At 64.7% G+C, this 227,906-nt stretch carries 205 protein-coding genes, 7 tRNA genes, 3 pseudogenes and 1 riboswitch (2 of these 216 running past the window's edge); of the genes and pseudogenes, 131 read left to right on the plus strand and 84 right to left on the minus strand.

Annotation, left to right across the window (positions count from 1 at the left end; genetic code table 11):
- A protein-coding gene (gltA, locus tag QE444_RS10045) for a citrate synthase (protein ID WP_017638893.1) crosses the window boundary here: on the minus strand, positions 1–386 show its 5' portion. It extends 895 nt beyond the left edge of the window; the window shows 386 of its 1,281 coding nt (coding positions 1–386); it begins with the start codon at positions 384–386; the stop codon falls past the left edge of the window.
- Positions 387–733: 347 nt separating this feature from the next.
- Between gltA and sdhC the strand changes: the two genes are divergently transcribed.
- The 10 genes from sdhC (at position 734) to brnQ (ending at position 13,581) form a co-directional block, all read left to right on the plus strand.
- On the plus strand, positions 734–1,120 hold the full coding sequence (gene sdhC / locus QE444_RS10050) for a succinate dehydrogenase, cytochrome b556 subunit (RefSeq protein WP_026083585.1): 387 nt from the start codon (positions 734–736) through the stop codon (positions 1,118–1,120).
- Complete coding sequence (gene sdhD, locus QE444_RS10055; RefSeq protein WP_133859676.1) at positions 1,114–1,482, plus strand: succinate dehydrogenase, hydrophobic membrane anchor protein; 369 nt, start codon at positions 1,114–1,116, stop codon at positions 1,480–1,482. Before sdhC ends, sdhD begins: the two co-directional genes overlap by 7 nt.
- A gap of 3 nt (positions 1,483–1,485) precedes the next feature.
- Complete coding sequence (gene sdhA, locus QE444_RS10060; protein ID WP_133859675.1) at positions 1,486–3,258, plus strand: succinate dehydrogenase flavoprotein subunit; 1,773 nt, start codon at positions 1,486–1,488, stop codon at positions 3,256–3,258.
- 11 nt (positions 3,259–3,269) lie between these two features.
- Positions 3,270–3,974 carry a succinate dehydrogenase iron-sulfur subunit gene (locus QE444_RS10065; protein ID WP_007159253.1) on the plus strand — a complete coding sequence of 235 codons (705 nt, stop codon included), beginning with the start codon at positions 3,270–3,272 and terminating at the stop codon, positions 3,972–3,974.
- A gap of 185 nt (positions 3,975–4,159) precedes the next feature.
- Positions 4,160–6,991 (plus strand): 2-oxoglutarate dehydrogenase E1 component, encoded by a 2,832-nt coding sequence (locus tag QE444_RS10070; protein WP_309738246.1) that lies wholly within the window; start codon positions 4,160–4,162, stop codon positions 6,989–6,991.
- A gap of 42 nt (positions 6,992–7,033) precedes the next feature.
- Complete coding sequence (odhB, locus tag QE444_RS10075) at positions 7,034–8,254, plus strand: 2-oxoglutarate dehydrogenase complex dihydrolipoyllysine-residue succinyltransferase (protein ID WP_133859673.1); 1,221 nt, start codon at positions 7,034–7,036, stop codon at positions 8,252–8,254.
- An 80-nt stretch (positions 8,255–8,334) separates the two neighbouring features.
- Positions 8,335–9,771, plus strand: coding sequence for a dihydrolipoyl dehydrogenase (gene lpdA / locus QE444_RS10080; RefSeq protein WP_133859672.1), 1,437 nt, complete (start codon positions 8,335–8,337; stop codon positions 9,769–9,771).
- Positions 9,772–9,978: 207 nt separating this feature from the next.
- On the plus strand, positions 9,979–11,145 hold the full coding sequence (gene sucC, locus QE444_RS10085) for an ADP-forming succinate--CoA ligase subunit beta (protein WP_064306646.1): 1,167 nt from the start codon (positions 9,979–9,981) through the stop codon (positions 11,143–11,145).
- The gene (sucD, locus tag QE444_RS10090; RefSeq protein WP_133859671.1) at positions 11,145–12,032 is read left to right on the plus strand and encodes a succinate--CoA ligase subunit alpha; all 888 of its coding nucleotides are present in this window, start codon (positions 11,145–11,147) and stop codon (positions 12,030–12,032) included. The genes sucC and sucD overlap by 1 nt, the downstream gene beginning before the upstream one ends.
- Positions 12,033–12,237: 205 nt before the next feature.
- Complete coding sequence (gene brnQ, locus QE444_RS10095) at positions 12,238–13,581, plus strand: branched-chain amino acid transport system II carrier protein (protein WP_309738250.1); 1,344 nt, start codon at positions 12,238–12,240, stop codon at positions 13,579–13,581.
- A gap of 55 nt (positions 13,582–13,636) precedes the next feature.
- On the opposite strand, the gene QE444_RS10100 is transcribed toward brnQ, so the two are convergent.
- Positions 13,637–13,918, minus strand: coding sequence for a hypothetical protein (locus QE444_RS10100; RefSeq protein ID WP_007159246.1), 282 nt, complete (start codon positions 13,916–13,918; stop codon positions 13,637–13,639).
- Positions 13,919–14,118: 200 nt separating this feature from the next.
- On the opposite strand from QE444_RS10100, the gene htpG reads away from it, so the two are divergent.
- Positions 14,119–16,023 (plus strand): molecular chaperone HtpG, encoded by a 1,905-nt coding sequence (htpG, locus tag QE444_RS10105; RefSeq protein ID WP_309738253.1) that lies wholly within the window; start codon positions 14,119–14,121, stop codon positions 16,021–16,023.
- 55 nt (positions 16,024–16,078) lie between these two features.
- Positions 16,079–16,816 (plus strand): dienelactone hydrolase family protein, encoded by a 738-nt coding sequence (locus tag QE444_RS10110; RefSeq protein WP_309738255.1) that lies wholly within the window; start codon positions 16,079–16,081, stop codon positions 16,814–16,816.
- A 43-nt stretch (positions 16,817–16,859) separates the two neighbouring features.
- Here the strand turns inward: QE444_RS10110 and QE444_RS10115 are convergent, their stop codons facing one another.
- Together QE444_RS10115 and QE444_RS10120 are read right to left on the minus strand one after the other, a co-directional pair.
- Positions 16,860–17,432 (minus strand): SprT family zinc-dependent metalloprotease, encoded by a 573-nt coding sequence (locus QE444_RS10115; protein ID WP_256664586.1) that lies wholly within the window; start codon positions 17,430–17,432, stop codon positions 16,860–16,862.
- Entirely contained in the window at positions 17,380–18,000 is a 621-nt protein-coding gene (locus QE444_RS10120) for a DNA-J related domain-containing protein (RefSeq protein ID WP_187978804.1), read from the minus strand. Before QE444_RS10120 ends, QE444_RS10115 begins: the two co-directional genes overlap by 53 nt.
- Positions 18,001–18,097: 97 nt before the next feature.
- On the opposite strand from QE444_RS10120, the gene ttcA reads away from it, so the two are divergent.
- The 9 genes from ttcA (at position 18,098) to QE444_RS10165 (ending at position 26,339) form a co-directional block, all read left to right on the plus strand.
- The gene (gene ttcA, locus QE444_RS10125) at positions 18,098–18,922 is read left to right on the plus strand and encodes a tRNA 2-thiocytidine(32) synthetase TtcA (RefSeq protein WP_187978805.1); all 825 of its coding nucleotides are present in this window, start codon (positions 18,098–18,100) and stop codon (positions 18,920–18,922) included.
- On the plus strand, positions 18,922–19,593 hold the full coding sequence (locus tag QE444_RS10130) for a DNA-3-methyladenine glycosylase I (protein WP_309738258.1): 672 nt from the start codon (positions 18,922–18,924) through the stop codon (positions 19,591–19,593). The genes ttcA and QE444_RS10130 overlap by 1 nt, the downstream gene beginning before the upstream one ends.
- Positions 19,590–20,354, plus strand: a complete 765-nt coding sequence (locus QE444_RS10135; protein WP_309738260.1) for an NAD-dependent protein deacylase — start codon at positions 19,590–19,592, stop codon at positions 20,352–20,354. The genes QE444_RS10130 and QE444_RS10135 overlap by 4 nt, the downstream gene beginning before the upstream one ends.
- 96 nt (positions 20,355–20,450) lie before the next feature.
- Positions 20,451–21,089 carry a C40 family peptidase gene (locus tag QE444_RS10140; RefSeq protein WP_405046416.1) on the plus strand — a complete coding sequence of 213 codons (639 nt, stop codon included), beginning with the start codon at positions 20,451–20,453 and terminating at the stop codon, positions 21,087–21,089.
- 96 nt (positions 21,090–21,185) lie between these two features.
- A complete protein-coding gene (locus tag QE444_RS10145) occupies positions 21,186–21,722 on the plus strand; it encodes a C40 family peptidase (protein WP_017638877.1) in 537 nt (178 codons plus the stop codon).
- Positions 21,723–21,776: 54 nt separating this feature from the next.
- Complete coding sequence (locus QE444_RS10150; protein WP_309738266.1) at positions 21,777–22,097, plus strand: hypothetical protein; 321 nt, start codon at positions 21,777–21,779, stop codon at positions 22,095–22,097.
- Between the two features lie 278 nt (positions 22,098–22,375).
- Entirely contained in the window at positions 22,376–23,602 is a 1,227-nt protein-coding gene (locus QE444_RS10155; RefSeq protein ID WP_285387400.1) for a cytochrome c, read from the plus strand.
- A gap of 2 nt (positions 23,603–23,604) precedes the next feature.
- Positions 23,605–24,087, plus strand: coding sequence for a (2Fe-2S)-binding protein (locus QE444_RS10160; protein ID WP_133859659.1), 483 nt, complete (start codon positions 23,605–23,607; stop codon positions 24,085–24,087).
- Complete coding sequence (locus tag QE444_RS10165) at positions 24,084–26,339, plus strand: molybdopterin cofactor-binding domain-containing protein (protein ID WP_309738271.1); 2,256 nt, start codon at positions 24,084–24,086, stop codon at positions 26,337–26,339. The genes QE444_RS10160 and QE444_RS10165 overlap by 4 nt, the downstream gene beginning before the upstream one ends.
- On the opposite strand, the gene QE444_RS10170 is transcribed toward QE444_RS10165, so the two are convergent.
- The 4 genes from QE444_RS10170 to QE444_RS10185 form a co-directional block, all read right to left on the minus strand.
- Positions 26,336–26,953 (minus strand): DedA family protein, encoded by a 618-nt coding sequence (locus tag QE444_RS10170; protein ID WP_309738273.1) that lies wholly within the window; start codon positions 26,951–26,953, stop codon positions 26,336–26,338. The genes QE444_RS10165 and QE444_RS10170 overlap by 4 nt on opposite strands.
- Positions 26,954–27,084: 131 nt before the next feature.
- A complete protein-coding gene (locus QE444_RS10175) occupies positions 27,085–27,918 on the minus strand; it encodes a metallophosphoesterase (RefSeq protein ID WP_309738275.1) in 834 nt (277 codons plus the stop codon).
- Positions 27,919–27,987: 69 nt separating this feature from the next.
- Positions 27,988–28,356, minus strand: coding sequence for a YggL family protein (locus QE444_RS10180; RefSeq protein ID WP_309738277.1), 369 nt, complete (start codon positions 28,354–28,356; stop codon positions 27,988–27,990).
- A 137-nt stretch (positions 28,357–28,493) separates the two neighbouring features.
- On the minus strand, positions 28,494–28,823 hold the full coding sequence (locus QE444_RS10185; RefSeq protein WP_309738278.1) for a four-helix bundle copper-binding protein: 330 nt from the start codon (positions 28,821–28,823) through the stop codon (positions 28,494–28,496).
- Between the two features lie 99 nt (positions 28,824–28,922).
- Positions 28,923–29,116, plus strand: a riboswitch (cobalamin riboswitch).
- A gap of 95 nt (positions 29,117–29,211) precedes the next feature.
- Here QE444_RS10185 and cobO point away from each other — a divergent pair.
- From cobO to QE444_RS10240, 11 genes are all read left to right on the plus strand, one after another.
- A complete protein-coding gene (gene cobO / locus QE444_RS10190) occupies positions 29,212–29,838 on the plus strand; it encodes a cob(I)yrinic acid a,c-diamide adenosyltransferase (RefSeq protein WP_158895445.1) in 627 nt (208 codons plus the stop codon).
- Positions 29,832–31,130: a cobyrinate a,c-diamide synthase gene (locus QE444_RS10195; protein ID WP_309738280.1), complete on the plus strand. Its 1,299-nt coding sequence runs from the start codon at positions 29,832–29,834 to the stop codon at positions 31,128–31,130. The genes cobO and QE444_RS10195 overlap by 7 nt, the downstream gene beginning before the upstream one ends.
- Positions 31,127–31,777 (plus strand): 5,6-dimethylbenzimidazole synthase, encoded by a 651-nt coding sequence (gene bluB / locus QE444_RS10200; RefSeq protein ID WP_158895441.1) that lies wholly within the window; start codon positions 31,127–31,129, stop codon positions 31,775–31,777. Before QE444_RS10195 ends, bluB begins: the two co-directional genes overlap by 4 nt.
- Positions 31,774–32,682, plus strand: coding sequence for an adenosylcobinamide-phosphate synthase CbiB (gene cbiB, locus QE444_RS10205; RefSeq protein ID WP_309738284.1), 909 nt, complete (start codon positions 31,774–31,776; stop codon positions 32,680–32,682). The genes bluB and cbiB overlap by 4 nt, the downstream gene beginning before the upstream one ends.
- Positions 32,675–33,664 carry a threonine-phosphate decarboxylase CobD gene (gene cobD, locus QE444_RS10210; RefSeq protein ID WP_309738286.1) on the plus strand — a complete coding sequence of 330 codons (990 nt, stop codon included), beginning with the start codon at positions 32,675–32,677 and terminating at the stop codon, positions 33,662–33,664. The genes cbiB and cobD overlap by 8 nt, the downstream gene beginning before the upstream one ends.
- The gene (locus QE444_RS10215; RefSeq protein ID WP_309738287.1) at positions 33,661–35,112 is read left to right on the plus strand and encodes a cobyric acid synthase; all 1,452 of its coding nucleotides are present in this window, start codon (positions 33,661–33,663) and stop codon (positions 35,110–35,112) included. Before cobD ends, QE444_RS10215 begins: the two co-directional genes overlap by 4 nt.
- The gene (gene cobU / locus QE444_RS10220) at positions 35,113–35,634 is read left to right on the plus strand and encodes a bifunctional adenosylcobinamide kinase/adenosylcobinamide-phosphate guanylyltransferase (protein WP_309738289.1); all 522 of its coding nucleotides are present in this window, start codon (positions 35,113–35,115) and stop codon (positions 35,632–35,634) included.
- A complete protein-coding gene (gene cobT / locus QE444_RS10225; RefSeq protein WP_133859646.1) occupies positions 35,631–36,689 on the plus strand; it encodes a nicotinate-nucleotide--dimethylbenzimidazole phosphoribosyltransferase in 1,059 nt (352 codons plus the stop codon). The genes cobU and cobT overlap by 4 nt, the downstream gene beginning before the upstream one ends.
- A complete protein-coding gene (locus QE444_RS10230; RefSeq protein ID WP_133859645.1) occupies positions 36,682–37,233 on the plus strand; it encodes a histidine phosphatase family protein in 552 nt (183 codons plus the stop codon). Before cobT ends, QE444_RS10230 begins: the two co-directional genes overlap by 8 nt.
- Positions 37,233–37,964, plus strand: coding sequence for an adenosylcobinamide-GDP ribazoletransferase (locus QE444_RS10235; protein ID WP_133859644.1), 732 nt, complete (start codon positions 37,233–37,235; stop codon positions 37,962–37,964). The genes QE444_RS10230 and QE444_RS10235 overlap by 1 nt, the downstream gene beginning before the upstream one ends.
- Positions 37,965–38,123: 159 nt before the next feature.
- A complete protein-coding gene (locus QE444_RS10240; RefSeq protein WP_133859643.1) occupies positions 38,124–40,277 on the plus strand; it encodes a bifunctional diguanylate cyclase/phosphodiesterase in 2,154 nt (717 codons plus the stop codon).
- 103 nt (positions 40,278–40,380) lie between these two features.
- On the opposite strand, the gene QE444_RS10245 is transcribed toward QE444_RS10240, so the two are convergent.
- Positions 40,381–41,688 (minus strand): OmpP1/FadL family transporter, encoded by a 1,308-nt coding sequence (locus QE444_RS10245; protein ID WP_273809153.1) that lies wholly within the window; start codon positions 41,686–41,688, stop codon positions 40,381–40,383.
- Between the two features lie 284 nt (positions 41,689–41,972).
- Here QE444_RS10245 and rnd point away from each other — a divergent pair, with 284 nt between their 5' ends.
- From rnd to QE444_RS10260, 3 genes are read left to right on the plus strand one after another with little or no spacing between them, the layout of a single operon-like run.
- Positions 41,973–43,127: a ribonuclease D gene (gene rnd / locus QE444_RS10250; RefSeq protein WP_309738297.1), complete on the plus strand. Its 1,155-nt coding sequence runs from the start codon at positions 41,973–41,975 to the stop codon at positions 43,125–43,127.
- Complete coding sequence (locus QE444_RS10255) at positions 43,124–43,426, plus strand: YcgL domain-containing protein (protein ID WP_187978821.1); 303 nt, start codon at positions 43,124–43,126, stop codon at positions 43,424–43,426. The genes rnd and QE444_RS10255 overlap by 4 nt, the downstream gene beginning before the upstream one ends.
- Complete coding sequence (locus QE444_RS10260; protein WP_309738300.1) at positions 43,423–44,364, plus strand: D-2-hydroxyacid dehydrogenase; 942 nt, start codon at positions 43,423–43,425, stop codon at positions 44,362–44,364. Before QE444_RS10255 ends, QE444_RS10260 begins: the two co-directional genes overlap by 4 nt.
- Here QE444_RS10260 and QE444_RS10265 read toward each other — a convergent pair.
- On the minus strand, positions 44,349–44,945 hold the full coding sequence (locus QE444_RS10265) for a nitroreductase family protein (RefSeq protein ID WP_309738303.1): 597 nt from the start codon (positions 44,943–44,945) through the stop codon (positions 44,349–44,351). The two genes, QE444_RS10260 and QE444_RS10265, sit on opposite strands and share 16 nt — an antisense overlap.
- Positions 44,946–45,082: 137 nt before the next feature.
- Between QE444_RS10265 and QE444_RS10270 the strand changes: the two genes are divergently transcribed.
- A complete protein-coding gene (locus QE444_RS10270; RefSeq protein WP_058762427.1) occupies positions 45,083–45,532 on the plus strand; it encodes a YcgN family cysteine cluster protein in 450 nt (149 codons plus the stop codon).
- A gap of 8 nt (positions 45,533–45,540) precedes the next feature.
- Here the strand turns inward: QE444_RS10270 and QE444_RS10275 are convergent, their stop codons facing one another.
- The 9 genes from QE444_RS10275 to QE444_RS10315 form a co-directional block, all read right to left on the minus strand.
- Positions 45,541–46,524, minus strand: coding sequence for an oligopeptide/dipeptide ABC transporter ATP-binding protein (locus tag QE444_RS10275; RefSeq protein ID WP_309738317.1), 984 nt, complete (start codon positions 46,522–46,524; stop codon positions 45,541–45,543).
- Positions 46,521–47,504, minus strand: coding sequence for an ABC transporter ATP-binding protein (locus QE444_RS10280; protein WP_309738319.1), 984 nt, complete (start codon positions 47,502–47,504; stop codon positions 46,521–46,523). The genes QE444_RS10275 and QE444_RS10280 overlap by 4 nt, the downstream gene beginning before the upstream one ends.
- 1 nt (position 47,505) lies before the next feature.
- Positions 47,506–48,381: a D,D-dipeptide ABC transporter permease gene (gene ddpC, locus QE444_RS10285; protein WP_273861205.1), complete on the minus strand. Its 876-nt coding sequence runs from the start codon at positions 48,379–48,381 to the stop codon at positions 47,506–47,508.
- A gap of 1 nt (position 48,382) precedes the next feature.
- Positions 48,383–49,399, minus strand: a complete 1,017-nt coding sequence (locus QE444_RS10290; protein ID WP_133859634.1) for an ABC transporter permease — start codon at positions 49,397–49,399, stop codon at positions 48,383–48,385.
- 48 nt (positions 49,400–49,447) lie between these two features.
- Positions 49,448–51,013 (minus strand): ABC transporter substrate-binding protein, encoded by a 1,566-nt coding sequence (locus tag QE444_RS10295; RefSeq protein WP_309738322.1) that lies wholly within the window; start codon positions 51,011–51,013, stop codon positions 49,448–49,450.
- Positions 51,014–51,119: 106 nt separating this feature from the next.
- The gene (gene ddpX, locus QE444_RS10300) at positions 51,120–51,695 is read right to left on the minus strand and encodes a D-alanyl-D-alanine dipeptidase (RefSeq protein ID WP_187978827.1); all 576 of its coding nucleotides are present in this window, start codon (positions 51,693–51,695) and stop codon (positions 51,120–51,122) included.
- 41 nt (positions 51,696–51,736) lie between these two features.
- The gene (locus QE444_RS10305; protein WP_133859631.1) at positions 51,737–52,588 is read right to left on the minus strand and encodes a MurR/RpiR family transcriptional regulator; all 852 of its coding nucleotides are present in this window, start codon (positions 52,586–52,588) and stop codon (positions 51,737–51,739) included.
- 215 nt (positions 52,589–52,803) lie between these two features.
- Entirely contained in the window at positions 52,804–53,559 is a 756-nt protein-coding gene (locus tag QE444_RS10310) for an SRPBCC family protein (RefSeq protein WP_309738325.1), read from the minus strand.
- A gap of 53 nt (positions 53,560–53,612) precedes the next feature.
- Positions 53,613–55,634 carry a S9 family peptidase gene (locus QE444_RS10315; RefSeq protein WP_309738327.1) on the minus strand — a complete coding sequence of 674 codons (2,022 nt, stop codon included), beginning with the start codon at positions 55,632–55,634 and terminating at the stop codon, positions 53,613–53,615.
- A gap of 89 nt (positions 55,635–55,723) precedes the next feature.
- Here QE444_RS10315 and QE444_RS10320 point away from each other — a divergent pair, with 89 nt between their 5' ends.
- The 4 genes from QE444_RS10320 to QE444_RS10335 all read left to right on the plus strand — a co-directional run bounded on the left by QE444_RS10320 (position 55,724) and on the right by QE444_RS10335 (position 57,765).
- The gene (locus QE444_RS10320; RefSeq protein WP_309738329.1) at positions 55,724–56,197 is read left to right on the plus strand and encodes an MFS transporter; all 474 of its coding nucleotides are present in this window, start codon (positions 55,724–55,726) and stop codon (positions 56,195–56,197) included.
- 98 nt (positions 56,198–56,295) lie between these two features.
- Complete coding sequence (locus QE444_RS10325) at positions 56,296–57,069, plus strand: class II glutamine amidotransferase (protein WP_027596905.1); 774 nt, start codon at positions 56,296–56,298, stop codon at positions 57,067–57,069.
- Positions 57,070–57,087: 18 nt separating this feature from the next.
- Positions 57,088–57,600 carry a DUF2937 family protein gene (locus tag QE444_RS10330; protein WP_263258971.1) on the plus strand — a complete coding sequence of 171 codons (513 nt, stop codon included), beginning with the start codon at positions 57,088–57,090 and terminating at the stop codon, positions 57,598–57,600.
- Between the two features lie 88 nt (positions 57,601–57,688).
- Positions 57,689–57,765, plus strand: a tRNA-Val gene (locus QE444_RS10335).
- A 295-nt stretch (positions 57,766–58,060) separates the two neighbouring features.
- Here the strand turns inward: QE444_RS10335 and QE444_RS10340 are convergent.
- Both QE444_RS10340 and QE444_RS10345 read right to left on the minus strand, forming a co-directional pair.
- The gene (locus QE444_RS10340) at positions 58,061–59,230 is read right to left on the minus strand and encodes an MFS transporter (protein WP_309738336.1); all 1,170 of its coding nucleotides are present in this window, start codon (positions 59,228–59,230) and stop codon (positions 58,061–58,063) included.
- A gap of 576 nt (positions 59,231–59,806) precedes the next feature.
- The gene (locus QE444_RS10345) at positions 59,807–60,514 is read right to left on the minus strand and encodes a YfdX family protein (RefSeq protein WP_309738338.1); all 708 of its coding nucleotides are present in this window, start codon (positions 60,512–60,514) and stop codon (positions 59,807–59,809) included.
- Between the two features lie 406 nt (positions 60,515–60,920).
- On the opposite strand from QE444_RS10345, the gene QE444_RS10350 reads away from it, so the two are divergent.
- The 10 genes from QE444_RS10350 to QE444_RS10395 all read left to right on the plus strand — a co-directional run bounded on the left by QE444_RS10350 (position 60,921) and on the right by QE444_RS10395 (position 68,812).
- On the plus strand, positions 60,921–61,202 hold the full coding sequence (locus tag QE444_RS10350) for a hypothetical protein (RefSeq protein WP_133859623.1): 282 nt from the start codon (positions 60,921–60,923) through the stop codon (positions 61,200–61,202).
- Between the two features lie 208 nt (positions 61,203–61,410).
- Positions 61,411–63,333 carry a threonine--tRNA ligase gene (gene thrS / locus QE444_RS10355; protein ID WP_309738341.1) on the plus strand — a complete coding sequence of 641 codons (1,923 nt, stop codon included), beginning with the start codon at positions 61,411–61,413 and terminating at the stop codon, positions 63,331–63,333.
- A gap of 20 nt (positions 63,334–63,353) precedes the next feature.
- Positions 63,354–63,887 carry a translation initiation factor IF-3 gene (gene infC, locus QE444_RS10360; protein ID WP_158891979.1) on the plus strand — a complete coding sequence of 178 codons (534 nt, stop codon included), beginning with the start codon at positions 63,354–63,356 and terminating at the stop codon, positions 63,885–63,887.
- 61 nt (positions 63,888–63,948) lie between these two features.
- Positions 63,949–64,143: a 50S ribosomal protein L35 gene (gene rpmI / locus QE444_RS10365; RefSeq protein ID WP_007159200.1), complete on the plus strand. Its 195-nt coding sequence runs from the start codon at positions 63,949–63,951 to the stop codon at positions 64,141–64,143.
- 30 nt (positions 64,144–64,173) lie between these two features.
- The gene (gene rplT / locus QE444_RS10370) at positions 64,174–64,530 is read left to right on the plus strand and encodes a 50S ribosomal protein L20 (RefSeq protein WP_007159199.1); all 357 of its coding nucleotides are present in this window, start codon (positions 64,174–64,176) and stop codon (positions 64,528–64,530) included.
- A 96-nt stretch (positions 64,531–64,626) separates the two neighbouring features.
- The gene (pheS, locus tag QE444_RS10375) at positions 64,627–65,628 is read left to right on the plus strand and encodes a phenylalanine--tRNA ligase subunit alpha (RefSeq protein ID WP_309738353.1); all 1,002 of its coding nucleotides are present in this window, start codon (positions 64,627–64,629) and stop codon (positions 65,626–65,628) included.
- A gap of 18 nt (positions 65,629–65,646) precedes the next feature.
- A complete protein-coding gene (gene pheT, locus QE444_RS10380; RefSeq protein ID WP_309738355.1) occupies positions 65,647–68,025 on the plus strand; it encodes a phenylalanine--tRNA ligase subunit beta in 2,379 nt (792 codons plus the stop codon).
- A 3-nt stretch (positions 68,026–68,028) separates the two neighbouring features.
- The gene (ihfA, locus tag QE444_RS10385; RefSeq protein ID WP_007159196.1) at positions 68,029–68,331 is read left to right on the plus strand and encodes an integration host factor subunit alpha; all 303 of its coding nucleotides are present in this window, start codon (positions 68,029–68,031) and stop codon (positions 68,329–68,331) included.
- Positions 68,312–68,671, plus strand: coding sequence for a MerR family transcriptional regulator (locus tag QE444_RS10390; RefSeq protein WP_007159195.1), 360 nt, complete (start codon positions 68,312–68,314; stop codon positions 68,669–68,671). Before ihfA ends, QE444_RS10390 begins: the two co-directional genes overlap by 20 nt.
- 64 nt (positions 68,672–68,735) lie before the next feature.
- A tRNA-Pro gene (locus QE444_RS10395) sits at positions 68,736–68,812 on the plus strand.
- Positions 68,813–69,425: 613 nt separating this feature from the next.
- Here QE444_RS10395 and QE444_RS10400 read toward each other — a convergent pair.
- Entirely contained in the window at positions 69,426–69,815 is a 390-nt protein-coding gene (locus tag QE444_RS10400; RefSeq protein ID WP_263259013.1) for a very short patch repair endonuclease, read from the minus strand.
- A 103-nt stretch (positions 69,816–69,918) separates the two neighbouring features.
- On the opposite strand from QE444_RS10400, the gene QE444_RS10405 reads away from it, so the two are divergent.
- From QE444_RS10405 to QE444_RS10425, 5 genes are all read left to right on the plus strand, one after another.
- On the plus strand, positions 69,919–71,124 hold the full coding sequence (locus tag QE444_RS10405) for a DNA cytosine methyltransferase (RefSeq protein ID WP_263259014.1): 1,206 nt from the start codon (positions 69,919–69,921) through the stop codon (positions 71,122–71,124).
- A gap of 293 nt (positions 71,125–71,417) precedes the next feature.
- The gene (locus QE444_RS10410; RefSeq protein ID WP_263259015.1) at positions 71,418–73,955 is read left to right on the plus strand and encodes a hypothetical protein; all 2,538 of its coding nucleotides are present in this window, start codon (positions 71,418–71,420) and stop codon (positions 73,953–73,955) included.
- Between the two features lie 85 nt (positions 73,956–74,040).
- Positions 74,041–76,077 (plus strand): hypothetical protein, encoded by a 2,037-nt coding sequence (locus QE444_RS10415; RefSeq protein WP_263259016.1) that lies wholly within the window; start codon positions 74,041–74,043, stop codon positions 76,075–76,077.
- 12 nt (positions 76,078–76,089) lie between these two features.
- Entirely contained in the window at positions 76,090–77,157 is a 1,068-nt protein-coding gene (locus QE444_RS10420; RefSeq protein WP_309738363.1) for a DEAD/DEAH box helicase, read from the plus strand.
- A 7-nt stretch (positions 77,158–77,164) separates the two neighbouring features.
- Positions 77,165–81,973, plus strand: coding sequence for a helicase-related protein (locus QE444_RS10425; RefSeq protein WP_309738364.1), 4,809 nt, complete (start codon positions 77,165–77,167; stop codon positions 81,971–81,973).
- Between the two features lie 155 nt (positions 81,974–82,128).
- On the opposite strand, the gene QE444_RS10430 is transcribed toward QE444_RS10425, so the two are convergent.
- Both QE444_RS10430 and QE444_RS10435 read right to left on the minus strand, forming a co-directional pair.
- Positions 82,129–82,323 carry a hypothetical protein gene (locus QE444_RS10430; protein ID WP_263259018.1) on the minus strand — a complete coding sequence of 65 codons (195 nt, stop codon included), beginning with the start codon at positions 82,321–82,323 and terminating at the stop codon, positions 82,129–82,131.
- 27 nt (positions 82,324–82,350) lie between these two features.
- Positions 82,351–82,602, minus strand: a pseudogene (locus QE444_RS10435) (JAB domain-containing protein); the annotation flags it as partial.
- Between the two features lie 95 nt (positions 82,603–82,697).
- Between QE444_RS10435 and QE444_RS10440 the strand changes: the two are divergent.
- Positions 82,698–83,438 (plus strand): ATP-binding domain-containing protein, encoded by a 741-nt coding sequence (locus QE444_RS10440; RefSeq protein WP_263259019.1) that lies wholly within the window; start codon positions 82,698–82,700, stop codon positions 83,436–83,438.
- Positions 83,439–83,864: 426 nt separating this feature from the next.
- On the opposite strand, the gene QE444_RS10445 is transcribed toward QE444_RS10440, so the two are convergent.
- A complete protein-coding gene (locus QE444_RS10445) occupies positions 83,865–85,739 on the minus strand; it encodes a DUF2075 domain-containing protein (RefSeq protein ID WP_309738367.1) in 1,875 nt (624 codons plus the stop codon).
- 75 nt (positions 85,740–85,814) lie between these two features.
- Complete coding sequence (locus QE444_RS10450) at positions 85,815–86,144, minus strand: nucleotide pyrophosphohydrolase (protein ID WP_263259021.1); 330 nt, start codon at positions 86,142–86,144, stop codon at positions 85,815–85,817.
- 167 nt (positions 86,145–86,311) lie between these two features.
- On the opposite strand from QE444_RS10450, the gene QE444_RS10455 reads away from it, so the two are divergent.
- The 5 genes from QE444_RS10455 to QE444_RS10475 all read left to right on the plus strand — a co-directional run bounded on the left by QE444_RS10455 (position 86,312) and on the right by QE444_RS10475 (position 92,025).
- Positions 86,312–87,448, plus strand: a complete 1,137-nt coding sequence (locus QE444_RS10455) for a DUF3883 domain-containing protein (RefSeq protein ID WP_263259022.1) — start codon at positions 86,312–86,314, stop codon at positions 87,446–87,448.
- A 316-nt stretch (positions 87,449–87,764) separates the two neighbouring features.
- Positions 87,765–88,673, plus strand: coding sequence for a hypothetical protein (locus QE444_RS10460; RefSeq protein ID WP_263259023.1), 909 nt, complete (start codon positions 87,765–87,767; stop codon positions 88,671–88,673).
- Positions 88,670–89,146: a hypothetical protein gene (locus QE444_RS10465; RefSeq protein ID WP_263259024.1), complete on the plus strand. Its 477-nt coding sequence runs from the start codon at positions 88,670–88,672 to the stop codon at positions 89,144–89,146. Before QE444_RS10460 ends, QE444_RS10465 begins: the two co-directional genes overlap by 4 nt.
- Positions 89,139–91,187 (plus strand): hypothetical protein, encoded by a 2,049-nt coding sequence (locus tag QE444_RS10470; RefSeq protein WP_263259025.1) that lies wholly within the window; start codon positions 89,139–89,141, stop codon positions 91,185–91,187. Before QE444_RS10465 ends, QE444_RS10470 begins: the two co-directional genes overlap by 8 nt.
- A 268-nt stretch (positions 91,188–91,455) precedes the next feature.
- Positions 91,456–92,025 (plus strand): hypothetical protein, encoded by a 570-nt coding sequence (locus QE444_RS10475; RefSeq protein ID WP_263259026.1) that lies wholly within the window; start codon positions 91,456–91,458, stop codon positions 92,023–92,025.
- A 344-nt stretch (positions 92,026–92,369) separates the two neighbouring features.
- Here the strand turns inward: QE444_RS10475 and QE444_RS10480 are convergent, their stop codons facing one another.
- Positions 92,370–93,266: a LysR substrate-binding domain-containing protein gene (locus tag QE444_RS10480; RefSeq protein ID WP_263259027.1), complete on the minus strand. Its 897-nt coding sequence runs from the start codon at positions 93,264–93,266 to the stop codon at positions 92,370–92,372.
- A gap of 223 nt (positions 93,267–93,489) precedes the next feature.
- Here QE444_RS10480 and QE444_RS10485 point away from each other — a divergent pair, with 223 nt between their 5' ends.
- The 9 genes from QE444_RS10485 (at position 93,490) to QE444_RS10525 (ending at position 101,880) form a co-directional block, all read left to right on the plus strand.
- Positions 93,490–94,563, plus strand: coding sequence for an ABC transporter substrate-binding protein (locus QE444_RS10485; RefSeq protein WP_263259028.1), 1,074 nt, complete (start codon positions 93,490–93,492; stop codon positions 94,561–94,563).
- Between the two features lie 232 nt (positions 94,564–94,795).
- A complete protein-coding gene (locus QE444_RS10490) occupies positions 94,796–95,869 on the plus strand; it encodes an ABC transporter ATP-binding protein (protein WP_263259029.1) in 1,074 nt (357 codons plus the stop codon).
- On the plus strand, positions 95,856–96,728 hold the full coding sequence (locus QE444_RS10495) for an ABC transporter permease (RefSeq protein WP_263259030.1): 873 nt from the start codon (positions 95,856–95,858) through the stop codon (positions 96,726–96,728). Before QE444_RS10490 ends, QE444_RS10495 begins: the two co-directional genes overlap by 14 nt.
- 5 nt (positions 96,729–96,733) lie before the next feature.
- Entirely contained in the window at positions 96,734–97,531 is a 798-nt protein-coding gene (locus QE444_RS10500; protein WP_133859608.1) for an ABC transporter permease, read from the plus strand.
- Positions 97,528–98,667 carry an FAD-binding oxidoreductase gene (locus QE444_RS10505; protein WP_263259031.1) on the plus strand — a complete coding sequence of 380 codons (1,140 nt, stop codon included), beginning with the start codon at positions 97,528–97,530 and terminating at the stop codon, positions 98,665–98,667. Before QE444_RS10500 ends, QE444_RS10505 begins: the two co-directional genes overlap by 4 nt.
- A complete protein-coding gene (locus tag QE444_RS10510; protein ID WP_263259032.1) occupies positions 98,657–99,004 on the plus strand; it encodes a (2Fe-2S)-binding protein in 348 nt (115 codons plus the stop codon). Before QE444_RS10505 ends, QE444_RS10510 begins: the two co-directional genes overlap by 11 nt.
- A complete protein-coding gene (locus QE444_RS10515) occupies positions 99,001–100,380 on the plus strand; it encodes an NAD(P)/FAD-dependent oxidoreductase (RefSeq protein WP_263259033.1) in 1,380 nt (459 codons plus the stop codon). The genes QE444_RS10510 and QE444_RS10515 overlap by 4 nt, the downstream gene beginning before the upstream one ends.
- Before the next feature lie 13 nt (positions 100,381–100,393).
- Positions 100,394–101,560, plus strand: coding sequence for an FAD-binding oxidoreductase (locus tag QE444_RS10520; protein WP_263259034.1), 1,167 nt, complete (start codon positions 100,394–100,396; stop codon positions 101,558–101,560).
- On the plus strand, positions 101,521–101,880 hold the full coding sequence (locus QE444_RS10525) for a RidA family protein (RefSeq protein ID WP_133859603.1): 360 nt from the start codon (positions 101,521–101,523) through the stop codon (positions 101,878–101,880). The genes QE444_RS10520 and QE444_RS10525 overlap by 40 nt, the downstream gene beginning before the upstream one ends.
- Before the next feature lie 203 nt (positions 101,881–102,083).
- On the opposite strand, the gene QE444_RS10530 is transcribed toward QE444_RS10525, so the two are convergent.
- Positions 102,084–102,371, minus strand: a complete 288-nt coding sequence (locus QE444_RS10530; RefSeq protein WP_263259035.1) for a hypothetical protein — start codon at positions 102,369–102,371, stop codon at positions 102,084–102,086.
- 671 nt (positions 102,372–103,042) lie between these two features.
- Between QE444_RS10530 and QE444_RS10535 the strand changes: the two genes are divergently transcribed.
- Positions 103,043–104,155 carry an STY4528 family pathogenicity island replication protein gene (locus QE444_RS10535; protein WP_309738381.1) on the plus strand — a complete coding sequence of 371 codons (1,113 nt, stop codon included), beginning with the start codon at positions 103,043–103,045 and terminating at the stop codon, positions 104,153–104,155.
- A 47-nt stretch (positions 104,156–104,202) separates the two neighbouring features.
- Here the strand turns inward: QE444_RS10535 and QE444_RS10540 are convergent, their stop codons facing one another.
- Positions 104,203–104,478: a hypothetical protein gene (locus tag QE444_RS10540; protein ID WP_208692066.1), complete on the minus strand. Its 276-nt coding sequence runs from the start codon at positions 104,476–104,478 to the stop codon at positions 104,203–104,205.
- A gap of 320 nt (positions 104,479–104,798) precedes the next feature.
- Between QE444_RS10540 and QE444_RS10545 the strand changes: the two genes are divergently transcribed.
- Positions 104,799–105,146, plus strand: coding sequence for a helix-turn-helix domain-containing protein (locus tag QE444_RS10545; protein WP_007159148.1), 348 nt, complete (start codon positions 104,799–104,801; stop codon positions 105,144–105,146).
- A 331-nt stretch (positions 105,147–105,477) separates the two neighbouring features.
- Here the strand turns inward: QE444_RS10545 and QE444_RS10550 are convergent, their stop codons facing one another.
- Positions 105,478–105,813, minus strand: coding sequence for a hypothetical protein (locus QE444_RS10550; protein WP_309738387.1), 336 nt, complete (start codon positions 105,811–105,813; stop codon positions 105,478–105,480).
- Between the two features lie 285 nt (positions 105,814–106,098).
- Here QE444_RS10550 and QE444_RS10555 point away from each other — a divergent pair.
- Positions 106,099–106,445, plus strand: a pseudogene (locus QE444_RS10555) (SDR family oxidoreductase); the annotation flags it as partial.
- Positions 106,446–106,534: 89 nt separating this feature from the next.
- Here QE444_RS10555 and QE444_RS10560 read toward each other — a convergent pair.
- Positions 106,535–107,317 (minus strand): LuxR C-terminal-related transcriptional regulator, encoded by a 783-nt coding sequence (locus QE444_RS10560; protein WP_263259038.1) that lies wholly within the window; start codon positions 107,315–107,317, stop codon positions 106,535–106,537.
- Positions 107,318–107,456: 139 nt separating this feature from the next.
- Between QE444_RS10560 and QE444_RS10565 the strand changes: the two genes are divergently transcribed.
- Complete coding sequence (locus QE444_RS10565) at positions 107,457–108,272, plus strand: carbon-nitrogen hydrolase family protein (protein ID WP_309738388.1); 816 nt, start codon at positions 107,457–107,459, stop codon at positions 108,270–108,272.
- 107 nt (positions 108,273–108,379) lie between these two features.
- Positions 108,380–109,708: an APC family permease gene (locus QE444_RS10570; RefSeq protein WP_263259040.1), complete on the plus strand. Its 1,329-nt coding sequence runs from the start codon at positions 108,380–108,382 to the stop codon at positions 109,706–109,708.
- A 290-nt stretch (positions 109,709–109,998) separates the two neighbouring features.
- On the opposite strand, the gene QE444_RS10575 is transcribed toward QE444_RS10570, so the two are convergent.
- The 10 genes from QE444_RS10575 to dapA form a co-directional block, all read right to left on the minus strand.
- Positions 109,999–110,760, minus strand: a complete 762-nt coding sequence (locus tag QE444_RS10575; protein WP_208694625.1) for a DeoR/GlpR family DNA-binding transcription regulator — start codon at positions 110,758–110,760, stop codon at positions 109,999–110,001.
- A gap of 55 nt (positions 110,761–110,815) precedes the next feature.
- The gene (locus QE444_RS10580) at positions 110,816–111,499 is read right to left on the minus strand and encodes an SDR family NAD(P)-dependent oxidoreductase (RefSeq protein WP_263259041.1); all 684 of its coding nucleotides are present in this window, start codon (positions 111,497–111,499) and stop codon (positions 110,816–110,818) included.
- Positions 111,500–111,510: 11 nt separating this feature from the next.
- Positions 111,511–112,641: an exo-alpha-sialidase gene (locus QE444_RS10585; RefSeq protein ID WP_208694627.1), complete on the minus strand. Its 1,131-nt coding sequence runs from the start codon at positions 112,639–112,641 to the stop codon at positions 111,511–111,513.
- Positions 112,628–114,040: a sodium:solute symporter family protein gene (locus tag QE444_RS10590; protein WP_184291223.1), complete on the minus strand. Its 1,413-nt coding sequence runs from the start codon at positions 114,038–114,040 to the stop codon at positions 112,628–112,630. Before QE444_RS10590 ends, QE444_RS10585 begins: the two co-directional genes overlap by 14 nt.
- A gap of 78 nt (positions 114,041–114,118) precedes the next feature.
- Positions 114,119–115,444, minus strand: a complete 1,326-nt coding sequence (locus QE444_RS10595; RefSeq protein ID WP_187978850.1) for an MFS transporter — start codon at positions 115,442–115,444, stop codon at positions 114,119–114,121.
- 26 nt (positions 115,445–115,470) lie between these two features.
- Positions 115,471–116,421 (minus strand): phosphoglycerate dehydrogenase, encoded by a 951-nt coding sequence (locus tag QE444_RS10600; RefSeq protein WP_263259044.1) that lies wholly within the window; start codon positions 116,419–116,421, stop codon positions 115,471–115,473.
- Positions 116,422–116,432: 11 nt separating this feature from the next.
- The gene (pdxA, locus tag QE444_RS10605; RefSeq protein ID WP_074584374.1) at positions 116,433–117,446 is read right to left on the minus strand and encodes a 4-hydroxythreonine-4-phosphate dehydrogenase PdxA; all 1,014 of its coding nucleotides are present in this window, start codon (positions 117,444–117,446) and stop codon (positions 116,433–116,435) included.
- Positions 117,439–118,692: a four-carbon acid sugar kinase family protein gene (locus tag QE444_RS10610; protein WP_187978853.1), complete on the minus strand. Its 1,254-nt coding sequence runs from the start codon at positions 118,690–118,692 to the stop codon at positions 117,439–117,441. Before QE444_RS10610 ends, pdxA begins: the two co-directional genes overlap by 8 nt.
- Positions 118,689–119,855, minus strand: a complete 1,167-nt coding sequence (locus tag QE444_RS10615; protein ID WP_187978854.1) for an iron-containing alcohol dehydrogenase — start codon at positions 119,853–119,855, stop codon at positions 118,689–118,691. The genes QE444_RS10610 and QE444_RS10615 overlap by 4 nt, the downstream gene beginning before the upstream one ends.
- Positions 119,856–119,867: 12 nt before the next feature.
- Positions 119,868–120,743 (minus strand): 4-hydroxy-tetrahydrodipicolinate synthase, encoded by an 876-nt coding sequence (gene dapA, locus QE444_RS10620; protein ID WP_150340685.1) that lies wholly within the window; start codon positions 120,741–120,743, stop codon positions 119,868–119,870.
- Between the two features lie 362 nt (positions 120,744–121,105).
- Here dapA and QE444_RS10625 point away from each other — a divergent pair, with 362 nt between their 5' ends.
- The 3 genes from QE444_RS10625 (at position 121,106) to QE444_RS10635 (ending at position 123,082) form a co-directional block, all read left to right on the plus strand.
- Positions 121,106–121,582 carry a heme-binding protein gene (locus QE444_RS10625; RefSeq protein WP_273861179.1) on the plus strand — a complete coding sequence of 159 codons (477 nt, stop codon included), beginning with the start codon at positions 121,106–121,108 and terminating at the stop codon, positions 121,580–121,582.
- Positions 121,583–121,593: 11 nt separating this feature from the next.
- On the plus strand, positions 121,594–121,992 hold the full coding sequence (gene uraH / locus QE444_RS10630; protein WP_309738404.1) for a hydroxyisourate hydrolase: 399 nt from the start codon (positions 121,594–121,596) through the stop codon (positions 121,990–121,992).
- 307 nt (positions 121,993–122,299) lie between these two features.
- Positions 122,300–123,082, plus strand: coding sequence for a lipopolysaccharide biosynthesis protein (locus QE444_RS10635; protein WP_309738406.1), 783 nt, complete (start codon positions 122,300–122,302; stop codon positions 123,080–123,082).
- A gap of 20 nt (positions 123,083–123,102) precedes the next feature.
- Here the strand turns inward: QE444_RS10635 and QE444_RS10640 are convergent, their stop codons facing one another.
- The 3 genes from QE444_RS10640 to QE444_RS10650 form a co-directional block, all read right to left on the minus strand.
- Positions 123,103–123,540, minus strand: coding sequence for a YqaA family protein (locus QE444_RS10640; RefSeq protein ID WP_263259080.1), 438 nt, complete (start codon positions 123,538–123,540; stop codon positions 123,103–123,105).
- A gap of 112 nt (positions 123,541–123,652) precedes the next feature.
- Positions 123,653–124,192, minus strand: coding sequence for a thioredoxin domain-containing protein (locus tag QE444_RS10645; protein WP_187978857.1), 540 nt, complete (start codon positions 124,190–124,192; stop codon positions 123,653–123,655).
- 85 nt (positions 124,193–124,277) lie between these two features.
- Positions 124,278–125,321 carry an SDR family oxidoreductase gene (locus QE444_RS10650; protein ID WP_263259051.1) on the minus strand — a complete coding sequence of 348 codons (1,044 nt, stop codon included), beginning with the start codon at positions 125,319–125,321 and terminating at the stop codon, positions 124,278–124,280.
- Between the two features lie 162 nt (positions 125,322–125,483).
- On the opposite strand from QE444_RS10650, the gene QE444_RS10655 reads away from it, so the two are divergent.
- Entirely contained in the window at positions 125,484–126,881 is a 1,398-nt protein-coding gene (locus tag QE444_RS10655; protein WP_263259052.1) for a CoA transferase, read from the plus strand.
- Positions 126,882–126,886: 5 nt separating this feature from the next.
- Here QE444_RS10655 and QE444_RS10660 read toward each other — a convergent pair whose 3' ends face one another.
- The 9 genes from QE444_RS10660 to QE444_RS10700 all read right to left on the minus strand — a co-directional run bounded on the left by QE444_RS10660 (position 126,887) and on the right by QE444_RS10700 (position 141,725).
- Positions 126,887–127,558, minus strand: coding sequence for a response regulator (locus QE444_RS10660; RefSeq protein ID WP_208694635.1), 672 nt, complete (start codon positions 127,556–127,558; stop codon positions 126,887–126,889).
- Positions 127,555–128,955: an ATP-binding protein gene (locus QE444_RS10665; RefSeq protein ID WP_208694937.1), complete on the minus strand. Its 1,401-nt coding sequence runs from the start codon at positions 128,953–128,955 to the stop codon at positions 127,555–127,557. Before QE444_RS10665 ends, QE444_RS10660 begins: the two co-directional genes overlap by 4 nt.
- Before the next feature lie 221 nt (positions 128,956–129,176).
- A complete protein-coding gene (locus tag QE444_RS10670) occupies positions 129,177–130,613 on the minus strand; it encodes an efflux transporter outer membrane subunit (protein ID WP_263259054.1) in 1,437 nt (478 codons plus the stop codon).
- An 11-nt stretch (positions 130,614–130,624) separates the two neighbouring features.
- Positions 130,625–133,726, minus strand: coding sequence for an efflux RND transporter permease subunit (locus QE444_RS10675; RefSeq protein ID WP_309738411.1), 3,102 nt, complete (start codon positions 133,724–133,726; stop codon positions 130,625–130,627).
- The gene (locus QE444_RS10680; RefSeq protein WP_309738413.1) at positions 133,723–136,896 is read right to left on the minus strand and encodes an efflux RND transporter permease subunit; all 3,174 of its coding nucleotides are present in this window, start codon (positions 136,894–136,896) and stop codon (positions 133,723–133,725) included. The genes QE444_RS10675 and QE444_RS10680 overlap by 4 nt, the downstream gene beginning before the upstream one ends.
- Positions 136,893–138,077 carry an efflux RND transporter periplasmic adaptor subunit gene (locus QE444_RS10685; protein ID WP_309738415.1) on the minus strand — a complete coding sequence of 395 codons (1,185 nt, stop codon included), beginning with the start codon at positions 138,075–138,077 and terminating at the stop codon, positions 136,893–136,895. The genes QE444_RS10680 and QE444_RS10685 overlap by 4 nt, the downstream gene beginning before the upstream one ends.
- Positions 138,078–138,571: 494 nt before the next feature.
- Positions 138,572–139,405 carry a glutathione-dependent disulfide-bond oxidoreductase gene (gene yghU / locus QE444_RS10690; RefSeq protein ID WP_263259058.1) on the minus strand — a complete coding sequence of 278 codons (834 nt, stop codon included), beginning with the start codon at positions 139,403–139,405 and terminating at the stop codon, positions 138,572–138,574.
- Positions 139,406–139,517: 112 nt separating this feature from the next.
- Positions 139,518–140,420 carry an AraC family transcriptional regulator gene (locus QE444_RS10695; protein WP_263259059.1) on the minus strand — a complete coding sequence of 301 codons (903 nt, stop codon included), beginning with the start codon at positions 140,418–140,420 and terminating at the stop codon, positions 139,518–139,520.
- Between the two features lie 210 nt (positions 140,421–140,630).
- Positions 140,631–141,725, minus strand: coding sequence for a GNAT family N-acetyltransferase/peptidase C39 family protein (locus QE444_RS10700; protein WP_263259060.1), 1,095 nt, complete (start codon positions 141,723–141,725; stop codon positions 140,631–140,633).
- Between the two features lie 139 nt (positions 141,726–141,864).
- On the opposite strand from QE444_RS10700, the gene QE444_RS10705 reads away from it, so the two are divergent.
- Complete coding sequence (locus QE444_RS10705) at positions 141,865–143,358, plus strand: RimK family protein (RefSeq protein WP_263259061.1); 1,494 nt, start codon at positions 141,865–141,867, stop codon at positions 143,356–143,358.
- Positions 143,359–143,415: 57 nt separating this feature from the next.
- On the opposite strand, the gene QE444_RS10710 is transcribed toward QE444_RS10705, so the two are convergent.
- Both QE444_RS10710 and QE444_RS10715 read right to left on the minus strand, forming a co-directional pair.
- The gene (locus tag QE444_RS10710) at positions 143,416–143,613 is read right to left on the minus strand and encodes an SEC-C metal-binding domain-containing protein (protein ID WP_007159125.1); all 198 of its coding nucleotides are present in this window, start codon (positions 143,611–143,613) and stop codon (positions 143,416–143,418) included.
- A gap of 1 nt (position 143,614) precedes the next feature.
- A complete protein-coding gene (locus QE444_RS10715; protein ID WP_263259062.1) occupies positions 143,615–144,097 on the minus strand; it encodes an LEA type 2 family protein in 483 nt (160 codons plus the stop codon).
- Between the two features lie 169 nt (positions 144,098–144,266).
- On the opposite strand from QE444_RS10715, the gene QE444_RS10720 reads away from it, so the two are divergent.
- Positions 144,267–144,827: a hypothetical protein gene (locus QE444_RS10720; protein WP_187978866.1), complete on the plus strand. Its 561-nt coding sequence runs from the start codon at positions 144,267–144,269 to the stop codon at positions 144,825–144,827.
- Positions 144,828–144,839: 12 nt separating this feature from the next.
- Here QE444_RS10720 and QE444_RS10725 read toward each other — a convergent pair whose 3' ends face one another.
- Both QE444_RS10725 and QE444_RS10730 read right to left on the minus strand, forming a co-directional pair.
- The gene (locus QE444_RS10725; RefSeq protein ID WP_187978867.1) at positions 144,840–145,313 is read right to left on the minus strand and encodes a YchJ family protein; all 474 of its coding nucleotides are present in this window, start codon (positions 145,311–145,313) and stop codon (positions 144,840–144,842) included.
- Position 145,314: 1 nt separating this feature from the next.
- Entirely contained in the window at positions 145,315–145,812 is a 498-nt protein-coding gene (locus QE444_RS10730) for a DUF6231 family protein (protein ID WP_187978868.1), read from the minus strand.
- 135 nt (positions 145,813–145,947) lie between these two features.
- Between QE444_RS10730 and QE444_RS10735 the strand changes: the two genes are divergently transcribed.
- The 4 genes from QE444_RS10735 to QE444_RS10750 all read left to right on the plus strand — a co-directional run bounded on the left by QE444_RS10735 (position 145,948) and on the right by QE444_RS10750 (position 150,509).
- Positions 145,948–146,607 (plus strand): OmpA family protein, encoded by a 660-nt coding sequence (locus QE444_RS10735; protein WP_187978869.1) that lies wholly within the window; start codon positions 145,948–145,950, stop codon positions 146,605–146,607.
- A 90-nt stretch (positions 146,608–146,697) separates the two neighbouring features.
- Entirely contained in the window at positions 146,698–146,958 is a 261-nt protein-coding gene (locus QE444_RS10740) for a DUF1145 domain-containing protein (RefSeq protein WP_133859564.1), read from the plus strand.
- A gap of 135 nt (positions 146,959–147,093) precedes the next feature.
- Positions 147,094–149,238, plus strand: coding sequence for an ATP-dependent DNA helicase DinG (gene dinG, locus QE444_RS10745; RefSeq protein ID WP_187978870.1), 2,145 nt, complete (start codon positions 147,094–147,096; stop codon positions 149,236–149,238).
- 125 nt (positions 149,239–149,363) lie between these two features.
- Positions 149,364–150,509: a serine hydrolase domain-containing protein gene (locus QE444_RS10750; protein ID WP_263259063.1), complete on the plus strand. Its 1,146-nt coding sequence runs from the start codon at positions 149,364–149,366 to the stop codon at positions 150,507–150,509.
- Between the two features lie 9 nt (positions 150,510–150,518).
- Here the strand turns inward: QE444_RS10750 and QE444_RS10755 are convergent, their stop codons facing one another.
- Together QE444_RS10755 and QE444_RS10760 are read right to left on the minus strand one after the other, a co-directional pair.
- Positions 150,519–151,112, minus strand: a complete 594-nt coding sequence (locus QE444_RS10755) for an NYN domain-containing protein (protein WP_263259064.1) — start codon at positions 151,110–151,112, stop codon at positions 150,519–150,521.
- A 225-nt stretch (positions 151,113–151,337) separates the two neighbouring features.
- The gene (locus QE444_RS10760) at positions 151,338–151,757 is read right to left on the minus strand and encodes a hypothetical protein (RefSeq protein WP_263259065.1); all 420 of its coding nucleotides are present in this window, start codon (positions 151,755–151,757) and stop codon (positions 151,338–151,340) included.
- Between the two features lie 279 nt (positions 151,758–152,036).
- On the opposite strand from QE444_RS10760, the gene QE444_RS10765 reads away from it, so the two are divergent.
- The 25 genes from QE444_RS10765 to QE444_RS10885 all read left to right on the plus strand — a co-directional run bounded on the left by QE444_RS10765 (position 152,037) and on the right by QE444_RS10885 (position 175,461).
- Entirely contained in the window at positions 152,037–152,882 is an 846-nt protein-coding gene (locus tag QE444_RS10765) for an OmpA family protein (protein WP_263259066.1), read from the plus strand.
- Between the two features lie 80 nt (positions 152,883–152,962).
- Positions 152,963–153,610 carry a pyridoxamine 5'-phosphate oxidase gene (gene pdxH / locus QE444_RS10770; RefSeq protein ID WP_133859559.1) on the plus strand — a complete coding sequence of 216 codons (648 nt, stop codon included), beginning with the start codon at positions 152,963–152,965 and terminating at the stop codon, positions 153,608–153,610.
- A 133-nt stretch (positions 153,611–153,743) separates the two neighbouring features.
- Complete coding sequence (locus QE444_RS10775) at positions 153,744–154,208, plus strand: hypothetical protein (RefSeq protein ID WP_133859558.1); 465 nt, start codon at positions 153,744–153,746, stop codon at positions 154,206–154,208.
- Positions 154,209–154,394: 186 nt separating this feature from the next.
- Positions 154,395–155,615, plus strand: coding sequence for an aspartate aminotransferase family protein (locus tag QE444_RS10780; RefSeq protein ID WP_309738430.1), 1,221 nt, complete (start codon positions 154,395–154,397; stop codon positions 155,613–155,615).
- A gap of 62 nt (positions 155,616–155,677) precedes the next feature.
- Positions 155,678–156,697, plus strand: coding sequence for an arginine/ornithine succinyltransferase subunit alpha (aruF, locus tag QE444_RS10785; protein WP_309738432.1), 1,020 nt, complete (start codon positions 155,678–155,680; stop codon positions 156,695–156,697).
- Between the two features lie 26 nt (positions 156,698–156,723).
- Positions 156,724–157,731 carry an arginine N-succinyltransferase gene (astA, locus tag QE444_RS10790; RefSeq protein ID WP_273861159.1) on the plus strand — a complete coding sequence of 336 codons (1,008 nt, stop codon included), beginning with the start codon at positions 156,724–156,726 and terminating at the stop codon, positions 157,729–157,731.
- Positions 157,732–157,740: 9 nt separating this feature from the next.
- On the plus strand, positions 157,741–159,204 hold the full coding sequence (gene astD / locus QE444_RS10795) for a succinylglutamate-semialdehyde dehydrogenase (RefSeq protein ID WP_309738434.1): 1,464 nt from the start codon (positions 157,741–157,743) through the stop codon (positions 159,202–159,204).
- Positions 159,201–160,562, plus strand: a complete 1,362-nt coding sequence (gene astB / locus QE444_RS10800; RefSeq protein WP_309738435.1) for an N-succinylarginine dihydrolase — start codon at positions 159,201–159,203, stop codon at positions 160,560–160,562. Before astD ends, astB begins: the two co-directional genes overlap by 4 nt.
- Before the next feature lie 14 nt (positions 160,563–160,576).
- Positions 160,577–160,873, plus strand: coding sequence for a GTPase (locus QE444_RS10805; RefSeq protein ID WP_133859552.1), 297 nt, complete (start codon positions 160,577–160,579; stop codon positions 160,871–160,873).
- A 200-nt stretch (positions 160,874–161,073) separates the two neighbouring features.
- On the plus strand, positions 161,074–162,081 hold the full coding sequence (gene astE / locus QE444_RS10810; protein ID WP_309738438.1) for a succinylglutamate desuccinylase: 1,008 nt from the start codon (positions 161,074–161,076) through the stop codon (positions 162,079–162,081).
- An 11-nt stretch (positions 162,082–162,092) separates the two neighbouring features.
- Entirely contained in the window at positions 162,093–163,091 is a 999-nt protein-coding gene (gene ltaE, locus QE444_RS10815) for a low-specificity L-threonine aldolase (RefSeq protein ID WP_309738440.1), read from the plus strand.
- 185 nt (positions 163,092–163,276) lie between these two features.
- Positions 163,277–165,901, plus strand: a complete 2,625-nt coding sequence (alaS, locus tag QE444_RS10820) for an alanine--tRNA ligase (protein WP_309738442.1) — start codon at positions 163,277–163,279, stop codon at positions 165,899–165,901.
- 226 nt (positions 165,902–166,127) lie between these two features.
- Positions 166,128–167,363: an aspartate kinase gene (locus QE444_RS10825; protein ID WP_133859548.1), complete on the plus strand. Its 1,236-nt coding sequence runs from the start codon at positions 166,128–166,130 to the stop codon at positions 167,361–167,363.
- 156 nt (positions 167,364–167,519) lie between these two features.
- Positions 167,520–167,705: a carbon storage regulator CsrA gene (gene csrA, locus QE444_RS10830; protein ID WP_007159101.1), complete on the plus strand. Its 186-nt coding sequence runs from the start codon at positions 167,520–167,522 to the stop codon at positions 167,703–167,705.
- 61 nt (positions 167,706–167,766) lie between these two features.
- Positions 167,767–167,857 (plus strand) — tRNA-Ser (locus QE444_RS10835).
- A 106-nt stretch (positions 167,858–167,963) separates the two neighbouring features.
- Positions 167,964–168,040, plus strand: a tRNA-Arg gene (locus QE444_RS10840).
- A gap of 60 nt (positions 168,041–168,100) precedes the next feature.
- Positions 168,101–168,177, plus strand: a tRNA-Arg gene (locus QE444_RS10845).
- Positions 168,178–168,318: 141 nt separating this feature from the next.
- On the plus strand, positions 168,319–168,759 hold the full coding sequence (locus QE444_RS10850) for a thioesterase family protein (protein WP_158893939.1): 441 nt from the start codon (positions 168,319–168,321) through the stop codon (positions 168,757–168,759).
- A 2-nt stretch (positions 168,760–168,761) separates the two neighbouring features.
- Complete coding sequence (locus tag QE444_RS10855; protein WP_187978883.1) at positions 168,762–169,760, plus strand: tRNA-dihydrouridine synthase; 999 nt, start codon at positions 168,762–168,764, stop codon at positions 169,758–169,760.
- A gap of 153 nt (positions 169,761–169,913) precedes the next feature.
- Positions 169,914–171,917 (plus strand): FUSC family protein, encoded by a 2,004-nt coding sequence (locus tag QE444_RS10860; RefSeq protein ID WP_309738456.1) that lies wholly within the window; start codon positions 169,914–169,916, stop codon positions 171,915–171,917.
- On the plus strand, positions 171,904–172,107 hold the full coding sequence (locus QE444_RS10865) for a DUF1656 domain-containing protein (RefSeq protein ID WP_042135685.1): 204 nt from the start codon (positions 171,904–171,906) through the stop codon (positions 172,105–172,107). The genes QE444_RS10860 and QE444_RS10865 overlap by 14 nt, the downstream gene beginning before the upstream one ends.
- A gap of 28 nt (positions 172,108–172,135) precedes the next feature.
- Complete coding sequence (locus QE444_RS10870) at positions 172,136–173,038, plus strand: HlyD family secretion protein (protein ID WP_187978885.1); 903 nt, start codon at positions 172,136–172,138, stop codon at positions 173,036–173,038.
- A gap of 96 nt (positions 173,039–173,134) precedes the next feature.
- The gene (locus tag QE444_RS10875) at positions 173,135–173,446 is read left to right on the plus strand and encodes a DUF485 domain-containing protein (RefSeq protein WP_133859542.1); all 312 of its coding nucleotides are present in this window, start codon (positions 173,135–173,137) and stop codon (positions 173,444–173,446) included.
- Complete coding sequence (locus QE444_RS10880) at positions 173,443–175,098, plus strand: cation acetate symporter (protein WP_133859541.1); 1,656 nt, start codon at positions 173,443–173,445, stop codon at positions 175,096–175,098. The genes QE444_RS10875 and QE444_RS10880 overlap by 4 nt, the downstream gene beginning before the upstream one ends.
- A gap of 204 nt (positions 175,099–175,302) precedes the next feature.
- A complete protein-coding gene (locus QE444_RS10885; protein WP_007159093.1) occupies positions 175,303–175,461 on the plus strand; it encodes a DUF3309 family protein in 159 nt (52 codons plus the stop codon).
- Positions 175,462–175,618: 157 nt separating this feature from the next.
- Here QE444_RS10885 and dacB read toward each other — a convergent pair whose 3' ends face one another.
- The 4 genes from dacB to QE444_RS10905 form a co-directional block, all read right to left on the minus strand.
- The gene (gene dacB, locus QE444_RS10890; RefSeq protein WP_133859540.1) at positions 175,619–177,082 is read right to left on the minus strand and encodes a D-alanyl-D-alanine carboxypeptidase/D-alanyl-D-alanine-endopeptidase; all 1,464 of its coding nucleotides are present in this window, start codon (positions 177,080–177,082) and stop codon (positions 175,619–175,621) included.
- A gap of 167 nt (positions 177,083–177,249) precedes the next feature.
- The gene (locus tag QE444_RS10895; protein ID WP_017639713.1) at positions 177,250–177,399 is read right to left on the minus strand and encodes a hypothetical protein; all 150 of its coding nucleotides are present in this window, start codon (positions 177,397–177,399) and stop codon (positions 177,250–177,252) included.
- A 26-nt stretch (positions 177,400–177,425) separates the two neighbouring features.
- Positions 177,426–178,082: a hypothetical protein gene (locus tag QE444_RS10900; protein WP_187978887.1), complete on the minus strand. Its 657-nt coding sequence runs from the start codon at positions 178,080–178,082 to the stop codon at positions 177,426–177,428.
- A gap of 107 nt (positions 178,083–178,189) precedes the next feature.
- Entirely contained in the window at positions 178,190–178,399 is a 210-nt protein-coding gene (locus QE444_RS10905) for a cold-shock protein (protein WP_007159089.1), read from the minus strand.
- A gap of 697 nt (positions 178,400–179,096) precedes the next feature.
- Between QE444_RS10905 and QE444_RS10910 the strand changes: the two genes are divergently transcribed.
- Together QE444_RS10910 and QE444_RS10915 are read left to right on the plus strand one after the other, a co-directional pair.
- Positions 179,097–179,366, plus strand: a complete 270-nt coding sequence (locus QE444_RS10910) for a hypothetical protein (protein WP_252977097.1) — start codon at positions 179,097–179,099, stop codon at positions 179,364–179,366.
- Positions 179,367–179,699: 333 nt separating this feature from the next.
- Entirely contained in the window at positions 179,700–180,551 is an 852-nt protein-coding gene (locus QE444_RS10915; protein ID WP_187978888.1) for a S1 RNA-binding domain-containing protein, read from the plus strand.
- Here the strand turns inward: QE444_RS10915 and QE444_RS10920 are convergent.
- The 6 genes from QE444_RS10920 to QE444_RS10945 form a co-directional block, all read right to left on the minus strand.
- A complete protein-coding gene (locus QE444_RS10920; RefSeq protein ID WP_309738466.1) occupies positions 180,505–183,126 on the minus strand; it encodes a ligase-associated DNA damage response DEXH box helicase in 2,622 nt (873 codons plus the stop codon). The genes QE444_RS10915 and QE444_RS10920 overlap by 47 nt on opposite strands.
- Positions 183,127–183,137: 11 nt before the next feature.
- Positions 183,138–184,469: a deoxyguanosinetriphosphate triphosphohydrolase gene (locus QE444_RS10925; RefSeq protein WP_007159085.1), complete on the minus strand. Its 1,332-nt coding sequence runs from the start codon at positions 184,467–184,469 to the stop codon at positions 183,138–183,140.
- A gap of 94 nt (positions 184,470–184,563) precedes the next feature.
- The gene (locus QE444_RS10930; RefSeq protein WP_280306948.1) at positions 184,564–185,742 is read right to left on the minus strand and encodes an EAL domain-containing protein; all 1,179 of its coding nucleotides are present in this window, start codon (positions 185,740–185,742) and stop codon (positions 184,564–184,566) included.
- A gap of 99 nt (positions 185,743–185,841) precedes the next feature.
- Positions 185,842–186,183, minus strand: coding sequence for a hypothetical protein (locus QE444_RS10935; RefSeq protein WP_187978890.1), 342 nt, complete (start codon positions 186,181–186,183; stop codon positions 185,842–185,844).
- Positions 186,180–186,572, minus strand: a complete 393-nt coding sequence (locus QE444_RS10940) for a phage holin family protein (RefSeq protein WP_133859534.1) — start codon at positions 186,570–186,572, stop codon at positions 186,180–186,182. Before QE444_RS10940 ends, QE444_RS10935 begins: the two co-directional genes overlap by 4 nt.
- Positions 186,573–186,587: 15 nt before the next feature.
- The gene (locus tag QE444_RS10945) at positions 186,588–186,983 is read right to left on the minus strand and encodes a YqjD family protein (protein WP_187978891.1); all 396 of its coding nucleotides are present in this window, start codon (positions 186,981–186,983) and stop codon (positions 186,588–186,590) included.
- Between the two features lie 350 nt (positions 186,984–187,333).
- On the opposite strand from QE444_RS10945, the gene QE444_RS10950 reads away from it, so the two are divergent.
- Positions 187,334–187,621: a DUF3509 domain-containing protein gene (locus tag QE444_RS10950; RefSeq protein ID WP_007159080.1), complete on the plus strand. Its 288-nt coding sequence runs from the start codon at positions 187,334–187,336 to the stop codon at positions 187,619–187,621.
- Positions 187,622–187,764: 143 nt separating this feature from the next.
- Here QE444_RS10950 and QE444_RS10955 read toward each other — a convergent pair whose 3' ends face one another.
- The 4 genes and pseudogenes from QE444_RS10955 to QE444_RS10970 form a co-directional block, all read right to left on the minus strand.
- The gene (locus QE444_RS10955) at positions 187,765–188,199 is read right to left on the minus strand and encodes a hypothetical protein (protein WP_187978892.1); all 435 of its coding nucleotides are present in this window, start codon (positions 188,197–188,199) and stop codon (positions 187,765–187,767) included.
- 15 nt (positions 188,200–188,214) lie between these two features.
- Complete coding sequence (locus tag QE444_RS10960) at positions 188,215–188,496, minus strand: DUF3509 domain-containing protein (protein ID WP_064306571.1); 282 nt, start codon at positions 188,494–188,496, stop codon at positions 188,215–188,217.
- 97 nt (positions 188,497–188,593) lie between these two features.
- Positions 188,594–189,472, minus strand: coding sequence for a dTDP-4-dehydrorhamnose reductase (gene rfbD / locus QE444_RS10965; protein ID WP_309738475.1), 879 nt, complete (start codon positions 189,470–189,472; stop codon positions 188,594–188,596).
- Between the two features lie 567 nt (positions 189,473–190,039).
- Positions 190,040–193,512, minus strand: a pseudogene (locus QE444_RS10970) (NahK/ErcS family hybrid sensor histidine kinase/response regulator).
- A gap of 157 nt (positions 193,513–193,669) precedes the next feature.
- Here QE444_RS10970 and QE444_RS10975 point away from each other — a divergent pair.
- Together QE444_RS10975 and QE444_RS10980 are read left to right on the plus strand one after the other, a co-directional pair.
- Positions 193,670–194,236, plus strand: coding sequence for a GNAT family N-acetyltransferase (locus tag QE444_RS10975; protein WP_133859529.1), 567 nt, complete (start codon positions 193,670–193,672; stop codon positions 194,234–194,236).
- Positions 194,237–194,617: 381 nt separating this feature from the next.
- Complete coding sequence (locus QE444_RS10980; protein ID WP_309738478.1) at positions 194,618–196,879, plus strand: EAL domain-containing protein; 2,262 nt, start codon at positions 194,618–194,620, stop codon at positions 196,877–196,879.
- Here the strand turns inward: QE444_RS10980 and QE444_RS10985 are convergent.
- Both QE444_RS10985 and rdgC read right to left on the minus strand, forming a co-directional pair.
- Positions 196,829–197,770 carry a bile acid:sodium symporter family protein gene (locus tag QE444_RS10985; RefSeq protein WP_027602755.1) on the minus strand — a complete coding sequence of 314 codons (942 nt, stop codon included), beginning with the start codon at positions 197,768–197,770 and terminating at the stop codon, positions 196,829–196,831. The genes QE444_RS10980 and QE444_RS10985 overlap by 51 nt on opposite strands.
- A 60-nt stretch (positions 197,771–197,830) precedes the next feature.
- A complete protein-coding gene (gene rdgC, locus QE444_RS10990; RefSeq protein WP_158893974.1) occupies positions 197,831–198,751 on the minus strand; it encodes a recombination-associated protein RdgC in 921 nt (306 codons plus the stop codon).
- Between the two features lie 211 nt (positions 198,752–198,962).
- Between rdgC and QE444_RS10995 the strand changes: the two genes are divergently transcribed.
- Positions 198,963–199,038 (plus strand) — tRNA-Val (locus tag QE444_RS10995).
- A gap of 13 nt (positions 199,039–199,051) precedes the next feature.
- Positions 199,052–199,128 (plus strand) — tRNA-Asp (locus QE444_RS11000).
- Positions 199,129–199,492: 364 nt separating this feature from the next.
- On the opposite strand, the gene QE444_RS11005 is transcribed toward QE444_RS11000, so the two are convergent.
- Positions 199,493–202,522, minus strand: a complete 3,030-nt coding sequence (locus QE444_RS11005) for an FAD-binding and (Fe-S)-binding domain-containing protein (protein ID WP_309741976.1) — start codon at positions 202,520–202,522, stop codon at positions 199,493–199,495.
- Between the two features lie 151 nt (positions 202,523–202,673).
- Here QE444_RS11005 and QE444_RS11010 point away from each other — a divergent pair, with 151 nt between their 5' ends.
- Together QE444_RS11010 and QE444_RS11015 are read left to right on the plus strand one after the other, a co-directional pair.
- Complete coding sequence (locus QE444_RS11010; protein WP_309738484.1) at positions 202,674–203,579, plus strand: LysR substrate-binding domain-containing protein; 906 nt, start codon at positions 202,674–202,676, stop codon at positions 203,577–203,579.
- Positions 203,576–204,283 carry a GntR family transcriptional regulator gene (locus tag QE444_RS11015; protein ID WP_309738487.1) on the plus strand — a complete coding sequence of 236 codons (708 nt, stop codon included), beginning with the start codon at positions 203,576–203,578 and terminating at the stop codon, positions 204,281–204,283. Before QE444_RS11010 ends, QE444_RS11015 begins: the two co-directional genes overlap by 4 nt.
- Positions 204,284–204,347: 64 nt before the next feature.
- On the opposite strand, the gene QE444_RS11020 is transcribed toward QE444_RS11015, so the two are convergent.
- From QE444_RS11020 to QE444_RS11030, 3 genes are all read right to left on the minus strand, one after another.
- Positions 204,348–205,316, minus strand: coding sequence for an IS110 family transposase (locus tag QE444_RS11020; protein ID WP_309738489.1), 969 nt, complete (start codon positions 205,314–205,316; stop codon positions 204,348–204,350).
- A 241-nt stretch (positions 205,317–205,557) separates the two neighbouring features.
- Positions 205,558–206,511, minus strand: a complete 954-nt coding sequence (locus QE444_RS11025) for a PDR/VanB family oxidoreductase (protein ID WP_280306955.1) — start codon at positions 206,509–206,511, stop codon at positions 205,558–205,560.
- A gap of 10 nt (positions 206,512–206,521) precedes the next feature.
- Positions 206,522–207,580, minus strand: a complete 1,059-nt coding sequence (locus tag QE444_RS11030) for an aromatic ring-hydroxylating dioxygenase subunit alpha (RefSeq protein ID WP_187978902.1) — start codon at positions 207,578–207,580, stop codon at positions 206,522–206,524.
- A 267-nt stretch (positions 207,581–207,847) separates the two neighbouring features.
- Between QE444_RS11030 and QE444_RS11035 the strand changes: the two genes are divergently transcribed.
- The 5 genes from QE444_RS11035 to QE444_RS11055 all read left to right on the plus strand — a co-directional run bounded on the left by QE444_RS11035 (position 207,848) and on the right by QE444_RS11055 (position 215,024).
- Positions 207,848–208,678 (plus strand): p-hydroxycinnamoyl CoA hydratase/lyase, encoded by an 831-nt coding sequence (locus QE444_RS11035; protein ID WP_058792502.1) that lies wholly within the window; start codon positions 207,848–207,850, stop codon positions 208,676–208,678.
- 40 nt (positions 208,679–208,718) lie between these two features.
- Positions 208,719–210,167 carry an aldehyde dehydrogenase gene (locus QE444_RS11040; protein ID WP_187978903.1) on the plus strand — a complete coding sequence of 483 codons (1,449 nt, stop codon included), beginning with the start codon at positions 208,719–208,721 and terminating at the stop codon, positions 210,165–210,167.
- A gap of 222 nt (positions 210,168–210,389) precedes the next feature.
- The gene (locus QE444_RS11045; protein ID WP_309738493.1) at positions 210,390–212,258 is read left to right on the plus strand and encodes a feruloyl-CoA synthase; all 1,869 of its coding nucleotides are present in this window, start codon (positions 210,390–210,392) and stop codon (positions 212,256–212,258) included.
- 434 nt (positions 212,259–212,692) lie between these two features.
- The gene (locus tag QE444_RS11050) at positions 212,693–213,613 is read left to right on the plus strand and encodes an SMP-30/gluconolactonase/LRE family protein (protein WP_309738496.1); all 921 of its coding nucleotides are present in this window, start codon (positions 212,693–212,695) and stop codon (positions 213,611–213,613) included.
- 55 nt (positions 213,614–213,668) lie between these two features.
- Positions 213,669–215,024 (plus strand): MFS transporter, encoded by a 1,356-nt coding sequence (locus QE444_RS11055; RefSeq protein WP_309738499.1) that lies wholly within the window; start codon positions 213,669–213,671, stop codon positions 215,022–215,024.
- A gap of 226 nt (positions 215,025–215,250) precedes the next feature.
- Here QE444_RS11055 and QE444_RS11060 read toward each other — a convergent pair whose 3' ends face one another.
- Positions 215,251–215,925 (minus strand): RraA family protein, encoded by a 675-nt coding sequence (locus QE444_RS11060; protein WP_280306962.1) that lies wholly within the window; start codon positions 215,923–215,925, stop codon positions 215,251–215,253.
- 212 nt (positions 215,926–216,137) lie between these two features.
- Between QE444_RS11060 and QE444_RS11065 the strand changes: the two genes are divergently transcribed.
- From QE444_RS11065 to QE444_RS11075, 3 genes are all read left to right on the plus strand, one after another.
- Positions 216,138–217,115, plus strand: coding sequence for a hydroxyacid dehydrogenase (locus QE444_RS11065; RefSeq protein WP_187978907.1), 978 nt, complete (start codon positions 216,138–216,140; stop codon positions 217,113–217,115).
- Between the two features lie 74 nt (positions 217,116–217,189).
- Entirely contained in the window at positions 217,190–218,521 is a 1,332-nt protein-coding gene (locus tag QE444_RS11070; RefSeq protein WP_309738501.1) for an MFS transporter, read from the plus strand.
- A 52-nt stretch (positions 218,522–218,573) separates the two neighbouring features.
- Positions 218,574–219,506: an amidohydrolase family protein gene (locus QE444_RS11075; protein ID WP_285389091.1), complete on the plus strand. Its 933-nt coding sequence runs from the start codon at positions 218,574–218,576 to the stop codon at positions 219,504–219,506.
- Here the strand turns inward: QE444_RS11075 and QE444_RS11080 are convergent.
- The 3 genes from QE444_RS11080 to QE444_RS11090 form a co-directional block, all read right to left on the minus strand.
- Entirely contained in the window at positions 219,487–220,209 is a 723-nt protein-coding gene (locus QE444_RS11080) for an IclR family transcriptional regulator (RefSeq protein WP_059314331.1), read from the minus strand. The genes QE444_RS11075 and QE444_RS11080 overlap by 20 nt on opposite strands.
- 694 nt (positions 220,210–220,903) lie before the next feature.
- Positions 220,904–221,368, minus strand: a complete 465-nt coding sequence (locus QE444_RS11085; protein WP_187978910.1) for a MarR family winged helix-turn-helix transcriptional regulator — start codon at positions 221,366–221,368, stop codon at positions 220,904–220,906.
- 54 nt (positions 221,369–221,422) lie between these two features.
- Positions 221,423–223,150 (minus strand): sigma-54-dependent Fis family transcriptional regulator, encoded by a 1,728-nt coding sequence (locus QE444_RS11090; protein WP_187978911.1) that lies wholly within the window; start codon positions 223,148–223,150, stop codon positions 221,423–221,425.
- Between the two features lie 226 nt (positions 223,151–223,376).
- Here QE444_RS11090 and QE444_RS11095 point away from each other — a divergent pair, with 226 nt between their 5' ends.
- The 3 genes from QE444_RS11095 (at position 223,377) to QE444_RS11105 (ending at position 226,673) form a co-directional block, all read left to right on the plus strand.
- The gene (locus QE444_RS11095) at positions 223,377–224,849 is read left to right on the plus strand and encodes a benzaldehyde dehydrogenase (protein WP_285389088.1); all 1,473 of its coding nucleotides are present in this window, start codon (positions 223,377–223,379) and stop codon (positions 224,847–224,849) included.
- A 39-nt stretch (positions 224,850–224,888) separates the two neighbouring features.
- Positions 224,889–225,656, plus strand: coding sequence for a coniferyl-alcohol dehydrogenase (locus QE444_RS11100; RefSeq protein ID WP_280306967.1), 768 nt, complete (start codon positions 224,889–224,891; stop codon positions 225,654–225,656).
- 72 nt (positions 225,657–225,728) lie between these two features.
- Complete coding sequence (locus QE444_RS11105; RefSeq protein ID WP_280306968.1) at positions 225,729–226,673, plus strand: transporter; 945 nt, start codon at positions 225,729–225,731, stop codon at positions 226,671–226,673.
- 2 nt (positions 226,674–226,675) lie between these two features.
- Here the strand turns inward: QE444_RS11105 and QE444_RS11110 are convergent, their stop codons facing one another.
- On the minus strand, positions 226,676–227,161 hold the full coding sequence (locus tag QE444_RS11110) for a DUF4124 domain-containing protein (protein ID WP_273861142.1): 486 nt from the start codon (positions 227,159–227,161) through the stop codon (positions 226,676–226,678).
- 426 nt (positions 227,162–227,587) lie between these two features.
- On the opposite strand from QE444_RS11110, the gene imuA reads away from it, so the two are divergent.
- Positions 227,588–227,906, plus strand: the 5' portion of a protein-coding gene (gene imuA, locus QE444_RS11115) for a translesion DNA synthesis-associated protein ImuA (protein ID WP_309738509.1). 299 nt of this gene lie beyond the right edge of the window; 319 of the gene's 618 nt are visible here — the first part of the coding sequence; it begins with the start codon at positions 227,588–227,590; its stop codon lies off the right edge, out of view.

Here is a 227,906-nt window from a genome sequence, read left to right on the forward strand (position 1 = left end):
GCATCGCGGCGGAAGCCGTTGAAGAAGTTCTTCAGTTGCTCGTGAACCATGGTGTGGTTCTTGATGGTGTCAACGAACTGCGCCTTTTCTTGCGCGTTCGGCAATTCACCCTTGAGCAGCAGGTAACAGGTCTCGAGATAGTCGGATTTCTCCGCCAGTTGCTCGATCGGGTAGCCCCGGTGCAGCAGGATGCCCTTGTCACCATCGATATAGGTGATCTTGGACTCGCACGAGGCAGTGGACATGAAGCCCGGGTCAAAGGTGAACACACCAGTGGAGGTGAGGTTGCGAACATCGATCACGTCCGGGCCAAGGGTGCCGGACATAACGGGCAGGTCAACCGGATCCGCTCCCGAGATGATCAACTGCGCTTTCTTGTCAGCCATTAGGCCTCCTTATTTTGCTTTGAAATCATCAATAAACCCTCCACTCAGGGCCTCGCCCACTATAGAGGGATAAATTTGAAAGTCAATTTACGAAAATATCACCCTAAAGGCTCTTTCTGGGCGGATTGTGCGGCGAAAAGACCTTAACACGCAGGCTTCTGAATATCAGCTGGCGACGTCGGAATCGGGCATCCGCGTTTGTCATGAGTAGGCTAACTGTCTATAATTCTCGCCCGACCGTACCGGGTCGGCGAGCTGATGCCGAGCGGTCGAGACGCTTCCAACAGGAAGCGTGTAGCAGATGTGGAATCTCCTATAACTAGCCCGACCGCAATTGGGCCCTCAGTGTGAAAGAAGCCGTGAATAGCAAACGACCTGTAAACCTAGATCTCAGGACCATCAAACTACCTATCACAGCTTATACCTCGATTCTTCACCGTATCTCCGGCGTCATCCTGTTCCTCGGCATTGCAGTCATGCTTTATGGCCTGCACCTGTCCCTGGGCAGTCCGGAAGGCTTCGGCCAAGTGAAAGCTTTTCTGGCCTATCCGCTGGTCAAGCTCGTGATCTGGGGTCTGCTGTCTGCATTGCTCTACCACCTGGTCGCCGGCATTCGGCACCTGATCATGGATGGTGGCGCCGGCGAAACCCTGCAGGGCGGCAAGCTGGGTGCGCAGCTTGTGCTGGTCATTTCCGCAGTTCTGATCATTCTGGCAGGGGTTTGGGTATGGTAACCAACGTCACCAATCTTTCGCGTTCCGGTCTCTACGACTGGATGGCTCAACGGGTCTCGGCAGTCGTCCTTGCGGTCTACTTCCTCTTTATCATCGGCTACCTGATCCTTCATCCAGGGCTCACCTTCGAGCAATGGCACGGCCTGTTCTCCCACACCCTGATGCGCATCTTCAGCCTGCTGGCGCTGGTGTCCGTCTGCGTTCATGCCTGGGTTGGTATGTGGACCATCTCCACCGACTACCTGACCACCATGGCTATCGGCAAGGGCGCTACCGCCGTGCGTTTCCTGTTCCAGGCGGTATGCGGGTTCGCGATGTTCGCGTTCTTCGTCTGGGGCGTGCAGATCTTCTGGGGTGTTTGATCTATGTCCACAATTCGTCATATCTCGTTTGATGCCATCATCGTAGGTGGCGGCGGCGCCGGTATGCGCGCAGCGCTGCAACTGGCCCAGTCCGGTCACAAGACCGCGGTGATCACCAAGGTCTTCCCGACCCGTTCCCATACCGTGTCCGCCCAGGGCGGCATCACCTGCGCCATCGCCTCGGCCGACCCGAACGATGACTGGCGCTGGCACATGTACGACACCGTCAAGGGGTCGGACTACATCGGTGACCAGGACGCCATCGAGTACATGTGCTCCGTAGGCCCGGAAGCGGTCTTCGAACTCGAGCACATGGGTCTGCCGTTCTCCCGCACCGAGCAGGGCCGCATCTATCAGCGGCCCTTCGGCGGCCAGTCCAAGGACTACGGCAAGGGCGGCCAGGCCGCGCGGACCTGCGCCGCGGCCGACCGTACCGGTCACGCCCTGCTGCACACCCTCTATCAGGGCAACCTGAAGAACAACACGGTATTCCTCAACGAGTGGTACGCCGTGGATCTGGTGAAGAACCAGGACGGCGTCATCGTCGGGGTCATCGCCATCTGCATCGAGACCGGCGAGACCGTCTACGTCAAGGCCAAGGCCACCGTACTGGCCACTGGCGGTGCGGGCCGTATCTATGCCTCCACCACCAACGCCCTGATCAACACCGGTGACGGCGTCGGCATGGCGCTGCGCGCCGGTGTGCCGGTGCAGGACATCGAGATGTGGCAGTTCCACCCCACCGGCATCGCCGGCGCCGGGGTGCTGGTCACCGAGGGTTGCCGTGGTGAGGGTGGCTATCTGATCAACAAGCACGGCGAGCGCTTCATGGAGCGCTATGCGCCCAACGCCAAGGACCTGGCCGGTCGCGACGTGGTCGCCCGTTCCATGGTCAAGGAAGTGCTGGCCGGCAACGGTTGCGGTCCGGATGGCGACCACGTGCTGCTGAAGCTGGACCACCTAGGTGAAGACGTGCTGCACAGCCGTCTGCCCGGCATCTGCGAACTGTCCAAGACCTTCGCCCATGTCGACCCGGTCGTCGCGCCGGTGCCCGTGATCCCCACCTGCCACTATATGATGGGCGGCATCGCCACCAACATTCATGGTCAGGCCATCACTCAGGACGCCAACGGCAACGACAGAATCATCGAAGGCCTGTTCGCCGTGGGCGAAGTGGCTTGCGTGTCCGTGCACGGCGCCAACCGCCTGGGTGGCAACTCGCTGCTGGACCTGGTGGTCTTCGGTCGTGCGGCCGGTCTGCATCTGGAGAAGGCGCTCAAGGACGGCATCGAGCACCGCGGTGCTTCGGAAAGCGACCTGGAAGCCTCGCTGCAGCGTCTGTCCGGCGTCAATGAGCGGACCACTGGCGACGACGTCGCCACGCTGCGCAAGCAGCTGCAGACCTGCATGCAGAACTACTTCGGGGTGTTCCGCACCGGCGAGTACATGCAGAAGGGCATCGCCGAGCTGGCCGATCTGCGCGAGCGCATCGCCAAGGTCAAGATCAACGACAAGAGCCAGGGCTTCAACACCGCCCGTATCGAGGCGCTCGAGTTGCAGAACCTGCTGGAAGTGGCCGAAGCGACCGCCATCGCTGCCGAAAACCGCAAGGAGTCCCGTGGTGCTCACGCCCGTGAAGACTTCGAAGAGCGTGACGACGAGAACTGGCTGTGCCACACCCTCTATTTCCCCGGTGAAAAGCGGGTCAGTAAGCGTGGAGTCAACTTCGCGCCCAAGACCGTACCGATGTTCGAACCCAAGGTTCGGACTTACTAAAGGTGACCACCATGTTGAAAGTCAGCGTTTATCGTTACAACCCGGATCAGGACGGCCTGCCGTCCATGCAGGAGTTCCAGGTCGATACCGGTGGGAAGGACCTCATGGTGCTGGACGTCCTGGCTCTGATCAAAGAGCAGGATGAAGGCTTCTCCTACCGTCGTTCCTGCCGCGAAGGCGTGTGCGGCTCCGACGGCATGAACATCAACGGCAAGAACGGCCTGGCGTGCATCACGCCGCTGTCGGCCGTGGTCAAGAACGACAAGCTGGTCGTGCGCCCGCTGCCCGGCCTGCCGGTCATCCGTGACCTGGTCGTCGACATGAGCATCTTCTACAAGCAGTACGAGAAGGTGAAGCCGTTCCTGCAGAACGAGACTCCGGCCCCGGCCATCGAGCGCCTGCAGAGCCCGGAAGACCGCGAGAAGATCGATGGTCTGTACGAGTGCATCCTGTGTGCCTGCTGCTCGACGTCCTGCCCGTCCTTCTGGTGGAACCCCGACAAGTTCCTCGGCCCCGCCGCGCTGCTGCAGGCCTATCGCTTCCTGGCCGACAGTCGTGACACCAAGACCCAGGAACGTCTGGCGGCCATGGACGATCCGTTCAGCGTGTTCCGCTGCCGGTCGATCATGAACTGCGTGGCGGTCTGTCCCAAGGGGCTGAACCCGACCAAGGCCATTGGCCATGTGCGGGCGATGCTGCTGCAGAGCGGTACCTGATCCACGTCCCGCCCGGCCAGTTGTGCCGGGCGGGTTCGTTAGCGACCTCGATAGCTTGATTCAACCAATGTCCATTCAGGGATACCCGGAACAGCATCCGGGCATTGGCGCAGCCGTAGGGAGGCCAGGTCTCACGTCGAGACTGGTTATCGGCTGATGCTATCTCTGCCGAAGGGGTGAACTAGATGCACGAAAGTCAGATGCAGCAACTGTGGGACAGCGCTCACCTGTCCGGCAGTAACGCTGCCTATGTGGAAGAGCTCTATGAGCTGTTTCTGCACGATGCCAACGCTGTGCCGGAAGAGTGGCGCACCTACTTCCAGAAGCTGCCTGCGGTCACTGGCAATTCGCCGGACGTCGCGCATTCCGCGATCCGTGACCATTTCGTGCTGTTGGGCAAGAACCAGCGGCGAGCTCAACCGGTTTCGGCCGGTACCGTCAGTTCCGAGCACGAGAAGAAGCAGGTCGAAGTCCTGCGTCTGATCCAGGCGTATCGTCTGCAGGGCCATCAGGCTGCCCAACTCGACCCCCTGGGTCTGTGGAAGCGTCAGCCGCCTGCCGATCTGCTGCTCAACCACTATGGGTTGACCGATGCCGATCTGGATACCACCTTCCGCACCGGTGAATTGTTCATCGGCAAAGAGGAAGCAACTCTCCGTGAAATCAGGGATGCGCTGCAAGAGACATATTGCCGCACGGTCGGTGCGGAGTTCATGCACATCGTCGATTCCGAGGAGCGCCGCTGGTTCCTGCAGCGCCTGGAGAGCGTCCGTGGCCGCCCGCAGTATTCCCCTGAAGTCCGCACCCATCTGCTGGAGCGCCTGACCGCCGCCGAAGGCCTGGAAAAGTACCTGGGCACCAAGTACCCGGGCACCAAGCGTTTCGGCCTGGAAGGGGGCGAGAGTCTGATTCCGCTGATCGACGAGATCATCCAGCGTTCCGGTTCCTATGGCGTCAAGGAGCTGGTGATCGGCATGGCCCACCGTGGCCGCCTGAACGTGCTGGTCAACACCCTGGGCAAGAACCCGCGCGACCTGTTCGACGAGTTCGAAGGCAAGAAGCTGGTCGAGCTGGGCTCCGGTGACGTCAAGTACCACCAGGGTTTCTCCTCCAACGTCATGACCCAGGGCGGCGAAGTCCACCTGGCGCTGGCGTTCAACCCTTCGCACTTGGAGATCGTCTCTCCGGTGGTGGAAGGTTCGGTACGTGCCCGCCAGGATCGCCGCGGTGATCGCTCCGGCGACAAGGTCGTACCCGTCGCCATCCACGGCGACGCGGCCTTCGCGGGTCAGGGCGTGGTCATGGAAACCTTCCAGATGTCGCAGACCCGTGCCTACAAGACCGGCGGCACCCTGCACCTCGTCATCAACAACCAGGTGGGCTTCACCACCAACCGCCAGGAAGACGCGCGCTCCACCGAGTACGCCACCGACGTCGCCAAGATGATCCAGGCGCCGATCTTCCACGTGAACGGCGACGATCCCGAAGCGGTGCTGTTCGTCACCCAGCTGGCGGTCGACTACCGCATGCAGTTCAAGCGTGACATCGTCATCGACCTGGTGTGCTACCGCCGTCGCGGCCACAACGAGGCCGACGAGCCGAGCGGCACCCAGCCGCTGATGTACCAGCAGATCGCCAAGCAGCGCACCACCCGCGATCTCTATGCCGATGCCCTGACCCAGGCCGGCGTGGTCACCGCCGAGCAGGTCCAGGCGCAGTTCGAAGCCTACCGCGGCGCCCTCGACGAGGGCCGTCACGTCGTGGCCAGCCTGGTCAAGGAACCCAATCGCGACCTGTTCGTCGACTGGAAACCCTACCTCGGCCACGCCTGGACCGCCCGGCACGACACCGGCTTCGACCTCAAGACCCTGCAGGACCTGGCCAACAAGCTGCTGCAGGTTCCGGAAGGCGTCGTGGTCCAGCGTCAGGTCGGCAAGATCCTCGAAGACCGCCAGAAGATGACTGCTGGCGGTCTGCCCCTGAACTGGGGCTTCGCCGAGACCATGGCCTACGCCACCCTGTTGCACGAAGGCCACCCGATCCGCATCACCGGTCAGGACGTCGGCCGTGGCACCTTCTCGCACCGTCACGCGGTGCTGCACAACCAGAAGGACGCCGTACCCTACGTGCCCCTGCAGCACCTGGCCGAAGACCAGCCGTCGTTCGAGATCTACGACTCCTTCCTCTCCGAGGAAGCGGTGCTGGGCTTCGAATACGGTTATGCCACCACCACGCCCAATGCGCTGGTGGTCTGGGAAGCCCAGTTCGGTGACTTCGCCAACGGCGCCCAGGTGGTCATCGACCAGTTCATCACCAGCGGCGAGATCAAGTGGGGTCGTCTGTGCGGCCTGACCATGCTGCTGCCCCATGGCTATGAAGGCCAGGGTCCGGAGCACTCGTCGGCTCGCCTGGAGCGTTACCTGCAACTGTGCGCCGAGCAGAACATCCAGGTCTGCGTACCGACCACGCCGGCGCAGATCTACCATCTGCTGCGGCGTCAGGTGATCCGCCCGCTGCGCAAGCCGCTGGTGGTGCTCACGCCCAAGTCGCTGCTGCGCCACAAGCTGGCCATCTCGACCCTGGAAGACCTGGCCCATGGTTCGTTCCAGACCGTGATCAACGAGCTGGATCAGATCCATGCCCAGCAGGTTAAGCGCCTGGTCCTGTGCAGCGGCAAGGTCTACTACGACCTGCTGGAAAAGCGCCGCAGCGAGAATCGCCAGGACATCGTTATCGTGCGTCTGGAGCAGCTCTATCCGTTCCCGGAAGACGATCTGGCCGAGGTGCTGGCGGGCTACCCGAACCTCGAGCGCGTGGTCTGGTGCCAGGAAGAGCCGATGAACCAGGGTGCCTGGTACTGCAGCCAGCATCACATGCGTCGCGCCGTGTCCGCCTACAAGCAGGGCCTGGGTCTGGAATACGCCGGTCGCGATGCGTCCGCCGCACCGGCCTGTGGCTATGCCTCCATGCACGCCGAGCAGCAGGAAAAACTGCTGAACGATGCTTTCTCCGTTTGATTCGCCACGCGACTACTAGAGATCACTAAGGAAATTCATAGAATGGCTATCGAGATCAAAGCCCCTACCTTCCCGGAATCGGTCGCTGACGGCACCGTCGCCACCTGGCACAAGAAGCCGGGCGAAGCGGTCAAGCGTGACGAATTGCTGGTTGACATCGAGACCGACAAGGTCGTGCTGGAAGTCGTGGCACCTGTCGATGGTGTCCTGGCCGAGGTCCTGAAGAACGAAGGCGACACGGTGCTGAGCGAAGAAGTCATCGCTCGCGTGGAAGAGGGTGCCACTGCCGCCGCCGCGCCGGCTGCCCAGCCGACCGCTGCCAGCGCTCCGGCTGCCGCGCCGGCCGCCGGTGGTGAAGAGGACCCGATCCTGGCTCCTGCCGCACGCAAGATCGCCGAAGAGAACGGCATCGATCCGGCTACCCTGGTCGGCACCGGCAAGGGCGGTCGCATCACCAAGGAAGACGCCGTCGCCGCCGTCGAGGCCAAGAAGTCCGGCGCCGCCGCTCCGGCTGCCAAGCCCGCTGCCGCCGCCGCTCCGGTGGTGACCGCCGCTGGCGACCGTACCGAGAAGCGCGTGCCCATGACCCGCCTGCGGGCCAAGGTCGCCGAGCGCCTGGTGGAAGCCCAGTCCAGCATGGCCATGCTGACGACCTTCAACGAGGTCAACATGAAGCCGATCATGGACCTGCGCTCCAAGTACAAGGACATGTTCGAGAAGAAGCACAATGGCGTGCGCCTGGGCTTCATGTCCTTCTTCGTCAAGGCCGCCACCGAGGCGCTCAAGCGTCAGCCGGGCGTCAACGCCTCCATCGACGGTAACGACATCGTCTATCACGGTTACCAGGATATCGGCGTGGCCGTGTCCAGCGACCGTGGCCTGGTGGTTCCGGTGCTGCGCAACGCCGAGTTCATGAGCCTGGCGGAAGTGGAAGGCACCATCGCCGACTTCGGCAAGAAGGCCAAGGCCGGCAAGCTGACCATGGACGACATGCAAGGCGGTACCTTCACCATCTCCAACGGTGGTGTCTTCGGTTCGCTGCTGTCCACGCCCATCGTCAACCCGCCGCAGACCGCGATCCTGGGCATGCACAAGATCCAGGAGCGCCCCATGGCGGTGAACGGCCAGGTCGTGATCCTGCCGATGATGTATCTTGCGCTGTCCTACGACCATCGCCTGATCGATGGCAAGGAAGCCGTGACCTTCCTGGTCACCATGAAGGACCTGCTGGAAGACCCGGCTCGTCTGCTGCTGGACATCTGATCCGGCTCTCGCGGTGCGGGGCAGGGGCCACGCACCGCTTCAAGTTTTCCTGCCTGAAGCTGCTCCAAGGGGATTAGTGTATGAGCGACAAATTCGACGTAGTGGTGATCGGCGCAGGCCCTGGTGGCTACGTGGCCGCCATCCGCGCCGCGCAGCTCGGTCTGAAGACGGCCTGTGTCGAGCGCTACAAGGGCAAGGAAGGCAAGGTCGCCCTGGGCGGCACCTGCCTGAACGTGGGTTGCATTCCCTCCAAGGCGCTGCTGGACAGCTCCTACAAGTACCACGAGGCCCACGAGGGCTTTAAGGTCCACGGCATCGACGCGCCGAACGTCACCATCGACGTGCCCACCATGATCGGTCGCAAGGACCAGATCGTGAAGAACCTCACCGGCGGCGTGGCCACCCTGTTCAAGGCGAACGGCGTGACCCTGCTGGAAGGCAACGGCAAGCTGCTGTCCGGCAAGAAGGTCGAAGTCACAGGTCTGGACGGCAACGTCCAGGTAGTCGAGGCCGAGAACGTCATCCTGGCGTCCGGCTCGCGTCCCATCGACATCCCGCCGGCTCCGGTGGACCAGAAGGTCATCGTCGATTCCACCGGCGCCCTGGAATTCCAGAGCGTGCCCAAGCGTCTGGGCGTGATCGGTGCCGGCGTCATCGGCCTGGAGCTGGGTTCGGTCTGGGCTCGCCTGGGCGCCGAAGTCACCGTGCTGGAAGCGCTGGACAAGTTCCTGGTCGCCGCCGATGAGCAGGTGTCCAAGGAAGCCTACAAGATCCTCTCCAAGCAGGGTCTGAACATCCGCATGGGTGCTCGCGTGACCGGTTCCCAAGTGAACGGCGAAGAAGTCACCGTCAACTACACCGAAGCCGGTGAAGAAAAGCAGATCACCTTCGATCGTCTGATCGTCGCCGTGGGCCGTCGTCCGGTCACCACCGACCTGCTGGCATCCGACAGCGGCGTGGAAAGCGACGAGCGTGGCTACATCTACGTCGACGACCATTGCGCTACCAGCGTGCCGGGCGTGTTCGCCATCGGCGACTGCGTGCGCGGTCTGATGCTGGCCCACAAGGCCTCGGAAGAAGGCGTGATGGTTGCCGAGCGCATCGCCGGTCACAAGGCCCAGATGAACTATGATCTGGTCCCCTCGGTGATCTACACCCACCCGGAAATCGCGTGGGTCGGCAAGACCGAGCAGGCCCTGAAGGCCGAAGGCGTCGAAGTCAATGTCGGCACCTTCCCTTTCGCGGTCAGCGGTCGTGCCCTGGCGGCCAACGACACCGCCGGCTTCGTCAAGGTCGTGGCGGATGCCAAGACCGATCGCGTCCTGGGCGTCCATGTGGTCGGCCCGAGCGCGGCGGAGCTGGTGCAGCAAGGCGCCATCGCCATGGAATTCGGCTCCAGCGCCGAAGACCTGGGCATGATGGTGTTCTCGCACCCGACGCTGTCCGAGGCGCTGCACGAAGCGGCCCTGGCGGTGAACGGTCATGCGATCCACGCGGTGAATCGCAAGAAGCGGTAAGAGATTTACAGAACCACGGGGTTGCCGACCGCCGTGGAGCCTCAGGGCTCCACCGCAGGAAGGCACCTCGGACTCTTGTTAGTGGGGTGTGAGACACCCCACTAGGGCAGGGGTCACAGGTGGCGCGGTGCCCGCGACCGTCCGGAGGACGGCTCGGAGAACGCACAGCGTCGAATGCGCAATACCCAACGAAGACGGTAGACAAGCATGAATCTCCACGAGTATCAGGGTAAGCAGCTGTTCGCTGAATACGGCCTGCCCGTTTCCAAAGGCTACGCTGTCGACACCCCCCAGGAGGCCTACGAGGCTTGCGGCCGTATCGGCGGCGACGAGTGGGTCGTCAAGGCCCAGGTACATGCCGGTGGCCGTGGCAAGGCCGGTGGTGTGAAACTGGTCAAGAGCAAGGAAGAAGCCAAGGAATTCGCCGCCAAGTGGCTGGGCCAGCGTCTGGTGACCTACCAGACCGACGCCAACGGTCAGCCGGTCACCAAGATCCTGGTTGAATCCTGCACCGACATCGATCAGGAGCTCTATCTGGGCGCCGTGGTCGATCGTTCCAGCCGCCGTATCGTGTTCATGGCGTCCACCGAAGGTGGCGTGGACATCGAGAAAGTCGCTCACGACACTCCGGAAAAGATTCTCAAGGCCACCATCGATCCGCTGGTGGGCGCTCAGCCCTACCAGGGTCGCGACCTGGCTTTCCAGCTGGGCCTGAAAGGTGACCAGATCAAGCAGTTCACCCAGATTTTCGTCGGTCTGGCCAAGCTGTTCCAGGACTACGACCTGGCGCTGCTGGAAGTGAACCCGCTGGTGATCAAGAAGGACGGCAACCTGCACTGCCTGGATGCCAAGATCAACATCGACAGCAACGCCATCTACCGTCAGCCCAAGCTGCGCGCCTTCCACGACCCGTCGCAGGACGACGCCCGTGAAGCCCATGCGCAGAAGTGGGAACTGAACTACGTGGCCCTGGAAGGCAGCATCGGCTGCATGGTCAACGGTGCCGGTCTGGCCATGGGTACCATGGACATCGTCAACCTGCACGGCGGCAAGCCGGCCAACTTCCTCGACGTTGGCGGTGGCGCGACCAAAGAGCGCGTGACCGAGGCGTTCAAGATCATCCTGTCCGACAGCAACGTGAAGGCCGTTCTGGTCAACATCTTCGGCGGCATCGTGCGCTGCGACATGATCGCCGAAGGCATCATCGGCGCCGTGAAAGAAGTTGGCGTGAAGGTGCCGGTCGTGGTTCGCCTGGAAGGCAACAACGCCGAACTCGGTGCCAAGGTCCTGGCCGAAAGCGGCCTGAACATCATCGCGGCAACCAGCCTGACCGACGCTGCCCAGCAGGTCGTCAAGGCCGCGGAGGGTAAGTAATGAGCGTCCTGATCAACAAAGACACCAAGGTCATCTGCCAGGGCTTCACCGGTAGCCAGGGTACCTTCCACTCCGAACAGGCCATCGCCTATGGCACCCAGATGGTCGGCGGCGTGACCCCCGGCAAGGGCGGCTCCACCCACCTGGGTCTGCCGGTGTTCAACACCGTGCGTGAAGCCGTCGAAGCCACTGGCGCCGACGCTTCGGTGATCTATGTGCCGGCTCCCTTCTGCAAAGACTCCATCATGGAAGCGGCGCTGGGCGGCATCAAGCTGATCGTCTGCATCACCGAGGGTATCCCCACCCTCGACATGCTGGATGCCAAGGTGAAGTGCGACGAGCTGGGCGTACGCCTGATCGGCCCGAACTGCCCCGGCGTCATCACCCCCGGCGAGTGCAAGATCGGCATCATGCCCGGTCACATTCACCTGCCGGGCAAGGTCGGTATCGTGTCGCGTTCCGGCACCCTGACCTATGAAGCCGTGAAGCAGACCACCGATGCCGGCTTCGGCCAGTCCACCTGCGTGGGCATCGGCGGCGATCCCATTCCGGGTTCGAACTTCATCGATATCCTGAAGTTGTTCCAGGAAGATCCGCAGACCGAAGCCATCGTGATGATCGGCGAGATCGGCGGCAGCGCTGAAGAAGAAGCCGCGGCCTACATCAAGGCCAACGTGACCAAGCCGGTGGTGTCCTACATCGCCGGTGTCACCGCACCGCCCGGCAAGCGCATGGGCCACGCCGGCGCCATCATCTCCGGCGGCAAGGGTACTGCGGACGAGAAGTTCGCCGCCCTGCAGGACGCGGGTGTGAAGACCGTGCGTTCCCTGGCTGACATCGGCAAGGCCCTGGCCGAGCTGACCGGTTGGGAAGTCAAGAAGGCCTGAGCCTGACTGACGATAGAAAAGGCCGCCTTCGGGCGGCCTTTTTCATGGGCGCGACCATGACGCCTCATCAGCTGCCGGCTGCCTTTTCGCCGGTAATTCGTTAGGATGGCAACCTTCCGCTCCAACGGCCACCCCGTGGCCCCGCCAAGACCTGCTCCCATGAGGGCGGGCTGCCTTGTTTTCCTCATTGCTGGTACTGCCTTCCATGAAAGCTTTGCAAAGCCGGGATGTCCTGGCCCTTGGATTCATGACGTTCGCGTTGTTCGTCGGCGCGGGCAACATCATCTTTCCCCCGATCGTCGGTCTGCAGGCGGGCGAGCACGTCTGGAGCGCCGCCCTGGGCTTTCTGCTGACTGCTGTCGGCCTGCCGGTGCTGACGCTGATCGCCCTGGCACGGGTCGGAGGCGGCATGGACGCCCTGAGCAAGCCGCTCGGCCAGACCGCCGCGCGCACCCTGGCCATCGTCTGCTACCTGTCGGTGGGCCCGCTGTTCGCCACGCCGCGCACCGCCACGGTATCCTTCGAGGTCGGCGTCGCGCCGCTGCTGGGCAACGGACCCATACCGCTGTTCCTCTACAGCCTGGCCTATTTCCTGGTGGTGCTGGTGGTTTCGCTCTATCCGGGACGCCTGCTCGATACCGTGGGGCGCTTTCTCGGTCCGCTGAAGATCCTGGCGCTGGCGGTACTGGGCGGCGCCGCGCTGTTCTGGCCGGCTGGCGGTCCTGCCACGGCGGCACCGGACTACGCCTCGCGGGCGCTGTCCCAGGGCTTCGTCAACGGCTACCTGACCATGGATACCCTGGGCGCCCTGGTATTCGGCATCGTCATCGTCAACGCCATTCGTGCCCGTGGCGTGACGGCGCCGCAGCTGCTGACGCGCTACACCATCATCGCCGGGCTGATTGCCGGGGCAGGGCTGGTGCTGGTCTACCTGAGTCTGTTCCAGCTCGGCGCCGGTAGCGGAGTGCTGGTGCCCCATGCCAGCAATGGCGCCGAGGTCCTGCATGCCTATGTGCAGCACACCTTCGGCAGTGTCGGCAGCGACTTCCTCGCGGTGCTGATCACCCTGGCCTGCCTGGTCACCGCGGTGGGCCTGACCTGCGCCTGCGCGGAGTTCTTCAGCGAATTCCTGCCGTTCAGCTATCGCAGTCTGGTGGTTCTGCTGGCGGCCTTCTCGCTGTTGGTGTCCAACCTGGGTCTGACCCAGCTGATCCAGATCTCGGTGCCGATCCTGACCGCCATCTATCCGCCCTGCATCGCCCTGGTGGTGATGAGCTTCTTCATCGCCCGCTGGGTGGCGCCCGGGCGCATCCTCGGGCCGGTGCTGCTGGTGGCCCTGGCCTTCGGCATCCTCGATGGCCTGCAGGCGGCGCACCTGACGGTGCCCTATCTGAGCGGTGCCGTACAGTGGCTGCCGCTGGCCGACTCGGGGCTGGGCTGGCTGTTGCCGGCCGTGGTGGTGGGGCTGGTCGCCCTGACGCTGGAAAGCCTGCGGCCTGGCGAACGCGTCCAAGAGGACGAGGCCGAACCGGATCCCTCACGTTCCTGAATCAGCCGCCCACAAAAAAGCCCGCCTAAGCGGGCTTTTTTCATATCCAGACAGCTTACGGCTTGGGCTGGGTAGCCGGCGCGTTGCCGTTGGCGGTACCGGTGGCCGGGCTGACCGAGGTGGCTTCGCCTTTGGATTGCTCCTTGGCAGCCTCGTTGGCGGCTTCGTTGCGCTGCTCAGCAGCCTTGTTGCTCTGCTCAGCGGCTTTGTTCAGGTTTTCCTGGGCTTTCTGTTCGGTCTTGGCAGCATCCTGAGCCTTGTTTTCGGAAGGCTTGTCACAGGCGGCGAGGCCGAAGGCGGCAGTGAAGAGCAGGGCAATAGCGAAGGGCTTTTTCATGTGTTTTCTCCTTATGAACTACACGACAGCCGTTCGAGCGCCCCGTTAAAAGTTAAGTTCCGCGTCTAGCCCAGGCATCGCGCAAATTCCTACTTGCATCGCGAACCGAGCGCGCCAAGGTTGAAATGTCATCGGGCGCCCCCATCTCCGCGACATCGCCAGGCATCTGGTGCGTACCTATCGATAGCGGAGTTCGTAGCATGAGTGTGGAGACTCAAAAGGAAACCCTAGGCTTCCAGACCGAAGTGAAGCAGCTGCTTCACCTGATGATTCACTCGCTGTATTCCAACAAGGAAATCTTCCTGCGCGAATTGATTTCCAACGCCTCCGACGCGGCCGACAAGCTCAGATTCGAGGCCTTGTCCAAGCCCGAACTGCTCGAAGGCGGGGATACGCTGAAGATTCGCCTGAGCTTCGACAAGGAGGCCGGCACGGTCACCCTCGAAGACAACGGCATCGGCATGAGCCGCGAAGAGGTGATCGCTCACCTCGGCACCATCGCCAAGTCTGGTACCGCCGATTTCCTGAAGAATCTCAGCGGCGACCAGAAGAAGGATTCCAACCTCATCGGTCAGTTCGGCGTGGGCTTCTACTCGGCGTTCATCGTCGCCGATCAGGTCGACGTCTACACCCGCCGTGCCGGCCATCCCGCCGCCGAAGGCGTGCACTGGTCGTCGAAGGGGGAAGGGGAGTTCGAGGTCGCGAACATCGACAAGCCCGAACGCGGTACCCGCATCGTGCTGCACCTCAAACCCGAGGAAACCGAGTTCGCCGATGGCTGGCGCCTGCGCAACGTGGTCAAGAAATACTCCGACCACATCGGCCTGCCCATCGAGCTGCCCAAGGAGCAGCAGGGTGGCGAGGACGAGCAGCCGACCGCCGCCGAGTGGGAAACCGTCAACCGTGCCAGCGCGCTCTGGACCCGTCCGCGTACCGAACTCAAGGACGAGGACTACCAGGAGTTCTACAAGCACGTCGGCCATGACTTCGAGAATCCGCTGACCTGGAGCCACAACAAAGTCGAGGGCAAGCTCGAATACACCTCGCTGCTGTACGTGCCGGCCCGTGCGCCCTTCGATCTCTACCAGCGTGAAGCGCCCAAGGGCCTGAAGCTCTATGTGCAGCGCGTCTTCATCATGGACCAGGCCGACCAGTTCCTGCCGCTGTACCTGAGATTCATCAAGGGTGTAGTGGATTCCAACGACCTGTCGCTGAACGTGTCCCGCGAGATCCTGCAGAAGGATCCGGTGATCGACTCCATGAAGTCGGCGCTGACCAAGCGCGTGCTGGACATGCTCGAGAAGCTGGCCAAGAGCGAGCCGGAGAAGTACCAGTCGTTCTGGGGCCACTTCGGCCAGGTGCTCAAGGAAGGTCCCGCGGAAGACTTCGCCAACCGCGAGAAGATCGCCGGCCTGCTGCGTTTCGCCTCGACCCACAATGGCGACGATGCCCAGAATGTGTCCCTGGCCGACTACATCGGCCGGATGAAGGAAGGTCAGGACAAGATCTACTACCTGACCGGCGAGAGCCATGCCCAGATCAAGAACAGCCCGCACCTGGAAGTCTTCCGCAAGAAGGATGTCGAGGTACTGCTGCTGACCGATCGCATCGACGAGTGGCTGATGAGCTATCTCACCGAATTCGACGGCAAGCATTTCGTCGATGTCGCCCGTGGCGATCTGGATCTCGGCAAGCTCGACAGCGAAGAAGACAAGCAGGCCCAGGAAGAGGTCGCCAAGACCAAGGAAGGCCTGGTGGAGCGCCTCAAGCAGGCCCTGGATGCCCAGGTCAGCGAAGTTCGCGTGTCCCATCGCCTGACCGATTCGCCGGCGATCCTGGCCATCGGCGAGCAGGACCTCGGCTTGCAGATGCGCCGCATCCTGGAAGCCAGCGGTCAGAAGGCGCCGGATTCCAAGCCGATCTTCGAGATCAATCCGCAGCACCCGCTGATCGAGAAACTCGATGGCGAGCCCGACGAGGACCGCTTCGCCGACCTGTCGCACATCCTGTTCGATCAGGCTGCGCTGGCCGCGGGCGACAGCCTCAAGGATCCCGCCGCCTATGTCCGCCGGTTAAACAAACTGCTGGTGGAATTGTCCGCTTGAAGATGGAGAAGCCCGCCTCGGCGGGCTTTTTCTTATCTATCCTTTGGAGGACCCCATGGTCGAAGTCACTGTAAAACCCGTTGCCTACGAAATCGATGGTCAGCCGTTCGAGAGCCAGCTGGTGTACGCCACCAGCAGTCATCCGACCCGTCCGGGCGTGCTCTTCGCGCCCAACTGGATGGGGGTGTCCCATGGCGCCGTCGACCAGGCCAAGGCGCTGGCCGAGGCCGACGGCCTGGCTTACCTGGTCGTGGATTTCTACGGTCGCAATGTGCGCCCGCAGAATGCCGACGAGGCCCTGGCGGCCATGACGCCGATCCGCGGCGATCGCGCGCTGTTGCGCCAGCGCATGCAGGCGGCTCATGCGGCGCTGGTCGCCCAGGCCGAGACGGCGGCGGTGGATGTCCACCAGATCGCTGCCATCGGCTTCTGTTTTGGCGGCTGCGCGGCGCTGGAACTGGCGCGCGATGGGGCGCCGCTGAGCGCCGTGGTGACCTTCCACGCCAATCTGGATACGCCCAACCCGGCCGATGCGGCTCGTATTACCGGTCCGGTGTTGGTGCTGCACGGCGCCGCCGATCCCATGGTGCCGGACGAGCAGCTCATTGGCTTCCGCCAGGAGATGGATGCCGCCCAGGTGGATTGGCAACTGCTGAGCTATGGCGGCGCGGTGCATTCCTTCACCGATCCCGAAGCCAACAATCCGGGCAAGCAGCAGTATCACCCGGTGGTGGCCAAGCGTGCCTTCCTGGCGATGCACAACCTGTTCGACGAGGTCTTCGCCCAGGGCTGATGATTTTCGTTGTCTGCCGGAGCCCGGGTCGGGCCCAGCAGGGTCAGCCGCGGATGACTTCCTGGGTGAAATCCAGGGGCCCGCGGCAGCGTCGGCACAGATAGCGCCGTCCCTTGCGCACCAGGGCGTGACGCTGGGCAGTGAATTCGAAGCGACCGTCCGGACAGTTGCAGCGATACAGGTACAGGGTGCGGGCCCGTTGCGGCAATTCGTAGGTATGGCAGCGATCCGGCGGCAGGCCATAGACCCCGCGCATGATCAGCTGCCACTCCTCGCCATGGGGCCTGATGCTGCCACCGAACAACTGGTGCGCCACCAGATGCGCCACCTCGTGGGCCACGGTCTGTTCGAGGAAGTGGGCGCGATTTTGCTGATAGAGCTGCCCATTGAATCTCAACCGGTTCTCGGTGAGATGGGCGACGCCGGCGCGCTGGCCGCGCAGGGCCAGGCCGACGTCAGGGCGCGGGAAGCGACGTTTGAAGAAGGCCTCGGCCTGCCGATAGCAGTCTTCGACCCGGGCGTGGAGTTGTTCAGGCATGGGCAACCTCTGGCGAGGCGGGTGATTATGCCGAAGCTGGTGCCTGCGCCCTAGCGTCCGCGGTCGGCTGATGCCCATAGTGCCGCCTCAGCGTATCCATGGCCGCGTTGATGGTCTGCAGTCGACCGGTGCTGCCGCCACGATCCGGATGGTGCCGGCTGGCGAGCTGGCGATAGCGGCGGCGGATCTGGCCGTAGTCCGCCGAACGATCCAGGCCGAGCAGGCGCAGGGCTTCCAGCAGTTCGGACTCGCCATTGACCAGCGCCCAGAAGTGATTGAGCAGGTTGGCCACGTCTTCCGGCGTGGTGGTCTCCAGCTGGGTGAGATCCAAGTAATAGGCGCGCAGCGGATCGGCCACGATCAGCCCGGGCCGGGCACGCAGATAGGGTCGCAGTTCGATGCGCAGGGCGCTGATGATCAGTTCGGCGCGCTGTTCGGCACGCAGCTGATCGCGCAGCTGGTAGAGGGCATTGAAGACGCGAAAATGCAGGCGGAAGAGTTCGTAGTTGTCGGTCACCGGGCGCGGCGGGACCAGGTGCGAACCCGCCCGACGCAAGGCCTGCAGCAACTCGTACTCCGACAGGCTGGTCTGGGCCCCGAGCAGTTCCTGATGGAGCGCCGTCATGAGCGCCTGGGTTTCGCTCATGGCTGCCGGTCGCCGCGGACTGACGTTCGGGGTAGGGCGGCGGAAGCTTTGCGCGTAAAATGCCGGCCTTTCGTTTTTTCCTTTCGCGGATTCATCCATGGGCACCCTTTCGGTCAACCAGAACAAGCTGCAAAAACGCCTGCGCCGTCTTACCGGCGAAGCCATCGCCGACTACAACATGATCGAGGACGGCGACAAGGTCATGGTCTGCCTGTCCGGTGGCAAGGACAGCTACACCCTGCTCGACATGCTGCTCTATCTGCAGAAGGTCGCGCCGATTCGCTTCGAGATCGTGGCGGTCAACCTCGACCAGAAGCAGCCGGGCTTTCCTGAACACGTTTTACCCCAGTATCTGCAGGAACTGGGGGTCGAGTACCACGTTCTGGAACGTGATACCTATTCCGTGGTGAAGGAAAAGATCCCCGAGGGCAAGACCACCTGTTCGCTGTGCTCGCGCCTGCGCCGGGGCATTCTCTATACCTTCGCCGACGAGATCGGTGCGACGAAGATGGCGCTCGGCCATCATCGCGATGACATGGTAGAAACCTTCTTCCTCAATTTGTTCCATGGCGGCACCCTCAAGGCCATGCCGCCCAAGTTGCGCGCCGATGACGGCCGCAATGTGGTGATCCGTCCGCTCGCCTACTGCAACGAGAAGGACATCGAGGCCTACGCCGTCCTGCGCGAATTCCCCATCATTCCCTGCAACCTTTGCGGCTCCCAGGAAAACCTGCAGCGCAAGGTGGTCAAGGAGATGCTGCTGGAGTGGGAGCGCAAGACGCCGGGGCGCACCGAGATCATGTTCCGCGCCCTGCAGAACGTGGTGCCCTCGCAGCTGGCCGATCGCGAGCTGTTCGACTTCGCCGGTCTCAAGATCGATGACAGCGCGACCCCGCGCTTCGTCCAGGTGATGAATCTCTGATGCGGGACTACGCCTGGCTGCTCGAATACGCCCTCAACCGCTGTGGCTCGCGTGCGGCCCTGGAAGCGCGACTGCCGCAACCGGTGGACGCCGCGACCCTGAGGTCCGTGGGCGATGACCGCTATCTGTCGCTGCTGACCCGCCGCATCTTTCGCGCCGGACTCAAGCACAGCCTAGTGGATGCCAAGTGGCCGGCCTTCGAGGAGGTCTTCTTCGGCTTCGATCCGGAGAAGGTGGTGCTCATGGGCGGCGAACGCCTGGAGCGGCTGATGCAGGATGCGCGGCTGATCCGCCACCTGGGCAAGTTGCGCAGCGTGCCGATCAACGCCCAGATGGTACTCGACTTCCAGCGCAGCCACGGCAGCTTCGGCCAGTTGCTGGCCGAATGGCCCACAGAGGACATCGTTGGCCTGTGGGAACTGCTGACCAAGCGTGGCAACCAGCTGGGTGGCCTGTCGGCGCAGCGCTTCCTGCGCATGGCCGGCAAGGACACCTTCCTGGCGACCGACGATGTGGTGACGGCGCTCAAGGCGCAGAACATCCTCGACAAGGCGCCCACCGCCAAGCGCGATCGGCAGAAGATGCAGGAGGCCTTCAACCTCTGGCGGGAACAGAGCGGGCGTCCGCTCTGCCAGCTGTCGGTGATGCTGGCCCTGACGGTGAATCATTGACTGACGCCCTGGCCCGCGCCCGGGGTCTGCTCGCGCGGGCCGGGCGGGTGCTGTTCATCACCGGGGCAGGGCTCTCCGCCGACTCCGGACTGCCGACCTATCGCGGCCTCGGCGGGCTGTACAACGGCCTCACCGAGGAAGGCATCCCCATCGAGGCGGCTCTTTCGGGCAGCATGCTCCGGCAGCGCCCGGAGCTCTGCTGGCGCTACCTGGCGCAACTCGGCCGCGCCTGCGCCGCGGCCGTGCCCAATGCGGCGCACCAGGCGATCACCGATTTCGGCATTCGGCGTCCCGGCAGCTGGGTACTGACACAGAACATCGACGGCTTTCATCGGCAGTCGGGTTTTCCATCGGAGCGGCTGATCGAGATCCACGGACAACTGGAGCCGCTCGCCTGCATGAGTTGCGCGCAGGCCGTCGAGGAGGCTCAAGATTACCTGGCCGGCCCTTTGCCGCCGCGGTGTCCCTCCTGTGGCGGCATGCTGCGGCCACCCGTGGTGCTGTTCGAGGAAGCCTTGCCGGTCACCGAGCTGCAGCGTCTGCAGGAGGCGGTAAAGGAGGGCTTCGACCTGGTGATCGCCGTCGGCACCACGGCTGCCTTCGGCTATATCCAGGCGCCGATCGGGCAGACCCTGGCGCAGGGGGGTGACCTCATCGAGATCAACCCGGACCGTTCGTCGCTGAGTGGCCTGGCGACCGTTCAACTCAAAAAAAGGGCCGTAGACGTCCTTCCTCGGCTTTTGAGTCACATCGAGGGCTAAAAAAACTTGCCATCTGTGATCCAGGTCGGCAAGGTGTCGAAACTTTGAAAAAACGACACGGTCGTGCCCATGCCAAGGAACCGCCTCGCACCCCTCGTGCCCCTGTCTTTTGTCTGTCTGCTCGCCGCCTGTGCGAGTGCGCCGCAAAGTCCCGATGCCGTCGTTAGCCAGGATTCTTCCAGTACTTCCCGGACGTTCCAGACCGCTTCGCTGCATGGGCTGGGTGGCGCTGGTAACGGCTCCGTGACCATGGAGACCGAGGGTGCTCAGCAACGTCCGGTCTTCCCTCATACCCAGTCGCCGCATCAGTTCGACTGGGAGCGCGAGGTCGGCCCGCGCCAGGCGCTGCCGAACCTGGCGGACCAGATCCTCAATCGTGCCACCCAGCTGGTAGGGACGCCCTATCGCCGTGGCGGCAGCACCCTGGCCGGTTTCGACTGCAGCGGTTTCGTCAATTACGTCTTTCGTGAGCGCGCCGGGATGGCCCTGCCGCGTTCCACCCGCGAGATCATCGATCTCGAAGTACCGGTAGTCAGCAAGAACGATCTGGAACCTGGCGATCTGTTGCTGTTCAATAGCAACGGCCGTGGCCGGGTCAGTCACACCGGTATCTACATGGGCGAGGGCAAGTTCATCCATTCCTCCAGTCGTCGTAGCGGCGGGGTGCGGGTGGACAGCCTGAACGACCAGTACTGGAAGGTGAGTTTCCTGGAAGGCAAGCGCGTATTGCGCTGAGGCGTATCGCCGCGATCTTCGCCGGTGCGCCTCGAGGACCCGTCGAGGCTGCGTGGCAGGCCGACGGTGATCGATGGATAACTAAGGATGTCTCCAATGCCGCATGCGGCTCGCCTCGGATTGTATTGCGCCTTCGTACTGCTGGCCGCCTGTGCCGGCAGGCCGCCCCAGGCCCCCGCACCGGTCGCCCCGGTCGTCTCCCGTCCCCTGCTGGAAAGCCAGGCCCAGGCGGCCAACGATGTACTCTTTCGGGCCATCGGCCTGGTCGGCACCCCCTATCGCTACGGCGGCAACACCCCGGCCGGTGGGTTCGACTGCAGCGGTCTGATCGGCTACGTCTATCGCGATGCGGCTGGCGTGACCCTGCCGCGCTCGACCCGCGAGATGATTACCCTCGGCTCGCCCAATGTGGCGCGCAACGCCCTGCAGCCCGGTGATCTGATCTTCTTCGCCACCGCCGGTGGCCGTCAGGTCAGCCATGCCGGTATCTATGTGGGGGAGGGGCGCTTCGTCCATGCGCCGCGTACCGGCGGTACCGTGCGCCTGGACAGCCTGGCCAAGCCCTACTGGCAGAACAGCTACCTGCAGGCCAAGCGGGTGCTGGTCACGCCGAGTCTCGCCGGCGGCTATTGAACCCCGTTTCGCCCGGGCCGCTCGAATGGGTATCCAGCCCGTGCGGAGCCCATCATGCCCCAGGCGATACGTCTGCCGCCCCAGCCGGCTCGCTGCGAGCTGTGCGGTCGGGCGGCGCCGCTCACCCGCCATCATCTGATCCCTCGCTCGCTGCACGACAAGGCCTACGTGCGCAAGAGATTCGACCGCATCAGCCGGATCACCGCCACCCTCTGGGTCTGCCGACCCTGCCACAACCATATCCACCAGACCTTCGACGAAAAGGCCCTGGCGCTGGAATACAACAGCCGCGAATTGCTGCTCAGCGATCCGCGCATTCGCCAGTTCGTTGACTGGCTGGCGGCCAAGCCCGATGGCTTCGTGCCCAAGCGTTGAGTAATACCACCCCTATAGAATTTTACGTCTGGGTGGTTTCCTTCCTGTTCGGAGTGCAGGTAATCAGGATCCGAGGCAGGCAGCGTTCCAAGGGCACGCATCAGGACGAAGCCGGACCAGGGTGGGAATGTAAAGGCCGTCGTCAAGGTGCGGGTCGAAACTGTCGTCTGTATCTCACCTCCGGGGGCGAACGTCACGGCGGCTTGCCGCTGCGATTAGGATGAAGGCAAAGCCACGGCGTAATCGGCCAGTCCGATTCGACCTCACGAGGAGAGCTGATGAGATCCCTGGCCCTGCCCCTGCTGGCGGGGATGCTGCTCCTGTCCAGGACCGCGCTGGTCCACGCCGACGAGACGCCCCTGGCGCGTGGCGAATATCTGACCCGCCTGGGCAACTGCCAGGGCTGCCATACCCGTCCCGATGGCGCGCCCTTCGCCGGTGGCGTCGCCTTCGAGACGCCTTTTGGCCGTCTCTATTCGAGCAACATCACCCCGGATCGCGAACACGGACTGGGGGACTGGACGGCAGACGAGTTTCGCCGGGCCTTGCACGAAGGCCTCGGGCGCGAGGGTGAGCAGCTCTATCCGGCCTTTCCCTATACGGCCTTTACCCGCTTGAGCGACGAGGATGTCGCGGCCATCTTCGCCTACCTGCAGGTCCAGCGCCCCGTGCCCTATGCACCGCCGGCCAACGCGCTGCGCTTTCCCTTCGATCAGCGCGCGCTGATCCGTGGCTGGAAATGGCTGAACTTCCGTCAGGGCCCACTGCCCGCCGTGACGGACGCTCAGGTGGCGCGGGGCGCCTACCTGGCGGAGGCGGTGGGACACTGCCAGGAGTGCCATACGCCGCGCACCTGGAGCCAGGGTCTCGACAGCGGCCGGGCCTATGCCGGCGCGACCCAGCAGGGCTGGACCGCCTGGAATCTCACCGCGGATCCCCGCGGCCTTGGCGGCTGGAGCGATGCCAAGCTGGCCAGCTATCTGCGCGAAGGGCACCAGCGTGGCGAAGCCGTGGCGGCGGGACCCATGGCCGAGGTGGTGAGTGGCGGTACCCGTCATCTGAACGATGCGGACCTCGGCGCCCTGATCGCCTATCTGCGGACCCTGCCGGCGCAGCCCGGAGCGGTGCCGGCACGGGCCGAGGTGCAGCCGCCCGGGGAAACCGGGCCGCTCACCGCCGCCGAGGCGGAAAGCGCGGCCTTGCTGCAATCCGCCTGCGCCAGCTGTCATGCCCCGGACGACCGGGGGCCGGCTGGTCCCTATCCGCGCTCCTTCAGCAACTATTCGGCGGTGCGCGATCCCTCGGGGACCAACCTGGTACGTGTCCTGCTCGACGGCCTCGATCGCCAGGGGCGGACCGAACATGCCTTCATGCCAGCCTATCGGGACTTGCTCAGCGATCAGCAACTGGCCGACCTGGCCACCTACATCGGCCGCCGCTTTGGCGGTCACGCCGCCGACATCCGTGCTGCGGACGTGGCGGCCGCGCGCAAAGGAGAGAAATAGCGGTGGCGGCCATCGAATTGAAGGTCAATGGCGAGCAGCGACAACTCGACGTCGATCCGCGCATGCCCTTGCTGGAGGCCTTGCGTGACGAACTGGGTCTCAAGGGGCCGAAGTTCGGCTGCGGCCTGGGCGAGTGTGGCGCCTGTACGGTGCTGGCGGATGGCAAGCCGGTGCGTGCCTGCCTGTTGCCGGCAGTCTCCTTTGCCGGTCGTGAGCTGCTTACCCTGGAAGGTCTGGGTACGCCTGAGGCGCCGCACGCGCTGCAGCAGGCCTTTATCGAGGAACAGGCGGCGCAGTGCGGCTATTGCATCCCCGGCATGGTGATGACCGCCCGGGCGCTGCTCGAACGCGTGCCCGATCCCAGCGATGCGCAGATCCGCCAGGCGCTGGCGGCCAACTTCTGTGGCTGCGGTACCCACTATCGCATCCTGCGGGCGGTCAAGCGGGCGGCGGTGCTCCTGCGCGACGGGCAGGCTCCGGCATGACGCTGTCGCGACGTGCCTTTCTCGGCGGCAGCGCAGTGCTGCTGCTGGGCTTCAGCCTGCAGCGACCGGTCGCCGCCCAGGTGCTGTCTGCACCGGCTGACCCGGCTGACCCGGCGGACCTGGCCAAGACCCTCGATCAGCGCCAGCTGGACGCCTGGCTGGCGGTGGATGCCCAGGGCCAGGTCACCGTCTACAGCGGCAAGGTGGAACTGGGTACCGGGGTCAGCACGGCGTTGCGGCAGATCGTGGCCGAGGAGCTTTGCGTGGCCTTTGCCGCCACCCGGCTGATCCAGGGCGATACCCGGCTGACCCCGGACCAGGGCATCACCGCCGGCAGCAAGAGTCTGCAGGTGGGCGGCGCCCAGTTGCGCAAGGCCGCCGCCAGCGCGCGGCAATTCCTGTTTCTGGAGGGATCGCGGCGCCTGGGGCTGGATCTGGCGGTGGTGGACACGGTGGATGGCCGCGTGGTCTATCGTGGCGATCCCACCGGGCGCTATGTCAGCTATGGCGAACTGGTGGGCGGACGGCCCCTGGGGCGGCTGGTCAATCAGGCCGTGCGTACCCGCGCCGTCAAGGATTACCGCCTGGTCGGCACCTCGGTGCCGCGCGAGGACATCCCCGCCAAGCTGTTTGGCAGCTTCGATTACGTCCACGACCGGCGCCTGCCCGGCATGCTGCACGGCTGCGTGATACGGCCACCCTGCACCGGTTCGGCGCGGCTGGCGGGGGTGAGCCTGCGCGGTATCGATGCCAGCGCGCTGCCGGCTGGCGCTCAGCTGGTGTACGAAGGCGCCTTCGTCGCGGTGGTGGCCGAGCAGCCCTGGCTGGCGCGGCAGGGCGCGGCGGCGCTGCGGGTGGACTGGAGCCTGGTGCCGGATCTGCCGCTGCCGGGCGAACTCTACGCCCAGCTGGAAGCCAAGGCCGGACCGGCCGACATCCAGCAGGAGGCCGGCGATGTCGCGGGCGAATTGGCGAATGCCGCGCAGCGGCTGGACGCCGAGTATCGCTGGCCCTATCAGAACCATGACTCCATCGGTCCCTCCTGCGCGGTGGCGGACGTGCGTGCCGACGGCGCCACGGTCTGGAGCGGTACCCAGGGCGTCTACCAGCTCCGGGCGGCACTGGCGGATCTGCTGGCGCTGCCGGAAGACAGTATCCATGTCATCTATCAGCAGGCTTCGGGTTGCTATGGCCATAACGGCGCCGATGACGCGGCGGCCGATGCGGCGCTGCTGTCCAAGCTGTGCGGCCGTCCGGTGCGGGTGCAGTGGAGTCGGGCCGACGAGCACGGCTGGAATCCCAAGGGCCCGGCCATGCTGCTGCGTCTGGCGGGTGGCCTGAGCGCGGCTGGTGATCTGCTCGCCTGGCGCTTCGCCAACTGGACGCCTACCCACCTGACCCGACCCAATGGCCAGACCGGCAAGGCGGCGCTGCTCGCCGGGCAGCTGGCCTACAACCTGCCGCTCAAGGGTGGGCGGGGTGGTGGCAATCGCAATGCGCCGCTGGACTACGACCTGCTCAACGTCCAGGTGGCGACCCATTGGCTGGAAGCCGGGGATTCGCCGCTGCGACCCTCGGCCCTGCGCGCCCTGGGAGCGGTCGGCAATACCTTTGCCAACGAATCCTTCATGGACGAGCTGGCCCTGGCGGCCGGGGTCGATCCGTTGGAATTCCGCCTGCGCTATCTGCAGGACCCTCGCGCACGGGCGGTGCTGCAGGCCGCCACCGACAAGGCCGGTTGGCAACCACCCACCCGGCAGGAAAAGGCTTGGAACGGTGCCCTGGCGAAAGGGCAGGGGCTGGCCTTCCTGCACTACGAAAACGAGAACGCCTATGTGGCCGCGGTGGTCGAGGTGGCGGTGAGCGAGGCGACGGGGATCCGGGTCACCCGCGTGGTGGTGGCCCATGACTGCGGTCTGATCGTCAATCCGGATGGCCTGCGCAATCAGCTGGAAGGCTGCGTGATCCAGGGCATCGCCCGGACCCTCAAGCAGGCGGTGCGTTTCGATCACCAGGGAGTGACCAGCCTGGAGTGGGGTGCCTATCCGCCGCTGACCTTCAACGAATTGCCCGAGCTGGAACTGGAGCTGATCGATCGGCCGGAAGAACCGGCAGTGGGGGCCGGGGAGGCCACCACCGCGGCCATCCCCGCGGCCATCGCCAATGCCGTGGCGGCGGCGACCGGTCTGCGTCTGCGCGAGGTACCGCTGAATCGCCAGCGTCTGCGCGAGGCGCTGGCCGCTAGCGGCTAGACGCGTTTCAGCCGCTGCTTGAAGAACAGTACGGCGCCGGCGCCCAGCACGGCGATGATCGCCGCGCCGATCCACAGCGACTCGTTGCCGGCGAAGCTGAAGTGGTTGACGCCCTTGGCCGCCAGATAACCCGGGCCCATCATCAGCGGCGCCCAGACGATGGCCGAAAGCACGTTGGCCGACTGGAAGCGCAGCTGGTTCATCGCCATCATCCCGGCCACCAGGGGCACGGTGTTGCGGATCATGGTCAGGAAGCGCCCGCCGAATACCGCGAAGAAGCCATAGCGGCGAAAGAACAGTCGGGTCATGGCCACCTGCTTGCGATAGCGGCGAAAGGGCGGGCGGTGGACGATACTGGGACCGAGCCAGCGGCCGATGATGTAGGAGCAGATGTCGCCGAGGATGGCGCCGACGATGGCGGCCAGCACCAGCGGCACCGGCGAGAGCACTCCGGAGCCGGCCAGGCCGCCGACCACCAGCAGCAGGGCCGTGGCCGGAATGAAGACGCCCAGCAGCACCAGGGATTCGCCAAAGGCGAGCAGGCCGACGAGCAGCGGCGCCCAGGCCTGGTGGGTTTCGATAAAGCCAAGCAGCGATTGCGTCAGGGATTCCATGGGAGGCCACTCTTGCCGAAAGTCCTAAGACTACGTGGCGCCCGTGGCCTGCCAGCCGTTTCAACAGCTTGAATCAATTTCCATTGCGGGAAGTGCGCAGGAGCGCGCATCGGCGCCCCTGACTGGACGCCTCAGCGTTTCGCCAGAGCGTCCTGAGCTGCCTGCCAGCGCAGTGCGTGGCGCTCGCCGACGACGAAACGATCGCCCTGGAAGTCCCAGCGTTCCACGTCCACGGTCTTCTCCGGCCCTTCGCCGACCAGCAGGCGATTGAAGGAGTTGGGCGAGGTGCCGCGCACGCGAGAGGAGAGGGCGGTGCCGGCCTGAACGATCCAGACCTCGCGGGGCAGGGTGGGGTACTGGCGACTCAGCGGCAGCACATAGGGCAGGTGGATATGCCCGCCCATCACCAGATCCAGTCCGGCGTCGGCCCAGGTGGCCAGGGCATGATCGGCGTTGTGCTGCAGATTGCTCAGGTCACTGAGTTCGAGGGCGCCGAAGGGCTGGTGGGCGATGACGATGCGCAGCTTGCCCGGACCGGCGCGGCGCAGGCGCTCGGCCACCCGCTCGATCTGCTCGGTGCTTACCGCGCCATCCTTGTGGCGTTGCGGAGCGGTGGTGTTGAGCCCGACCAGCAACAGCTCGTCGTTTTCGAAACTGGGCTCCAGATCCTGGCCGAAATGGCGGCAATAGTTGCCATAGGGCGTCAGGAAACGCGCGAAGACGTTGTACAGCGGCAGGTCGTGATTACCCGGGATCACCAGGGTGCGGGGAATGCCGTGGCTTTCCAGGCGTTCGACAAAGGTCTTGGCGGCGGCGAATTGTTCGCGCCGGGCGCGCTGGGTGATGTCCCCGGAGAGAATGAGGACATCGGCGCCGTGTTCGCGGACATGGGCTTCCAGAGCCGCGACCACGGCGGGTTGCTCGGTGCCGAAGTGGGTATCGGAGATTTGCAGGAGGGTCGTCATGAGGACCTGGTTTCCAACGGATTCCCCTTTACGACCGCAACGGGCGCCAAGCGATCCGGCGAAGGCTAGTTAGACTTCGCCGTCGTGATGCCAGGCGTCATGCAGCTCGGAGGCATTGGCTTCGCCGACTTCGGTGCGGGCCTTGAGCCAGTCCAGCAGGGCGGTACGGTCTTCCGCGGTGGGCGAGGTGTAGCGCTTGTTGGCCATGATGGTGCCTTCGACCCAGGCGTTGTCGAAGCCGCCGATGTAGTCCAGCTTGCGCTCTTCGACGTAGTCGATGAAGTCGCCCAGGAAGGTGTCCAGATCGTCTTCGCTGAGTTCGTTCTTGAAGCTCACCTTGATTTCAAAGGCCAGTTCCTGGAACTCGCCCAGGTACTGCTTCTTGCGCAGGCGACGCTTCATGCGGCTCAAACGGGGATCTTGGTTGGTATCGGTCATGGCGAAGGCCTGGATATCGATTAAAGGGCGGGCATTATCCCTGGCGTCGACGGCTAATGCCAATGCCGACCGCTCCAGCGGTGGTTGGTCGGGCGGTTTTGCCTGCGACCGGAGCGCGCAGTAGCGGAGGGACCTGCTCAGGCCGCCATGGCCGCGCAGGCATCGGCGCAGGCTTCGCAGGCCCGGGCGCAGGCCTGGCAGTGATCGGCCTTGTGCTTGCCGCATTCGGCGGCGCAGGCGCGGCAGGTGGCCAGGCACAGAGCGCAGGCTTCGGCGATGCGGTCGCTATTGCGCTGCATGAAGGTGGCGGCCAGGCGACAGACATCGGCGCAGTCCCGGTCCAGGCGGACGCAGTCGCGCATCATGTCCAGATTGGCTTCGCCCAGGCAGGCGCTGGCACAGGTTTCACAGGCGGCGGCGCAATCGAGACAGGCCTTGATACAGGCGGCGAGGGTGGCATCGTTCATCCGGTAGCTCCTGGTGTGGGGTGCCTAGGGTGGACCTGGCCGCCTGGCGCCGAGTTCGGCCGGTGCGATCGATTGACGCTTTCCCGGGTAGTCCGTACCCTGCGCCCTTGCACGTGGGGCCCCGCCTCGCCGGGGTGAAACAGGGAAGCCGGTCGAGCCGGCGCTGCCCCCGCAACGGTAGTTGAGCAGTAGCTGCGCGATACCCACTGGCCCAGGCCGGGAAGGGGCGCAGCGGATGTCCCCAGGGCATCGGCTCACCAGCCCGGAGACCGGCCACGCTTGCGTTCATCTCGGCGATGCGGAGGGCGTCGCGCGGCGTCGCCACCTGCCTTGCGCGGGCGGCGTCTCTGCCCGTTTCTCCGCCGCGCCCGCACCCGGAGAACCACCCATGACCGATAGCCCCGATTCGACCAGCCCCGAGCGCGATGAACGCCACCGTGCGCGCATGGTGCGCAAGAAGGCGGTGATCGACGCCCGCATCGCCGAAGCCCAGGACGAGCGCGGCCTGCTGCTGGTCCACACCGGCATCGGCAAGGGCAAGAGCAGCTCGGCCTTTGGCATGGCGGCGCGTGCCCTCGGCCACGGCATGAAGGTGGGCGTGGTGCAATTCATCAAGGGCCGCCGCGACACCGGCGAGCAACTCTTCTTCAGGCGCTTCCCGGACGAGGTGCGCTACCACGTCATGGGCGAGGGCTTCACCTGGGATACCCAGGACCGGGCCCGCGATCTGCAGTCGGCTGCCGCGGCCTGGGCGGTGGCGGTCGAGCTGCTGCGCGATCCGGCCATCGGCCTGGTGCTGCTGGACGAACTCAACATCGCCTTCAAGCACGGCTATCTGGACGTCGACCAGGTGCTGGCCGATCTGGCCGGGCGTCCGGCCCATCAGCACGTGGTGGTGACGGGCCGCGGTGCGCCGCCGGCGCTGGTCGAGGCCGCCGATACCGTGACCGACATGAGTCTGGTCAAGCATGCCTTCCAGGCCGGCGTCCGCGCCCAGCAGGGTATCGAATGGTAGGCGAGATGCGGCATTGCCCGGCGCTGCTGATCGCCGCTCCGGCCTCCGGTCAGGGCAAGACCAGCGTCACCGCCGCCCTGGCCCGGTTGCACGCCCGCCAGGGGCGGCGGGTACGGGTGTTCAAGTGCGGTCCGGACTTTCTCGATCCGATGATTCTCGCCCGCGCCAGCGGCGCACCCGTCTACCAGCTCGATCTGTGGATGATCGGCGAGGCCGAGAGCCGGCGCCTGCTGTGGGAAGCGGCGGGGGAGGCCGATCTCATCCTCATCGAAGGCGTCATGGGCCTGTTCGACGGTCAACCCTCGGCGGCCGACCTGGCCGAGCGCTTTGGCGTACCGGTGCTGGGAGTGATCGACGCCGCCGGCCTGGCGCAGACCTTTGGCGCCCTGGCCTATGGCCTGGCCCACTATCGGCCGGGCCTGCCCTTCGCCGGGGTGCTGGCCAATCGCAGTGGCAGTCCGCGGCAGACGCAGCTGATCCGCGGCAGCCTGCCGGCGGGCATGACCTTCTTTGGCAGCTTGCCGCGCGATGCCGGCATCGAGTTGCCCAGTCGTCACCTGGGGCTGATCCAGGCCGACGAGGTCACCGACCTGGATCGTCGCCTCGACATGGCGGCCGATGCCCTGGGCGCCAGTTCCACCCTCGAAGTGCCGCCGCCGGTGGCCTTTGCCGCACCGCCGCCGACCGTGGTCGAGCCGCTTCTGGCGGGGGTGCGGATCGGCGTGGCCCGGGATGCGGCGCTGGCCTTCATCTACCAGGCCAATCTCGATCTGCTGCGCGCCCTGGGCGCCGAGCTGGAGTTCTTTTCGGTACTCACCGACACGGCGCTGCCGGCGGTGGACAGCCTCTATCTGCCCGGCGGCTATCCCGAGCTGCACCTGCAGACGCTTTCCAACAACCTGGGCATGCGCGCGGCCATCCGCGCCCACCATGCGGCCGGCAAGCCGATCCTCGCCGAGTGCGGCGGCATGCTCTATCTGCTCGACGAACTGACCGACAAGGCCGGCGAATCCGCCAGCCTGCTCGGACTGCTGCCGGGCAGCGCGCGGATGCAGGCGCGCCTCACCGCCCTGGCCTTGCAGTCGGTGGAGTTCGAGCAGGGCACCCTGCGTGGCCACACCTATCATCACTCGGCCCTGGAGTCATCCGAGGTGCCCTGGGCGCGCGGGCTGTGCCCCAACGGCAAGGCGGTGGCCGAGGCGGTCTACCGCGACGGTCGCCTCACCGCCAGCTATATTCACTTCTACATGCCGTCGGCACCCGCCGCGGCCGCCGCGATGCTCAAGCCGTGACCACGACTCCCTATACCCCCGCCGAACAAGCCGCCGTCTACCGAGCCATCGCCGAGCGCCGCGACATGCGCCACTTCTGCGGTGGCGAGGTGCCCCCCGAGCAACTGGCCCGCCTGCTCGGTGCCGCCCACCAGGCGCCCAGCGTCGGGCTGATGCAGCCCTGGCGCTTCCTGCGCATCAGCGATCCGGCCCTGCGTCAGCGCCTGCACGAGCTGGTGGAAGAAGAGCGCTGCGCCACCGCCGACGCCCTCGGCGAGCGCAGCGATGACTTCATGAAGCTCAAGGTGCAGGGCATCCTCGATTGCGCCGAGGTGCTGGTGGCCGCGCTCATGGACGGCCGCGAAGCCCACGTCTTCGGCCGCCGTACCCTGCCGGAGATGGACCTGGCCTCGCTGTCCTGCGCCATCCAGAATCTCTGGCTGGCGGCGCGCTGCGAAGGCCTGGGCATGGGGTGGGTGTCGCTGTTCGAGCCGGAAGCCGTGCGCAGCCTGCTGGAGATGCCGGAAGGCTCGCAGCCGGCGGCCATCCTCTGCCTGGGACCGGTGGAAGCCTTCTATCCGCGCCCGATGCTGGAAGAGGAGGGCTGGCGCCAGGGGCGGCCGCTGGAGGAGCTGGTCTTCGAGAATCGCTGGGGCCAGAAACCATGATGCTGGCCTTCGCGGTCGTCAGCGGCATGCTGCTCGACCTGCTGTTCGGCGAACCCCGCCGCGCCCACCCCCTGGTGCTGTTCGGGCGCCTGGCCGACAGCCTCGAAGCCCGCTTCAATCCCGGTGGCCGTGGCTGGCGCAGCCATGGCGTGGTGGCCTGGGGCCTGGCCGTGCTGCCCTGGGTGCTGCTCACCGCCTTGCTCTGCCAGCTCGACTGGCTGGCCTGGATAATCCAGCCCCTGGCGCTGTATCTGGCCGTGGGACTGCGTAGCCTCGGCGAGCACGCCGAGCCGGTGGCCCGCGCCCTGCAACGCAACAATCTGCCCGAGGCACGGCGTCGGGTCGGCTACCTGGTCAGCCGCGAGACCAGCGAGCTGGACGAGACCGCCGTGGCCCGCGCCGCCACCGAATCGGTGCTGGAGAATGGCAGCGATGCCGTCTTCGCCGCGCTGTTCTGGTTCGCCCTGCTGGGTGCCCCGGGTGTGGTGCTCTATCGCCTGGCCAATACCCTGGACGCCATGTGGGGCTATCGTACGCCGCGCCTTGAGCGTTTCGGCTGGGCCGCGGCGCGGCTGGACGATGTCCTCAACTATATTCCTGCGCGCCTGGTGGCCCTGACCTATGCCGGTCTCGGCCGCTTCTGGAGCGCCATCGAAAGCTGGCGCACCCAGGCACCGCTGTGGGACAGCCCCAACGCCGGTCCGGTGATGGCGGCCGGTGCCGGCGCCCTGGGCGTGAGCCTGGGCGGCCCGGCTCGCTACCACGGCGAATGGCACGAGCGTCCGCTGCTGGGCCGTGGACCGGTGCCGACCTTCCTGGCCATCACCCGTGCCCTGAAACTGGTGCGCCGTGGCGCCTGGTTGTGGACCGCGCTGATCGCCCTGGGAGGACTGCTGCTTGCTTGAGCACGGCGGTCGGCTGCGGCGCGCGGCGCGCAGCTACGACATTCCCCTGGACGACTGGCTGGACCTGTCCACCGGTCTGGCCCCCTGGCCCTGGCCGCTGCCGGAGATTCCGGCCAGTGCCTGGGCCCGGCTGCCGGAGCCCGATGACGGCCTGGTGGAGGCTGCCGGTGCCTGTTACCGGGCCAGCGCGTTGCTGCCGGTGGCCGGTTCCCAGGCCGCCATCCAGGCACTGCCGACCCTGCGCGCACCCGCGCGGGTCGCGGTACTGGCGCCCTGTTACGCCGAACACGCCCTGGCCTGGCGTCGCGCCGGGCACGAGGTGCTGGAGTGGGGCGAAGCCCGGATCGCGACCGACCTCGACCAGCTGGACGTGGTGGTAGTGGTCAATCCCAACAATCCCACGGGCGAACGCCTGTCGCCGGCCCGGCTGCTGGACTGGCACGCCCGCCTCGAACGCCGCGGTGGCTGGCTGGTGGTGGACGAGGCCTTCATGGATCCCACCCCGGCAGCGAGTCTTGCACCCTTCAGCGATCTGCCCGGGCTGATCGTGCTGCGCTCCTTTGGCAAGTTCTTCGGACTGGCCGGGATGCGCCTGGGCTTCGTGCTGGCGGCGCCGAGCCTGCTGGCGCAGCTGGACGAGCAACTGGGGCCCTGGACGGTGAACGGCCCCAGTCGTCATCTCGCCCGGCAACTGCTGGCCGATCAACCGGGCCAGCAGCGTCAGCGCGAGGCGCTGCTCAAGGCCGGTGAACGCCTGGCCGCGGTGCTCGCCCGGCACGGCCTCGCGCCCAGTGGTGGCTGCGCCCTCTTTCAATTGCTGCAGCGCGCGGACGTCGCGGGGCTGCACGAACACCTGGCCCGCCAGGCCATCCTCACCCGCCTGTTTCCCGCGCTCGGCGCCCTGAGATTCGGGCTGCCCGGCGACGAGTCCGGCTGGCAGCGCCTGGACCAGGGCCTCGCCAGCTACCGGAGCCCCCTATGAGTACGCTGATGGTGCAGGGCACCACCTCCGACGCCGGCAAGAGCACCCTGGTGGCCGCCCTGTGCCGCTGGCTCTATCGCCAGCGCGTGGCCGTGGTGCCCTTCAAGCCGCAGAACATGGCGCTCAACAGCGCCGTGACCGCCGATGGCGGCGAGATCGGCCGGGCCCAGGCGGTCCAGGCCCAGGCCTGCGGCCTGGTACCCCATACCGACATGAATCCGGTGCTGCTCAAGCCCAACACCGATGTCGGCGCCCAGGTGATCATCCACGGTCGCGCCGTCACCAGCATGGATGCCAAGGCCTATCACGCCTACAAGCCGATAGCCCGGGAGGCGGTGCTGGCCTCCCATGCCCGCCTTTCGGCGGGCTATCAGGTGGTGCTGGTGGAGGGCGCCGGTTCGCCGGCCGAGATCAACCTGCGCCAGGGCGATATCGCCAACATGGGCTTTGCCGAGGCAGTGGACTGCCCGGTGCTGCTGGTGGCCGACATCGACCGGGGCGGCGTCTTCGCCCATCTGGTCGGCACCCTCGACCTGCTCGAACCCAGCGAGCAGGCGCGCGTCGCCGGCTTCATCATCAACCGCTTCCGCGGTGACCTGGCGCTGCTGCAACCCGGGCTGGACTGGCTCGAAGCCCGTACCGGCAAGCCGGTGCTTGGCGTGCTGCCCTATCTGCACGACCTGCACCTGGAAGCCGAGGATCGCCTGGCCACCGGCCAGGTCGCCAAGCAGGGAGCGCGCCTGCGGGTGGCGGTGCCGGTGATGCCGCGATTGAGCAACCACACCGATTTCGATCCCCTGCGCCTGCATCCCCAGGTGGAGTTGCTGTTCGTCCGTCAGGGCGAGGCGCTGCCCGCCGCCGACCTGATCATCCTCGGCGGCTCCAAGAGCGTGCGCAGCGACCTGGCCTTCCTGCGCGCCCAGGGCTGGGACGCGGCCATCACCCGCCATCTGAGATACGGCGGGCGGGTGCTGGGCATCTGTGGGGGCTTCCAGATGCTCGGCGAGCGGATCGCCGATCCTCTCGGGCTGGAAGGCGCGCCGGGTGACAGCGCCGGTCTGGGCCTCCTGGCCATGAGCACCGAATTGGCGGCGGAAAAGCAGCTGCGCAACGTGCACGGCTGGCTGAGCGACGGCGACGCCGAGGTGGCCGGCTACGAGATCCATGCCGGCGTCAGCCAGGGACCGGCCCTGGAGCGGCCGGTGCTGCGCTTTGCCGATGGCCGCGTGGATGGCAGCCTCAGCGACGACGGCCAGGTGCTGGGCACCTACCTGCACGGCCTGTTCGAATCTCCCGCCGCCAGCGTCGCCCTGCTGCGTTGGGCGGGTCTCGCCGAACCGCAGCAGCTGGACTACCACGCCCTGCGCGAGCGCGATCTGGAGCGCCTGGCCGATCTGGTCGAACACCATTTGGACACTGGGCGCCTGCGCGCCCTCTGCGAGCTCTAGATGCGCGAATTCATCCTCGGTGGCGCTCGCTCCGGCAAGAGCGCCCTGGCCGAGCGCCTGGCCGCCGAGTCCGGCCTTGCCGTCACCTATATTGCCACCGCCGGCGGCAACGACGCCGAACTGGCCCGGCGCATCGAGCGCCATGCCGCCCGCCGGCCGGCGCACTGGGCGCTGGTGGAAGCACCCCTGGCGCTGGCCGAACGCCTGGAAGCTCTGGCGGCGCCGGAAAGCTGCCTGCTGGTGGACTGCCTGACCCTCTGGCTGACCAATCTGCTCCTGCTCGACGATCCCCGGCGCCTCGACAGTGCCTGCGCGGAGCTGCTCGAGGTCGTACCGCAGTTGCCCGGCCACCTCATCTTCGTCAGCAACGAAACCGGTCTGGGCGTCGTCCCGCTGGGCGAGCTGACGCGCCGCTATGTCGATGCCGCCGGCGAATTGCACCAGGCCCTGGCCGCGCGCTGCGAGCGCGTGGTGCTGACCGTCGCCGGTCTCCCCCTGACCCTCAAAGGAACCCCGCTATGAGCATGCCCTGGTGGCAAGGACCCTGCCGCCAACCCGATACCGCCGCCGCCGAAGCCGCGCGCCAGCGGCAGGCGGTATTGACCAAGCCGAGCGGTTCGCTCGGCGATCTGGAAGTGCTGGCCATCCAGCTGGCGGCCCTGCAGGGCACGCCGCGGCCACTGCTGCAGCGGACCGCCATCGCCGTCTTCGCCGGTGATCATGGGGTGGTGGAAGAGGGCGTCTCGGCCTATCCGCAGTCCGTGACCGCCGAGATGGTGCGCAACTTCGTGCGTGGCGGGGCCGCCATCAGCGTGCTCGCCCGGCAACTGGACGCCGCCCTGGAAGTCATCAACCTGGGTACCGTCACGCCGCTGGAAGCCCTGCCCGGGATCATCGACCTGCCCCTGGGCCGCGGTACCGCCAACTTCACCCTGACCCCGGCCATGACCCATGAGCAGTGCCAGGCCGCGCTGCAGGCCGGGCGCGACGCCGTCCTGCGTGCCTGCGCCGGGGGTGCCGATCTGTTCATCGGCGGCGAGATGGGCATCGGCAATACCACCGCCGCCAGCGCCATTGCCAGTGTGCTGCTGGATACCTCGCCGCTGGCCCTGGCCGGGCCCGGTACCGGCCTGGACGCCGATGGGGTGGCGCGCAAGGTGGCGGTCATCCAGCGCGCGCTGCTGCGCCATGGCGACGCCCTGGACGATCCCTACGAGCTGCTGCGCCGCCTGGGCGGCTTCGAGCTGGCGGCCCTGACCGGTGCCTATCTGGCCTGTGCCCAACAGGGCCTGCCGACCCTGATCGACGGCTTCATCTGCTCGGTGGCAGCGCTCTGCGCCCAGCGCCTGCAACCCGCTACCCGCGACTGGCTGCTGTTCGCCCACTGCGGTGCCGAGCCTGGCCATGCCGCGGTGCTGCTGGCGCTGGGCGGCGAGCCGCTGCTGGACCTCGGCCTGCGCCTGGGCGAAGGCAGCGGTGCGGCGCTGGCCGTGCCGCTGCTGCAACTGTCCTGCCGCCTGCACAGCGAGATGGCGACCTTTGCCGAAGCCAGTGTCTCCAGCCGCGCCCATGACTGACTGTTGGCTGCTGCGCCATGGCGTCACCGAAGGCCCCGAAGGCTTTCGCGGACGCCTCGATCCGCCGCTGGCGGAGCAGGGCTGGGCGCAGTTGCGCGCCGCCGTCGCCACGCAGCCGCCCTTCGAGCTGATCCTGACGTCGCCGCAACAGCGCTGCGCGCGCTTCGCCGAGTGGCTGGCGGCGGAGCAGGGCGCCGAGCTGGTGCTGGAAGCGGATCTGCGCGAACTGGATTTCGGCGCCTGGGAAGGTCGTAGCGCCGCGGAGCTCATGCAGGACCAGGCGGAGGCCCTGGGGCGGTTCTGGGCCGATCCCTATGCCTATACCCCGCCCGAGGGCGAGCCCGTGGCGGCCTTCGCCGAACGGGTCCTGGGGGCGGTGACACGCTGGCGGCCCCGGCTGCAGGGCCACCGCAGCCTGATCGTCACCCATGGCGGCGTCATCCGCCTGCTGCTGGCCCGCCAGCGGGGTCTGGCGGCTAGGGACCTGCTGCAGGTCGAGGCGCCCTACGCGACCCTGCAGCCACTGGCGCTGGAGGAGGGCTGATGCCGCTACCCTTGCTGATCGCCGTGCAGTTTCTGACCCGCCTGCCGGTCCGGCTGCCCGGCGTGCCGCCCGCCGAGGCCGTTGGCCGCTCGGTGCTCTGGTATCCGGCGGTCGGCCTGCTGCTGGGTGCGCTCCTCAGTCTGATCGCCTGGCTGGGCGCCGCGGGCGGCGTCTTCCTGCAGGCGGCCCTGGTGCTGGCCGGCTGGGTGATCCTCACCGGCGGCCTGCACCTGGATGGCTTGGCCGACACCGTGGATGCCTGGATCGGCGGCTATGGCGATCGCGAGCGGACCCTCGCCATCATGAAGGATCCGGCCTGCGGACCCATGGGCGTCCTGGCGCTGCTGCTGACCCTCCTGCTCAAATGGAGCGCCCTGGTGGTGCTCCTGCCGCACGCGCCGGGCTGTCTGTGGCTAGCGCCCCTGGCCGGTCGCCTGGCGCTGCCCTGGCTGTTGCTGACCACCCCCTATGTACGCCCTGGCGGTCTGGGCGAACTGCTCAGTCGCCACCTGCCGCGGACAACCTTGACTCGGGTGCTGCTGCTGGGCGCGCTAGCCATCCTCCTGCTGCCCCAGGGCTGGACCGCACTGCTGGTCACCGCCGGGGTCGCGCTGCTGGTGCGACGCGCCCTGCGTCAGCGTCTCGGCGGTACCACCGGCGATACCGCCGGGGCCCTGCTGGAATTCACCGAGACCGGGGTATTGGTCGCGCTGGCCCTGACGCTGGGCTGAAAAATCGGCCCAAGCGTGAGGCACCCGGGATTTTGCGACCGTGGTCCTTGAACGACATCGGTTAAACCGTTAAGAAGGCGCCTGGTTGCGCGTCCAGCGAAACCGCCTCGGCACGAGCGGGTCCAGGGGGAGTCGTCGTCAGTTGGACAAGGAGCCCCAATGCTCGATGCGCCTCACAGCGCCGCCTCGCCTCGGGAAGTTGCCCCCGCGTCGCGGCTCCGCCTCAAGCCACGCAGCCTGTTCGCCAAGTTCTTTCTGGCGTTCATTTTGGTGGATGCCCTGGGCACCCTGCTGTTCACTCTGCACAGCTACCACCAGGCGCGCGAAGCCAGCAGCCAGAGCATCGACTATCGCTTGATGAGCGCGGCCCTGGCGCTGCCGGAAATTCTCGGCGAGGACTATCTCGCCCAATTGCAGGATCCGGTCCAGGCCGATCCCGACCGCTACCAGCGGACGCTAATCACCCTGGATCGCTATGCCCGCAAGGCCGGGCTGGCCTCGCTCTATGCCTTCGTCAAGGAAGGCTCGAGTTTTCGCTTCATCATGGATTCGGCCAACGAGGAGGAAATCCGCGTTGGCTATTTCGGCGACTATCGCCAGCTCTACGAGCAGGCACCCCCGGAACTCGCAGCGGTGTTTGCCGATCATCAACCGCGTTTCGCGGAATACCAGGATAACTTTGGCAGTTTCCGTTCGCTGTTCCTGGCCATTCCAGGACAGAACGGGCAGGCAGTCGTCATAGGGGCGGACATGTTCATGGAAGGAATAGCAGCGGCGGAGCAGTCGGCTCTGCTGGATTCGCTGCTCATAGGGGCGATCATCTTCGCGATGGGCGCTCTGGTCAGCCGGATCTTGGCAGGCGCACTCAATCGCTATCTGCTCCGTCTGGGTCAGGCCACCGAACGCATCGCCGATGGCGACTATCAGCTGGGCCTCAAGGAAGGCCGCGATCCGGTCGGTAGGCTCGGTCGCGCCATGAATCAGATGGGCGCCGCCCTGGCCGCGCGCGAGCGGCGCATCAGCCAGCTGGCGTTTCGCGACATGCTCACCCGGCTGCCCAACCAGGTGCGGCTGGTCCTGGAGATTCGCCAGCGCATCGAGCATGCCGCGGCTGGGCGCTTTGCCGTGCTGCTGCTGGACGTGGCCAACTTCCGCAACATCAACGAACTGCTCGGCCAGGAAGGTGGCGACAAGATCCTGCGCCACCTCGCGCGTCGGCTGAGGGTCGCGGCGCCGGAAGAGAATGGCGTGGCGCGGATCGGCGCCGACACCTTCGTCCTGCTGCTGCCCTGGTTCGACGACGCCTCGGCGGAGGCGGCGCTGCTGTCGCTGCGCAACCTGGTGGAAAAGCCCTTCGTCAGCGGTAACCAGCGGGTGTCGCTGCGCATCACCTTCGGTATCGCCTGCTACCCCGAGCATGGCGCCAGCGCCGAGGCCCTGCTGGCCAACGCCGAGACCGCGCTGCAGGATGCGCGCCGGCGCCAGCTGCCCTTCGCCTTCCACGATCCGGACCAGGAACGTCAGCGCCAGCTCGGCATCGCCATGCTCGACGCCCTGGACCTGGCCGTGGACCACGATCAGCTGCGCCTCTATCTGCAACCCAAGATCGCGTTGCCTGACGGCCGCGTGGAAGGCGCCGAGGTCCTGATCCGCTGGCAGCATCCGGAACTGGGGCTGCTCAAGCCGGACGCCTTCGTCGGCATCGCGGAGCAGAGTCGCAAGATCTGCGACATCACCCTCTGGGTGCTGGAGCGCTGCATGCGCTTGCAGCGCGAGCGGCAGCTGGGCGCCCTCAAGCTCAACGTCAATCTGTCGCTGCTGGACCTCGAGCATCCGGCCTTCATCGCCCGCATCGGCCGGCTGCTGGACGAGACCGGCGCCGTCGCCGCCGGCTTCTGCCTGGAGATCACCGAGTCCCGAGCCATGAGCAATCCGGTACAGGTGCTCGACTGCCTGCGCCAGCTCAAGGCCATGGGCTTCGAGCTGTCGCTGGATGACTTCGGCGCCGGGCATTCCTCGCTCGCCTGCCTGAGCAGCTTTCCCATCGACGAGCTGAAGATCGATCGGCAATTCATCGAGCATTGCCAGCTGCCCGGCGATCAGGAGGTCATCAGGCTGCTGGTCCAGCTCGGCCAGTTGCGCGGGCTGCGGGTGGTGGCCGAAGGTGTGGAGACCCGCCAGGCCCTGCAGGTCCTCACCGAGCTGGGCTGCGACCAGATCCAGGGCCAGCTGGTTGCCGGCGCCCTGTCGCTGGACGACTTCCAGCGCTGGTACGCGGAGCAGGAGCAGGGTTACTGGGGGCTCAGGGCGTAGATCAGGATCGGGGCTGTTCGCCGCCGGGGATGGCTGAGGCGCGATCCCGGTCCCGGAAAGCACGAAGCCGCCTGACGGCGGCTTCGCTAGCGGACCCTGACGCTTAGAAGCGGTAGGTCAGCTGGGCACCCAGACCATGGGCGCTGTTGTCGTACTTGGCGTTGTAGCCACCGCGCAGGGCATCGGGGGCGCGGTTGACCTTGACGTTGTCTTCCCACAGGTACGCGTAGGCGACGTCGATGGTCATCTCCTTGGTCGGGGACCAACCGGCGCCCAAGGAGAAGGTTTTGCGATCGCCGACCGGGACGCGCACGTTGCGGTCGGCGTTGTCCACTGGCGAGGGGTCAAGCGCCATACCTGCGCGCAGCACCCACTGTGGATTCAACTGATAGGAGGCACCCACCGCGTAAGACCAGGTGTCCTTCCAGTTGAATTCTTCGGTAATTTCGCCGAGGCGGTTGCCTAGCACCGGCAGGGTGGGGGTGCCTTCGTTCTCGACGGTGATGGCGTCCAAGCGACTCCAGCGGGTCCAAGTAGCCCCAGCGTAGAGCGTCCAGTCGTTATTCAGACGATAGGTAAAGGACGCGTCGCTACTTTCCGGGAGAGTAATGTTGAGGTTGGCGTCGTATTTGCCATTAAGCCGTCCCAAGATAGCGTTAAAGGTGGGGTTTGCACTTGCCGCGTCGGTGACCTCAGTGTGGCCCTTGAGCTTGTAGCTGACCTTGGAGTGATAAGTCAGGCCGAAGGTCAGGTCATCGGTGAGGTCGGCGAGTACACCGACGTTAAAGCCATAGGCAGTGTCGTCACCCTTGATCTTGACCTGGGCATCGCCGCCACCGAACGCACCAGCGTTCAGGTTGCTGTTGAGCTTGCCTTCAAGACGGTTGATGGTCGGACCGAAACCGATGGAGACCTTGTCGGTGATCTTGTAGCTGACGGTGGGCTGGATGGTGATGACTTCCACCTTGCTCGCCTGGCCCTGGTAGCGGCCCTGGAAGGCGTGCTCGTAGTTGCTGATCAGCGCATAGGGAACGTACATGCCCAGGCCGAAGTGCAGGCGGTCATCCACCGGCGTCACAAAGTAGCCGAAGGGCACCACCGAGTTGGGCACCATGTCGCCATCGTTGCTGCCGGGCACCTGTTGGCCGTTGGCATAACGGGCGTTGACGTCCTTGATATCGACCTTGGCGTGGATGTAGGCGCCACCCAGGGACACCTCGCGGCCCAGGCGCGACATGCCCGCCGGGTTGCCATAGATGGTGGAAGCGTCCTGCGCGGAGGAAGAGCGTCCGGCGAAGGAGGTACCCATCCCGCTGACACTCTGTTCGTTGATAGCCAGACCGTTCGCCAGGGCATAGCCGGAAGCGCTCGAAACGGCCAATGCAAGTAGGGTCAGTTTTATTGTTTTCATGCTCTTGCAGCTCCATTGAAAGGCGAGAAGCGCTTACCTCCGCGGATTCCCAAGTCCGAGTGAGTACCTGCGCACACTCAGCTTTTAGCAGGCCCTGCCTGCGAATACAAAAAAAACTATTCGGTCACGTTTGGTTCGGGGCGGTCATCAAGCGTTCATCCGACGAACCCGCCTGGAAAGCCGCTGAATGCCACGCTTCCCGGTGTATGACAGGGGCGTCAAGCGGCACCGAAGAAGCGGCCCGGGTGGCTTATACTGTCGGCTCATCTGTTCGGAGTGCGCCCTTGACTTCTGCCCCTCACTGGATCCGCGACGACGCGGCGCTGGCCGCCCTCTGCGCGCGGTGCCAGACCCTGCCCTTCATCGCCCTCGACACCGAATTCATGCGGGTCGACACCTTCTATCCCAAGGCCGGCCTGATCCAGATCGGCGACGGCCAACAGGCCTACCTGGTCGATCCCCTGTGCATCGGTGACTGGACACCCTTCGCCGCGATGCTGGAGGACCCGGCGGTGGTCAAGGTGCTGCACGCCTGCAGCGAAGACCTGGAAGTGTTGCTGCGCCTGACCGACAGCCTGCCGCAACCGCTGTACGACACCCAGCTGGCGGCGGCCTACCTGGGGCTGGCCCATTCCATGGGTTATTCGCGGCTGGTCGCCGAAGTGCTCAAGATCGACATCCCCAAGGACGAGACCCGTTCCGACTGGCTGCAACGGCCGCTGACGCCGTTGCAGGAACGTTATGCGGCGGCCGACGTGACCTATCTGGTAGACGTCTATCTCTATCTCGACGCGCGCCTGGATGACCAGCGGCGTGCCTGGCTGCTGGAGGATGGCGCCGAGCTGGTGGCCAATCTGCGCCGCATCAGCGATCCCTGGGAAGCCTATCGCGACGTCAAGCTGGCCTGGCGCCTGTCGCGCCAGCAACTGGCGGTGCTGCGGGTGCTCTGCCACTGGCGCGAGGTCAAGGCCCGCGAGCGCGACCAGCCACGCAACCATGTCCTGCGCGAACGCTCGCTGTGGCCCCTGGCGCGTTTCCAGCCGACCGACAAGCAGGCCCTGGCGCGCATCGACGACATGCACCCGCGCACCGTGCGCCAGGATGGCGATACCCTGCTGGAACTGATCGCCGAAGGCGCGGCCACCCCGGCTGAGCAATGGCCGGCGCTGCAGGCCGAACCCTTGCCCCACGAGGCGTCGCCGCTGCTCAAGGCCTTGCGCGCCATCGGTGAACGGGATGCCGAGGCCCTGGGCATGGCGCCGGAACTGATGCTGCGCAAGAAGGTGCTCGAAGCCCTGCTGCTCACCGGCTGGCCTGATGGCGACTACCAGCTGCCGGCGAATCTGCGCGGCTGGCGCCGCGAGCGCTTCGGCCAGACCCTTCTCGATCATCTGCAGGCGCAACGCACTCCGCCGGCGCCCCTGGAAGACACGCCATGAAACTGCTCTGCTCCATCTACCGCAGTCCGCGCAAGCCGGAAATGTACCTCTATGTCGACAAGCTCAAGGGCCTGAAACCCGTGCCCGAGGGCCTGCTCGCGGCCTTCGGTCCGCCGGCGCTGGCCTTCGAATTCGTGCTGACCCCGGAACGCAAGCTGGCACGGGAAGACGTCGCCAAGGTCCTCGAGAACATCGCCAAGCAGGGCTATCACCTGCAGATGCCGCCGCCGGAGCTGGAGCGCGATGACTACCTCGAGCACCTGCCTGAAGAACTGCTGCGGCTCAACGATCCGCTATGACCGCCGTCCTGCTGCTGGAAGACGCGCCGACCGGCTATGTTGATGCCTGGCGCCAGTGGGCGCCGGAGCTGGACCTGCAGGTACCGGCGGACCTGGTCGAGGCCGTGCGTCTGGCGCAGCAGCCGTGCTTCTGGCTCGGCCAGCCCGATCGCGCCGCGGCCCTGTTGCGCCAGGGCGTCAAGCCGCTCTGGCTGCAATCGACCTGGGCCGGCTACGCACCGTTGCTGGCGGCGGATCTGCCCTGCGACTATCGCTTCAGCAGGGCGGCGGGCTTGTTCGGCCAGAGCATCGGCGAATACGTCCTGACCTATCTGCTGCAGTTTGAGCGCCAGGTGGCTGCGCGGCAGCTCAGTCAGCAGGAAGGACGCTGGGATACCCGGGCGCCAGGCACCCTGGCCGGGCGGCGCCTGCTGCTGGTCGGGGCAGGGGACATCGGCCAGGACATCGCCCGCCTGTTCGCGCCGTTCGGCATGATCCTCACCGGCGTCGCCCGCAGCGCACGAACCTTGCCTGGCTTTGCCCGGGTGGTGCCGCTCGCGGAGCTGCGCCAGGCAGCGCGGGATGCGGACTTCGTGGTCAATCTGTTGCCGGACAGCGGCAGCACCCGGGATCTCTACGATGCGGACTTCTTCGCCGCCTTGCCTGCAGGTGCCTTGTTCATCAATGCCGGACGCGGCACCAGCGTGGTCGACGCCGAGCTGATCGCCGCGTTGGAGAGCGGGCAGCTGGCCGGGGCGGTGCTGGACGTGTTCCGTCAGGAGCCGTTGCCGGCCGAGCACCCCTTCTGGCGGACGCCCAACCTGCACCTCACCGCCCATGTCGCCGGACCTACGCCGCCGGCGGCGGCGGTCCGGCTGTTTCTCGACAATCTCCAGCGGCTGCACCAGGGGCAGCCCCTGCGCGGCGCCGTCGACCTGGCCGCTCAGTCGAAGGTATAGGGGCCGGCCACCGCCAGCTCTTCGACGGTCAGGCGCGGACTGGGCAACTCGCGCCCCTGCAGGGATTCCGGCAGGCTGGCCTTGTCGCCCAGCTTGCCGATGGCCACCGCCAGCTCGACCTTGAACGCCGCCGGTACCTTGAGCTCGCGCTGGATGCCTTCGCGGTCGATCCCGGCCATGCCGTGGGCGTGCCAGCCGGCATTGGTCGCCTGCAGCGCGAGGTAGGCCCAGGCCGCACCCGCATCGAAGCTGTGGCTGGGGAAGGGGACTTCCTCACCGCTGCTGGCGCGCAGCAGGGTGGTCTTCGACAGAATGATCACCAGGGCCGAGGCGTGTTGTGCCCAGCCGCGGTTGAATTCGGCCAGCAGACTCAGGAACAGCTCCCAGTGGGCATCGCCGCGGCGTGCATAGAGGAAGCGCCAGGGCTGGGCGTTGAAGGCTGACGGCGCCCAGCGCGCGGCCTCGATGAAGCCGAGCAGCGTCTCTTCCTCGATGGCGACCGGGTCGAAGGCGCGGGGCGACCAGCGCTGGACGAACTGGGAATCGACGGGATACTGGGGCGTACGGCTGCTGCTGGTCATGGCTTCACCACGAGAGGAAAGGGGAGTCCGGCACGGTAATCCGGTCGGGCGGAGTCGACAAGGGCGCGAACGGTGCTTGGCGCTCGCGGCGTGCGGCACTAGACTGCGCGCCCCCTTTCCTTGCCACGATCTCTGCCATGGCCGCCATCACCCAGCCGTTCTGGAAGCGCAAGACCCTCGATCAGCTCGATGCCCAGGAATGGGAGTCGCTGTGCGACGGCTGTGGCCTGTGCTGCCTGCAGAAACTCGAAGACGAGGACGACGGCGCCGTCTACTACACGCGCATCGCCTGCAAGCTGCTGGATCTCAAGACCTGCCAGTGCAGCCGCTACGCCGAGCGCACCCGCTTCGTCCCCGACTGCATCCAGCTCACTCCGGCCCAGGCCGACCAGTTCGCCTGGCTGCCGCCCACCTGCGGCTATCGCCTGGTGGCCGAAGGCAAGGATCTGCCGGAGTGGCACCCGCTGATCTGCGACGACCGCGAGGCGGTGCACAAGGCCGGCATCTCCCAGTCCGGCCGCATGCTCAGTGAGACCCAGGTCGCCGAAGACGACTGGGAAGACTATCTGATCTTCCGCGCGGGCTGATAACGGATTCAGACCACCGTGGGGCTGGCCCGCAGCGGTACGGCCAGGTTCGCCGCTCGATGGCAGCGTACCTCCGCCAACGTGCCTGGCAGCAGTGCCTGAGGTCGCTCGCACCCGGCGCCCGCCTGCGGACAGCGATCCCGAAAGAAACAGCCCTTCGGCAGCACCCGGTTGCCCGGCAACTCGGTGCGCTGCGCCGCGGCATTGCCGGTGAGCGGCTGGTCCAGCCGCGGCACCGCCTCCAGCAACAGCCGGGTATAGGGGTGGCTGGGCTGCTCCAGCACCTCTGCCGCCGCCCCCAGCTCGACGATCTGCCCCAGGTACATCACCGCCACCCGGTCGGCCAGGTGGCGCACCACCGAGACATTGTGGGAGATCAGCACGAAGGTCAGGCCGCGTTCGCGTTGCAGCTGGGCCAGCAGGTTGAGGATCTGGGCCTGTACCGAGATGTCCAGGGCCGAGGTGGGTTCGTCGAGAATGATGACGTCCGGGTCCGACGACAGCGCCCGGGCGATGGCGATGCGCTGACGCTGACCACCGGAGAACTGGTGCGGGTAGCGATCCAGATATTCGGGACGGATACCGACCTGCACCGCCAGGCGCTCGGCCAGGGCACGCAATTCGACAGAGGAGCTGCGACCCCGCACCACCAGCGGCTCGGTGATCAGCTTCCACACCGGCAGGCGCGGATCCAGCGAGGACTGCGGGTCCTGGAAGACGATCTGGATATTGCGCTCGCCACGGGCCGTGCCTCGAAGGGAGCCGCTCACCGGCGCCACCAGTCCCATCAGGACCTGGGCCAGGGTGCTCTTGCCGCAGCCGGATTCACCGAGCACGCCCAGGGTCTCACCGGGAAAGAGCCGCAGGTCGATGCCGTTGAGGGCATGGGCCTGGCCCTTGGTGCGCCCGAGCCAGTCGCGGCCCACCGGATAACGCACCTCGACGCCGCTGAGTTCCAGCAGCGGTACGGCGGGCGGAGCAAGGGTGTTCATGCCGGGGCGTCCTCCGCCTGCAGCCAGCAGGCGCTCAGGTGATCGGGGGTGTCCGTCGGCAGCAGCGCGGGGCGCGTCTCGCAGCGCTCATGGCGCCGACTGCAACGATCCTTGAAGCTGCAGCCGCCAGGCAGCTGGGCCAGATTGGGCACCTGCCCGGGGATGCTGGCCAGGTCGCTGCCCGGCACCGCCTTTTCCGGCAGGCAGGCCATCAGGCCCTGGGTGTAGGGATGCCGGGGTGCCTGCATGACCGCCGCGGTAGCCCCCTGTTCGACGATGCCGCCGGCGTACATCACATAGACGCGATCGCAGAATTGCGCGACCAGGGCCATGTCGTGGGTGATCAGCAGGATGGCGGTGCCCCGGGCCCGTGCCTTTTCGCGCAGCAGGAGCAGCACCTGGCGCTGCACCGTGACGTCCAGCGCGGTGGTCGGCTCATCGGCGATCAGCAGCTGCGGATCGCAGGAGAAGGCCAGGGCGATCATGATGCGCTGGCGCATGCCGCCGGACAGCTCGAAGGGATAGCGTTCGAGGATCTGCTCGGGATCGGCGATGTGCATGTCCTTGAGCAACTCGATTGCCTTGGTGCGAGCCTGGGCGGCATCCAGCGCGGTATGGCGGCGAATCACGTCCAGCAGCTGGCGACCGATGCGCCGCGTCGGATTGAGCGCGGTCATCGGCTCCTGGAAGATCATCGCCGCCTCGCGGCCGCGGACCTTCATCAGCTGGCGCTCGCTCAAGGCGAGCATGTCGTGGCCCACCAGGTTGACGCTGCCGCCGGTGACCCGGTAGCTGCCGGGGGGTAACAGGCCGAGGGTGAGCATGGCGGTGACCGACTTGCCCGAACCGGACTCGCCCACCACGCCGACGATCTCGCCAGGGGCCACACTCAGGCTGACGCCGTTGAGCGCCTTGGCGCTGCTGCGAAAGCCGGGGAATTCCAGATTCAGCTGGTCGATGTGCAGAACGGGCTGGCCCATGTCATTTACCCTTTTGGCGAGGATCGAGCAGATCGCGGATGCCATCGCCCAGCAGGTTGAAACCGATGGCGGTGACCAGGATCGCCAGGCCCGGAAAGGTCGAGTACCACCACTGGTCGAGGATGAAATTGCGGCCGCTGGCGACCATCACGCCCCATTCCGCGGTGGGCGGCTGGGCGCCCAGGCCGATGAAGCCCAGCGCCGAAGCCATGAGGATGGCGTTGCCGATGTCCAGGCTGAATTGCACCAGCAGCGGCGGCATGGCGTTGCGGGCCACGTGCCAGTGCACCAGGTGCCATTTGCCGGCGCCGAAGGTGCGCGCCGCCTGGACGTAGGCCAGCTGGCGAATGCTCAGGGTCTGGCCGCGCGCCAGGCGCACATAGAAGGGAATGCGCACCAGGGTGATGGCCAGCATGGCGTTGAACAGGCTCGGCCCGAGGGCGGCGGCCAGGGCCATGATCAGCACCAGCGAAGGCACCGAGAGGATGATGTCCATCAGGCGCATCATCAGCCGGTCGAAGGCGCCGCCGACGATGCCCGACAGGCAGCCGAGCAGGCCGCCGCTGGCGCAGGCGGCAAAGGCCACGAACAGGCCGACGCCCACCGACTGGCGGCTGCCGTAGATCACCCGGCTCAGCAGGTCGCGACCCACCTCGTCGGTGCCGAACCAGTGCAGGGCGCTGGGTGCCTGCAGGCGGGCGGTGAGTTTCAGCGCGTTGGGCTGATAGGGCGCGAGCCAGGGCGCGGCGACCATGCACAGCAGCACCAGCAGGGTGATCACCAGCCCCGTGAGCATCAGCGGATTGCGGCGGATGCGCCAGGCCAGCCAGGCGGTCTGCTCGCGCCAGCCGGGGCGCGCAGCGGTCAGGGTCGTCATGCTAGTTCACCTTGCCGATGCGGGGATCGACCAGCCGGTAGAGCAGGTCGATGAAGCGGTTGAGCAGGACGTAGATGAAGGACACCACGATGGCGAAGCCCATGACCGCCGGGAAATCCAGCGCCTGGATCGACTTGACCACATAGGCGCCCATGCCCGGCCAGGCGAACACGGTCTCGGTGAGCACCGCGCCATAGAGTAGGTCGCCCAGCGCCAGGCCGATCACCGTGATGGAAGGAATCAGCGCATTAGGCAGCGCATGGCGCAGCACCACGGTGGTCTGCGACAGGCCATAGGCGCGGGCGGTGCGGATGTAGTCCTCGCCCAGCTGTTCGAGCATGGCGCCGCGGATCTGCCGGGTGATGACGCCGAGGTTGACGAAGGCCAGGGTCACCGCCGGCAGCAACAGGTGCCTGGCCGCGCTGACGAAGCCGGTGAGATCGCCCGCCAGCAGGGTGTCGATCAGATAGAAGCCGGTCACCGCTGGCGGTGGCGTCAATCCCTGGTCCAGGCGCCCGCCGCCCGGCAGCCAGCCGAGGTGCCCGTAGAACAGCACGATCAGCCCCAGGCCCAGCCAGAAGGCCGGGGTGGAGATGCCGGCCACCGCCAGGGTACGGCTGATGTGATCGATCCAGCGGTTGTTGTAGACCGCCGAGAGCACGCCCAGGGGCACGCCAATGAGGATCGACAGCAGCAGCGCGGCCAGGGCCAGCTCCAGGGTGGCCGGGAAGAACAGCTGCAGGTCTTCCAGCACCGGGCGATGGGTGCGGATCGACTGGCCCAGATCGCCCTGCAGCAGGTCTCCCATGTAGCGGAAGTATTGCTGGTACAGCGGCAGGTCCAGGCCCAGCTGCTGACGGATGCCGGCGACGATTTCGTCGCTGGCACGCTCGCCGGCGATCAGCCGCGCCGGATCGCCGGGGATCAGGTGGGAGATGACGAAGGTGATCAGGGACACCCCGATCACCACGATGAGGATATCGGTCAGCTGCTTGCGCAGCAGATGGAAGAAGGCCATGGCATACCTCGCGAGGCGGGTGCCGGCGCGCGCCGGCACCCGTCGCCCTTACTTGGACATCGCAGCGAAATCGAAGACCTGTTCGAGCATGGGGTTGAACACGTACCCCTTGACCGCGGCGCGCATCGGCACCGTGTAGGCCTTCTGGTAGAGGTAGGCGTAGGCGGCGTCGCCCACCACGATCTTCTGGGCTTCCTGGTACAGCGCCTTGCGCTGGGCCACGTCGCTGACGCTGGCGGCGTCGCGCAGCAGCTGGTCCACCTTGGGATTGCTGTAGAAGGCGCGGTTGCCCGCCAGTCCCGCATTGGTGCTGTCGAACCAGAAGTTCATGAACATGTAGGGGTCGGCGAAGTCCGGACTCCAGTTGCCAATGGCGACATCGAAGTCGCCTTTGCCCAGGCGTTCGCGGAAGGTGGCGTTGGCCAGCTTCTCCATCTTCAGGTTGACGCCCAGGGTGCCCAGGCCCGCCTGCAGGGTCAGGCCTATGGGTTCCCAGGCCGGATCCTTGTCCGAGTAGAGGAATTGCAGCTCCCGCACCTTGGGCGCCTTGCCCAGGGCGGCCTGGGCTGCTTCCAGTTCCTGCCTGGGCATTGGCAGGCTAGGATCATGGCCCCACATGCCGTCCGGGATCGGGCCGTTCATGAGCTTGGCCTTGCCCATGGCGATGCCTTCGACGATGCCCTGGTAGTCGAGGGAGTCGACCACGGCCTTGCGCGCGTTGACGTCGTTCAGGGGTGCGCGCCTGTTGTTGAGGTAGAGGTAGGTCACCCGCAGCGAGGGGTAGGCGGTGGTGACGAAGCCGGACTTCTGCGCCAGCGCCTTGACCTGGTCTTCGGGCAGGTCCTCGATGATGTCCAGATCGCCCTGTTCCAGTTGCAGGCGCCGTACCGAAGGCTCGGCGATGATGCGGATCACCACCTGCTTGAGCGTGGGTGCCTTGCCGGCGTAGTGCGGGTTGGGCTCCAGGGTCAGCGACTGGCCCTTCTGCCAGGCGGCCAGGCGATAGGCGCCGGAGCCGGCGGTATGGCCGGCCAGCCAGGCGTCCACGTCCTTGCCGTGGGTGCTGGCCACCTTGGGATTGATCACGCTGGCGCCGTCGTGGGCCAGGGCAAAGAGGAAGGGCGCGAAGGGCTTCTGCAGGGTGAATCTGATCGTCTGCGGATCCACCACGGTCACCGTCATGTCCGCCGGGAAGATGCTGGACGGGCCCTGCTTGAGCTTCATCAGGCGCTCGACGGAGAACTTGACCGCCTCGGCGGTGACCTCGCTGCCATCGTCGAACTTGTTGCCGGGCTTCAGGGTGAAGGTCCACACCAGGTTGTCGGGGGAGACGGTCCAGCCGCTGGCCAGGTCGCCCTCGACATCGGTGCTGCCCTTGCCGTCTTCCACCTTGTAGCGCATCAGGCGCTGGTAGGCCGGGTAGGTCACGGTCCAGTCGTTGTTGTCGAAGGTCACGCCCGGATCGACGGTCTGCAGATCCGCAGGCTTGCCGATGACCAGGGTGTCGGTCGCGGTGGCGGCGCTGGCCGGTTGCCAGGCGCCGAGGCCCAGCAGGGAAACCAGGGCGAGCACGCGGGACGCTGATGAAACGTGGGTGCGCGAAGACGAGAACATGCCGGTACCTCGGATTGTTTGGGTTTATGGGTGTTTCGGCAGTGGGCAAGGCGGTCGAGCGAAGGGCTCGCGGCGCCGGATTCGAACGACCCGGTCGCCGGCAGGATCAGTTCAGCAGGGCGGCGAGCTCCTCCTGGCCGAGATGGTGATAGTCGATCAGCGCATAACGACGGGCATCGGGCAGTTCGAAGTGCCACCACTCGCTGGGGATGAAGGTGAAGCCGGCGCTCTGCATGATGCCCAGCAGCAGCAGGCGGTTGCGCTGGGCGGCGGCGGGCAGCGCCGGATTGAACAGGTGCGACAGCTCACGCATGTCGTCGAAGCCGGTACCCATGTCCAGCGGCTCACCGGCCTCGTCGAGCAGGGTCACGTCCACGGCCACGCCGCGGCTGTGGTGCGAACCCTGCGCCGGATCGCTCACGTACTGGGCGTCGGGCAGCACCCGCCACAGCAGTTGCTGGGCATAGGGCGGGCGGTAGGCATCCAGCACCTGCAGGCGCAGACCGGCCTGTTGCGCCAGCGCGCTGGCGCGGTGCAGGCGGACGGCGGCATCCCGGTGCAGTAGGCAGTGGGCGTCCTGGTAGAGCACCTTGCCGGCCAGGTTGTCGGCGGTCGCATAGACCAGGTGGATGGCTACGCCGTAGTGGTCGGCGTCGATCTCGACGAGTTCTGGATGGTTCACGGTACGGGGTGCTTCCTTGGGGTGAAGAAGAGGGCCAGGGCTCATTCGAATTGCCCGAAGCGCTGCTGCAGGGCGCGGTTGCTGGCCAGACGCTGTTCCAGGGCATCGCCCGAGCGATCCGCCACCGCCGACACCAGCAGGTTCAGCAGGCAGGCCAGCGGCGCCAGCGAGTCCCAGAACTGGTCGACTTCCAGACGCAGTTGCAGCAGGTCGGCGGGGTAATCCCGCGCCCAGGGGCAGTGGTAGTCGGTGATCAGCGCCATGGGCAGCCTGGCATCGCGAGCGCTCTCGCAGAGCTTGCGGGTCACGCTGGAGTAAGCGCGAAAGTCGGCCACCACCAGGTAGGGCTGGGCGAAGCCGCTGTTGAAGATGTCGGCGTAGGTGCCCGACAGGCCATCGACATAGAAGGCCTTGGGGCGGATGTATTCCAGCAGGCTGTGAAAACTGCCGAGTACCCCGCGGGTAGTCTGGATACCGGCGATGAACACGGCATCGGCGCCGGTCAGCTGCCGGACCACCTGTTCGAACACCGGTCCGCGGGCCAGCTGGTAGACGTCCTCGATGGCGGCGAGCTCGGCGGCCAGGGAGCGGTCCAGGGCGTCGCTGCGTCCGCTCTGCTGGCGAAAGGCACTGAAGCGATCGGTGATGCGCCAGGCTTCCAGGCCTTCGTCTCTCAGGCTCTGCTTGACGTCGTCGAGGTTGCGATAGCCCAGCGAGCGCAGCAGCCGGCCCACGGAAATGCCGGTGGTGTTGGTGCGCTGGGCGATGCTGTCGGCGGTCTCGAAGGGCAGCTTCTCCGGATTGGCCAACAGGTAGCCCGCGACGCGTTTGCCGGTGGGCGTAAGGTCGGCGAAGGCGCCTTCGAGGGCCTGGAAGAACAGCGGCTTGGTCAAGGTGTGGATCCGCAATGTTATCGAGCTGTCATTAAAAGCTCCGTTGTTCGAAAGCTAACATCGCTTTTCCAGGCGTCGCAAGAGGCCGCGCGCCGGTTGTCAACGAGGTGTCGCAAAGCGGATTCAGGGGTCGCTACGAGACAAGCCAATCGGGGCTGAATGGCCTGGAGGAAGGTAGCGGCGTCCCGGACGAGACGCCGCGCTACAGCCGGAGGTCAGCCCAGCGGCGACTCCATGTGCGAGGTGCGCTCGACGGCGCCATAGTGATCGCCGACCGCATGGGCGCGTTCCAGCAGCACCTTCAGCTCGGCCAGGTCCTGGGCGATGCGGGTGCCGGGGTCGCGACGCAGCAGGCGGGCAAACAGATGGCCGAGGCGCCCGGCTGGCGGCTCGTAGGCCATGACCGCGGTCACCTCGGTGCCACCGGGCACATCGGCGAAGCTGACCCAGCCCAGGTTGTTCAGGCCGGCGTAACCGCAGGAGCGCCAGCCGATCAGCCGACCCGGTACGTCGTCGGTGACTTCGGCGTCCCATTCGAAACGCCCCATGGGCGCCTTGACCACCCAGTGGGAATAGCGGTCGTTGAGCACGTCCACGCGTTCGATATGGCGCATGAAGATCGGCAGGTTGGAAAAGTCGCGCCAGAAGCGATAGAGCTCATCGCGGGGGCGGGCGATGACGATCCGGCGGGTCTGGGAGGCTGCCGAATGCCAGGCCAGCGAACGGCGGACGTCGCGCTCGAAACGCACCTTGGTCAGGGTGCTCTTGATCGAGCAGTGACCGCGCAGGCCGCGTTTCAGCAGCCAGGCGCCAGTGGCGCCGGTCAGCAGGCCGAGCAGACCGCCACGCGCCAGGCCGCGGCTGATCAGCAGGCTACCGCCGGCCACGGAGGCCAGGCGTTCGACGCCCTTGATGGCAGCGGCGTCGCGAGGCGGAGGAGCGAGAGTGGGAGTGGGGGCATCTAGGTGCATGGCAGATTCTCCTTTAGCTGTGGAAAAGACCTGCCCAGAGCCCCCGCCGTTCCCTAGCCGGTCAGGCCCAGTACCCGGAAGACGAAGGCGTATTCCAGGGCCACGTCGCGCAAGGCCTGGTAACGCCCGCTCATGCCGCCATGGCCGGCGCCGAATTCGGTCTTGAGCAGGAGCAGGGGCGCCTGATCGGTCCGCCGCTCGCGCAGCCGCGCCACCCACTTGGCGGCTTCCCAGTACTGCACCCGGGTGTCGTGATAGCCGGCCACCGCCAGGATGGCCGGATAGGCCTGAGCCTTGACGTTTTCGTAGGGCGCGTAGCTGGCGATGCGCGCGCGCACCTCGGGCTCGTTCGGATCGCCCCACTCGTCGTACTCGGTCACGGTCAGCGGCAGGTCCGGCTTGAGCATGGTGTTGAGCACATCGACGAAGGGCACCTCGGCAATGGCGGCGGCATAGAGGTCCGGACGCTGGTTGAGCACCGCACCGATCAGCAGACCGCCGGCGCTGCCGCCGCTGATGACCACCTGTTGCGGTGTCGTCAGGCCCTGTTCCAGCAGATGCTCGGTGCAGGCGATGAAGTCGTCGAAGGTGTTCTGCTTGTGTTCCAGCTTGCCGCTGCGATACCAGGCTTCACCCAGCTCGCCGCCGCCGCGCACATGGGCGATGGCGAAGCGCACGCCACGATCCAGGAGACTCAGGCGGGCATGGGAAAACCAGGGATCGAGGCAGTGGCCATAGGCGCCGTAGCCATACAGATAGAGCGGGGCGCTTTGCGGCAGGTCGCGCCGACCGACCAGGCTGATGGGGATACGGGTGCCATCGGCGGCGGTGGCCCACAGGCGGCGGCTCTCGTAGGCATCGGCGTCGAACGGGCCTTCCACCGGGACCTGCTTGAGCACCCGCTGGGTACCGCTGGCCAGGTCCAGTTCGCGGATCTCGGCGGGGCGATTGAGTGCCTCGTAGCGCAGGCGCATGACTGGACTGTTGAATTCCAGCACGTCCATGGCATCGAGGCTGTAGACCTCGTCCGGCAGGTCGACCCGATAGGGCGCCTGGCCGTAGGGCCGTACCTCCAGAATCGGCATGCCGGCGCTGCGCAGGCTCAGCACCAGCGCCTGGGCGCCGAGACTGGCATCCTCCAGCATCACCTGCGGGTCATGGGGCACCACCGGCTGCCAGTGCGCGCGCGTGGGGCTGTCCTCGGCGGCCTGGTAGAGCGCGAAGTTGATGCCGTCCTGATTGCTGCGGATGTACCAGCCATCGACGCCATGATCGGGGAAGTACTCGTGACCTTCTTCGCGGGGCGCCAGGCAGACAAAGGCCTCGTCCGGTCGATCCGCGTCCAGCACCCAGGCTTCGCTGGTGGTCTTGCTGTGCGACAGCAGCAGCAGCTTGCGCTCGGAGCTCGAACGATAGCAGCCGAGGAAGAAGCGCCCGTCGGTCTCGTGGAAGACCAGTTGCGGCTCGGCATCGCCCAGGTGGTAGCGATAGAGCTTGTGCGGACGATGGGATTCGTCGCGCTCGCCAAAGAACAGGGTGCGGCTGTCGTTGGCCCAGGTCAGACTGCCGTCGCACTCCTCGAAGGGCAGTTCGGTCACCAAGCCGGTGGCCAGCTCCTTCACATAGAGCCGGTAGGTCTCGTCACCGACCTGGTCGAGGCTGTAGGCGAGCCGGGTCTGGTCCGGACTGATGGTGAACCGGCCGACCGAAAGAAAGCCGCCGTCGGCGATGGCATTGCCGTCGAACAGCAGCTCCTCGGTCGCCGGATCGGGCGTCAGGTCGCCATTGGCGGGGCGACGGCAGCGATAGTTACGGCCGTATTCGTCACCGGCCTGGGTGCGCTGGTAGTAGAGATAGTCGCCGCGGGGGACGGGCAGCGACAGATCCGTCTCGCGAATGCGCGCGCGGATCTCTTCGAACAGCTGTTCGCGCAGGGCGGCCTCGGGTGCCAGCTCGGCTTCCAGGTAGGCGTTCTCGGCTTCCAGGTGCGCCAGCACCTCGGGGGCGTCGCGGCTCTCCAGCCAGGCGTAGGGATCGTCACCGGGGGCGCGGCGGGCAATGGGGGCTTGGGTCATGCGGGCTCCTTGGGCGCCGCGCAAGAGCACGCGGGCGGGGCAAAACCGCTATCATAGGCTTCTCCTTTCCGCTATCGCCATGGATCGCAATGACCGAGCAAGAGTACCTGATCGCCTGGGCCGTCTACGCCATCGCCGCGCTGCTGCTGTTGGTGGTGTCTTTCAAGGCCACCGGCTGGCTCTGGCGCTGGCTGCGCGAACCCATCCGGCTGGTGGTGGCCGTGCTGCTGGTGACGCCGGCCCTGGTGGATGCCGAGCACGGCCTCTATGCGCCGGCGATCGCCGTGACGGTGCTGGATCTGGTGTTCAAGGTGGGCAACAGCGCCTGGTCGGCCGTGGCCAACCTGGCCGCAGCCGGCACCATCGGCGTGGTGCTCTACCTGATCTTCGTTCTCTGTCGCTGGCTGTACCGGCGCTCCCATCCGCGTCCGGCGCCGGTCGCCGCAGCGGCGCCGACGGATGATCCGCAACCGGAATCGCCGGTGGCCCCGCGGGCCCCGGCTGCCCCGGTCGAGCGCCGCGAACCTCGGGGGCGTGGCGAGCGCGTCGAACCCCGCCTGTAATCCAGGCTTGCGCCCGGGACGTGACCCCTTCAGCATGCTGGCGAAGGGCAGCGGCTGCAGCCGCCGTTGAACCAGGCAGCCACCCCGGAGGGACGGACATGTGCGAATTGCTGGGCATGAGTGCCAACGTGCCCACGGATCTGGTCTTCAGTCTCCAGGGCCTCATGCAGCGCGGCGGCCGCACCGGTCCGCATCGGGATGGCTGGGGCGTGGCCTTCTACGAGGGCAGGGGACTGCACCTGTTCAAGGATGCCCTGCCAGGCGCCGACTCCGAGGTGGCCAAGCTGGTCCAGGGCTACCCGATCAAGAGTCATACGGTGATCGGCCATATCCGGCACGCCAACGTCGGGTCGGTCAATCTGGCCAATACCCACCCCTTCGTGCGGGAACTGGGTGGACGCTACTGGAGCTTTGCCCATAACGGCCAGCTGCAGGATTTCCATCCCGAGCCGCGTTTCTACCGGCCGGTCGGCGATACCGACAGCGAGACGGCCTTTTGCAGCCTGCTGGATCAGGTCCGCGAGCGCTTTCCCGAACCCGTCCCGGTGGAGATGCTGTTGCCGCAGCTGGTGAACGCCTGCGATGGCTTTCGCAAGAAGGGCGTCTTCAACTGCCTGCTCAGCGACGGCGACTGGCTGTTCAGCTTCTGCACCACCAAGCTGGCCCATATCACCCGCCGCGCCCCCTTCGGTCCGGCCCAGTTGCGCGATGCGGAAGTCCACATCGACTTCAAGGCCGAGACCACGCCCAATGACGTCGTCACCATCATCGCCACCGAGCCGCTGACCTCCGACGAGGTCTGGACCCTGCACCAGCCAGGGGAATGGCATCTCTGGTGGGATGGCGAGATCGTCTCCCAGGGCCGCGTCTAGACAGGAAGCCACACCACGATGCTGCGCAGTTATATTCGTCTGCTGTTGTTTACCCTGGCCTTGCTGGTAGGGGTACAGATTCCCGGCTTCATGCTCGACTACGAGCAGCGCGTGGATGCCCATCGCCTGGAGTCCGATCAGGCCCTGAGCGGCTTCAGGCAGACCGCGCAGCAGTACTTCGAGGGCAGTCTCGAGGGTCTGTTGGCGCATTACCAGGCCAGTGACGATCCTGTCTTTCGCAGCGATGCCGACAGCCTTGGCATCCTGATACGTCGTAATGCGCTGTTCAACGAAGAGTGGCAGGCGCTGCAGGGGCCCTGGTACCAGCGGGCCTGGCACATCCTGGTGTCGCCCAACAGCGAACTGCGCGACGAGACCCTGCGGCAGTATCGCTATCAGGTGGTGCTTACCCCCGAAGCCATCGGCTGGGGGATAGGGCTGGGATTGGCCTTGGCGGTGACGGTGGAAACTCTCGCGCTCTGGCTTTCAATCCTGCTCTATCCGCGGCGTCCAGCCCGCCGGGTGTCCTAGCCTTCTAAAAAATTTCACGTTTTCAGGCGTTTAGCTGAAAAAAGGGCTTGACGCTAAAGTCCCGCGCTGTAGAATGCGCACCCACAGCAGGCACGTAGCTCAGTTGGTTAGAGCACCACCTTGACATGGTGGGGGTCGTTGGTTCGAATCCAATCGTGCCTACCAAACAAAACCCGCACTGCTGGCGGGCAAGAAAAAAGGCGATCCGAAAGGGTCGCCTTTTTTCGTTTGGGGATGGATTGGGAAGGCTCCAGTGGGCAACGCTTAAGATCCATCCTGGCGATTTGGGGCTGATGAACAATAGCGCGGCACCGCCATTCCACCGTCGCCAGCTGCCCTTGAGTAGCCACTAGGCCCTCTCGGCAAGCCGCTGGCGCTGCTGCTCGGCATGCTTCATGACCTGAGTCATTCCAACGGCGTGTTGCTGGGCCAGGGTCTTTGCCCCCAAGAAGGCGAGGCGCTAGGCGTCTCGCTGCCGGGCAGTCATCGGCCACGTGAGCGCCACGAACGCCATCCCGCCACCCACCAGCAGCAGCGCGGCACTTAGGCTCCAATGCTGCGCGACGAAGCCGATGGCGGCCGGGCCAAAGAGAATGCCGGCGTAGCCGATTGTGGTGATCGCTGCAATGGCGTGGCTTGCGGGCATCCGGGTCTGCCTTCCGGCGGCACTGAAGAGCACGGGGACGATGTTGGAAGCTCCGAGGCCAACCAGCAGGAAGCCTGCGAAGGCAAGGAGCTGGCTAGGGGCCAGGACCGCCATCAGGAAGCCTGCCGCGGCGAGTAGACCGCCGCCTACGACCACTTTCAGGCCGCCCAGCGTCTTCACGATCCAGTCGCCGGTCAGGCGGCCAATGGTCATCGCCAGCGCGAATACCGTGTAACCGAAGCCGGCCTGCGCCGGCTCTACGCCATGCGCATCGATCAGGAACAGGGCGCTCCAGTCCAGGATCGCGCCTTCGCCGAGAAAGATCAGAAAACAGAGCAGGCCGATGAAGGCGACGATCCCGCGCGGCAACGTGAACAGCGGAGTATGCCCGGCGTCATGATTGCCGTAGGGCAGCAGACCCTTGATTGAGGCCGCGAGTAGAAGGATCAACAACGCGCTGAACACCAGGGTCGCAACCAGCGGTTGGATTCCAGCCCCCAGCAGAACGCTCATGCCGCCGGCGCCGACGATCCCGCCGACACTGAACAGGCCGTGGAAGCCGGACATCATGTTGCGACCGCTGTCCTTCTCGACCATCACGGCCTGGATGTTGATCGCGACGTCCAGGGCGCCAACGCTTGCCCCGAACAGGGCCAGGGCTATGGCCATGCCGAAAATCGAATCGGCGACGGCGAGCAGCGGCAGCACCAGCGCCAGTGCCACCGAGCTGGTCGCGATTACCGCACGGCATCCGAAGCGGCTGGCGAGGATGCCGACGATGGGCATCGCGACAATGGATCCCAGGCCCAGGCAAAGCAGCAGGAGGCCAAGCGTCGAATCATCGGCGCCGATCCTCGCCTTGGCGACGGGCACCAGGGGTGCCCACGCGGCCATGGCCGAACCCGCAATGAGGAAGCCGGCGCGGGTCGCCCATTGCTCGATCGCTCCCGAAGGCTGTTGGGCGGCGAGTTGCACATGTTGCATTGGAGAGGCTCCGAAATAAGACGGCAGTAGGGGTAATCACACCTCATACCAGTGTTAGCTGATCATGCATGATTAAGCAAGATTACGCACAATCGTGCATTTCAGGACGATATGCGCTGAGCTGGATGACCATGTTTGATCCGAGCGTTGGCAGCCGCCTGGCGGGGGGAGGGGTATCGGCGGGGCTTGGTAGCTCTGCCTGCGGGGAGGGGGAGGTGAAGGCTCGTGCGGATCGATGGGCGGAGCGGAGCATCAACACGCCAATAGGCCTGGGTGTCATCTGCACACCGACTGCCTTTCCTGCAGCGGCAGCCCATGTCTGGCGCCTTGAAGTTTTAGGTGCCGGCGGCTGTGGACAGGTCTCGCCAAGGCTTATGCGGGGAGGGGTATGGGTTTGGGGTCAGCTGGACCTGGCAAATGAAATTCCCATCGGTGGCGGGTAACAGAAAGGGCGATCCGAGAGATCGCCCTTTTCGTGTTTGCCTGTGCTGTACGCCGTGATCGAGGCGGACTTGCCGGGCATGGAGTCGTTTAACCGGGCGACCTTGCGATCGCCCTGTTGTGCGTCCCAAGCCATCAACTGCTCGGGGTGACGGTCTCGGTGAAGGAGCCCGCCGGCTGCAGCCCGTGCTTGTTCGCCGTGAAGTCCAGCGCCGTCGAGGCGTAGCGCACACCATCCTGAACCTGCTTGAGCGTCAGGTTGGCCTCATAGAACTTGTCGCTGGCCAGTTGCTTGGCCGCCTGGTCGACGTCCGTCATGGTCTGCTTGAGCGGTGCCAGGGCAATGGCCGTATCGATATCCACATCGGCCAGGCGCAGGGTTTCCGCAGCACCCTTGGCGTCGCCATGCTTGAGTTTGTTATTGGCATCGGCCACTGCCTTAACTTTCTGTGGGCTGGCCATATAACTGTCCTGCACTACGGTATCGCCCCAAATAGGTAACCAGGAGGTTACAGCGGTACTGGTATCGGACTTGCCCTGATTGTCCTTGACCTGCAATTCACTCGCGGCTTTTTTCAGCGCCGTGTTATCCGACTGCGCAAGTTTGAGTGCCTGTTGGGCGTCCTTGACATGGGATACCGCTTGCTTAGTCTGGCCTTGAAAGAGTTCCAGGCGTGCCGCGGAAATGTCGGTGAAGGCCCGTTGCCCCTGGGTGGACAGGGCCTGGAAGCTGCCCAGTTCGTTTGCCGAGGGGGCTTGGGTGGCGGCGATGGCCGCAGACGAGCAGGCGGCTACGATGGCGACGACCAGCATGCTCTTTGCCAGTGTGTTCTTGACGTTCATTTGCTGCCTCCAGCGGATATGCAATTGAAGTAAGGCTATCGCTCAGGTACCAGAGCCAGGTTCTGCAGTGCCTGGAATCGATACTCCGTCGTATCGCTTAACACTGGATTAATAAGGGCGAGTCTTTTCTTGAATAGCGGCTGAACAAGTCTGCGTGGATAAATCCATGCGATCTTGTCGTACCTAATCAAGATGAGAGCCTGATTGAGTCCGGCGTAAGTTTGTTTTGCGCGGTAGAACTTTCCGGAAGTCCGAGTCGGCCTTCTGCGGAACTCTCGAGAAGGGTGTGACCGCTTGCCTCGGTCGTGAGGCCCAGGCTTTTCACGTAGACTGGCGGACGATTTTTTCTTGGGGCTCCGTTGCTTCGCCAGGCGCGAGCAGGCCCCGTTGCCGCGAGGAGCGAGTGATGACGCAGGGTGGTGAAGGCCGGCAGATCGGCAAGGGTGGTTGCCTGGGATTGATCCTGCTGTCGATCCTGTTCGCGGTCGTGATCTTCGGTTCCATCATCTACGTCTATCGCCACAATGCGACGCCGGTCAGCCGCGCCAACGAGCAGCAGGCCATCGACCAGTGCCTGGCGCGGGCCAATGCCGCTGACACCTCGCCGGCGGATCGCCAGGCGCTGATGGAAAATTGCCAGGAAATGCAGAAGCAGTTCCTCAAGAAGTACCCCGACGCGGCGCGCTAGGTAGACGACAGTCCCTTGCGAGGTTGCGCCAGGTCTCAGTTTCTGAAAGGATTTCCGTCCCAAACTTTCCAGTGATCCTTTCGCGTCGCCCGGAATGCCTTACGGCCCTGCCACTGTGCGGCGGGATTTCCAGCGGTGTGCGGCTGCTTACTGGCCAATCCCACCATGTGGCCCTTGGTATGGGTCACCACTGAGTTGAGGAGGCGCCATGCCTGTTATTACTCTCCCCGACGGTAGCCAACGTCCATTCGACAAGCCCGTCACCGTAGCCGAAGTCGCCCAGTCCATTGGTGCCGGTCTCGCCAAGGCCACCATCGCCGGTCGCGTCGACGGCCAGCTGCGCGATGCCAGCGATCTCATCGAGCAGGATGCCAACCTGCAGATCATCACCGCCAAGGACGAGGCCGGTCTGGAGATCATCCGCCACTCCTGCGCCCACCTGGTGGGTCATGCGGTCAAGCAGTTGTTCCCGACCGCCAGGATGGTCATTGGTCCGGTGATCGATGAAGGCTTCTACTACGACATCGCCTTCGAGCGTCCCTTTACCCTCGATGACCTCTCGGCCATCGAGACGCGGATGCGCGAGCTGATCGACAAGGACTACGACGTCATCAAGAAGATGACGCCGCGCGCCGAGGTCATCGAGGTGTTCAAGGCCCGGGGTGAGGAGTACAAGCTGCGCCTGATCGACGACATGCCCGAGGAGCAGGCCATGGGCCTGTACTACCACGAGGAATACGTCGACATGTGCCGGGGCCCCCACGTGCCCAACACCCGCTTCCTCAAGGCGTTCAAGCTGACCAAGCTGTCCGGCGCCTACTGGCGTGGCGACGCCAAGAACGAACAGTTGCAGCGCATCTATGGCACCGCCTGGGCGGACAAGAAGCAACTGGCGGCCTATATCCAGCGCATCGAGGAAGCCGAGAAGCGCGACCATCGCCGCATTGGCAAGCAGCTCGACCTCTTCCACCTGCAGGAAGAAGCGCCCGGCATGGTGTTCTGGCACGCCAATGGCTGGACCGTCTACCAGGTGCTCGAGCAGTACATGCGCAAGGTCCAGCGCGACCACGGCTACCAGGAGATCAAGACGCCCCAGGTAGTCGATCGCATCCTGTGGGAGCGTTCGGGTCACTGGTCCAACTACGCCGAAGGCATGTTCACCACGGCCTCGGAAAGTCGTGACTTCGCGATCAAGCCGATGAACTGCCCCTGCCATGTGCAGGTGTTCAACCAGGGCCTGAAGTCCTACCGCGATCTGCCACTGCGCCTGGCCGAATTCGGTGCCTGCCACCGCAATGAGCCGTCTGGTGCCTTGCACGGCATCATGCGCGTGCGCGGCTTCACCCAGGATGACGCCCACATCTTCTGCACCGAGGAGCAGGTTAAGCAGGAAGCCGACAACTTCATCAAGCTGACCCTGCAGGTCTATGCCGACTTCGGTTTCACCGACGTGATCATGAAGCTCTCCACCCGGCCGGCCAAGCGCGTCGGTTCCGAAGAGCTGTGGGATCGCGCCGAGAAGGCCCTGGCCGATGCGCTGGATGCCTCGGGTCTGGACTGGGAATACCAGCCGGGCGAGGGCGCCTTCTACGGGCCGAAGATCGAATTCACCCTCAAGGACTGCCTGGGTCGTCAATGGCAGTGTGGTACCCTGCAATACGATCCGAACCTCCCGGAGCGTCTCGATGCCAGCTACATCTCCGAGGACAACAGCCGTCAGCGTCCAGTGATGCTGCACCGCGCCATCCTCGGTTCCTTCGAGCGTTTCATCGGCATGCTCATCGAGCACTATGCCGGTCTGTTCCCGGCGTGGCTCGCCCCGACCCAGGCGGTGGTGCTCAATATCACCGACAAGCAGGCCGATTTTGCCCAGCAGGTCGTCGGCGAATTGAACGTTGAGGGCTTCCGAGCCAAAGCTGACTTGAGAAACGAGAAGATCGGCTTTAAAATCCGTGAGCATACTTTGCTCAAGGTTCCCTATCTCCTGGTTATTGGAGACCGGGAGGTTGAGACACGATCCGTTGCCGTGCGTACCCGTGAAGGCGTTGACCTGGGCTCCATGCCCGTCGAGCGTTTCCGCGAGCTGCTCACGCAAGCGGTTTCCCGGCGTGGCCGGCAAGATTCGGAGTAATCACTATCAAGCAGCGTGACATGAGACAAGACAAGCGAGCCGCACCCCGGGCACCGATCAACGAAAATATCACCGCCCGGGAAGTTCGCCTTATTGGCGCCGATGGTCAGCAAGTAGGCATCGTCTCCATCCAGGAGGCCCTGCAGGCTGCTGAAGACGCCAAGCTGGATCTGGTGGAAATCACCGCCGACGCCCTACCTCCGGTCTGCCGGATCATGGACTACGGCAAGCACGTCTTCGAGAAGAAGAAGCAAGTCGCGGCGGCGAAGAAGAACCAGAAGCAGGCTCAGGTCAAAGAAATCAAGTTTCGTCCAGGGACGGAAGAAGGGGATTACCAGGTAAAACTACGCAACCTGGTACGTTTCCTAACCGAGGGGGACAAGGCCAAGGTCTCGTTGAGATTCCGCGGCCGGGAGATGGCCCACCAGGAGCTGGGCATGGAGCTGTTGAAGCGGGTCGAAGCTGACCTCGTCGAACACGGCGCCGTTGAGCAGCATCCTAAGATGGAAGGACGCCAACTCATCATGGTCATCGCCCCCAAGAAGAAAAAGTAACTACCAGGGCACTGGCAGGCCTTGCTGTTATGCGTAATCACTCAATGCGGAGTATCCGAACATGCCAAAGATGAAAACCAAAAGCGGCGCTGCGAAGCGCTTCGTGAAAACTGCTGGTGGCATCAAGCACAAGCACGCTTTCAAGAGCCACATTCTGACCAAGATGACCACCAAGCGTAAGCGTCAGTTGCGCGGTACGTCGCTGATGCATGCATCCGACGTCCAAAAGGTCGAGCGCATGCTGCGCCTTCGTTAATCCTGGTTAAGAATTTAAAGGAAGTTACTCATGGCTCGTGTTAAGCGTGGCGTTATCGCTCGTCGCCGTCACAAGAAAATCCTGAAGCTCGCAAAAGGCTACTACGGTGCCCGTTCGCGCGTCTTCCGCGTCGCTAAGCAAGCGGTAATCAAGGCAGGCCAATACGCCTACCGTGACCGCCGTCAGAAGAAGCGTCAGTTCCGCGCTCTGTGGATCGCTCGTATCAACGCTGGTGCTCGTATCAACGGTCTGTCCTACAGCCGTTTGATCGCCGGCCTGAAGAAAGCGGCCATCGAGATCGACCGCAAGGTACTGGCCGATCTGGCCGTGAACGAAAAAGCGGCGTTTGCTGCGATTGTCGAGAAAGCTAAAGCTTCGCTGGCTTAAGCCCCCCGGCAATCTCGCGCCCCTGGCGCGAAGCAACGTTATCAATAGGGGAAGAGCCTCATAGCTCTTCCCCTATTTTGTATCTGGAGTCCCTAGATGGAAAACCTGGATGCGCTGGTCTCCCAAGCCCTGGAGGCCGTGCGGCTCACCGAAGACACCAATGCCCTGGAACAGCTCCGGGTCAATTACCTGGGCAAGAAGGGTGAACTGACCCAGATCATGAAGACCCTGGGCCACCTCACGGCGGAGGAGCGTCCCCAGGCTGGCGCGCTGATCAACGCCGCCAAGGAACGTGTCCAGGACGCAATCAACAGCCGCAAGGCGACGCTGGAGCACGCCGCATTGGCCGCTCGCCTCGCCGCGGAACGCATCGACGTGACCCTGCCCGGGCGGGGCCAGGCCTCCGGTGGCCTGCACCCGGTCACCCGCACCCTGGAGCGCATCGAGCGCCTGTTCGCCAACATCGGCTATGGCGTCGCCACCGGTCCCGAGATCGAAGACGACTACCATAACTTCGAAGCGCTCAACATCCCCGGCCACCACCCGGCACGGGCGATGCACGACACCTTCTACTTCAACGCCAACATGCTGCTGCGCACCCACACCTCGCCGGTGCAGATCCGCACCATGGAGAGCCAGCAGCCGCCAATCCGCATCATCTGCCCGGGTCGCGTGTACCGCTGCGACAGCGATCAGACCCACTCGCCGATGTTCCATCAGGTCGAAGGCCTGGTGATCGACGAGGAAGTCAGCTTCGCCGACCTCAAGAGCACCCTGGTGAGCTTCCTGCGCGAGTTCTTCGAGGAAGAGCTGGAAGTCCGCTTCCGTCCCTCCTACTTCCCCTTCACCGAGCCGTCGGCCGAGGTGGATATTCGCCGCCCGAGTCGCGATGGCGAACCGGCCTCGCGCTGGCTCGAGGTGCTGGGCTGCGGCATGGTCCACCCCAACGTCCTGCGCATGGCCGGCATCGATCCGGAGAAGTACCAGGGCTTCGCCTTTGGCATGGGCGCCGAGCGCCTCGCCATGCTGCGCTATGGGGTCAACGACCTGCGCCTCTTCTTCGACAACGATCTGCGCTTCCTGGCGCAATTCCGCTAGCTGCCAGACGGGAGTCCTATGAAATTCAGTGAACAATGGCTGCGTAGCTGGGTGAACCCTGCGGCTACGCACGAGGATCTGGTTGCCCGGCTGTCCATGGCCGGCCTGGAAGTGGACGGCGTCGAAGCGGCGGCCGGTAGCTTCCAGGGCGTCATCGTCGGCGAGGTGGTCTCCGTAGAGCGCCATCCCGATGCCGACAAGCTCAATGTCTGCCAGGTCAGCAACGGCCAGGAGTCCTTCCAGGTGGTCTGCGGTGCGCCTAATGTGCGCGCGGGCCTCAAGGTGCCTTTCGCCACCGTCGGCGCCACCCTGCCCGGTGACTTCACCATCAAGAAAGCCAAGCTGCGCGGCGTGGAATCCCACGGCATGCTCTGCTCGGCCAGCGAACTGCAGATCAGCGACGACAACAGCGGCCTGCTGGAGCTGCCGGCCGCTGCGCCGGTGGGCGAGAGCATCCGCAGCTACCTGCAGCTGGACGACGCCATCATCGACGTCGATCTGACCCCGAACCGCGGCGACTGCCTGTCCATCGCCGGTCTGGCGCGGGAAGTGGGTGCCCTGTACAACGCCCAAGTCGAGCCGCTGCAGGTCGAGGCCGTAGCGGCTACTCACCAGGAGACCCGTCCGGTCGAGGTGCTGGCACCTCAAGCCTGCCCGCGCTACCTGGGTCGCGTGGTCAAGAACGTCGACCTGTCCCGTCCCACGCCGGACTGGATGGTCGAGCGCCTGCGCCGCAGCGGCGTGCGCAGCATCGACGCCGCTGTCGACGTCACCAACTACGTGATGCTCGAACTGGGTCAGCCCATGCATGCCTTCGATCTGGACCAGATCAAGGGCGGCATCCGCGTGCGCCTGGCCGATGCCGGCGAGCGCCTGGTGCTGCTGGATGGCCAGGACATCGAGCTGCGCAACGACACCCTGGTGATCGCCGACCACGAACGCGCCCTGGCCATCGCCGGCATCATGGGGGGCGAGCACAGCGGCGTCGCTGCCGGTACCCGTGACCTGTTCCTGGAAAGCGCCTTCTTCGACACCATCGCCGTGGCCGGAAAGGCCCGTTCCTATGGCCTGCACACCGATTCCTCCCACCGCTTCGAGCGGGGCGTGGACTTCGAGCTGGCGCGCAAGGCCATGGAGCGTGCTACTCGCCTGCTGCTGGACATCGTCGGCGGCGAACCAGGTCCCGTCATCGAGGCCGTCAGTGCCGAGCACCTGCCGCAGGTCGAGCCGATCCTGCTGCGTGCCGAGCGCATCGAGCGCGTCCTGGGTCTGACCCTGGACGATGCCCAGGTCGAGCGTCTGCTCAGCGGCCTGGGTCTGGCCGTAGCGCGCCTGGAAGCCGGTCGCTGGCAGGTAGGCGTGCCCAGCCACCGTTTCGATATCAGCATCGAAGTGGACCTGATCGAAGAGCTGGCGCGCCTCTATGGCTACAACCAGCTGCCGATCCGTTTCCCCCAGGCCCGCCTGGCGCCGCAGCCCCTGCCCGAGAGCAAGGGCGAGCTGAGCCAGCTGCGTCGCCTGCTGGTGGCTCGCGGCTACCAGGAAGCCATCACCTACAGCTTCATCGACGAAAAGACTTTCCGTCTGTTCGCCCCTGAGGCCCAGCCGGTAATGCTGGCCAATCCTATCTCCACCGACATGGCCGCCATGCGCTCGTCGCTGTGGCCGGGTCTGGTCAAGGCCGTGCAGTACAACCTCAACCGTCAGCAGGACCGCGTCCGGCTGTTCGAGTCGGGTCTGAGATTCGTCGGTCAACTGGAAGGCCTGGTGCAGGAAAACGTCCTGGCTGGCGCCGTCTGCGGTTCTCGCCTGCCGGAGAGCTGGTCGTCCGGGCGTGAGGCGGTGGACTTCTTCGACGTCAAGGCCGATGTCGAGGCGCTGCTGGCCCAGTCGGGTGCGGGCACTGACTTCCGCTTCGTGGCAGGCGAGCATCCGGCGTTGCACCCGGGGCAGACCGCGCTGATCGAGCGGGCAGGGCAGCCTGTCGGCTACCTGGGCGCCCTGCATCCGGAAGTGGCGCGCGAGCTGGACGTGGATCGTCCGGTGTTCCTCTTTGAACTGGCGCTCGATGCTCTGACCACCGGCAGCCTGCCGCGCTTTGGCGAGCTGTCGCGTTTCCCGGAAGTGCGGCGTGACCTGGCGCTGGTGGTGGACGAAACCGTAGCCGCAGGCGACCTCCTGGCCGACATCCGCGAAAACGCCGGAGAAGGCCTCAAGGAGCTGCGTCTGTTCGACGTATACCAAGGCAAAGGCATTGATCCACATAGAAAAAGCGTCGCCATCGGCTTGACCTTGCAACATCCATCGCGCACATTAACCGATGAAGAAGTCAACGAAACGACGCAGAAAATCCTCGTTTCTCTGGAAAGAAGGTTCAACGCCACCTTAAGGAAATAGCGCATGGGGGCCCTGACGAAAGCTGAGATGGCCGAACGTCTGTTTGAAGAGCTCGGTCTGAACAAACGTGAAGCCAAGGAATTGGTCGAACTGTTCTTCGAAGAAATTCGTCATGCGCTCGAAAGCAACGAGCAGGTCAAGTTGTCCGGTTTCGGCAACTTCGACCTGCGCGACAAGCGCCAGCGCCCCGGACGCAATCCCAAGACAGGGGAGGAGATACCCATCACGGCGCGCCGTGTGGTGACCTTCCGCCCCGGGCAGAAACTCAAAGCCAGGGTCGAGGCCTATGCTGGAACCAAGTCATAACGACGAGCTGCCGGTCATACCGGGCAAGCGCTACTTCACCATCGGTGAGGTGAGCGATCTCTGCCTGGTCAAGCCGCACGTGCTGCGCTACTGGGAGCAGGAATTTCCCCAGCTGAACCCGGTGAAGCGCCGCGGCAACCGGCGCTACTACCAGCGCCATGACGTGCTGATGATCCGCCAGATCCGCTCGCTGCTGTACAACGAAGGCTTCACCATCGGCGGGGCGCGCCAGCGCCTCACCCAGGGCGACGAGACCCGCGACGAGGGTTCGCAGTACCACCAGCTCATCCGCCAGATGATCAGCGAACTCGAAGAAGTCCTCGTCGTACTGAAGAAGTGAAAAAAAGCTTCCATTAATCAAAGCGTTGCAGTAAGATGCACGCCGTTCCCTAGAGGAACACAGTCGGGGCGTAGCGCAGCCTGGTAGCGCACTTGCATGGGGTGCAAGGGGTCGAGTGTTCGAATCACTCCGTCCCGACCAAAAATCTCTAGAAAATCCAAGCACTTGCGGGTGCTTGGATTTTTTTATGCCTTTCTGTTTTTGCCAATGACGGTCGCCAGCGGCTTTTGGTGAACGTTTGTGCTGAGCTGCGTAGCGCGTGCGTGCGACTCAGCCCGAAAGGAAGCACTCCCCCCCCCCCGGCGATTGAAGGTGCTGCACTGCCGACCTTCGATCACCTGACACCGGAACAACTCGATGTAGCCAGCCTGCGACAGCAGCCACCAACGCAGCTGCCAGGAATCCTGCACGGTACAGTCAGCCGGTGGCCATCCTCTTCAGGCTCCAACCGCATATTGCTGGACAGCAGTGTTTCGCGCACAGTCTTCGTTGATCTAGGCCTGAAAGGCGATGGGGCCTGCTCCAGGGCTGGTGAATTGCAGGGCGCATTCATCGCTGATGCGGGATGCGGTAGCTCTTCCTGGCTAAGTTTTACTACACTACGTTTGTTTTCCCTCACGCCGAGCTCGGTCGATGTTTTTGGCCTGGCAAACCGCTGAAGGCTCGTGCGGGCAAGTAGTTTGGGCTCCATCTGCTCGGCGGACCGCTATAGCCTGCCGGGCGAGTTGGCTGGACATCGACAGGCGGAGGCGCATTAGCCATCCAAGAAAGCTCGTAATCGGTGCGCCAGCGCAGTTTGGTCCCTTAGCTCGCACTCCCAAACAATGTGGGTGCGCCAGCTAAGCACGGCCAGCCGAGCTACATTCTCCGCATCTCGTTCACGGTTGCGGGAAATCTTGGAATGCCAGTATTCTGCATTCGTCTTCGGCTCACGGGCTCCTCGTGAACAGTTATGCCCGTGCCAAAAGCAACCATGGACAAATATCACCTTGCGACGCCCAATGAATACCAAGTCTGGTTTGCCAGGGATGGCTCGTCTGTGCAGCCTAAAACGATAGCCAAGATTGTAAACGAGCCTTCTCGCTATGAGCTCGGGGGTTGTATTTCTTGACTTGATAGTTCTCATTATTTCTGATCGATCCATGCCGTCATCCCTCTATCACACTTAAAATTAAAACTATTATTCGTCGAGCAGTGGTTTGTCGTTTTCAATTTAGACCAATATGGGTGCGCTGAGATCAATTTCGATGTTCGATAGCAAGGCAAAAAAAAGCAAAAAATTTAGCTTTTTCGAATTTTTCGCAGGTGGAGGCATGGCTCGAGCTGGTCTTGGCGACCAATGGAAATGTTTGTTTGCCAATGACATTGATCGAGTAAAGGCGCTGACATATATAAATAATTGGGGCGACCATCATTTTGATGGTCGCGATATTCGAGAAGTAAAGACGGCCGACCTCAAAGGTAATGGTGATTTGGCTTGGGCGTCATTTCCATGTCAAGACTTATCTGTCGCCGGAAACGGCTTGGGGATAGGTAGTTCTAGTACCGAAGGTTTTACAAGATCAGGTGCGCTTTGGCCTTTTCTTGATCTAATTAACGAGTTGCATAAAGAGTCGCGACAGCCACCATTACTAGTTTTGGAGAATGTGGTCGGGTTGCTGACTCTAGAGCGAGGTCGTGATTTCGCTGCAATTTGCTCAAGTCTCGGGGGGATGGGGTATCGCTATGGGGCGGTAATAATCGATGCAAAAAACTTCCTCCCTCAATCCAGGCCGCGCGTATTCATTGTTGCAATAAATCGAGGGGTTAACATCCCTAAAGGCCTTAGTTGCGGCATGGCTAAGGATGTCTGGCACACGCCGACGTTACTTCGCGCATACAAAACACTACCCCGGAATGCTTATGAAGATTGGATCTGGTGGGACTTGGGGATCGCTCCTATTCTGAAGAAAAATTCCCTTGAGGAGGTTATTCAACTCGAAGGCATTGAGTGGAATACGCCTGAAGAAACTGGGCGAATCATCAGCATGATGGCGCCTGTCCATCTTGCTCGCCTTGAGCAGGCAAAGTCCTCTAAAGATATCAGTGTTGGAAGTCTTTATTTTCGGATGCGCAGAGAAGGAGGTGTAAATAGGCAGCGCGCAGAGATAACTTTCTCGCCCTTTTTGGGCTGCCTAAGAACCCCGAGAGGGGGCGGGTCACGGCCTAGGATTATTGTGGCGGGAGCTGGTCACGTCAGAACGCGCCTTCTTTCCATTCATGAGGCTGCCGCGTTGATGGGACTAGAAAATACTTACAAATTACCTGGAATCTATCAGCATGCTTTTAAGGTGATAGGGGATGGTGTCGCCGTTCCCCCTGTGCGTTTTCTTGCGGATCGCTTGCTTGAGCCGCTCGCCATGGCTGCCCGGAAGGAAGCGGCTATTCGCAGGGAAAAGATATTTGCCAGCTAGTCCGCACATCCTTGACTAATTCGTCGGCAGTTTTTATTGTGGTTCGTGAGTTGACTGGTGCAACTGAGTCGACTGCGGTATCACTCATGATGATTAGCCTGATTTTATTAAAAAATCGCAGAGGTGTTGTCTCCCAGAGGCTTTAAGTGTCAGACTCAAGCACCCAGTTACAGGTATGTTAACGGCGATAATTAGCTTCGGTGGCTTGCGCTGCAACAACTACCGAAGTAGTTATGGATCTACGGTCTCGGATTGATCGAGGGATATCACGTTTTCAACAAGGATGGATTTCTGTGGGTTTGCCGCGCACTTTTGACGTATGGGAGAAACGGCTCGTCGCTTATTTTCTGGCCGTTGGCCCGGACGGCGATGCCAGCCCCATCCGCGCCTTTGAGGTTACCCCCCGAACACTGACGCTAGCCTGCGGCGCTCCGCGTGAGAGTGAGAAGGACGTCGAAGAAACCTTTCGCCTCATGCTGTCGCGCGATCCGCTGCTGATGGATTCACTGCGTTTGGGCTCTCAGCGCTATGAAAAGTTGGATGTGCCTAACTGCTTCTCTTATCTTGTATTCACCTTACTGGTCGACGGCCTGCTAGAAGGTAATACGAGTAAAAGCGGGGAGTTCCGCCATAAGCTCATGAAATGGCTGGAGGCTGACGCAACTGTTTCAAACCTCCGCGGGGTCGCGCTGATGTGGGAGAGCCTGGTGCGCTGGCTCGATGCGCGTATCGAGGCAGGTGAACCGTTTCGCCGCCTGATCCTGCCTTATCCCGGTAGTTGGTCACATATAGGGTACACACGTCGCCTATCATTTCCGAGCAAGACAGACCTGCGGCTTGTAGCCCATTTCTGCCATGAGCACCCGGATGCTCACCGCAACCCGCGAGTCAGCATTGCGGCGTTTCCGAGACTGCTTAATGATCAAGCCTCCTGGGGGCTACGCCGTGCGTTCGATGAATTTCGCGGCGCTTACTATATGCAACGTCGCGCGTTGGGCGACCTGCCTTTCTGGAGGCTGCTGGAGCATGCCTCAAGACTGACTGGGCGTCCGACGCGCCGCAGCGTCACTGTTGAAATGCTGTTCGATGCGGACAGGCGCGCGCTTTTCTTCGCCAGCCGCAACGAAGAAGGCGACGCTGAGCCATTCGCGTCGCTGAATAACGCGCTGGTCTCCGCTGGAGCCGATCACAGTGAGAACCTGGCGACTGCCGTCGCGTCAGGCATCGTGTTTTTCCGTCTGATCGGCGCGGGGCGCTGGCGGGCGGAGCTGGAGGCCAACGACTCCATTTTCAGCCTGCATGTCGCCGTGGCGGAACGGCACAAGCGGAAAATCGGCGATCGATTGGGCGTGCTCGCCGACAGCGATGCGTGGGCGATCACGACCCAGCCTCTGCCCCTTAATGCTATTAAGGATGCGCTCAGGGAAGCCAAGCTGCTTGGTCCCAAACAGGAACGAATCATACGGCCTTGCCTGTCCGGCGGCGTGCGTAGCAATGGGTTATGGCTGGGCCGCCCACGCTTTCTGCCGACTCTAGAATCCGACACCTCTGACTATGTCATCCATAATGCATTACCACGCGCAACGGACTCTCCGCTGAGCATCGAGCAGGGACAACTGAAAGCCTCCCAGCCAGTTGAAGGCGCGTTCTTTATTCATCCGACACTCCTGCGTAATGAAGAGCACGCGCCTTGGAGCATTCGCCTGCAATTTTCCAGCAACGCTTTCGTGCATACGACGCTTGAAAGCGCGCGCTACAAACTACCTCTGCTGCACGATTGGACGCCGGGTGCATCCGCTTGCCTAGAAATCAACGCGCAGGATGATCTGGAGTGGGAGCTGGGCGAGCCCGCGTGCGCTGATCTACTCGAGGCTGTCTACGCCAGCGGTCGAAGTGGATGGGAAGAGGCGGAACTCATCGCCCTTCTGGGCTGCGCCGACGACGCTATGAATCCCTGGCTCCTGCTGCGCTCCCTACGGGACGCAGGCATCGTCGAGCCGCATCTGCGCTCTGGCTGGAAAGGCCGTGTCTGGACGTTAAATGAGCCGAGCATCATTGAAGGTCACTGCGGGGGACAAGCACTGGCGATGGTCGAAGGGGCGCTTTGCGCGCGCCTGATCGAGGACTTCAGGCTTGCTGTCGAAGGTTTGGGCGGCACTGCCTTCCGACGTCTGGGTATCACCCCTTGGGCCGCACCTCTGCTTGGCGCGCGGGACGTTACGGCCAAAGCGCTTGCCGAGCATCTTGGCTGGCGCTTTGTGGCCGAGCCGATAGTGCCAACTGAGAAACCTTTGGCGTTTGCTGAAACCCTGCATCAAGCCCTGCACTACGCACCGGCAGCCGCATGGTCTTGGCGGGCGGGTCGCTTCTTATCCAGCGCTAGTGCCGAAGAGGACGTTCAACTGTTACGCCTGACGCACACTGGTGGACGTGACCACGATATCTATAGGGTCGAGCAGAACGGCAACACGCTTCACTATCTGTCGCGAACCGCCGCCATCGCCTCGGCTCACGCCCTAGCCCAAGTACCGCTGTTTGAATGGCGGCTTGAGGAAGAGGTGATCGCTCTTAACGGACGCGAAGGCGGGCTTCCCGACGCATTGGCTACAGAAACACGCCGGCGCATGCTCCGCAACGGCGGGCCGCTTGGCAGCAAATACGTCTATCCCGCGAACAATGAAGTGGCACGCTGGCTGGCCGGGAGATTGCCTGGTTGCATCTCTAACCTGCCCCAAGAGGTGCGGAAGGATGCGCCGATGCTGGTTAGTCTCGCCCTCCGCTCCTCAGGTCGGTTACGCCTGCAGTGGCACAACGGCACAACCACTATTTAGCATTAACTCATTTGGGATCAGGTTAGCTATGGCGGAAAATTTGGCGTGGTATGCCGGGCAATGCGTAAAGCGACACGACCTCAATATGACCGTCAAAGTCATTGCTATCCGCTCGGACAGTGGATGGTCGCTACTCGAAAATCCGCAAAAATTATTACCTAAGACGGGTGAGGTTGAGGTTCGTTTGGCGACTGCCTCAGGGTATCAGCCAAATAGTTGGGTCAGCTTCCAGATATCTCATAAAGAGCCCCGGGGGAAATGGAAAGCATCCACCTATCGCAACCTAATGCCATTCCTTGACCTACAGGAAACAGGAAGTCTTGACGAGCTGCGCAGTCGCTTGACGGAAGAGGGAGTGGATGGGCCGGACCATGCCGGTGTATGGGTGGTTCGGTACAGCGAAGACCACGTCATCATGCTCAGCTTGATGCGCTCTCCGGACAATCGTTACCGGATGGTGTCTAGCGGCAACTTCTATGTATACGCCTACGAATCTGAGTACGTGTATCGCATGCCGTCAGGTGCGGGTGAAGTTTTCCTCTACGAATTGAAGCGTGGCATCGAATGCTTGGAGGAGGTCGATTGGTCGCCGGATGAGGGGTACATCAAACGCATAGTGCGCGCCCTAGCGGGTGCTCACGACTCGAGCTCCGAAACGGTCGTCGAATGGTTGAAGCGTCATGCGGATGAAGCGACAGGTCGTGTCGGCTCCAGTTCCGAAGATAGGCTCGCTGCACTGCAAGCCGCCCGTTCCGGAGAGTTGGCCAAGCGACTACTGGCGGATCAGACTCTGCTCCGTGAGATCACCGATGCTCTGATGGCAGACCCGCGAATTCAGGCGCGCCTTGAAAGCGAAACACAAGCGCTCGCTGAACAGGAACGCCAAAGCATTCGCACCGCTCTCGCCAAGGATCTGGAACAAGAGGCCAAAACCCTGCGTGAGAAACGCTTGTCGGCGATCGACACCGAGTTGAAGGCATGGCAAGCAGAGCAGTATGAAGCGCTGAGAAATCAGCTTAAGCAGGACATGAAGTCCAGCATGCTGGCCATGGAAGGGCGTGTCGTGGCCCGCCAAGCGGAGATGGAATCCGAGCTTGAGGCACTGCGCAGTGATCTGCAGCAGGGACTTAACACGCTTGCTGCAGAGCGCAAAATGCTCCAAGTTGAGTTAGAGACGATCACCGCTCAGATAGGGGAAGAACACCAAACCCTGGTAGATCTTCAGGCGCGTAAAGTCCAAGCCGTCGAGGAGATTGAGCGGCTCAAAGAGGAAGCAGCCACGATCCAGGTGCCGAAGAGCGTCCGACTTGAGAGTGCATTGAGGCTCAACCCGGCTCAGGGCGTCCCGACACTCGACATGGCAGAGATGCAGCAGGCGATCAAGGCCTGCGTTCTGCTCACGGCCGAGGGCCAAGAGCGGATGGCGCAGTTTTTCGCCCTGATGCTGGCAGGGGAAACTCCAGTACTGTACGGTCCGCAAACGCAGGATTTCCTCCTGGTGGCTGAGGCGCTGTTGTCGTCCGGGCGATCGGTGCGCCTAGAAGCCGACCCGACTGTCATCACCTTCGAAGATCTCTGGTTACGTGCTGGCACGCAGCTGCCGACCGCCCTGACCCATGGACTGGAACTCACCCGCGGTCATGAGCCCACAACCGTGCTGGCCGTTATCGAGCATGCCGACCGATCTGGAGCCCGCTTCTGGCTCCCAGCGCTTGCGGACCGCACACGCCGTGGTGAGTTGCCGCGGCGCTTCTTCACCTGTGTAACGGTCGAAGACGAAGATTGTGAGGAAGCCCATGCGATTCGCAGCCAAGCTCCATGGCTTCAGATCAGTGGGACCATAGCAGCGGCGGCATCCGCCTTGGCGCCCATGGTTCTCTCCCCAGCTAATGTCCGCCAACTAGATCCGGGCGAGCGCCCTCTAGATCTCATGCCCGCCATGACGGTGGTCTCGCCGCTCGCCAACCAGCTCACCTTGGCGAATGGCCTACGACTGGCCCGGACAGCGACCGAATGGATCCGGCTGAATCAGGGGGCTCGGTACGAGGAAACCCCCGCGGCGCTCGCCGAGCTTTTCATGAATCAGCCCGGCCGGGATAGTCACACGCAACCAAAGTCATAAGGAGATGAATCCGTGCTAGACCCGATAGGCGGCTTCCGTCGCATCCAAGATTTCGTCATCAACTATGTTGAGACCAGTTTCCGCATTTCAGATAAGGCGGCCGCTAAGGCTCGGCGCAATCTGCTGGAGACGGTTAACGTACTTGCCACCGAGCCGTTCATCGAGCCGGTGCTACGCTACGAATCGCATCCAGAGAACCTTGAGCAACTGGCCCAACGCGATGATGGCCCGCTCGCGCCGATGAGCTGGGAAGGCAAGCGGGCCTTTGTCGAGCTGGCACTTTCCGGCCTGTTCGATGGCAAGCGCTGCGAAGGCGAGATTCGTCGAAACATCGACTATGCGCCCTACGATCATCAGGTCGAAATGCTCAGGCGCGGTTTGCTACCGGGCATGCCTGGAATCGTCACATCGCGTACCGGCAGCGGTAAAACCGAAAGCTTCATGTTGCCGGTTCTGGCCGCACTCACCAACGAAGCAGTGACCTGGGCAGCACCCGACAGTAACTACCTACAAAGGGATTGGTGGCGCGAGGATAAGAAGCCGTGGTCGGCGCGGCGACAGGGGGAAAATCGCCCAAGCGCGATCAGGAGCCTAGTGATTTACCCCATGAACGCTCTGGTCGAAGACCAGATGCAGCGCCTGCGCAAATCGCTCGACTCCGACGATGCGCGCGAGGTCATGCAGGAGCGCCTCAAAGGCAACCGGATCTTCTTCGGTCAGTACACCAGCTCTACCCCTGTCACCGGGTTCGAACGCCATCCGCGCATTGCAGAAAACCAAGGCGAAAAGCAGCGCCGTACCCGTCGGATAGCGCGCCTTCGCGAAGCAATGCAAGGATTCAAGCGCGACCAGGATGCGGCGCTCGCCTTCGACAGCCAAACGGAGATGGCTGCAAGCCAGGCAGGAGAGAAAGCGCCAGACAAGACCCGCTACATTTTCCCAGCTGTGGATGGCGGTGAGATGCTCTCTCGCTGGGACATGCAGGCTGACCCGCCAGATATTCTGGTTACCAACGCCTCAATGCTCGGTACCATGCTATCGCGCGAGGTGGAGGAGCCGATCTTCACTCAGAGCGCGTGACTGGCTGTTGAACAATGATGATGCCTATTTCTATCTGGTCTTTGACGAACTGCACCTGATCCGAGGTTCTGCCGGTACGGAAACAGCCTTTCTGGTCAAGACGCTTATCCAGAGGCTGGGGCTAGATCAGCCGACGCATCGGCACAAGTTGCGTCTGTTGGCCTCCTCGGCCTCGCTGCCTATCGACGGCGAACAGGGTGCACAGTCGCTGGCTTACCTGCGTGATCTCTTCGCGCCCTATGGCACCAGCCGCCATGCGAACGATCCCGGCGTCACCGACCCGGACTTCTGGCGCGAGTGCGTCGTGGTTGGGAATCCGCACCTGCCGACCTTTTCCAGTGAGCCGATTGAGGCACAGCCTTTCGTCGACCTTCTCGAGGCGGCCCTGGGGCGAGAAGACGGCTTTGTCGCCAAGATCCAGAACGCTGAGGCGATGAATCCAGTTGTGGAGAAGGCGGCTTATGCCCTGGACGTCTCGGTATCCGACGCCGGCGACCGGGTCAAGGCGCTGGCCGAGGCGGCTGCGGCTGTGCTGACGCAGGCCTGCCGCTACGGAGACGACGTGCGTGCGACGTCGACATCGGGCATGGCCGCGCACATCTTCCGGGCCGGTTCCGGCGACCTCGATAAGGCGCTGCGCGGCCTGCTGCTGGCGCGTGCGCTACCCGAGTCGAAAGCCTGGTCGACGAGTGTTTCGCTCACCACGCCTGCTTTTCGTGTCCACACCTTTATCCGAAATATCGAAGGGCTGTTCGCCTCGGTTAAGCTTGACGGCGCTACTCCGGTCTTCGGCGATTTCACAGTGGAGCGCGGTGTAACGCACGCTGACCCACAAATCGAAGGTGGTCGCGGTCGTCGGTTATTCGAGTTGCTCTACTGTGAGGCCTGCGGTGATCTCCTGATTGGTGGCCAGCGTGGGCAAAGAATTGCAGAAAGCAGCGTGACCGAACTGCTGCCTGCGGCGGCCGACCTCGAGAGTTTCCCCGAGAAAGTCGGCTCAGCCTATTACGACAAGATGACGCTCGACGAGTTTGCGGTCTTCTGGCCGCGACGGGAGCGTCCATCGCTTTCCGAGCGGGAATACGACGCTTGGGATCATGCCAGTCTGAATCCCGAGACAGGTCTTGTATCGGTCTCAACTAACACAAGCGTCCCTCCAGGGCATATTGGTGGATATCTCTATCACCAAACCGAAACGGCTGTTAAAGGGCGTAACGTCCCCCGGATGGCGCAGCCTTTTTGCTGTCCAAAATGTGGTACCGATTACTCGAATCGGCCATTCTGGAGCCGCTCGCGCTCGCCGATTCGCGCCTTCCGTACTGGTGTTACCAAAACCTCGCAGCTGGTGGCGACGGAACTGTTCGAGTTGCTGCATGCGATTGGTGCTGAGCCCAAAGGCATCGCCTTCTCAGACAGCCGACAGGATGCCGCCAACCAAGCACTGGAGATCGAAACCCTACATCTGCGGGATTTACGACGGGAAATCCTGGCGACCGTCGCACGCGCGCTGGTCAAGAAGGCAGCGGAAGACTGGATTGATCCGGCGCAATTCGCGCAGCTGATAATGGCAGCTGCAGGCAGCCCTGAGGAAATGACTCGGCTTGCAGACAGTTATAGCAAGCAAATGGCTTCTGGCCTGCAGAAGAATAGCGGTAAAATCCTGCTTGGCAAACTACTGCAATGTGGTGCTAATACGGACATTGGCGCACTCACATCCGAATTTGTTTCGTTGGGAATCCATCCATTCGATCGTGTTGGCAAGAAAAATTACGAAGGGAAGCATTGGCAAGATCTGTTCATCAAGAACGGGGATGAGTTCATTTACTCCCCCAAGCTAAATGATGTACAGAAAGCGGACCTCAACAAAAGAATCCTTCAAGTTCAGTACGAACTGATCGATGACGTCATTTTTGCCAACACGTTTTTCGCGCTGGAAGAGACCGGTCTGGCCTATCCGTCCATTATGGATGGAGATGAGGCAAAAGCTGACCGCCTGGATGCCTGGCTACGCGTGTTCTCCGGCGCGTATCGCGTACTGGACAACAAGTACGTCGATGGAGACCGCCTGATTGAATGGGTGTCGGGATCAGACGTCAAGAACAAGCGTGTGCAGCGCTTTGCACACGCAGTGTTCGGTGCTGGTGCCGCCACCGATGGTCTGAGCGGCATTCTGGACGAGTTCTCGTCGCTTCAGCATCCGAGCGGCATGATTCACATCGGAAAGCTGTATCTCAAGGTCGCAAAGGAGAACGATCCTTACTGGCGGTGCGGCAACTGCGAAAGGGTGCATCTTCACCGAGGACCGGGCAAGTGCACACGCTGTGGGGAGATCCTGGACGAACAACCGACGGGGCAGGCAGTTGAATTATGGCGCAGCAATTTCCTGGGCAGCCGAATTGTTCGCGGACTAGAGGAAGGCGTCGACCGCTTCCGGTTACGCGTCGAGGAGCTGACCGGGCAGACGGATGACTTCTCGGATCGGTTGCGCAAGTTCAAGGGGATCTTCGTCGACGGCGAGAGCGATATTCAGAAGCGCGCCCAGGAAATCGACATGCTTTCGGTCACCACCACCATGGAGGTAGGCATCGACATAGGGGCCTTGCAGACCGTGTACCAGGCCAACATGCCACCCCAGCGCTTCAACTACCAACAGCGGGTCGGCCGGGCCGGTCGTCGCGGTCAGGCATTCTCGCTAGTCATCACTTTCTGCCGCGGCCGTAGTCACGACGCCTACTACTTCGCACATCCGCGCGCGATCACCGGCGACCCGCCGCCCCCGCCTTTCCTAGCGATCAGCCATGATCCTATTCCGCTGCGGCTGGTACGCAAGAATTGGCTGCGCGCCGCGTTCAAACGTCTGCGCGACCAGTGTGCCAAGTCCGGGGAGGAGTATCCTGGCGACCTGCTTATGCCGCCTGACGTGCATGGGGAGTATGTTTCGACTCATGATTACTACCATGACGTTGAAGCAGATTGGCCAAAGCGTTTGCGCGAGGCCCTAAACGACACCATCTCTGAACGCGATGACTTTATTGCTATTGCTACAGCTGCTTCAGTCTCCTTTGATCCGGATCAGCGTGAACGGCTTGCTGTGCAAGCCGATATCCATTGTTTGATGAAGGGAATCGAGGATCTCAGGCCCTATGCAGCTGATTCTGAGATGGGGCTCGCCCGCTTCCTAGCCGAATGGGGTTTGCTACCGATGTACGGTATGCCCACCCGCGTCCGCAATCTGTACCTCGGTCTGCGCACCGTGAAGAGGGGGCAAGAGGAGGACTACGAATGGTCAACCATGGACCGCGACCTTGACCTTGCGGTTTTCGAATACGCACCCGGCGCGGTACTGGTTAAGGACAAACAGAAGCATCGTGTTGTCGGCTTTACCGGCAGTCTGTCGACGCCACAGAGCTTCAGAAAGGGCGATCTGTCGATAAAGGCATTGTCCCGCTGGTATGAAACCGAAACGCATGTGGCGATCTGCCCGACCTGCGGTTCAGCGAAACGCAGCGACGCCTTGCCGCAAGCGGCCCTTTCGTGCGACGACTGCCATGAAGAGATCGCTCTGAATGAATTCAAGCGATACATTACACCCTCAGGGTTCCGTACGGACTTCAATCCGAAGGATGATGAAGAGGAGGTCGGGCGCATGTCCGTGCGCAGCATGGCGACCTTGGTGGATCCTGGTAAGAGCCTGAAGCATGGAAATATCACTGTGCTCCACGGTGCCAATGTCACCATCATGCAGATGAACGATGGTGTCTCCAATATCGAGGGCGAAGGCGAAGGCTTCCTCATCGAAGAGGCACTCGATCTGAAGGTTCCCATACCGTCCGGTCTCAAGAAGCATTCGCAAATCGAGGGTATGCCGCAAGCATTCGAAGCCCGCTGGCTCAAGCGCGCGCGCAACGACAGCTGGGGGCAGGCGCGGTGGGGAAAATTCGGTGATCCGCTGCCTCCGGTCGGCCTGATTTCCTGCAAGAAGACGGACTCAGTTCATCTGGAGATTCACCGGTTTGATTCTAGGCTAGACCTAGCTCGCGTGGCTCGGCGAGGCGGCTACGCTCGTCTGCCGATACGCGCAGCCGCGCTCAGCGCGACGCAAATTCTCGTGCAAAGGGCGGCTCTCGAGCTGGATGTATCTGCCGATGAGTTCGAGGCACTTGAGCCGCGGGTGCGCTCCGGCAAGCCGATGCTGCAGATCGCTGATGCTCTGATCAATGGGTCCGGCCTTTGTCGCCGCCTGGGTGAAACAGTTCCAGGGGGCTCACGGCCGAAAATCCTCGATATCCTGCACGACATCCTAGCAAATCACGATCAGTGGCCACTGGTGGATTTTCTCAAGGTATCTGCGGAGGGCGAGCACACGGCTCAATGCCGCACTTCTTGCTATCGCTGTATTCAACGTTATAGCAACCGTCGCTACCATGGCCTCCTTGATTGGCGCCTGGGCTTAGCCTACCTGCGATCAATGACCACGCCGGACTATGCATGCGGCCTGGAAGCGCAGGACAAAAGTTATCCAGAAATCAAAGACTGGCATACGCAGGCTGAACGGCTGGCGGAAGACGTCTCGCAGATGCGTCCTGGCACCTTGACCCCTGGCCGCTTACAGCATTCAGGGCTGTCATTCTTGGATGAAAGGGTAGGTGGGCGCGAAACACGATATGTGGTAATTCACCCACTCTGGAGTCTCGATTCGAGTGTTTTGTCCGACATACTGGGGGCTGACTGGTCGTCGGAACTGCGCTTCGTGGATACCTTCAACCTAGCACGTCGGCCGCTCAAAGCAATGACCATAGCATTGCCAGCTCGCTAAGCGCGCCCTGGACCCCTGGCTGGATAAGCCGGGGGCTGCTGCAACTTGCGCGTCCACCCTCTGCTGCCAGCTGAGGCCTCCGAGGCCCGGAAGAGTGCTTAAGCCTGTGTTCACGACTGCTTGGCAAGGTCACTACTGCTCGCTGCTGCGCGTATTTAGCGAAAAAGAAAACGGAGCGGTGGTTTGTCTGAAGTCTGCCACAACCGGCTGAAGATCCAGCACGTCAGCAGTACTGCGATCAGCAGCAGCGGAAAGCGCAGCAGAACGGTGATTAGCAACGAGGCGGCTACACATCCGACCAGGATGCCGACGAAGATGAATAGCGACGCCAGAAGACGCAGTATTGCCATAGCGCAGTCCTCGCAGTCGTACCGTGGCTACATGTGGCTCAGTTCAACCATCGACAGGCAGCCCTCGTTACCGACCACGATGTGATCCAGGGTTCGCACATCGACCAGGTTCAGTGCATCCATCAGCTTGTGGGTCAGCTGGCGGTTGGCATTGCTCGGCTGTGGATCACCCGAGGGGTGGTTGTGAACCAGGATCACTGCTGCCGCGTTGTGCTCCAGGGCCAGCTTGACCACTTCCCGCGGGTAGACGCTGGCTCCATCCAGGGTGCCGCGGAACACAAGGAAAGTACATTGCCACTTACGGCCCAGCGAGGTTTTGTGCGCGCGGTCGAAGGGCTACGCGCGATCACTGAACAGGTCACGGACGTCGAAGCATGGATGCGTCTGAGCGAGGCGGCCGTTGCTCCGGATTGGTACGGCTTCTTCATGACCGCATCGACCAGCTTACTGCTGAGTTCGGGCAATGCCCGCTCGCCGCTCATACCTTAATCGACTGTCTATACGACTACGCGCGCGAGCTGCGCCAACAACCAAAGCAGGGGCTGTACCTGGGCACGGTGCACTTGGCCAAGAGGCTGGAGTTTCGGCACGTGGTGGTGCTGGACGGTGGCTGGTCCACGCAGCCCGACACCCTGAGCGACGAGCGCCGACTTTATTACGTGGGCATAACCCGCGCCGAGCAAACGCTGACGCTGTGTGAATTTCCAGGCGGCAACCCCTTCGCACGCAACTTGATCGAAGAGGTGACGGGGCGGACCTTTCCCGGCGAGTTCATGCCAGAACTCGAGAAGCGCTACCTGCAGCTCTCGCTCAAGGAAATCGACCTGGATTTTGCTGGGCGTCAGCCACCGAGCTCAGCGTTCCACAAAGCACTTGCAAGCCTTGAGCCGGACGGCCCCCTCACAATCCAGCCACAGGACGACCGCTACCTGATTCTGGACGCCCACGATCGAATTGTCGGACGTACCGCCAAGTCCTTCGAGCTCGACCTCTGTGTCGAGCACGGCGAAGTGGCAGCGATCCTGGTACGCCACACCGATCGGTGTGATGAGCAGTACCGGGCGTGGCACAAGTGCGAGCAGTGGGAGTTAGTGGTGCCGAGGGTGGTGGGCTGAGACCAACCCTTAGGAAAATTTACTAAATAGAAAGGGCCGACCGAATGCGGGTTTTCCATCTGGGATTCAGAGAATTCTCAGCTTGGCGCGACCTAAAATAAGGGGCTACCTGGAGCGGTAGTTGTGAAACCCAGCGTTGAAAAACTCAAGTTAACGCACCTCAAGATGCTTCTCTTCGAAAAGAAAGCGCTTCGCCTCCACAGCTGACTTCCAACGACCGGAAACGCTATAAGCGTATAGCTCGGTTTCTTTATTCTGGATGTGGTGGAGTGTCTTCTCGTCTAGGTGATCGTCTATAAAGCGCTTTAATTTTTCACCGCGTCAGCCAACCGCAGGGAGGGGCACGATGGAAGCCAGAAGGGGCGAGACGGTCTCCGGCTCGCTCCACGACAGCGCGGCCCGGCAGCGCCCGGCGACGCCTAGGCCTCACACCGTGCCTAGGGGCCCAGTTGCCACCCCAGACCCGAAGTACTCGGCCGTCTCCGCATCCGTGCAATACACATAACACCCCCTCATGCCGCGGGTCATGAGCGTGCGATAGGTGTTCTTGATGATCAGGTCCGTTTCCTGCCTCGCCAGGTCCAGATGTGTCTTCATGAGCTTCTTGTACCCGCGGATGGAACGGTCCTGCTTGTCGCGCTGGTCGGGCGAGGTCACGACACGGCCGTTACGCACGGTCAGGTCCGACCCGATGATCACGCCGATGTAGTCGACCTCAAGGCCCTGGCAGGTGTGGATGCACCCGACCTGCTCGATGGATTCCTTGGCAATGATCCAGAGGCTGCCGTCCTGGCTGAGGTTCCATTGCCGGCGGTAGTCACCGATCACGATGTCGTCGGCCAGCGGATCCTTCTTGCTGCGCCAGGGCCAGCAATAGCCGGCCACGACACGCGCCTTGTTCTGATGGTTGCGTGCCTCGATCGCCGCATGCAGCGCCTCGGGCGTATCGAATACCTGGAAATCATACTCGCCGGCATCGAGCCGATCATTGGCGGTCGGCCGGATGTCGAGCACGTTGTCGAGCCACGCGAGATAGCCATCCGACCCGCTGCAACGGAACTGGGAGGCCAGGTCGTATTCCTCGACGAGGGCGCCCTTGGCCTCGGCGAACTGCCGGATCGCCTGCTTGCTGCCCACGTCATTGAGGGTGACGCGCTGGTCCTCGTCGATGAAGAAGACCGTGCACTTCGAGGCCCCGATCAGCTCCTTGACCTGGTGCTCGCCGAGGTTGGCATACAAACCGCTCTTCTCGTTGAGGCGGTGGGCCTCATCGACGAGGAGCACGTCGAAGACATCGGGCTCGGCATCAACGAAGGAGCCAGACCCGGTGAACATGTGCGAGAACCTTGAGCGGGTGATGGACCCGACGAGCTTGGTCTCGTAGACCTTTCGCGGCGCGGCGTTCTTCGACACGTACTTGCCCACCAACCCCTGCGAGGTGAGCTGCACCATCAGGTTGATGGCCAGCAACGTCTTGCCGGTACCGGAGCTACCCTCGACGATGACGACCCGGGGCTGATCTGACGAAGCAGCCTTAGCCGCTGCAAGCGCGGCCTCGTAGACCTCCTTCTGGTCGTCGATCAGGACGAACTCAGGGTTGCCTTTCAGCAGGCCCGACAACGAATCGGCGAGCGCCTTAGACGGACGGATCCGACCGTTGGCCAGCTCGTACAGGACGGCCTTGTCGTCACCGGACTTGATGTATTTCCGGATAAAGGCCCGAAGCTGCTCGAGTTCGTCCTTGCCCTTGAGAAAGAGCGGGGTCTTCTCGATGTAGGGCTGGTAATGCGAGGCGTCGATCACGCCGTCGCGGACGTAGTTGTGAAGGTAGGCGCAGGGCCGGACGACAATGCTCTGGTCGTACACCGCCTCGTTGAAGCTTTCCAGCAGGGAAGCGTAGGACCAAGCCTGGTACGAGGGATGCACCGTCTCGCGAAGTCCCTTGCCAAGGGCGGTCACCACGATCGCATCCTTGGTCGTGGCCTTCGCCGTGCTCCACTGCTTGAGCTCGACGAGCACGGCGTTCTTGCCGCCCAGCTCGTCATGGCCGGTGAGCGTGAAGTCGATGCGCTTGGACGACTGCGGGATATGGAGCTCGATGGCGAGCCCAGTGTCAGCCGGCAACGCGTCATCGCGTAGCACCTTGGCCATGTAGCCGAGCGACCCTTTCCACGACTCGATCTCTGATCGTCCGACTCGCTTGCCGGTGCGGGCGGTGAAGTGGGCGAGGATCACGTCCTCGATGTCGTCGTTGTCGGTGTCCTTGAGGAACTGCTGCTTGGTAGCTTCGTAGACGATCACGCGGTCTTCCTTAGCCGGCTTTTAAAGTTGGTCGTACTTTTTGCTCGTGTTGCGCGCCTTGTCGACGGGATACTTCTACTCATTGAGCCGAAGCTTGTGTTGCACGGCCTCGTCGAGGTCCACGCCAAGGACATTGGCCAGCCGCACCAGGTACATCATCACGTCGGCCAGCTCGTCGCGCACTGCCTGGGATGTCTCGGGGCGCTGCGCCGCGGTGTTGGATTGTTCCTCGGTCATCCATTGGAAGATCTCGAGGAGTTCGCCCGTCTCGCCCGTGAGGGCCATGGCCAGGTTCTTCGGCGAGTGGAATTGCGCCCAGTTGCGCGCCTCGGCGAACTGTTCGAGCGCTTCGGCCAGTGGCGTTACATGAACGAGCGAGGAGGGCAGCGAGGCATCGATCGGCACGACGTTGTCCTTGGTGGCGGCAGGATTTGCCGATCATACTTGAGCAAAGGGCCGATGTAAGCGCGGCACCGGCCCGCAACCAGCGAGCCAGGGCCTGCGAAGCAATTGATGCGATACCTGCGGCTTGAAGGTTCCCGGCATTACCCAACATAAGGACGTGGTCGTTTATGTCCCAGCTTTCCCAGCTCCGCAGCCCCGCCGCCGTGCAGGCTGCCATCGACGAGTTCGTGCAGATCGGCCGTGCCAAGTTCCTAGCGCGCTATGGCTTCGGGAAGTCGCGCGACTTTCTCGTGCGCGACCCGAAGACCGGTACCGACTGCGATTCGAAGGCCATCGCCGGCGTCGCCTATGGCAAGCAGTTCCCTCGGCAAGGCCCGCTGACGGCCGACAGCTTCTCGGGCGGTGAGGCGACCGTGGTCCCCGCACTGACGAGCCTCGGATTCGCGATCATTCGTATCGGCGAGGATTGGTCGGAAGCCGAAGTCGAGGCCACGGTACGCGATTACTTCGAGATGCTGCGTGCCGAGGCGGCTGGCGCGGCCTACAACAAGTCCGAGCACAACCAGGCCCTGCGGCGCGTGCTCAAGGGCCGTAGCAAGTCCTCGGTCGAGCTCAAGCACCAGAACATCAGCGCCGTGCTCGACGCGCTGGGGCTGCCCTACATCAACGGCTACAAGCCCCGGGGCAACAGCCAACTGCTGCTACGTAAATCCGTACAAGCGTATGTCCTGAGGCACCAGCAGGCGGTCGGCACCATCGTCGATGCCCTGGAGGAAGTAAGGCTCCCGATCGAAAAGACCTACCTGGCAGCCCTCGTCGAAGCGCCCAGGCGCGAGGCGCTTGTCCCAAGCCTCGCCAGGGTGCAAGAGCGTATGCCGCGCAAGTTCGACTTTGCCGCGCGGGACGAGGCCAATCGCAAGCTGGGCCGGGCAGGGGAGCAGTGGGTGGTCGAGTTCGAGCAACAGCGCTTGACCGCCGCGGGCCATCCGGAGCTCTTCCAACGTCTGGACTGGGTATCGGACACCCAGGGCGACGGTGCAGGCTTCGACATCCTATCGTTCGAGGACGAAGCGCAGCACCGCTTCATCGAGGTGAAGACCACCAACGGTGGAGTGGGCTCATCCTTTCTCGTCAGCCACAACGAGCTCGAGTTTTCAAAGGAAGTTGGCGAGCAGTTCTACCTGTACCGGGTCTTCCAGTTCAGGCAGGGGCCGCGCCTATTCACCCTCACGGGGGATCTGGCCGAGCATGTCCACCTCAGGCCCCTCGACTACCGGGCGAGTTTCAGGGGTATGGTGAGGTAGCGTTATGGCTGCTGTCGGCCAATAGCGGACGTTCGCACGCGAACCCTGCCTCTACCGGCTATTATCAGTCATTCGCGAATGCCCGCTTCGACTCATAGCTGCCTACCAGCAGCTAGGTAAACGAGCTTGTCGTATATGGCCCTTCATGACTGGTCTTGCTTGATGGCATTGAGCCTGTTCCAGTTAGTGAAATTATGAGTTATATAGAATGGATTCTTTCAATGGTCTAAATATTTTCTGGCAATTAGAAATTTCTAGCCCCTCTTTCGAGGCGTGCCATTTTACAGGCCTATGTAGTCGGCATGACGGGTAATTTATGGAGATTAGTCCTAATAAAGTGTGGGAGCGAAAAGAATGGGAAGATCATGTAAATGATCTGCTCAGAATAAAGCATGGTCAAGAAAACTATGTCCCCATACCAGACCGGCATAATGGTGATGCTGGAATTGAGGGTTTTTCCTTTTGTGGCAATGCTTATCAAGCTTTTTGCCCGGAAGAGCTCTGCACCATGGAGCAGCTTTATGATAAGCAGCGCGACAAAATAACAACCGACATAAACAAATTTATAGAAAACAACAAAGGGACCTTGTCGAGTATACTGGGCGGGACGAAAATAAAACGCTGGATTTTGGTCGTGCCTAATCACCTCTCGAAACATCTGAATGCCCATGCATCCACTAAAACCGCCGAAGTTGTCAAGGCTAAATTGGCTTACGTTGATAATAACGATTTTCATGTATTGGTTTGGGATAGAAATACATTTAAGAGTGAAGAGGCAGAGTTGCTTGAGCAGGGAATTAGGGTTCTCAGGTTAGAGCGAGAGGCGGTGTCTGATATTGAGGTCAACGCCTTTCAGACGGGCAAGACAGATTTTGTAAATAACGTAGAGGTAAAGCTGACCAAGCTAAAGCCAGCATCTCCCGCCCAAATTGAGAAAGCGAGGGATGTTATGCTTAAACAGGCGATCTACGCTCAAAACATGCTAGGGAATTTGAAGCAAGAATACCCAGAGTACCACTCTCAAATTGTCTCTGGGGTTATAGAGAGGGAAGAAAGTTTACATATCGAATACTTTGAAAGTCAACAGAAAAGTCCGGCTCAGCAGATAGCTGCTCTCAAAGAAGTTTTAGCAAAAAAAAGCAAGCTCCACGAAGATAACTTAGACTGTATTGCTGCTGGAACGGTGGCTGACTGGCTTATGCGCTGTAACTTGGATTTTGAATGATGGACATTCTCGATGTCGTACCGAGCAAAGTCGTCTTTCGTCAGAGCGGAACTCCGGTAGAACCAGAGTTCAGGCCGCTATGGAAACTTTCTTTAATTGCACTTATATTGCTTAGGCTGAGCTCCGGAAACAAGGCTGGCGCCAAAAAAATACAAGCTCTTAGCTCCATAATTTCATCCAATGAAAAGCGGAAGAGCTACTCCTCTAAGGCTCTAGATCTATTCACTAGCGTTAATGTTAGGTTTGACCCCCTTGTAGACCGAGCTATTGATATGGGGCTGGGTGAGGGAGTTTTTGAGCTGGAGCCGTCGAAAAGTATAAAATTGTCGGATAAGGGCATGGATTTTGCGAAAGCAATTGATACAGATAAGGAGGTTTTTGTAAAGGAAAAGGAGTTTATGAAAAAATTCAATAAGTCATTTTTTACCGACGCCGTCGTAGATAAACTCATATGTGGTGATTTCCGTGAGTAAGCTTAAGATAAATAGGCTGAAGATAATATCCAGAACAAATGAAGGGGATTTTGGTACGGACATCTCTTTTTCATATGGACTGAATATTATTAGAGCTGACAATACTCTTGGTAAATCCACCTGCGTTCAGAGTGTTATATATGCGCTGGGGTTAGAGGGTACCTTAGGCCCGAGTAGAAAGAACCCTTTAAAGTCTGCTTTGACTACAAGACTAAAAAAAGCGGATGGAGGCTATGCGTTAGTAGCAGAATCAAAAATCTATTTAGAGATTTCCAATATTGACGGCAAGGCAATCACAGTCGTCAGAAGTAGTGTAGAAGAAAAAAATAGGGTCATATCGGTATATGATAAACCGATTGATGAAATAAATTTTCTGTCTGACTCTTCCTTCTCTGATTTCTTTGTTAGAGATCCAGGCGCGGCTGCAAGAGAGCGCGGGTTTCATAATTTTCTTGAGAAATTTCTTGGTATAGAGGATCCCCAGGTCGTCAAGTATGATGGGAGTACTTGTCCGCTATATCTAGAATCTATATTTTCGGTCAATTATGTCGAGCAAACTAGGGGGTGGGGAGGGATTCTAAACGTGCTTCCCACTTATCTTGGTATTAAGGATTTGGCAAGTCGAGTTCTAGAATATAATCTTGCCTTAGATATCCAAGAAAACAATCGAAAAAGACAGCAGTTAGCTGTCCAAAAAAACAATCTTGAGGCTACCTGGGTCTTATCTATCGAGAGGCTGGTATCCGCGGCGAAGCAGGTATATGCATTCGTTGACTCATCTCTAAGTGATGAAATAGGCAAGCAAGATTCGGTAAACAGCACGACTGATCTCTATATATTAGATCCTCAACTGCACAAGGTTAACCTCCTCGATCATCTTATTTCTCTGAGGTCGGAGCTATTGGTCCTCAAAAAAGAGTCGACTTCAAGCGAAGGGCATGGATTGAGAATTCAGGCGCAAGAAAAAGAACTTGGCCTTTTAATGGATAGGCTCTCGGAAGAGGAGTCTGCTATCTCAATATTGCTATCAGATGTGGATGTTAGTGAGGACTATGTACGCTCGATAGAAAAACGCATCTCGTCAGTTAAGGAAGGACTACGAAAATATCGAGATATAAAGAAGATACAAGAGTACGGATCTGCTGAGAGCTTCAAGTTTCTGGAAGGCCGGTGTCCCACTTGCAATCAACCTGTTCAAGATTCGTTGCTTCCTCATATGCACAATCAGTCAGCGTTAGGGATAGACGACAATATTAAATATTTGGAGAAGCAGGTATCTGTCTTTGAGTCTCTTAGGTCGGGCGAAGAGAGCAAAGCCTTAGCTAAGAGAACCCTAATACTTAGGGCGCAAAACAGGATCAATCTCACTAGATCAGAAATCCGTTCATTAAAGGAAAGCCTTATCGATGTTAAAGGTGCTCCATCTAGGGCGCAACTCAGAAAGGAAATTCTACTAGAGGAAAAATTAGAGACGATCGAGCGAATCCTGACTATTGAGTCCGAAATCAAGGAAAAACTGATATCCACAAAACTAGAATGGTCAAAGGTAACTGGCGCAATTTCCAAGCTACCCTGGGATGGGTTTAGCAGAAATGACTATGTAAAATTTAACGTGCTAACTGAGCAGTTCAAGAAGAATCTAAACGACTTTGAATACAAAAGTACACCGATAGAAGACTTTGAGATCTCAAAGCGGACTTATAGGCCCGCTATTAATGACGTTGATCTGGGGTCAGAGGCATCTGCGAGTGATAACATTCGGGTAATTTGGGCATATTTATATTCCTTGCTGACTTTAGATTTTCATCTGGTAGGGCTTGCCACAAATCACTTAGGAGTACTAATGCTGGACGAACCGCGCCAGCAAGAGACAAAAGAAGTCAATTTTAAAACGTTTATTGAGAGAGCATCTGAAACGAGTAGCATGGAGCTGCAGGTCATAATTGCAACTAGTGAAAAATACGACGACTTAAAGAGGGTGATCGAAGGACTGCCTGTTAATGTAATTAATTTCCAAGGGCCTATAATTTCTAAATTTTAATTTGGATCTGATTATTGAGGCCGACGGGCATCGCGCGGGCGGAGCAAAGCTCTGTTGCTTTGCGCCAAAGCACAAAAACGGCAGTTCTTTTAATCTTTATGCACGGGATTCTGCGCCAACCAGATATTTTGAGACCGGGCAATCAGTATGGGACGTGCGGTTCTTACTTCTACCGGAATCAACCTGCCACCACAATGCCAAAGCTAGCCATAGCTAATTATTCTTATTTAAGATCATCCAGTCGCCCGCCTCTCGAGATGGAAAGAAAATGCAACTGCCCCTTGCCGAGACGATAAAACGCACCACGCACCTGATTCAAAGCATGATGGGGTTTTGGAAGGAGGCTCACGGTTGGGCCCCTATCGAGGCAGCAGAGCTGCTGAATAAATCGATGCTCGAATGGCAGAGTTCGCTAGCGGAGGAATTGTCAGCATGGTGCGGCAGCTTGAGCGATGGCCAGCTCATCCTTGCCTGGGTCAACCTAGGTGCTTTAGTCGAAGGTCAGATGAAGCTACTTTTGTCTGTGTACTACAAGGAGTACCTGTCGGAAGCTTATGCCATAAAAAAGAAAAATGGAGCGATCCAAGACCCAGACGGAGTAACGCTGGAGCCGCTGATTCTCTTTTTCAGGCAAAAAATCTGGTCGCCGGAGGATAATTGGGAGCCATGGATTCGGATGGTTCAACAGCGTAGAAATGCGATTCATGCTTTCAAAGCAAAAACTATTGGGACTACAGAAGAACTACACACTGCGTTAGAGAAACTCCTTGAATTTGTGAGATTTATAAACGGCCGACTACCTTATCCCGATCAATATTACGCTCCTCGAGAATACTGAGTGAGCATCAAACTAACTTAAGGGCGAAAGCCGCGTTGGGTCGGTAGCGGGCGCTGATTGACGTCCGCTTCTGGCCGGTTGCGGCCCTTTGCGAAGGGCAGCTTTGGGTCGAGAGCTGTCGTTCCCGAGACGTTGCTCTCGACCGATAACCATCTCTTCCGAACATTTTGATAACTAGCGTGCGTCCAGCGTGACAAGCGGCGTATGGTCAGTTAGCCATAGAAAAACGGTCAGGGCGAAGTCCAAATGTAGGCCTGATAGCTTTGACTACTCCCCGCAAATGCGCTTTCCCGGCCTTCTGAAAACGATCCGCAAATTGACGCGATAATGCTCGTAGCTAGAGCCTAGCACCCCGGAAAATGCTTCGCATAATGCTCCCGCAACGCTCCGATGAAGTCCGTAGCTAATGGCGTCTGGCCTGATCCTGCTGGCACAACAACGTAAACCGGAAACAACAGCTCGGGCTCGAAGCGGTGGATGGTGATGCACTTGTGCAGGAAATCTTGGGCGACATTCGGACTCATGAGGGCGGTGCCCATGCCGGCGGCGACCATTTCGCAGGTGATGGAGCTGTACTGGCCTTCCACGGCGAGTTTGCGTTCGACACAGGCCTGCTCGAACACCCTGTCCATCTGCTCACGGGTGCCGTCGCCGTGGCAGAGCGAGACGAAGTTCTCGCCGTGGAGATCCTGAGCTCTGATGACCTCCCGTGACGCTAGGTGATGGCCTGGTGGTAGGACGCAGACGGCGCGGAGCCGGGTGATAAGCAGCGTTTCCAGGGGCCCGGCGTCGCTGGGTTGGACTACTACGCCCAGGTCGCAGAATTGCGACTGTACCCACTGCACCACTGTGGGCGAGGCGTTCATGTGCAGGGAGACGGTCAGCTCTGGGCGGGTCGCGACGAAGTCCTTGATCACATGAGGGATGAGCGTGAGGCCGGTTGAGGGTACCGCCGCGATACGCAGGCGGCCGGTACCCAGGTTACGGATGTTCTTGGCTGACTGGCGCAGACTGTCCAGCCCCACATAGGCCCGTTCCACTTCCTGGAAGAACGCGCTGCCTTCCTTCGTGGGTATCAGCCTTACCCCGGCGCGCTCGAACAGTTTGAGTCCGGTGCTCAACTCAAGCTGTGCGATCAGTCGGCTGACGTTGGGCTGCGAGGTATGCAGGGCTTCAGCGGCCGCGGTCATGGAGCCCAGACGCATTACGCTGCGGAAGGCCTCGATCTGTCTGAGATTCAACAGAGCTCTCCATATCAAATATGAATACTTAACCCGTACCTTCGTATTTGACCCTATGGGTTTAGGCTGACAATACTCGGTCACAAGCCAAATGGCCCCATAAAAAGAAAGCGTTTCCGAATGGCGGTTACCGCGATGTCCTCGGAGGCGGATGCCTGGATCTTCCGGTCGTGTCCTCACGACGTTCTCGATCTGCCGCAACGCAAAAAAGGGAGCATTGCCCGTGACCAGTCCGTATCTCGCCCGTACCTCATCCATCTCCTTGCGTCAGGGTCTGTCCGCGCTGCTGTTGGCCGCAGCGGGCGCTGGCATGGCGCTTCCCGCCCACGCTGAAACGACGCTGTATGTTGCGGGCGTCGGCGGCTCCACCGAGCAGATGTACAAGACCCGCGTCATTCCCGTCTTCGAGAAGGCGCATGGGGTCAAGGTCGTGTATGTGTCGGGCAACTCGACTGAAACGCTGGCCAAGCTGCAGGCGCAGAAAGGGCGGCAGCAGATCAACGTCGCCATGATGGACGACGGCCCCATGTACCAGGCGCTGCAGCTGGGGTTCTGCGAAAAGCTCACGGATGCGCCTGTCTACCAGGACCTGTATCCCCTGGCGCGTCTGAGTCCAGAGGCCACGGCAGTGGGGATGGTTGCCACGGGGATCGGCTACAACGAAGAAGCTTTCAAGAAGCGCGGTTGGGCGGCGCCGACGTCCTGGAAGGATCTGGAAGATCCGAAGTACCGGCAGCTGCTGGGCATGCCGCCGATCACCAATACCTACGGGCTGCATTCGCTGATCGAGATGGCGCGGCTCAATGGCGGCGGCGAGAAAGATATCGATCCGGGCTTCGCGGTGTTCGAGAAGAAGATCGCGCCCAACGTACTGGCCTGGGTCAGTGCCCCGGGCGAGATGGACGGGATGATGCAGAACGGTGATGTGGTCATGGCGGTGTACGGCAGTGGCCGTGCGGTGGCGCTGCAGAACACCGGCTTTCCGCTCAAGTTCATCTATCCGAAAGAGGGCGCCGTAGCGCTCCAGGTCGCCGCCTGCTCCGTCACGCCTAATGCGCAGTCCGAACTCTCCCAACAATTCATTCAGTACGTGCTGTCACCGGAAATCCAGAAGATCCAGTCCGAAAGTAACGGCTTCGCGCCGGTGAATCGAACGGTCCAGCTACCGCCAGAACTCGCGGCCCGTATGCCTTATGGCCAGGAAAAGGTCGACAGCCTGCTCAAGGTCGATTGGGACACCATCAACCAGAAGCGTTCCGAGTGGACGACGCGCTGGAACAGGACCATCGAGCGGTAGAGGGCGTGTCCACCAGACGGCGATGAAGTGACAGCGGGATTGCGAGTGGAGAGGAGGGTGGCTTCGGGCTATTCCTCCGCCCGCTGTAGCAGCAGTTCCTGAGTCCATTTCACCATCGTCCGGTTCCACCTCGCTCAATGATCGAGCCACCGGTTACCCCTTACTAACCGGTCGCTCCCACCTCCCTTGGACGAACAGCGATCGCGCTCTCGTGATCGCCGGAGGCATGACCATGGCTTTCCTGATCCTCGACGGCCTCGTCAAAACCTATGGTGACTTCACCGCCATCGCCGGGCTCGACCTTGCGGTAGAGAAAGGCGAATTTCTGTCCCTGCTCGGCCCTTCGGGGTGCGGCAAGACCACAACGCTGCAAAGCGTTGCCGGATTCGTACAGCCCACCGCCGGGCGCATCGTGCTGGACGAGCGAGACATCACCCATGTCCGGCCGGAAAAGCGCGGACTGGGTATGGTGTTCCAGAGCTATGCCCTGTTTCCCCACATGACCGTGGCCGAGAACGTCAGCTTCGGCCTGGAGATGCGCGGCGTGTCGCGTAGCGACAGAGAGGAGCGGGTTAAGTCGGCGCTCGACATGGTTCGGCTGCAGGGCCTGGGCGAGCGCTATCCCAAGGCCTTGTCCGGCGGGCAGCGTCAGCGGGTGGCCATCGCCCGGGCCCTGGCGATCCGCCCGGACCTATTGTTGCTGGACGAGCCCATGTCGAACCTCGACGCCAAGTTGCGCGAGGACATGCACATCGAGTTGCGCGCCATCCAGCGCGACCTGGGTATCACCACCATCCTCGTCACCCATGACCAGGTGGAGGCGATGACCATGAGCGACCGCATCGCGGTGATGCACGGTGGGCGCATCGTGCAGATTGGCTCGCCGTTCGAGACCTACGAGCGGCCCCAGTCGCCCTTCGCCTCGAGCTTCCTGGGCAAGACCAATGCCTTCCCCGGTGCCGTCCAGACCCGCAAGCCGCGCTGCTACGAGGTCAAGGTCGACGGTCTGATGCTGCATATCCCTCATGAGGGGCATCAGTTCGACGGCGATGTAAATGTCTATCTGCGGCCGGAAAAGATCCGCCTGGCCGATCCTGCCGAGGCGCGCTTGCGTGGCACGGTGCGCATGCGGGTGTTCCTGGGCAACCTCTGGCTGATCGGTGTCGAGAGCCCCCTGGGGCCGGTGAATCTGACGCAACCGAACCTCGGCGCGCCGCCGCCGCTGGAAGGAGAGGAGGTGGGCCTGACCTGGTTGGACGATGACCTGCGCCTGCTCGGCCGGGAGGTGTCCCATGGCCACCTATGACGCCGAACGGGTCGGTAGCGCCCCCTGGCTGCTGACTGGCCCTGCGCTTCTCGTGTTCCTGACCCTGCTGGCGGCGCCCCTGGTGCTCACGGCCATGCTGTCGTTGAACCTGTTCAGCGACACCAAGGGTGTGATCCCGGTGTACTCGCTCGCCAACTACCTGGAAGTGTTCGGCGACGACTATTTCCACGAGATCTTCTTGCGTACGGGCGGCATGGCGCTCGCGGTGACCGTCTGCGCGGTGCTCATCGGTGTGCCGGAGACGCTCATCATCGCTCGCATGCGCGCACCCTGGCGATCGCTGTTCCTGCTGGTGGTACTCGGCCCGCTGCTCATCTCGGTGGTGGTGCGCACCCTGGGGTGGGCCATCCTGCTGGGCAACAACGGGCTGATCAACCAGGCGTTGCAGACGCTGGGCATCATCGATTTCCCGATCCGCATGATGTTCACCCAGTTCGGTGTGGTGCTGGCGCTGACCCATGTGCTGGTGCCCTTCATGGTGATCGCCGTCTGGGCCAGCCTGCAAAAGCTCGATCTGCAGGTGGAGCAGGCCGGCCTGTCGCTGGGTGCCTCGCGGATGACGACCTTCAGGAGAGTGGTGCTCCCACAAATCGTGCCGGGAATCCTCTCGGGCTCGATCATCGTCTTCGCCCTGGCGGCCTCGGCCTTCGCCACTCCGGCGATTATCGGCGGACGCCGCCTCAAGGTGGTCGCCACGGCCGCCTACGACGAATTCCTCGGTTCGCTGAACTGGCCGCTGGGCGCTGCCATCGCGGTCCTGCTGCTGATCGCCAACCTGGTGATCGTGGTGGGCTGCAGCCGGTTGGCCGAGCGCCGTTTCAAACACGTCTTCGAGTGATCGCCATGTATCGGAACGGTTTCTTCTCCCTTGCCTTTCATACGCTCTTCATCGCCTTCATCGTCGCGCCGCTGGTGGTGGTGATGGCGGTGTCCTTTACCGGCGAAGGCTTCATTTCATTGCCCTCCGGTGGCCTGTCGCTGCGCTGGTTCCAGGCGCTGTGGGCCAACCAGGAAATGGTCGATGCCTTCTGGCTGTCGCTCAAGCTGGGCCTGGTGTCGGCGACGGTCGCCACGCTGCTGGCGGTCCCCGCGGCGCTGGCCATCAGTCGCTACGACTTTCCCGGGCGAGGGGCGATCACCGGCTTTTTGATGTCGCCGCTGATGATTCCTTCGGTGGTGCTGGGGATCGCCTTCCTACGCTTCTTTTCCCTCGCCCAGGTGGGCGGCTCGCTCTGGGCCCTGAGCATCACCCACGTCATCGTCGTGCTGCCCTATGCCTTGCGCCTGACCCTGGCATCCACCATCGGCCTGGAGCGCGATGCAGAGCACGCGGCGCTGTCCTTGGGCGCCAATCGGCTGCAGACCTTCTGGCGGGTGATCCTGCCGCGGATCCGCACTGGTGTGGTGGGTGGCTGGCTGCTCGCCTTCATCCAGAGCTTCGACGAGCTGACCATGACGGTCTTCGTCGCGACGCCCGGCACCACGACCTTGCCGGTCGCCATGTACAACCAGATCTCCCAGACCATCGATCCCCTGATCACGGCGGCCTCCACGGTCCTGATCCTGGGCACCCTGGCGGTGATGCTGCTGCTCGATCGGCTCGTCGGCCTGGATCGGGTGTTGATCGGAGAGAAGCAATGAATGACAGCAGCGTACCCACCTCGGCAGAGGTCATCGTGGTTGGCGGTGGGCTAGTCGGCATGGCGGTCGCCTATGGCCTGGCGAAGGCTGGTACCAAGACGCTCGTACTGGATCAGGGCGATGACGCCTTCCGTGCCTCGCGGGGCAACTTCGGTCTGGTCTGGGTGCAGGGCAAGGGCTTCGATCGCCTGGAATATTCCCGCTGGACGCGGTCCTCGGCGCTGGCCTGGGCCGGGTTGGCCGAGGACCTGCTGAAGGAGACGGACGTCGATGTTCGGCTGAAGCAGCCCGGCGGCTTTCACATGTGCTTTTCCGACCAGGAGCTGGCGGAGCGCCAGGCGCGGCTGGCAGGTATGCAGACGGACCTGGGTGATTACCCCTTCGAGATGCTCGACCAGGCAGATCTGCGGGCACGCCTGCCCGGTATCGGCCCGAAGGTCGTCGGCGCGAGCTACACGCCCATGGATGGCCACGTGAATCCGCTCAAGCTGCTGCGGGCCTTGCATGCGGGAGCGCAGCACCACGGGGCGACGGTACTGGGGCGGATGCCGGTCGAGCGGATCGATTCCGCGCCTGGCGAATTCACGGTGGTCACCCCCGGTCAGCGCTTCACCGCGCCGCGCCTGGTGCTGGCGGCGGGTCTGGGCAATCGGCCGCTGGGGGAGCAGGTCGGACTGCATGCCCCGGTCGCGCCAAATCGTGGGCAGGTGCTGGTCAGTGAGCGGGTTCGGCCCTTCCTGGACTACCCGACGATCAATGTGCGCCAGACCGACGAGGGCAGTGTGCAGCTTGGCGATTCCATGGAGGAGGTCGGCTTCAACGACCTCACCACTACCGACGTGCTCGCCAGGATCGCCCAGCGTGGCGTCAACACCTTCCCACTGCTGGCTGACGTGCGCCTGGTTCGGGCCTGGGGCGCCCTGCGTGTCATGAGCCCGGACGGCTATCCGATCTACCAGGAGTCCGCGTCGCACCCCGGTGCCTTCGTCGTCACCTGCCACAGCGGCGTGACCCTGGCCGCGGCGCACGCGACCCGGATCGCGCCATGGGTCCGCGGCGGTGAACAGCCGGAAGAGCTGGCGGTGTTCGCCGGCGAACGTTTTCTCACGGGGGAGGTGTTTTCCCATGCCCATTGATTCCTTGTTTCGCCGCGTGGACGCCGAGGGCGGCCGTCTCATCACCCTGACCTTCGACGACCAGGCCTTCCAGGTACCTAGCGGTCTCACGGTTGCCGCCGCCTTGTTGCTGGCCGGCATACGTCAGTTCCGCACCTCCCCGGTAGGCGGTGAAGCCCGTGCGCCCTATTGCATGATGGGCGTGTGCTTCGAATGCCTGGTCGAGATCGATGGGGTGCCAAGTCGCCAGAGTTGCCTGATCGAGGCGGCCGACGGCATGCGCATCCGTTCGCAGCAGGGCGCCCGGGAGCTGCCCTTCACCGCTGCCGAACCCGTGGTGATGGAGGTGCAGCCATGAATCTCGAACCTGTGGACGTCGTCGTCATCGGTGCGGGTCCTGCCGGCATGGCCGGGGCGCGAACCCTGTCGGACCTGGGGCTTTCCGTCGTGCTGCTCGACGAGCAGGCCGCAGTCGGCGGGCAGATCTATCGCGGTATCGCCAGCGCCTCAGCGGCACGGCGTACGTTGCTCGGGCCGGATTATGCGGCCGGCGCCGATTTGGCGGAGGCGGTGAAGAGCTCGGCGGTACGCCACGAGACGGGGGCGTCCGTCTGGCAGATCACCCGCGAGCGTCAGGTGCACTATCTCAAGAACGGACAGGTACGTTCCTTCGCCGCCAGAGCCGTGCTGCTGGCGAACGGCGCCATGGAGCGGCCCTTTCCCATTCCCGGTTGGACCCTGCCCGGGGTGATGACCGCCGGGGCCGCGCAGATCCTGCTCAAGACCGCCGGCATCGGTCCGCAAGGCCCGGTGGTGCTGGCCGGGTGCGGACCGCTGCTCTATCTGCTCGGCTGGCAATACTTGCGGGCTGGCATACCCATCGCGGCCCTGGTGGACACCAGTCGCCGTGAGGACTACTGGCGCGCCCGCGGGCACCTGCTGGCAGCGCTGCGGGCCTGGCCCTATCTGCGCAAGGGTGTCTCGCTGTTACGCGCTCTGCGCAAGGGGGAGGTCCCGCATTACACCGGTGCCGAGCAGTTGCAGGTCGACGGGGAAGGGCAGGCCCAGGCGCTCAGCTTCGTCGTTGACGGGAAGGCACAACGGGTGTCGGCTGACACCGTGCTGCTGCACCAGGGTGTGGTGCCGAACATCCAGTTCACCCAGGCGCTCAGGGCCCAGCATCGCTGGGATGATGCGCAGCTGTGCTTCGTACCTGAAACCGATCGATGGGGCGCGCTCGATGTGCCTTTCATCTCGGTGGCGGGTGATGGTGCGGGCATCGGTGGCGCCCAGGCCGCGGCCTTGCAGGGGCAGCTCGCGGCGCTCGGGCTGGCGCGTACCCTCGGCCAGCTCACCCCGGCCCAGCGCGATGCCCAGGCTGCGTCCTTGCGCGCCGAGCTGGAGCGCAACCTGCGCATTCGCCCCTTCCTCGATGCCCTGTATCGCCCGCGCGAGGAGAACCGGATTCCGGCGCGTGACGACGTCACCATCTGCCGCTGCGAAGAGGTGACGGCGGGCGACGTCCGGCGCTTCGTCGAGCTGGGTTGCAGCGGACCCAATCAGGCGAAATCCTTCGGTCGCTGCGGCATGGGTCCCTGCCAAGGCCGCATGTGCGGCTTGACCGTCACCGAGATCATTGCCAAGTCCCGCGGACTCACGCCCGACGAGGTGGGCTATTACCGCATTCGGCCACCGATCAAGCCCATCACCCTGGGAGAGCTCGCCAGTGGCTGACAGGACGGCGGACGTGATCGTCATCGGCGCCGGGCTGCATGGGTTGAGCACGGCCTGGCATCTCGCGCAGTACGGCGTGCGGGTGATCGTGCTCGAAGCCGATTACGCCGGACGGCATGCCTCTGGTGTGAACGCTGGCGGGGTGCGGACGCTCGGTCGGCACCTGGCGGAAATCCCCCTGGCGCTGGCGTCGCGCGCGCTCTGGCACAGCCTGCCGGAGCTGTTAGGGACGGACGCGAGCTTTGTCGCCAGCGGCCAGCTCAAGCTAGCCGAAACCGGTGAGGAGCTGCAGGAATGTCAGGCGCGCGTCGCTGACCTTCAAGCGCACGGTTTCACCCATGAGGTGCTCATTGACCGGGAGGAGGTTTTCGAACTCTTGCCGACGGTGGCGCCCCATGTGGTGGGCGGTATCTGGGTGGCGGACGATGGCTACGCGACGCCTTACCGTGTGGTGACGGCGGTTCGGCAGGCGGCGGAGCGCCTGGGTGTGGTGCTGCATGAACAGACGCCTGCTCTATCCATCACCCAGCGCGGCACGCGCTGGCAGGTCGAAACGCGCAAGGGAAAGTTCGAGGCGGACCAACTGGTCGTGACGGCCGGTGCCTGGGCGGGGCGCCTGGCTGCCGAGGTGGGCGAGCCAGTACCCACCTATCCGCAAGGCCTGATGCTGATGGTTACCCATCGAGTGGCGCCCTTCTGCAGGCAGGTGCTCGGTGCCACCGGGCGCGCCCTGTCCTTCAAGCAGTTCGACAACGGCACAGTGGTCATTGGCGGCAAGTTAATCGGTGCCCTGGACTACGATGCCCGCCACGGCGAGGTCGATATCGCTCGTCTCGTAACCAGCGCCCAGACCGTGACGGACCTCTTTCCGCACCTCAGGCATCTGGGCATCAACCGCGCCTGGTCCGGGATCGAAGCCTTCACCGAGGACGATCTGCCTGTCATCTCAAGCAGCAGTCGCGCCGGTGGACTGACCTACTCGTTCGGTTATTGCGGCAGTGGTTTCCAGATGAGCCTCGGCACTGGCCAGCGAGTTGCGCAACTGGTGCTCGGCGAGTCGTCGCCGATCGATCTTACGGCTTTTGCCATCGATCGCTTCCACAGAGATTCCTCAACCCCCAGGCCACTCAAGGAGCCTATATGCAACCCATTACCCGTATCGAAACCAACCAGCGTATGAGCCGGGTCGTCCAGTACAAGGGCGGCATCACCTTCGTCGGCGGCCAGACAGCCAATGATCGCACCCAGGACATTAAGGGGCAGACCGCGCAGGTGCTGCAGAAGATCGACGATTACCTGGCCAAGGTCGGCCTGGACAAGACGCGCATTCTCAGCGCCCAGGTGTGGCTGTCGGACATCCAGGCCAATTTCGCCGGTATGAACGAGGTGTGGGACGCCTGGGCACCGGAAGGGGAGGCACCTGCACGGGCTACAGTTGAGTCCAAGCTGGCGGCGCCGGAATTGCTGGTCGAGATCGCCATCGTCGCAGCGGCGGAGTAAAGGCAGTCGCATCAGCGCCCTGTAGCTGAGACACTGCGCCTATATCAAGAAGCGCCGGTAGAGCACTGCCTTTGAGGTAGAGCTGATTTTGCTACAGACCCATGGAGACTGTTGCGACAGGTGCTCGATGTAAGGCGTATGTAGCGGGAAGTGTGACGCTTCAGAAGGCTGGGATGGTTGCTAGACCATCCCAGCCACCGCTTCTAATCGACGGTAGTCGCCAGAGCGTTGGCGCACCGGGAACTAGAGATCGCCCGGCGATATAACGTGACCATCTCGTCTAGCAATTCCTGAGCGATGTTGCAGGCAACCTTTAGCCGCAGCTCGTCAGAATGACCGGAGTCGCGCTCTGCCAGCTGAACTAGCAGGTCACCTAGCATCGAGGCACGAAGATCTGCATCGGCTTCGATAGACCGAGTGGAAAGATCCATTTGGTTAAGCGCGATTGGCTTGCTGGGGAAGGGGACCACTGAGGGCTTCTTCTCAGCCATGGCACACCTCCGTTGTAGAGGTATATGGCATGCAGGTAGCGCCGAGGCGGAGCTCGGGCTTAAAAGAAAGACGGTGCATTCATGCTGCTCCTTGGTTCGGTTGAGGAGCCGCCGCCACCGTTGTCACGCGGTATGGAGGCGGACCGTACGGGGGTGACAACCGGGAACCAAGGGAACCGGCCAGGCCGAAGCCTGCCCCGCACGGCCCGCCATAAAACGCACGCAGCCGAATGCTTAGCATTGGCTGTGGGCGATTAGGCTACCGCGCCCTTGTTCATCGGGTTGTCACGCCCGGCCATGGGATTGACCATGACCATCCAAATCTACCGCGCTCATATCGCGACCGCAACCGGTCACAAGCGTCCCTGGCTCTACCCAGCAGTGATCGCAGTTGGTTAATCACGAGCGACATGCAGCAGGGTGGAGACCGTTTGGTGGTCAGGCCATCCAGACCGGTTCCAATCCCTGCCTTGCCAGACAGTCCTAGACTTTCTCCGCCGTTAAGCTAGGGGGCTCTCCCCACCTCTGACTCATCGGTTTTTGGTCTGCGGCAGACCACTTGGTATGCAACAGAAATACGGTAATGGGCTAAATCGGATTTATCCGGGACAGACCAGTTGGTGCCAAAGAGACTCGCCTGACAGCCGAAAGGCCTTGGTAGGGGAGAGGAAATGGCAAGATATTCCGCACACGAGCGCTACGCGTCGACTGACTGGGTCACGACTCCAACCGCGCTGCTGGTAGATCCGCAGCTGACGCCCTTGGAGCGCAACGGCTGGCAGGTCTTGCGCATGCTGAGCGGCCCGGATGGTGTCAGTTCGCTTACGAGCCTGAGCCAGCTACGACGCTATCTCACCACCACGCCGTTAGGGCAACGGGCGGGTTATGAGACGGCGCGACGTGTTCTGAAAGTGCTGCGCCTGACGGGATGGATCACGCTGATCGGTGTGCAGCGTGACCCCATGACGGGCAAGGTGATGAGCGAGCGCTACAGGGTGCATGAGCGTGCCTTAGCGTTTGATCAGGCATGCACTGCCGACCAGACGCTTGCCTGTCTATTACAAGCGTGCCTGCACGAGACTGGGCATCCGATCCAGCGGATCGCGCAGCATCTAAGTCAGGCGTTCACGCAGGGTGAGCGCAGTAAAGAGGCAGTGCCTAATGGAGCTTCTATCCCAAGCGAGTTTGGGAGCTCTATCTCCGCGGCGGTACCTGTGGAGTCCGGCTTAGGCCAAACCGGTCTGCCACAGACCAACAAAGTCCACGACGAACCAATTGGCCAATACAGTACGTACAGTAGTAAGACGTATAAAGTACGTACGTATCCTTCAGAGCTGGAAAACACGAAGGGCAATGCTCCGCTTCCATCCTGTCTCGCGGGAATTGATGAGGAGCAGTTGCAGGAGCTGCTGACGGCACTTGATGAATTGTCCCTAGAGCAGCGTCAGCAGGTGTTGGCAGAGCTCGACGCCAGACACCGTAGCGGCGGGGTACGCAACGTGGTGGCCTATGCTTTTGGCTTGATCAGACGAGCGCAGTCGGGAGGTTTCCGGCCTTATGCATTGCGGGACAGGCCGGCAGTGCAGGCCGTGGCGAACAGAGACCTCGGCATGGGCCATCGTCCACGCCCGGCACATGGAGTAGCCCCCGCAAAGCGCTCAACGCCCGAAGTCGCTGAAAACCACATTGCGACGCTTCGCAAGATGCTCAACATGCCTGTCAGGGTGTCGCGCGTGCTCGACGACATCAAAGCTCAGTCCGAGCAGCTCAGCGAAGAAAGCTAGTCGTGGTGACTTATGAATGATTGAGCCACGCTGTGGGCTTGGACTGCTCATAGGCCCAGTGCGGAGGCGTTCGTAATGCTTTTGCTGCGGCGATGGATGATGACCATCTCATCCAACAGATCTTGCGCGGTCATTTTGATAATCGTGGCGCGAAGCGAATCTGTTTCCAAGGTGCACGCGTCAAGCTGATCGAGCAGGTCCTTCAGTACGGAAAAGCGCAGCTCAATGTCATCTGAGAGGTCCGACAGGTCGCTTGCGAAATGGCCGGCGTCGATACCTTTCTGAGGGAGCGAATAGATACGGGAGTTCTTGGTGTGCTTCATGATGCGTATACCTCGATTTTCCTAACGTCCGTCTGGGGGTCGATTAATCGATCCTGTCCGGGCAGGTCGCTCAGCACTTCAGCGTGCACTCGCTGGCTTGGAGGTATCTCAGCGTTAGCAGCAGCCTTACAAGTGCTATTGCCCAATGTGCCGAGCCAGCTATGTCTCTGGTGACCAAGAGGATTCCGGCCCTCTCACTAGCTGCCCATGAACAGCTAGGCGAGCCTTAGCAAGACAACCCTATAGGTTGATATTCGACCTGAAATGTCCTTCATGTCAACAGGGTGTCGCTCGACCATTGAGGTTGAAGGGAGGGCGTCATGGCTGAGTACGATACGGCGGCATTGGCAGGTCTGGTGGGGCGAGCCATTGCTCGGCAGCGCATTCGCTGCGGGTTCACCCAAGAGCAGATCGCCGAACGATTGGGGATAGGTAACGAGGCGGTATCGCGCATCGAGCGCGGTTTGGTCATGCCTAACATCGAGCGCTTATTGTCTCTGGCGGAGGTATTCGGCTGTGAAGCAGCGGACTTGCTGACTGAGGCAAGTGCCCGGCCTCAGGATCAGGCCCGACATCTCGAAACGCGCTTGGCTACCCTCAGCGCCGAGGATCGCCAACTGGTCATGGAGTTGCTTGAAAGTCTGATTCAGCGACTGGGACGCGGTTGAGCGAGCGACTAGGGTGCTTGATTCCCACACCCTAGACTCTCTCAGGCAGCTGCATAGGAAGGAGCAGTGCCGGCTCCTCGACGGGACCTGGCGTCCGTGCGCTTGAAGGAATAGCGGGCACAAAAAAGCCCTCGCGAGAGGGCTCCTTCACCGGCGACAGAGTTACACGAGCAGGTGGGCGAGATAGGCTACGCCAGCAGTAAAGGCCGCGCCGGTGAGTACGGGCACCGCGATCCACAGAGGATTGGCCTGACGCTTACGGTACCTGGCAGACTTCTCAAGGACCGCGTCAACCTCAGCGCGTGTGGCTTCGACCCTACGGCGTCTCGACTCATTTATGGCTTGTGCGTTCATGCGCTACTCCTTTGGAGGGCGGCGCCTCCGGGGCCATATTCAAGGCCGATATAAGCGTGATCATAATACCGGTGATTACTGCTGCAAGCGTGGCCCATTTTCGAAATGAGTCGACGCGTAGCTCTGTGAGTTCGATGTTGAGCTTGTCGATCTCCAGCAGAGTCTTCTCCAGCGTCAGCTCAGCCTGGTACCGAGCGATTTGATCCGCTTCGGCTGCGACATCAGCAGGCGACAGCTCGAGCCGCGGATCTCTAGGGTCTTCATCGAAATCGCCCGCAGATAGCCCTAATGGCGGCTCCTGTCTATTGGACATACAGTACCTATCTTTGATTGGTGGAAAAAATACGCGGGGGCTATGCCACCTCTTACGATGGCCGACAGCGCCCGGCCCACGGTGAGCATGCGCGGCGCTCCACCTACTCGCGCAGCGTTTCCACATCCGCCGGCCCTCAGACACGGTCGTCGGTCAAAGAACGTAGGTCCTGGCGGCTGTCGCTGATTTAGGTCCCGGCCGAACGACGACGGGTCGGTGTCAACCTGCGCAAACCTAATCGTCTTCCCAGCGCTTCTCGCTACGACCGCTCTCAACCGATGCTGGTGCCGTGAGGCCGTCAAGACAATGATGCCCAACGAATCCGGAGCTATCGTCACCATGGCCTCATACGCGTCCGGCTGTGCGTTTCCCACCCTCGGCGCCTAAGGGGCGCACTGGCCCAACTGACCGGCGCGCTCGCGCTCGAAGCCATCGAGCACGGCATCCGCGTCAACGCGGTCGGCGACGGCCCGGGTTGTCTTGCCCAGCACGGCGACGCCGCGCCCAGTGGCCGTGTTGCGCAGCCGGAGGAAACTGCCGAGATTGTCGCCTTGCTCACCTCGGACCGCGCAAGCTTCATGGTCGACTCGATGGTCATGGCCGATGGCGGCATGACTGTCACCGCCAGTTGATCAACCCATCACGCATACAGGGGATCCCTCATAAGCATGCTGACCTAGGTTGCCTTCTTCATTGCACTACGCAGTGCAAATCTGTGGCGTCATTCGCGCTGAGCCTGCAGGAACACCGCGAACAGCTCCGACTGCGACTTGATGCCCAGCTTGCTGTAGACGTGCTTGCGGTGCACCTTCACGGTCTCAGCCGAAATGGCTAACTTGCGCGCCACCTCTTTGCTGGAGTACCCGCTGAGGACCAGACGCGCCACTTCCAGCTCGCGACCGGTCAGCGCCGTTTCCACTTGGCGTGCCATCCGTTCAAGGCGCTCCTGCCAAGGCGGGGCGGCCGTCGGCTCGCTGGGCTCCGGCTCGTAGCGCAGGCGCTGGCGCACCAGTGCCGTAACCCAGGGCGCTACCAGGGAGAGCAGGGCTATCTGGTCAGGTTGGAAGCGTTGCCGTGAACCCAGTGACAGACACAGCGTTCTAGCACCGGGGAGGGCGACATTGAACTGCACCTCGTCAGCGACCACGTTGAGGCTGAAGTAGCGCTGGTAGTAGTCCGTTTGCTCGAAACAGTCCGGGGCAATTTCGCTCAAGCGCACGAGACCTTCCCGCTGGCTCTCGCGACTGGCGATGTAGAAGGGGTCGAGCAGGTACAGGCCGTGCAGGTAGTCCTGAAAGAGCCGGTCCGGTGCACCGTCGTCGGCGGGACTTTCAGCCAACACCTGCGGGCGTCCCTCGCTAAAGACCAGGGCCACCCAACTGTCGTGATGTACGTACTGCGCCAGCGCGCGAGTCATGGCACGCCAAAAGTACGGGCGTTCGAGCGCTTCGATGAGTGCGGCCACGGTCTTATGGAAGGCGATGTCGTGCAAGGTCATGGTCATCTGTCTACCCCTATGGGGTTACCCCGCGTGCGTAATTCCGCCTGTGTGGCTCCGCCTCCATACTCGACTCCGGTCGGAGGGATGTCCGCATTCTGTGTATGCCCCCCACCTGATGCAACACCAAGAACGGAGCCCCCTCATGCAAGTTGAACTCGCTCAGCTCACCGGTCGTGATGGTGATACGGCCCATAATCTCGCCCAGGCCCTGCATGCTATCGCGGCGTGCAGGGCGGGCACTCGCCTGTTGGTGTTCCCGGAGACCTACCTGACGGGCTTTCCGACGCCAGAAAACGTTGCGGCCCTGGCTGAGCCTTTGAATGGTCCGAGCCTGACCGCCATCGGCAAGGCAGCGGCTGCGCGTGGGTTGGCTGTTGCCATCGGTTTTGCCGAGGACGACGACGGCACGTTCTATAACACCACCGTATTGATGGACGGGCAGGACATTGTGCTGACCTACCGCAAGACGCACCTGTGGGCGTCGGACCGCGGCGTGTTCGCGCCGGGCGATCGCTACGCCACTGCGCTGCTGGACGGCGTACGGGTCGGCTTGCTGGTGTGCTTCGACATCGAGTTTCCGGAGAGCGCGCGTGCCTTGGGCGCGCTTGGCGTAGAGCTGCTGATCGTCACCAACGGCAATATGGACCCCTACGGGCCGACGCACCGAACCGCGATCATGGCGCGGGCGATGGAAAACCAGGCCTATGCGGTCATGACCAACCGGGTCGGCGCAGGCGATGACGGTCTGGTATTCGCGGGTGGCAGTGCAGTGGTCGATCCCAACGGCAGCCTGCTGCTGGAAGCCGGTCGAGAGCCCTGCGCGCAGTCCATTACCTTGGACTTTCATCGCCTAGCTGAAGCCCGCCGTAACTACCGCTATCTGGAAGAGCGCCGCATGACGCTGCCAGGTACGCGTATCGACCATGCCAATGGCGTGCGTGAGCTACTGATCCCCTGACATTTCCCTTCTGAAGGGCGCCACAGACGCGCCCGTTGCGGCATTGCCGCGCGCTTTTGCCGACTTCGGTCCTGCCATAACAACATATAAAATGGGAGTAACAAGTAATGGCTCGTCTGCAACGATCCTTGTCTCTAGGCGCGGTGGTGCTGTTCGGCATCGCCTACATGACGCCGATTATCGTGCTCGGCACCTTCGGCATCCTTGCTGAGATCACCCACGGCGCCGTATCGGCGGCCTACCTGGCCGCTGCAGTGGCGATGTTCTTCACCGCGCTAAGCTACGCCCGCATGGCCAAGCTGTTTCCGGTGGCCGGATCGGCCTACAGCTATGTGCGTCACAGCATCAGCGATCACCTCGGATTCATTGCCGGCTGGGCGGTGTTGCTCGACTACCTCTTCCTGCCGATGGCGATCTGGCTGATCGGCGCGGCCTACCTTCATTCGGCGTTCCCGCAGCTGCCCCAGGCGCTTTGGGTACTGACGTTCATCCTGGTCACCAGCGTGATCAACATCGTGGGCCTGCACCTGGCCAAGGGCATCAACAGCGTACTGATGGTGGTGCAGTTTCTGGTGCTGCTGACCTTCGTCGCGCTATGCGTGCATTACGTGCTGGGCGATGCCAGCAAGCCGCTGTTGTCGTTGCAGCCATTCCTGGGCGAGGGCGTAAACCTGTCGCTGGTGATGGCGGGCGCGGCGGTAGCCTGCTACTCCTTCCTGGGCTTTGATGCGGTCAGCACCCTGACCGAGGAAACCCGCGACCCTCAGCGCACCATTCCTCGGGCGATCCTGCTGATCACCCTGATCGGTGGACTGATCTTCGTGGTCACGGCCTATTTCGTTCAGTTGGCCCATCCGTCTACCCAATTTGAAAGCAGCGATGCGGCCGCTTACGAGATCGCCCGCAATATCGGCGGTGATCTGTTTGTGTCGGTCTTCCTGATCGGGTTGATCGTGGGCCAGTTCACCTCGGGCTTGTCGGCGCAGGCCAGCGCCTCGCGCCTAATGTTCGCCATGGGCCGCGATGGCGTGCTGCCCCGGGCGCTACTGGGCACCCTGAGCCCGCGCTTCGGTACGCCGGTAGGCGCTATCCTGGTCTGCGCGGTAGTGGCGCTGCTGGCCCTGAGGCTCGATGTCACCACCTCGACCTCATTCATCAACTTCGGCGCCTTTCTAGCGTTCAGCCTCGTGAACCTCTCAGTGATCGTTCATTTCGCACGCCAGCCGCAGAAGCGTGGCCCCCTACAACTGGTGCTCTACCTACTGTGTCCACTCATCGGTATGTTGGCGACGCTCTGGCTGATGATCAGTCTTGACCGCTTGGCGATCATGCTTGGCTGCAGCTGGCTGCTGCTTGGTGGACTCTATCTGGCTTGGCTGACGGGAGGTTTTCGTAGTCGCCCGCCCGCACTTAGTTTCGAAGCTGAGCAAGGGTAAGTAACGCGCTTTTCGCTGTGCAGGGCAGGTACCCAGCCAAGCCGGCGAAGGCGTGAGTACATCTGCTTCGCCGGTGGCCACATACCGAACCATTGCCGTATCGGCTGCGGGTGGCCTCTATGCACTCAGCTCAGGCGCCGGCCAAGGGTTGGCGTCAGGAGCCGGCGACACGGTTTAGGGTGGCACCCAAAGCACGCCTGGAATGAAGCTGGTGTGTGGATCACAGCCGCCTACCGCGTTTAACGACTGACCCTTACGCCAAGGCCCTGCGTAGATCAGCGCGTTAGCGCTCAGGACACCACTTCGACGCGAACCAGCCCCTGCTGCCTGAAGGGGGTCAGGACCTCGCTCGCCGTCGCATCGGTGATCAGCGTCCAGTCCGTCTTGAGCGGCGTCCAGTGTTGCTGGCGATCACGCCCCAGCTTGGTCGAGTCCGCAAGCACGAAGACCTCGGCGGCCTGCTGGATCATCAGCTCCTTGAGGTAGGCCTGCTCGGTACTGGCCTCGCAAAGGCCGCGGCCGGCGACCACGCCGTCGGCGCTGAGGAAGACCTTGTCGGCCGACAGCCGCTCCAGCATGGTGAAGGCCGCCGGGCCGAAGGTGGACATGCTGCCGGGGCGGAGGTCGCCGCCGAGCAGGGTGACGTGGCCTTCGGGCAGGTCGCGCAGCAGCGGCACCGCCAGCAGGTTGTTGGTGATGACGTGCAGGCCGCGTCTTTCGTTGAGCAGCTTGGCCAGGGCGGCGGTGGTGGTACCGCCGTCCAGCACCAGGGTGTCGTGGTCATTGATATGAGCCAGGGCGGCGCGGGCGAGCAGGGCCTTTTCCGGGCCGGACTGGTTGCTGCGTTGCTCCAGGGATGGCTCGGGCTCACGGGTGCCGATGTGGGTCGCGCCGCCGTAGGTGCGCAGGATCTGGCCTTCTTCCGCGAGGGCGGTCAGGTCGCGGCGGACCGTGGCTTCCGACACTCCCAGATGCCGGCAGAGGGTTTCGACGTTGGTGTGACCGGCGAGAACCAGTTCGAGGATGGCCTGGCGACGTTTGGCGACCTTCATGGGGAATCCATCGGGAGAGACGGCGCTACTCTAGCGCAGTCACGCTTCCCCCACATCACAGCGAGGCGCCGCCGCAGACCGTCAGCGTCTGGCCGGTGAGGGCGCCGGCATCCGGGCCGAGCAGGAAGGCGGTCAGGCCCGCGACCTCTTCAGGCTGCACATAGCGGCCCAGCGGCGGCAGCCGCGGCGGCGTGCCGGCACGACCCGGATCACGCAGCATGGGCGTCTCGGTCGCCCCGGGCGCCACCAGATTTACGGTGATGCCACGCGAAGCCAATTCCAGCGCCCAAGAACGCACCAGGCCCACCAGGGCTGCCTTGGTGGCGGCGTACTGGCTGCGTCCGGCCGCGCCCTGCATGGTGCGGCTGCCGATCAGCACGATGCGCCCGCCCGCGGCGAGGCGCTCGATCAGGCGGTCCACCAGGCGGCTGGCCACGGCGACGTGCAGGTGCCACATGGCGGTGCCATCGGCCGGGTCCAGCGCGCCCAGCGGCGCGGTACGCATGAAGCCGGCCGCATGGACGATGGCGTCCAGCGGGCCAATGTCGGCCAGCACGGCGTCCAGTGCCTGGTCATCGGCCAGGTCGACGCCGATCCAGGTCAGCGCCGGATGTTTGTGCTCGGGCGGGCGGCGGCTGAGGCCGGTCACCTGCCAGCCCTCGGCGAGCAGGCGCTGGGCGATGGCGGCGCCGATGCCGGAGCTGACGCCGGTAATCAGGGCATGAGGCTGAGTTGTCATCGCCGTCTCCTCTAACGCAGCGCGGCCAGCGGCAGGCGGACGTGCTTGATGCGCTGACGAAAGTAGGTGAAAGCCAGGTGGAGATCACCGTCGGGCGCTTGCACCAGGCTCGGATAGGAGTACTCGCGATTGAGCTTCTCGGTGGAGTTGTTGGTCAGGCAGTAGCCATCGCCGGCCTCGACGTCCAGGCGCCGCCAGCTCTGACCCTCGTCCGTGGACACGGCCAGGCTCATGGGGCCGCGCGGCACGCCCCAGACAGCGCTGCGTTCACCGTCCTTCGCCACCGGATCGACGCGGCTGTCGCCATCGTCGATCTCGTCATAGAGCGAGGCGCGGCGCTCGCTGTAGTCGGCGGCGCTGGTGGGGTTGTAGGCCACCACCAGTTCGCCGCTGGTGAGGCGAACGAACTGGATGGATGAGTTGTTGTTGGGCAGGGCCGTCGGGGTAGGTGCGCTCCAGCTGCGACCGCCATCCTGGGAGCGGCTGGCATGGATGAAGTCGGCCCAGCGACTGCGGAACAGCGCCAGCAGGCTGCCGTCACCCAGCAGCTGGATATTCATGTGCACGCAGCCGCTGCTCTCGGGCACCGCATGTTCGGTCCAGCTGCGGCCCTGATCGCCGGAAATCAGCACGGCGCTGGTGTCATGGCTGCCCACCCACTTCTCGCCGGCGCGGGCGATGCAGTGGAAGATCGGCAGCAGCCAGTCGCCATTGGCCAGCACCACCGGCGGCTGGCGAACAAAGGTTCCGGGGGTGTCGATCAGGGTCTCGATCGGGCCCCAGCTGTGGCCGCCATCGGTGGACAGGCGGCGGCGGACGATGGCGGTGTCCTGGTTGCCGGCCAGTTGGGCCGTCCACAGCAGCCACAGCGGACAATTCGGCGCCTGGAACAGGATGGGGTTCTGTTCGGAGCGGGTCGGGTCGTCCGACAGCTGCACGGGCTCGCTCCAGGTCCCGCTCGATGGATCGCGGCGGCTTAGCAGCACCGAGATGTCGGCCTTGCCTTCCTGGGTGCCGGCGAACCAGGTGCACAGCAGGGTGCCGTCGGGCTGAGCCAGCAGGTTGGCGGCGTGGTTCTGCGGATAGGGCGTCGGCAGGAAGCTGTCCTGGCGGCCGGCGATGGCGATTTCAGTGATGGACATGGGGGACCTCAGCAGGGGCGGCTTTGGCGGCGGACTGGGGGAAGAGCCGTTCGATGACCACGACGATGGCGGGCGTCGCCAGGGCAACGTACATGTTGTCGATGCCATAGGGGTTGCCCAGCAGATACCAGACGCTGGTGGTGATGGTCGAGGCCAGCAGGCCCAGGGTCGCGCCGCGATTGGTGGCGAACAGCGGCAGGTAGATGGCGATCATGGCGATCACCGCGATGGACAGGCGCAGCGCCCGGGTAAAGAACGACAGGTTCAGGATCTCGGGCACGAAGAACACGAAGAACAGCGGCACGAAGCCGATGATCAGGGAGATCACCCGGGTGGCCTTGAATTCACGCTCGGGCGTCGGCTTGCGCAGCGGCACGTAGAAGTCGCGGACCACCAGCGAGGCGATGGCCAGGGCCACGGTGCTGACGCTGACGAAGATGGAGGCGACCAGGGAAATGGTCACCACGCCGGCCAGCACCGGGTGCATCGACTGCAGGAAGACCGGCAGGGCGTAGAGGCTGCTCATTTCCGGATGCAGGTACCTGGACGCGACCCCGATGAAGCCTAGCGCCAGGGAGATGGGGATGCACAGCAGCGAGGCATGGAAGGTGGAGCGTTGCGCGGCGCGGGCATCCTTGGTCGAGGAGATCGCCTGGATGATGAACTGGGTGGAGAAGATCGCGCCGACGGTACCGATGATCCAGGCGAAGATCTTGCTGCCGCCGATGGCGCCGTCCCAGGTGAAGTAGTGCTCCGGCATGTTCTGCATGACCGGGGTGAAGCCACCGGTCATGTGCAGGGCCACGCCCGTGACGATGAGCACGCCCACGTACTTGACCGCGGTGTGCAGGATGCTGACGTAGGCCACGCTCTTCAGCCCGCCGAACGCGTAGTACAGGGTACTGACGATGGCGGTGATGAAGGCCGCGGTGGGCAGGTTGATCTTGAGCACCGTGGCGATGGCCGCGGCGCCGCTGACGTAGTTGCCCACGTTCACCAGCAGGAGGGCGTAGATCATGATGATCGACACCATCAGCTTGGTGGACAGGCCGTACTTCTGGGCGATGAAACCGGAGATGGTGAATTCGCCGGAGGCGTAGAGCTTGCGCGCCATCAGCAGGCCGAACAGTGGAAAGCCGATGGCCGCGGCGATCACCGACCAGGAGGCGGCGAAACCACTCTCGAAGGCGGCCTGGGCGGTGCCCACCGTGGACTTGGCGCCGATGAATTCCGACATCATCAGGATGCCCACCACGAAGGCCGGCATGCTGCGCGCGGCCACCATGAATTCGCCGCTGGTGCGGCTGCGCAGGCGGATGCTGAGCCAGGTGGTGAAGAGAATGTAGACCACCACCATCCCGATGATGATGGCGGTGCTTTGCACGTCGAACGTCTGCATGGAAATCGCTCCGTGTTGTTGTTGTACGAGCTTTTTCACAGGGCGCCGACAGGCCGCCGGCGCCCTGAACGAGGAACGTCAGTGGCTGGGTTGGCCGGCGCCCAGCAGGTCCGCCTCCGGGTCGTCGTCGGTGACGATGGGTTCCACCCGGCCGAGCAGGAACAGGTAGTTGAGGATGGCCGCCACGATCAGCGCCGCCGAGAACAGCAGGGCGATGTTGAAGGAGCCGGTGGTGGCGACGATGAAGCCGGTGACGATGGGGCCGACCACGCCGCCCATGTTGGAAACCGAGTTCTGCAGGCCGGCCAGCATCGAAGTCATGCCGCGCGGGGCGATATCGCCGGGCATGGCCCACACCTGGGTGGCAGCCACGGTGGTGCCGGACTTGGCGATGCACAGCAGCACGATGGCGATCCAGGCCGACTCGGCGAAGGCGGCCAGGCCGATGCAGGAGGCCATCAGCAGGCCGACGATCAGAAAGGTCTTGCGGATCGTGGTCAGCGAATAGCGGCCACTGCGGTAGATGCGGTCCGACAGCCAGCCGGCGAAGACTTCCACCACCATGGCGATCAGCAGCGGCAGCGCCGCCATGAAGCCCATGGAGATGAGGTCCATGCCCTTTTCCTTGACCAGGTAGGTGGGCAGCCAGGTGATGAAGAAGTAGGAGTTGTAGTTGATGAAGAAGAAGCCCAGGCACATGGCCCAGACGTTGCGGTAGCGCAGCAGCTCGTACCAGCGCATGGCCGGCTTCTCGCCATTGCCTTCGCGGCGCCGCTGGCCTTCGCGGATGTAGCGCAGCTCGGCCTCGTTGATGCGCGGGTGGTCTTCCGGATCGTTGCGGTAGAAGGCGAACCAGGCCAGGGCCCAGAGGATGCCGAGGGCGCCGCTGATGACGAAGGTCAGCTTCCAGCCGAACAGTGCGATCAGGCCGACGATCAGTGGCATGGCCACCGCGCCGCCGAACTTGGAACCGCTGTCGAAGATGCCCGAGACGGTGGCGCGCTCCTTGTCGGGAAACCAGCGCGAGGTGATGCCGGCGTTGCTCGGGTAGGCCGCCGCCTCGCCGATGCCCAGGCCGATGCGCAAGGCGAACAGCGACTTGAAGCCCGTGGCGAGGCCGGTCAGGGCGGTCGCCAGCGACCACCAGAGCACCGCGCCGCCCAGGGTGGCCTTCTGACCGAAGCGGTCGGCCAGCCAGCCCGCGGGCAACTGCAGCAGGGCGTACGACCAGAAGAAGGCCGACATGATCAGCCCCATCTCGGTCGCGTTGAGGGCGAATTCCTTGCTGATGAAGGGTGCGGCGGCGGAGAGCACCACCCGGTCGATGTAGTTGATGGCGATCGCTGTCCACATCAGTCCGGCGATGATCCAGCGAATCCTGGTGGCCTTGTTGTTGTTATCCATGATCAGGTTCCGAAAGGGGTAGGGGGTCAGGGGGCGACGACGACGGACTCCAGGGTGCCGCTGCCGGTGAGGGCGGCGACCACGTTGCGGGCGCAGGTGAGGCTGAGGATGTCCAGCGCGCCCGGGGTGTAGCCGGCGATGTGCGGTGACACCACCACGGTGGGCAACCCGTACAGCGGGTGCTGGTTGGCCGGCTCGTCCTCGAACACGTCCAGGGCCGCGCCGCCCAGGTGGCCGCTGTGCAATGCCTGGTAGAGCGCCTCTTCATCGACGATGCCGCCGCGCGCGGCGTTGATCAGGTGGGCGCCCGGCTTCATCAGGCCCAGTCGCCGTGCGTCCAGCAGGTGGCGAGTGGCGTCGGACAGGCCGATGTGCAGGGTGACGAAATCGGCTTCGGCGAGGAGCTCGTCGAGGGCGCGAAACTCGATGCGTTCGCGGTCGGCGAAGGCCTGATCGGGATAGGGGTCATGGGCGATGACGCGCATGGCGAAGCCGCTGGCGCGCCGCGCGACTTCCTTGCCGATGCTGCCCAGGCCGACGATGCCCAGGGTCTTGCCGTGGACATCCGCGCCAAACAGCCGTGGCCACTCGCCGGCGCGGGTCTCCCGATCGGCGCGAGCGACCTGGCGGGCCGAGGCCAGCAGCAGGGCGAAGGTGTAGTCGGCCACCGCATGGCGGTTGGAGTTGGGCACGTTGCAGACGGTCACGCCGCTGGCACGGGCCGCGTCGAGGTCGATGTTGTCGACCCCGACGCCGTGCTTGCACACCAGGCGCAGCTGCGGCAGGGCCGCGAAGGTGGCGGCGTCGAAGACATTGAAGGCGGTGATGGCCGCCTGGCACTCGGCGGCCGCGGCAATGAAACCCTCGGCATCGATGTCGGCGGGCAAGGTCACCACGTCGATGCCGTGGCGGGCCAGCAACTCCAGGGGTTCCCGGGAGTACTTGGCGAAGGAGGGCGAGGTGCAGACGACTTTCATGGTCAGGCTCCTCAGGCGGCCTGGCTGGCGCGATGCCGGCTGGCGAGTTCGGTGGCCTGGCGCAACGCCTCGATGAGGCTGCGCTCGTCGGCGATGCCCTTGCCGGCGATGTCGAAGGCGGTGCCGTGGTCCACCGAGGTGCGGATCACCGGTAGGCCGACGGTGACATTGACGCCCGCCTCCAGGCCCATGACCTTGACCGGCCCGTGGCCCTGGTCGTGGTACATGGCCACCACGCAGTCGAAATCGCCGCGACCGGCGCGGAAGAACAGGGTGTCCGCAGGCAGTGGGCCTTCCACGCGCCAGCCACGGGCGCGCAGCTCGTCGATGGCCGGCTGGATCTTGGTTTCTTCTTCCCCGTAGCCGAACAGGCCGTTCTCGCCAGCGTGGGGATTGATACCGCAGACGGCGATCAGCGGGTCCTGGATGCCGGCCCGCTGCAGGGTGGCATGGGCGCGCTCGATGGTGCGCTTGACCAGGCCCGGCTCGATGCGCGCGATGGCATCGATGATGCCGATGTGGGTGGTGACGTGGATGACCTTGAGGATCGGCGTCATCAGCATCATCGACACCTCCTCGGTGCCGGTGAGGTGCGCCAGCAGCTCGGTGTGCCCCGGGAAGATATGACCGCCCGCGTGCAGGGCTTCCTTGTTCAGTGGCGCGGTGCAGATGGCATCGAGTTCACCGGCGGAGGTGAGCTGCACGGTGCGTTCGATGTAGCGATAGGCGGCGTCGCCGGCCAGGGCGGACAGCTTGCCGTAGGGCAGGTCGGCGGGAATCAGACCGAGGTCGATGCAATCCACCACGCCGGGCTGGAAGCGCGCCTGATCGGGACGCTCGATGGCGTTGATCTGCAGGCGACCGCCGACGATGCGATTGGCATCCTCCAGGCGGCCCGCGTCGCCGATGACCAGCGGGCGGCAGCTGTCGTAGACCGAGGCGTGGGCTAGGGACTTCATGATGATCTCGGGACCGACGCCGGTGGCGTCACCCATGGTGATGCCGATGACGGGACGTTCAGACATGGTGGGCTTCCTTCTGCAGGGAGGCCGTGGCGGCCTGTGCGGGTAGGCTGGCGCGCAGGTGGCGCCAGGCATCGAGGAGGGTGTCGGGTTGGCCGAAGCCGCCGGCCTTGGTCACTATCCGCAGGGCGCGACCGCGCCAGCGGGTGCTGGCCAGGGCCACGCCCGGGGCGAGGGCGCCGTGCAGGTCCAGCGCCGTGATGCCGGCCTGGGCGAGCAGGGCGCGAGCGGTCTCGCCACCGGTGGCCATGACGGCAGCGGCTTCCTGCAGGACGGGCTGCAGCAGTTCGGCCAGGGCCTGGCTCAGGGCCACAGCCTGGCGCGGGTCGCGGGCCTGCTGGTCAAGGCTCACCAGGACGTCTTCGCCGCGGGCGAGCTGCCGAGCGAGGGCCGCGGCCAGCGCGGTACGCTCGGCGGCGTGCTGCGGCTCCAGCAGCCAGGCAGGGGCCAGCCGCTGCCAGTGTTGGCCGCTCCCCGCCACCAGTCGCTCGGCCTGGGCCTGGGAGTGTCGTGACATGCTGCCCACCACCGTGAGGATCGGGCCGTCCCCATGAGGGCGGAGTGCGGTGTGGCCGGTCAGGCCCAGGGCTGCAGGCAGCGCCTCGGCCAGGCCTGCGGAGCCGACCCAGAACAGCTGCTGCGCCACGGGCGCGGAAGCCCGGGCCAGTGCCTCCAGGTCCGTTTGCCGCTCGGCGTCGCAGACCAGCGCGGGCAGACCACTGTCCAGCGCGCGGCGCAGGGCGGCGGCCAGGGCCACCGGCTGACGAAGGGTGGCGAGATCCAGCCGCGCACAGCTGATGCCGTGATCGGTCAGTTGAGCAACCAGATCGGCACTGCCGGTCAGGCCTTCGTTGCGCCAGACATCGGTCTGGTCGACCGGTACGCCGTCCAGGTACTGGATACCCCCCAGGGTGGTGCGGCCCAGTGCCGGGTAGGCGGGCGCGACCAGGGCCAGGCCGCGCGGGGTGAGGGCCGCCACCTCGGCGGCGACATTGCCACGCAGGGTGGAGTCGATCTTCTTGTAGAGCGCGGCGCCCGCCAACGCCGGGTGCCCGAGCAGCGCGGCGTGGCGTGCGGCCGCCGCACGCGCATCCAGTCGACGGCTGTCCAGATCCAGTGCCGTCACCGGCGCCTGGGCGTCCAGGGCCTCGGCGTCGAGCAGCACCCGGGTCGCTTGGGCCTTGGCAAAGCCCAGGGCGCAGTCGGCGGCGCCGCTGAGGTCGTCGGCTAGGATCAGCAGGCGGGTCATGGCAGCAGGCGCCGGTACAGCGCCTGGATGTCGTCCAGGCTCAGCGGCTTGGGATTGTTGACCATCAGCCGAGTGACCTTGGAGGCCGCCACGGCCATCTCCGGCAGATGCTCCTCGCGCACGCCAAAGGCGGCCAGGTCCTGGGGGATTTCCAGGGTGGCGGTCCAGGCGGCGATCTGCTCGATCAGCTGGTGCGCGGCGGCTTCGTCGCTGTCTTCCGCGCGGGCCAGGCCGCAGACCATGGCGGCGCGCTTCAGGCGCGGCGCGCAACTGTCCAGGTTGAAGGCCATGACATGGGGTAGCAGCATGGCGTTGGCCACCCCGTGGGTGACGTGGAACTTGCCACCGAGGGGATAGGCCAGCGCATGGACCGCGGCCGTACCGGCGGCGGTCAGGGCCACGCCGCCGTAGGTGGAGCCGAGCAGCATGTCGCTGCGGGCGCGCACCGAGTCCGGCTGCTGATAGGCCTCGACGATACTGCCGGCGATCAGGCGCATGGACTCCAGGGCAAAGGTATCGCTGACCGGGTTGGCCTTGTTGGAGATGAAGGACTCCAGCGAATGGGTGAATGCATCCATCCCGGTAGCCGCGGTGATGGCCTTGGGCAGGCTCAGCGTCAGCAGCGGATCGAGCAGCACCAGCGCGGGCAGCAGGTGGCGGCTGACCACGCCCACTTTCAACTCTTCGTCGGGCAGGGTGACGATGGCATTGGGCGTCACTTCCGAGCCGGTGCCGGCGGTGGTCGGGACCAGCACGGTGGGCAGCCCGGCGCGGGCGACCTGGTCGATGCCGAGCATGGATCTGAGCGACTGCTCGTTGGTGAGCATGACCGCGAACAGCTTGGCGGCATCCAGCACCGAGCCGCCGCCGATGGCGAGCAGGGCGTCCGGTTGGCGCGGCGAGACCTGTTCGCGAAAGACCTGCTCGATGTTCTCGAGGGTCGGCTCGATCTCGACGTTGTCGATGACGGCCACGTCGATGTCGCGGGCGGCCAGTTGCGCCTTGACGCGCTCGGTCACGCCCAGGCCATGCATGGCGTTCTGGGTGACCAGCACCACGCGGCGCAGCGGGACATCGAGGAGGGCGAGCTTGTCGCCGAGCTGATCCAGGGCGCCGGCGCCGTGGACCAGGTGTTTGACGGTCTGGAAATGATAGAGGGACATGGGCGCTCCGGGTCAGTCGCGATAGATGGCCAGCAGGCCTTCGAGCTTGTGCACCGTGGCTTCGTCCAGCGGCGCGACCGGAGCGCGGCAGGGGCCGACCGGGACGTTGAGCAGGTCGGCGGCCTTCTTCAGTACCGATGGCATGGTGCCCAGGGCGAAGGCATCGCGCAGCGGCCGCAGCTTTTCCTGGGCGGCGCGGGCGGTGGCGTGATCGCCGGCCTGGAAGGCGTTCCAGATGGTCATGACGACCTGAGGTACCGCGTTGGCCGTGGCGGCCACCGCGCCATCGCCGCCGGCCAGCAGGTTCCAGTAGATGAGGGAGTCGGTACCGGCGAAGACGGCGAAGTCATCGCTGCGGTACTTCATCATCTGCACCAGGGCGTCGAAGTTGCCCGCGCTGTCCTTGATCCCCTTGATCTGCGGATGCTGGCTCAAGGTGGCCACGGCGCCGATGCCGATCGACATGCCGGTCTTGGCCGGAATGTTGTAGAGCATGAGCGGCAGTGGGGAGGCGTCGCCAATGGCTTCGTAATGAGTGATCAGCTCTTTCTGGCTGACAGCATTGAAGTAGGGCGTGATCACCGACAGGGCATCGACGCCGCGATCCGCCATCTTTTTGTTCAGTTCAATCACTTCGTGCGTCGCGAAGGCACCGGTACCGGCTACGACCGGGACCCGGCCGCCCGCGGCGTCCACCGTGAGCTCGGCGATACGCAGCTTTTCGGCTTCGGAGAGGGCGAAGAACTCGCCGTTGGTGCCCAATACGAACAGGCCGTGGACGCCGGCGCCAATCAGGTTTTCGATCAAACCGCGCAAAGCGTTTTCATCGACACGTTGTTGGGCGTCAAAGGGGGTAACGAGGGCGGGAACGATGCCGCGGAATTTCATGGTCATGCCTACCTTGTGATTGTTCTGATCACAATAAAGCATGTTTTGATCTAATCGATCAATAGCGACCCGATGGTTTTGCGTGGTCGATGGGCCTGTGCACTTCCGGAAAGCAACGGCCCTTCGTGAGCCCACTGTCGACTCGGGTCGCTGGCAATAGAGAGGGATCAAGGCAACGGGAGCCTCGGCGCGTTACCCACGCGCCGCGAGGCAGGAATGTCAACGCTGCGGGCGAGGGGTGACGCTGTCGGGTCGGGACAGCTATCTCGCTGATCCTTCTGACAAAATTGTCATTCTGCAGTACCCGTTCCTGACCGAACGATCAGGATAGGTTGGCGGGGTCATCTCCTGGACCTCGAATCATGTCGCGCTTTCTTTCCTCTCTCACCCTCGCGCTGCTGGGCGCTGCCGCCCTCGGTCAGGCGCAGGCGGCGCTGCCGCAGCACCCCGATCTCGACCTCGCGGCCGCGCAGCGCCTGGCGCAGGCCGCGCCCTGCAGCGCCGCGCTGGCGGTGCTCGACCGCAGCGGTCAGTTGATCCTCCTGCAACGCGATACCCGCGTCGGACCGCACAACGCCGAGGCGGCGCGGCGCAAGGCCTTTACCGCCCTGTCCACCCGCACCCCGTCGCAGGCGCTGGCCGAGCGCGCCCGGCAGAACCCGGATGCGGCCAACCTAATCACCCTGCCCGAATTGCTGCTGCTCGGCGGTGGCATCCCCCTCTACGAAGGCGACCAGCTGGTCGGCGCCCTGGGCATCGCCGGTGCCGGCGGTGGCGGGGCGGACGAGCGCTGTGCGCTGGCGGCCGCTGGACACCTCAACCTCACCTCTCATCCTTGAAGGAAATCTCCATGAAGACGTTCGTGCTGTTGTGTGGCCTGGCCCTGTCCGGCTTCGCGGTCGCCGCGCCCAATCCCCTGAGTGTCCACGTGCTCAACCTGGAGGACGGCAAGCCGTCGGCGGGGGTGCACGTGACCCTGGAGCGCCAGGTAGGGCAGGGCTGGCAGCCGCTGGCGGAGGAGGTCACCAACGAGCAGGGCCGGGTGTCGGCGCTGTTCCCCAAGGAAAGGACCTTCGAGAAGGGCGAGTACCGGGTGGTCTTCAAGACCGGCGACTACTATCGCCAGCAGGGCCGCAGCGCCTTTTTCCCTGAGATCCCGGTGGTGTTCGACGTCACCCAGCCAGAGCAGCACTACCATATCCCGCTGTTGCTCAGCCCCTACGGCTTCAGCACCTACCGCGGTTCCTAGCGGCAAGGCCTCCCAGGCTGGCCAGAGTATCCAGCCTGGGAGGCGCCAGGGCAGCAGCGGTCACGACTCAACGCCGGACTTTGTAAGGATCCGGATACAAGGTGGCGACGGACTTTTACCTGGGGTAGAAATCCAGCAGTGGCAGGTTCACGCACAATGGGCGACGGGGCCGCAGCGCTGTCCGGTGCTGGGCCCTGTCACGTGGCGCGTTCGCTAGTGGTCGATCGGCGCGCCAGGTCTGGTCATCGTCACTCCGAGGAGTCGTACCTTGTACCTTTCACCCCTCTCGTTCCGCCCGACCGAAGCTGTGAGTTCGAGCGCTGGCGCCTTCGCCGCCTGGCGCAATGCCTACCGCGGCCCCGTGCTGCTGCTGGCCTCGGGGCCGTCGGCGGGCAGGCTCAACCTGCCGGTCTGGCGGGACATTCCGGTCATCACCATGAATGGCGCCATCGCCAAGTTGCTGGGCAGTCCCCTGAGTCCGCTGTTCTACGTCTGCAGCGATCTCAGTTTCGCGCAGCAGCAACCCGAGCTCTATCGACAGGGACTGGAGCGGGCCACCCGGCTGGCACTCTGGCCGAAAGCCATCCAGGCCCTGCCCGCGGAACTGGCCGCCAAGGCGCATCCGCTGCACCGCGCGCCAGCCACACGCCTGGAGCACCACCTGGGCGCCGAACAGGAACAGGCGCAACGGCTGCCTGCCTGGTTCAGTCGTCGCGCCCGGGATATCGGCTTCAGCTGCAACCTGGATTACGGCATCTTCGATGTCCGCACGGTGGCCTTCATCGCCCTGCAACTGGCCTATCACCTGGGATTCACCGAGATCTATCTTGCCGGCGTCGATCTCGACAGCGACCGTCCGCGGTTCTACGAGGATGGCCGCTCGCCGGCGTCGCCCTGCGGCCTCGACGAGCACCTGCACAGTCGCATCCTGCCCGGCCTGCAGGTCATGCAGACCGCGATGCGCGCCGCGGGTCGCCAGGTGTTCAACCTGTCGAACTGCAGTCGTATTCCCGCTGAACTGATTCCGCTTGCCGATCTCGCCGCCGTGGAAACGCGCTGGTTGTGGCGCCGCCGGCGTCAGCTTGGTTAGCGAACGATAGCCAGGCCGACTCAGCGCCAACCCAGGGCAAGACCCCAGACCACGGTGTAGCGCGTGGCCTTGGCCAGGGTCACCACCAGTAGAAAGCGCCACAGCGGTTCGCGCATCACCCCGGCCACCAGGGTCAGGGGATCGCCGATCACGGGCATCCAGCTGAGCAGCAGCGACCACCAGCCCCAGCGCTGGTAGGCCGCCTGGATACGGTCAAGACGTTGCGGCGACAGCGGAAACCAGCGGCGTTGGCGAAAGCGTTCGAGGTGGGTGCCCAGCCACCAGTTCAGCGTCGAGCCGGCGACATTGCCCAGCGTCGCGGCCAGCAGCAGGAGCGCCGTGGCATAGCGCTCGGTGAGCAGCAGCCCGGCCAGGGCCGCTTCCGATTGCAGGGGTAGCAGGGTGGCCGCACCGAAGGCGAGGGCGGCCAGGCCCAGGTAGACGCTCAGGGCTTCCAGGATGAGTCTCCAGCGGGGAGGGCCATCAAGGGTCTGTCTCGGGTCGGGACGGGGCCGCCGAGCATAGCGCGAGTGGTCAGGCTACGCCGCCTCTCGACCCTGGGCCTGCTGCTCAACCCAGTCGAGCGAGCCAGTCCGCGACCGAATCCCCGCTGCTGATATCGAGCTGCACCAGGCCATCGATCATGAAGGTCGGCGAGACATGGATACCGTTCTGCCGGGCGTACTTGCAGTGCCACTTGATGGCGTGCTGCAGGTCCGGATTGGCGAAGGCGTCGGCCAGGGCCAGGCCGCTGTAGCCTTCCAGGCGCGCGATGATGTCGTTGGGCGTGGCGTCGCGGTTGGGGCCGGTGGCGTGATCCTTGAACTCGAATTCCTCGCGATGGGCCGCCACCGCGGCCAGCACCGCCTTGGCGCTCTCCCTGCCGCCGTCGAGGGTGGCGGCGGCCAGCACGCAGCGCACCACCACCCCGGAGAACAGGTGCCAGGGTTGGGATTGCAGGCGGATCTTCAGGGTGATCCGCTCAGGGCCGGCCTGGGTCAGCAGGTCGTCGAGCTTGTTGAAGGCCTTGACCGAAAAGGGGCAGGTGGGCTCGAGAAAGACTTCGAAGGTGCGGGGGCCATGGCCCCAGGTGAGGGTGTCGGCGTACAAGGTAGAACTCCAATGGCGAGACGTTGGGGTTGAGACCGCATGTCGTCCCGGGCGTTTTGCCTCTATCGGGACGGCGCGGGATGCCTCAGGGAATCAGTCGCCGCCGACGCATGTCCTCCAGGTGCGCGAGCAGGACCTCGTCCGATCTCAGGACCATCTGCCCGAAGCCGGCCTGCCGCGCCTTGGTCACATCGAAGATGGCGTCCTTCTCGACATGGAAGATGAAGTCGCCGAAGGCCCCGGGCGCAATCCGCTCGGGATCGGCCTCGGCCAGTCCTTCCCCTTGCGCCAGCGTCTGCCAGAGCGGCTTCAGCGCGGTCAGGCGCTGGGCCAGGGAGATGGGTTGCGGCTCGCCCACGTCCAGCCCGAACCAGTCGGCCAGCTGTGGCCAGACGTGACTCCAGCGAAAGACATCGCCGTTGGTGAGGTTGAAGGCGCCATCGTGCTGCTCTTCGGCGGCCCAGACCGCGGCTTCGCCCAGCAGCGGCGCGGCCGTGACGTTGACCAGGGCGCCGCGATAGGCCTGCTCGGTTCCGGGGAATTGCATGGCGGTGCCGGTCGCCTTGCACAGGGCGCCGTAGAGACCGATCAGGTTGCCCAGGTTCATGGCCGAGCCCAGTGAGTGACCGATGACGATGTCGGGGCGCAGGGCGGTCCAGCGGATGCCGTCGGCCTCCAGGCTGCGCACGAAGTCTTCATGGCGGAAATAGAGGTTGGGCGGGAAGTGGCGGCTGTCATCCTCGCGGGCTGGGGTCTTGTACACCCCCAGGTGGGCGCCGTAGATCTTGCCGCCCTGGACGAAGGTGATGCGGGCCAGGGGGGCGCCGGCATCCCGTACCGCGGCGACCAGGTTCTCCAGCATAGCGGCGTTTTCGTCCGCCTCGACGCCTGGGTCGAGGTTGGGCTTGAGGGCGCTGTAGAAGAGATGGGTCACGCCGGCGAGATCGGCCTTGGCCGCGGCCAGGCTGGCCGGGTCCAGCAGGTCGGCGGTCAGATGAGGAAAGCGACTGGGTGCCTGTCGCGAGCGGCCGACGGTGGTGATGGACCAGCCGGCCTTGGCGAAGGCGTCCAGCACGGCCTGGCCGATGATGCCGCTGGCGCCGGCGATGAGGAGTTGTCGTGCGGTCATGGGGTCTCCCGATAGCGTGGGTGGGCTGATGAAGGGGAGACCCAGGCAGAGGGCGATTTGTCCCCGTGTCGCGCTGGACGGTAGACGGACGAACGCCGGTGTCCTGCTCGCGCAGGCAGGGCTACTGTGAGAGCACTGCCTGCTGCCGCGGAGGACCTTGCCTTGACCCACCCGTCCCGTACGCCTGCCGTCTTTCAATCCCTGCTCGACGAACTCGTCACCGCCCTGGATCTGTCTGCCGCCCAGGCGGCGAATCTGCAGGTCCGGGGCAACGATAGCCTGGCCTCCTGCTTTCCGGTCAGCGACCTCGCCACGGCGGCGATCGGGGTCGCCGGCCTGGCCGCCGCCGATCTGCTGGCCGAAGGGGCACCCGGATTGCCGGTGCAGGTGGACCGGCACCTGGCCGCGGCCTGGTTCAAGACCTCCCTGCGTTCCCTGGGCTGGGAATTGCCCGACGTCTGGGATGCGATCACCGGCGACTACCGTACCCGCGACGGCTGGCTACGGTTGCACGCCAATGCGCCTCATCACCGGGAGCGTGCCCTGGCCGTGCTGGGCTGCGCCAATAGCCATGACGCCGTGGCGCGGGCCATGGCGGGCGGGTCGGGCGAAGACCTGGAGACGGCCATCGTCGCGGCGGGCGGCTGCGCGGCCAGGCTACGTACCCAGGCGGATTGGCAGGCGCATCCTCAGGGCCAGGCCGTTCGCGCCGAACCCCTGATCGCCCAGGAATGGACAGCCATTGCCACCGCGCGCGACTGGCGCCCCGATCCACAACGCCCCTTGCAGGACATTTGCATCCTCGACCTGACCCGCATCCTCGCCGGACCCATCGCCACCCGCCTGCTGGCCGGGCTGGGCGCCGAGGTGCTGCGGATCGATCCCCCCGACTGGGACGAACCGGCCCAGGCACCCGAGGTGACGCTGGGCAAGCGCTGCGCGCGATTGGACCTGCGCCGGCCGGCCGACCGTTGGGTGTTCGAAGCCTTGCTGGAAGAGGCAGATGTCCTGGTGCACGGCTATCGCGCCGACGCTCTAGAGCGGCTCGGCTATGGTGCCGCCCAGCGCCGGGCATTGCAGCCGGCGCTGATCGACGTGTCCCTGTGCGCCTACGGCTGGACCGGGCCCTGGGCCCTGCGGCGCGGCTACGACAGCCTGGTGCAGCTGTCCTGCGGCATCGCCGCGGCCGGGCGCGACTGGCAGCAGGCGCAGCAGCCGGTGCCTTTGCCGGTTCAGGCCCTCGACCACGCCACCGGTTACCTGATGGCGGCCGCGGTCATCCGCGGCCTCACCGGTCGCCTGCGCGAGGGCCGTGTGCTGAGCGCGCGCCTGTCGCTGGCGCGTACCGCCTGCCTGCTGACCGAGCATCCCGCCGTGGCCTACGCGCCCCTTTATACCAGCGTGCAGGACGCCGACTACGATGCCACCCCCGAGCCCACCGCCTGGGGGCCGGCGCTGCGGTTGCGCCCGCCGCTGCAGATCGGCGACCTGCGCCTGCACTGGCCGCGGCCGGCTACGCGGCTGGGATCGGCGAGTGCGGCCTGGTCGAGCGCAGGCTGAGCGGGTCAAGTCTCCAGGCAATAGCCCACGCCATAGATGGAGCGGATCAGCTCGCAGTCTGGGTCGAGGCGGTGCAGCTTGCGGCGGACGTTGCGCACGTGGCTGTCGACGGTGCGGTCGGTGAGGATGCGGTAGTCGGTGTGCAAGTGGTTGAGCAACTGGTCGCGCGAAAGCACCTTGCCGGGGTGCTGGGCCAGGGTCGCCAGCAGGCGGAATTCCACCGGGGTCAGCTCCAGCGGCCGCCCGTTGAAGCTGGCCTGGTAGGTCTCGGTGTCCAGCTGCAGGCCGCTGGGCGCGGGCCGGCCGTCCGGCACGCTGCTGCGGCGCAGCACGGCCTTGACCCGGGCCACCACTTCGCGCGGGCTGAAGGGTTTGCAGATGTAGTCGTCGGCGCCCAGTTCCAGGCCGAGCAGGCGGTCGATCTCGTCGACCCGGGCGGTGACCATGATGATCGGCAGGGCGCTGAAGGTGCGTACAGCGCGGCAGATCTCCAGGCCGTCGAGGCCGGGCAGCATCAGGTCGAGCAGCAGCAGGTCGGGTGGCGTGGCGCGGAGGGCGGCCAGGGCCTGTTCGCCGTCGGCGTGCCAGTCGCAGCTGAAGCCGGCGGCCTTGAGGTAGTCACTCAGCAGGGCGGCGAGCTTGGGTTCGTCTTCCACCAGCAGAATGGTCTGGCTCATGCCGGGCTCCGGTCAGCGAGGGCGGGCAACCGCAGTTCGAGCCAGAGGCCGCCAAGCGGTGATTCCCTGGCCTGCAGCTGACCGCCATGCACCTCGGCGATGCCGCGACAGATGGCCAGGCCCAGGCCGGCGCCGCCGCTGCGGCGGCTGCGCGAGCCTTCGACGCGGTAGAACCGCTCGAACAGCCGTTCGCGGTCGGCCGCGGGCACCCCGGGCGCGGAGTCCTGCAGATCGACCTGCAGCAGGTTGCCGAGCTGGCGCGCGGCAAGGTGCACCTGACCAGGGGCTTCGGTGTACCTCAGGCTGTTCTCCAGCAGGTTGTAGAACAGCTGGCCCAGGCGCGCCTCATCGCCGCGGATCAGCAGCGGGGTATCCGGCAGCTCCAGCCGCAGTTCCAGGCCGGCCTGGCGATAGCGCGGGCGCCAGGCATCGGCGGTCAGCGCCAGCAGGGTCGCCAGGTCCAGCGCTTCGTGGCGGTAGGTGGGGCCGCCGACTTCGGCCAGCGACAATTCGAATAGATCGTCCACCAGCTTGTTCAGCGAGCCGACCTCGGTCTGCAGCGACTTCAGCCCGCTCACATCCAGCGGGCGGATCCCGTCCTCCATGGCTTCCAGTTCACCCCTGAGCACCGCCAGGGGCGTCCGCAATTCGTGGGAGATGTCGGCCATGAAGGCGCGGCGCTGCAGCTCGTTGCTGGCCAGGACGCGGGCCAGGCGGTTGAAGTCCTGGGCCAGCTGGCCGGCCTCGTCGGCGGAGCGGATGGGCAGCTGGATGCCGTAGTCGCCGGCCGCCAGACGATGGGTGGCGGCGGCCACGGTGCGGATCGGGCGCAGCAGGGTGCGGGCGATCCACCAGGCCAGGGCGGCGGCCAGCAGCAGGCAGACGAAGGCGATCACCAGGCTGGAGCGGATCTGGCTCTGCTGGAAGCGGCGGTCGCCGTCGCTGATGACCGCCTCGAAGGGCGTCAGCGCCAGCCAGCCGACCACCCGGCCCTGCCAGTGGATGGCCCGCAACAGCGGGACGGGCGGCAGGTCGCGAAAGCCGATCAGGTAGCGATGCTCGGCATCCAGCAGCGAGAAGCGCAGAAAGGCGCCGGTGAGATCCGACACCGGCGGGGAGGGGCGGACGCTGGTATTGGCGGGCAATTCCGGGCGCAGCAGCTGGATCCAGGCCTCGGGCGGGTGCTGGTTGAGCAGGAAATTCCAGTCGCCATGCTCGGCGTAGGCGTGCTCGAAGCGCGGCACCAGGGCATCCAGCCGCTGTTCGGCTTGGCCGTTGAGATAGCCGAGGAAATCCCGCGAGAAACTCAGGTAGGAGGCCCAGGCCATGCCCAGCACGGCGAAGGCGCAGAGCGCCAGGGCGGCGAGAAAGACCTTGGCGGAAAGGGACAGACGCAGCAGGCCCATGCGGATCTCGACGGCGGAAGGTAAGGGCACGCTAGCAGCTCCACGGGTGGCTGTCAGAACCTATTCTTGATCTGCTGCGCGTCGGCCAAACGGCGTTGAAAATGGCTTCGGAATGCTCATTTACCACTCGTAAACTCGAACGCGAGTGCGATCCGCTTCCTCAACCATTTTCGCCTTGTTTGTCTCTAGCTCGCGAGATCGAGAACAGGTTTTCAGGGGGCGTCGGCCAGACGCGCGGCCTGCCAGTCGCCACCCAGCGCCATCTGCAGCTGGACGCTGGTTACCAGCTGGCTGGATTCCAGTTGCAGCAGGCTCTGCTCCTGGCTCAGCTGGGTCGCCTGGGTGGTGGCCACGTCCAGGTAGTCGATGATGCCGGCTTCGTACTGGTCGCGGGTCACGCTGGCCGAATCGCGGGCGGCGGCCACGGCGCGGCGCTGGGCGGCGAGTTCGGGGCCGAGCACCTGCAGCGCCACCAGGTCGTCTTCCACCTCGCCCAGGGCGGTGAGTACCGTCTGCCGGTAGCTGGCGACCTTGGCATCGTAGGCGGCGCGGGCCTGGTCGACGCTTGCGCGGGTGGAACCGAAATCGAACAGGGTGCCGGAGAGGGTCGGTCCCAGTGACCAGAAGCGGCTCGGCGTCTTGAGCAGCTCGCCGAGCAGGCTGCTCTGGTAGCCGCCGCTGGCGCTCAGGGTCAGGTCGGGGTAGTAGGCGGCGGTGGCCACGCCGATGGCGGCATTGGCGGCGGCCACCTGGCGCTCGGCCTGGGCGATGTCCGGGCGGCGCTCCAGCAGGGCGGTGGGCAGGCCGGCGGGAATGTCCGGCAGCCGGGCCTGCCATCGGGGATCGGCGGCCAGGTCGAAGTCCGCCGGCGGCTTGCCCAGCAGCAGGGCGATGGCGTGTTCCAGCTGGGCGCGCTGGGTGGTCAGGGCCAGCCGATTGGCGTCGGCGCTCTCCAGCTGGGTCCGTGCCTGGGCGAGATCGGCACGGGAGGCGAGCTGTTCGTCGTACTTGTTCTGGATCACCGCGAGATAGCGGCGGTAATCGGCCAGGGTCTGCTCATAGAGCGCCAGGCGCCGATCCAGCACGCGCAGCTGGAAGTAGTCCTGGGCCAGTTCCGCCTGGGCGCTGAGGGTGGCGTTGGCCAGCTCGGCGGCACTGGCCTGGGCACTGGCATGGTCTTCTTCCAGGGTGCGGCGCAGCCGGCCCCAGAGGTCCAGGTCCCAGCTCAGGCCGAGGCTGAGGCTGTCGGCGTTCCTGACCGTGGCGCCGCCGGCACTGGTACTGCCGCTGTCGCTGCTGCTGGCGTTCTCGCTGCGGGTGGTCTTGGCGTCCAGGGTGGCGCTGGGCAGGGTCTCGGCGCGGCTTTCGCGGACCAGGGCGCGTGCCTGGCGATAGAGCGCCTGGTACTGGGCGACGTTCTGGTTGGAGACCGCCACCTGGGTCAGCAGGGCGCTGAGCTGGGGATCGTCGTAGCGTTGCCACCAGGCGCCCTTGGCCTGATCGTCACGCGGGCGGGCGGCCTTCCAGCCAGCTGCCTCCTTGAATTGCGTCGACAGCGGGGCGCTGGGCCTTTGGTAGTCGGGCCCGACGGTGCAGCCGGCAAGCAGGGTCAGCAGGAGCAGCGGGGGCAGGAGGCGCGGGAGCGGCATGGTCGTTACCTTCAGGCCGCGGCGCGGCGCAGATGCTGGCGCCAGAACCGGCGGCTGGCGCGGCTCAGGCGGTCGAGACAGAGGAATACCACCGGGGTGGTGAAGAGGGTCAGCACCTGGCTCAGCGCCAGGCCGCCAGCGATGGCCAGCCCCAGGGGCTGGCGCAGGGCGTCGTCGCCGCCGCTGCCCAGCGCCAGCGGCAGGGCGCCGAAGAAGGCCGCCAGGGTGGTCATCAGGATCGGCCGGAATCTTAGCCAGCAGGCCTCGCGGATGGCGGCCTCGGGCGAGAGGCCGCGGTCGCGCTCGGCGACCAGGGCGAAGTCCACCAGCAGGATGGCGTTCTTCTTGACGATGCCGATCAGCAGCAGGATGCCGATCAGGGCGATGAGGGTCAGCTGGGTGCCGGTCGCCAGCAGCAACAACAGGGCACCGACCCCGGCCGAGGGCAGGGTGGAGAGAATGGTCAGCGGATGGATGTAGCTCTCGTAGAGCATGCCCAGCACCAGGTAGATGGCCGCCAGGGCCGCGGCCACCAGCCAGGGAATCTGCGCGACCAGGGTGGCGAAGGCCTGGGCGGTGCCCTGGAAGCCGGACTGGATCTCCCGCGGCAGGCCGACCTTGACCAGCGCCGCCTGGATCGCCGCCTGGGCCTGCTCCAGGGAGACCCCGTCGGCCAGGTTGAAGGCCAGGGTGCTGGTGGCCATCTGGCCCTGGTGCGCCACTGCCAGGGGCGCGTTGCCGCCGGTGAAGCGGGCAAAGGCGGCCAGCGGGACCTGGACGCCGCTGCCGGTCACCACGTACAGCTGCTTGAGCACCTCGGGGTCCTGGGTGTAGGCCGGCGCCAGCCCCAGCACCACGTGGTACTGGTTGAGGGTGTGATAGAGGGTGGCCACCTGGCGCTGGCTGAAGGCGTTGTCCAGCAGGGTGTCGAGGTCCTTGACGCTCACTCCCAGGCGACTCGCCGCAGCGAGGTCGATCTCCAGGCGCACCTCCTGGCCACCGTTCTGCGCATCGGAATCCACCCCGGTGAGTTCCGGCAGGGTCTTGAAGGCGGCTTCCACCGTGGGTGTCCAGCGGCGCAGTTCGTCGAGGTCGTCGGCCTGCAGGCTGAATTGATAGGTGGCGTTGGCGCTGCGCCCGCCGACCCGCAGATCCTGGGCCGGCATGAGGAACAGCTGGATGCCGGCATGGCGGCTGCCAAGCTGGCTGAGGCGATTGGCGATCCGCTGGGCGCTGTCCTGGCGCTCGTTGTAGTCCTTGAGGCGGATGAAGAATTGCGCCGAGTTGCGCGAGCCGAACATGCCGCCGCCCGTAGAGGCCATCACCGCCGCTACGTCGGGATCGTCACGCAAGCGGGCGGCGATCTCCTTCACATAGGGCGCCAGGGCCTGGTAGGAGATGCTCTGGTCGGCGCGGATGGCGCCGAGCACCACCCCGGTGTCCTGATCCGGAAAGAAGCCCTTGGGCACCACCACATAGAGGTAGACGTTGAGCACCACGGTCAGCGCCAGGCTCGCCAGGGTCAGCAGCGGGCGCCGCAGGACCCAGTCCAGACCGCGCAGATAGCCGCCTTGCAAGCGTGCGAGGCCGTTCTCGATCCACCGATAGAGCGTCGGCACCGGCGCCGTGGGTGACCGCTCGCGCAGCACCCGCGCGCAGAGCATGGGGGTGAGGGTCAGCGACAGCAGCATGGAGATGACCAGGGCCACGCTGAGAGTCACGGCGAATTCGCGAAACAGCCGCCCGACGATGCCGCCCATGAGCAGCAGCGGGATGAACACGGCGATCAGCGACAGCGTCATCGACAGCACGGTAAAGGCCACCTCGCGGCCGCCGATCAAGGCCGCGCGCAGCGGCCCGCGGCCCAGCTCGCGGTGGCGGGTGACGTTCTCCAGCACCACGATGGCGTCGTCCACCACGAAGCCGGTGGCGATGATCAGCGCCATCAGCGACAGGTTGTCCAGGCTGTAGTCGAGTAGGTACATGACCGCGCAGGTACCGATCAGCGACAGCGGCAGGGCCACGGCCGGTACCAGAGTGGCGCGCAGGTCGCGCAGGAAGACGAACACCACCGCGATCACCAGCAGCACCGCCACCAGCAGGGTCTCCTCGGTGGAGTGCAGCGAGGCGCGGATGCTGGCGGAGCGGTCGATCACCGGGACCAGGTCCACGTCGCCGGGCACCAGAGCCTGCAGCACCGGCAGCTGGGCCTTGATGGCGTCCAGGGTCTGCAGCATGTTGGCGCCGGCCTGGCGGGTGACGCCCAGGGTCACCGAGGGCTGGCCGTTCAGCGAGCCGCTGACGTAGACGTCCTCGACCGTGGCGTAGACCCGCGCCACGTCGCTCAGGCGCACCGCCGCGCCCTGCTGGTAGCCGACGATCAGCTGCGCATAGTCCGCCGCCTGCTCCAGCTGGCCGTTGCTCTCGATGGACCAGGTCTGGCCCTCGGCGTGCAGCACGCCCTTGGCGCCATGGGTGGTGGCATTGGCGATGGCCGTGCGCACGCTGTCCAGGGCGATGCCGGCATGGGCCAGTTGCTGGGGCTGCAGGTCGATGCGGATCGCCGGCAAGGAGCTACCGCGGATCGACACCTGGCCGACGCCCTGCACCTGGGCGATCTTCTGCTGCAGGATGCTCGACGCCAGGTCATAGAGTTCGCCGGGGCTGCGCGTCTTGGAGGTGAGCGCCAGCATCAGGATCGGCGATTCCGTGGGATTGGCCTTGCGATAGGTAGGCAGGCTGGGCATGCCGCTGGGCAGCAGGCTGCGGGCGGCGTTGATGCCGGCTTGGACGTCACGGGCGGCGCCGTCGATGTTGCGCGACAGGTCGAACTGCAGGATCAGAGTGGTGGCGCCCTGGCTGCTGCTGGAGGTCAGCTCGGTGACTCCGGCGATCTGGCCGAGGCTGCGCTCCAGCGGCGTGGCGACGGTGGCGGCCATGGTCTCGGGGCTGGCGCCCGGCAGGCTGGCGGTGACCACGATGGTGGGGAAGTCCACCTTGGGCAGCGGCGCCACCGGCAAGCGGGCGTAGCCGAGCAGGCCGAGCAACAGCACCGCCAGACTCAGCAACAGGGTGGCGACCGGCTTGAGCACGAACAGGCGGATGGGATTCATCGTCCGCCGCTCCGCTGCCAGCGCCGCCCCAGCCGCTCGCCGAGGCTATCGAAGACCAGGTAGATCACCGGCGTGGTGTAGAGCGTCAGCACCTGGCTGACCAGCAGCCCGCCGACGATCACCAGCCCCAGCGGCCGGCGCAGTTCGGCGCCGGAACCACTGGCGAACATCAGCGGCAGAGCGCCGAGCAGGGCGGCCAGGGTGGTCATCAGGATGGGTCTCAGGCGCAACAGGCAGGCGCGGTGAATGGCCTCCCGCGGCGCCAGGTGCAGCTGCTGGCGTCCCTCCAGGGCGAAGTCCACCATCATGATGGCGTTCTTCTTGACGATGCCGATCAGCAGCACCACGCCGATCAGGGCGATCAGGGAGAACTCGGTGCCGGTCAGCAGCAGGAGCAGCAGGGCGCCGATGGCCGCCGAGGGCAGGGTGGAAAGGATGGTCACCGGGTGGATGAAGCTCTCGTAGAGCACCCCCAGCACGATGTACATCACCACCACCGCGGCCAGGATCAGCCACAGGGTATTGCCCGCCGCCTGCTGGAAGGCCTGGGCCGCGCCCTGGTACCTCAGGGTGACGCTACTCGGTGCCTGGGCCTCGGCCATGCTCTGGGCGATGGCCTGCTGCGCCTGCTCCAGGGAATAGCCGTCAGCCAGGTTGAAGGACAGCGTCACCGCCGGGAATTGCCCCAGGCGCGTCAGGGACAGGGGGCCCGGGCGCTGCTCGATGCGGGCGATGTCGGTGAGGCGTACCAGGCCCTTGGGGGTGCTGGTGGTGGTCGTGGCAGCGGTGCTTGTGCTTGTACTACTGCTGCTGCTGCTGGTGGTGCTAGCGGTCGAACTCGTCGCCGGCGCCAGGTAGATGTCGCCGAAGGCCGCCGGGGTCTGCCGGAAGGCACCGGGCACCTGCAGCACCACCCGGTACTGGTTGGCCTGGGTGAAGATGGTGGAGATCAGCCGTTGGCCGAAGGCGTTGTAGAGCGCGGTGTCCACATCGGCCGCGGTGATGCCGAAACGGGCGGCGGCGGCGCGGTCCAGCTCCACCTGGGCGGTGAGGCCCTGGTCTTCCAGGTCGTCGAGCACGTCGCGCAATTCCGGCCGGGCCTGTAGACGCGGCATCAGCCGCGGCAGCAGGGCGGCCAGCCGGGTGCCGTCGGCATCGTCCAGGGTGAACTGGTACTGGCTGGGCGTGAGCTGGTCGTCCACCGTCAGCTCCTGGTTGGCTACCAGGTCCAGGCGAATACCGGCGACGCCCGCGGCGCCCTGCTTGAGGCGCTGGATGATGGCCGGCGCCCGCTCGCTGCGCTCGTCGAAGGGCTTGAGCTGGATCTGCAGGCGGCCCTGGTTGAGGGTGGCGTTGCTGCCGTCGACGCCGAGGGTCGAGGTGACCGTCGCCACCGCCGGATCGGCCAGCACCTGCTCGACCAGCGCCTGCTGGCGGCGGGCCATGGCGTCGAAGGAGACATCCTGGGAGGCGCGGGTGAAACCGACAATCAGCCCGGTGTCTTCGCCGGGAAAGAAGCCCTTGGGCACCAGCAGATAGAGCAGGGCGGTCAGCGCCACGGTGGCCACGGCCACCAGCAGGGTCAGCCGCTGATGGTCCAGCACCACGCTCAGGGTGCGGTCGTAACCCGCTACCAGGCGTTCGAATTGCCGCTCGCCCCAGCGCGCGAAGCGGCTCTGGCGCTCCGGCGGCACGTGCTGCAGCAGCCGGCCGCAGAGCATCGGCGTGAGCGTCAGGGAGACGAACATGGAGACCAGGATGGCCACCGCCAGGGTGATGGCGAATTCGCGGAACAGCCGACCCACCACGTCGCCCATGAACAGCAGCGGGATCAGCACGGCGATCAGCGAGAAGGTCAGCGAAATGATGGTGAAGCCGATCTCCCGCGAACCGCGCAGCGCCGCCTGCAGCGGCGGCTCGCCCTCTTCCAGGTGGCGGGCGATGTTTTCCACCACCACGATGGCGTCGTCGATGACGAAGCCGGTGGCGATGGTCAGGGCCATCAGCGTCAGGTTGTTCAGCGAGAAGCCCGCGAGATACATGATCCCGAAGGTGCCCACCAGCGACAGCGGCACCGCCAGGCTGGGAATCAGGGTCGCGGTGAGGTTGCGCAGGAAGAGGAAGGTCACGATCACCACCAGGGCGATGGACAGCAGCAACTCGAACTGCACGTCGGCAAGCGAGGCGCGGATGGTCTGGGTGCGATCGGCCAGCACCGTTAGCTGGACATTGTCGGGCAGGGCGGCCCGGAGCTTGGGCAACTGTTTCTGGATGGCGTCGACCACGCCGATGACGTTCGCCCCCGGTTGGCGCTGGATGTTGATGACGATGGCCGGCCGGCCGTTGGCGGTGGCCTGCAGATAGGCGTTTTCCGGTGCCTCTGCGACCGTGGCCACGTCCTCGAGGTGCAGGGCGGCGCCCTGCGCATAGCTGAGCACCAGCTCGCCGTACTCGGCGGCGCTGCGCAACTGGTCGTTGGCGTCGATGGTAATGGAGTGGTCGGGGCCGTCGAAGCCGCCCTTGGAGCCGTTGACGTTGGCGGCATTGACCACCGTGTAGACGTCTTCCAGGGTCAGGCCGTGGGCGGCCAGGGCCTTGGGGTCGACATCGATGCGCACCGCCGGCTGCTGGCCGCCGGCCAGGCTCACCAGGCCAACCCCGGAGATCTGCGACAGCTTCAGCGCCAGGCGGTTGCTGACCAGGTCCTGCACCCGGGTCAGCAGCAGGCTGTCGGAGGTGGCGGCCAGGGTCAGCACCGGGGCGTCGGCGGGATTGACCTTCTTGTAGGTGGGCGGATTGGGCAGGTCGTCCGGTAGATAGCTGTTGGCGGCGTTGATCGCGGCCTGCACCTCCTGCTCGGCGACGTCCAGCGACAGGCTGAGATCGAATTTCAGGGTAATGACCGAAGCGCCGGCCGAGCTGGTGGAGTACTGCTGCGCCAGGCCGGCCATCTGTCCCAGCTGGCGTTCCAGCGGCGCCGTCACTGCGGTGGCCAGCACCTTGGCGCTGGCGCCGGGGTAGAGGGTGGTCACCTGGATGATGGGATAGTCCACCTCCGGCAGCGCCGAGATGGGCAGCAGGCGATAGCCGAGCAGGCCGGCGAACAGCACCGCCACCATCAGCAGCACCGTGGCCACCGGTCGCTGGATGAACAGCCGTGACGGATTCATCGGCGGGCATCCGCCGCCGGCGCGCCTTCCACGCGGACCTGGGCGCCGTCGCGCAGGTGGTCGATGCCGCGAATGACCACCCGCTCATCGCCCGCGAGTCCCTGGGTGATGGCCAGCCGCTCGCCCAGTGCCGGCCCGGCGGTCACGCTGCGTCTTTGCACCCTGTCATCGGCGCCCACCACATAGACGAAGCTGCCGTCGCTGCCCAGCTGCACCGCGGCGGCGGGGACCACCACGGCGTTCTTCAGGGTGTCGGTCTGCAGGCGCACGTTGACGAACTGGTTGGGGTAGAGCTTCTCTTCCGGGTTGGCGAACACTGCCTTGAGCTTGAGGCTGCCGGTGCTGGTGTCGATCTCGTTGCTGATGAACTTCAACGCGCCATCGGCCAGCGTCGTACCGTCCAGCTGGCCGAGCGCGGTGACCGGCAGCGCCTGGCCCTGGCGGACCTTGGGCAGCAGGCTGGCAAGCGTCGCCTGGGGCAGGCTGAAGGTCACGGCGATGGGATCGGTCTGGGTGATGCTGACGAGGCCGGTGGTGTCGCCGGCCGCGAGGTAGTTGCCCGGGTCCACCAGGCGCAGGCCGACATAGCCTTCCAGCGGCGCCATGATGCGGGCGTACTGCAGATTCAACTGGGCGGCGGCGATCTGCGCCTGGTCCGCCTGCACCGCGCCCTGGTACTGGCCCACAGTGGCGACCTGGGTGTCCAGCTCCTGTTTGGCCAGGGAATCCTTGGCCACCAGCCGGCGATAGCGTTCCAGGGTCAGCTGGGCACTCTTGAGTTGCGCCTGGTTCTGCGCCAGGTCACCGCGATACTGATCCAGGGTGGCCTGGTAGGGCCGCGGATCGATCTGCGCCAGGAGCTGGCCCTTCTTCACCCGCTGACCTTCGGTGAAGAACACCTGCTCCAGCTGACCGGCCACCCGGGTGGTCACCGTGACGCTGGCGTTGGCCACCACGGTGCCCAGGGCGGTGAGGGTGACCGGCACATCCGCATGCCCGGCCTGGCCCACTGCCACGGTGATCGCCTGGCCCTGTCCCGCGGCCGCGCCCCAGGCCCGGCCACCCTGGCTGCCATGCGCAGCGCTGCCGGCATTGGTCGAACGCCCGTGCAGCACCAGCCCCAGCGCCACGGCGGCACCGACCAAGACAACGACGACGAGAGTGCGGGATTTCCTGCTCATGCCTGCCAGACCTGACTGAGATGGAAGTCAGGCTGCTGGGCAAATGTGCAGGAAATATGGAAAGGCGCTCAGCGCCTGCTAATGGGGTAGTCCAGACGCTCGCGCAGGAGTTGGCGAGCGCTTTGGGTCCGGTTCGGTATCTAGAGCTGGCCAGGGGCCGCGCAGGGCTATGGCGGCTTCAGCTCCGGTCACTCGCGATCAGGTTCCGCGCCAGTGGCAAATAGGTTGCGGCTGAGCACTGCAGTAGCGTGGAAAACGGCGCATCCTTTTCCACTGGGCCTGGTGGCGAGAGGGCTTTTCGAGCAGGCGCTCATCTGCATCACCCTGGCAAAAAATCGGGATCAACTGTCGCCCCTTTCGTAGCAGCAACTGTCTTTATCGCGGCCATGGCAGTCCGCCGATGCGGCCGCTCCTACGGAAACATCAAGCCTCTGTAGGAGCGGCCCATGGCCGCGATCAGCGAACCCAACGGCTCCGCTGACGTCTACCCCGCGTCAATCCAGGTCGGCCGCCGAATGCCGCTCGGCCAGTTGCTCGCCCGGCTCGCCCCAGGTGCGATTGACCCGCCGACCGCGCTGCACCGCCGGCCGTGCGGCGATGGCCTGGGCCCAGCGCTGCACGTGGGTATAGTCCTGCACCGCGAGGAATTCCGCGGCGTTGTACAGCTGGCCCAGCACCAGGTTGCCGTACCAGCTCCAGATGGCGATGTCGGCGATGCCGTAGTCCTCGCCGGCCACGTAGCAGCGCTCGGCCAGCAGGCGGTCGAGCACATCGAGTTGGCGCTTGGCTTCCATGGCGTAGCGGTTGATGGGGTATTCGAGCTTTTCCGGCGCATAGGCATAGAAATGCCCGAAGCCGCCGCCGAGGAAGGGCGCCGAGCCCATCTGCCAGAACAGCCAGTTCAGCGTCTCGGTGCGACCGGCGTGATCCTTCGGGATGAAGGCGCCAAAGCTGTCGGCGAGATAGAGCAGGATGGCGCCGGACTCGAAGACGCGCAGCGGCTCGGCGCCGCGCCGATCCACCAGCGCCGGGATCTTGGAATTCGGATTGATCTCGACGAAGCCGCTGGAAAATTGCTCGCCCTCGCTGATGCGGATCAGCCAGGCATCGTATTCGGCGTCGCCATGTCCGGCCGCCAGCAGCTCTTCCAGCAGGATGGTCACCTTCATGCCGTTGGGCGTGCCCAGCGAATACAGCTGGAAGGGATGCTCGCCGACCGGCAGCTCCTTGTCGTGGGTCGGTCCGGCGATGGGGCGGTTGATGCTGGCGAAGTTACCGCCGGAGGTGGTGGGGGTCCAGACGCGTGGGGGCGTGTAGGGTTCGCTCATGGTGGCTCTGTCCTCGGTCGGCACGGATGGGTAGTTCGATCATAACCGAACTTTGCGCCAGGTCTGTTCAGTGGCTCTCACGCTGGCAACAAACCGGATCAAGGAAAGCCGCTCAGGCGTTCTGTTCGGTCAGGCGCTGTACCGTCAGGGTGCGGTACTGGCGCGGGGTCATGCCCTTGAGCTGGTGGAAGCGTCGATTGAAGTTCGAGATGTTGTTGAAGCCGGCCTCGAAGCAGATGTCGGTGACCGGCATGCGGCTGTGGGAGAGCATCTCGCAGGCCTTGCTGATACGCAGGCTGTTGACGAATTCGACGAAGGTGCGCCCGGTGGCCTGGCGGAAGAAACGCGAGAAATAGGTGGGCGTCATGCCCAGGTGCTCGGCCACTTCTTCCTGGGTGAAATCACGCTGGTAGTGATCGAAGATGAAATTCAGCGCCCGGTTGGTGCGATCCACGGCCTGCTCGCTGGCCGTGGCCGGCTCGACGCTGCCCGACAGCAGCTGATAGCGCTCCGAGGTGGCCAGTGCCTCCATCAGCACCAGGAAGTGGCCGAGGCGGGTGGCGCCGCCGCTCTCCGAAATCTGTTGCAGCAACGCCTCGGCGCGGGCGATCAGCTGCGGATCCTGGAATTCGATGCCGTAGCGGGCGCGCTCCAGCAGCGGCGCCAGGCCGCTGAGTTCGGGAAACACCGCGGTGGCGTTGTCCACCGTCTCGTTGGTGAAGTTGACCAGCATGTCGCGCTTGGCCACCACCTCGCCCTCGGCGACGCGGCTGATCCAGTTGTGCGGCAGATGCGGACCGGTAAGGAAAAGGCTGCCCGGATAGAAGTTGCCGATGTAGTCGCCGATGAAGGCGGTCCCCGAACTGGCCACGATCAGGTGCAGCTCGTATTCCTTGTGGAAATGCCAGCGCACCAGCGGGCAGGGAAAGCCATGCTCCCGATAGATCACCGAGTGACCGCTCAGGTCCTCCATCAATTCGTAGGAGGGATTGCGCTTGCGCAAGGACTGACTCATCGACCGCCCCGTGATTCTTGTTGGCCTTGATCCTGGCCCTGTTGGACATCCTGCGCAACCTAGGCTTTGTCCGAAAAGTGCCTGCGCATCAATGATGCCTCGTTAAAAATCAGCTCGGAATGCTCATTTACCACTCGTAAACTCCGCTTCCTCGCCGATTTTTGCCTTGCCTCATCTTCGCTCGGCGACTTTTCAGACAAGCCTCAGGGTTCAGCCTGTGCGCAGGATCACCGCCGCGCGCAGCTTGCCGCGGCCGAAGCGACTCATCTTGTCGAACTCGGCGTGGGACACGGGGATGTGCTGGCAGTCCAGTTCGCGGCGATGCTGGCTGTGGTCGACGTCGGGATCGTGCAGGTAGACGAAGTCCTCGTCGCAGTCGGTGACCAGCACCCAGTGCGGCCCCTTGGCCTTGGTCAGCCGGAAGGAGCTGATCAGCACCAGCGGAAAGGCGCCCTGGTTGACCCAGTGGGCGATGTCCAGGCGCGTCCGGTAGAGGCGCTCGATGGGCGATTGCTTGATCTCGGCGCTGAAGTCCTCGTGCACCAGGCGCATGACCTCCTTCTTTTCTTCGCTGCGTACGCCGTCGAGGAACAGGGGGCCCCGGGTATTGACCTGCAGCGTGACCCTGAAGCCCCGGCGCAGCGCGGCCAGGGCCAGGCCATGGGGGCCGCAGCCGCCGTGCCCGGCGGTCATGTAGATGGTGGTGGCTTCGCGCCACAGCCGCAGTTCCTCGCGGCGCTCCAGCGGGCGACCAGGCTGCAGGGCGCCCATGGCCATCAGCAGGCTGGCCGGGCCGCAGGTGAAATCGGTGGTCTGGCGATAGAAGGGCACCGGGCGCGCCTGGCCTTCGCGCGGCTGGCGGATGCGCTTCTCGAAGCGCAGGGCCTGGCTATGGTCCTCGTAGTAGTCCTCCACCGTGGCGAAGGGCAGGTAGCCGTTGCGCTCATAGAGAGCGATGGCGGCGGCGTTGTCCGGCCGGACCTCAAGGCGCAGGTAGGCGCAATCGCGCTCCACCGCCTCGGCTTCGGCAGCCTCCAGCAGCCGCTGGCCCAGGCGATGGCCGCGCGCCGCGGGGTCGACGGCGATGGAATAGAGCCGCGCCAGCGAGGTGTTCTGGTGGAACAGCACCAGGGCGTAGCCCGCCACCTGGCGGTCGTTTTCCGCCAGGATCAGCACGGCGTTCGCCCGGGTGAGCATGTAGTGGAAATTGCGCCGGGAAAGGCGGTCATAGCTGAAGCAGCGCGCTTCCAAATCGACCAGCGCCGCCAGATCATCCAGCCCGGCGGGCCTGAGTGTGAAACTCATCGCGAAGGATTCTCCTGGAGCAGAGCGGGCAGCCTGGCATGGTTAAGCAACGGTTAATAGCACCCGCGTTACAACAGTTGGAGTGGTCCGGCGGCATCCGGGTTTCCGCCGGGACCACGCCCCGCAACCAGGAGGTCCAGTGAGCAAGCTGTATATCGTCGTGGAACGCAAGGAAGACTGGTCGTCCTACTATCCCAGCGAAGACGTCATCACCGCCCAGGAATACCTGGAGCAATCCAACGAACAGGACAATGGCAAACGCGTGCAGGTGATCAACCTCTGCCGCAGCCAGAAGTACCTCGGCCACGGCTACTACTGCTCGCTGCTCGCCGAAGCCCGGGGGCACAAGGTCATCCCCTCGGTGCGTACCATCAGCGAACTGGCGCGCAAGTCGCTCTATGGCCTGGCGCTGGAGGACCTGGACAAGCTGCTGACCAAGGCACTGGCCGGCCATCCCTATGGCAGCGCCGACGGCTTCACCCTCACGCTCTATTTCGGCAACACCGACATCGCGCCCCTGCAGGATCTGGCGCGCCAGGTGTTCGAGGCCTTTCCCTGTCCACTGCTGCTGGTGGAATTCCGCCGCGATCGCGCCGGCTGGCACATCGGCGGCCTCAAGCTGGGCAGCATCCACAAGTTGCACGAACAGCAGGAAGATCAATTCGCCAACGCCCTCGACGGCTTCAGTCGCCGCGTCTGGCTCAAGCCGGGGCGGCGCGAAAAATACCGTTTCGACCTGGCCATCCTGCACGACCCCAAGGAAGCCTTTCCGCCGTCAGATGCCAAGGCGCTGAAGAATTTCGTGCGCGTCGGCAAGCACCTGGGGCTGGACGTGGAGCTGATCGAAAAGAAGGATTACGCACGGCTAGGTGAATTCGACGCCCTGTTCATCCGCGAGACCACCGCCATCGACCACCACACCTATCGCTTCGCCAAGAAGGCCGAAAGCGAGGGCCTGGTGGTGATGGACGATCCACGTTCCATCCTGAGATGCACCAACAAGGTCTATCTGGCCGACCTGCTGCGCGCCCACAAGCTGGACATGCCGGCGACCGAGATCCTCTACAAGGACAATCCCGGTCAACTCGAAGACCTCGGCGAGCGCCTGGGCTTTCCGCTGGTGCTGAAGATCCCCGACGGCTCCTTTTCCCGCGGCGTCATCAAGGTCGAGGACGCGGCGCAGCTGCGCAAGGCCAGCGCCGAACTGTTCGAACGCTCGGTGCTGCTGCTGGCCCAGGAGTTCTTCTACACCGAATACGACTGGCGCATCGGCGTGCTGAACCAGGAGCCGATCTTCGCCTGCCAGTACTTCATGTCCAAGGGGCACTGGCAGATCTACGACCACAGCGCCAGCGCCACCGAGGTCAGTGGCGATTTCCGTACCCTGGCAGTGCAGGACGCGCCCCATGCGGTGGTCGAGCTGGCGGTACGCACCGCCAACCTGATCGGCGATGGTCTCTATGGCGTGGATCTCAAGCAGGCGGGCGACAAGCTGGCGGTGATCGAGGTCAACGACAATCCCAACATCGATTGCGGGGTCGAGGACCTGGTGCTCAAGGACGATCTCTACGCCCTGGTGCTGGAGGAATTCATCCGGCGGCTGGAGTCGCAACGCGGCGGACAGCCCTGGTAACGCGCCAGGGTCGCGGAGCGGGTGAGGGCAGGGCCTCACCCGTCGCTCAAGGCGCGATCAGGCGCCGTGGCACTTCTTGAATTTCTTCTCGCTGCCGCACGGGCAGGGATCGTTGCGACCCACTTCCTTCAGCGGATTGCGCACCGGCTCCTGGGCCGGGCCATGGTTGCAGTGCGGGCCGTGCACATGGTGCGCATGGCCATGATCGTGGTCATGGTCGTGATTACAATCGGGACCGTGGACGTGTTGGTTCATCTCATAACTCCGGGATGTAGGCGCCAGGCACGAACTGCCCCTGGCGAGAAAAATGGACGCTGCGCCCGAACAGCCAGCCGGTCTTCACCCGACCGCGCAGCCGATAGTTGATCGGCTGGTTGGGGTCTTCCAGCATGCGACCGACGTCCTTCACATAGCGCCACAGATTGGTCTGCACCGGCACTGAGAAGCTGCGCCGACCGTTGGCCGGCACCGACGAATGCAGGTTGGCGGTCCCCTGGGACAGCAGCAGATCGTTCAGGTAGACGGTATAGGCCAGGCTGCGCACGGGCAGGGTGCTGTCGTTGGGATTCTGGACGCGGAAGTGCAGCACGAAGTCCTGGCTCCACAGCCGTGCGCGGATCAGCTCCACGCCGGTCAGTTCGACCTGGGGCTCCTCATAGTTGCGCCCGATGTAGGTACAACCGCCAAGGCTGCTCAGCAGGACGCCGAGCAGGGTGATGAACAAGGCCTGGCGAAGCATGCGGCACTCCCGTTTTCTGCGCAGTTTAACAAGCACCGATTGCTGCACAAGTCGGGGCCGCTTCGGCACAGGCTAACAAAAAAACGCCTGGGCCAGGCGACCGTGCGGACTGGACCCCTCCGGCGCGACGTTGCATCCTGCAGCTCTTGCCGTGACCGAGGAGGTCGTCATGTCCGCTGTGCTCTATGAAATCGCCTTCCAGGGCGAGCTGGTCGCTGGCGCCGATGCGCAGCAGACCCGACAGAATCTGATGCGGCTGTTTCAGGCGGATGAACAGCGCATCGCCGTGCTCTTCTCCGGTCGCCGCATGATCATCAAGAATCGTCTCGACGCCGCCACCGCCGAGCGCTATCGCGCCACCCTGGCCCAGGCCGGGGCGCGGGTCGAGGTGGCGCCCATGGCCGAGACGGGCGAGCCGGCTGCGGCACCCGTCGAGACCCAAGAGCCAGCCGCCACCGCACCTACCGCCGCGTCTGCCGCCGAGCGCGGGTCGCTGTCGGTCGCGCCCCGGGATGCTGTGATGGCGGCCTTCGTCGATGTCCAGGCACCGGATTTCGGCCTGGCTCCGGTGGGCGCCGATCTCCAGGACGAGGCCGCACCGGTAGCACCGTCGCGGGTCGATCTGTCGCACCTGAGTCTGGCGCCTGTGGGCAGCGACCTGGGCCCGGCCTCCGAGCCACTGCCCGTGGCGGTCCCGGATACCGATCACCTGACGCTGGTCAGGGAATAGGCGCGGTCGGCGCTACAGGAAGCCGGCGCAGCACTTCTTGAACTTGGCGCCGCTGCCGCACAGGCAGGCGTCGTTGCGGCCTGGCAGGGGTCTGGCGGTCGGATCGAGAAAGTACCAGCGCCCCTCGCGCTGGACGAAGCCCGAGCGCTCTTCATGACGATGTGCGCCGCGCCCATCCTCCCAGCGCGCCACGAAGCTGACCCGCGCATGGTCAGGATCGCCGGGCTCGGGGCGATGCTCCAGTACCTGCAGACCCTGCCAGCGACTGCCCAGACTCCAGGCCGTCAGCGCTTCCCTGTCCAGCAGCGCCTGCTGCGCGGGGGCCGTGGTGGCCACGAGATAGTCGATCAGCCCCAGCGCATAGGCGCTGTAGCGCGAACGCATCAGGCGCTCGGCATCGGGCGCCGGCGTGCCGGCATGAAAGGCGCCGCAACAGTCGCCAAGCGACAGGTCCGAGCCACAGGGGCAGGGGGCCATGGAATGCATCTCACCACCAGTACTTGCCGAAATTCTGCGGATTGGCCCAGAACCGGGCATTGAGCCAGTCCGGGACCTGCTTGTAGTCGTGCAGATCATAGCTGAACAGGGTGACTACCTGGCCGTCCCGGGCGAAGCGCTCGCTGGCCTGCAGGGCCAGGGCGTAGAAATCCGTCAGCTGCCATTCGCTGGCGGCCAGGTCCACCAGCACGGCCAGCCGCGAGGTGTTGAGGTTGCGCAGGCCGCCGAGCAATTCGCGGCCCGTTCGCAGCGGCAGATGTTCCAGGCAATCGGCGAGGATCACCAGATCGTAGCGTTCGGCCAGTAGGCTCGGCTCGTCCAGGGGGACCGCGGCCTGCACCAGCTGGCAGTGGGGATGGGCCTCGGCATAGGCCTGCAGCGCCGGTAGCGGCTCACGCGCGACGCAGAGCAGACGTGCCGGGCGATGATGGTCGAGCAGGCTTGCCAGAGCCTGTTGCGGGGTACGGGACGAGAATATGTTTGCCATTAAGGGAACCCTAATCAAATCGCGATTGACTAAGCAACCAGCGTTGTCAAGATGTGTACGCCACCATTAGTCTGACAGCGCACTACAACGAAAGACGAGCCTAACTCGCGGTACCTGGTCTATAGGAGACCCTTCATGAGCAAGAGCATCGCAAGGACAGCTTTACCCCTCATCCTGGCAAGCACCGTGCTGGCCGGTTGCGCGGGCGGCGTACAGAAATCCGATTGGCCGGTGTGCGCTGCGGTCGGCGCCCTGGTCGGCGGTGCGGCCGGCGCTACCCAAAGCGGTAACGTCGCCGGCATGGCGGCCCTGGGCATAGGTACCACCGCTGGCGCCTATTGCTGGGTGCACGGCAAGGGCAACGAGCAGGTCGCCCGCATGGAGCCCGCTCCGGCCCCGGCTCCGGCGCCCGCACCGGCTCCCGCGCCGGCACCGCTGCCGAAGCAGGAAGTGATCACCGCGCGTGATCTGCACTTCGCCTTCGATTCCGCCGAAGTCAGTCCGCAGGATCGTGCTCAGCTCGACGGTATCGCCGGTCGTCTGCGTGGCGAAGCCGCCAGCACTCGTCTGTCGATCACCGGCCATACCGACAGCAAGGGTACCGACGCCTACAACCAGCGTCTGTCCGAGCGTCGCGCCAAGTCGGTCAGCAACTACCTGGTCCAGGCCGGTGTGCCGGCAGCCAGCATCGTCTCCGTGAAAGGCATGGGCGAGCGTCAGCCGATCGCCACCAACGAGACCGCTGAAGGCCGTGCCACCAACCGCCGCGTCGAAATCCAGATCGACCGCGAGTGATGCATCGGCGGCGGACCTAGGTCCGCCGCCTTTACTTTTTCCGGCTCCAGGCGTTATGGTCCGATCCATCTCGTCCTCCTGCTGGAATCCATGAAAACCCTGTCCCTCACCGGCAAAGTCCTCCTCCTGCTGTTCTGGCTCGCCGCAGCCGCCGCTGTCGCCCTGCCTCTCGCTCGCCCATTCCCCCAATTGCTCGCCCTGGTCGCCCTGGCCCTGCTGCTGCTGCACCTGGGTGAAGTCTTCGCCAGCCGTCGTGCCCTGCGCCTGCGCCGCCATCCCTGGCTCGATCGTCTGAGCCTGCTGATCTTCGGCGCCTTTCATCGGCTGCCGCCCCAGCTGCCGGGCGCCTGAGCGGCCTGCGACCTCAACGTCGGGCGCATCCTGACGACAGGCGCGTTATCATAGCGCCCAAGATCCATTACTGTAGATGCATACAGCGCTCGTCCGCCGGACGGGGCGCTGCTTTGCCATCGCCCGGAACCAGGCATGCTCAGCACCGAACTCAAGACCCAGATCCAGGGCGCCTACACGCGTTTCCTCGAAGCCAAGTCGCTCAAGCCACGCTATGGCCAGCGCCTGATGATCGCGGAGACCGCCAAGGGCCTGGGTGGCATCGCCCAGGACGAGGAGGGCCATCGCGAAGGCGAGCCCGCCGTGGTGGCGGTGGAGGCGGGTACCGGTACCGGCAAGACCGTGGCCTATGCCCTGGCCGCCATTCCCGTGGCCAAGGCGGCCGGCAAGCGGCTGGTGATCGCCACGGCGACGGTGGCGCTGCAGGAGCAGATCGTGCACAAGGACCTGCCGGACATCCTGCGCAACAGCGGACTGTCCTTCAGCTTCGCGCTGGCCAAGGGCCGGGGGCGTTACCTGTGCCTGTCCAAGCTGGACATGCTGCTGCAGGAGGGTCAGGCGCAGAACGCCACCGCCCAGCTGTTCGCCGAGGATGGCTTCAAGATCGATGTGGACGAGGCGTCCAACGAACTGTTCGGCAAGATGATCGAGCGCCTGGCCGGCAATCGCTGGGACGGTGATCGTGACAGCTGGCCGGAGGCCATCGAGGACGTCCAGTGGTCGCGCATCACCACCGACCATAGCCAGTGCACCAATCGTCACTGCCCGAATTTCCAGCAGTGCGCCTTCTACCGGGCGCGCGAAGGCATGACCAAGGTCGATGTCATCGTCACCAACCATGACCTGGTACTGGCCGACCTGGCCCTGGGTGGCGGCGCCATCCTGCCCGATCCCCGCGACACCCTTTATGTGTTCGACGAAGGCCACCACCTGCCGGACAAGGCCATCGGCCACTTTGCCCATTTCACCCGGCTGAGATCCACCGCCGAGTGGCTGGAGCAGATCGCCAAGAATCTCACCAAGCTGCTGGCCCAGCATCCGTTGCCGGGTGATCTCGGTCGCCTGGTCGAGCAGGTGCCGGAGCTGGCGCGGGAGATCCGCACCCAGCAGCAGTTCATGTTCACTGCCTGCGAAGCCCTGGCGGATTTTCGCGCGGGCGAGGATATGGAAGGCCGCGAGCGGCCGCGGCACAGATTCGTTGGCGGGGTGATCCCCGAAGACCTGCGCGAGATGGGCATCGAACTCAAGAAAGGCTTCGCCAAGCTTACCGACCTCTTCACCCGCCTGACCGAGATGCTCAAGCAGGCCATGGACGGCGAATCCAGCATTGGCCTCGCCAGCTACCAGGCCGAGGAGTGGTATCCGCTGTTCGGTAGTCTGCTGGCGCGCGCCCAGGGCAACTGGGAGTTGTGGACGGCCTTTACCTGCGAAGACCCGGAAGACAGCCCGCCCATGGCACGCTGGATGACCCTCGCCGAAACGGGTTCGCTGTACGACATCGAGGTCAATGCCAGCCCCATCCTCGCCGCCGAGATGCTGCGCCGTCACCTGTGGAATGTCGCCTTCGGCGCCCTGGTGACTTCGGCGACCCTGACCGCCCTGGGCACCTTCGACCGCTTTCGCATGAGATCCGGCCTGCCGCGCTCGGCGGCCACCGCCGTGGTGCCCAGTCCGTTCCGTCACGCCGAGGCCGGGGTGCTGCGGGTACCCGATCTCAAGGCCGATCCGCGCAACGCCGCCGAGCACACCGCGGCTATCGTCCGCGAATTGCCGGCGATGCTCGAAGGCGCGCGTGGCGCCCTGGTGCTGTTTTCCTCGCGGCGGCAGATGCAGGACGTCTTCGACGGCCTGGAACGGGACTGGCGCAAGCGGGTGCTCATCCAGGGCAACCTGTCCAAGCAGGAGACCCTGAACAAGCACAGGAAGCGTGTCGACGATGGCGAGGCCAGCGTGCTGTTCGGCCTGGCCAGCTTCGCCGAGGGGGTCGACCTGCCCGGCGCCTACTGCGAGCACGTGGTCATCGCCAAGATTCCCTTCGCCGTGCCCGACGATCCGGTGGAAGCCGCCCTGGCCGAGTGGATCGAGGCGCGCGGTGGCAATCCCTTCATGGAGATCGCCGTGCCCGACGCCTCCTTGCGGCTGATCCAGGCCTGCGGTCGGCTGCTGCGCACCGAGCAGGACAGCGGCACCATCTCGCTGCTGGATCGCCGTCTGGTGACCCAGCGCTACGGCAAGGCCATCCTCAATGCGCTGCCGCCGTTCCGGCGGGAGATCCAGTAAGAGATTGCGGCCATGGCGGTCCGCCGAAACGGCCGCTCCTACAGACACGTCGGACCTTGTAGGAGCGGCCGCATCGGCGGACCGCCATGGCCGCGATACCGAAGAACCACAGCAAGGAAATCCCCATGACCGTCCACGGCTATCACGACCTGAGATTCGAATCCGTCCGCGAGGCCTTCGCCGAGTTGTTGGCCGCCGGCCAGACCCGCGGGGCGGCGCTGTGCGTCCAGGTCGGCAGTGAAACGGTGCTGGATCTCTGGGGCGGCCTGGCCGACAAGGACGGTCAGACGCCCTGGCACACCGATACCCTGCTCAATCTGTTCTCCTGCACCAAGGCCTTCACCGCGGTGGCGGCGCTGCAGCTGGTGGAGGAGGGCAAGCTGGCCCTCGATGCCCCGGTCGCCGAACGCTGGCCGGAATTCGCCGCCGCCGGCAAGGCCGACATTACGCTGCGACAGCTGCTCAGCCACAGATCCGGCGTCTCCGCCTTGCGCGAACGTCTGGCGGGTGACGCCCTGTACGACTGGGACACCATGACCGCCGCGGTCGCCGCGGAGGCACCCTGGTGGACGCCCGGCACTGCCCATGGCTATGCCCCCATCACCTTTGGCTGGCTGCTGGGCGAACTGATCCGCCGCGCCGACGGCCGTGGCCCGGGCGAGGCCATCGTGGCGCGGACCGCCGGGCGCCTGGGCCTGGATTTTCACATCGGCCTGCCGGCCAGCGAAGACGAGCGCGTCGCCCATATCGTACGGGGCAAGGGGGTGCTGGGCGATGCCGCCGCGCAGGGTCTGCTCAAGACCACCATGAGCGATCCAGGCGCCTTGCCGACCCTGGCCTTCGGCAATCCATCCGGGGTGCTCACCAGCACCAACAAGGCCGAGTGGCGCCGCTTCCAGCAGCCGGCCGCCAACGGCCATGGCCATGCACGCAGCCTGGCGGGCTTCTATGCCGGTCTGCTGGCCGGCGATCTGCTGGAGTGGGAAACCCTGAGCGAGGCCCTGCGCGAGCACAGTCAGGGCGAAGACCGTACGCTCTTGACGCCGACCCGCTTCGGACTGGGTTTCATGCTCGACCAGCCGGACCAGGCCAATGCCACCTATGGCCTTGGCTCCCAGGCCTTCGGCCATCCGGGGGCGGGCGGCTCGACCGGCTTTGCCGATCCGGAACGCGAGGTGGCCTTCGGCTTCGTCACCAATACCCTTGGCCCCTATGTGCTGATGGATCCGCGCGCCCAGGCCCTGGCGCGCGCGGTAGGGGAGTGCCTCTAGGGCGGTCGGCTAGCGGGCGATGGCCACCTCGATGTCCTTGAATTCGATCACCCGGACATAGGGCGCGATCTCGCCGCTGATGGAGAAGTGCGCGCCGATCACCGTGACCTCGACCCCTTCGTTTTCCACCAGGTACTGCACCACCTCGTGGAAATCGCCGTCGCCCGCCACCAGGTAGAGCTTCTTCCAGCCGCGCTTGGCATGGGAGCGCATCAGGTTGAAGGCCAGGCCGACATCCACGCCTTTCTGGCTCTTGGTGGTGTACTGCTCGCCGGTTACCGGATGCAGGATCGGCCCGCCACCTACGGAGGCAGGCCATTCGTGGGCCTTGCTCTGCAGCCAGTACAGCTTGACCCTCAGACCGGCGCCCTTGGGTGGGGCCGAGCTCAAGAACTTGTTGAAGCCGGTCTGGGCGATGGTGGGTGGGTCGCTATCGCAGTTGAAGTAGTAGGCGTCGCCTATGGGTTCGCCCGCATCCTCTTCAATGAAGAGCCGTAGCTTGAGATAGTCGAATTTCGCGCCATAGACCGAACCATTCCAGGCGCTCAGGGCATAGGCACCGTCGACAAACCAGGCGACGCCCGTTCGAGTTGTAGTTGCCATCGTATTGCAGGGACCAGGTTTTTTTACCGTTGATGGGCGCACACCCGCACGCGGGATACGCGGCGCCTATTGTGGGCTTAATTCCCGGTTTGCGCCTCAGGTAACGAGAGGGGATTGCAAACGCCGCGATCTAGAGCGTCCGTCCGGGCGCGAAAGTGGCCCTGGACGGCGAAGGCCGACCGGCTGATCGACCCCTGCCAGGTCGCTGGCGCTGGAGGCCGATGGTCAGGTCGCCGCGGCTTCACGCCCGTCATTGGCATGGGGGGCATCGATGATCAGGGCGCTCTGCAGCAGGCGAATGCGCGGCGCCACGTGGTAGGCGCCATCGTCATCATGCCGCAGGTAAAGACGCTCGCAGCCCAGACACCGCCATACCGTGCTCTGGTTGTAGGGATAGAAGCGGGGCGCGATGGGGGCGTCAGCTGACCAGTAGTGAGTACCCGCCGGGTGGTACTCCGCGATGATGGCATCCTCGGGTGCGTGACGCGCCAGGGTGCCGATCTGCGCGAAATCCGTTTCCCGGTAGCCCACCGGCCAGGCCGCCCATCCCGCCAGATCCCGCCGCAGACAGCGACAATCCCGGGTAATGGCAGCGGCGCTGGCAGCCAGACGCTCCAGGGTCGCGACATCGATGAGTCCTTCCATGCGCTAGCCTCCTGGCGGGTAGCCATGCCTTGAACAGAACCTTTGCTCGCCGCCAACCCATCAGCAGCGCCCTGGCGGCGGTTCGCCTGGATTTTCCTTCGCTCGCTGCCCGTGGCACTGCCACTGGTCGGCACGGACGCAAATTTCGTGACTCCACCGCTTTGCCCGGCGTAGGTTTGCGGCCACAATCTCGAAACTACTTTAAGTTCACTCATGCCGCCGGCTCTGGCCGGGGCATTGATTCACTCTGTCCTCCGGCTCGCCGATGGGAAACTTTGCATGAAGCTGATCAAATCCACCACCCTCATTCTCTGCATGGGCGTATCCGCCTGCAGCTCCTTCCAGAGCACTGGCGACCAGGCGGCCGCGCCCGCCAAGCCGGGCAATGCCCAGGCCAGCACCGCCGCCAGCGGCAGCCACTGGTGGTGGCCGTTCGGTGGTGGCGACCAGGCGGCCGAGTCGGCCAAGCCGGTAGCCAAGGCGGCCGAGCCCAAGGCCGAAGCCAAGGTCACGGCGAAGGCGCCCGCCGCCAAGCCCGAACAGGCCGCTGCGGCAGGCGAGAAGGGCAGTCGCTGGTGGTGGCCCTTCGGCAGCGAAGACGTGAAGCCCCTGGCCAAGGCGGAAGTGCTCAAGCCGGTACCGGTCAAGGTCAGCAAGGCCTGGCTGGATGAACACGAGCAGAAGCTGCGCGTCGCCGTGGCCGGCAGCAACGTCAAGGTCGAGCGTCGCGACGACGCCCTGGTACTGATCACGCCGGTGGACAGCTCCTTCAACCCGGATCGCGCCGAGATGCTGCTGCCGGTGATGCTCGGCCCGCTGTCCCGCTCGGCCAAGTCGGTGAGCGTGGATGAAGACAGCGCCGTCATCGTGCTCGGTTTCAGCGACAGCACCGGCGCCGCCGCGCTCAACGACAAGATCAGCCTGCAACGCGCCCAGGCCGTGGCGGCGATCTTCCGTCTCAGCGGCTACAGCGGCAATCGCCTGATCGTGCGCGGTCTGGCCGCCGCCCATCCGCGTGCCGACAACACCACCGCCGCCGGTCGTGCCGTCAACCGCCGCGTCGAGGTACTGATCCAGCCGCGCGCCACCGTGCTGGCCAGCCTGCAGTCGCTGGCGGCGCGCTAGCTACAAAGCTTGTCCTGAAGCAGGCGAGCCGGGCGGGACTTGGTTAAGCTAGGTCGATACCGACCTAGCAGGAGACTTCCATGTCACCGTCCCTCGCCGATATGCGTCGCGACTACACCCGCGACGGCCTGACCGAAGCCCAGGCGCCCGCCGATCCCTATGCCCTGTTCGGGCAGTGGTTCGAAGAGGCGGTGCGTACCGAGCAGCCTCCGGTCGAAGCCAATGCCTGCTGGCTGGCCACCGTCGATGACGAAGGCCAGCCCCACTGCCGCGTGCTGTTGCTCAAGGGCGTCGATGCCCAGGGCTTCGTCTTCTATACCAATTACGACAGCGCCAAGGGGCAGCAGATGGCCGCGCAACCGCGGGCGGCCATGACCTTCTTCTGGCCGGCACTGGAGCGCCAGGTGCGGATCGAGGGCCGGGTGGAACAGGTGTCCGCCGAAGAATCCGATGCCTACTACCGGGTCCGTCCACTGGGCAGTCGCCTGGGTGCCTGGGCCTCGCCGCAGAGCCAGGCCATCGCCGATCGTCACGAGCTGGAGCAGCGTCTGGCCGAGGTGCAGCAGCGCTTCGCCGACGGTGATCCCAGCCGGCCGCCGTTCTGGGGTGGCTATCGCCTCAAGCCCCAGCGCATCGAATTCTGGCAGGGGCGCTCCAGCCGCCTCCACGATCGGCTGGATTACCAGCGCGTAGAGGGTGGCTGGCAGCGCCAGCGCCTGGCTCCTTAAGGCGTTCGCAAGGTGCCGAGGTTACAGTCGCCGGAAACCTCCCCGGACGCCCTGGGTCAAGGATAATAGCGATCTGCGCGCGTACCGCTGCCCGGTACGGCCAGTGTCTTTCAACTGCCCCTGGAGTTGCCCCATGAACAGAGTCCTTCAGCTCGCCGCTTCCCTGACCGCCGTCGCCCTGCTGGCCGGCTGCGCCTCCGATCAGTCCGGCGACGTCTATTCGCGCGATGAGGCCCGGCAGGTGCAGACGGTCCGTACCGGTACCATCACCGCCCTGCGTCCGGTCACCATTGAGGGCACCAAGTCGCCCGTCGGCGCCGGTGCTGGTGCCGTGGTCGGTGGCATTGGCGGTAGCGCCATTGGCGGCGGGCGTGGCAGCTTCGTCACCGCCATCATCGGTGCTGTAGCCGGCGGTCTGCTGGGTGCGGCCACCGAAGAAGGCTTCACCAAGGCCAGCGGTGTCGAGATCACCGTGAAGGAAGACGACGGCGGCTCCCGTGCCTATGTGCAGGCGGTCAACAAGGGCGAGATGTTCCGCGTCGGCGAGCGGGTGCGCATCATGACCGTCAACGGCACCAGCCGCGTCGCGCCCAACTGATCTTTCGGACGTATCCGAAGGTACGTCCTCGCCCTTCCAGAGCGGGTGTCCGAATCGCTAGACTGCGAGTCGGACGCCCGTTTGCGTTTTCGCCCGTAAATAGTTGTCGCCTGGGCGCAATGCCGCGCCTGGAGGTCGTCCTACAATCCCCCTCAGTCACCGCCGTGATCGGCAGGAGAAATCCCGATGTCCGCTTCTCAACCCAACGTGCAACGCGCCGCCTTCGATGAGGTGATGGTCCCGACCTACGCCCCCGCCGCGTTCATTCCGGTGCGAGGAGAGGGTTCCCGCGTCTGGGATCAGGCCGATCGCGAATACGTCGACTTCGCCGGCGGCATCGCCGTCAGTGCCCTGGGCCATGGCCATCCCGCGCTGATCAAGGCCCTGACCGAGCAGGCCGGCAAGCTCTGGCACGTGTCCAACATCTACACCAACGAGCCTGCCCTGCGCCTGGCGCGCAAGCTGGTGGACCATACCTTCGCCGACCGGGTGTTCTTCGCCAACTCCGGCGCCGAAGCCAACGAGGCGGCCTGCAAGCTGGCCCGTCGCTATGGTCACGACGTCAGCGGCGGCAGTCGCTACGAGATCGTCGCTGCCACCAACAGCTTCCACGGCCGGACCCTGTTCACCGTCAGCGTCGGCGGGCAGCCGAAGTATTCCGATGGCTTCGGTCCCAAGATCGAAGGCATCCGCCACGTGCCCTACAACGACCTGGCCGCCCTCGAAGCCGTGGTGTCGGACAAGACCTGCGCGGTCATCCTCGAACCCATCCAGGGCGAGGGCGGCGTGCTGCCGGCCGACCAGGCCTACCTGGAAGGCGCCCGTCGCCTGTGCGACGCCCATGGCGCCCTGCTGATCTTCGACGAGGTGCAGAGCGGGGTCGGTCGCAGCGGTCATCTCTACGCCTACCAGCACTATGGCGTGGTGCCGGACATCCTCACCACCGCCAAGAGCATCGGCGGCGGTTTCCCGCTGGCAGCCATGCTGACCACCGAGAAGGTCGCCCAGCACTTCAGCGCCGGCGTGCACGGCAGCACCTATGGCGGCAACCCGCTGGGCTGCGCCGTGGGCGCCGCGCTGCTGGACATCGTCGCCACCCCGGAAACCCTGGACGGTGTCGCCGCGCGCCATCAGCGCTTTGTCGCCGGTCTGGAGCAGCTCAACGCCCGCTACCACCTGTTCCAGCAGATCCGCGGTCTGGGCCTGCTGATCGGCGCGGTGCTCAACGACAGCTGGAAGGGGCGCGCCAAGGACATCGTCACCGCCGCCAACGAGGAAGGCCTGATGATCCTGCAGGCCGGCCCGGACGTGCTGCGCATGGCGCCAAGCCTGATCATCGCCGAGACCGATATCGACGAAGGCCTGGCCCGCCTGGATCGCGCCCTGGCGCGACTCACCCAAGGCTAATCTCCGGACGCGGGACGCGTACCGCTGGCATCCAGGGATGGATCCGTACACAAGGAGTTCTCATGCTGGTAATGCGCCCTGCGCGCGCGGCGGATCTGCCCCTGGTCCAGCGGCTCGCCGCGGATAGCCCGGTTGGCGTCACCTCGCTGCCCGACAACCCCGAGCGGTTGCGCGACAAGATCCGCACCTCGGAGTCGTCGCTGGCGGCCGAGGTGGGCTTTCATGGCGAGGAGAGCTATTTCTTCGTGCTCGAAGACACCCGCAGCGGCGAGTTGCTGGGCTGTTCGGCCATCGTTGCCTCGGCCGGATTCTCCGAGCCCTTCTACAGCTTTCGCAACGAGACTTTCATCCACGCCTCGCGCGAGCTGAAGATCCACAACAAGGTCCATGTGCTGTCGCTCTGTCACGACCTGACCGGCAACAGCGTGCTGAGCAGCTTCTACATCCAGCGTCCGCTGCTCGACACCCCTCACGCCGAACTTAACTCCCGCGCCCGCCTGCTGTTCATGGCCGCCCACCCGGCGCGCTTCGCCGAGACGGTGGTGGTGGAAATCGTCGGGCTGGCGGACGACGACGGCGAATCGCCGTTCTGGAACGGGGTAGGGCGCAATTTCTTCGACATGGACTACGCCGCCGCCGAGCGCCTGTCCGGGCAGAAGAGTCGTACCTTTCTGGCCGAACTGATGCCGACCTATCCGCTCTATGTGCCCCTGCTGCCCGACAGCGCCCAGGAAGCCATGGGCCAGGTGCATCCCCGTGCCCAGATCACCTTCGACATCCTCAGCCGTGAAGGCTTCGAGACCGACAACTACATCGACATCTTCGATGGCGGTCCGACCCTGCACGCCCGCACCACGGCCATCCGCTCCATCGCCGAGAGCCGCCTGGCGCCGGTGAGCGAAGGTACCCCGGCCGGCGATGAGGCACCCTGGTTCCTGGTCGCCAATGACGGCCTGGAAAATTTCCGGGCGCTGGCCACGCCGCTGCGCTGGACGCCTGGCGAAGCCGTCGTCCTTTCCCCCGAGCAGATCGCCACCCTGGAGATCGCCGAAGGCGACCGGGTTCGTCTGGTAGCGCTGTAGCCGACCCTAGCGTCTTTGGAGGTCCGATGATCGTCCGTCCCGTCACCCGTGCCGATGTGCCCGCGCTGCTGCAGCTGGCGCAGGCAGCCGGCGCCGGTCTCACCACCCTGCCGGCCAGTGAAGAACGCCTGGCGCAGCGGGTGGAAAATGCCGAGCGCAGCTTTCTGCGTCAGGTCGAATCCGCCGATGCGGACTACCTGTTCGTCCTGGAAGAGGACGACGAAGTCATCGGCATCGCCGGGATCGCCGCCGCCCTGGGCCTGCGCGAGCCCTGGTACAACTACCGGGTCGGCCTGACGGTGAGCGCCTCGCGCGAACTGGACATCCACCGGCAGATCCCCACGCTGTTCCTGGCCAACGACATGACCGGCAGCTCCGAACTCTGCTCGCTGTTCCTGCGCGCCGATCGGCGCGGTGGCGCGTCCGGGCGCCTGCTGTCCAAGTCCCGCTTCCTGTTCATCGCCGAATTCCGCGAGTTGTTCGCCGAGCGCATCATCGCCGAATTGCGCGGCATGTCCGATGACCAGGGCCGGTCACCCTTCTGGGAAGCCCTGGGCCGGCACTTCTTCAAGATGGAATTCTCCCAGGCGGACTACCTCACCGGCATCGGCAATCGCGGCTTCATCGCCGAGCTGATGCCACGCTTTCCGCTGTACACCTGCTTCCTGTCGCCGGAAGCGCGTCAGGTGATCGGCCGGGTACATCCGGACACCGAGGCGGCGCGCCGGCTGCTGGAGGCCGAGGGCTTCAACTACCAGGGCTACGTCGACATCTTCGACGCAGGTCCGACCGTCGAGGCCGAGACCGCCAAGGTGCGCGCGATCCGCGACAGCCAGCGCCTGGTACTGGCGGTGGGCACACCGGGCGACGATGCCGAGGTCTATCTGATCCACAACCGCAAATGCCAGGACTGCCGCATTACCAGTGCCCGCGCGCGCCTGGCGTCCGGCACCCTGGTGGTCGATCTGGCCACCGCCCGCGAACTGCGGCTGATGGCCGGCGCCCAGGTGCGCGCCGTGCGCCTGATGCCCTGAGGAGCGCTCATGGATAGCCTCTATATCGCTGGTCAGTGGCGCCCCGGGCGCGGCGAGACCTTCACTTCGCTCGACCCCTACGCCGGTACCGCGCTGTGGCAGGGCGCGGCCGCGGACGCAGCGGACGTCGACCAGGCGATCGCCGCGGCGCGCCAGGCCTTTCCCGCCTGGGAAAGACGTGGCCAGGCCGCGCGCCTGGAGATCCTGCAGGCCTTCGCCCAAGCGCTGCAGCAACGCCGCGCCGCGCTGACCCGGGCCTTGGCCGAGGAAACCGGCAAACCGCTGTGGGAAGCCGATACCGAGCTCGGCAGCATGATCGCCAAGGTGGCCATCTCGGCCCAGGCCGAAGCGGCCCGTAGCGGCGAGCGTTCGGCTAGCGTGGCGGACGCCCGCAGCGTCACGCGCCATCGACCGCATGGCGTCCTGGCGGTCTTCGGTCCCTACAATTTCCCCGGCCATCTGCCCAATGGCCATATCGTCCCGGCGCTGCTGGCTGGCAACACGGTGGTGTTCAAGCCCAGCGAGCTGACGCCGCGTTTCGCCGCCCTAACCCTGGAATGCTGGATCGCCGCCGGGCTGCCGGCCGGGGTGCTCAATCTCGTGCAGGGCGGTCGGACCACCGGCGAGGCCCTGGCCGCGCATCGGGGCCTGGACGGCATCCTCTTCACCGGCTCCAGCGCCACCGGTGCGGCACTGCATCGTCTCAACGCGGACCGTCCGCAGCGACTGCTGGCGCTGGAGATGGGCGGCAACAATCCCCTGGTGGTGGCGCCGGTGGCCGATCTGGATGCCGCTGTGGTGACCATCGTCCAGTCGGCGTTCCTCTCCGCCGGGCAGCGCTGCACCTGTGCCCGCCGCCTGCTCGTCCCCCAGGGGGCCTGGGGCGATGCCCTGCTGGCGCGCCTGGTGAGTGTCAGTGCCGGGCTCAGCACCGGTCCCTTCGACGCCGATCCGGCGCCCTTCATGGGCACCGTCATCTCCCTCGCCGCTGCCCAGGCCCTGCTGCAGACTCAGGCCCAGCGCCTGGCGCAGGGTGGCCGGGCACTGCTGGAGTTGCGGCAGCCGGCGCCCCAGCGAGCGCTGCTCACGCCGGGGATCATCGAGGTGTCGGGGATCGCCGACCTGCCCGATGAAGAGGTCTTCGGGCCGCTGTTGCAGGTCCAGCGCTATGGCGACTTCGACGAGGCGCTGGCGCTTGCCAACGCCACTCGCTTTGGCCTGGCGGCCGGCCTGCTGGCCGACGATCCGGCCCTCTACGAACGCTTCTGGCAGGGGGTGCGTGCCGGCATCGTCAACTGGAACCGGCCCCTGACCGGGGCGGCCAGTGCCGCACCCTTCGGCGGCGTCGGTGCCTCGGGCAACCATCGACCCAGCGCCTATTACGCCGCGGACTACTGCGCCTTCCCGGTCGCCTCGCTGGAAAGCGACGCCCTGACCCTGCCTAGCCAACTGCCTCCAGGACTACAGCTATGAGTCAACTCGCCCCAGCCGCGCGGGAGGTCAATTTCGACGGCCTGGTCGGTCCGACCCACAACTATGCCGGCCTGTCCTACGGCAACGTGGCGTCCCAGGCCAGCAAGCAGCAGTGCTCGAATCCGCGCGAGGCCGCGCGCCAGGGCCTGGCCAAGATGCAGGCGCTGATGGAGCTGGGTTTCGAGCAGGGTGTGCTCGCCCCTCATGAAAGACCCGACATCGCCTCGCTGCGCCGCCTCGGGTTCGCCGGCAGCGATGCCCAGGTGCTGGAGAGTGCGGCGCGCGAAGCCTTGCCGCTGCTGCTCTCCGCCAGTTCCGCCTCGGCCATGTGGACAGCCAACGCCGCCACCGTCAGCCCCAGCGCCGACACCCGCGACGGCCGCGTGCATTTCACCCCAGCCAACCTGGCCTGCAAGTTTCACCGCAGCCTCGAACCCAGCACCACGGCGCGCATCCTCCAGGCGATGTTTCGCGATCCCGCGCGTTTCCAGCACCATGCGCCGCTGCCCTCGGTGGCCCAGTTCGGTGACGAGGGCGCGGCCAACCACACCCGCTTCAGTCGCGACCACGGCGCCCCGGGCGTGGAATTCTTCGTCTTCGGTCGCAGCGCCTTCGATCCGCGCTATCCCGAGCCCCATCGCTATCCGGCGCGGCAGACCCTGGAAGCCTCCCAGGCCATCGCCCGTCTGCATGGCCTGAGCGAGGAGGGCGTGGTGTTCGCCCAGCAGAATCCGGCGGTGGTGGACCAGGGCGTCTTCCACAACGACGTCATCTCGGTGGGCAACGCCCAGGTGCTGTTCCACCATGAGGATGCCTTCCTCGACAGCGATCGCGTGCTCGACGAATTGCAAACCAAGCTCGCCCGACGCGGTGCCACCTTGCAACGCCTCTGCGTGCGGCGCAGCGAGATCAGCGTCGGTGACGCCGTGCGCTCCTATCTGTTCAACAGCCAGCTGCTGGATCGACCAGGGCAGGGCGCATTGCTGGTGGTGCCCGACGAGTGCCGACAGAATCCGCTGGTCTGGGACTATCTGCAGGCCCAGGTCGGCGGCGCAGGCCCGCTGGATGAGGTCAAGGTCTTCGATCTCAAGCAGAGCATGCAGAACGGCGGTGGCCCCGCCTGCCTGCGCCTGCGCGTGGCGCTCACCGCGGACGAGCTGGTCGCGGTGAATCCGGGGGTGCGCTTCACCCCGGCGCTGCATGCCCAACTGCTCGACTGGGTGGATCGCCACTACCGCGACCGCCTGACACCTGCGGATCTCGCCGATCCCCAGTTGCTGGGCGAAGTCCGCACCGCCCTCGACGAGTTGACCCAGTTGCTGGGTCTCGGCTCGGTCTATCCCTTTCAATTGCCCTGACCTCCGGAGCCCCCATGAGCCACCTTCTCGATCTCATCCTCGAACCCACCGCCGACGAGCAGCAGACGCTGCAGGTCCAGCGCCTGGCCATCCGCCTGGCCGGTCGCGACCTCTGGCTGGAAGCCGATGGCAGCGGCGGTCTCAACATCTTCGCCGACTCCCAGGATGATGAGGAGCAGACCCCGGTCCTGGTGCTGCGTCCCCAGGCGCTCAATGCCCTGGGCCTGTCCATCGCCCTGGAGACCTTCGCCGACGAAGGCGATGAGAATCACGTGCATGACGCCGATTGCGGTTGCGGCCACGATCATTGAGTATCTAGTGTGGTGTTCCGGAAGTTCGCGCAAGAATTGGCGAGTGATTTTTGTCTCCGGGCAAGGCGCCGCGACGAGTCATAGCAGGGCTATGGCGAGGAGGGGCAACGTCGCTTGGGGACAAAAAGCGCCGCCAAAATTGTGTAGACAACTTCTGAAGCGCCACACTAGCCCCGACACGTCGCTCAGCGGAGTAGAGCATGCCTGCATCTGAACGTTATCGGTTGGCGCTTGGCCGCCTGCTGGACCTGACCCTGGCCGGCCGCGAGCCGACCGAGAAGATTCAACTGACTGCCGACGGCACCCGTCTCCACTGGTTGACCGAAGGCGTGCTGGAAGTCACCCCGCCGGTGGCGCGCGACAACCGCATGGACCTGCTGCTCTCCGCGGGTATCCATGGCAACGAGACGGCGCCCATGGAGCTGCTCGACGCGTTGCTCAGCGGCATCGCCAGCGGCGCCCTGCGTCCCGCCTGCCGTCTGCTGTTCATGTACGGCAATCCCGACGCCATGCGTCGAGGCACCCGTTATGTCGAGCAGGATCTGAATCGCCTCTTCAATGGCCGCCATGCCCAGGCCGAGGGCTCCGAGGCGCAACGCGCCAACGACCTGGAACGCCTGTCCGCGCAGTTCTTCAGCAAGCCCGATCGGGCGCGCCTGCATTACGACCTGCACACCGCGCTGCGCGCCTCGGCGCTGCCGCGCTTCGCCCTCTATCCCTGGAGCGCCGGGCGCGAGCATTCGGAAGCCGAGCTGCAGCGCCTCGAAGCCGCCGGCATCGAGGCCGTGCTGCTCTACGACAAGCCGGGCATCACCTTCAGCGCCTACACCTACGCCGAATGCCAGGCCGAGGCCCTGACCCTGGAACTGGGCCAGGCACGGCCCTTCGGCGAGAACAGCGAACTCGACCTGAGTCGCCTGCGCCTGCTGCTGGAAGCCCTGGTCGAGGGCCGCGAAGCCGAGCTGCCGCCAGCGGATTCCTCGCTGCTGAGATTCCGTGTGGCGCGCCAGGTGTACAAGTCCAGTCCGCGCTTCCAGTTGCACCTGGCCGACGACGTTGCCAACTTCTCGCCGCTGCGCCAGGGCTCGCTGCTGGCCGAAGACGGCAGCGAGCGCTGGATCGTCGACGAAGCCGAGGCGCGCATCATCTTCCCCAATCCCAAGGTCGCCGTCGGCCTGCGGGCCGGACTCATCGTGGTCCCCGCATAAGGAGCTAACGCTTGATCGATCTGCGCAGCGACACCGTCACCCAGCCCACGCCGGCCATGCGCCAGGCCATGCTGGCCGCCGAACTCGGCGATGACGTCTACGGCGAAGACCCCACGGTCACTCGCCTGGAGCAACGTCTGGCAGGCGATCTCGGTCTGGAAGCAGGACTCTTCGTGCCCAGCGGTACCATGAGCAACCTGCTCGGCCTGCTGGCGCACTGCGAGCGGGGCGACGAATACCTGGTCGGCCAGCAGGCCCATACCTACAAGTACGAGGGCGGCGGCGCCGCCGTGCTCGGTTCCATCCAGCCGCAGCCCATCGAGATGGCCGCCGACGGCAGTCTCGACCTCGACCTGGTGCGCAGCTACATCAAGGCCGATGACTTCCATTTCGCCCGCACCCGGCTGCTGGCGCTGGAAAACACCATGCACGGCAAGGTCCTGCCACTGGCCTATCTGGCGGCGGCGCGGGCCTTCACCCGGGAGCACGGCCTGGCCCTGCACCTGGATGGCGCGCGGCTGTACAACGCCGCGGTCAAGCTCGGCGTACCGGTGCGCGAGATCAGCCAGCATTTCGACTCGGTGTCGGTCTGCCTGTCCAAGGGCCTCGGCGCCCCGGTGGGTTCGGTGCTCTGCGGCGAGGCCGCGCTCATCGCCAAGGCGCGGCGCTGGCGCAAGGTGGTGGGCGGTGGCATGCGCCAGGCTGGCATCCTCGCGGCCGCCGGCCTGCATGTCCTCGATCACCAGGTCGAGCGGCTGGCCGAGGACCACGCCCACGCGGCGCAACTCGGCACCGCCCTGGCCGAGCTCGGCTATCAGGTGGAGCCGGTGCAGACCAACATGGTCTATCTCGCCCTGGGCGACGAGGCGCCCGCGCTGCATGCCTTCCTGGCCGAGCGTGGCATCCGCATCAGTCCGGCAGCACGCCTGCGGCTGGTCACCCATCTGGACGTCAGCGCCGCCGATATCGAGACGGTTATCGCCGCTTTCTCCGCCTACCGCCGCCGCTAAGTCTTCCGACGACGTTTTTCCTGCGCAACCGGGGCGACACCGGGGCGCGGGCGTCGATATACTCCCAGACATGCGTGTCCGTTTTCCGCACGTGCCGCGTCTGCGGCGCCCGCTCCGTTCGTCTCGTCTGCGATCCAGTCGGATGCCCGTCACGCGCGTCGAAAAGCCCATTGTCTGGAATGAATATGAAAAGCGCCGAAATCCGCGAAGCCTTCCTCCGCTTCTTCGAAGAGAAGGGGCACACCCGGGTCGCCTCCAGTTCGCTGATCCCCGCGAACGATCCGACCCTGCTGTTCACCAACGCCGGGATGAATCAGTTCAAGGACTGCTTCCTCGGCATGGAAAAGCGCAGCTACACCCGCGCCGCCACCAGCCAGAAGTGCGTGCGCGCGGGCGGCAAGCACAACGACCTGGAGAACGTCGGCTACACGGCGCGTCACCACACCTTCTTCGAGATGCTGGGCAACTTCAGCTTCGGCGACTATTTCAAGCGCGACGCCATCACCTTCGCCTGGGAATTCCTCACCTCGCCCCAGTGGCTGGGTCTGCCCCGGGAAAAGCTCTGGGTCACCGTCTATGCCACCGATGACGAGGCCTACGACATCTGGACCAAGGAAGTCGGGGTGCCCGAGGCGCAGATGGTGCGCATCGGCGACAACAAGGGCGCCCCCTATGCCTCGGACAACTTCTGGACCATGGGCGACACCGGTCCCTGCGGCCCCTGCACCGAAATCTTCTTCGACCACGGTGCCGAGATCTGGGGCGGCCCGCCCGGCTCCCCGGAAGAAGACGGCGATCGCTACATCGAGATCTGGAACAACGTCTTCATGCAGTTCAACCGCACCGCCGATGGCGTCCTGCATCCGCTGCCGGCGCCCAGCGTCGACACCGGCATGGGCCTGGAGCGGGTCAGCGCGGTGCTGCAGCACGTGCATTCGAACTACGAGATCGACCTGTTCCAGCAACTCCTGGCGGCTTCGGCCGAGGCCATCGGCTGCGCCAATGACGACGCCCCGTCGCTCAAGGTGGTGGCAGACCACATCCGCTCCTGCAGCTTCCTGATCGCCGACGGCGTGCTGCCGTCCAATGAAGGCCGCGGCTACGTGCTGCGGCGCATCATTCGTCGCGCCTGCCGTCATGGCAACAAGCTGGGCGCCAAGGGCACCTTCTTCCACAAAATCGTCGCCGCCCTGGTGGCCGAAATGGGCCAGGCCTATCCCGAGTTGATCCAGCAGCAGGCGCACATCGAGCGCGTGCTGCGCACCGAGGAAGAGCAGTTCGCCAAGACCCTGGAGCAGGGTCTGAAGATCCTCGAGCAGGATCTGGCGCAACTGCAGGGCGACACCATCCCCGGTGACGTGGTGTTCAAGCTCTATGACACCTACGGCTTCCCGGTCGACCTGACCAACGACATCGCCCGCGAGCGCAACCTCAACCTCGACGAGGCCGGTTTCGAGCGCGAGATGGAAGCCCAGCGCGAGCGCGCCCGTTCCGCCAGTGCCTTTGGTGTGGATTACAACAGCCTGGTCAAGGTCGAGGGCGAAACCCGCTTCCTCGGCTACGACACCACCAGCGCCTCGGGCACCATCGTCGCCCTGTACCGTGCCGGTCAGCCGGTGGACAGCCTGGCCGAAGGCGAGGAGGGCGTGGTCATCCTCGACCAGACGCCGTTCTACGGTGAATCCGGTGGCCAGGTCGGTGATACCGGTACCCTGGAAAGCGCCGGCGTCGGCTTTGCCGTGCGCGACACCACCAAGACCCAGGGCGCCTTCCTGCACCATGGCGTGGTGACCAGGGGCAGCCTCAACGTCGGCACCGCGCTCATGGCCCAGGTCGACGCCAGCCGTCGCCAGGGCATCGCCCTGAACCACTCCGGTACCCACCTGCTGCACGCCGCGCTGCGCCAGGTGCTGGGCGATCATGTCCATCAGAAGGGCTCCCTGGTCAACGACCAGCGCCTGAGATTCGACTTCAGCCACTTCGAGGCCATCAAGCCCGAGGAGCTCAAGCGCATCGAGACCATCGTCAACGAAGAGATCCGCAAGAACAGCGCGGTGACCACCGAGGTCATGGCTATCGACGAAGCCAAGGCCCGCGGCGCCATGGCGCTGTTCGGCGAGAAGTACGGCGACGTGGTGCGCGTGGTCGGCATGGGCGGTGAGTTCTCCGTCGAGCTGTGCGGCGGCACCCACGTGGCCCAGACCGGCGACATCGGCCTGCTCAAGCTGGTCAGCGAAGGCGGCGTGGCCTCCGGCGTGCGCCGCGTGGAGGCCATCACCGGCACCGCGGCCCTGGCCTACCTCAATGGCGCCGAGGAGCAGCTGCGCGAAGCCGCCAGCCTGCTCAAGGGCAGTCGCGACAACGTGCTGGACAAGCTGGCCGCGCTGGTCGAGCGCAATCGTCAGCTGGAAAAGGAAATCGAGCAGCTCAAGGCCAAGGCCGCCAGTGCCTCGGCCGGTGACCTGGTGGACCAGGCGCAGGACGTCAAGGGCGCCAAGGTGCTCACCGCGCGCCTCGACGGTCTCGACGGCAAGGCGCTGCTGGCGCTGGTCGACCAGCTCAAGAACAAGCTCGGCAGCGGCATGATCCTGCTGGGTGGCGAAGCCGACGGCAAGGTGGTGCTGGTGGCCGGCGTCACCGCCGACCTGACCGCCAGGCTCAAGGCCGGCGAGCTGATGAAGCGCGCCGCGGCCGTGGTCGGTGGCAAGGGCGGCGGTCGTCCGGACATGGCCCAGGGCGGCGGCACCGATGCCAGCCAGCTCGAAGCGGCCCTGGCCTGTGCCGGCCAGTACGCCGAGGAAAGCCTATAGGAGCCATAATCTCGCGAGCTAGAGCCAAACAAGGCGGAAGTGCTTGAGGAAGCGGATCGGACTCGCGTTCGAGTTTACGAATGGTAAATGAGCATTCCGAAAGCAATCCCAACGCCGTTTGGCCGACGCGCAGCAGATTATGAACGGGCTCGGGTCGCCGGGGAGGGCGGCCCGCTTCCTCCCTCAACAACTTGAATCAGATTTTTCTGCGGACGGGCAGCAAGCAATGGCATTGATCGTACAGAAATTCGGCGGTACCTCGGTGGGTACGGTGGAGCGTATCGAGCAGGTCGCCGACAAGGTGAAACGCTTCCATGAGGCAGGCGACCAGATCGTGGTGGTGGTGTCGGCCATGAGCGGCGAGACCAATCGCCTGATCGGCCTCGCCAAGCAAATCATGGAGCAACCCGATCCGCGCGAGCTGGATGTCATGGTTTCCACCGGCGAGCAGGTCACCATCGGCTTGCTGACCATGGCGCTGCTCAAGCGCGGCGTCCAGGCGGTTTCCTACACGGGCAGCCAGGTGCGCATCCTTACCGACAGCGCGCACACCAAGGCACGCATCCAGCAGATCGACGACGCCCGCATCCGCGCCGACCTCAAGGCGCGCAAGGTCGTGGTCGTGGCCGGCTTCCAGGGTGTCGACGAGCAGGGCAACATCACCACCCTGGGCCGTGGTGGCTCCGACACCACCGGCGTGGCCCTGGCGGCCGCGCTGAAGGCCGATGAGTGCCAGATCTACACCGACGTCGACGGCGTCTACACCACCGATCCGCGCGTGGTGCCCCAGGCCCAGCGCCTGGACAAGATCACCTTCGAGGAAATGCTGGAAATGGCCAGCCTCGGCTCCAAGGTGCTGCAGATCCGCTCGGTGGAATTCGCCGGTAAATACAACGTGCCGCTGCGCGTGCTGCACAGCTTTCAGGAGGGTCCGGGCACCCTCATTACCCTTGATGAAGAGGAATCCATGGAACAGCCGATCATCTCCGGCATCGCCTTCAACCGTGACGAAGCCAAGCTGACCATTCGCGGTGTGCCGGATACCCCCGGCGTGGCCTTCAAGATCCTCGGCCCGATCAGTGCGGCCAACATCGAAGTCGACATGATCGTGCAGAACGTCGCGCACGATAACACCACCGACTTCACCTTCACCGTGCACCGCAACGACTACCAGGCGGCCCTGGAGATCCTCAAGCGCACCGGCGTCGAGATCGGTGCCCGGGAGTCCGTCGGCGACACCAAGATCGCCAAGGTCTCCATCGTTGGCGTGGGCATGAGATCCCATGCCGGTGTGGCCAGCCAGATGTTCGAAGCCCTCGCCAAGGAGAGCATCAACATCCAGATGATCTCCACCTCCGAGATCAAGGTATCGGTGGTCATCGAGGAGAAATACCTCGAACTGGCCGTCCGTGCCCTGCATACCGCTTTCGAGCTCGACGCCCCCGCACGCGGCGCCGAGTGACCGGTCAGATGAGGTCTCTGCCACAGGGACCTCATCTGACGCGGGTTCTACGGAACTTTACTTGCATGGACAGAGGTCAATAGCGACTAGAAGGTCCATTCAGGGATCGTTTCGGTTCATACGTGCAGACTGAGTTAAAAGCTTAAGGAGAATGGAATGCTTATTTTGACTCGTCGGGTTGGTGAGACCCTGATGGTGGGTGATGAAGTCACCGTGACGGTACTGGGAGTCAAGGGCAACCAGGTCCGCATCGGCGTCAATGCACCCAAGGAAGTCGCGGTTCATCGCGAGGAAATCTATCAGCGCATCCAGAAGGAAAAGGACCAAGAACCAAACCACTGATTTTTTTTGAATTTTTCTCTTTGCAAACGGGCAAACCTTCGATATAGTTTCGCCCCGTTGCGGTGAGGTGGCCGAGTGGCCGAAGGCGCTCCCCTGCTAAGGGAGTACACCTCAAAAGGGTGTCGAGGGTTCGAATCCCTCCCTCACCGCCATTTGCTTCAAACTGGCTCCGCTGTACTGACCGATTGGTAAGTACCTGATAAACAAGCAAATTTGCTTGACACGTCAGAAACGGAAGCTAGAATACGCAGCTTCAACGCACTCGTAGCTCAGCTGGATAGAGTACTCGGCTACGAACCGAGCGGTCGGAGGTTCGAATCCTCCCGAGTGCGCCAAATCGACGAAGCCTCTGGCTTCAGCAGTACCAGCGGTGTCCTGGTTAAACTCACCGAAACGCACTCGTAGCTCAGCTGGATAGAGTACTCGGCTACGAACCGAGCGGTCGGAGGTTCGAATCCTCCCGAGTGCGCCAAACATGAAGAAGGGCCTGCAGCGATGCAGGCCCTTTTTTATTGCCCGTGGATTCGTGCCAGTATCCGCGACCGGTGACCTGACCGGTTTCGTATCGGTCCGGCTTCCCGTCTTTCGACCTTGCCCGCGAGAGGGTCTCTTCATGCAGTGGGACAGACCGACTCCCCATCTCCTGCCGCTGCGCATCGGCGCCGAGCACATCGACGGCCTGGGCCATGCCAACAACGCCGTCTACGTCAGCTGGCTAGAACAGTGCGCCTGGCAGCACTCGGCGGCCCTGGGTCTGGATCTGGCCACCTTCCAGCGCCTGGATCGCGCCATGGCCGTGGTGCGCCACGAGATCGACTACCTCAGCAGTGGCTACCAGGATGATGAGCTGGTGCTGGGCACCTGGCTGGTGGACTGGGATCGACGCCTGCGCATGACCCGGCAATTCCAGCTGCAGCGCCCCGCCGATGGCGTGACCCTGCTGCGCGCCCGGACGACCTTCGTCTGCATCGAGCTGTCCTCCGGCAAACCCAGGCGCATGCCACCCGAATTCCTGGTTGGCTATGGCCAGGCGCTCCCTGGCGAGGACCTCTGAGCATGGAGATCGCCCTGGCGCCCATGGAGGGTCTCGTCGACGACATCCTGCGCGAACTGCTGACCGAGGTGGGTGGACTCGACTGGTGCGTGAGCGAATTCATCCGCGTCTGTGATCGGCTGCTGCCGGCGGCGGCCTTCGCCAAGCTGGCACCGGAGCTGGAGGAGGGCGCGCGCACGCCATCCGGTACGCCCATGCGGGTGCAACTGCTGGGCTCGGATCCGGCCTGCCTGGCGGACAACGCGGCCTTTGCCTGCACCCTGGGCGCGCCAGTGATCGATCTCAACTTCGGCTGCCCGGCCAAGACCGTCAACAAGTCCCGCGGCGGAGCGGTGCTGCTCAAGGAGCCGGAGCTGCTCAACCGCATTGTCGAGAGCGTGCGCCAGGCCGTTCCGGCGCACATTCCGGTCACCGCCAAGATGCGCCTGGGCTATGACAGCCCGAACGGCGCCCTGGCCTGCGCCGAGGCGCTGGCGGAGGGGGGCGCGGCGCAACTGGTGGTCCATGCGCGGACCAAGGTCGAGGGTTATCGTCCGCCGGCGCATTGGGAGTGGGTGGCGCGGGTGGCTGACCGGGTGTCCGTGCCGGTGCTGGCCAATGGCGAGATCTGGACCCTGGACGACTACTGGCGCTGTCGCAGCGTCAGCGGCCAGGCCTCGGTGATGCTGGGGCGCGGTCTGGTCTCGCGACCGGACCTGGCGCTACAGATCGCCGCTGCCGTACGCGGAGAAGAGGCCGTCCCGCAGAGCTGGGCCGAGATCCTGCCGCGGGTGCAGCGCTTCTGGAGCATGGCGCAACGCAAGCTGGCACCGCGCTATGCCCCGGGACGCCTCAAGCAGTGGCTTGGCATGCTGACGCGCAGCTATCCCGAGGCTGCGGCCCTGTTCGCCCAGGTGCGGCGCGAATCCGATTGCGCCCTGATCGACCGCCTGCTTGGCATGACCGGACAAAACCCGGCAAACCTTGATCTCGATCAAGAGCGGCGGCTGCAACTCGGCTAGTCTGCAGGGAGTGGTGACGACGGAGCGTCGTCGCTCGAGCACGCAAGGCACTTCAGGCGACCCCGGGTCGCCTTTTTTTCGTCCGGCATAACCGCTGGAACTTCGCCTGGGCCGCGCGGCCTATGCTGGATCCCTCGCAATCCAAGAGCCGACGTGCGTCTACCCTGGACGGTCTTTCTCGCTCCCACGCCGACGGCGCTCCTCTTTGCCGGCAAGACCCTGTTCGCCGCCGGACTGGCGCTCTGGCTGGCCTTTCGCTTCAGTCTCGAACAACCGGTCTGGGCCTGCATGACGGTGATGATCGTCTCCCAGCCGCTGTCCGGCATGGTGCTGGCCAAGGGATTGTTCCGCCTGCTCGGCACCCTCGTCGGCACCTGCATGGCGGTGGTGCTGATGGGCTTCTTCGCCCAGACGCCCTGGCTGTTCCTGCTCGCGCTGGCCGGCTGGATGGCGCTGTGCACGGCGGCCTCGACCCTGCTGCGCAATCACGTCGCCTATGGCTTCGTGCTGGCCGGCTATACGGTCGCCATCATCGGCCTGCCCGCCATCGCCCATCCGCTGACGGTGTTCGATCAGGCGGTGGCCCGCTGTACCGAGATCTGCCTGGGTATCGTCGTGGCCTCGGCGGTGAGTGCGCTGTTCTGGCCGCAACGGGTGGAGCAGAATCTGGCTGTCCAGGCACGCCGCACCTGGGAACAGGGCGTGGCTGCCGCCCGGGCGGAGCTGGCCGACGCCCAGGATGCCACCCAGGGACTGCTGGCCATGCTCGGCCAGGTGGTGGCGGTGGATGCCCAGCGCGATCACGCCTGGTTCGAAGGCCAGCGCGGCCGGCAGCGCGCCAGGGCGTTGGGGCTGCTGTCGCGGGACCTGCTCAGCCTGTTGCGGACCGCTCGCGGCGCCATGCGCCAGTGGCGTGGCCTGGACGAGCCGCGGAGGGCCGTCCTGCAGCCCTGGCGCGACGAACTGCTCACGACCCTGGCCGACACCCAGGCTCCGGCCCTGGAAGCCCTCCTGCAGCGTCTGCGAGAGGCTGCCGGCACCTCGCCGCAACTCGACAACGACCAGCGCTACCTGCTGGCCCGTTTCGCCATCCTGCTGGACAAGATCCTGCTCGCCGGCCGCGCTCTGGACAGCGTCCATACGGCCCGGCTCAGCGCCGTGGCGCCTTCGGCGCTGGCCCGCCATCGCGATGTCCAGACGGCGCTGCTCTATGGGCTGCGCAGCGCCTGTGCGTTGCTGGCCGTTGGGGTGTTCTGGCTGGCCAGTGCCTGGCCGTCCGCGCCAGGTGCCATGCTGATGGCCGGCGTCATCTGCAGCCTGTTCGCCAATCGCGACAACGCTGCCGCCATCGGCCTCGGTTTCCTGCGGGGCATTCTCTATGCGGCGCCGGTCGCCATCCTGATCAGCCAGGTGCTGCTGCCGCAGATCAGCGGCTATCCGCTGCTGTGCCTGGTGCTGGGGGTGCCGCTGTTCTTTGCCGCCCTGGGGATGGCCGGGCCTCCCAGCGTGGTGGGAACAGCGACGGCCTTCGCCATCCATCTGCTGGTGCTGGTCTCGCCCAACAACCACGGCCAGGTGGAGATGGGTGCCTTGCTCAACCAGCTGCAGAGTCTGCTGATCGGCGTCGGTTCGGCCGTGCTCATGTTCCGCCTGATCAGTCTGCGCACGCCGCGGCGCACCAGTCGCCGGATCCTCGAGGCCACCACCCACGACCTGCAGCGGCTGACCACGGTCCCCCTGGCCAATGCCGAGACCTGGTTCGGCGGCCGGATGGCGGATCGCCTGTTGCTGCTGGCGCGGCATATCGAGCAGTTGTCGGCCAGCGAACGCGGCCGCTGGGAGCGGGGCCTGCTGGCGCTCGATCTGGGCAATGAACTGCTGCACCTGCGCGCCTGCCTGGCAGGTGCCCGGGGCGAAGTGGCACGGGCGCGGGATGCCTTTCTCGGGCGCTTCGCCGAGCAACTGGCGGTCGGCTTCGATGACCTGCAGCCGGACGCGCTGGACACGGCGGCCCAGCGCCTGCGCGTGGCGCTGGGCCAGGCCCCCGACGATGAGCCGCATCGCCTGGCGCGCGGCGCCATCGGCCAGCTCCAGCAGACCTGGCGTGGCTGTTGTCTGAAAGCGGTAGCGGAGGAGGGCGCGGATGAATCTGCATGAATGGGCCATCGGCGGGGTCTATCTGGGGCCGCTGTTCGTCTATGGCGTTCTGGCGCTACTGCTGACGGCGCTGTCGCTGTGGCTGCTGCAGCGCAGCGGCCTCGGCCGCCATCTGTGGCACAGCGCCCTGTTCGGCTGTGCGCTGTTCGTGCTCTGGCTGGCCGGCCTCGTCGCTGTCCTGGCCACCTGAGCCCCCTGACAAGAGGATCCCCAAGGCGATGCACAAGACCCTGCGTGTGGCGATAACCCTGAGCGTGGTACTGCTCGCCATCCTGGCCGGTACCTGGCTGTGGCATTTCTACCTCTACACCCCCTGGACCCGCGATGCGCGGGTACGGGCGGACGTGGTGGTGGTGGCGCCCGACGTGTCGGGCTGGGTGACGCGCCTGGCAGTGGTGGACAACCAGCTGGTAAAGCGCGGCGATCTGCTCCTGCAGATCGACCAGCAGCGCTATCAGGCCAATCTCGACCATGCCAAGGCGGTGGCCGATACGCGCCAGCAGCAACTGCGTCTGCGCGAAAGCGAGGCGGCCCGGCGCCAACGCCTGGGTACCAGTGCCATCAGCGCGGAGGACCGCGAGACCGCCCAGGTCAATGTCGCCGTCGCCCGCAGCCAGTACCAGGAAGCCCTGAGCGACGTGAACCTGGCCCAGATCAACCTGGATCGCAGCCGGGTGCTGGCGCCGCGGGAGGGGCGGATCACCAACCTCAGATTCGCCGAGGGCAACTATGTGCAGACCGGCCAGGCGGTGATGGCGCTGGTGGATACTCGTTCCTTCTACGTCATGGCCTATTTCGAGGAAACCAAGATCCCCCATATCCACCCCGGCGCTGCGGTACGGGTGCGCCTGATGAACCAGGCAGCGCCGCTGCAGGGACGGGTGGCGAGCATCAGCAGCGGCATCACCGATCGCAATGCGGCCAATGATGCCCAGTTGCTGGCCAACGTCGAGCCGACCTTCAACTGGGTACGCCTGGCGCAGCGCATTCCGGTGCGCATCGAACTGCTCGACGTACCGGCGGATATCCACCTCAGTGCGGGGATGACAGCGAGCGTTTCAGTGCTCGATGGCGAGGGTCACCACCCGTTGCAGGGCTGGCGTCGCCTCTGGGATTACTGAGGTGTGGAGGGGTACGACTAAAGTCGTCTGGAAGCCTTACCGGGCGGGCCTAGAGTAGAGCTCGACGCTCCCGTCATGCTGTAAGGAACAACAATAATGAATGACAGCACCTACCGGCGGATTGAAGCCAGTCCGCGTTTCCAGGAACTGGTGGCGAAACGCGGGCGATTCGCCTGGACGCTTTCGGCCATCATGCTCGGACTCTATTCCGCCTTCATCCTCCTGATCGCCTTCGCCCCCAAGGTCCTCGGCACCCGTATCCATGCGGAGACCGCCATGACCTGGGGCATTCCCCTGGGCGTCGGTCTGATCCTTTCGGCGTTTGTCCTGACCGGTATCTATGTACGCCGGGCCAATGGCGAATTCGATCGGCTCAACGCGGAAATCCTCCGGGAGGTGCAGCCATGAGACGTCTTTCCCTGACCGCCGCGCTGCTGGCCCTCTCGCCTTCGCTCTGGGCCGCCGATGCCATCAGCGGCGCGGTCCAGCGCCAACCCCTGAACGTCTCCGCCATCCTGATGTTCGTGGCCTTCGTCGGCGCCACCCTGGGCATCACCTATTGGGCTTCCAAGCGCAATCGCTCTGCCGCCGACTACTACGCCGCCGGTGGACGCATCACCGGTTTCCAGAATGGCCTGGCGATCGCCGGTGACTACATGTCGGCCGCCTCCTTCCTGGGCATCTCCGCCCTGGTGTTCACCTCCGGCTACGACGGCCTGATCTATTCCATCGGCTTCCTGGTGGGCTGGCCGATCATCCTGTTCCTGATCGCCGAGCGCCTGCGCAACCTGGGCAAGTACACCTTCGCCGACGTGGCCTCCTATCGCCTCAAGCAGAAGGACATCCGTACCCTGTCCGCCTGCGGGTCGCTGGTGGTGGTCGCCCTCTACCTGATCGCCCAGATGGTCGGTGCCGGCAAGCTGATCCAGCTGCTGTTCGGCCTGGACTACAGCATCGCCGTGGTGCTGGTGGGTATCCTGATGGTGCTCTATGTGCTCTTCGGCGGCATGCTGGCCACCACCTGGGTACAGATCATCAAGGCGGTGCTGCTGCTGTCCGGTGCCAGTTTCATGGCCTTCATGGTGATGAAGCACGTCGGCTTCGACTTCAACCGCCTGTTCGCCGAAGCCATCGCCGTGCATCCGAAGGGCGAGGCCATCATGAGTCCCGGCGGTCTGGTGAAGGATCCGATCTCGGCCTTCTCCCTGGGTCTGGCGCTGATGTTCGGCACCGCCGGCCTGCCGCACATCCTGATGCGCTTCTTCACCGTCAGTGACGCCAAGGAAGCCCGCAAGAGCGTGTTCTACGCTACCGGCTTCATCGGCTATTTCTACATCCTGACCTTCATCATCGGCTTTGGCGCCATCCTGCTGGTCAGCACCAACCCGGCGTTCAAGGACGCCGCCGGCGCCCTGCTGGGTGGCAACAACATGGCGGCGGTGCACCTGGCCAACGCCGTGGGTGGCAGCATCTTCCTGGGCTTCATCTCGGCGGTGGCCTTTGCCACCATCCTCGCGGTGGTCGCCGGTCTGACCCTGGCCGGTGCTTCGGCGGTCTCCCATGACCTCTACGCCAGCGTGATCAAGCAGGGCAAGGCCAACGAGAAGGACGAGATCCGCGTCTCCAAGATGACCACCGTGGCGCTGGGCGTCGTCGCCATCGCCCTGGGAATCCTCTTCGAGAAGCAGAACATCGCCTTCATGGTGGGCCTGGCGTTCTCCATCGCCGCCAGCTGCAACTTCCCCATCCTGCTGCTTTCGATGTACTGGAAGCGGCTGACCACTCGTGGCGCCATGATCGGTGGCTGGCTCGGCCTGATCACCGCAGTGGCCCTGATGGTGCTCGGCCCGACCATCTGGGTGACCATCCTCGGTCATGCCAAGCCGATCTACCCCTATGAATACCCGGCGCTGTTCTCCATTGCCGTGGCCTTCATCGGTATCTGGTTCTTCTCCATCACCGACAAGTCGGCGGCTGGCGAAGAAGAGCGTGCGCGCTTCTATCCGCAGTTCGTCAGATCCCAGACCGGTCTGGGTGCCAGCGGCGCCGTCTCGCACTGACAGATATCTGCGACAAGACCAAGCCCGGATCTCTGATCCGGGCTTTCTTTTGGGCGTGAAAACACCGACTTGGCATGGGCAGCCGGAGTTACCTGACGACGTCGGGATTTTCCGTCGCTGGCGCGGGTCCATGGAATAGGCCCGTTGCTTCGTATCAAGCTGTTACGGCGACGGTCGACCCCTGGCCTTCATGGAGAATGGCAGATGACTCTCTCGACCATCCTGGTTCTGGTACTGCTGGTCCTGCTCATCGGCGGACTTCCGGTATTCCCGCATTCGCGCAGCTGGGGCTATGGCCCGTCCGGTATCGTGGGCGCCATCCTGGTCGTCCTGCTGGTACTGCTCTTGCTCGGCATGATCTAGCCCGTCAAAGGCCTGAAAATGCCCCACAAGGGTGCGTGGGACAAAGTTCTTGCCCAATGCGGTGCAGCGCGGTAACGTCGGCTTTCCGGCCTGCCTTGCCGAGTGTGGTAAACAAAACCGGCGTCTGCGCAAGCAGGCGCCGGTTTTGTTTTGCGCGTCAGTTGGCGACCGCGCCGTCCTGGCGGCTGCGCTGATAGAGGTCCAGCACCACCTCGTCCAGGATCGACGAAGCTCCCCAGGGGCGGCTGCTGTTGAGAATGGCGACCACCACCCAGTTGCGCGCGTTGGCGTCCCGGACGAAGCCCGCCAGGGCCCGTACATTGTTCAGGGTGCCGGTCTTCATGTGGGCCTGGCCGGTCAGCGGTGAATTCTTCATGCGCTTGCGCAGGGTGCCGTCCATGCCGGCCAGCGGCAGTGAAGAGATGAACTCCGGGCCGTAGGGACTCTGCCAGGCGGCGCGCAGGATCTCCGCCATCTCCCGGGCACTGACCCGCTCGGTCCGGGACAGGCCGGAGCCGTTCTCCATGATCAGGTGACTGGCATTGATGCCCTTGCGCGCCAGCCACGAGCGGATGACCCGCAGCGCCGCCTTGCTGTCGTCGGCATCCGCCGAGGTGCGGAATTGCGCCCCGATGGAGAGGAACAGCTGCTGGGCCATGGTGTTGTTGCTGTACTTGTTTATGTCGCGAATGATCTCCACCACATCGGGCGAGAAGGCCCGGGCGAGCAGCTCGGCATTGCGCGGCACGCTGCCCTCGCGGGTACGGCCCTTGATGCTGCCACCCAGTTCCTGCCAGATGGCCCGGACCGCGCCGGCGGTATAGGCAGGATGATCGAGCAGCGACAGATAGCTCTGGGCGTTGCAACCGTCCGGCAACTGGCCGCTGACGATGAGGCTGGTACTGCCATCGGCCTGAGGCACCGGATTGAAGCGCACTTCGGGCCAGGCCGGGCAACCGCTCTTGCCGGTGGCGCGCATCTGGTTGTCGATGTTGACGTTGGTCAGCGGCGGATCCATGGAGACGCTGACCCGGCCATCGGCCGAGCGGACCACCATGCGCACCGACTTGAGATTGACCAGCAGCGAGTCCGGACCGACCAGGAAGGTCTTGTTCTCGTCTTCGCCATCGTCGTTGAAGGCCGGCAGATTGGGTTTCACGAAGCGACCGCGATCCAGCACCAGGTCACCGGTGACTTCCAGCACGCCATTGGCGCGCAGATCACGCATGAGCAGCCACAGCCGCTCCATGTTCAGCTTGGGATCGCCGCCACCCTTGAGGTAGAGATTGCCGTTGAGGATGCCGTCCTTGAGCGTGCCGTCGGTATAGAACTCGGTCTTCCACTGATAGGTGGGACCCAGCAGTTCCAGGGCGGCAAAGGTGGTGATCAGCTTCATGGTCGAAGCCGGATTCACCGAGACGTCGGCATTGTAGTAGTCGTTCTCGCCCGGGCCATCGAGGGGCAGCATCACCAGCGACAGGTCGCTGCCGGGAATCTTGTTGGTCTGCATCGCCTTTTCGATTCGCGGCGGCAGGTAGGAGGTATCGGCATTGACGGGCAGGGAAAAGCCCAGGGCGCAGCAGCTCAGCAGCAGGCCCAGAGATCGGAAGGTCTTTCGCATCGGGACACACACCTTGGCAGGGTATCGGCCTAGTTGAAGAGAAAAGTGGCCGATAGACGTCGGAGTGTGGGCATTATGCAGTAAGGAGGGAGGGGCGAGCCAACCCCAAGGGGCAGGGCGCGGATAAAGAAACGACCGCCGCAGCAGTCGTTTCCGGAAAGGCGGGATCAGTTGTAGCCGGTGGCGTCCTTGGTACGGTCCGGACTGTTAGGCGAAGGCGGATCGCGCCCGTCGTCGGTCTTGGCGTGCTCGGTGCGCAGGGGCTTTTCGTCCTTGGGCAGTTCGCGTTCGTCGGCTTTGCGCTTTTCTTCGGCCATGGGATCCTCGTCTACGTGATTGCCGGTCAAGGTGTGACCGGCGCAGACGTTTCGCCGTTCCCCTGGGGCGAGGAGTGGTCAGCGAACACGCCGGCGTTCTGCAGCTGGCGCAGGGCTTCGTTGACCTGGCGGGCGAAGGATTCCTCGATGGCGGTCCCGGCCTGATGGCTGGCGGCCAGGGGCAGGAACCACACCCCCATCCAGGTGCGCACCGAGCTGGCGTTGCGCACGCGGGTGGACGGTCCGCTTCCCGGCGCGATCCATTCGGCGGTCAGCACATAGTCGTCCCTGGCGGTTCCCGGGACGAGAAAGAAGGTGGCGCCGGTGATCAGGCCACTGGCGATGGCGGCGGCGTAGGAGGTGCTGTTGTAGAGCTTGAGGCGCAGCAGGGCGTCGTCGGGTCTGCCGGGTTCCGGCACCAGGGTGATGCGGTCGAACAGTCCGGAGCCTGCCAGGATCTCGCGCAGCCGGGGCTTCAGGCCTTCACGGGCGACGGCGATCGACGTCGCCTCCTTGGCGTCCTCGACAGTGCCACGATAGAAATTGAATTCCACCAGCACATTGGGCCGCTGTGGTGGCGCGCTCAGGGACGTGCGGAATGGCTGGGAAGAGAGTTCGTCACCGGGAAAGGCGGCGCAACCGGCGAGCAGAAGCAGGCAGAGCAGGGCAGCGAGAGTCTTCATGAAACGCACCTCATCCCTAGGTGGCGATAGCGAAAGCTGGCAGGGGCCAACGTCCGCGCAAAAAAAAAGCCCAACCGGGGGTTGGGCTTTTTCGATAAGGCGGGTGATTAGATCACCTGCACCTCATCGGCCTGCAGGCCTTTCTGGCCTTGCACGACCAGGAAGGAAACAGCCTGGCCTTCTTGCAGGCTCTTGAAGCCGTTACCCTGAATGGAACGGTAGTGAACGAACACGTCCGGACCGCTCTGGGGAGTGATGAAGCCGAAGCCTTTCTCGTCGTTGAACCACTTGACGGTGCCAGTTTGGCGAGTAGACATGGATTTCTCCTTGAATAAGATGACGTTGTTGTCCAAAGGACGACAGTTTTGAAACGAGGAGAAACCCATGCCGCGAAAGCTGGCCCTGATGTACTCCAGGTTCTCGACAGGTGAGCCGCTTTGTAGAGACAGCCTCACCTGACAGCGATGGATGGTCTCAGACTGGCTTGCGCAAAACAAGACCTTTGAGCTGCCCGATGTTGACTTTACCGACCATGGTCGAAGCGGTAGCTGGAGCAGGTAAACGGCTGTTGGCGGAGGGAGCGCCGGGCGCTGTCCTGGGCCTGGTCACGTCGACTGCGAGCAGCGATCCGTGCTGAATCGTTTCCTGAACGGAGGGTACCGGGGAGCGAGACGCAGGGCAGTACGTCGAGTTCGGCAAGCCGTATTGCGCACCTGATGGTTCTGCAGGTTTTTCAGGAGCCTATGCGCCCCCTGCAGGCTCCTTTGAGCGTCGTTGCAGGTCGGCACCCTGGTCCTGCGCGCCGAGATGTCGCCAGTTGGCGTCCAGGCAGAGCTATTCCGTGGCCGGCCTGAGCCATGCACAGCCGTTGCGGGCGAGGGCTTAGCCTGGCGTGGCGGATCTCATAGGCCAGTGGTGTCGAAACGGTGATGACCTGCTCAATTCGGGTGGTGGCTAGGTGCTATTATTTCGTTCGAATTATTACCCCGGACCGCAAGGGTCCAAGGATCTACTGTGAAAAACGGACTGGAAAGCGCAGGACGCGCACTGGGCCATGGCCTCGCCGGATACCGCGTCGAGCTTCGTCGCCTGAACCTCAACGAGATACTGATAGCGGTTTACCACGCCCACCAGGCGATCAAGCTGACCCAGCGCATAGTGACCAACGAGCAGGCTACCAATCCGTTCCTGTTGAATACGGTCGTGGCGGCGATGCGCGTCGAGGCTGATACGGTCGGTCTCTTCATAGAGATTCCACTCGCAGCTGACTGCCTGACTGCCTGACTGCCTGAGTCAGGCGGTCACTGGATTCGACGTGGAGCAGTGGGCGCGCTCCTCGCGCGTGGGCTGCTTCCCTTCAGCCTGCGGTTCCAAGCCGCAAGCAGCCGCCAATAACATGATGCTCCGGCCCTACGGATGTGCCTTCGGCAACTCATGGCGCCGAGCTATGCGGGGATGGAGTCAGGTCAGGTCGAGGTTCGTCACACGAGCACTGCCTTGCCGCCATCAGCGTTGCGCATGCCGCCGAGCGACCTTTTCGACGATGCAGGCTAGCGATCGAGCAGTGGCCTTGATGATCGCGGTAAAATGGACCGCTTTCTACAGGAGTCTCCATTCATGGCCTTGCTGGGTCGCTTCAACAGCTTGCAGATTTTGCGCAACACCCCCATCGGTCTGTTCCTGGATGCCGGCAACGACGGCGAGGTGCTGCTGCCGCGTCGTTATGCGCCGCGTGACGAACCCTGCGCCGAAGGCGACTGGCTCAACGTCTTCCTTTATCTGGACAGCGAAGACCGCCTGATCGCCACCACCGATAAGCCGAAGGTGCAGGTCGGCGGCTTCGCCAGTCTGCGGGTGGTGGAGGTCGGCCGGGTAGGGATCTTCCTCGACTGGGGCCTGCCCAAGGACCTGCTGCTGCCGCATTCGGAAGAGAAGCGTCCGCTGCAGGTGGGCGACCATTGCGTGGTGCACGTGCATCTGGACGCCCGCACCCGGCGGATCGTCGCCACCGCACGCCTGGATCGCTATCTGGACCGCGACCCGCCGCGCTACAAGGTCGGCCAGCCGGTGCCGTTGCTGGTGGTCGAGCAGACCGACCTCGGCTACAAGGTGATCGTCGACAACAAGCACTGGGGCTTGGTGCATCGCAATGAGGCCTTCAAGCCGCTGCGCCTGGGTCAGCGCGAGCGCGGCTTCATTCGCGAGATCCGAGCGGACGGCAAGATCAGCCTGACCCTGCAGGCCCAGGGAGCCGCGGCGGGCGCCGATCTCGCCGAGCAGATCATCGCCCTGGCCAAGGCGCGCGGCGGGGTGCTGGAGCTCAGCGACAGCAGTCCGCCAGCCCTGATCCACCAGCTGTTCGGCGTCAGCAAGGGCAATTTCAAGAAGGCCATCGGCCATCTCTATCGCCAGGGCCGGATCGTTATCGAGGACGACCGGATTTCTGTACGCGAGGACGCCGCGCAGTAGCGCCACGGCGGGGCGTCAGATCGCTGTCATGGCTGGGTTGCACCAGGGATTCGGGATCGAAGGCGCGTGCTCGCTCGTCGGGCCCGGCTTCGCGTTCCAGATCGCCGACCAGGCGGGTGATGCGGTCGGCCAGCTTTTCCGAACTCAGACTCTCGCGCAAGCGCTCGACCATGAGGGGCAGCGCGAAGGGCGAGGGATGGTCCAGGTTCACCAGGCGCAGGGGCAGGGCGCCGGTCCGGGTCAGGGTCTGCTGCAGGCGATCGGCATCGAGTTCCTGGCGCAGGACTTCGGTCTGGGCCTGGCCGAGCAGCAGGTTGTCCGGGTCGTACTGGCGAAAGACCTGGTAGAAGAGACTGCTGCTGGCCTGCAGCTGGCGGTTGCTCTTGTGCGCCCCCGGATAGCCGGAAAAGATCAGCCCCGAGATGCGGGCTATCTCGCGAAACCGGCGCTGGGCGAGTTCGGCGGCGTTGAGACTGGCGAGGGTATCGCTGACCAGGTTGTCGGTAGTGAAGAGGCTGGCATCGAGTAGCTCCTGCCAGTCCAGGCTGACCGGTGAGACCAGTTCCAGGCCGTAGTCGTTGACGGCGATGGAAAAGGTGCAGGGTCTCCTCTGCGCCAGGCGCCAGGCCAGCAGGCTGGCCAGCCCCAGATGGGCATGCCGGCCGGCGAAGGGATAGAGGAACAGGTGCGAGCCTTCGCGGGATTCCAGGGTCTCGGCGAGCAGGTAATGGGCGCTGGGCAGTGCCGACCACTGCCGCTGTACATCCAGCAGCGGTTGCAGCAGGCGCATTTCCGGGCTTTCGTAACGCTGGGCCTCGGCGTCTTCGAGCAGGGCCAGCACGTGCCGGGCGAGGGTGTCCGAGAGCGGCATGCGACTGCCGCTCCAGCGCGGGATGGCGGCCTTGCGCCCGCTGGCACGGCGCACGTACACCGTCATGTTTTCCACCCGTACCAATTCCAGGGTACGACCGGCGAAGAGAAAGTGGTCGCCGGGCCGCAGCCGGGCGATGAAGCCTTCCTCGATATTGCCCAGGCGATTGCCACCGCCGCCCTTGGACCAGAACTGCACATTGAGGCTGGTCTCGCTGACGATGGTGCCGATGCCCAGCCGATGCCGCTTGGCCAGTTGCTTGTCAGGCACCCGCCAGATGCCTTCGGCATCGGGCTCGGCACGGCGATAGTCCGGATAGGCCGACAGCGAGGCGCCCCCGTTGCGAACGAAGGCCAGCGCCCAGATCCATTCGCCTTCGCTGAGGTGGCGATAGGCCCAGGCGCTGCGGATCTCCGGTAGCAGGTCGTCCGGTTCGAAGCCGCCGCCCAGGGCGACGGTCACCAGATGCTGCACCAGGACGTCCAGGGGCTTGACCGGGGCGGTGCGCGCCTCGATCTCGCCCGCGGTGATGGCACGCCGAGTGGCCGCCGCATCCAGCAGATCGAGGCTGTAGGTGGGTACCAGGGTCGCCCGCGAGGCCCGGCCCGGGGCGTGACCACTGCGGCCGGCGCGTTGCAGCAGGCGCGCGATGCTCTTGGGCGAGCCGATCTGCAGCACCCGCTCCACCGGCAGGAAATCCACCCCGAGGTCGAGGCTGGAGGTACAGATCACCGCCTTGAGCTGGCCATTCTTGAGACCGGCCTCCACCCATTCGCGGGCCTGCTTCTCGATGGAGCCATGGTGCAGGGCGATCAGACCCGCCCAGGTCGGGCGCGCCTGCAACAGGGCCTGGTACCAGAGTTCGGTCTGGGCGCGGGTGTTGGTGAAGACCAGGGTGGTGGGGCTGTCTTCCAGTTCGCGGATCACCTGCTGCAGCAGCCGCATGCCCAGGTGCCCGGCCCAGGCGAAGCGTTCGACGCCGCCTTCGGGCAGCAGGGTGTCCACCTGCAGGCGCTTGTCCTGACGACCCTGGACGAGCTGGCCCGGGGCACCGGCCAGCAGCACATCCAGCGCATGGGCCTGATTGCCGAGGGTGGCCGACAGGCCCCAGGTCTGCAGCCCGGGATTCCAGCGCCGCAGGCGGGCCAGGGCGAGTTGCGTCTGGGTGCCGCGCTTGTTGCCGAGCAATTCGTGCCATTCGTCAATGACCACCAGGCGAACCTGGCCCAGGGCTTCCTGGGCGTCCTCGCGGGATAGCAACAGCGACAGGCTCTCCGGCGTGGTGACCAGGGCCGTCGGCAGGCGGCGATTCTGCCGGGCGCGCTCGCTGCTGCCGGTATCGCCGGTGCGCAGGCCCAGGGTCCATTCCAGTTCTTCGTCGAGCACCGGCCGCTCCAGGGCGCGCAGGGTGTCCGCCGCCAGGGCGCGCATGGGCGTCAGCCAGAGCACGGTGAGCGGCGGTGGCGCCTGTTTGCGCTTGCTGGGCAGGCCCTTGGCGGTGATCGGCCTGGGTGCGACGAAGGCATCCAGGGCGGCCAGCCAGACCGCGTAGGTCTTACCCGAGCCGGTGGTGGCGTGCAGCAGACCGGATTCGCCGGCGGCGATGGCCTTGGCCACCTCGCGCTGAAAGGGAAAGGCCTTCCAGCCCTGGGCGGCCAGCCAGCGACTGCCAGGGCCCTTGCGCGTACGGGGTACGGTGGCCATCGTGGCGCTCCTTAGACCGGGTTGGAACGCCCGGTCATCTCGGCCGCCATGGCGGTGGCGTAGCTGTCGGTCATGCCGGCGATGAAATCGATCACCCGCATGAAGGCCTGGTGCAGGGTCCAGGAAGGATCGGGCGCGCTGTTGCCCAGCAGGTCGAGGATGCGGCGGCTCTTGAACGACGGCTCGCGCCCGCGGTGCTGCTCCAGGGCGGCGCCACAGAAGGCATTGAGCAGGATCTCCAGGGTGGTGTAGGCGCCGATCTCGTGCAGGGTCTTGCGCTTGTCGTGGAAGATCTTTTCCCGGGCCAGCGCCTTGGCGCGCTGCACGCAGAGCTTGGCCGGCCCGGCCATGTGTTCGACCAGGTCATCGCCCAGGGTGCCGGCGAGCAGGGCGTCCTGCTGGTCGACGAAGGCGCGGGCGGTGGCGTTGGTCAGGTGTTCGATGGCCTTGCCACGCAGGATGGCCAGCTTGCGCCGCCGCGAATCCTTGGGGCCGAGTTGCCGATAGGTTTCCGGCAGGTCGTCGCCGACCAGGCCCAGCAGCAGCGCCTCGACCTCGGCATAGTCCAGCAGCTCCATCTCTAGGCCGTCTTCCAGATCGATCAGCCCGTAGCAGATGTCGTCGGCGGCCTCCATGAGGTAGACCAGGGGATGCCGTGCCCAGCGCTCCGGGCCCAGCAGCGGCAGTTCGAGTTTCTCGGCGATCTGTTCCAGCAGCGGCAGCTCACTCTGGTAGCAGCCGAACTTGTGCTTCTTGTACCCGGGCGCTGCGGCATAGCGCGAGGTCCAGGGATACTTGAGGTAGGTGCCGAGGGTGGCGTAGGTCAGGCGGGTGCCGCCGTCGAACTGGTGGTATTCGAGCTGGGTCAGTACCCGGAAGCCCTGGGCGTTGCCTTCGAAATGCAGGAAGTCCTGGCGCTCCGCCTCGCTCATGTCGTCCAGCCAGCCGCGGCCGGCGGCCTGGGTGAACCAGTAGCGGATGGCGTCTTCGCCGGAATGGCCGAAGGGCGGATTGCCGATGTCGTGGGCGAGGCAGGCCGACTGCACCACCATGCCGAGATCGCTCGGATCGCACCAGTCGGGCAGCGCCCCCCTCAGGCTCTCGCCCACGCGCATGCCCAGCGAGCGCCCGACACAGCTGACTTCCAGGCTGTGGGTCAGGCGGGTGTGGATGTGATCGTTGCTGGTGACGGGGTGAACCTGGGTCTTGCGCCCCAGCCGGCGAAAGGCACCGGAAAAGATGATGCGGTCGTGGTCCTTGTGAAAGGGGCTGCGCCCCAGTTCATCCGGGCTGTGCAGGGGTTTGCCCAGCCGTTCGCGGATAAGAAGTGTCTGCCAGTCCAAGGCCGTCCTCGAGCTATCACCGATAAGGGGAGCGCCGGCGGTTGCCGTGCGGCGCTTCTGCGTTCTGACCTCGGCAACATACGATCATCACCGCTCACTTGGCAAAGCCCGGCAATTGACTGGCATCCAGGTCGATCAGCAGCAGGCGCTGACCGCTTTCCAGGAACTGGCTGGCGGTCAGGCAGTACTGGTTGGTGGTGGCGTCGCGGTAGACCGTCGAAAGCGCCAGGCGGCGCTCGTTCCAGCCTTCGGCCAGCAGGGCGTAGAAGTAGGGGCGCCAGGACCAGTTGTGATTGAGGTAGCGGCGATTCTCGCGCCAGAACATGCCGTTCCATTCCAGATTCGGGGTGATCTGGGTACCGGCGCGGTCGCACTGGTAGATGCGCAGCAGTCCGGGAAAGGCCTGGGGATCGGGCAGCGCGCTCAGGGGGCCGCCGTGTTCCGCCCAGGGTCTGAGCTGGGTGACGAATTCGGCGAGTTGCTGGCGCAATTCCAGTAACCGGGTCTGCTGGGCCAGCTTGCCATCGACGAAGCGGCTGCGCAGGGCGGCGAAGCGTTGCTGATGGCTGTCGCTCGCGCCCAGTTCGGCGGTGGCCTCGGCGAAGAGAAAGCCCTGCACGTAGCGGGCGCCGCATTCCAGGGCGAAGTCGAGTTCGGTCTCGGTCTCGACGCCCTCGGCGATCAGCCAGCAGCCGGTCTTTTCGGCCATCTGCGCCAGTGCCTTGACCGCGTCGCCCCGGGGGCCACCTCGCGCGGCGGCCTGGAACAGCCGCATGTCCAGCTTGAGGATATCCGGCTGCAGGTCCAGCACCCGATCCAGTTGCGAATAGCCGGAACCGAAATCGTCGATGGCGATGCGGATGCCGAGTTCGCGGTAGCGTGCGACGGCCTGGGTCAGGCTCGGCAGATCGCCGGCCGCCTCGGTGATCTCGTAGACGATCCGCGTCGGGTCGATACCGGAACGCTGCAATTGCGCCAGGCTGGGCAGGGCGACGCCATCGTCCAGCTGGCTGATCCAGCGTGGCGAGAGGTTGAGGCTGAGAAACCAGTCCTCCGGCGCGCCGGCGAAGCGCCGCAGCGCATCGTCCCTGAGGGTGCGGTCGAGCTGCAGCAGCTCCGCGGTCGGGGTATCGGGATTGGCGAACAGGGGGCCGACGGAGGCGTGGCGGCCATCGGCCTGACGCAGACGGCCCAGGGCTTCGACGCCGGCGATACGCCCGGTCGCGGTGTCGATGAAGGGTTGGAAGAAGGCAGTGGGCTGGCCAGAAAACACAGGGCTATCCTTATCGTGGGCGGAGCGTTCAGCTTAGCCATGCGATAAGGGTGCCAGATGACAGAATGGCTCCCGAGGGAGCCATTCTTCATAACACCGCTAGCGGGGCGGCGGCAGCGGCTGGTCAGCCTGCTCGCGATGGCGATTCTGCAAGCGGTTGACGATCGGGTAGAGCGCCAGGCCGATGCGGGCCAGCCGACCCACCGCGCCCAGGCGTTTGCCGAACAGCGACAGGAACACCGTGGCACCCAGCATCAACGGCTTCTTCGCCGAGCTGGCCACCTTGTCCCGGTTCGGTCGCACCAGGTCACCGATGAGACTGATGGGGTTATGCAGGGGCTGAGCGTTGTAGATCAGCTGCTGGCGATACATCTCCATGCGCAACCGGACCAGTTCCTTGCGCTTTGCCTGGCTGGTGGCAGAGGTAAGCGGCTGGTTCATGGCAGTAGGCGCTCCCGGTTGCGGTTGAGTTCTTCCAGGGTGGCATGGAAGGGCGCCGCACCCTTGACCAGGCTCAGGGCCCGCAGGATGCAGATCACCAGTGCCACCGCATAGAAGGCGCACAGGCCCAGCGTTGCGGCCATGCGGTAGGTATCCCAGAAGGCGATGATGACCGCTGCCGAGACGCCGACCAGTACCAGCAAGCCGAAGATCAGGCTCAGGCCGGTAAAGAGAAACAGCTGGAAGGTACGGACCTTCTCTTCCTGAACCTCGATGCCCAGCAGTTCCAGGTGACTCTGCAGCAGGCCGACCACTGCGCCGGCGAGGCGCTTGACCGATGGCTTGGGCGCCTCGTCAGGCAGCTCCCGTGGAGGAGAGGAGGTGTCCATGGCAGTCCCCCAGGCTTAGCGGCGCGAGGCCAGCAGGCCAATCAGGAAGCCGACGCCAGCAGCGATGCCGAGGGCCTTGAAGGGATTGTCGACCACGTATTCCTCGGTGGTTTCCTTGGCCGCGACGCCCTGGCGATAGAGATCGTCCTGCTTGGACTTGAGCACATCGCGGGAGCGTTCCAGGCTGGAGCTCAACTTGGCACGCAGTTCGTCTGCCTGCTCACCGGCCATGCTGGCGGTGTGCTTGAGCAGCTGCTCGGCATCTGCCAGCAGGGTGTGAAATTCGTCGGTCAGTGCCTGCTCGGCCTCGCCCAGATGACGACGGACCCGGTCAGCGTTCTGCTTGTGTGCCTGCTCATCGATGTCAGCGGCTAGCTCGTCTTTGATCACGGGAGGGATTTTGTCGTTCATGGAGCGCTCCTGATAGGCGATGGGTATCCGTTTCAGCCCTTTCGAGTGAGCGCTGGAAGCAAAGGTTCCACCGATCAGGACCGCCATGGCGCTCTACCGGCGCCTTTATAAGGTCGGGAGGCAAAATGCCCAACGACCGGCAAGGCGGACGAATGGTCATACCTTATCGATTTTGCTCTGCTGAAAGTTCCGCAGCAAAACCCGATTAGCAGAGCTGGCTCACAAAATCGGGCACTAGCGCCATTGCGGGTCTTATTCAAGTAGAGCGCAAGAACTTTGCTGTTTCTATCACTGTCAGTTGCGTCGTATTTGATCGTCCATGCACTTCTAGACAAATAAGAGGGGGAAGAATGGAAAACGCCATAGATAGACTGACTGCCGCTTTCAGTACTTATAAATGCTCGGTCACGGCGCCTCGCCCTGATGGCAGTATTGTGCTGACGGTGCAGGATCAGCAGTGTGACGATGCGCGGGTGAACCGGGTGGTCAGCGCCCGTCAACTGGGCGAGAGCCAGCTGCTGAAAACGGTAATCGACGAGGTTCGCAAGGACGTATCGCTGCGGGCCGGCGCGCTGGCGCCGCAATCCATGGCGGTGCTGCGGGCCACGGGCGCCAACATGCTGAGATATTCCGAGTAACGACTCGACGCAGAAAGCTTCAGCGCGAGACTTGCAGTACGGATGCCCTGGCATTCGTTGGTCTCGAACGTTGAAGATTCAAAGATGCTAAAAAAGATACTAAACAAGTAGTTAGCGTCAGAGTTTTAGCCGCAACGCTTCTCTCAGCTCTTGCACTTCAGCAGCCGGCATCCCGCACAGGGCAGCTGAGTGACAGGCAGCTCATACATAGGGCAGGCGACGTCCACTACACCCCAGGACGGAAAGCCCTGTCCGGCTTGCACGGCAGCCAGCCGCGCACTGGCGATCACACCATTGAGCAGTTCCTCTTCCCGATACAGCGCCTGACGCAAGGTCGGCGAGCGGTAGAGGATGCGTCCGCAGCGGTCCAGCAAGGTAAAGGAAAAGCGCCCGGTCCGGTCCGGCAGCGTTGGCCAGACCTTGAGTGGCGCCAGTTGCTCGTCGAGACGGGCGCAGGTGAGCTGGTACAGCGAGGCGCGTGGGGTATGCAGCGCAGCTGCCGTCTCCAGGCCATCGAGCAGGGTTACCGGGCTAGGGCCCGGTAGCAGGCCGTCGCTGATGCCTTCCATGGTGTGCATAGTGCTGCTTCCTGCTCAGTTCGCTACGGTCAGACGATTCACGGTGCCACTGCCGCCGGCCAGCAAGGCCGTGACGCCATGACCTTCATCGATGGCGATACCCAGGCGGATGCTGTCGATCAATCGCGCGAGGCGGGTGTGGTCATGCAATTGCTGCTTGCTGATCAACCGCTTGACCTTGACGCCGCTGTCGTCGGACAGCGTCAGGCTGACGCTGCCGTCGAGGCGCTCGATGCGGAAATTGACCCGGAAGTCATGCTCGAAAGCCGCGGCGATGAGTTGGAAAGGGTTGTCCATGACGTACCTGACTGGCGTGAGCGGGGTCAGTGCCATTGACTTCGAGAGGCTGGGGTAGTTCTGGAGCAGATCCCAGAAGTATGACCGACGGCCCGTTTCAGCCGCTCACCTGAAGTTCGCGCTCGCTCCAGCACTGGGCGAAAGCCGCTTGCCAGTCGGGTAGCGGCTCACCCAGCACCGCCGCCAGCTTTTCAGTGGACAGGCGGGAATTGATGGGGCGATGGGCCGGGGTGGGATAGGAACTGCTGGGGATGGGATTGAGGCGGGCCTTCAGCTGGCCGGTCTCGCGCAGGCGCAGGGCGATCTGCTCGGCGAACCCGAACCAGGAGGTGGTGCCGTTGGCGGTCAGGTGATAGGTACCCCAGAGTTCGTCCTGGTCGCTGTGGGCGAGCAGTCGGTCGGTGGCGGCGGCGATGGTGCGGGTCCAGGTGGGCGCGCCGATCTGGTCGTCGACGATGTTCAGTTCGTCGCGCTCGCTGAGCAGCCGCACCATGGTGCGCAGGAAATTGTTGCCCTGCCAGGAATAGACCCAGCTGGTGCGCAGGATGAGGTGGCGCTCGGCGTGTTCACGCACGGCGTTCTCGCCGGCCAGCTTAGTCCGACCATAGACATTGAGTGGGCAGGTCGGATCCTCTTCCCGGTAACGGCCTTCCTTGCTGCCATCGAAAACATAGTCGGTGGAGTAGTGGACCATCGGAATGCCGAGCTGCTGTGCGGCCCGGGCGAAGACCTCGGGCACCCGTTCGTTGATCAGGGCAGCGGTCTGGGGATCGCTCTCGGCGGCGTCCACGGCGGTGTAGGCGGCGGCATTGATGATGACGTCGGGCTTTGCGGCCAGGACGCGTTCATGGAGTGCCTCCAGCTGGGTGAAATCCACCTGGGCCCGGCCGATGACGGTTATCCGGGCCTTGGCGGCCAGCAGTTGTTGCAGCGCCTGAGAAAGTTGGCCGTGTTGACCCGCGATGAAGACGTTCATGTGACTGAGCTATTCCAGAAGGGCTGGCGCGTCCATGCCTGATTGACAGGTTGGGCGTCGCCACGACAGCCCTGAGCAAAAGCAGGCAGTCTACCCGATGACCGGCAGAGGACAAGGCTAGCCTTTGGCCTGCGTGCGGCCGCAGCTGTCGGCTCTAGCCTGCGGCCCGCCTCCCGATACCGCCTCCCGGGAGGCTCGAAAAAATTTGTTTCACGAATACTTGACAATTGTGCGACAGCTGCGGGGTATCCGTTGGTCTTTTTTACCTAGAGTTGTGCACAAGTTGTGCTAGCGCATGTCAAGCCCTGTCTGGCCTGGAGTTTTCCCTGCCGAAAATCCTGCTTTTGAATTAAGTTGTTGATTATGTTGAACTTATTAAAGTGATTAAAAAATGACCAACTTGTTTGGGGGGCCCGCAGAGCAAGGCTCCGGGTTCTTTTCCACCATGTTTTCAACAAAGTTATCAACAGAAGCTGTGGATTGTTCTGTCTCTCAGGCCTCTGACAACCTTAATCGACGCTGAACGAAAGGCCGTTCGGCGTCGTGACGTGCCGTCTGCGTGTTCCCTCAACCGGAGAGCGCCAGTTGCCGACTCAGCAAGGCGCGTAGCGAGGCCGGCTTGACCGGCTTGGGCAGGAAATCCAGTCGCGCCTGACGCACCCGGTCCAGGCATTCCGGTCGGCCATCGGCACTGATGACGATGCCGGGGATGTCCTGGCCCAGGGCCTGGCGAATCCATTCGGCGACATCCGGACCGGTGTCGGCATCGCTCAGGTGATAGTCGACGATGAGCAGTCGCGGTACCACGCCCTGGGCGAGCAGGGCAGCGCATTCCTCGCGACTGCGTGCGGTCCAGACCTGGCAGCCCCAGCGGCCCAGCAGGCTGCGCAACCCGAGCAGGATGCTGTCTTCGTTGTCGATGCACAGCACCGGATCGCCGGCCAGGGGCTGGGCGGTTTCGCTGGCGGTTGCCGCCTGGATGGCCAGCGCGGGTGCCAGGGGCACCTTGACGCTGAAGACGCTGCCATGACCCGGCCAGGAGCGCACCGAGAGTTCGTGACCCAGCACCCGGCAAAGGCGATCGGCGATCGCCAGGCCGAGCCCCAGGCCCTTTTCCGCGCGGGTCTGGTGGCTGTCCAGGCGCTTGAATTCCTCGAAGATCAGCTCCAGCTTGTCCGCCGGGATGCCGGGGCCGCTGTCCCAGACCTCCAGGCTCACGCTCTGGCCCTGGCGGCGGACCCCGAGCAGCACCCGGCCATGGGCATATCTCAGGGCATTGGTGAGGAAATTCTGCAGCACCCGCCGCAGCAACTTGCTGTCGCTGTTGACCACCAGCCGACTGCTGCGGATGCGCAGGTTGGTGCCCTGGTTCTGCGCCAGAGCCTTGAATTCCACGCCCAGGGCCTCGAACAGGGTGGCCAGGGAAAAGGGTGCCGGCGTGGCCAGGATGCGACCGTTCTCCAGTCGCGAGATGTCCAGCAGATCGGCGATCAGGTCTTCGCTGGATCTCAGGGCGCTGTCCATGTTGCGCACCAGTTCCTGGGCTTCCTGGGCCAGGCCGTCCTGGTGGGCGAGGGCGGCGGTGAACAGGCGGGCGGCGCTCAGCGGCTGCATGAGGTCGTGGCTGACCGCGGTGAGGAAGCGGCTCTTCGACTGGTTGGCCGCTTCCGCATGAGCCTTGGCTTCCTCCAGCGCCTGGTTGAGCTGGGACAGTTCGCGGGTGCGTTCCTCGACGCGCTGCTCCAGGCCCTCGTTGGCTTCGCGCAGAGCGCGCTCGGCCTCGCGGAAGGCGGTGATGTCGGTAAAGCTCATCACGAAGCCGCGCCCGGGCATGGGACTGCCGATCAGCTCGATCACCCGGCCATTGGGAAAGGTGCGTTCCGAGGTGTGGGGGATGCCCTGGCGCATCCGCTCCACCCGCCGGGCCACGTGCTCGTCGGGATCGCCCGGTCCGCAGAGGCCGCGCAGGGCGTTGTAGCGGATGATCTCGGCGATGGGCCGGCCGACCTGGATCATGCCGTCAGGATAGTCGAACAGCTCCAGGTAGCGCTGGTTCCAGGCCACCAGCCGCAGCGACTGGTCGACCACGCTGAGGCCCTGGGAGATGTTCTCGATGGCGCCCTGCAAGAGCGCCCGGTTGAATTCCAGCACCTCCGAGGCCTCGTCGGCGATGCGCACCACGTCGTCGACCTGCATGTCGCGGCCTTCGATGGCGGCCTTGACCACGGCGCGTGCCGAGGAGGCGCCGATCACCCCGGCCAGCAGGCGCTCGGTCTGGGCGATCCATTCGCTGTTGGCATTCATCGCGGGGTGATAGGTCAGGCCGCTCTGCTCGGCGAAGCGACTGAAGCTCAGGCGGGCGCGCTCGTCGCCGACGAAGCGGGCGGCGAGCAGCCGCAGGTCCTCCAGCTTGACCGCCAGCAGGGCGCGATTGCGCGGTCGGGGCAGGGCGTACTGGGCGATGAAGCGCCCGGCTTGCCAGTATTCCGATACCCGGGTCCGCGAGAGCAGCGACACCAGGGCGAACAGCAGGAAGTTGCCGGCCAGGGAGACCAGGGCACCGACCGTAGTTGGTTGCAGCGTCCGCTCCCCCGCGGGTTGCTCGAACCAGGCGAGGCCGGGAAAGGCGTGCAACGGCCACTGCAGACTGGTGGCCACCACCGGCAGCACCATCAGGTAGCCCCATAGCAGGGCCCCGGCGGTGAGGCCGGCAAAGACGCCGCGGCGATTGGCGGCCTTCCAGAACAGCGCCCCGACCATGGCCGGTCCGAGCTGGGCGATGGCGGCGAAGGCGATCTGGCCGATGGTGGCCAGGCTGGCATTGGAGCCCAGCAGGCGATAGCTGCAGTAGGCCAGGACCAGGATGACCACGATGCTGGCGCGGCGCACCGTGAGCATCCAGTGGCTGAACACCGCATGGGGACTCTCCACCTGGCCCCGGCGCTTGAGTAGCCAGGGCAGGACGATGTCGTTGGAGATCATGGTGGAGAGGGCCACGCAGGCGACGATCACCATGCCGGTGGCGGCCGAGGCGCCGCCCAGGAAGGCCAGCAAGGCCAGCCAGGGACGCTCCTGGGCCAGCGGCAGGCTGATGACGAAGGAGTCGGGCAGTACGCCGCCGGGCAGGTGCAGCTGGCCGGCCAGGGCGATGGGGATGACGAACAGGGCGGCCAGCGCCAGATAGAGCGGAAACACCCAGCGCGCCAGGTTGACGTCCCGGGTATCGGTGTTTTCCACCACCGTGACATGGAACTGGCGCGGCAGGCACATCACGGCGATGAAGGCCACGCCGGTCTGGATCAGCAGGCCCGGCCAGTCCAGCGTCTCGCGCCAGTATTCCTGCAGTTGCGGCGCCTGCTGCGACCGGGTCAGCAGATCGGCGAAGCCGTCGTGCAGGCCATAGGTGACCCAGAGGCCGACGGCGATGAAGGCGGCGAGCTTGACCAGGGATTCGAAGGCGATCGCCAGCATCATGCCGCGATGGTGCTCGGTGACGTCCAGGTTGCGGGTGCCGAAGAGAATGGCGAAGACCGCCAGCACCAGGGAGACGAACAGCGCGGTGTCTTGGGCGCGGGTGCTCAGGGACTCGGCATTGATGCCGGTCAGCAGGTTGACGCCGATGACGATGCCCTTGAGCTGCAGCGCCAGGTAGGGCAGGACGCCGACCAGGCAGATGAGCGCGCGACGACGATGGCCAGGGTCTGCGACTTGCCGTAGCGGGAGGCGATGAAGTCGGCGATGGAGGTGATGTTTTCCTTCTTGCTGATCAGCACCATCTTCTTGACCAGTTGCGGCGCCAGCAGCAGGAACAGGATGGGCCCCAGGTAGATGGGCAGAAAGGACCAGAGCTGATCGGCGGCCTGGCCGACCGCACCGAAGAAGGTCCAGCTGGTGCAGTAGACGGCCAGCGACAGGCTGTAGACCCAGGCCCGCAGGCGCGGCTTGAGCGGTGGTCGGCGATCGCCATAGAAGGCGATGGCGAACAGCAGGGCCAGGTAGCCGAGGGTAACGGTGATGATCAGCCCGCTGGGCAGGGACATGGCGACTCCAGACATTCCAGGCGCCCATCGCGCCCGGACAAAGTGTCGCACCTTGGGCTGCCAGACGTCAGTTCCGGCACGTGGAGAGACGCCGTGGGTTGAGCCGGACGGCTGGCCCTGTTAGGTTTGCGGGCTGATTCAAGCGAGAGAGACCGCCATGTTCCAAGCGCAGCCCATTTCCCTGCAACGTGGTGCGCTGCGCCTGGACCCCCTGGCGGAAGGTGACGTGCTGGAGCTGGTCAGCCTGGCCGAGCGCAATCGCGAAGCGCTGCACTACCTGAGCGGTCCTCTGCGTCCGGACTGGTATCGCCAGGCGCTGGCCGAGCAGCGCGAGGGGCGCGCCTTGCCCTTCGCCGTGCGCATCGCCGACCGGCTGGTAGGCACTACCCGCTTCGCCGACTTCCTGCCAGCACTGCCCGCCGCCGAGATCGGCTGGACCTGGCTCGACAGCGAGCAGCATGGCAGCGGGCTCAACGGCAACATCAAGTACCTGATGCTGCGCCATGCCTTCGAGCAGTGGCAGCTGGTGCGCGTGCAGCTCAAGACGGCCGCGACCAATCTCAGATCCCAGGCGGCCATCGAGAAGTTGGGCGCGGTTCGCGAAGGCCTGCTGCGTCATCATCGCCGGCTGGCGGATGGCCGGCTCGACGACACCGTGATGTACAGCATCACCGATCGCGAATGGCCCGAGGTGAAGGCCCGGCTGGAGGCGTCCTTCAACTAGCGGTGGCGTCTGACCTACCGTTCGTCGGCAACCTCTGGCAGCAGCATGGCCAGAGGCCGTCTATGTCGCTTGTTTGGCGCCGGTAATCCAGCGCAGCAGTTTTCCATGCCAACAGTTTTCCGCGAAACGGCCGACATGCCTGCTCAATGGCAAGAATTCGCCTGTCTCCTTTTGCGGATCGCTGTATGTCTTCACTGTCGCCTTCCTCTGCGCTGCGTACGCTGCGGGTCGTCTGGCCCTTCGTCATCATCCTGTCCTGCCAGGCACTGGTCGCCATCGTCAGCCTGCAACTGCTGTCGACGGTGCGTGCCTACGTTTCCGCGGAAAGTCTGTGGAGCAAGAGCCTCGGCAACGCCATGCTGTCGCTTGGCGCCTATCTGGATGAGGGGCGCTCGGAGTCCTATCGGGATTATCTGCGCGTCCATCAGCGTCAACGATCTCGACCGGGCGGCGCGGCAGGAGCTGGATACCGACGGCAATCCTGCCGAGGCAGCGCGCCTGCTGCGCCTGGCGGGCAACCACCCTGACGATATCGACGGCCTTATCGCCCTCTTTCAAATGGCTCGCCATGTGGAGCCCTTCGAAGGGGTGATCGCCCGCTGGCAGATCACCGATCCCTACATGGACGAATTCCAGGCCCTGGCACGCACCGGCTTCGAATTGATCAAGCTGCAGGGACCGGGACCGGCGCTGATTCCGCTGAAACGCCAGCTGCTGGATCTGCATGACCGGATGATGCCGGAAACGGTGGCCTTCTCGGAGCGCCTCGGGTCGGCCTCGCGCCAGTTGGTCGAGGCCTTGTTCATCGCCAACGTCCTGGTCGGCGCCCTGCTGGTGCTCCTGGCGCTCTGGCGCATGCACAGCCTGGTACAGCAGCGCTGGCGCTCCGAGCAGGCGCTGCAGGCCGAGAAGGAACATATCCAGGTCATCCTGGCTTCCCTCGGCGATGCGGTACTGGCGCTGAATGCCCAGGGGCGGCTGCTCTATCACAACCCGGCGGCAGAGCACCTGCTGGCGCGGGCGGGGCTGGCCGCGGGCACGCCCGTCACCCACCTGTTCGACATCCAGACCGAGGATCAGACGGCGTCGACCCGACCGCTGGCCGAGCGCTTGCGCAGCCAGGACTGGCTGGTGGGCGACGAGCCCCTGGCGCACCAGCTGGTGCGCGTCGACGGCACCCGGGTGCCGGTGGCCCTGACGGTGACCACGCTGCCGCGGGACGAATCCGGCACCGGGGTGGTGCTGGTCATGCACGACCAGACCCGCGAGCGCGCCTTCCTGCATGATCTGGCCTGGCAGGCCAGTCACGATGCCCTTACCGGGCTGCTCAATCGCCGCGAATTCGAGACCCGTCTGGAGCGCCTGCTGGCAAGCGAGGACCTGGCCTGTGCCTCGCTGCTGTTCATCGATCTGGATCAGTTCAAGATCGTTAACGACACCTCCGGCCATTTCCATGGCGATCGCCTGCTGCGCCAGCTGTGCGAATTGCTCGGCCAGCAGCTGGGCGAGGACGACTGCCTGGCGCGCCTGGGTGGCGACGAATTCGGCGTGCTGCTGGAAAATCGTACGCCGGCCCAGGCCGAGGCGGTTGCCGAGCGACTGCGCTGCTGCGTGGGTACCCTGCAATTCGAAGCGGCCGGACAGGGCTTTAGGGTCGGTCTGAGCATCGGCGTGGTGCACCTGGGGGGACAGGCCCTGGCGCCCGAGGAGGCGCTGCGCCTGGCGGACCTGGCCTGCTACGCGGCCAAGGACAAGGGCCGCAATCGCATCCAGGTGTTCGCCCCGGGCGATGTGGAGCTGGACCAGCGCCATGGCGAGATGGCCTGGGTGCAGCGGCTGCACCGGGCGCTGGCCGAGGACAGCTTCAGGCTGTATGTCCAGCCGATCCTGGGGCTGGGCCAGGAGACCGCCGCGGATCGCCACGTGGAGGTGCTAATGCGGCTGGAAGAGGGCGAGCGGCTGATCGCGCCGGGTGCCTTCATTCCGGCCGCCGAGCGCTATGGGCTGATGCCGGACCTGGATCGCTGGGTGATCGCCGCGGCGCTGGCCCGTTTCGCCGAGCTGCCCGCCGGGCTGCTCGACACCCTGGCCATCAATCTGTCCGGGCATTCGCTGGGCGAGGCAGGTCTCGCGGATTTCGTCAGGCAGCAACTGCAGCGCTGGCAGATCGCGCCGGCGCGGATCTGCTTCGAGATCACCGAGACCAGCGCCGTGGCCAATCTGGATGCGGCGCGGCTGTTCATGGACGAATTGCGCGGCCTGGGGGTGAGATTCTCCCTGGACGACTTCGGCGCCGGGATGTCGTCCTTTACCTATCTCAAGCACCTGCCGGTGGACTACCTGAAGATCGACGGCAGCTTTGTCCGCCATCTCCTGGAGGACGCCGTGGACAGCGCCATGGTCGAGGCGATCAACCAGCTCGGCCATCTCACCGGCAAGAAGACCATCGCCGAATTCGCCGAAAATGCAGCGGTGGTAGCAGCGCTGGCCACCCTGGGGGTCGACTATGCCCAGGGCTATGGCATCGCCCGGCCGCAGCCCTTCACCGAGGACACCTGCCAGGCGCTGGTCCGGCAGGTGTGGCGCGAGGCCTCAGGGACGGGCGTCATCGTCCTTGAAACGGCGGAAGAGGGTCGCCAGTAGCGCCCCGGAGATGTTGTGCCAGACGCTGAACAGGGCGCTGGGAACCGCGGCCAGCGGCGAGAAATGCGCCGTGGCCAGGGCGGCGCCGAGTCCGGAATTCTGCATGCCCACTTCCAGTGCCAGGGACTTGCGCTGGGCCACCGGCAGCTTGCAGAACTTGCCGGTGAGATAGCCGAGCAGGAAGCCGAAGCCGTTGTGCAGGATCACCACTGCCATGATCAGCAACCCGGATTCGGCGATGCGCGCCTGGCTGGCGGCCACCACCGCGGCGACGATCACCACGATGCTCACCACCGAGGCCAGCGGCAGCACCTCGACCAGGGCGCCGACGCGCTGGCCGAGCAGGCGCTGGGCGACCAGGCCCAGGGCGATGGGCAGCAGCACCACCTGCAGGATCGACCAGAACAGCCCGCCAAAGGAGATCGGCAGCCAGGTGGAGGCCAGCAGCCAGATCAGCGCCGGGGTCAGCAAGGGGGCGAGCAGGGTGGTCACCGCGGCGATGGCGACCGACAGGGCCAGGTCGCCCTTGGCCAGCCAGGTCATGACGTTGGACGCCGTGCCGCTGGGGCAGCAGCCGACCAGGATGACGCCGACGGCGATTTCCGGCGGCAGGTGGAACAGCTGGCAGAGCGCCCAGGCCACGCCCGGCATGATGACGAAGTGGGCTACCACACCCAGCAGCACCCGCCAGGGGTGACGGCCGACCGCGGCGAAATCCTCGACCTTGAGGGTCAGGCCCATGCCGAACATGATCACCCCCAGCAGCGGCACGATGGCCACGCTCAGCGGCTTGAACACCGCGGGGGCGAAGAACGCCAGCAGGGCGGCGAGCAGCACCCAGAAGGCGAAGGTATTGCCGACGAAGCGGCTGAAGGCGGCCAGGGCACGCATGGCAAACTCCTTTTCAAAAGGGCAGAAAAAAGGCCGGTCTGCGCCGGCCTTGAAACGAGCTTAGAGCCCCTGGGGCAATTCTTCACCCCCCAGAGCCTCGATCAGCTGAGGCAGGAATTCCGCCAGGGTCATCATCATCAGCACGAAGCTGGCGTCCTGCTGGCCGAGGGCGTCTTCGCCGCCATCCTGTTCGGCCTGGTCCTGCAGCAGGTCCTCGAACTTCAGCCGCTTGATGGTGACCTTGTCGTCCAGCAGCAGGGCGAGCTTGTCCTGCCAGGCCAGGGCCAGCTTGGTGACCAGCTTGCCGGCGCCCAGGTGGTTCTGGATCTCTTCGCTGGTCAGGTCCTGACCCTTGCAGCGCACCACACCGCCGTCTTCGCCCGCATCGCGCAATTCGCACTCGTCGAGGATGTAGAGGCCATGGGTGGCGTCACCGGCCTTGACCCAGTCGGTGAAGGTGGCCATCGGCGCCTGCTTGACGCCCAGCGGCCGGACCGGCAGCGAGCCCAGGGCATCGCGCAGGGTGGAGAGCAGGTCCTCGGCGCGCTTGGCGCTGGAGGCGTCCACCAGGATCCAGCCCTGCTTGGGATCGATGGCGGCATAGGTGGTCTGGCGACGGATGAAGGCGCGCGGCAGGAAGGCCTGGACGATCTCGTCCTTGATCTGCTCCTTCTCCTTTTTGTAGACCTTGCGCATCTGTTGGCTTTCGATCTCGTCGACCTTTTCCTGCACGGCTTCCTTGACCACGCTGCTGGGCAGGATGCGTTCTTCCTTGCGCGCGGCGATCAGGAAGAAGCCCTGGCTTTCGTGGACCAGCGGCAGGTCCGGGCCCTTGCCGAAGGGCGCGACGAATCCGTAGGTGGACAGCTCCTGGCTGGCACAGGGGCGGGCGGGCTTGGCGGCGAGGGCGGCTTCGAGGGCTTCGGTCTCGAAGGCGACTTCCTGGGTGAGACGGTAGACGAGCAGATTACGGAACCACATGGTGTCACTCCCAAAAACGAAGCGCGCATTATCCGCGTCGCCCGCCCCGGAGGCCAACCCCGGATCGCGGTGGTCGTCGGGAATGCGCGCTTTCTCCGGTTGCGCCGGAGGGCGGCGCTAAGCCTTTGGAAGTGCTGGAAAATTTTTTTTCAAAAAGGGGTTGCCAGGTCGGGAACCCCTCCGTAGAATGCGCCCCACTTCGAGAGCAAACGGGTGATTAGCTCAGCTGGGAGAGCATCTGCCTTACAAGCAGAGGGTCGGCGGTTCGATCCCGTCATCACCCACCACTCGAGGTAATGCGCAGCGGTAGTTCAGTCGGTTAGAATACCGGCCTGTCACGCCGGGGGTCGCGGGTTCGAGTCCCGTCCGCTGCGCCATTTAAAGGTTGTCTGGTCCTGAACGCCAGCAGCCATCGAAGAGCGGCCCTAGTGGCCGCTTTTTCGTTTGGGCGCGATTTTTCTGGTCGAGCTTTCTCAGGGTTTTCCTTCTTTAGGTAAATTGCCAGGGCGAGGGTGTTTGTACCTCGGCTTGAGCAGCCACGTGTGGAAAACGCTGCGCGGTTTTCCACGCTACCTGGCTACGTGTTGCTCGTGGTCGCGGCGGTCCGCCGATGCGGACGCTCCCATGATAGAGCTCTGATCGCGGCCATGGGCCGCTCCTACAGGCACGGAGACCTCCGTAGGAGCGGCCGCATCGGCGGACCGCCATGGCCGCGATAGCGTGGCAGAACGCGAGGCGAGTTCAGCCCCTTACCGCATCCAACACCGCTTCCAGCGGGTGGCGCAGGCGGCGGTCGTCGATGCGCTTGACCTGGCTGCGGCAGGAGTAGCCGGTGGCCAGGGCTTCGCCCTGTTCCGCCGGTACCGCCAGGGCACGGGCCCAGGACTGGTCGTAGATCACCCTGGAGGTCGCCAGGTTGCGCGCCTCGTGGCCGTAGGTGCCGGACATGCCGCAGCATCCGGTGCTTTCCGGCTTGAGCCCCAGACCCAGGCGCTCGAACACCTGCTGCCACTGGCTGACGCTGGCGGGGGCGTTGGTCTTTTCGGTGCAGTGGCCGAGCAGGCGATAGACCTTGTCACCGACCACCTGCTGCTCTTTCGGCAACACCTGCAGCAGCCACTCCTGGGGCAGCAGCACCTCGGGCATCCGGGCGATGCCGGGAACCTTGGGGTATTCCTGGCGATAGACCAGGGTCATGGCCGGATCGAGACCGACCAGCGTGACGCCGAAGCCGGCCAGGCTGGCGAGCTGGGCCGCGTTGCGCCGCGCCGTGCGTTCGAAGGCGCCGAGGAAACCCTGCACCTGCAACGGCTTGCCGTTGGCGCGATAGGGCGCGAGGAACACTCGCTGGCCGAGCCGCGCGGCCAGTTCGAGGAAGGCGGCGGTGAGCGGGGTCTCGAAATAGCGGGTGAAGGCGTCCTGCACCACCACGATAGTCCTGGCGCGTTCTTCATCGCTCAGGGCCAGCAGCCGCTCGGGGGTGGCGATCTGTACCTGCCATTGATGCATGACCGGCACCAGGTCGAAACGGCTGAGCAGGGGGCTGTCGACCATGCCGATGCGCTCGGCGAACAGCCGCTGAATGGGTGTGGCGCCCATGACGGCGTTGTAGAGACCGGGGGCGCGGGCGAACAGCGGCAGGCTGAATTCCAGGGAGCCGATCAGGTAATCGCGCAGCGGGCGCAGGTAGCGACGGTGATAGAGCTCGAGGAAGCGCGAGCGAAATTCCGGCACATTGACCTTGATCGGGCACTGGCCCGCGCAGGACTTGCACGCCAGGCAGCCGGCCATGGCGTCATAGACCTCGTGGGAGAAGTCCGCCTCGGCCTGGCGGCCATTGCGCCAGCGTTGCGGCAGGGCCTTGAGCCAGTTCCGGGCACCACGCGGCGCGGGGGCCAGGACATCGATGCCGGCCTGGCCCTGCAGGCGCAGCCATTCACGGATCAGGGCGGCGCGCCCCTTGGGTGAGTGGATGCGCTGGCGGGTGGCCTTCCAGGACGGGCACATGGCGTCGTCGGGATCGTAGTTGTAGCAGGCGCCATTGCCGTTGCAGTGCATGGCGGTGCCGTAGCTCTGCCAGACGCGCTCGTCGAGGGTGCGGTCCAACTCGCCCCTGAGGGTCACGCCATCGACCTTGAGCAACTCGGCGCCGCTGGCGAGCGGGGTGGCGATCTTGCCCGGATTGAGCTGGTTGTGCGGATCGAAGGCACCCTTGAGCGCCTGTAACGATGGGTAGAGGTCGCCGAAGAAGGCCGGCGCATATTCCGAGCGCACGCCCTTGCCGTGTTCGCCCCAGAGCAGGCCACCGTATTTCTGTGTCAGCGCGGCCACCTGGTCGGAGATCGGCCGCACCAGCGCCGCCTGGCGTGGGTCCTTGAGATCCAGCGCCGGACGCACGTGCAGCACCCCGGCGTCGACATGGCCGAACATGCCGTATTGCAGGTTGTGGCCATCGAGCAGGGCGCGGAATTCGGCGATGAAGTCGGCCAGGCGCTCGGGCGGGACCGCGGTGTCTTCGACGAAGGGCTGCGGACGGATCTCGCCCTGGACGTTGCCCAGCAGGCCCACGGCGCGCTTGCGCATGGTGTAGACGCGGGTCACGGCGTTGCGGCCGATGGCCAGGGTGTGGCCGAGGCGCTCGACGGTAGTGTCCTGGCGCAGGTGGTCGAGGAAGCCCTGGACGCGGGCATCCACTTCCTCGGGATCGTCGCCGCTGAATTCCACCAGGTTGATGCCCAGGGTGGGGCGCTCCACATCTTCGGGGAAATACTCCGCCACGCTGTGCCAGACGATGTCCTGCATGGCCAGCAGGAGCACCTTGGAATCCACCGTCTCGATGGACAACGGCTTGAGTTCGATCAGGGCGCGGGCGTCGCGCAGGGCGTCCATGAAGCTGGCGTAGCGGACGTTGACCAGCACCGAATACTTGGGAATCGGCAGGACGTTGAGCTTGGCCTCGGCGATGAAGGCCAGGGAGCCTTCGGCGCCGCAGAGCACGCTGTTGAGGTTGAAGCGGCCGTCCGCCTCGATCAGGTGCGCCAGGTCATAACCGGTCAGGCAGCGATTGAGCTTGGGAAAGCGTGCCTCGATCAGTTCGGCCTGCTGCTCGGCGATGTCCCGCGCGCAGCGGTAGACGGCCCCGGTGCGATCGTCGCGGGCGCAGAGGGCGTCCAGTTCGGCGCTGTCCACCGGGCGACTTTCCAGGCGTTCACCGCCGATCAGGTAGGCGTCCAGTTCCAGCACGTGGTTGCGGGTCTTGCCGTAGGTCACGCTGCCCTGGCCGCTGGCGTCGGTGTTGATCATGCCGCCGATGGTGGCGCGGTTGGAGGTGGACAGCTCCGGGGCGAAGAACAGGCCGTGGGGGCGGAGCGCGGCATTGAGCTGGTCCTTGACCACGCCGGCCTGGACCCGCACCCAGCCCTCCGCGGCGTTGATCTCCAGGATCCTGTTCAGGTGGCGGGAGAGGTCGACCACGATGCCGTCGGTGAGGGACTGGCCGTTGGTGCCGGTGCCGCCGCCGCGCGGGGTCAGGACCACGCCCTGGAAGCGCGCCTCGCCCATCAGTCGGGCCAGGCACTGGACGTCGGCGCCGTCCTTGGGAAAGACCGCTGCCTGGGGCAGGCGCTGGTAGATGGAGTTGTCGGTGGCCATGACCGTGCGGCTGGCATGGTCCAGCGCGATCTCGCCCTGGAAGCCGCTGGCGGCGAGGGTGGTCAGGAAGTCGGTGTAGGCGGCGGCGAGGGGCGCCGAGGCCGGCAGGCGGGCGATCATGTTCATCAGGCGGGCTCTCTGGCGGCGGACGGCCGTCTCCTTCAGCGAGCGAAGGAATGGCGTCGACCTTTTCTGGCTATAGTAGGCATTCTCACCACAGCGCGGCGGCGCCACAACCGAAGATTCCGCCGCCTATGCCGGAAGATCCTGAATGAATCACCGCCGCCTGACGCCCTCCATGTCGCTGCTGCTGGCTTTCGAGGCGGCGGCGCGGCATGAGAGCTACACCCGGGCGGCCGAGGAGCTGTCGCTGACCCAGAGTGCCGTCGGCCGCCAGGTGCAGGCGCTGGAACAGTTGCTGGGGCTGACGCTGTTTCGTCGCGAGGGCCGGCAGATCGTGCTCACCGATGTGGGGCGCGCCTACAGTCGCGAGCTGGGGCTGGCCCTCGGGCAGATCCGCAGCGCCACCCTGCAGGCCATGGCCTTCGCCTCCGGGCAGGGCACCCTGCGCCTGGCGGTACTGCCGACCTTTGGTTCCAAGTGGCTGCTGCCGCGCCTGGGCAGCTTCTATACCGCCCACCCCGGGATGCTGGTGCATCTGCATTCACGCATCCAGGCGGTGGACTTCGCCGCCAGCGAGATCGACGCCGCCATCAGCGTCGGCAGCGGCGACTGGCCGGGGCTGCGGGCCCATCCGCTGCAAGCCGAGCAGCTCGTCGTCATTGCCAGTCCGACGACCCTGGCCGCTTTGCCGGATGCCACGCCCGCGACCCTGGCCGGTCAGTTGCTGCTCGGTGTGGCCAACAATCCCCAGGCCTGGGGCGAGTGGTTCCGGCATCATGAATTGCCGCACCGGGCCATGCGGCCGGGGCCGAGTTTCGAGTTGACCTCGCACCTGATCCAGGCGGTGCGAGCCGGCATCGGCATCGGCCTGGTGCCGCGGGTGCTGGTGGAAGACGAACTGGCCCAGAGCGAGTTGCTCGCCTGCGGACCGGCATTGGTCAGTCGCCGCAGCTATTACCTGGTCTATCCGCCGCGCAACGAAGGGCTGCCGTCGCTGCAGGCCTTTCGTCAGTGGCTGCTGGCCGAAATCAACGACGGAGAGGGACAGCCATGAGCAAGCCGGGACAGCGGGTGCTGGCCGCGCTGCGGCAGATGATCCTGTCCGGCGAACTGGGCGCGGGCGAACGCCTGGCGGAGCTTCCCACCGCCGAGCGCTTCGCCGTGTCGCGCATGCCGGTGCGCCTGGCCCTGCGCACCCTGGCCGAGGAAGGTCTGCTGGAGCGCAGCGGTGCCCGCGGCTATCAGGTGCGGGCCCTGACCGGGGCCGATCTGGAGGGCGCGGTGGAGGTGCGCGGGGTGCTGGAAGGCCTGGCCGCGCGCCAGGCCGCCGAACGGGGCCTGGACGCTGCCACCCGCATTACGCTGGAAGACTGCCTGCGGCGGGGTGATCGGCTGTTCGCCAAGGGCCATGTGCTGCTGGAGGATCTGGAGGACTACCACGATCTCAACCGGGCCTTTCACCAGGCCATCGTCGCCGCCAGCGGCAATTCGGCCATCGCCCTGGCGCTGGGGCGCCATGAGCATCTGCCCTTCGCCTCGGTGAGCGCCCTGGCGGTGGATGCCGGCAATCTCGACCGTGAATACCGCCGCTTCAACTTCGCCCACCTGCAGCACCATGCGCTGTTCGACGCCCTGGTGCGCGGCCAGGGCGCCCGCGCCGAGGGCATCATGCGTGAGCATGCCCAGGCGACGCTGGGGTATGCACGGTGGTTCGGTGGGGAAGAGGGGGAGGCGGGGGCGCTGAAGGTGCTGGTGTAGGGCGGGGCCCTCACCCCGGCCCTCTCCCAGGGGGAGAGGGGGAAGTAGATACCGTCTTCGCCCCTCAGTGTGCAATCGCTAAAGCAGGGTCGAAAGGCTTGCCCGATTTGAGCACGCCATAGGCGATGGTCAGCAGCTTGCGCATGGCGGCGCAGACGGTTTGTCTACCTTTCTTCCCTCTGGTTTTCAGACGCTCGGCTTGCGCCTTGATAGCCGGGTTGTAGGTCAGCGCCACGACGGCGGGTAGGTATAGCGCACTTCGTAAGCGGACCGATCCCATGCGCGAGATGCCGGTATGGCCGCGGTAAAGACCTGATTCCTGTAGGCGTGGGTTCAAACCGGCAAAGGCGGTCACGGCGCGGGCATCAGCGAAGCGACCGATATCGCCGAGCTCCGCCAGGATCAGGGCGGCGGTCTTGTCGGCGATGCCGTCTATGCTCACCAGCAGATCACGTTTGCCGCTCAGGTCCGGGTCATCGTCGATATGCCGTTTGATCTGTTCGAGCGTCCAGGCGATCTGCTCATCGAGCCGCTGCACGACCGCTCGAATCGAGTCCTGGACCTTTTCCGGGCTGACCTCGAGCCGATTGAGCTCCATCTGCCGTAGCGATTGGAGATCCTCCAGGCGCCGGGTCAGCGCGCGAAGCGTGCGGATGGACACAGGCTCCGGGTGCCAGGCCCGCAGGCTGTCTTCATGCCGCTGGCCATAGGTGGCGATCAGCTTGGCGTCGAGTTTGTCCGTCTTGCTGCGCTGCAACTGGCTTTGCGCATAGCGAGCGATCTGTGCCGGATTGAGCACGGCGATTCGGTAGCCCAGCGCATGGAAATGCTCGGCGAGCGCTTCGTGATAGGTGCCCGTGGCCTCCATCACGATCCAAGCGCCTGGCTCGGCATGCTGTTGCAGCCAGTCGGCAAAGACCGCGAAGCCTGACGGATCGTTGCTCAGCCTGCCCTTGGTCCGGTGCTTGCCATTGGATTGCAGGACCGCCAGATCGAAGCTGCGCTTGGCGATATCAACACCGATTACGGCCATGATGTCTCCTCCTTCAGATGCGACACGATCACGTCATCCCGTCCAACCTTGTGCAATACGAGCTCTGGAGGCTCTAGATACCGTTCGGACTCGGGGATGGGTGTGGAGGACGCAGCCTATCTACGTTGCAAGCTCAAAGGCTTAAGGGTGGACACGGCCTGCCATCCTCCCCCGATGATCAGTCGGGGACTATGCCCCCTGAGGAGGCTGTCGTCGAGATACAAGGGTGGGCTCGGGGTCGTCAGAGATCCAGCACCAGCCGCTCGCCCTTGGCGCGGGAGCAGCAGGGGGTGAAGCGGTCGTTGGCGGCGTGTTCGGCTGCGGAGAGAAAGAGGTCGCGGTGCTCGGGTTCGCCGGCCAGCACCGGGGTCAGGCAGGTGCCGCAGAGACCCTGGCCACAGGACACCGGCAGGACGACACCCAGGTCAGCCAGAACCTCGACCACGCTGCGTTCGGCCGGTACCTGCACGCGGCGACCGCTGCGCGCCAGCTCCACCTCGAAGGGTCTTTGCTCGCCCTGGGCGGCGGGATCGGCGGCGAAGAACTCCCGATGGATCTGGCCGGGTTGCCAGCCCTGGGCCTGGGCGGCGTCCACCACCGCGGCCATGAAGCCGGCCGGGCCGCAGACATAGAGGTGATCGTCCGGTGCCGCCGGACCGAGCAGGTGCTGGAAGTTGGGCCGCAGCGCCGGATCGTGCTGGTCGAAGTGCACCCTGACCTGCTCGGCATAGGGCCGCGCCTTGAGCCAGGGGATGAAGGCGGCGTGTTCGCGGTCGCGTACCAGGTATCTCAGGGTGAAGTGCGCCCCCTGCTGATAGAGCTGTTCGGCCATGGCCAGGAGCGGAGTGATACCGATACCTCCGGCCAGCAGCTGGGTGCGGCGCGCGCTGGGGACCAGACCGAACAGGTTGCGGGGTTCACTGGCCTGCAGGCGATCGCCTACCTGCAGTCGATGCATGGCCTGGGAGCCGCCGCGGGAGTCGGGGACGAGCAGCACGGCGATGCGATAGCGGGTCGGTACCGGTTCCGGCGCGGTACAGAGCGAATAGTGGCGCACCAGGCCGTCGCCCAGGGTGATTTCCAGATGGGCGCCGGCGGCGAAGCCGGGCAGGGGGCCGCTGTCGGCGCGGGCCAGGTCGAAGGCCAGGATGGTGGGGGCCTCGCGCTGTACGGCGGTGACGATCAGATCGAGCATGAGAGGTCTCCTAGGCGATCTGCCGGACCGGGATGCCGGTGGCGGCCTGTTCGGCGGCCAGCAGGCGGTCGATGATCTGCCGCGACTGCACGCCGCCGGCATCGATGTTGAGCTTGAGCAGGCCGCGCTCCGGATAGCGCAGCAGGTTCTGCTGCTGGCGTTCGAGCATCTCCAGGTCTTCGCCGAAGATCTTGCCCTGGCCTTCGCGGATGCTGGCGGTGAGCTCGGCATCGTCCGGCTTGAAGTTGCGCGCCATGCCCCAGAAGTACCAGATGGAGGTCTCGGTCTCGGGGGTGATGAAGTCCACCACCACGCTGGCGGCCTTGACCGCCGCCGGAGCCTCGTAGCCGCCATGGCCGGCATGGGCCACGCCCACCTCGATCATCACGTGGCTGGGCGGGGTGAAGCGGCAGATCTGCCAGCGATCCACCGGGACGTCGTCGGCCAGGCCATTGCCACGCAGGGCCATGCGCCAGAAGGGTGGGGCGGAGATGTTTTCCATGTGCCGGCTGGTGATGACCTCGTCACCGTCGACGCGGGTGGCCGGCGGCGCCTCGTCGATCTCCTTCTGGCCGATGCTGGAGGCGTGGACATAGGTCTCGTGGGTGAGATCCATGAGGTTGTCGATCATCAGCCGGTAGTCGCACTGGATGTGATAGAGGCCGCCGCCATAGGCCCAGTCGGGACTCTCGGCCCACTCCAGGTGGGGAATCAGCGCCGCATCGGCCTTGGCCTGGTCGCCCGGCCAGACCCAGATGAAGCCGTGCCGCTCGACGGCGGCATAGGGGCGCACCGCGGGAAAGACGCCGACCCGCTGCCCCGGCATGCCCAGGGTCTTGCCACCGCAGCCCATCTCCAGGCCGTGATAGCCGCAGACCAGGGTGCCGTCGCGGACGAAGCCCAGGGACAGCGGCGCACCGCGGTGCGGGCAGAAGTCTTCCAGGGCCACCACCTGGCCATTGGCGTCACGGTAGAAGACCAAGGGTTCGCCACAGATCTGGCGACCCAGGGGCTTGTCCTGCACTTCGTCGGGGGTACAGGCGACGTACCAGGCGTTCTTCGGGTACATGAGCGGGGCCTCTTGTTGTTGTCTATTGGATCCAATGGTTATGACGGTTAACGATTCCTGTCAACGGCATTCGGCCGTACGAGACCGTTCTCAGGACGAATGGCGTTACGAGTGTTGCGCTCATTTCTGCTCAATTGGATCCTGTTTGCCCACACCCCCCTATCGTTCACCGGCATCATGCATGCTCAGCAAATTAGTTAATTGACTTAACTAATTCCCTGGCGTAGCTTCAGCTCCATACCCACCCAACAACAAGAGGCACACGCCATGGGCAGTTATGACGGACGCTGGCAGACGGTCAAAGTGGACATCGAGGACGGTATCGCCTGGGTGACGCTCAATCGTCCGGAAAAACGCAATGCCATGAGTCCCACCCTCAACCGCGAGATGGTCGAGGTGCTGGAGACCCTGGAGCAGGACGCCAGTGCCGGCGTGCTGGTGCTGACCGGTGCCGGCGATGCCTGGACCGCGGGCATGGATCTCAAGGAATACTTCCGCGAGACCGACGCCGGCCCCGAGATCCTGCAGGAAAAGATTCGCCGCGAAGCCTCCCAGTGGCAGTGGAAGCTGTTGCGCATGTACGCCAAGCCGACCATCGCCATGGTCAACGGCTGGTGCTTTGGCGGCGGCTTCAGCCCGCTGGTGGCCTGCGACCTGGCCATCACCGCCGACGAGGCCACCTTCGGCCTGTCCGAGATCAACTGGGGCATTCCCCCGGGCAACCTGGTGAGCAAGGCCCTGGCCGATACCGTGGGCCACCGTACCGCCCTCTACTATGTGATGACCGGCAAGACCTTCAGCGGTCCCGAAGCGGCGGCCATGGGCCTGGTCAACCAGAGCGTGCCGCGCGACCAGTTGCGCGAGGTGACCACCGCCCTGGCCCGCGAGCTGCTGGACAAGAATCCGGTGGTGCTGCGGGCCGCCAAGGTCGGTTTCAAGCGCTGCCGCGAACTCACCTGGGAGCAGAACGAGGACTACCTCTATGCCAAGCTCGACCAGTCGCGGCTGCAGGATCCGGAAGGCGGTCGTGAACAGGGCATGAAGCAGTTCCTCGACGACAAGAGCATCAAGCCCGGGCTGCAGACCTACAAGCGCTGAACCGCCACCGCCCACCCGTACAACAACAAGAGGTAGCGTCATGGTCGAGGTATCCCTGCTCATCGGCGGCGCCAGCCGCCCGGCCGGCGACGGTCGCAGCTATCAGCGTTGCCATCCGGTGACCGGCGCGGTGGTCTCCACGGTGGCCGCCGCCACCCTGGACGATGCCGACGCCGCGGTGGCCGCGGCCCAGGCCGCCTTTCCCGCCTGGGCTGCGCTACCACCGGGCGAGCGTCGTCGCCGTCTGCTGGCCGCCGCCGATGGTCTGGTCGCGCGCAGTAGTGAATTCGTCGCCCTCGCCGGAGAGACCGGGGCCATGGCCAACTGGTACGGCTTCAATGTCCACCTGGCGGCCAACATGCTGCGCGAGGCGGCGGCCATGACCACCCAGATCCAGGGCGAGGTCATACCGTCCGACGTGCCCGGCAGCTTTGCCATGGCGCTACGCCAGCCCTGTGGCGTGGTGCTGGGCATCGCGCCCTGGAACGCGCCGGTGATCCTCGGTACCCGCGCCCTGGCCATGCCGCTGGCCTGCGGCAACACCGTGGTGCTCAAGGCCTCCGAACAGAGTCCGGGCGTGCACCGGCTGATCGGCCAGGTGCTGCAGGATGCCGGCCTGGGCGACGGTGTGGTCAATGTCGTCACCAATGCTCCGGAGGATGCCCCGGCCATCGTCGAGCGGCTGATCGCCAACCCGGCGGTGCGGCGCGTCAACTTCACCGGCTCCACCCGGGTGGGTCGCATCGTTGGCGAGCTGGCGGCGCGCCATCTCAAGCCGGCCGTGCTGGAACTGGGCGGCAAGGCACCGCTGCTGGTGCTGGAGGATGCCGACCTGGATGCCGCGGTCGCCGCGGCGGCCTTTGGCGCCTATTTCAATCAAGGGCAGATCTGCATGTCCACCGAGCGCCTGCTGGTGGACAGTCGCATCGCCGACGCCTTCGTCGAGCGCCTGGCGGCCAAGGTACGCACCCTCAAGGCCGGCGATCCCGGCGCGGCCGATTCGGTGCTGGGTTCCCTGATCGACGCCGGTGCCGGCACCCGCATCAAGGCGCTGATCGACGACGCCGTGGGCAAGGGCGCCCGGTTGGTCTGCGGTGGCGAGCTGGAGGGCAGCATCCTGCAACCGACCTTGCTGGATGGCGTCACCGCCGAGATGCAGCTCTATGCCGAGGAGTCATTCGGCCCGGTGGCCGTGGTGATCCGTGCCGAGGGTGACGAGGCCCTGCTGCGCCTGGCCAACGATTCCGAATTCGGCCTCTCGTCGGCCATCTTCAGTCGCGACACCGCCCGTGCCCTGGCGCTGGCGCAGCGGGTGGAGAGCGGCATCTGCCACATCAATGGACCCACGGTGCACGACGAGGCGCAGATGCCCTTTGGCGGCGTGAAGTCCAGCGGTTACGGCAGCTTCGGCTCACGGGCCTCCATCGATCATTTCACCCAGTTGCGCTGGGTGACGCTGCAGACGGGGCCGCGCCACTACCCGATCTGATCAGCGTCCGCCGTCCCTAGGTTCTGTACGACAAATGCCTGCGCTCGGTGATGCTTCGTTGAAAAAGGCTTCGGAATGCTCATTTACCGCTCGTAAACTCCGCTTCCTCAGCCTTTTTCGCCTCGCCTGACCTTCGCTCGGCGACTTTTCGTACAGAACCTCGCTCCTGTTGCAACAACAATAAGAGGCGCCCTCGGGCGCCAGCCCAGAGGAGAATTCAAGGTGAGTCACGTCACGCATACCCGCGCGCCCGCCGATCAGCCGCTGCGCTATCGCCCGGTGACCCTGGGACACCCTGGCGTCACCGTGGAAGAGCGGGGTGGACTGCTTTACATGGCCTCCCAGGAAGCCCTGACCCCGCCGCCGCCGCGACTGCTGGACCGGCTGCTGCACTGGGCCGCGGTGGCCCCGGACCGCACCTTCTTCGCCGCCCGGGAAGCCGGCGGCGCCTGGCGCGAATTCTCCTATGGCGAGATGCTGCAGCGGGTGCGCCAGCTGGCCGCCGCGCTGCTGGAATTCGGTCTTTCCGCCGAGCGGCCGCTGGCAATTCTCTCCGGCAACGACCCGGAGCACCTGCAGCTGGCCATGGCCACCCTCTATGCCGGCATTCCCTTCTGCCCGGTGTCGCCCGGCTACGCGCTGCTGTCCCAGGACCACGCCAAGCTGCGCCATGTCTGCGGCCTGCTGCAGCCGGGACTGGTGTTCGTCAGCGATGGCCCGGCCTTCCAGAAGGCGCTGGACGCCGTGCTGCCCGCCGACGTACCGGTGATCGCGACCCGCGGTCAGGTACAGGGCCGCAATAACCTGACCTTCGCGGCGCTGCTCGCCCGTGGTGAGCTGGCCGCCGCCGAGCGTGCCTTCGCCGCCACCGGGCCGGACAGCATCGCCAAGTTTCTCTTCACCTCCGGTTCCACCAAGCTGCCCAAGGCGGTGACCACTACCCAGCGCATGCTCTGCGCCAACCAGCAGATGCTCTTGCAGACCTTTCCGGTGTTTGGCGAAGAGCCGCCGGTGCTGGTGGACTGGCTGCCCTGGAACCACACCTTTGGCGGCAGCCACAACCTGGGCATCGTGCTCTACAACGGCGGCACCTTCTATCTGGACGAAGGCAAGCCGACGCCCCAGGGCTTCGGCGAGACCCTGCGCAATCTGCGCGAGGTATCGCCCACCGCCTACCTGACGGTGCCGCGCGGCTGGGAAGAGCTGGCCAATGCCCTGGAGCGCGACGCCGAGTTGCGCGAGCGCTTCTTCGCCCGCATGCGGCTGTTCTTCTTTGCCGCGGCGGGGCTGTCGCAAAGCGTCTGGGATCGCCTGGATCGCATCGCCGAGGCCCATTGCGGCGAACGCATCCGCATGATGGCCGGTCTGGGCATGACCGAGGCCTCGCCCAGTTGCACCTTCACCACCGGACCGCTTTCAGTAGCCGGCTATGTCGGGGTGCCGGCGCCGGGCTGCGAACTCAAGCTGGTGCCGGTGGACGGCAAGCTGGAAGGGCGCTTCCGGGGTCCGCACATCATGCCCGGCTACTGGCGCGACACCGCCCAGACCGCCGCCTGCTTCGACGAGGAGGGTTTCTACTGCTCGGGCGATGCCCTCAAGCTGGTCGACCCGGCCAACCCGCAACTGGGCCTGATGTTCGACGGCCGCATCGCCGAGGACTTCAAGCTGTCGTCCGGGGTCTTCGTCAGCGTCGGTCCCCTGCGCAATCGCGCGGTGCTGGAGGGGACGCCGCTGGTGCAGGACGTGGTGGTGGCGGCGCCGGATCGCGAGTGTCTGGGACTGCTGGTCTTCCCGCGCCTGGCGGATTGCCGGCAACTGGCCGGGCTGGAAGACGGCGTCGATGCCGCCACGGTACTGGCCAGCGCCCCGGTGCAGGACTGGTTCGCCGCCTGGCTCAAGCGCCTCAATCGCGAGGCTTCGGGCAACGCCAGCCGCCTGGAATGGATCGCCCTGCAGGAAGAACCGCCATCCGCCGACCGCGGCGAGATCACCGACAAGGGCTCGCTCAACCAGCGCAGCGTCCTGACCCATCGCGCGGAACGGCTGGAGGCCTGCTATCGCGGAACGGCGCCGTTGTTGATCAGGGCGTGAGATGTAGCGCCAGGACCAGGGTGCCCGGTGCAATGCCGGCCATCCCGGTCCTGGTGGCCCGCTTCGGCACCCCGTTGCCATCCTTGCACTCCCGACTGCAGAGGCGCCTGGCGCCCCGGAGGGCGCCGGGCATTTTCCTGTTCGTCTGTCGCGGAACCAGGCGCCAGTCGCTGGCTGCATCCCTGTCTTGCTTCCCAATAGCCGCTGACCGGACCTGGCTTTCCAGGTAGCTGGCCGCGTGCTGGCCCGTCAATCGGGGCCTTTCCAGAGTTTCGTTCTGATTCCAGAGTATGAGTCTGTAATTTCCGTAAGGAATCCAGGCTATCAGGGCTTGCATTTGGCTATTCATCCTTTATTTTGAAATAGCGTTTCATAAATACAAGGGTAACCCCCCTCCGCTAGCCGGCCTACGCCGCCGCCAAAGGTCTCTGCGCATGAGCTTCTTCACTGCGCCTCCGACGCTGGAAACTGCTGTCTTCACCCGCCTGCCCGAGCGCTATCGCCAGCCGCGGCGGACCGCCTGGGCCGATGCCAATCGCCAGGGCCGCGCCATCGATTCCTTTCTGGAAGGGCCCTCCTTCGATCGCCAGGGCAATCTCTATGTCACCGACATCCCCAACGGGCGCATCTTCCGCATCGATCCCAGGGGCGAGTGGGAGCTGGTCTGCGAATACGACGGCTGGCCCAACGGCCTGAAGATCCACCGCGACGGGCGCATCTTCATCGCCGACTACAGGCGCGGCATCCTGCAGCTCGATCCGCTGCGCGGCGAGGTGGAGACGGTGCTGGGCAGCGCCGGCTCGGAAGGCTTCAAGGGCGTCAACGACCTGGTGTTCTCGCCGGCCGGTGATCTCTATTTCACCGACCAGGGGCAGACCGGTCTGCAGGACGCCAGCGGCCGGGTCTATCGTCTGGGCGCCGATGGCCAGCTCAGCTGTCTGCTGGCGACGGTGCCCAGCCCCAACGGCATCGTCTTCGATCCCCGGCTCAACCACCTGCTGGTGGCGGTGACCCGCGCCCAGCAGGTCTGGCGGATTCCCCTGGGCAACGGCCCGCTGATCGGCAAGGTCGGCGTCTTCGCCCAGTTGCATGGCGGCCTGGGCGGCCCCGATGGCCTGGCGCTGGACGAGGAGAGCAATCTCTACATCGCCCACACCGGTTTCGGCTCGGTCTGGCAGCTCTCACCGGTGGCCGAGCCGCTGGCCCGACTCAAATCCTGCGCCGGCATCAGCAACACCAACCTGGCCTTCGGCGGCCCCGAAGGGCGCAGCCTGTTCATCACCGAATCCGAGACCGGCAGCATCCTGCGCGCGGAGACTCCGGTACGCGGCCTGCCGCTGTTTTCCCATCTCTGACCGGCGCTGCGGCGTCTCGCGCTTTACCCCACAACAACTACAAGAGAGGTTACCCATGAGCCAGACCCATCCGGGCGAGCAGCCGTCTCTGACCGATGCCGAGGGCGAGCAACTCCTGCGGCGCGCCCTGTGGCGCATCCTGCCGTTCATCTTCGCCTGCTATGTGGTCAGCTACCTGGACCGCACCAATGTCGGCTTCGCCGCCATCAGCATGAACCAGGACCTGGGGCTCACCGCGACGATGTTCGGCTGGGCGGCGGGCCTGTTCTTCTTCGGCTACTTCCTCTTCGAGGTGCCGAGCAACCTGCTGTTGCAGCGCTTCGGCGCACGGGTCTGGATCGCGCGGATCATGATCAGCTGGGGCCTGATCTCCATGGCCACGGCCTTCGCCACCGGGCCGGTCAGCTTCAGCATCCTGCGCTTCCTGCTGGGAGTGGCCGAGGCCGGCTTCACCCCGGGGGTCTACCTCTACTTCACCTACTGGTTTCCCGGCAAATGGCGCGCCAAGGCCACCGCGGCCTTTCTGCTGGGCATCCCCACCGCCAACATCATTGGCTCGCCGTTGTCGGGGATGCTGCTGGACGTGCATGACTTCATGGGGCTGAGAAACTGGCAATTCCTGCTGGTGGCGGAAGCCCTGCCGGCGGTGCTGCTCGGCATCCTCTGTCTGTTCGTGCTGGTGGATACGCCGGCCAAGGCGCGCTGGCTGTCGACCCGCGAGCGCACCTGGCTGACTGAACGCCTGGCCCGCGAGCAGCGCGAGATCGGTGCCACCCATGGTTCCACGCTGCGCCACGCCTTCACCAACTCCAAGGTGTTCATGCTGGCCGCCATCAACTTCTGCGGCATCGTCGGCTCCGTGGGGATCGGCATCTGGATGCCGCAGATCATCAAGAGCCTGGGCATGCAGAACACCACCGTCGGCCTGGTGGCCACCATCCCCTACATCCTTGGCGCCGTCGCCATGACGCTCTGGGCGCGCCAGGCCAACCAGGGTGCCCAGCGGCTGCCCTATGTGGCCGGTGCCCTGGCGCTTGCCGCGCTGGGCCTGGTGGGCGCGGCGCTCTCGGCCGATCCGCTGCTGCGCATGACCTGCCTGAGTGTGGCGGTGGCGAGCATCCTGTCCTTCCAGGCGACCTTCTGGGCCATTCCCTCCACCTTCCTGACCGGTCGGGCCGCGGCGGGGGGACTGGCGCTGATCGTCTCCATCGGCAACCTGGGCGGCTTCGTCGGACCCTTCGCCATCGGCCTGGTCAAGGATGCCACCCAGAGTTTCTCCGGGCCCTTCTATGTGGTGGCCTCGGTGCTGGCGCTGGGCGTCGTGCTGATGCTCTGGCTGGGTGATCCGAGTCGGCGGGAGCCGGTGAAGCCGCTGGGCACGACGGGCCTGGAAGGGGTGGGGCGTACCTGAGGCGCAGAGGTTCGGGATGGAAAGAGGCGGCCCAGGCCGCCTCTTTCTTTGGCAGGCCGCGCCGGCAGCACCTGCGCCAGGCGCGAAGGCGGTGTGGAAGGCGTCGGGATGCCGCCGCCTGCAGTGGTCGGGAGTGCGGGAGCCATCAGCAGAGCGGTTTCGAGAGGGTGCCAACATGAAAAAAAGGCAGCCAAGAGCTGCCTTTTTTCATACCGGCAAGAGGTCGCTAGGGCAGGGCGCAGCCCTTCTTCCTGAGCGATTCCAGGACCCAGCTGCGGTCGTTGGTGCCTTCGGCGATCTGTTGCATCTGCTTTTCTTCGGCGGCGTGCTTGGCGGCGGCGCGGTCATAGACCTCGGCGACATGATCGTAGGGCACGCAGAGCAGGCCGTCGTCGTCGCCGATCACCAGGTCACCCGGCTCTATGACCATGCCGTCGATGGCGATGGGCACGTTGATCTCGCCGGGGCCGTCCTTGTACGGACCGCGATGGGAGATGCCGGCAGCGAACAGCGGGAAGTCGCCGGCGCCGATGTTGGCGGAATCGCGGATGGCGCCGTTGATGACGATGCCGGCCACGCCGCGCTTGACCGCGTAGGCCACCATCATCTCGCCGATCAGCGCATTGCTCAGGTCGCCACCGGCATCCACCACGATGACGTCACCCGGTTCGGCGATGTCCAGGGCGTGGTGCAGCATGAGGTTGTCGCCCGGACGCGCCTTGACGGTCAGGGCCGGGCCGGCGAGTACGCCCTGGCGATGCATGGGGCGCAGGCGCGAGCCGCCGGCGGTCATGCGGTGCATGGAGTCGCTGACGTTGGCGACCGGGATGTCGCGGTAGCGCGCGACCCAGTCGGCCGCGACCTTGCGTTGGGCAGTGAGCACTCTGAAGCCGATGGTCATGGGCATTTCTCTTGTGGGAATTGTCGGATGCCGCCACGTATTAGCTGGCTGATTTCAGAATTGCATTTCGTTTTCAAGGTTTCAAGTCCTTTGACCGGCCCTCTTGATCGATTACAAGATAAAATTTGCAATGGCGTTTCATTATGATAGGTTCTGAGACAGATCGCTCGCCTTAGGCGCTGTGCCCGTCCATAACAACAAGGGGTACTCCGATGACCCGCAAGATCCTGCTCACCGGTCCGGCACTGGCTCCCGAAGCCATGGCCCTGGCCGCCGCCCATGACGTCCAGGTCATCCCGACCGAGCCCTACATGCCCCATGACGACCTGCTCGCCCTGATCCGCCAGGAACAGCCGGACGCCATCATCGTCCGCCAGGGCAAGCTGACCCGGCCCATGATCGAGGCGTCGGCCAAGCTGGCGATCATCGCCAAGCACGGCGTGGGCTACGACACCATCGACCTCCAGGCCGCGGCCGACCGCGGGATTCCGGTCACCATCGCCCTGGGCGCCAATGCCCAGTCGGTGGCCGAACACGCCTTTGCCCTGATGTTCAGCGTGGCGCGGCAGACCGCCTGGCTGGATGCGCGGATGCGCGCCGGACACTGGGACAAGTCCCAGGCCAACGGCACCGAGCTGTTCGGCAAGACCCTGGGTCTGGTCGGGCTGGGCGCCATCGGCAGTGTGCTGATGGATCTGGTGGCGCCGCTGCGGATGCAGGTGCGGGTCTATGATCCCTATCTCAAGCACCTGCCCGCGCGCGATCATGTCCAGCGCGAGGAGAGCTTCGATGCCTTGCTGGCCGAGTGCGATGTCATCAGCCTGCATTGCCCCCTGACCGAGGCCAATCGCCACCTGTTCGGTGCCGCCCAGTTCGCCCGCATGCGCCCCGGCAGCCTGCTGATCAACACCGCCCGCGGCGAGCTGATCGATACCCAGGCCCTGGTCACGGCGCTGCGCGAAGGCCAGCTCGGCGGCGCCGGCCTGGACACCTTTCATCCCGAACCGCCGCCGGCGGACAGCAACCTCTGGGGAGTCGCCAACCTGGTGGCCACGCCGCACGTCGGCGCCAACACCACCGAGGCGCGCGACCGCGTCGGCCTGGTAGCGGTGCAGCAGGTGCTCGATTGCTGGCACGGCAAGACGGTGGAGTCGCGCGCGGTGGTCAATCGCCACCTGACGGCCGCCTAAGCGCGGCGGCGACGGGGTGGCCCCACGGGGCCGCCTGCCACGCGATCTCCACAACAATAAGACGGAGAGCTCTCATGACTACCCCCACGTCCCCGGTCAGCGAACTGGAACGCGCGACCATGCGCCGCGTCGCCTGGCGCATCCTGCCGTTCCTGATCGTCTGCTACCTCATCGCCATCATCGACCGCGGCAACATCGGCATGGCCTCGCTGCAGATGAACAAGGATCTGGGCCTGACGCCCGCGATCTTCGGCTTCGCCAGCAGCCTGTTCTTCTTTTCCTATTTCCTGGTGGAGGTGCCGAGCAACCTGGCATTGCAACGCTTCGGTGCGCGAATCTGGATCGCCCGGATCATGATCACCTGGGGGCTGATTTCGGCCGGTACCGCCTTCGTCCAGGGCGCCAACTCGCTGTACGTGATGCGCTTCCTGCTGGGCGCTGCGGAAGCCGGCTTCTTTCCCGGGGTGCTGCTGTATCTCACCTACTGGCTGCCGTCCAACTACCGGGCGCGCATGGTCGCCCTTTTCATGGTGGCGATACCGGGGGCAAATTTCCTCGGCTCGCCGCTCTCCGGCCTGCTGCTGAGCATGGACGGCTGGCTGGGTATCCGTGGCTGGCACTGGCTGTTCATCCTGGAAGGCATCCCCGCCGTGCTGCTGGGCATCGCCTGCCTGTTCGTGCTGACCGACCGCCCGGAGCAGGCCAAATGGCTGAGCGACGAGCAGCGCAGCTGGCTGACGCTCAAGCTGGCCGAAGAGCGCGGACGCAAAACCAGCATCGGCCATATCTCCCTCTGGCAACTGCTCAAGCACAAGGATATCTGGGTGATGGCGCTGATCTATTCGGGCGCCTCGGCGGCCGGCAGCACCATGAGCGTCTGGGCGCCGCAATTGCTCAAGTCCTTTGGCTTGTCCAATCTGGAGGTCGGCCTCACCAATGCCATTCCCTATGGCCTGGCCTCCGTGGCGATGGTCCTCTGGGGCCGTAGCTCGGATCGCACCGGCGAACGTCGTTGGCACACCTCGCTCACCATGCTGCTGATCGCCGTGGGTCTGTTGGCGGGCATGTTCACCTCGTCGCTGGCCGCCACGGTGATCCTGCTGAGCCTGGTGCTGATCGGTGCCTATTCGATGAAGGGACCGTTCTGGGCGCTGGCCTCGGGCTGGCTGTCGTCCTCTACCGCCGCGGCGGGTCTGGCCGCCATCGGCGCCCTGGCCAACCTCATCGGCGGCGGGGTGATGGTCAACGTCTATGGCGCCATCCACGGTGCCACCCATAGCCATGCCCTGGCGGTACTGCCGCTGGCCACCCTGTGCGCCATCAGCGGTCTGCTGGTGCTGGTCATGGGCCGCAAGGCCATGCGCGCCAAGGCCGAAGCTCAGGCCGCAACCGCCAACGCCAGCTAGGACCTGTCACGGCCGGCCCGCTCGGGCTGGCCGGCCGCTCGAGGAATTCTTCATGACCTTCAATCGTCGGCGCTTCTTGCAAGCGAGCGCCCAGACGGGTGCCGTTCTGTGCCTGTTCAACACCCTGGGGGCCCAGGCCTCCACACCCTTTTCCAGTATCCAGACGGCGCCCCGGCTCAAGCCGCCGGCCGGCAGCGTCGACTGCCACATGCATCTCTACGACGACCGCTATCCGGCCGCGCCCGGCGCCAAGCTGCTGCCGCCCAATGCCTCCCTGGACGACTACCGCCAGCTGCAGGCGCTGCTGGGGCTGCAACGCCTGGTGATCGTCACGCCGTCCACCTATGGCACCGACAATCGCTGCCTGCTCGACGGTCTGGCCCGCAGCGGCGGCCAGGCCCGCGGGGTGGCGGTGATCGACCAAGCCATCACCGCTGCCGAGTTGCAGGAGCTGCACCAGGCCGGGGTACGCGGTATCCGCTTCAACCTGAGCTATGGGGGTGCCGACCTGGACGATCTGGAGCCCCTGGCCGCACGGGTCAACGAACTGGGCTGGAACGTCCAGGTGGTCGCTCCGGGTAATCAGCTGGTGGAGCTGGAGAGCCGTCTGCAACGCCTGCCGGCGCGACTGGTGATCGATCACCTCGGCCATGTGCCCCAGCCGGAAGGCGTGCAGTCGGCGGCCTTCGCCGTGCTGGGACGGCTGCTGGACGGTGGTCGTACCTGGGTGAAACTATCGGGGCCCTACATCAGGTCGCGCAGTGGTCCGCCGGACTATGCCGATGTCGGCGCCGTGGCGCGGGAGCTGGTGCGGCGCCATCCCGAGCGGCTGCTGTGGGGCAGCGACTGGCCGCACCCCACGGTGGCGGCCGGCCACAAGCCGGACGACGGCCGTATCTTCGACCTGCTGGCCGACTGGGCACCCGATGAACAGGCGCGTACCGCCATCCTGCGCGACAACCCGGTCAGTCTGTACGGTTTTTGACGGTCGAGCCGTACAGTGGCTTGCCGCCCAGGCTGCGGGTCAGTTCGTCGGCGGTGGCACCCAGTACCCCATGCAGGGCGCGAGCGCGTTCCTGGGTAAGGCGGTTGGCCGGACCGGAGATGACCAGGGCGCCCAGCAGCTCTTCCTGCGCGCCATAGATCGGCAGCGCCAGGGATGCGGCATGGGGATCGGTGACACCACAGGAGTAATAGGGCGTCAGCCCGGCCTTGGCGACCTCATGGGAGGTCTGCAGGGCCTGGGCGCTGGCCGCCTCGTCCATGGGCCGCATGTCGCCGGGTTGCAGGTGCAGGCGCAGGCGATGCGGCGAATTCACCCGGTACTGGCAGAGGCGATAGGCGCCGTGGCGCACATAGAAGGATGCGGTCTCGCCGCTCTCTTCGGTCAGCTGATGCAGGCGCGGCATGATGTGGCGCTCCACATCGTGGGCGTCCTGGTAGATGGCGTTCAGCCGTACCACTTCGCTGGCCAGCATGTAGCGACCGTCGGCGAGGCGGGTGACCAGGCCAAAGGTCTCCAGCGAGACCAGCAGGCGCATGATGGTGCTCTTGATCAGCCCGGTGCGGGTGGTCAGCTCGGCGAGACTCAGGGCCGAATCGCCGATGCGAAAGGCGGTGAGCACGGTCAGGACGCGGTCGGCGGAGGCGACGCCGGCAACTTCCGGGCGCGGACGAGGGGTATTCAACCTGGATGTCTCCTGAGCGGACGGGGAGCCGCATTATCCGCGAGCGGACCGGAGGCGCCTAGGGTCAGGTTGTCCCTCACCCCGGCCCTCTCCCGGCGGGAGAGGGGGAAGCTGGACATAGGTCAGTTTTTCGTAGGTTGCGGTTGATCGCAGCGAAGCCCAACGGGGTGGTGCCTCGGGCACTGCCGGTGTCCCTCACCCCGGCCCTCTCCCGTGGGAGAGGGGGAAGCTGGACATAGGTCAGCTTTTCGTAGGTTGCGGTTGAGCGCAGCGAAGCCCAACAGGGAGGTGTCTCAGGCGCTGCCGGTGTCCCTCACCCTGGCCCTCTCTCAAAGGGAGAGGGGCTAGTCATAGGAGAGGTTCGGGCTTGAAATCTATCTTTTTGGCCCACTCGTAGCTGGCCACGAGCTGAGCAGGCGGATTCGAACGGAAGGACGCTCAGGGCATGAAACGATAAACCCGGCGCTGCCACACCGGGTTTCCTGCGAACGTAGGATTGGACGCCCTGGCAGAGGCTGCTCGTTCGATCAGGTAACCTCAGTATAGGAAGCCTGCATAGCGAAAGTCACTGTCGAATTCGGCAGCCTCTTGATACTGACTACGCCACAGTTCGTTGCCACAGGATTGCAGTCGTCCTAGACGATTTTGCCGTATCTGGGCGAATACGCGACTCAAGGCGCACCTCGAAATCGACCTAGCCCAATTCCCCATTGAGCTTGCGCAGCAGACGCAACAGCTCGGCCCGCTCGGCATCCTCCAGTGGCGCGCTGGCGGCGCGATCGCTGGCGGCGGCGCGTTCCTTGAGTTCACCCACCAGGGCACGGCCCTGCTCGGTGAGGTGCAGGGCGTAGGCGCGGCGATCCTGGGTGCCCCGTACCCGCTCGGCCAGGCCCTGGCGTTCCAGCTTGTTCAGCAGCAGCACCAGTTGCGGTGGCTCGATGGCCAGGCGCCGGGCCAGGTCGGCCTGCATCAGGCCCGGTTCCTGTTCGAGGATCACCAGGGCGGTGAACTGGGCGGGGCGCAGGTCATAGGCGGCCAGGCTGTCCACCAGGTGCTGGAACATCTTCATCTGGGCGCGGCGCAGGGCATAGCCTACGGCGGTGTCCAGCCAGGGGGTGGCGGCAGGGTCCAGGGGCGTGGCGTCGTCGGGGGAACTCATCGGCGGGAAGGGCTTCCGTCGGAGATGGCGAGAGGAGGGTATCGAGGGGTCATTCTAGTCCAGATCCTGGCGCGCGCGGCGATGGCGATAGGCGAACTGGGCACGACTCAGGCCGAGCAGTCGCGCCGCGGCGGCCACGTTGCCCTGGCTGCGCGCCAGGGCTTCGTCGAGCAGCTCGGCTTCCAGCTGTCCCAGGTGCAGCGGGCGTTTGCCGTCCACGCCCAGGCGTTCCAGCCAGCTGGCTGTCTGCGGCGCCGGTTCCAGGAGGTCGGCCGGCAGCGATTCGCCGCGAAACAGGTGGGGCAGGTCGATGAGTTCGCCCGGATCGCTGGCGATCACCCCGCGCTCCACCAGATTCTGCAATTCCCGCACGTTGCCGGGAAAGTCGTAGCGCAGCAGGGCCTTGAGGGCGCGCATGGTCAGGCCCACTGGCGGACGTTCGTAGGCGGCGCAGAAGCGCCGCAGGAACAGATCCACCAGCAGCGGCACGTCGTCGCGGCGGTCCCGCAGGGGCGGGATGCCGATGGGATAGACGTTGAGGCGATAGAAGAGGTCTTCGCGGAAGTCGCCGCGGCGTACCGCGTCGCGCAGGTCCAGATTGGTGGCGGCGATCACGCGCACGTCCACCTTGAGGGTGCGGCTGCCGCCGACCCGCTCGATCTCGCGCTCCTGGAGCGCGCGCAGCAGCTTGCCCTGGCCGGGCAGACTCAGGCAGGCGATCTCGTCGAGAAACAGGGTGCCGCCCTGGGCGCGTTCGAAGCGCCCGGCGCGGGACTGGTTGGCGCCGGTGTAGGCGCCGCGCTCCACGCCGAACAATTCGGCTTCGATGAGATTCTCGGGAATGGCCGCGCAGTTGAGTGCGACGAAGGGGCCGTCGGCGCGGCGGCTGAGGCGGTGCAGGTGGCTGGCGAACAATTCCTTGCCCACCCCGGATTCGCCGGTGAGCAGCACCGTGGCCGGGGTCGGGGCGACCCGCTGCAGGGCCTGGAAGGCGCTGTTGAAGGCCGCCGAGGCGCCCACCAGCGGTTGCTGGCCGTCGGCGGCGTGGGGCAGGGGCGCGGGCAGGCGTTCCGTGGCGGCTGTCGCGGGGGCGCCGTCGCCAGCGGCATTGAGATAGCGCAGGTCTTCCGCCACATCGGGCCAGCGTTCGGCATTGCGGCCTTCGACCCGGCAGACGTGGTGGCCCATGGCGCGGCATTCCACCTCGCGAAAGATCACCAGGCGACCGAACAGGCTGCTGACATAGCCGATCGCATAGCCGATCTCCATCCAGCAGGCCGGGTCGCTGCCCTGACCGTGGGCGATCTGGTGCTCGTCGCATTCGGCCGAGTGATGCCAGAGGAATTCGCCGCCATAGCGCCCTTGGTCGACATCGAATTCGAAATGCAGCGGCTCGACCCGCACCAGACCCTCCAGGCCATGCAGGCGGGTACCGGCCGCGAAGATGGCCGCGGCGTCGGCCTGGGGCCAGCGCTTGCGCACCAGTTCGGCGTCCCTTACCCCAGAAAGATAGCCCACCCGGGTCAGCAGACCGCGGGCGCGCTCCTGACCCAGGGCGCCGATCAACTCGCGCCGCAGGGCACCAAAGGCGGAGGCGTGCACCAGCAGCATGCGCTGGTCATTGAGCCAGATGCGGCCATCGCCGGGCGAGAAGAACAGGCACTCGGCCAGTTCCGCCTGGGTCGGGCTGGCGCTGCCGTCCCAGGCGGCACTGTCGCCCCGGTGCAGGCCCGGCGCGACCTGCTGCAAGGCGTTGAGGGACAGGCGTTCGGACAGGGCCATGGCAGGACTCCCGGAGTAATTGCGCAAATGCGCAATCGAGAGAAAGGTTATACCTCATAACTTTATCTTTTGAGCAAGACGTTTGCCGGGTAGGCCGGGTGTCTTTGTCCACCTAAATCAGCAAGTCCCTGATTGAACGGCTCTTTCTCCTGCCAGCCCGGGCTGGGCACAGCCTTTGCTCCCCTGTCCTTGCCCACCGTGGCCCGATAACAACAAGGAGAAGGCTATGAGCAGACCATCCACACCGTTCCTGGACGGCGCACCCTGGCGCGAGCGGATTTTCGATGGCGACTGGATCGCCGCCCAGGGTGGCACTCTGGAGGTCATCGAACCTGCCACTGGCCAGCCCCTGCATCGCACCGGCCTGGCCAGTGTCGCCGACATCGACCGGGCCTGCGCCAAGGCGGCCCAGGCGCAACCGGCCTGGGCCGGCTGGACCGCCCGGCAAAAGGCCGGGCTGTTCCTGGCCGCGGCCGCGCAGCTGGAAATGCAGCGCGCTGAACTGGCCCCCCTGATCGCCCGGGAGACCGGCGGCATCCTGCCCAAGGCCGAGCTGGAATTGCGCGAAGCCGGGGTCATCCTGCAACAGGTCGCCGGCCAGTTGCTGCAGCCCCATGGCGTGGTCCTGCCCAGCGAGCGCGGGGCGCTGTCCTATGCCCGCCGCCTGCCGCATGGCGTGGTGGGGGTGATCTCGCCCTTCAACTTCCCGCTGATCCTTTCGCTGCGCGCCGTGGCGCCGGCGCTGGCGTGCGGCAATGCCGTGGTGCTCAAGCCGGATCACCAGACGCCGGTGAGCGGCGGCATCCTGATCGCCCGACTGTTCGAAGCCATTGGCCTGCCCAAGGGCGTGCTGCAGGTGCTGCCTGGTCGCGCCGAGGCCGGGGCGGCGCTCTGCGCCCATCCCCAGGTGCGGATGATCGCCTTCACCGGCTCGACCCAGGCCGGGCGCCAGGTGGCGGAAAGCGCCGGGCGCCACCTGAAGAAGGTGGCCCTGGAGCTGGGCGGCAAGAATCCGCTGATCGTGCTCGACGACGCCGATCTCGACCGCGCCGTCGGCTGCGCCGCCTGGGGCAGTTTCCTGCACCAGGGCCAGATCTGCATGGCCACCGGGCTGATCCTGGTGCACCAGCGCCTCGCCGCCGCCTTCACCGAACGCCTGGTCGCCCGCGCCGCCGCCCTGCGCCTGGGTGATCCGCTGGAACCCACGACCCAGCTGGGTCCGCTGATCAATGCTCGGCAGCTGCAACGGGTACAGGGCATCGTCGCCGACAGCCTCGCTGCCGGTGCCCGGCTGGAGCAGGGCGGCCGGCATGAAGGGCTGTTCTATGCCCCGACCGTACTGAGCGGTGTCCGTCCCGGCATGCGCGCCTTCGACGAAGAAATCTTTGGTCCGGTGGCCAGCGTGGTGACCTTCGCCAGCGAGGCCGAGGCCGTCGACCTGGCCAATCGCACCCCCTACGGCCTGGCGGCCGGCGTGCTCTCCGGCTCCCTGGCCCGCGCCCGCGCCCTGGGCGAACGCCTGGAGTGCGGAATGCTGCACATCAACGACCAGACGGTGAACGACGAGGTGGTCAATCCCTTCGGCGGGCGTGGCCAGTCCGGCAATGGCGGCAGCGTCGGCGGCCTGTGCAACTGGGACGACTACAGCCAGTGGCAGTGGGTGACCGAGCATGCCGAGCCGCCACGCTATCCCTTCTAGCCCGTGTTACCCAACCAATAACAACAAGAGGAAAATCCCATGACCCTGTATGGCAAGACCCTGGTCGTCACCGGCGTGGCTTCCGGCATCGGCGCCGAACTGGCGCGTCTGGCGCGCTTTCAGGGCGCCTATGTGATCGGCGTCGATCGCAATCAGCCCCAACTCAGCCTGGACGACTTTCACCAGGCCGACCTGGGCGATCCCGACAGCATCGCCGCCCTGGTCAACCGCCTGCCGGAGCGTCTGCACGGCCTGTGCAACGTCGCCGGGGTGCCGGGCACGGCGCCCCGGGAGGCCGTGGCGCGAGTCAACTATCTCGGCCTGCGGCTGCTCAGCCAGCAACTGGTCGCGCGGCTGGGGCAGGGTGGCGCCATCGTCAACGTCGCCTCCATCCTCGGCGCCGAATGGCCACAGCGCCTGGAACAGCATCGCGCGCTGGCGCAGATCGCCGACTTCGCCCAGGCCCAGGCCTGGCTGGAAGCCCATCCGGTGGACCAGGCCACCTGCTACCAGTACTTCAAGGAGGCGCTCATCGTCTGGAGCTTCGTGCAGTCCCAGACCTGGTTCCGCGAATTCGGCGTGCGGCTGAATTGCGTGGCGCCCGGGCCGGTATTCACCCCCATCCTCGGCGACTTCGTCAGCATGCTCGGCGAAGAGCGCGTCGCCCGCGACAGCCAGCGCATGCTGCGCCCGGCGCTGGCCGACGAGGTGGCCGAGGCCATTGCCTTCCTCTGCAGCGATGCCTCGCGCTGGATCAATGGCGCCAACCTGCCGGTGGATGGCGGTCTCGCCGCCAGTTACGTCTGACCCGGATCGCCGCGCCTGCCCGGGCGTGGTGATCGCGTTTTCCCACAACAAGAACAATTCCAGGACGACGTCATGCGCACACGTTTCGAATTCGGTCTGCTGGCCGCGGCCAGTCTCGCCTCCCTGCAGGTCCAGGCCTACGATCTGCCCGGTCTCAACCTCGGCTCCACCAGTTTCTACGATGGCGCGCCGGCGCCGGATGGCCCCGGCTGGTACCTGTCGGAGTACCTGATCTATGGCAAGACCAGCCGCTTCAACGACCAGGACGGGCGCAAGCTGCCCTTGCCCAAGCAGGAGCTGACCACCTTCGCCCCGGTCACCCAGCTGATCTACCTCGGCCAGCCCCTGGCCAATGGCGCCATGCCCGGCTTCACCGCCATCCTGCCCTGGCTGGCCCATGCCGATGTCGATGACGGCCTCGGCGGCCAGGCGCTGAGCGCCCGCGAAGGGGTAGGGGACCTGACCCTGGGCGCCTTCCTGCAACTGCCCACCACCACCCGCCCCGATGGCGGACCGCGCTGGGCGCAGCGTATCGAGGCCGAGATCGTCGCCCCCACCGGTCGCTACGACCGCGACCGGGCGATCAATCCGGGCAGCAACTTCTGGTCCTTCAATCCCTACTACGCCACCACCTACTGGCTGACGCCGCAGTGGTCGGTGACCGGACGCTTCTGGTACCTGTGGAACGGCAGGAACGACCAGCCGCTACGCAGCTTCGGCGATGTGTCCGATACCCGGGCCGGCCAGGCGCTGCACGCCAACTTCGCCACCCAGTACGCGCTGAACGATCGGCTCAGCGTCGGCCTGAGCGGCTACTGGCTCCGGCAGATCACCGACACCCAGGTGGACGGGCATGACGTCAGCGGGCGGCGGGAAAAGGTCTGGGCCTGGGGCCCGGGTTTCACCTACGCCTTTTCCCGGGAGAACCTGGTCACCGTCAACAGCTACTTCGAACAGGACGCCGAGAACCGCACCGAGGGGCGCAAGTTCGTCGTCAACTTCCTGCACAAGCTGTAGCGCTAGCGATCGATGGGGATGCCCCGGTTCGGCGGCGGTGGAGGCGCTGGCGGCTGGGGCTGCTGGGCCTGGGGATGGGGCACCATGTGCCAGGTCTCGTTGCGTGGGCGGCGGTCGATGTAGACCGGCACCGGCTGATAGATGATGCCGGAGCCGCGCACCTCGGTTTCCTGACGCGAGCTGGAAGAGGACGAGGAGCCGCCGACCACGGTGATGTCGTCGACCGGACGTTGGCGGCTGGAAGCGGGGGCGGGTACCACGGTGACCTCGCGCGGCGCACTGACCGGCGGAGGCGCGGCAGGCCTGGGCGGCGGCGTGAAGCCGTTGCTGTCGGGCAGACTCTGCAGCGGAATGGTAGTGATCTGACTATTCGTCGGGCAGGCGCCCTGGGTATAGGTCGTCCGGCCCTGGTCGTCCACGCACTTGTAGACATCCTGAGCGGCCACGACGCCACTGGCGAGCAGCAGGCCATAGAGCAGCGAACGCATGATGAGGCCCTCCGGGCACTCGAAGTGTCTTCCGCAGGATACAAGATGCCTGCCACGACTCCCAGTACCGGCGCGTGCTCGGGACGGAGCCGGTGACTGGACGGCTGACGTCGGCGCAAGGACCCCGCGACCTTGCCGATGGCTGCCGAAATCTTCATGTTCTTCATCTTGCGGGCATCCAGTGCCTCTGGCCCACCATCGAGTGCACTGCCAGACGCCCGGCGCTACAGGTCAGTTGACAGCCTTATCGCCTCCGCCATGCCCTCGAACAATGGTGGTTGCCTGCGGTGTGATCTGGATTCGGATGGCCCCTTCATCGATCCAGGCAGCGGTTCGACTTGACCCCGATGCGAATCGCCTTTAATACTGTATGCATATACAGATAGAGGCGATGGCCATGGACAACACCCCTGCAGGTCTGGCGGCATGAGCGTCGGCGGCGCCAGCCTGGCCCGGCTGTTCGAGGAGCGGCGCCTGTGGAAGGGGCAGACCAGTCCCGAAGCCCGGCGCAGTGGTCAGCCCACCGGGGTCGCTGCCCTGGATGCCTATCTGCCTGGCGCCGGCTGGCCCGAGGCGGCCCTCACCGAATTGCTGCTCGCCGGCCCCGGCCATGGCGAATTGCGGCTGCTCTGGCCGACCCTGGCGCGCCTGAGCCAGGCCGCCGAGCGCATCGCCCTGATCGCGCCGCCGCTGTTGCCCTATCCCCTGGCCTGGCAGGCGGCCGGCGTAGCGCTGGATTCCCTGG

Origin of the sequence: Pseudomonas sp. SORGH_AS_0199, from assembly GCF_031453735.1 — a bacterium.
Taxonomy (GTDB): Bacteria; Pseudomonadota; Gammaproteobacteria; order Pseudomonadales; family Pseudomonadaceae; genus Chryseomonas; species Chryseomonas aestiva.

Coding starts and splice junctions, on each gene's coding strand:
- sdhD (WP_133859676.1), top strand. CDS start 1,114: ATGGTAACCAACGTCACCAATCTTTCGCGTTCCGGTCTCTACGACTGG.
- htpG (WP_309738253.1), top strand. CDS start 14,119: ATGAGTGTGGAGACTCAAAAGGAAACCCTAGGCTTCCAGACCGAAGTG.
- QE444_RS10155 (WP_285387400.1), top strand. CDS start 22,376: ATGAGATCCCTGGCCCTGCCCCTGCTGGCGGGGATGCTGCTCCTGTCC.
- cobT (WP_133859646.1), top strand. CDS start 35,631: ATGAGCATGCCCTGGTGGCAAGGACCCTGCCGCCAACCCGATACCGCC.
- yghU (WP_263259058.1), bottom strand. CDS start 139,405: ATGAGCGAACCCTACACGCCCCCACGCGTCTGGACCCCCACCACCTCC.
- QE444_RS11040 (WP_187978903.1), top strand. CDS start 208,719: ATGGTCGAGGTATCCCTGCTCATCGGCGGCGCCAGCCGCCCGGCCGGC.
- QE444_RS10320 (WP_309738329.1), top strand. CDS start 55,724: ATGACCGAGCAAGAGTACCTGATCGCCTGGGCCGTCTACGCCATCGCC.
- sucC (WP_064306646.1), top strand. CDS start 9,979: ATGAATCTCCACGAGTATCAGGGTAAGCAGCTGTTCGCTGAATACGGC.
- QE444_RS10170 (WP_309738273.1), bottom strand. CDS start 26,953: ATGGAATCCCTGACGCAATCGCTGCTTGGCTTTATCGAAACCCACCAG.
- QE444_RS10675 (WP_309738411.1), bottom strand. CDS start 133,726: ATGAATCCCATCCGCCTGTTCGTGCTCAAGCCGGTCGCCACCCTGTTG.
- QE444_RS10400 (WP_263259013.1), bottom strand. CDS start 69,815: ATGGATCGATCAGAAATAATGAGAACTATCAAGTCAAGAAATACAACC.
- QE444_RS10685 (WP_309738415.1), bottom strand. CDS start 138,077: ATGAGCAGGAAATCCCGCACTCTCGTCGTCGTTGTCTTGGTCGGTGCC.
- QE444_RS10565 (WP_309738388.1), top strand. CDS start 107,457: ATGCAAGTTGAACTCGCTCAGCTCACCGGTCGTGATGGTGATACGGCC.
- QE444_RS10660 (WP_208694635.1), bottom strand. CDS start 127,558: ATGAGCCAGACCATTCTGCTGGTGGAAGACGAACCCAAGCTCGCCGCC.
- QE444_RS10350 (WP_133859623.1), top strand. CDS start 60,921: ATGACGCAGGGTGGTGAAGGCCGGCAGATCGGCAAGGGTGGTTGCCTG.
- QE444_RS10265 (WP_309738303.1), bottom strand. CDS start 44,945: ATGACCAGCAGCAGCCGTACGCCCCAGTATCCCGTCGATTCCCAGTTC.
- QE444_RS10230 (WP_133859645.1), top strand. CDS start 36,682: ATGACTGACTGTTGGCTGCTGCGCCATGGCGTCACCGAAGGCCCCGAA.
- QE444_RS10315 (WP_309738327.1), bottom strand. CDS start 55,634: ATGACCCAAGCCCCCATTGCCCGCCGCGCCCCCGGTGACGATCCCTAC.
- QE444_RS10065 (WP_007159253.1), top strand. CDS start 3,270: ATGTTGAAAGTCAGCGTTTATCGTTACAACCCGGATCAGGACGGCCTG.
- QE444_RS10955 (WP_187978892.1), bottom strand. CDS start 188,199: ATGCACACCATGGAAGGCATCAGCGACGGCCTGCTACCGGGCCCTAGC.
- QE444_RS10760 (WP_263259065.1), bottom strand. CDS start 151,757: ATGGAAGGACTCATCGATGTCGCGACCCTGGAGCGTCTGGCTGCCAGC.
- QE444_RS10715 (WP_263259062.1), bottom strand. CDS start 144,097: ATGCTTCGCCAGGCCTTGTTCATCACCCTGCTCGGCGTCCTGCTGAGC.
- QE444_RS10985 (WP_027602755.1), bottom strand. CDS start 197,770: ATGCGTGCCCTGGCCGCCTTCAGCCGCTTCGTCGGCAATACCTTCGCC.
- QE444_RS10145 (WP_017638877.1), top strand. CDS start 21,186: ATGCCGCATGCGGCTCGCCTCGGATTGTATTGCGCCTTCGTACTGCTG.
- brnQ (WP_309738250.1), top strand. CDS start 12,238: ATGAAAGCTTTGCAAAGCCGGGATGTCCTGGCCCTTGGATTCATGACG.
- QE444_RS10905 (WP_007159089.1), bottom strand. CDS start 178,399: ATGTCTACTCGCCAAACTGGCACCGTCAAGTGGTTCAACGACGAGAAA.
- QE444_RS10310 (WP_309738325.1), bottom strand. CDS start 53,559: ATGCACCTAGATGCCCCCACTCCCACTCTCGCTCCTCCGCCTCGCGAC.
- QE444_RS10530 (WP_263259035.1), bottom strand. CDS start 102,371: ATGGCTGAGAAGAAGCCCTCAGTGGTCCCCTTCCCCAGCAAGCCAATC.
- QE444_RS10725 (WP_187978867.1), bottom strand. CDS start 145,313: ATGCATTCCATGGCCCCCTGCCCCTGTGGCTCGGACCTGTCGCTTGGC.
- QE444_RS11105 (WP_280306968.1), top strand. CDS start 225,729: ATGCGCACACGTTTCGAATTCGGTCTGCTGGCCGCGGCCAGTCTCGCC.
- pheS (WP_309738353.1), top strand. CDS start 64,627: ATGGAAAACCTGGATGCGCTGGTCTCCCAAGCCCTGGAGGCCGTGCGG.
- ihfA (WP_007159196.1), top strand. CDS start 68,029: ATGGGGGCCCTGACGAAAGCTGAGATGGCCGAACGTCTGTTTGAAGAG.
- QE444_RS11005 (WP_309741976.1), bottom strand. CDS start 202,522: ATGATCGCCCGCCTGCCGGCCTCGGCGCCCCTCGCCGCCGCCTACACC.
- QE444_RS10345 (WP_309738338.1), bottom strand. CDS start 60,514: ATGAACGTCAAGAACACACTGGCAAAGAGCATGCTGGTCGTCGCCATC.
- QE444_RS10165 (WP_309738271.1), top strand. CDS start 24,084: ATGACGCTGTCGCGACGTGCCTTTCTCGGCGGCAGCGCAGTGCTGCTG.
- QE444_RS11025 (WP_280306955.1), bottom strand. CDS start 206,511: ATGCTCGATCTGATCGTCACCGCCGTACAGCGCGAGGCCCCCACCATC.
- QE444_RS10580 (WP_263259041.1), bottom strand. CDS start 111,499: ATGACAACTCAGCCTCATGCCCTGATTACCGGCGTCAGCTCCGGCATC.
- QE444_RS10935 (WP_187978890.1), bottom strand. CDS start 186,183: ATGAACCAGCCGCTTACCTCTGCCACCAGCCAGGCAAAGCGCAAGGAA.
- QE444_RS10915 (WP_187978888.1), top strand. CDS start 179,700: ATGGCCTTGCTGGGTCGCTTCAACAGCTTGCAGATTTTGCGCAACACC.
- uraH (WP_309738404.1), top strand. CDS start 121,594: ATGAAGACGTTCGTGCTGTTGTGTGGCCTGGCCCTGTCCGGCTTCGCG.
- QE444_RS10735 (WP_187978869.1), top strand. CDS start 145,948: ATGAGCAAGAGCATCGCAAGGACAGCTTTACCCCTCATCCTGGCAAGC.
- QE444_RS10275 (WP_309738317.1), bottom strand. CDS start 46,524: ATGAACACCCTTGCTCCGCCCGCCGTACCGCTGCTGGAACTCAGCGGC.
- QE444_RS10865 (WP_042135685.1), top strand. CDS start 171,904: ATGAATCTGCATGAATGGGCCATCGGCGGGGTCTATCTGGGGCCGCTG.
- QE444_RS10240 (WP_133859643.1), top strand. CDS start 38,124: ATGCTCGATGCGCCTCACAGCGCCGCCTCGCCTCGGGAAGTTGCCCCC.
- QE444_RS10430 (WP_263259018.1), bottom strand. CDS start 82,323: ATGGCAATACTGCGTCTTCTGGCGTCGCTATTCATCTTCGTCGGCATC.
- QE444_RS10115 (WP_256664586.1), bottom strand. CDS start 17,432: ATGGGCATCAGCCGACCGCGGACGCTAGGGCGCAGGCACCAGCTTCGG.
- QE444_RS10880 (WP_133859541.1), top strand. CDS start 173,443: ATGAGACGTCTTTCCCTGACCGCCGCGCTGCTGGCCCTCTCGCCTTCG.
- QE444_RS10900 (WP_187978887.1), bottom strand. CDS start 178,082: ATGAAGACTCTCGCTGCCCTGCTCTGCCTGCTTCTGCTCGCCGGTTGC.
- rdgC (WP_158893974.1), bottom strand. CDS start 198,751: ATGTGGTTCCGTAATCTGCTCGTCTACCGTCTCACCCAGGAAGTCGCC.
- QE444_RS10960 (WP_064306571.1), bottom strand. CDS start 188,496: ATGGACAACCCTTTCCAACTCATCGCCGCGGCTTTCGAGCATGACTTC.
- QE444_RS10945 (WP_187978891.1), bottom strand. CDS start 186,983: ATGAACGACAAAATCCCTCCCGTGATCAAAGACGAGCTAGCCGCTGAC.
- QE444_RS10465 (WP_263259024.1), top strand. CDS start 88,670: ATGATGGACATTCTCGATGTCGTACCGAGCAAAGTCGTCTTTCGTCAG.
- dinG (WP_187978870.1), top strand. CDS start 147,094: ATGCTCAGCACCGAACTCAAGACCCAGATCCAGGGCGCCTACACGCGT.
- QE444_RS10495 (WP_263259030.1), top strand. CDS start 95,856: ATGGCCACCTATGACGCCGAACGGGTCGGTAGCGCCCCCTGGCTGCTG.
- infC (WP_158891979.1), top strand. CDS start 63,354: ATGAGACAAGACAAGCGAGCCGCACCCCGGGCACCGATCAACGAAAAT.
- lpdA (WP_133859672.1), top strand. CDS start 8,335: ATGAGCGACAAATTCGACGTAGTGGTGATCGGCGCAGGCCCTGGTGGC.
- pheT (WP_309738355.1), top strand. CDS start 65,647: ATGAAATTCAGTGAACAATGGCTGCGTAGCTGGGTGAACCCTGCGGCT.
- QE444_RS10540 (WP_208692066.1), bottom strand. CDS start 104,478: ATGAAGCACACCAAGAACTCCCGTATCTATTCGCTCCCTCAGAAAGGT.
- rfbD (WP_309738475.1), bottom strand. CDS start 189,472: ATGAACGTCTTCATCGCGGGTCAACACGGCCAACTTTCTCAGGCGCTG.
- QE444_RS10695 (WP_263259059.1), bottom strand. CDS start 140,420: ATGAGTCAGTCCTTGCGCAAGCGCAATCCCTCCTACGAATTGATGGAG.
- QE444_RS10510 (WP_263259032.1), top strand. CDS start 98,657: ATGCCCATTGATTCCTTGTTTCGCCGCGTGGACGCCGAGGGCGGCCGT.
- QE444_RS10455 (WP_263259022.1), top strand. CDS start 86,312: ATGTCCCAGCTTTCCCAGCTCCGCAGCCCCGCCGCCGTGCAGGCTGCC.
- aruF (WP_309738432.1), top strand. CDS start 155,678: ATGCTGGTAATGCGCCCTGCGCGCGCGGCGGATCTGCCCCTGGTCCAG.
- QE444_RS10270 (WP_058762427.1), top strand. CDS start 45,083: ATGGCCGCCATCACCCAGCCGTTCTGGAAGCGCAAGACCCTCGATCAG.
- odhB (WP_133859673.1), top strand. CDS start 7,034: ATGGCTATCGAGATCAAAGCCCCTACCTTCCCGGAATCGGTCGCTGAC.
- QE444_RS10585 (WP_208694627.1), bottom strand. CDS start 112,641: ATGTCCATCACTGAAATCGCCATCGCCGGCCGCCAGGACAGCTTCCTG.
- QE444_RS10805 (WP_133859552.1), top strand. CDS start 160,577: ATGAGCCACCTTCTCGATCTCATCCTCGAACCCACCGCCGACGAGCAG.
- QE444_RS10980 (WP_309738478.1), top strand. CDS start 194,618: ATGAGGGGCGCTCGGAGTCCTATCGGGATTATCTGCGCGTCCATCAGC.
- thrS (WP_309738341.1), top strand. CDS start 61,411: ATGCCTGTTATTACTCTCCCCGACGGTAGCCAACGTCCATTCGACAAG.
- QE444_RS10535 (WP_309738381.1), top strand. CDS start 103,043: ATGGCAAGATATTCCGCACACGAGCGCTACGCGTCGACTGACTGGGTC.
- QE444_RS10615 (WP_187978854.1), bottom strand. CDS start 119,855: ATGTCCCTCTATCATTTCCAGACCGTCAAACACCTGGTCCACGGCGCC.
- QE444_RS10260 (WP_309738300.1), top strand. CDS start 43,423: ATGACCGCCGTCCTGCTGCTGGAAGACGCGCCGACCGGCTATGTTGAT.
- QE444_RS10730 (WP_187978868.1), bottom strand. CDS start 145,812: ATGGCAAACATATTCTCGTCCCGTACCCCGCAACAGGCTCTGGCAAGC.
- QE444_RS10505 (WP_263259031.1), top strand. CDS start 97,528: ATGAATGACAGCAGCGTACCCACCTCGGCAGAGGTCATCGTGGTTGGC.
- QE444_RS10750 (WP_263259063.1), top strand. CDS start 149,364: ATGACCGTCCACGGCTATCACGACCTGAGATTCGAATCCGTCCGCGAG.
- ttcA (WP_187978805.1), top strand. CDS start 18,098: ATGGGCACCCTTTCGGTCAACCAGAACAAGCTGCAAAAACGCCTGCGC.
- QE444_RS10595 (WP_187978850.1), bottom strand. CDS start 115,444: ATGGATAACAACAACAAGGCCACCAGGATTCGCTGGATCATCGCCGGA.
- QE444_RS10590 (WP_184291223.1), bottom strand. CDS start 114,040: ATGCAGACGTTCGACGTGCAAAGCACCGCCATCATCATCGGGATGGTG.
- QE444_RS11110 (WP_273861142.1), bottom strand. CDS start 227,161: ATGCGTTCGCTGCTCTATGGCCTGCTGCTCGCCAGTGGCGTCGTGGCC.
- QE444_RS10740 (WP_133859564.1), top strand. CDS start 146,698: ATGAAAACCCTGTCCCTCACCGGCAAAGTCCTCCTCCTGCTGTTCTGG.
- QE444_RS11030 (WP_187978902.1), bottom strand. CDS start 207,580: ATGTACCCGAAGAACGCCTGGTACGTCGCCTGTACCCCCGACGAAGTG.
- cobO (WP_158895445.1), top strand. CDS start 29,212: ATGACCGATAGCCCCGATTCGACCAGCCCCGAGCGCGATGAACGCCAC.
- QE444_RS10975 (WP_133859529.1), top strand. CDS start 193,670: ATGTTCCAAGCGCAGCCCATTTCCCTGCAACGTGGTGCGCTGCGCCTG.
- QE444_RS10500 (WP_133859608.1), top strand. CDS start 96,734: ATGTATCGGAACGGTTTCTTCTCCCTTGCCTTTCATACGCTCTTCATC.
- QE444_RS10280 (WP_309738319.1), bottom strand. CDS start 47,504: ATGGGCCAGCCCGTTCTGCACATCGACCAGCTGAATCTGGAATTCCCC.
- QE444_RS10415 (WP_263259016.1), top strand. CDS start 74,041: ATGACCGTCAAAGTCATTGCTATCCGCTCGGACAGTGGATGGTCGCTA.
- rplT (WP_007159199.1), top strand. CDS start 64,174: ATGGCTCGTGTTAAGCGTGGCGTTATCGCTCGTCGCCGTCACAAGAAA.
- QE444_RS10255 (WP_187978821.1), top strand. CDS start 43,124: ATGAAACTGCTCTGCTCCATCTACCGCAGTCCGCGCAAGCCGGAAATG.
- astA (WP_273861159.1), top strand. CDS start 156,724: ATGATCGTCCGTCCCGTCACCCGTGCCGATGTGCCCGCGCTGCTGCAG.
- QE444_RS10670 (WP_263259054.1), bottom strand. CDS start 130,613: ATGCCGCTCCCGCGCCTCCTGCCCCCGCTGCTCCTGCTGACCCTGCTT.
- QE444_RS10340 (WP_309738336.1), bottom strand. CDS start 59,230: ATGCAACATGTGCAACTCGCCGCCCAACAGCCTTCGGGAGCGATCGAG.
- QE444_RS10545 (WP_007159148.1), top strand. CDS start 104,799: ATGGCTGAGTACGATACGGCGGCATTGGCAGGTCTGGTGGGGCGAGCC.
- QE444_RS10650 (WP_263259051.1), bottom strand. CDS start 125,321: ATGACCGCACGACAACTCCTCATCGCCGGCGCCAGCGGCATCATCGGC.
- QE444_RS10870 (WP_187978885.1), top strand. CDS start 172,136: ATGCACAAGACCCTGCGTGTGGCGATAACCCTGAGCGTGGTACTGCTC.
- QE444_RS10175 (WP_309738275.1), bottom strand. CDS start 27,918: ATGACGACCCTCCTGCAAATCTCCGATACCCACTTCGGCACCGAGCAA.
- QE444_RS10950 (WP_007159080.1), top strand. CDS start 187,334: ATGGAAAACGCCATAGATAGACTGACTGCCGCTTTCAGTACTTATAAA.
- QE444_RS11095 (WP_285389088.1), top strand. CDS start 223,377: ATGAGCAGACCATCCACACCGTTCCTGGACGGCGCACCCTGGCGCGAG.
- cobU (WP_309738289.1), top strand. CDS start 35,113: ATGCGCGAATTCATCCTCGGTGGCGCTCGCTCCGGCAAGAGCGCCCTG.
- QE444_RS10895 (WP_017639713.1), bottom strand. CDS start 177,399: ATGGCCGAAGAAAAGCGCAAAGCCGACGAACGCGAACTGCCCAAGGAC.
- QE444_RS10575 (WP_208694625.1), bottom strand. CDS start 110,760: ATGAAGGTCGCCAAACGTCGCCAGGCCATCCTCGAACTGGTTCTCGCC.
- QE444_RS10550 (WP_309738387.1), bottom strand. CDS start 105,813: ATGTCCAATAGACAGGAGCCGCCATTAGGGCTATCTGCGGGCGATTTC.
- QE444_RS10130 (WP_309738258.1), top strand. CDS start 18,922: ATGCGGGACTACGCCTGGCTGCTCGAATACGCCCTCAACCGCTGTGGC.
- pdxH (WP_133859559.1), top strand. CDS start 152,963: ATGTCACCGTCCCTCGCCGATATGCGTCGCGACTACACCCGCGACGGC.
- dapA (WP_150340685.1), bottom strand. CDS start 120,743: ATGAAATTCCGCGGCATCGTTCCCGCCCTCGTTACCCCCTTTGACGCC.
- sdhA (WP_133859675.1), top strand. CDS start 1,486: ATGTCCACAATTCGTCATATCTCGTTTGATGCCATCATCGTAGGTGGC.
- QE444_RS10325 (WP_027596905.1), top strand. CDS start 56,296: ATGTGCGAATTGCTGGGCATGAGTGCCAACGTGCCCACGGATCTGGTC.
- QE444_RS10070 (WP_309738246.1), top strand. CDS start 4,160: ATGCACGAAAGTCAGATGCAGCAACTGTGGGACAGCGCTCACCTGTCC.
- QE444_RS11085 (WP_187978910.1), bottom strand. CDS start 221,368: ATGAGTTCCCCCGACGACGCCACGCCCCTGGACCCTGCCGCCACCCCC.
- QE444_RS11020 (WP_309738489.1), bottom strand. CDS start 205,316: ATGGCCGTAATCGGTGTTGATATCGCCAAGCGCAGCTTCGATCTGGCG.
- QE444_RS10825 (WP_133859548.1), top strand. CDS start 166,128: ATGGCATTGATCGTACAGAAATTCGGCGGTACCTCGGTGGGTACGGTG.
- QE444_RS11050 (WP_309738496.1), top strand. CDS start 212,693: ATGAGCTTCTTCACTGCGCCTCCGACGCTGGAAACTGCTGTCTTCACC.
- QE444_RS10235 (WP_133859644.1), top strand. CDS start 37,233: ATGCCGCTACCCTTGCTGATCGCCGTGCAGTTTCTGACCCGCCTGCCG.
- QE444_RS11055 (WP_309738499.1), top strand. CDS start 213,669: ATGAGCCAGACCCATCCGGGCGAGCAGCCGTCTCTGACCGATGCCGAG.
- QE444_RS10855 (WP_187978883.1), top strand. CDS start 168,762: ATGGAGATCGCCCTGGCGCCCATGGAGGGTCTCGTCGACGACATCCTG.
- QE444_RS10515 (WP_263259033.1), top strand. CDS start 99,001: ATGAATCTCGAACCTGTGGACGTCGTCGTCATCGGTGCGGGTCCTGCC.
- QE444_RS10625 (WP_273861179.1), top strand. CDS start 121,106: ATGTCGCGCTTTCTTTCCTCTCTCACCCTCGCGCTGCTGGGCGCTGCC.
- QE444_RS10775 (WP_133859558.1), top strand. CDS start 153,744: ATGAACAGAGTCCTTCAGCTCGCCGCTTCCCTGACCGCCGTCGCCCTG.
- QE444_RS11015 (WP_309738487.1), top strand. CDS start 203,576: ATGAGCAAGCCGGGACAGCGGGTGCTGGCCGCGCTGCGGCAGATGATC.
- QE444_RS10100 (WP_007159246.1), bottom strand. CDS start 13,918: ATGAAAAAGCCCTTCGCTATTGCCCTGCTCTTCACTGCCGCCTTCGGC.
- QE444_RS10150 (WP_309738266.1), top strand. CDS start 21,777: ATGCCCCAGGCGATACGTCTGCCGCCCCAGCCGGCTCGCTGCGAGCTG.
- QE444_RS11100 (WP_280306967.1), top strand. CDS start 224,889: ATGACCCTGTATGGCAAGACCCTGGTCGTCACCGGCGTGGCTTCCGGC.
- QE444_RS11090 (WP_187978911.1), bottom strand. CDS start 223,150: ATGGCCCTGTCCGAACGCCTGTCCCTCAACGCCTTGCAGCAGGTCGCG.
- cbiB (WP_309738284.1), top strand. CDS start 31,774: ATGATGCTGGCCTTCGCGGTCGTCAGCGGCATGCTGCTCGACCTGCTG.
- QE444_RS11070 (WP_309738501.1), top strand. CDS start 217,190: ATGACTACCCCCACGTCCCCGGTCAGCGAACTGGAACGCGCGACCATG.
- ddpC (WP_273861205.1), bottom strand. CDS start 48,381: ATGACGACCCTGACCGCTGCGCGCCCCGGCTGGCGCGAGCAGACCGCC.
- QE444_RS10755 (WP_263259064.1), bottom strand. CDS start 151,112: ATGGCAACTACAACTCGAACGGGCGTCGCCTGGTTTGTCGACGGTGCC.
- astE (WP_309738438.1), top strand. CDS start 161,074: ATGCCTGCATCTGAACGTTATCGGTTGGCGCTTGGCCGCCTGCTGGAC.
- QE444_RS11075 (WP_285389091.1), top strand. CDS start 218,574: ATGACCTTCAATCGTCGGCGCTTCTTGCAAGCGAGCGCCCAGACGGGT.
- QE444_RS10680 (WP_309738413.1), bottom strand. CDS start 136,896: ATGAATCCGTCACGGCTGTTCATCCAGCGACCGGTGGCCACGGTGCTG.
- QE444_RS10180 (WP_309738277.1), bottom strand. CDS start 28,356: ATGACCGATACCAACCAAGATCCCCGTTTGAGCCGCATGAAGCGTCGC.
- QE444_RS10185 (WP_309738278.1), bottom strand. CDS start 28,823: ATGAACGATGCCACCCTCGCCGCCTGTATCAAGGCCTGTCTCGATTGC.
- rpmI (WP_007159200.1), top strand. CDS start 63,949: ATGCCAAAGATGAAAACCAAAAGCGGCGCTGCGAAGCGCTTCGTGAAA.
- QE444_RS10700 (WP_263259060.1), bottom strand. CDS start 141,725: ATGAGTTTCACACTCAGGCCCGCCGGGCTGGATGATCTGGCGGCGCTG.
- pdxA (WP_074584374.1), bottom strand. CDS start 117,446: ATGTCTGAACGTCCCGTCATCGGCATCACCATGGGTGACGCCACCGGC.
- QE444_RS11035 (WP_058792502.1), top strand. CDS start 207,848: ATGGGCAGTTATGACGGACGCTGGCAGACGGTCAAAGTGGACATCGAG.
- csrA (WP_007159101.1), top strand. CDS start 167,520: ATGCTTATTTTGACTCGTCGGGTTGGTGAGACCCTGATGGTGGGTGAT.
- QE444_RS10330 (WP_263258971.1), top strand. CDS start 57,088: ATGCTGCGCAGTTATATTCGTCTGCTGTTGTTTACCCTGGCCTTGCTG.
- QE444_RS10720 (WP_187978866.1), top strand. CDS start 144,267: ATGTCCGCTGTGCTCTATGAAATCGCCTTCCAGGGCGAGCTGGTCGCT.
- QE444_RS10440 (WP_263259019.1), top strand. CDS start 82,698: ATGGATGCGTCTGAGCGAGGCGGCCGTTGCTCCGGATTGGTACGGCTT.
- astD (WP_309738434.1), top strand. CDS start 157,741: ATGGATAGCCTCTATATCGCTGGTCAGTGGCGCCCCGGGCGCGGCGAG.
- QE444_RS11060 (WP_280306962.1), bottom strand. CDS start 215,925: ATGACCATCGGCTTCAGAGTGCTCACTGCCCAACGCAAGGTCGCGGCC.
- QE444_RS10490 (WP_263259029.1), top strand. CDS start 94,796: ATGGCTTTCCTGATCCTCGACGGCCTCGTCAAAACCTATGGTGACTTC.
- QE444_RS10195 (WP_309738280.1), top strand. CDS start 29,832: ATGGTAGGCGAGATGCGGCATTGCCCGGCGCTGCTGATCGCCGCTCCG.
- sucD (WP_133859671.1), top strand. CDS start 11,145: ATGAGCGTCCTGATCAACAAAGACACCAAGGTCATCTGCCAGGGCTTC.
- QE444_RS10850 (WP_158893939.1), top strand. CDS start 168,319: ATGCAGTGGGACAGACCGACTCCCCATCTCCTGCCGCTGCGCATCGGC.
- QE444_RS10390 (WP_007159195.1), top strand. CDS start 68,312: ATGCTGGAACCAAGTCATAACGACGAGCTGCCGGTCATACCGGGCAAG.
- QE444_RS10920 (WP_309738466.1), bottom strand. CDS start 183,126: ATGGCCACCGTACCCCGTACGCGCAAGGGCCCTGGCAGTCGCTGGCTG.
- QE444_RS11065 (WP_187978907.1), top strand. CDS start 216,138: ATGACCCGCAAGATCCTGCTCACCGGTCCGGCACTGGCTCCCGAAGCC.
- QE444_RS10875 (WP_133859542.1), top strand. CDS start 173,135: ATGAATGACAGCACCTACCGGCGGATTGAAGCCAGTCCGCGTTTCCAG.
- QE444_RS10570 (WP_263259040.1), top strand. CDS start 108,380: ATGGCTCGTCTGCAACGATCCTTGTCTCTAGGCGCGGTGGTGCTGTTC.
- QE444_RS10120 (WP_187978804.1), bottom strand. CDS start 18,000: ATGAGCGAAACCCAGGCGCTCATGACGGCGCTCCATCAGGAACTGCTC.
- QE444_RS10110 (WP_309738255.1), top strand. CDS start 16,079: ATGGTCGAAGTCACTGTAAAACCCGTTGCCTACGAAATCGATGGTCAG.
- QE444_RS10295 (WP_309738322.1), bottom strand. CDS start 51,013: ATGTTCTCGTCTTCGCGCACCCACGTTTCATCAGCGTCCCGCGTGCTC.
- QE444_RS10245 (WP_273809153.1), bottom strand. CDS start 41,688: ATGAAAACAATAAAACTGACCCTACTTGCATTGGCCGTTTCGAGCGCT.
- QE444_RS10405 (WP_263259014.1), top strand. CDS start 69,919: ATGTTCGATAGCAAGGCAAAAAAAAGCAAAAAATTTAGCTTTTTCGAA.
- QE444_RS10710 (WP_007159125.1), bottom strand. CDS start 143,613: ATGAACCAACACGTCCACGGTCCCGATTGTAATCACGACCATGACCAC.
- QE444_RS10610 (WP_187978853.1), bottom strand. CDS start 118,692: ATGACCCGCCTGCTGATCCTAGCCGACGACCTCAGCGGCGCCGCCGAC.
- alaS (WP_309738442.1), top strand. CDS start 163,277: ATGAAAAGCGCCGAAATCCGCGAAGCCTTCCTCCGCTTCTTCGAAGAG.
- QE444_RS10780 (WP_309738430.1), top strand. CDS start 154,395: ATGTCCGCTTCTCAACCCAACGTGCAACGCGCCGCCTTCGATGAGGTG.
- dacB (WP_133859540.1), bottom strand. CDS start 177,082: ATGCGAAAGACCTTCCGATCTCTGGGCCTGCTGCTGAGCTGCTGCGCC.
- QE444_RS10460 (WP_263259023.1), top strand. CDS start 87,765: ATGGAGATTAGTCCTAATAAAGTGTGGGAGCGAAAAGAATGGGAAGAT.
- QE444_RS10940 (WP_133859534.1), bottom strand. CDS start 186,572: ATGGACACCTCCTCTCCTCCACGGGAGCTGCCTGACGAGGCGCCCAAG.
- QE444_RS10765 (WP_263259066.1), top strand. CDS start 152,037: ATGAAGCTGATCAAATCCACCACCCTCATTCTCTGCATGGGCGTATCC.
- QE444_RS10560 (WP_263259038.1), bottom strand. CDS start 107,317: ATGACCATGACCTTGCACGACATCGCCTTCCATAAGACCGTGGCCGCA.
- QE444_RS10885 (WP_007159093.1), top strand. CDS start 175,303: ATGACTCTCTCGACCATCCTGGTTCTGGTACTGCTGGTCCTGCTCATC.
- QE444_RS10475 (WP_263259026.1), top strand. CDS start 91,456: ATGCAACTGCCCCTTGCCGAGACGATAAAACGCACCACGCACCTGATT.
- QE444_RS10525 (WP_133859603.1), top strand. CDS start 101,521: ATGCAACCCATTACCCGTATCGAAACCAACCAGCGTATGAGCCGGGTC.
- QE444_RS10600 (WP_263259044.1), bottom strand. CDS start 116,421: ATGAAAGTCGTCTGCACCTCGCCCTCCTTCGCCAAGTACTCCCGGGAA.
- QE444_RS11010 (WP_309738484.1), top strand. CDS start 202,674: ATGAATCACCGCCGCCTGACGCCCTCCATGTCGCTGCTGCTGGCTTTC.
- astB (WP_309738435.1), top strand. CDS start 159,201: ATGAGTCAACTCGCCCCAGCCGCGCGGGAGGTCAATTTCGACGGCCTG.
- QE444_RS10215 (WP_309738287.1), top strand. CDS start 33,661: ATGAGTACGCTGATGGTGCAGGGCACCACCTCCGACGCCGGCAAGAGC.
- QE444_RS10290 (WP_133859634.1), bottom strand. CDS start 49,399: ATGGCCTTCTTCCATCTGCTGCGCAAGCAGCTGACCGATATCCTCATC.